Here is a 230,686-nt window from a genome sequence, read left to right as displayed (position 1 = left end):
TAGTTTCAGTTTTAACAGAAATCCTGCCTAATCTACTTAGATCATAATAGTAAAAAAGTCGTAATAATCTTACCGTAGCCTGCGATACCTTCAAATGATGAACATCTTTTCCATAACACCTATGACAGATTAAACCACCTTCTTTTATAGAAAAAGCAAACTGCCCTTCACTATTATGGCAAATGGCACAATGATCTAACACCGGATGTAACCCTAATACTTGTAAAATTTTCATTTCGTAAATGAAGGTTAATATTTCTAAATCTTCTCCCTCATTCATATAGTTGAGAGTTTGATAAAGTAATTCAAATAAAAAAGGGTTTGCTTTTAGATCTTCCGTACTTTTATCAGTCAGCTCTACAATATATGACGCATATGCAGTACGAAATATGTCTTCACGAATAGCTCGTAATGATGAGCTTGCTTCTCCTTGTTGAAGGTTGCCTAGACCACTTCCTTTTTGTATTAAGAAATGGCCATAAGTAAATAATTGAGTAATTGAGGCTAGACGACTATTAGGCTTCTTTGCTCCTCTAGCCATTACTCCAATTTTACCTGCTTCCCTAGTAAATAGAGTAACAATTTTGTTTGTTTCACCATATTCATTTGTTCGAATAACAATTCCTTCATACTTTTGTAACAAGTTTTGTCCACCACCAAAAAATCAGGCAGATCACGACATTGGAAAATCTAGTTTTGCTAGGTCATTCTCTTTGTCTTCGGGTCCTCCATCGTTTTCCTTCTCTAATTCCTTAAAAAGAAGGTACGTATCAATGTTACCTGTTTGACTAAATATACTCCAGGTAAAATCTAACATAAGAATCCCACCTTTCTGATGATACACGCTAGCATATAACTTCCAATCCCTATGTTTAGGGTGAGCACTCCTGCCAATATCATGTTACACAAATTTTGTTAAAAGGTGTTTCTCAAACGTCTACCCCTATATTTTATGGGAAAAAGTCCAGGATGACAACTTGTCCAAATCGAAATCATTAATAATCTTCTTCATTAAAACCAAAGTCTCGAATGTGTGTCAATTTGTTGCGCCAATCTTTTTGAACTTTAACCCAGAGCTCTAAAAACACTTTCGTGCCTAATAATGTTTCAATGTCATGTCTTGCCCTTTTTCCAATTTCTTTTAGCATCTTTCCTTGCTTTCCAATGACTATCCCTTTTTGAGAACTTCTTTCCACTATTATCGTTGCACTAATATAAATGGCATTATTGTTCTCTCTTCGCTGAATACCGTCTATTACTACTGCAATGGAATGTGGAATCTCTTCTCTTGTTAAATGTAGTGCCTTTTCTCTAATTAACTCAGCAATAATAAATCTTTCAGGATGATCTGTTACCTGATCTTCTGGATAATACTGAGGCCCTTCAGGTAAATGTTTTTTAATTTGATCTAGCAGAGTTTCGACGTTACTACCTTGTAAGGCAGAAATTGGAACAATTTCTTTAAATGAATATTTCGTTTCATATTGCTTAATTAACGGCAACAAGTCATCAGGATGGATTTCATCTATTTTGTTTACAACAAGGAAGACTGGCGTATTCACCAATTGTAATCTTTCAATAATATATTCATCACCACGACCAATTCCTTCAACAGCGTTTACCATAAATAGGACGATATCAACTTCTCTTAAAGTATCCTGCGCTACCTTCATCATGAAATCGCCAAGCTTATGTTTCGGTTTATGTATTCCTGGTGTATCAATAAAAATAATTTGACTGTGATCTTCCGTATAAACCCCTTGGATTTTATTACGTGTCGTCTGAGGTTTATCACTCATAATTGCAATCTTCTGACCAATTACTTGATTTATAAAAGTTGATTTTCCAACATTCGGCCTACCAATGATTGATACAAAGCCTGAATGATATTTTGTAGTATTCATCAAAATCCTCCAAGATGTCATAAAATAGTAAGAAACATACAAAACGATAACCCCGAGTGCATCAAATGTGACTCGAGGGGATAGAGTTCGAAATGCGCAAGCGCCGCTTATAAAAATAATATAAGTTTTGGCAGAAAAATAAGTATTCCAATCATAACGGAAATAATCGCAAAAAGCAAAACTGCTCCAGCTGAAATATCCTTGGCAAGTTTAGCTAATGGATGGTAATCATTCGTAATTAAGTCAACTGTTCTTTCAATTGCTGTATTTACCATTTCCAGACTCAACATTATGCCTATCGTAATGATTATTGCTACCCATTCAATTGGAGAAAGTCCAACAAATAATCCTAAAAACAACACAATAATTGCGATATTAATATGAATTTTAAAATTTCTTTCCTTACTAGCTACATGTCTAATACCATTTATCGCAAACAACAAACTGTTTCTAAATTTATTGTTATTTCTATCTCGATAGCCCATATTGTTCAAGTATTTCCTTTTGTTTAGTAAACATAATTACTTCTTCTTCTTCAGTCTCGTGATCATAGCCAAGCAAATGCAATAATCCGTGAACTGATAAAAAAGCGAGCTCCCTCTCAAATGAATGTCCATATTCCTCAGCCTGTTCTTTTGCTTTGGTCGTTGAAATGATAATATCTCCTAGCACCACAGGAAGTTCTATACCTGTAATTTCGATTTCATCCTCCCCCATTTCTTCCATAGCAAATGAAATAACGTCAGTCGGTTGATCTTTATTTCTATACTCTCTATTAATTTCTTGTATGCGCTTATTACTAACAAATGTAATTGATAATTCTGCTCCGTCATCAATATTTTCTCTTGTTGCTACAAATTGTAAGATGTCTTCCACCAAGTTTTGATGTCCGTCTCTCACCTTTTTTGTTTCATCAATAAAATCGATAATTAAACTCATGCCTCTTTCACCTTCTGTCTCGTTGCTTCTGGATATTCAATTCTTGAGTGGAATATCCCTTTTAAAGTTTCACATAGAGATGATGAAACAACATCAAGCTCTTTCAAAGTTAAATCGCAACTGTTCAGCTGCCCATCTTGTAATCGATCTGCAATGATATTCTTAATAAGCTTTTGAATTTCTGCTGAACTTGGATTTGTCAGCGAGCGTACTGCTGCTTCTACACTATCTGCAATTCCTATAATGGCAGCTTCCTTCGTTTGTGGCTTTGGCCCTGGATAGCGAAACTCTTCTTCTGATATAGGAATTTCAGATTGCTGTTGAGCTTTATGATAAAAATACTTTATTAATGATGTTCCATGATGCTGTGCTGCTATATCCACAATTTCAGTAGGTAACTTGTGTTTCCTTAACATTTCTGCCCCTTCTGTTGCATGTGCAATGATTATATTTTTACTCAGCTGCGGGGCAATATTGTTATGAGGGTTTTCGATATTCATTTGATTTTCAATAAAAAACTGAGGTCTTTTCGTCTTTCCTATGTCATGGTAATATGAACCGACTCTAGCTAATAAACCATTTGCACCAATCGCTTCACATGCAGCCTCAGATAGATTTGCAACCATTACACTATGATGATATGTCCCTGGAGTTTCCACTAGTATTTTCCTTAACAAAGGATGGTTTGGATTTGACAGCTCTATAAGTTTTATCGTCGAAAGTATGCCAAAACCTGCTTCTAAAAATGGCATAATCCCGATTGTGAGAACAGCTGCTGAGAGACCTGAAAATATCGCCATTGCTACGTAAATTCCTATTTCCAATAAAGAATATTGTCCGTTTTTCAGTAACATGATTGATGTAATTACAATAATATTAATTACCGAAATGAATAGACCAGATTGAAGAATTTTTGCACGACGGTTAATTCGATCTAAGAAAAACACACCTACTAAGCCACTACATAAAAAGTAAACACCAATCGAAAAGTTAAAAGAACCAATAACTCCTTCGTTAAACATAATACTACCGCACACAGCAAATATCGTACTAGTTAATACCGCTAAGCGATCATTTATCAACACCTTGATTAACAAAGGGCCTACAGCAATTGGAGTTAAATAACCAATATCTGACCATCCAAACTGATGTAGTAAACTAGTTCCTTTCATTAACAAAATCGTTATAGTGAATATGATTGTATATAACAATAAGTCCACATTCTTATTTGACCTTTTACTTTCATCTCTAAAGAAATGATATGCAACTGCTGCTAACATCAAACCAATCATTAAGCCAAGCCCTATAAAAGGCTGAAAAGAACGTTTATTTTGTACTAAATCAATTACTTCAAGCTTTCTAATGATATCTTGAGTTATCAGCTCTCCTTCCTCTACAATAATTTGACCTTGTATAATCATCACGGGCTCCACTGCATTTCTTGCCTGTTCCCGCTTTTCCTCGGTAGCTTCAACATCATAAATCATGTTAGGAATAATGACGAATTTCACTAACTTGGATATAGTATTTCTTAACGAAGATTTAACATTAAGGTACTGTAATTCATTCTCTGCTTGTCTTTTTGCACTCTCTATTTCATTAGTACGGAGCTCTTCACTCATAATATTTTGCACTACTGTAATAGCTTTCTCTTGAGCATTTGTTAATTGCTCAGGTGTAGCTTGAAATAGGACCTCGATCTCCTGATCTGAAAACAGATTGACTATATCTTCTGGCATCTTTGTTTTGAGCAACTCTATTTTTTCTTCATCAGTCGGTTCTAAGCGTTGTGGCTCTAATTCAACTTCTTCATTTTCTATGCCTTCTTCGTTTTCAATAACCGCTCTAATATTTGCATATTTTTCGTTTAATTCGCCATTGACTTCATCAATCCAAGAAAAAAAGTCAGAAATTACATCTACGCTATTTTCTTCATATTCTTTTTTTTGTAAGAATACATCCTGTACCTCTCCAGCAGCTTCCTTTCTTTTTCGCTCAGTCATTTCTTTATCTTCTATCGTTTTCGGGGAGTATATCGTTTGTTCTGCATCACTGTGTAATTGGATATTGTACTTCTTTGGCTCTACGTTACTATATAAAGCTAAAAATATAACCGCTGCTATAACAACATAAAAACCGATATGAACAAACTTATATTCTTTCAGCAATGTTAGAAGTTTTTTCATATATTCGATTAATTTCATGAATTCTGCTCCCCTCCTTTGTTAGAAAAGCTGCTTTTGCCGCAATGTTATTTTTCTTACTAGGGTCTTTTCGTAAACTCTGTTGCTATAGTTCCTAAACTAGAAGATAGAGATGACGTTTTAATATACAGTCATCGTTAGTAGAAAAGATGGCACGAAATCTAGCTGTATACGTGTTTATGTTTTTATACGTAAAACAAAAATCTTTGCGAAAACAGCATCATACTAAGGCTTAACACGATTCAACTAGCGTCCCTTACCTTCTTATCCTTAACTGAACGATGAAAACCTGATATCGCTGTTGTATGTCTTATTTAGAATAATAATGTTACTGAACAACCATTTTCACATCATTCATTGCAAGTAAAATAAAGCATAGAATATATATAGGAAATTGACCCATACATTCATTTGCAAGGGTCAAGAGCTTTATAAATTGGCTTTGTCGTATGCTGTAATAATTCTACTCACTAAAGGGTGTCGTACTACATCTGATTGTTCTAGAAAAACAAAAGAAACCCCTTTAATATTCTCCAAAATTTCCTTTGCAATGGCCAAACCTGATGTTACTCCTTTAGGTAAATCTACTTGAGAAATATCTCCAGTAATCACCATTTTTGAATCGAAGCCTAATCTAGTTAAAAACATTTTCATTTGAGCAGGTGTTGTATTTTGAGCTTCGTCCAATATAATAAATGCATCGTCTAATGTTCTACCTCTCATATATGCTAACGGGGCGATTTCTATAATCCCTCTCTCAATTAATCTAACGGTATGTTCAACTCCTAAAACATCATGGAGAGCATCATACAATGGTCTCAAATATGGATCTACCTTCTCTTGTAAATCTCCAGGTAGAAATCCAAGATTCTCCCCTGCTTCTACAGCAGGTCGAGTAAGTATGATTCTTTTGACATGTCCATTTTTTAATGCGTTCACTGCCATGATTACTGCTAAATACGTTTTCCCTGTCCCTGCTGGTCCAATACCAAACACCATATCATTATTCTTAATTGATGAGATATAGTGACGCTGTCCGAGAGTTTTCACGCGAATTGATTTGCCTTTTACTGTTACAGCAATTTCCTCTTTAAAAAGTTCATCAAAATATTCTAGCGTGCCTTTTTTACTTAGTTGAATGGCATATAAAACATCTCGTTCACCAATTTGAATACCATTTCTAATTAGCTTCAATAACTGTGTTAGAATCTCATCCGCTTGTTTTACATTCTCATTGTCACCAGATACACTTACTGTTTCACCACGAGTTACAATCGTTACTTGCAGTTCTTCTTCAATACGCTTTAAGTTAGTATCATGAATACCAAATAATGAAATGGCTTCATTTGCGTTTTTTACTTGTTGTTTTATCGTTACTAACGCTTCTGACATTATTTAATCTCCTTGAATGATTGGCTTCTCAATTGCGATATTTTCTATTACTGTGTAAATAATTTCTACCTTTAATTTACCATTCTCATTCGTTTCGTGCAAAACTTTTTCTTCTTTTATAGTTGCATCTTCGTCAAGTTTAGTTTGCAATTCTGTTCGTGCAGATTCAATTGCCAGTTCTTTTGCTTCCTTCACTGAATAGACTCTTTCAACTGTCTCTGTTTCCCTTATCACATTTTTCATATATGATACTGGCAGCTTCCAATTTAATAAATGAAGATCTTTTGTTGTTTCGTATGTTTCATAATTCCGATAGTCATTTTTAGCAAATCCCCAAAATGGAAGGGTTATACCCCCAAATGATATTAGATGTTTTGACTTTGAATTACCAGTAAGTACATGTATTGTTTGGGATAACGGTGTTTTCACTGTTGCCCGATACCAAGTTTCACCATATACCTTTCCACGTGCAGCGACTATTTGAGTATTATCTTCTTTTCCGATCATTCCACTTACTAGTAATTCTCCTTTATTGACATGTTGATTGATTTCAACAATAGCCTGACCTTCTTCTACAAACATCTTAGTAATTACTGATTCTTTTTTTGCTACTAAGTGTTGAGGACCAATTTGTTCTGGTTCTTCTGGTTCTTCCTTTTCAACTACTTGAAAATGATATGTAGTACCCCTTAGTTCTACACCAATCCAAGTAATTGAATCAATATTGTTTGTTAACTGCTGTTGAATAACATCGACATCTTCAAGGAGAAATTGTAATTTCCCTTTTTTAACACCCATTTCATCTAAATGTTGATAAATTTGATGCTCAGTTTGAGGTTGAGCGCCATCAATTTCAATCTGCCAGACGATATTCGATAACAGAATCATAATGACAAAAAAAAGTAATAGTCCAAGTAAAAAACCACTATTTGTAAGTACTTTTTTTATTAGGAAAGGTAGTCCAACTTTTTGGATAAAAAAAAGCTTACAGTCAAATGTTCTTACAACTCGTCTTACCTTACTAACATCTTTCAGTAACATAAAAAAAGTAACTGACTCTGTTCCCTGTCTCTTGACATTCCATATATTTATATCATTTTGAATACATTGATTTATAAATCTTTCAATACCTTTGCCTTTAGCATTTACTTGAATAACACCAGTCATAAAGTTCAACCACTGATTTTTCATTTTTTCCCCCTTAATTAATCATTAATATATGTAACTTGTTCAATTTTCCCTTCCAATAAGAGCTCCTCTGGTTGTATCATTTTAATTACAAAGGACTCTCCTTTTACGAGCAGTTGACCTTGCTTTAACAATAATCGCAGTTCATCATCAGAAAATGAAAGCAATCCCCGGTGGTTTTCAATATAAATGTGTAATTGTCCAATCATTGTTATGCGGGGAAGATCCATCGTCACATCTGCGGGTAGTTCTAGTTTATTTGTAAGCCAATTTCTCATTTGATGCCGCAATTTCTTCATAATAAAAGAACCCCCTTTCAACTCATGTTTATGAGTTAAAAGGGGGTTCTATCACTATAATTTCTTATCTAGATTGACCCATTTTCGACTGTGAACGGTGTGAAATTGGCTGATATGGTTTTTTCCCTCGCGGAGGTCCAAGAATTTCGCTAAAAATTACTCCTTGCACAACACTTTTTTTCGTTATCAACAGCTGATTTTCCTTCTTCACCTGTTTCACGCTTTTCCTCTGTATTGGTTCAGTTTTTTCTATTGATTGATTGTTTCGTTCCCTAACAACTTCTTTTAATTGATGATATAAATCTACTTTTGACTCAGCAACTTCATTTTCGCGTTCCACAGTACTTGCTTGAGGATTATGCATGTCTTCCACTTCATTAAAAATAACAGGCTTTGGTTCATTTGTTGATGAAGTTCTTTTTGAATTAGAAGCCCCTGATGAAAAACCTTTAAATATTCTAGAAAACACACCAAACAAAATCACTAATAAAACTATATTTGATATGAAGAAATCTATAATTTGCTCCATTAGGAGTCACCCCCATCATGAACGCTACGATTGTTCATCTTCATCTTGATCGTCAGTAAGCTTTCCTATAGAGTCTCTCATATTTGTATCAGCATCTATATTTTTTAGACTCATGTAATCCATGACTCCAAGCTTACCTGTCCGTAATGCATCTGCCATAGCGAGAGGAACCTCGGCTTCGGCTTCAACAACTTTAGCTTGCATTTCTTGAACACGAGCCGTCATCTCTTGCTCCTTGGCAACAGCCATAGCTCTTCGTTCTTCCGCCTTAGCTTGGGCAATATTTTTATCTGCTTCAGCTTGATCTATTTGCAACTCTGCCCCAATATTTTTACCGATATCAATATCGGCAATATCAATCGACAAGATTTCAAATGCAGTTCCTGAATCTAGACCTTTCGCTAACACTGTTTGAGAAATTAAATCTGGGTTTTCTAAAACTTTTTTATGATTACCTGACGAACCGATTGTACTTACAATCCCTTCACCTACACGGGCTATAACTGTATCTTCTCCAGCACCACCGACTAAGCGATCAATGTTTGCACGCACTGTAATACGTGCTTTCGCTTTTACTTCGATGCCATCCATCGCAACACCCGCAATAAATGGTGTTTCAATTACTTTAGGGTTAACACTCATTTGAACTGCTTCTAATACGTCACGACCAGCTAGATCTATCGCAGCACAACGTTCAAATGACAGCTCTATATTCGCACGCTGTGCGGCAATAAGAGCGTTCACAACTCTATCTACGTTACCTCCTGCTAAATAGTGGCTCTCCAATTGATTTGTACTAACATTTAAGCCAGCCTTTACTGCTTTAATTAATGGATTGATGACCCTTGACGGGATAACTCGACGTAACCTCATTCCGATTAAAGTGAAAATACTTACTCTTACACCTGCAGCTAGAGCAGATATCCAGAGCATAATTGGAACAAACGTAAATAATACGGCTAAAACAATTATGACAAGTGCTACAGCTAACAATACTAAAATAGTTCCAGCATCAAATTGCATAAACATATTCCTCCTTGATATATTATCGTTCTTATTACTTTATACAACATTTTATAATTGCATTCTATACTATTTCTCTAACTACAATACGAGCTCCTTCTGTTTTAATCACTTTAATTTTTTTATTATTATCGATATAACCACCTTCAGTGACAACATCTAGGCGTTCATTATCAATCACAACAGTTCCCGAAGGACGGAGTACAGTAGTTGTATAACCTTCTTTTCCAATCAAATCATTTCTATTCTTATTCGTTATATAGCCTTCATCACTATTTGTAGAATCCCTTAGGATAATTCTGTTAAAAATACGTATTTTTTTGCCAAACACCTTAAATAATAGAATTGAGGCTAATATTGTAACAAAAATCGCAATTAGTAACGATACCGCCATGTGTCCAACGTCGTCCGTCGCTAAAAATAAGCTAGTAAGAATTGATCCAAAACCAATCATCCCTAATATTCCCCCCGGGACAAAAAATTCTAAAATAATAAGCACAACGCCAGCAAAAAAGAAGATAATTGCTTCCATTCCTGCAAGGCCTGCTACAAAATGGCCGTAGAAAAACAATAATAAACTCGACGCCCCCATTAAGCCCGGTACACCAAATCCCGGTGAGTATAACTCAACTAACAAGCCAATGCTGCCGATTGATAGTAAGATTGGGACAACAACCGGATTAGTTATAAATCTCGCGATATTTTCTGCCAAACTGACTTTTGTTTCCACAATCTCTGGATTGTCAAAACCAAATATTTGCGTTAGCTCTGAGCGATTATTTACGATTCCTTCAGCATACTTCACTTCATAGGCTTGATCAGCTGTTAAAGTTAACAGCTTTCCTTTCTCTGCATTATACTCTGGGAGATCAACCTCTTTATCAGCCATAGCGATCGCGTATATAGGGTCACGACTGTTCAAAGCCGCAGCTCCTTCCATCGATGTATTCCATGATGATTGAGCCTTTTCGTCTGCTGCATTACCATCACTTGTTATGACCGCTGCAGCCCCCATAGAGGCAGTTGGACTCATATAAATTTCATCTGCATTCAATGCAATATATGCACCTGCTGATAGAGCATGAATATTTACATATGCCACAATCGGAACATCTGTAGAACTAATTCGTTTTCCAATTTTTCCAGCAGCATCCACCGCCCCACCAGGGGTATTTATTTCTAATATGATTAAATCTGCCCCAGCTTCCTCTGCTTCAGAAATTGAACGATCAATGAATGCATATAAACCTTTCTCTACAGTGTCTTCCACAGGGATAACATAGACCAGTTCCCCACTAGTGGAGCCTTTCATAGGGATAAAAGATAGAATAACTGCTGTAAATAACATCATAACAAAGAATGGTAAACGTATTCTTCTCATTTTATAGACCCTCCTTTCTAATTTTAGCCTATTTAATTTTGAAATTACTTATGTATTCTTATACGTTTACGATATAAAAAAGTTTCAGTAATGGAAAAGAATTTAAAAAACAGCACCTACCATCGGGTGCTGTTTTATTAAGAAAGAAATTGTTGTACAACATTATTCACAAGTGAACCATCGGCCTTACCTTTGACCTTTGGCATCAACGCGCCCATTACTTTACCCATGTCAGCTTTGGAAGAAGCATTCACTGCAGCAATGGTTTCTTTCACTATTTCTTTAATTTCATCTTCTGAAAGTTGCTTTGGCATATAAATTTCTAATAATGAAATTTCATCTTTCAGTTTATCTACCAGGTCCGAACGACCAGCTTTATCAAATTCTTGGAGGGAGTCTTTACGTTGTTTTAATTCGCGAGAAAGTACAGTTAACTCCTCGTCTTCAGATAGTTGGCTACTACCTAGTTTAATCGCTTCATTTTGAAGTGAAGACTTAACCATCCTAATGACGGAAAGTTTTTCTTTTTCTTTATTTTTCATCGCTTGCTTCATATCAGTATTTAAACGTTCAAGAAGACCCATAACTACACCCTCTTTTAGAATTTACGCTTTCTAGCGGCTTCAGACTTCTTCTTACGTTTTACGCTTGGCTTTTCATAGAATTCACGCTTTCTTGCTTCCTGTAACGTACCTGTTTTAGAAACCGAACGTTTGAAACGACGAAGAGCATCTTCAAGCGATTCGTTTTTACGAACGACAGTTTTTGACATTCTATTTCCCTCCCTCCGAAAACAACCACTCACAATCTAAACAACATGTAATTAAACATGTACTTTGCAATTATAGTATAATCGGTATTAAAGGTCAACCAAAATTGGTGTCATGTAATGTTACCCTTGTCCATACAATGTGATAGGAGAGGTGATTTACATGGCAATGGCAAAAATCATTTCATTATTTGCTGTTTATTTATCAATATTTCTATTTGGAATGACTGTGATGCGGATAGGTTTATTTAATATTTCACACGAAAAGATGAAACATGTTATCAAAAGACTTACAATAAATCCGTTTAGCGGTTTTCTTGTCGGGATTGTTGTTACTGCATTATTGCAAAGTAGTTCTGCAGTTATGATCATAACAATCGGCTTAGTAGCAACTGGCTACATAAATTTTAAACAGTCTATCGGAATTATCCTAGGAACAAATATCGGAACAACATTTACTACAGAATTCATAACCATTGATTTAGAAGCAGCAATTTTGCCACTCATTATTTTAGGATTTTTATTTTTATTTACAAACAATATTAAGCTATTTAGTACAGGAGCCATTGCATTTGGATTAGGCTGCTTATTCGTCGCAATGAATGGCTTTGAGCAATTAGCGGAGCCCCTATCTCTCATACCTTCTGTACATTCTTTTTTAGAGATCACAAATAAGAGTGGTATTTTTGGCGTAGGTTTAGGGACGTTTTTGACAGCAATTATTCAATCTAGTACTGCCACAACAGGGATTGTTATGGGCTTTATGAATGAAAATGTCTTAAGTTTACAGGCCGGAATCGCCATTATATTAGGGTCAAATATCGGGACATGTATAACTGCATTTTTAGCTAGTATCGGTGCTAGTCATGAGGCAAAGTTAACTGCATATGCACATATTTGGTTGAATGTATTAGGTGTAGCCATTTTCTACCCTTTTATAAAAAGCCTAGGTACAATAGCTGAACTCCTCACGACTATTCCTGATGTTCAGTTGGCTCATGTTAGCGTTATTTTTAATGTTATTTGCTCTCTTATTGCCCTGCCACTTACTGGCCTAATTGCTTCATTTATTATTCGAATCCATAGCACAAAAAAAATAGCTTAATGACCATAACTAAAGTTTACTTTTATTGCAGTTTGTTTCCATCATATGGCACAGTTACAACTGAATTCGCAATCAAGCTGCATAATTAACAAAACCGTGCACACTTGATCAGCGTCATCAAAGGTTAAAGTTAATGACAATGAAGGACATATTATGATGGCGCTGTGCTAGACAATTAAAAAAAGCTGTATTCACATTAAATGTTTTTTTCGTACAAAAGAATAAAAACGGATGCAACTATAGTTTCATGGCATCTTTGCTGATCTTTAAAATGCTGATTAGCTTAATCACAATATTAACAAAAGAATGGGCCTAAACAAAAAAAGTCCAGCATAACCTGGACTTTTAAGAAGAAAGCTTGATATTGTTAATAACATTGTCGTCTTCTATTACTTTAACGAATTGACCTTCATTATAAGGATAACCCGCTTTAGTAATTTTCACTTTGACTATTTTGCCAATCATTTCATCATTCGCAGGCAAAATTACTTTTAGATAATTATCTGTATAGCCCACATATAATTCACCACTAGGATCATCCTTTAACCGCTCTTCAGGAATAACCTCAAGTACTTCTCCTTCAAAATCAGAAGCATACTCTTTTGCCAATTGATCTGATAAAGCTATTAATTGATGAACTCTTTCATTTTTTACTTGTTCGTTCACTTGGTCATCCATACGAGCTGCTGGTGTTCCAGTTCGCTTGGAATATGGAAAAACATGAAGTTCTGAGAAACGATGTTCTTTTACAAAATTATATGTCTCCATAAATTCTTCAGATGTTTCTCCTGGGAATCCTACAATCACATCTGATGTAATTGCAAGACCTGGAAGGGCTTCTTTAAGTTTTGTTAACCTTTCCCCAAAATGCTCCATCGTATATTTTCTACGCATACGTTTTAAGACAGTATCAGAACCTGATTGTAATGGAACGTGCAGGTGACGAACTATTTTATCTGATTTATTTAAAACCTCTATCACTTCGTCCGTAATTTGGCTTGCTTCAATCGAGGAGATTCGAATACGCTTTAAGCCTATTACTTGTTCATCAAGCTCACGTAAAAGCATTGCTAAATTATAATCTTTCATATCTTCGCCGTATCCACCCGTATGAATACCTGTTAATACAATCTCTTTATATCCAGCATCAACGAGCTGCTGTGCCTGTTTAATTACTTCCTGTGGATTTCGTGAACGCATGAGTCCACGTGCCCAAGGAATGATACAAAATGTACAAAAATTATTACAACCTTCTTGTATTTTTAAAGATGCTCTAGTCCGATCGGTAAATGTTGGAACTTCCAGCTCTTCATAAGTACGGGCTTTCATAATGTTTCCAACACCATTAATCGGTTGACGTTCAGCTTGATATTGTTCAATATAATCCAGCATTTTTATACGATCCTGTGTCCCGACAACAATATCGACTCCAGGAATAGCCATAACTTCTGCTGGAGAGGTTTGCGCATAACAACCCGTTACACATATGACCGCATCTGGATTTCTTCTAACAGCACGACGAATCACCTGTCTGCTTTTTTTATCACCTGTATTTGTTACAGTACAAGTATTTATTACATAAACATCAGCAGTCTGTTCGTATTCAATACGCTCATAGCCTGCTTCTTTAAATAATTGCCAAATAGCTTCTGTTTCATAATGGTTAACTTTACAACCAAGAGTGTGAAACGCAACTGAAGGCATCTTCATCACCTCGATAGTTCAAAATGATAAGAAACAGCAGATAATAAATATATCGGGGCCGTTTCTGTACGTAAAATTCTTGGACCAAGGCCACAAGATTTAAAACCATGGGAACGTAATTCTTCTACTTCTTTTTCTGAAAGTCCACCTTCTGGACCAAATACTACTAACAGAGACTGATTAGCAACCATTTTACTTAAGGTGGCAGCAAGTACCGATTGTTCTCCTATTTTTGCTTCTTCCTCATATGCAATCAGCTTGAAATCAAAATTAGCACTATTTTCAAGTAACTTCTTTAAGGTCATTGGATGGTCTATATCTGGAATTTTATTTCGATGAGACTGCTCCGCCGCTTCTTTAGCAATTTTCTGCCAGCGCTTAATTTTTTTTAAGCCTTTTATTTCATCCCATTTCACGATTGAACGAGCAGCATTAAAAGGGATAAACGAATTGGCACCTAATTCAGTTCCCTTTTGAATCACTAATTCAAGCTTATCCCCTTTAGGCAACCCACTCGCTATTGTCACTTTAATAGGTAGTTCATTTGAGCTCTCTACCCATTCTACAATATTTGTTAATACTTCTTCATTGGTAATTTCCACTATTTCACATCGTGCAGTCCTTTGTCCAACAATTACGTATATACTTTCTCCTACATTCATCCTCAGCACACGGGTAATATGATGATGATCATCATTAGTTATTATTATTTGGTCATTTTGCTCGTACTTATTGTCATCTATGAAATAGCGTTGCATATTGAACACCTTCTATCTACAAAAGGGTAGTTAATTTACTATTACAGGGGCTTTTTAACAATCATAGCAGCCCAGTCTTCCATCGTTATTGTTTCTTCAATAACAAATCCAATATTTTGCAATGTCTCTTTCACCAAAGCTTTTTTTGTATTAATAATACCTGAAGTAATAAACATGCCACCTGGTTTTAAAAGGCGATAAGCATCATCAACAAACCTAAGTATAATTTCAGCTAATATGTTTGCAACAATGATGTCTACTTTGGTTTCAATTCCATCTAATAAGTTGTTTTGCTCAACTATGACATTATCACTTACTTTATTCAATTTCGTGTTGATTCTTGCACTTGTAACTGCTACTTCATCTAAATCATAAGCGAACACTTTGTCAGCACCTAGTAAAGCTGCTGCTATACTTAGTACTCCAGAACCTGTACCAACATCAAGTATTTTGTCATCTTGCTTTACTGTTCGCTCAAGTGCTTGAATACACATGACAGTTGTAGGATGTGTCCCAGTCCCAAATGCCATGCCAGGGTCAAGCTCAATAATTAGCTCATCACTACTCACTGGAGTATACGTTTCCCAAGTTGGTACAATCGTGAACTTCTCAGAAATTTTAACAGGATTATAATACTTTTTCCAAGCAGTTGCCCACTCTTCTTCATTTACTTCGCTAATTGTAATTCTGTTACTTCCTATATCAATATCGTATATTAATAACGTATTAATAGCTTCTTTTATTTCTTCTACTGTTTCCCCTAAAAAGCTGTTAACAGGTAAATATGCCTTAATGACTACACCTTCTTCAGGATAATCATTAGGGTTGAGTTGGTAGATTTCACCGTATGCAGTTTCTCTTTCCTTTGTTAAATCGTGTAGATCTTCTATAACTACACCACCTGCACCTGCTTCATGTAAAATGTTAGAAATAGGTTCGACAGCTTCCTGTGTCGTATGAATAGAAATTTCAGACCATTTCATATCTACCAACTCCATTAATAATTATTTAGACTCTTCGTAATCTTCGATGTTATTTGTTACTTTTTAGTTGAGTACTTACTCTTTATAGGAACGTTAATTAAGTAAGTTATATTATCATAACAAAAGATTCATTTACAATCATGAAATGAATCATAATTCCAGTGTTGAATACCTTTTGATGATATTTAGTTCCCTGAAATCTTACTCTTAATAGATAATTTAACAGTTATAATTAAAGTCTAGGTCAAATTTTCAGCTTGTAAACATATTAATCAGGTGAGGTAAAAACCCACCTGATTAATATGTTTAATTTGAATCGTGGGTTAATCCCCCTTAAATGCTCTCTTAACTTTTGCAAAAAAGCTGTCATCATGTTCATCAGGAGCTTCCTGATTCCCAAGCTCATTAAACTCTCTTAACAATTGCTTTTGTTTTTCAGTAAGCTTCGTTGGTGTAATAACTCTTACTTGAATATGCTGGTCACCTTGACCGTACCCACGAACATTTGGTACACCTTTACCACGAAGACGGAACTTGGTTCCTGTTTGAGTACCTGCTGGTATTTTCAGCTTAACTTTTCCGTGAAGAGTAGGAACTTCAATTTCGTCACCCAGAGTACTCTGCGCAAATGTAAGCGGCATTTCACAATAAATATCGTCACCTTCACGCTCAAAAAATTCATGCGGTTTCACATGAAAGACAATATAGAGATCGCCTGCTGGACCACCATTTGTACCGGCTTCACCTTGACCTGTTACACGTAGTTGCTGACCATCATCAATACCAGATGGAATTTTCACGTGTATTTTTTTTCTTTTCTTTACTTTCCCAGCTCCATTACAAGTTGAGCATTTTTGGGTTACTTTCTTGCCTGTACCGTCACAATGATGACAAACACGTCTATTAACTATACGGCCAAACGGTGTATTTTGCTCAACACTTAGCTGACCACTACCATTACAATGTTTACACGTTTCAGGTTTCGTTCCTGGTTTTGCTCCCGAACCATGGCATGTTTTACATTCTTCTTCTCTTGGAATTTCAATGTCAGTTTCTTTACCAAAAACTGCTTCTTCGAATTTTAATGTCATTGTATATTGGAGATCTGCCCCTTGTTGGGGAGCATTTGGATCACGACGGCGTCCTCCACCACCAAAGAATGTACTAAAAATATCTTCAAAACCACCGAATCCACCAAAGTCACCACCACCACCAAATCCTTGATTTGGATCTGTATGACCAAATTGATCATAATGGGCACGCTTTTGATCATCACTTAAAGTTTCATATGCTTCTTTTACTTCTTTAAATTTATCTGCAGCGTCTGGTTCTTTATTAATGTCAGGGTGATATTTTTTGGAAAGTTTGCGGTAGGCTTTCTTAATTTCATCTTGTGAAGCACTTTTACTAATCCCTAGCACTTCATAGTAATCTCTTTTACTCATTTAAAAATCCACTCCCGGTTCATTCACATAAAGATAATTCTATCATCTATCATAAGAAAAGCGCAAGCGCTTGTTTATCACCGACAAGCACTGATGTCATTTCAGCTGAAGGCGCTTTTTGCCTTCTAGTGAAATGACGAAGTGACCTCGAGGGGATAGGCGCTGCAGCTAGACAAGCGCAAGCGCCATTTTACATTCAACCGATAATATAGGGAATTAAATATAGTTTTCCTATCCTTATAAAAAAGTCAAAGTCATATTATGACTGACTTTGACTTGGTGAAGCTTATTTATCATCTTTTACTTCTTCAAATTCTGCATCTACTACATCGTCACCTTTAGGACCTTCATTGTTACCAGCTTCAGCACCTTGTTGGGCTTGAGCTTGTTGAGCTGCTTCCTCGTAAAGTTTCATTGATAGCTGTTGAACAATTTCTTGAAGAGCATCTTTCTTAGTACGGATTTCTTCTAGCTCATTACTTTCTATAGCTGCTTTCAGAGCATCCTTCGCTTCGTTTACTTTGTTCACTTCAGCTTCATCAACTTTTCCTTCCAAGTCTTTCAAAGTCTTTTCAGCAGTAAATACTAACTGATCCGCTTCATTACGAAGTTCAACTTCTTCTTTTCGTTGTTTATCTGATTCAGCATTGTCTTCCGCTTCTTTAACCATGCGTTCAATTTCATCATCAGATAACCCTGTTGAAGATTTAATCGTAATCGTTTGTTCCTTATTAGTTCCTAAATCTTTTGCACGCACATTAACGATTCCATTTTTATCGATATCAAATGATACTTCAATTTGTGGTACACCACGTGGTGCTGGTGGAATATCTGTTAATTGGAAGCGACCTAATGTTTTGTTATCTGCTGCCATAGGTCTTTCTCCTTGTAGCACGTGAATATCAACTGCTGGTTGATTATCTGCTGCAGTTGAGAAGACTTGTGACTTACTAGTTGGAATTGTAGTATTACGATCGATTAATTTTGTGAATACTCCACCCATCGTTTCAATACCTAAAGATAACGGTGTAACATCTAATAAAACTACGTCTTTAACATCTCCTGTTAAAACACCACCTTGAATAGCCGCACCAGAAGCAACTACTTCATCAGGGTTAACACCTTTATGAGGCTCTTGTCCTACAGCTTTTTTAAGTGCTTCTTGAACAGCAGGAATACGAGTAGATCCCCCAACTAGGATGACTTTATCTATTTCACTAGCAGATAGACCTGCATCAGACATCGCTTGACGAGTAGGTCCCATTGTACGTTCAACGAGATCTGCGGATAACTCATCAAATTTCGCACGAGTTAAGCTTACCTCTAAATGTAACGGCCCTGCTTCACCAGCAGTAATAAACGGTAATGAAATTTGAGTTTGTGTAACCCCTGATAAATCTTTCTTAGCTTTTTCAGCTGCGTCTTTTAAGCGCTGTAAAGCCATGTTATCTTTTGAAAGGTCAATACCATTTTCTTTTTTAAATTCAGCAACTAAATGGTCAATAACTACTTGGTCGAAGTCATCTCCACCTAGACGATTATCACCTGCTGTAGATCTAACTTCAAATACACCATCACCCAACTCTAGAATAGATACGTCAAATGTACCCCCACCAAGGTCATAGACGAGGATAGTTTGGTCTTCCTCCATTTTATCTAATCCGTAAGCAAGAGCTGCTGCTGTAGGCTCGTTAATAATACGTTCTACTTCTAAACCAGCAATTTTACCTGCATCTTTTGTTGCCTGACGTTCGGCATCGTTGAAGTATGCGGGAACAGTAATAACAGCCTTAGTAACAGGCTCTCCTAAATATTCTTCTGCATATGATTTTAAATGCTGTAAAATAATAGACGATACTTCTTGTGGTGTATACTTTTTACCCTCTACTTCTACCGTGTAATCTGTTCCCATATGACGTTTAATCGAGATGATTGTATTTGGGTTTGTAATAGCTTGACGCTTAGCAACTTCACCAACTTGTCTTTCACCATTTTTAAATGAAACAACTGACGGAGTTGTGCGATTACCCTCTGGATTAGGAATTACCTTTGCTTCTCCACCTTCCATCACAGCAACACATGAGTTAGTCGTCCCTAAATCAATTCCAATAATTTTACTCATTTTCTTCGTTACCTCCTAAAAATTATAAATATGTAATAAATCTTTATTTGCTACCCATTAACTTTTACCATCGATGGTCGAACAACTCGGTCTTTAAGTTTATAACCCTTTTGCAGCTCTTCTACAACAGTATTTGGGTCATACTCAGCATCTTCTACTTGCATCACAGCTTGATGTAGATGCGGATCAAATGACTTTCCAGCAGCTTCAATTACTTCTACACCTTCTTTTTGTAGTGCATCGAATAGCTGACGGTAAACCATTTCCATACCTTGTAGTATAGACTGTGTTTTATCATCATCTGCTTCTACTTGAAGTGCTCTTTCAAAATTATCTAATACTGGTAAAATATCAGACACTAAATTAAAGGCTCTATATTTTTCAGCTGCTTCACGATCAAGACGTGTGCGGCGACGGAAATTATCAAAATCAGCTTGTATCCTAAACGTGCGATTTTCTGCTTCATCAAGCTTTTTCTCTAAATCATTAATACTTGCGTTTACACTTGATTCCTCGCTCGTTTCTTCAGGATTTACATCTGATTGATTGTCATTATTTTGAAGATCAACTTTACTTTCTTCAACTTGGTCAACATTTTCACTTTCATTTATTCCTTTATCTTCAGTTACATTACTATCATTAACCAATGATTTCACCTCCCTTAAAATAAAACAAACCTCACCTAAAACTAATAAAAAGTGGAATACAGGTCTTTATTTTCTATGAAGTGGTCATACGAAATGGATGGGATCATCCTCCCATCCTTATTCAATATTTCCACTGTTAATTATTTTGATACAGCTTAGTCAGTACCTTTGATAAGTCGGTAGAAAGTAATGATAACAAGCTAATCACGCGTGAATATTCCATCCTTGTTGGGCCTAAAATAGCTATAGATCCAAGCTGTTCGCTACCAATGGAGTACGTTGCTGTTATCAAGCTACAATTTTCCATCGCCGACAACTTATTCTCTTTACCGATTTTTATACTTAACCCAACATTATTAGGCCTAATCAAGTCATAAAATTCTTTTTCTTGATCAATCATCGTAAGTAGTGTACGAACTTTATGAATATCGTGAAACTCTGGTTGACTTAGCATATTTGTCTTACCGCTAAAATAAACCTCATTTTCTTTCTTTAATGATAGTGAACTCAAGATTTCATTCAATAATCTGTCATAGCTGTCCACTTCTGTACGTAATAAGTTCGATACTTCCATGACGATTCTATCATGTAACTCAATTAATGGTACACCAACTAATCTCTCGTTTAACAAATTAACCATTTTTTCGATATCACTAGGATCGATAGAACTTGTAAATGATATCGTGCGATTTTCTACATGACCTGTGTCAGTGATGATAATAGCCACAGCAGTCTCACTATTAATCGGAACGATTTGAATACGTTTTAATTTATGTTCAATGACCTTTGGGCCTAAAGCAATCGCTGTATAGTTTGTCATTTCTGACAAAATTTGCGAAGACTTTTTAACGATTTTTTCCAATTCATAAATGTGGTCTGTAAAAATCGATTTCACATTCCCTACGTCTTCCTTGGTTAACAATTGAGGTGACAGTAAATTGTCTACATAATAACGGTAGCCCTTTTCAGATGGAACTCGTCCTGATGAACTGTGTGTTTTTTCAATAAAACCTAACTCTTCAAGATCAGCCATTTCATTTCTAATTGTCGCTGAACTATACATGATTTCGTCTTTTTTCGACAATGTTCTGGAGCCAACTGGTTGGGCAGATTGAATAAAATCATCAACGATAACTTGCAAAATTAATAACTGACGGTCTGTTAGCATCTGTACTCACCTCTGTTAGCAACTGTCATCACCTCTGTTAGCACTCTGTCTATCCGAGTGCTAAATCTAATAATAAATTACCAAAACAAATGCGAGATGTCAATCATTTAGAATACTTATATAAATGCTTGAAACACTTCATTGCCTAATAGCATGCCTCTATGAGTTAATCTAATATAATATTCATCTTCTTCTAACAAACCTTTTCGTTGTTGCTCAATAATTTGACTATGGAACCTATCATGAATATCTTCATTAAATTTATTGAAGAAGGCTCCTTTTGACACCCCTTTTATTTTACGCAACCCGAGAAACATTTCTTCTTCCATTTTTTCCTGTTGCGTTACTTCATGACTCTCTGTCGTACCTTGTCCATGTCTAGCCACTTCTGTAATATATTTATTTAATGGTCCTGCATTGGTTATTCTTTTCCCATCAATATAACTATGAGCACCAGCGCCAAATCCATAGTATTCTTCATTATTCCAATATGTTAGGTTATGCACGCTCTCCATACCAGGCTTAGCAAAATTACTAATTTCATATTGGTTATATCCATGTTTTTTCATTTGTTCTATGACATGCTCAAACATTGTAACTTCCTCTTCTTGAGATGGAAGGTGTAATTTTCCTTTTTTTTGCAAGTTAAAAAAAACAGTTTTTGGTTCAACAATTAAAGAATATGCTGAAAAGTGATCTACATTTAGAGAGAATGCCTCTTGTAAAGTCTCGTCCACTTGAGAAATTGTTTGTCCTGGTAAACTATACATTAAGTCAAGATTAACGTTGTTAAATCCTACCTCTTTAGCCCAATCTACTGATTTAAAAATATCTTCTTTGCGATGCGCTCGTCCGATTTGTTGTAAAATCTTATTATCAAATGACTGCACTCCAAAGCTGATTCTATTTACGCCAGCTTCGTATAACAATTTTATCTTTTCTTTTGTTAATGTTTCACCAGGGTTCGCTTCAAACGTAAATTCTAACTTATCATTCACAGGTTTAATATATCGCTTAATACTTTCAAGTAACCTTTCAAGTTGTTTAATATTTATGGCTGTCGGTGTCCCTCCGCCAACAAATATCGAACGAATATCATTTGAAGGATAGCGCTCAAGAGTTTGATGCATCTCTTCTTCTAACGAATTTAAATATTCATTTACTGGCTGCCCCTTTAAATAAACTTTATTAAAATCGCAATAATGACATATATGTTCACAAAAGGGTATATGAATGTACACTCCAGATGCCACTTCATCACTACCTTTACCTTTTTAAGTTCAGCTAAATAATACGTAAGCTGTCATACAAATCTGTCTGTTAAATTTATCTATTACTAACTTCAACTTGAGTATATAGAAAAGCCGCAGAATTTTCTGCGGCAAGTAACATTATAAAGTACATTTACCTATGTGTTCAAATTTGTAGTAGATTTGTTATTTTTCTTCATCCATCTTTAACACTGCCATAAATGCTTCTTGCGGAACTTCGACAGATCCAACTGACTTCATCCGTTTTTTTCCTTCTTTTTGCTTTTCAAGAAGCTTCCGCTTACGGGATATATCCCCACCGTAACATTTTGCCAATACGTTCTTCCGCATAGCTTTGATAGTGGAACGAGCAACTACTTTAGTACCAATTGTAGCTTGAACAGGTACTTCGAACTGTTGTCTTGGTATTAAATCCTTCAGTTTTTCAACGATAAGCTTCCCACGTTCATATGCAGAATCACGGTGAACAATAAATGATAATGCGTCTACTTGCTCTCCATTTAATAAAATGTCCATCTTTACAAGCTTTGAAGCTTTGTAACCGATAAGCTCATAATCAAACGAAGCATAACCCTTCGTGTTTGATTTTAACTGATCGAAGAAATCGTACACAATTTCTGACAATGGAATTTCATAAATAATACTAACTCGGTTTTCATCTAAATATTGCATATCGATGAAGATGCCGCGCTTATTTTGGCATAGATCCATTACAGCACCTACAAAATCATTAGGAACCATGATTGTTGCCTTAACATATGGTTCTTCCACTCGTTCAATACTTTGTGGATCTGGCATATTGGAAGGATTATCAACTCGCACCTCGGTACCATCTGTTAAATAAACTTGATAAATTACACTCGGTGCTGTTGTAATTAAATCAATACCAAATTCTCGTTCAATTCTCTCTTGAATGATTTCCATATGCAATAGACCTAGAAATCCACAACGGAATCCAAATCCAAGCGCTTGAGAAGTTTCTGGCTCAAATTGCAATGCCGAATCATTAAGCTCCAATTTCTCTAATGCTTCACGAAGGTCATTATATTTCGCAGTATCTATTGGATATAATCCACAAAACACCATTGGATTCAAGCGTCGATAACCTGGAAGCGGTTCTACTGCACTGTTTTTTGCATCAGTAATTGTATCACCTACACGGGTATCACCAACATTTTTAATTGATGCTGTTAAAAAGCCTACGTCTCCAACACTCAGTTCGTCCTGTAACACAGCTTTAGGTGAGAATACTCCTACTTCGTTAACTTCAAACTCTTTTCCAGTTGCCATCATTCTTATTTTTTGACCAGGCTTTACTGTTCCTTCAACGACTCGAATATATGCAATAACTCCTCGATAGGAATCGTATAAAGAATCAAATATGAGAGCCTTAAGCGGTGCTTCTGTATCTCCAGTTGGTGCAGGGACAGTTTGAACAACTTGTTCAAGTATATCTTCAATTCCAATACCAGCTTTAGCAGAAGCTAAAACTGCATCAGAAGCATCCAGACCGATAACATCTTCAATTTCTTGTCTTACCTTTTCAGGGTCGGCACTCGGTAGATCTATTTTATTTATGACTGGGAGTATTTCTAAGTCATTATCCAGTGCTAAATATACATTTGCCAATGTTTGAGCTTCAATACCTTGAGCTGCATCAACTACTAATACTGCACCTTCACATGCAGCTAAGCTTCTAGAGACTTCATAAGTAAAATCAACATGCCCTGGTGTATCAATCAAATGAAAAATATATTCTTCTCCGTCTTGGGCATTATATTTCAATTGAACAGCGTTTAATTTAATTGTAATTCCACGCTCTCGTTCAAGATCCATTGAATCTAACAATTGATCTTTCATCTCACGTTGGGCTAAAGCACCCGTCTTCTCCAATATACGATCTGCTAAGGTTGATTTTCCATGATCAATATGCGCTATTATAGAAAAGTTCCGTATTTTTGATTGCCTATTTACTCTTTCTTTCTTGTTCATTTCAATTCACTCCTACCATTATCGGCACAACATACACTAGCATTGATTATAACAATTGCCAAACATACATTCAACAGGAAAAGCAGAAGCGCATCGTTCATTCCCGACAAGCACTGGAGTCAAATCACATGAAGGTGTTGTTTGCCTTCGGGTGATTTGACGAAGTGACCTCGAGGGAATATGCGCTGGAGCTAGACAACAAGAAAAGCGCAAGGCGACTGTTTATCGGCGACAAGCATAAGGCGAAACGGCTGGAAGGTTGCTTTTTAACCTTCTTGACGGATTGACTTATGACCTCGAGCAGATGGCGCCTGGAGCTAGACAACAGGAAAAGCGCAAGGCGACTGTTTATCGGCGACAAGCATAAGGCGAAACGGCTAGAAGGTTGCTTTTTAACCTTCTTGACGGATTGACTTATGACCTCGAGCCGATGCCGCATGGAGCTAGACAACAGGAAAAGCGCAAGCAGCTTGTTTATCCCCGACAAGCACTGGAACTATTTCAAATGGAGGCGTACTTTGCCTTCAGATGAAATAGTGAAGTGACCTCGAGGGGATAGGTGCTGAAGCTAGACAACAGGAAAAACGCAAGGCGACTGTTTATCGGCGACAAGCATAAGGCGAAACGGCTAGAAGGTTGCTTTTTAACCTTCTTGACGGATTGACTTATGACCTCGAGCCGATGCCTGGAGCTAGACAACAGGAAAAGCGCAAGCAGCTTGTTTATCCCCGACAAGCACTGGAGTCAAATCACATGAAGGCGTTGTTTGCCTTCGGGTGATTTGACGAAGTGACCTCGAGTGAATAAGAAAAGAGCTTAAAGTAATTATTAATCCACGGCATTGAAAAAACCATTCTTAATAGGAAATGGTTTTTTCATTGCGCTTGACATGGAAAACACGGTTAGCCTGATTTACCTTCCATAATTTTCGCAAAGAGAGTATCAATCATTTGTAATATTTTCTGAAATGTATTACTTACCGCTTCCGCAATAGTTTTCCCCATTGATGAAAATAGATTAAAGGCTTTGATTTCTGCTAATTGTTGTTGTTTTTGTTTCAAATCATGACTCGTTGCTTCCAAACCTAGAACACTTGCCTCAAATTCTCCATTAGAGGTTTCAGCAATTTCTAATGCACCTCGAAATGAAGGGTCATCATACCCTTTCATCTCAATAATCCCACTATTGGCCTTCTGCATTCCTATCAATACACCAAAAAGAAGGACTGTACATAAAAGAAAGCACTTCATCATGAATTTCCACATTATACTCACCCTAATAGACTTATTACGGATACACCGTTAAGCTCATATACAAAAACTGACTTCACCAAATTGAAAGGTCTCACCTTAAGCAAATTGAACGTAAAACATTGCAGTTTTAAATTAAGGCTGTTTTCGCATTGATTGTTGATTTTCGTATTATGATATAAACACGTACAAAACTAGAGCTCGTGGTACCTTTTTTTCTGTACAACGATAACTAACAATGTAAAATCATTTTTTTGGTACTAATTCGATAACAATAGCAACAAAGTTTACGAAAAGGGCCTAAAATGAAGAGATTTCTTTCATGAGAACGAAGCATTAACGAACAATTAAATTAATTAAATTACTGTGCAGTCGCATCTGATTCGGTAGATACTTTCTCAGCTTGCCAATAATACTCACTAAAGACATCAGCAATAGCTGCTGCAGTACGGTTCAATTCCTCAAAGGTATTATCCACGCCACCAAATTCTATTAGCATGACATTGTCCGATAGGTCTTGATTATACATACCATTTACTCCTTCTCCACTCCATTCAAATACCCCTCTACTTAGACCAGGGTATTTTTGCTGTAACAATTGATGTAGGTCATCAGCGAGCTTAAGGTTACGTTCATAACGAGCATTATTTCCTCCAATAACAAAAGCGGTCTTAGCATATGATTTACCATTAATCACATGTGTTGTTTGTTCTTTCCTATTGGCATCACGGTGAATATCTATAAAATATTGCAAATCACGGTTACTAGTCATTGCACTTTGCACTAAAGGTTTGGATTGGTCATATGCCTGAAAAAACTCCCACTTTTTAGCGATTAATTGTCCCATTATGTCTGTTTGATCTAGCTGAACTCCTATCCCTCTTTTTTCCAACTCAGATGCTAGACGCTCACCAACTAAGGTAACATTAACTTCGGAATGATAAGCTTTATCAGGTTCAGTTACCCCTTCTAGATGAGGTAAGTAAGATTCACGACTATGTGTATGATAAATGTAGACAACGTCTTTACCGTTTGTTGTTAATACTGGGGGAGTTACTTCTTCAGTTTCACCATCCACTTCTTCCATATTTTGAACTGAAGCATCTCTTTCAGCTAGTAATACCTCTATTGGAGGCGCTGATTCATAAGGTAAATTTGTGTAATTAGTTCCTTCACCAGCGACAATTATTTTACTGTCATACAACGCATAACCAGGTAATTCACTGCCAAGTAAGCTCCGTGGGTCATCAAGGTTAATGCTCGTTGCCATTTCAAAAAGTAGAGAAGGGAAATTTGTTTCTGGTTTAGTTGATAAAATTTGAGAAAAATAATGATTTTCAAGTGATAATAAATAAAGTAATGATTCACTAGTAAGACTAGTTGTTAAATCGTTGATGGAAGATGACGAAATACGATATTTTGGCTTTAGCGATGTCATTATTGCAGTAACCGAAAATATCATCATGCAACCTAACATCATGATGATTATTGTTTTTTTTATATTAGACCCCTTTATTGTCATAACCATTCCTTGACCTCGCTCAAATCTCATGGCATATCCCTCCAAAGCTTGTCTACTTAATCAGTATGATCAACCCTTGAGAAATAGAACCTTACCACTCCTTGCCGTGCATGTTTAAAGCTCTGTTTCTTTCGTTCCATAGAACTTCCTCAATGTGTATACGCCCCTGCATTATCCTGATCAACTTGATCATGTAAGGCAGCATTTAAGCCTGATGCAATAACATTCGCCATATCTTCAATAAATACATCTACTTCTTTCGGAGTTACCATTAAGTTATGTCCAAGTGGTGATAGTACCTCATGAATTAATTTACGCTTCTCATCTTCTTCTAGAGTTCCCACCATCCCCATAAACGTTTGACGATGCGGATCTTCCGGTAAATCTTCTTCTGTAAGTTTTCGTCTTTCTCCAAAGGTCATTCCCGCAGGTGCAAGTGAACGAGATGGACGGCTTCCCTCTTTCATTTCTCTACCAAAGTGTTTCAATATAAAGTCAACGGTGTCACTAGTAATTGAGACTGCATCAACAACAGTTGGGATACCAATTGCTATAACAGGAATGCCCAACGTTTCAATACTCAGTTCTTTACGCTTATTACCCACACCAGACCCAGGATGAATGCCTGTATCAGAGATTTGAATTGTAGCATTTACACGTTCAATTGACCTTGCAGCTAATGCATCAATTGCAATAACAAAATCAGGTTGTGACTTTTCGATAACCCCGTGAATAATATTACTTGTTTCTATCCCGGTTAAACCCATTACACCTGGTGCGATGGCACTTACTGATCTAAAGCCACCCTGGATACTTTCAGGTTGAAGTTTAAATAGATGTCTAGTAATTAACAAGTTTTCTACTGCTATAGGTCCTAAAGCATCAGGAGTAACGTTCCAGTTTCCTAAGCCAACGACTAAACAACTAGCATCTTTTTGAATGTTTAACTGCTGTAAAAAATTACTGAATTCATTAGCGAAAACTTCTTCGACATGCTGTTGTAACTCAGTATCCTGTTGTCTAATCCCTTCTGCTTGAAGAGTGACGTAACATCCAGCTTTTTTTCCTACCGCCTTAGCCCCGTCATTATTTATATCAACTTTCGTAACCTTTACACCGCCGATATCATTCTCTTTTACTACCACTCCATTGATTGACGATTGTTCCTTTTTAGCTTCTTCCCTCGCATTGCTTTCTAATGCCATTTCATGAGCTTCTATTGCTAAATCGGTTCGTACAGAATACTTACTTAGGTCTAATTGAGACAAAAAGAATGCACCCCTTTTTTTCAAATCGATTTATAATCTAGTTTTACCACCAGTCAATAGAAACATTCATTGTCGAATAAGTATTGCATTATTAGTCCTCGTTTGATAGAATATCATGTGTTCTAATGTAAGTGATATGTCGAGTTTACATCATCTCGATTGTTATTTTTGGGAGGTGAAATACATGCCAAATATTAAATCAGCTATTAAACGTGTAAAAACAGGCGATAAGCGTCGTGCTCATAATGCTACACTTAAAACTGCAATGCGCTCTGCTGTTAAAAACTTTGAAGTACTTGTTGACAACAAAGACGTTGAAAATGCGCAAGCTGCATTTGTATTAGCTTCTAAAAAGCTAGATAAAGCTGCAAGCAAGGGGATCATCCATAAAAATGTTGCATCCCGTCAAAAATCTCGCTTAGCAAAAAAATTAAACAGCATTACTGCTTAATAACATGCGATCCTTTTTAAAGGGTCGTTTTCTTTTTGCTGCTATTTAGTACGAAAAACAATATGATGAGAAAATAACATAATATAACCGCTATGTATAAAACTTTGAATGTTAGTGAAAACATAGGATGTAAAATCCCCATAAAAAACAAGCTTGACCACCTAATACGCGATGTTCAAGCTTGTTTTTTTGGTACGGAGAAGGGAAGTTTGTTTTGTGTGATTTTTTTAGCTTTTGGAGAAGAAAAAGTGCCACGAAGGTAGCTGTATTCGTGTTTATTTTCAAGTACGAAAAACAACATGATGAGAAAACAGCCATCGTTAAAAACACAATCACCTGTAAAATGCGTTTAGTGTATTTGCTCTTGTAATGACATAATAAATAGTTCTAAAATCAATTGTTTATCTATATTACCGACTTTCATATCGTAGTCTGCTTCTGCTAGTTGACCGATAATTCCTTTTAATTCTTGATCCCCAAAGAGCTTAGCTTGCCCAGCAGCTAGCTTTACGCGATATGGATGAACTTTTATAATCGATGAAATTTTTTGTTGGTTATAGCCTTGTCTTGCTAATTCTTTCACTTGATATATTAAGCGAAACTGGTTTGATACTAAAGACAATATCTTTATCGGCTCTTCCTTTTGCTCGATTAAATCAAATAAAATTTGCATTGCTTCAGCTGGTTTTCTCTGAACAATAAAATCTATCAATGTAAAAATATTTTGTTCAAGTGTTCTAGCTACAAGTAATGTTACTGTTTCGTGTGATATCTTCCCACCGGGTCCTACGTATAATGCTAATTTATCAATTTCAGTTGTAAGTAGCATAAGATTCGTACCTACTAAACGTAGCATTTCTTCCACGGCATCATTTTGTATAATCACTTGAAATGATTCTGCTCTTTCCACTATCCATTTTTGAAGCTCTTGTTCTGTCAATGTGTTAGCTACAAGTAATTCCGCATTTTTCTTTAGTAATTTAGTAAGCTTTTTTCTCTCATCTAATTTTTCATATGGAGCATAAAATACTATAATTGAAAAATCTGCTGGCTGATTCATATAAGATTCCAGCTTTTTTAAATCATGTTCGATTTTACCCTTCTCACTAGTCAAAAAAGTAGGATTGTTAAATATGACGATTTTTTTATCACCAAAAAACGGATATGTTTCTGCATCTTCTATCCCAGCTTCTATAGGAGTTTCCTCTAAATTATATGTAGATAAATTAAATTCTCTTTCTTCATTCTTTAACCCGTGAGAAATAAGTAATTTTTTTGTCTCATTGAGTAAATATGTTTCTTTTCCATATAATAAGTATAAGTTGTTAATATTGTCTTGTTTAATTTTCCTCCATATGTCAAGTGCCATTTTTTCTCTCCGATCTACGAAATGGTTCTCTTCATATGGTAAAAGTATTTTCCCACTTTTACAAGTGGCAATGGGAACCGATCTCCCATAACGACCAATTCCCAGTTTATATGAACGTTACAGCATAAGCCCCGAGTCACTTATATTGTAACGATATTAATTTGTATGAATATCATTCCCGTATAAATTAAGAACTATTTGTGACAACTCTTGTCATTGTAGGAAAACAAACTAATGAATGTAGATTTTTTATGAACTTTCGCTTATACTATTATTGAATTAGGGAGGGGTATTTTGTGAATCAATTTGAAGAAAATGTCCAAAGTAAGCGAAACGATGCTATAGATTCAGGAGTTGGGTTTATCGTATCTTTCGGATTTTTTGCAACTATGTTTATCATTGCTACAGTAGTTAAACTTTTAGGTTCTTAATAACCACCTCATCACACTTGAGACTGTCGTTTGACAGTCTTTTTTTGAGGGTGTGTTCGCATTGATTTTTTTCGTACATAGGACTGAACAGATTGCTTTAAAATAACTGTTAAAACTGCTTAGAAGAGATAATATTGGAGTTGCCTACGTTTTCTTAATTTATGTTATGGTGATATTGTGTAAAAGGTTCCAGTTTCATTTGTATATGTGTATATGATTGCTCCATGTTTATCTGTTCTAAATATACGAATATTTCTTATAGCTAAACGATCTATTACCTTTTCATGGGGATGATTGAATATATTATTTTTTCCAGCGGATATTAATGCAAATGATGGGTTAATGGCTGTAAGAAATTGTTCTGTAGTTGAAGTATCGCTACCATGATGACCAACTTTCAATACGTTACTTGATAAATTCGGAAAGGATCTCATAAGTGCCAACTCTCCTTCCGCCTCTAAATCTCCAGTAAAAAGCCAATCTAAACCACCGATAGCGGTAAAAATCACAATTGATTGATTGTTCTCATCTATTTCTGTTCCACTTGGTGATAATACATAAAATGTATACCCATGATCTATCCATTGATCCCCTTTTTTTACTAATGTTATATGTGTATTTGAAGATATTGCTTTTCCAACTAATTCCTTTTCAAAATTAGTAATAAGCTTTGTATTAGACAATACTACTTCGTCTATGTGGATGTTATCAAACAACGTAAACGATTCTCCTGCATGGTCCATATCACTATGAGTTAAAATTAATTTATCAATTTTTCTAATACCTTTTGCTTTTAATAAAGGTAATATTACATCTTCACCTACTTGAAATGTGTTACTCTTCTGTTGCCATAATTCTTGAGTAAATGGTATAGAACCTCCGGTATCAATTAAATAAACCGCCTTTCGATTTGGAAGTGTAATTAATATACTGTCGCCTTGACCAATATCAAGCATTATGACTTCCCCTTGGTTGCTAAAAAAATACCAGTTCCAATTAAACAATACTACAATAAAAAATATACAAATCGGAACGGTTAACCTTCTCCAAGTCCCTTCTTTCTCTAAATATATAAAGAACAGAATAATACTAAAAGCATACCCAAACATAACGATTGTAGTTGGCCTTCCAAATGTAAGAGATGATATTGAAATGCTGGATAACGAAGAAACAAACTCATTTGCATTATTTAGAGCAAAAGAAAGGCATAAATCAACTAACTTACCTATTGATGGATAAATAAAAAAACTTGTTAATGTTATAAATGACAAAGGGAGAATAAACAAAGAAAAAAATGGTACGAACAAAAGGTTAAGAAGGATACTAAGGGGAGATATTTCATAAAAATTATATATAATAATCGGTAATGCTGATAATTGAGCAATTACTGACACCCATAATAATTGAGATATCCTATTTTTTTTGTGCATAATAATTTTGTTGGCTGAAAAAATTAATGAATAAGTAACGATAAATGACAACTGAAATCCAACTTCAAATAACTGATATGGATCGATTAGTAACATACATAAACATATTAAACTTAGAACATTGATGATGTGGACTTTTAATGATAATTTAATGGCTAAGAATATACACCATGTCATAAAACCTGCCCTCATTACCGAAGGTGATCCTCCTGCTACAATAATGTATACAGGGATGATAAATAGTAGTAAATTAGTCATTGTTTCACGTGTTATGCCAATCCTTAAACCTATTAAATATATGAAACCTGTCACAAACCCAACGTGTAGTCCTGAAATGGCTAACAAATGAACGATACCTAATTTCTGATAAGAAGATAACACTTGTTCATCTATAGCATGTCGATATCCATATATTAACGCTGTAACGAACCCTGATGATACGGTAGAAAGATTGACCATCGTAAACTTGATACCTTTTTGTCTCATTAATACTATATGATCATACAGAGTCATACCATCTGTAGAGCATTGATTCAATTGAATGCTTTCTGGTTTAAGAATCCAATGTACTCTGTGACTTCGCAAATATGATTTATAATTAAATTCATAAGGATTTCTACTACTAGCTGGTTCTTCAAGTGTCCCTGTTAAATAACACTTCATACCTAATTGTATAGAAGATAAAGCTTCCTTCTCCATTTTAGAGCTTATTTTAAATCGTAATAACACTTTTTCCTTATTTGGAAGTTTGACTGTTGTCGTTAACTGGTTACCATTAATTTGAATATCAGAAGTGAATTTAACAATAAATTCGGTAGCTGTCGGGGAGATGTTACTTATATTTTGTTTATCTATATAAGTTGCATAAAGGAAGAAAAAAATGTACAGTGTGAAAAAAATAACGGCTGTAGTATATCTCTCTTTAAAAAATACGTAAACAAAATAGAGGAGTAAACAAAACAATACGGTAGGATGTAATGAGTGATATGAGGTTAATATTCCTAATACAGCTGCTATTAAAGCATACATGTAACTTTTGTTCATAAATACCTCCTTATATGAAGGTGTTATAAATAGCTCATAGCATGCAAGCTTAGATACAAATACCGGTGGAGAGTGTTCTCCACCTACTTACTCCATTTGTACCTAACTGAGTTTAAGGGCTTGTCTATTTACACATATGAGGTAAACAGCTTATTTGTCTCATCATGTAGCTTACTAATTTCTTTACTATCTAAACCCTCATCAGCCAACCTCTTAATCAACGAGGTGACGAATAGAAGTTTTTCTTGATTTTTTAAATCAATAATCATTTCATCTACTTCAACTTGATCAACCAATATATTAGACTCTTTAAACATTTCTAGTGCATACGGATGGTTTTTATAATCGTTCGCATAATATACTGCCTTTATTCCACTTTGTACAATCGCTTTACAGCACTGTAGACATGGAAAATGCGTAACATAAATTTCAGCACCTTCTGTAGGAACCCCAAATTTAGCACATTGTAAAATAGCATTCATTTCTGCATGAATCGTCCTTACACAGTGGTTATCAATTACGTAACAACCCTCATCAACACAATGTGTGCCACCTGCTATAGATCCATTATATCCACCAGCAATTATCCTCTTGTCCCTTACGATTGTGGCACCAACAGCAAGCCTTGTACATGTACTTCGCAATGCTAGTAAATGACTTTGTGCCATAAAATATTGATCCCATGAAATACGTTCCATAAAGACTCCCCCAATATGTTCAATATATCAATAGTGTAATGAAAGATGTGTAGATTCGTCAATTTTCGATATCATACTTTTTGCATATTAATAACAATCAATCGTAGAAAATTTTTTGACAAGCAGTAAGCTTCTCATCAGCCTTTTTCAATTGTTTTTTCTGATTGTTTTCCTTTTAAGGAATTAACAAGTGTACAAAAACAAAATTCGAACCAGCTTTTCTTCTTTAAAATGATAATCGTTGTATAACAACCTCGTATAATTCTTTTTTACAGCAATAATAAAAGAGCTTGTGATATGGCCATGTCAAATTCATACATTTACCTTACTACTACGTATTCAAGCAACTTTTCTAATGATTTTTCACCAATTCCAGATATTTTTAACAAATCTTCAACCGCTTGAAAAGATCCATATTCCTCACGATACGATAAAATCGCTTCAGCCTTTTTAACTCCAATTCCTGGCAAAGATTCTAATTCAGCCATTGTGGCACGATTTAGATCAACTTTATCTTTATCTTTTTCTTTTCCTATTAATGAATGTTGTAAATCATAATTCTCCTCTCCCTGCTTAGGTACATAAAGGACCATTTCATCATAAACTAATTGTGCCAAGTTTACTTTAGACATGTCTGCAAACTCTAATACTCCTCCTGCCTGTTCAATGACATCCATTACCCTAGAGCCTTCTGCCATTTCATAGACCCCTTCCGAAGCAACTGCTCCTTTTATATCGACGTATATTGCATGAGATACTTCCGTGCTACTTTCTGCGATCGGTTTGTCTTGTTGCTCTAGAAAGGATTGTAAATTGCTGTCAACCATAGCCGTTTCATCAGGTCTTGTTATCATATTAACAACAATACCAGTGAAAATAATTAAGATTATTAAAGCAACAAACCAATATTGCTGGTATTTTCTTAGAAATTCCATAATTAAGCTCCTTTCAATTCAGTCATAAAGTAAAAATGAAAATCATATTGTATAGGAGAGATATTGTTACGTCAGGAGGGGATCTTAAAATGAATGTAGGGATTATCGGTACCGGAAATATGGGCAAGGTATTAATTGAGGCGTTTATTGAATCAAAAGCTCTATTACCATCAAAACTGTGTATATTCAATCGGACGATTGAAAAAGCAGAAAAAATTAAGATAAACTTCCCTGAAATAACAGTTACTTCTGATGCTGAAGATGTCATAACCCAGTCAGATATCATTTTTATTTGTGTTAAACCACTACAAATTCACCCCCTTTTACAACAAATTTCACCTTGTTTAACACATAATAAATGTCTCGTTTCAATAACCAGTCCAATATCAGTACATCAAATTGAATCTATGGTAAACTGTCAAGTTGCAAGGGTTATTCCAAGCATTACAAATCGAGCGTTTTCTGGAATTTCATTAATATCCTTTGGCGAAAGTTGCAGCCAGCATTATATATCCTATATTAATTACTTATTTTCAAATATATCTGAACCCGTTCTCATTGAAGAACAAGTTACCAGAGTAGCATCTGACATAGTAAGCTGTGGACCAGCATTTTTCAGTTATTTAATACAAAGATTTATCGATGCAGCTGCAAATAAGACGGAGATTACGAGAGAGCAAGCAACTACTTTGGCGACAGGAATGATAATCGGGATGGGTGAGCTTTTACAAAAAGATATTTTCACTTTACAAACGCTTCAGGAGAAGGTATGTGTAAAAGGCGGTGTTACAGGGGTAGGTATTGAAGTATTAGAAAAAGAACTAGGTGACATGTTTGAACATTTATTTCAAAGCACTCATGACAAGTTTTGTGAAGATATAGAGGATGTTCATAACCAATTCATTTAATCATTCTACATTTCAAGCAGAATCCCTTCAAATTTTTTTCATTTGGTATCAAAGGGTCAGACTGTATTCAGTCTGACCCTTAGTTTGTATGTAACAAGTTTTATTTTCTTGCCACAAAAAATATTCTTTCTGTCTGTTCATTCACTTGTTCAACGGTAAAATCTCCACTGATAGACAGCAAAGTAAATCCTGCTTGAACAAGCCACTGTTCATATTGATCTATTAAAAACGTACGTTGAGTATGAGTTTCATCATAGCGTGCATAAAATTCTGTATCTTCTTCCCTCACAAAAAAGGCTAGGTCATGCTCAACACTATTCGAAAGTTCACCATCAAAACACTGCCAAATATAACTAATGTCTTGTTCATGATGCGCAAAAGTATGTGTTGCTATATAGTTACTGATTTTATTTACAGAGTGAACATCAAACATTAACAAACCACCATCTTCTAGCTGATTATATACATGGCGAAAGGTTTGTTGTACGTCTTGTTGTTCTATTAAATAATTTAAAGAATCACAGAATATAAGAACGCAATCAAACAACGGGAACCCTGATAACTCTCTCATATCTTTTTGTATAAATGTAATTGAATGTTTATTGGACAATGACTTCTCCAAAGCTACAGCTAGCATATCCTCTGACATATCTACACCCGTAACATCGAATCCTTCATCTGCTAATCGGATGGATAATTCCCCCGTACCACAAGCCAAATCAAGTATTTTTGGACCAATTCTATACTTTGTTATATTTTCTTTCGTGAACTTCAGCCATAAATCATAGGGGGCATCTTTCATTAAGCGGTCATAGTAATATGCAAAATGATTGTATGTCATTGACTTAGCTCTTGTTGTAAATCTACCCTCTGTGCATCTCCCCAGAGCTTTTCAAGATTATAATAGCTTCTTTCATCCTTGTGAAAAATGTGCACTACAACATCTCCAATATCTATTAAAACCCATCGAGCTTCATCATAGCCCTCGAGTCGTTTAACCGTATAATCTTGTTCTTCAACAAGATCTTTAATTTCCTTTGCAATCGCTTGTATTTGTTTTTCAGAATTCCCTTGGCAAATTAAAAAATAATCAGCAATAAGTGAAATACCTTGCATATTTAAAGCTACAATTTGCTCTGCTCTTTTATCATCTGCACCTTTGGCAGCAAGTAATAACAAGTCATGATTTGTCATATTTTTGGTCCTCCGTTTTTTTCATAAGTAAATCGTTATACGTTAATAATGTATCAGGATAAATTAACTGTTTTTTGTTCATTAAAAACATCATCGTGTTATGCAAAGCCTGAATGACAGCATCATTTAAATTCTGAGAAGCTATAGCTCTTACTTCTTCTACACCAGGAAAATGCCTGCCAGGCTCAATATAGTCAGCCAAAAAGATAATTTTTTCAAGTAAAGTCATATTCTCTCTACCAGAAGTATGATATTTTATCGCATTAATGATTGCTATATCTTTAATACCAACTTCTGTTTGTACAAGATAAGCCCCAACTGGTGCATGCCATAGTTCATTATGAAAGTGCAATAAATTTTGATTCATTTTTTGCTCAATGATTATTTTTTTCATTACTTCTTTCGATCTAAATTTTGCATAGTCATGAAAGATAGCAGCTAATTCACACTTCTTTTGATCACAATCGTACCTCTTTGCTAATTCAAGCGCAGTTTCCATAACGCCAATCGTATGTAGATAACGATGCTCAGTTAATTGTTCTTTTACAATTTGTAAAGCTTCTTCACGTTTCATATAACCTATTCTCCGCAATATATTGTCTAACCTTACTCGGCATAAGATATTGAGTCGTCTTGCCTTCTTTCATTCTCTGTTGAAGCAATGAAGAAGAAACATCAAACTGTGGAATTACCACTTGTAGAATAGGGTAATTCGTATTCACATCATATTGCCCCCTTTTAACACCTACAAATGTTACTAATTCCAGTAGATCATTGATTTTATACCATTTAGGCAAATATTCCACCATATCAGCACCAATAATGAAATAAAACTTGTAATCACTATACTGTTCAACCAATATCTTCATTGTATCATACGTATATGATACTCCTTGTCGGTCAATTTCAATCGTATTTAGCTTAAATAACGGATTATCTCCAATTGCGAGTCGCAGCATCTTAAGTCTATCTTCACTACTAGATATATATTTATGTTGTTTATGTGGAGGTGTATACGTTGGCAAAAACCAGACCTCTGATAAATGTAGCTTATCTAAAACTTCATTTGCTATTAATAAATGTCCATTATGAGGAGGATCAAATGTCCCACCAATAATTCCTACTTTTTTCATACGTAACTAACCCTATGAAGGCAGTTTAATTTGCTTGTTATCTCTTGATTCTTTATATAAAACGATCGTGTTACCTATTATTTGAACTAATTCAGCCTTTGTACCATTCACGATATCTTCAGCAACTACGTTGCGATCATCTTCACAATTTTGCAGTACACTTATTTTTAATAGTTCTCTTGCTTCTAGTGCTTCACCAATTTGTTTATTCATGTTTTCATTCACTCCACCTTTGCCTACTTGAAAAATTGGAGTTAAATGATGAGCTTTTGAACGTAAAAATCTTTTTTGTTTTCCTGTTAGCATGTTGTTCCTCCTAGTTTTTTTAACACAATCTTTCTCATACGAGCTGTATTTGGAAACATATTGGTCCACGTTTCAAACGCTAGAGCGCCTTGATAAACAAACATATCTACACCATTTTGGACCACTGCTCCATTGTTTCGTGCTTCTGTTAACAATTTTGTTTCAAGTGGATTATAGATAATGTCAGATACTAAATGGTTCTTATTAATGTTTTTTGTACTTATAGGTATAGCATTAGTTTTGGGGCTCATACCTACAGATGTAGTATTAATAATAATGTCATAATGGGGTATCCGTGTTTCCGCTTCATGTAAGGTCAACGCCGAAGAATGAACATCAAACTGACATTGTTTTACTAACTCTACTGCGGTAGTCATCGTTCGATTGCAAATGTCTATGCTCTGCACACCATGTTTTGCGAGTGAAAAATAAATCCCTCTAGCAGCTCCACCTGAACCAATGATTAATATCTTTTTGCTATTTAATTGTGATGTAACCATATTTGCTAAAGCACGAACATAGCCTGGTCCATCGGTATTATATCCAATTAATCTTCCATTATTATTTACAACTGTATTAACAGCGCCTATTTGTTCAGCTAGTTGATCGATATCATCTAAGTACTTCATGATACTTACTTTATGTGGTATTGTAACATTAAAACCAGCAATTTGTAGAGCTTTACACCCTAATATTGCATTCTCTAAATTTTCTGGTTCAACATGAAACGCGTGATACTTTGCATCTATCTCTAAATTAGCAAAAGCATCATTATGCATTTGTGGTGACAATGAATGAGCAACTGGACAACCAATTAGTCCAAATAATTTTGTCACTTTTCCTCATCCCCTATAAAAATCTATTTTTAAAGCAGGCTGTTTTTGCATTTGTTGTTTTCGCCCTAAGAAATTGCCACGATAACGAGAGTTCGTAGCATTAATAACATTAGCAACAATGTTTACGAAAAGAGCTTAAAATAAAGCTTAAACAAAACCTGGTCTATTAGCATCATTTAATCTTCATAGCACCGACAGGTCCAAAAAAGCTCAATTATTGTTCTAATGGCATGTAAAAAAACATAATGCTTAAAGCTATTTATTCATTTCGTCTAAACTGTTTCATGCATGTTGCAAATGTACATGAATTATAGCCATTGTCAATGTTTATATTAGTGACTTTCTAATTGATACACCTACACCTTTCGGTACATGCGCACAAATTGTTAATCCCGGCTCATCTATTGTTATCCAACCTAAACCAGAAAATACTATTTCCATTTTTCTTTCTTTAATCGTAAATTCATGAGCGATTAGTGGTGGAAATTCATCAACATGTTCCTTTCGCGGTGGTTGTAAAAGGTCCCCAGCATGCTTTTTATATAAATCATCTGCATTTTCAAGCTTAGTTCTGTGTATTGATAAATCATTGGAAACATAACATACAAATGATGTTCTATTTCCTTTTATAAAGTCAAAGCGCGCTAGACCTCCAAAATATAAAGTTTGCCCCTCATTAAGCTGATAAACTTTTGGTTTGATTTCTTTTTTAGGCGAAATAATCTTTAAATCTCGCTTATCTACAAAATGAGCCATTTGATGATGATTTATAATTCCAGGTGTATCGTATAGAAAAGAGCCATCATCTAATGGTACTTCTATCATATCTAATGTAGTTCCCGGAAATTGAGAAGTTGTTATGACATCCTCATCGCCACTAAACTCTTTAATTACTTGATTAATGAATGTGGACTTACCTACATTGGTGCAACCGACAATATATACATCTTTTCCATTTCTATATTGTTCAATCATTTCTGCAACTTCACGCACACCGTGACCTTTTGTAGCGCTAATTAAATACGTGTCAATCGGCTGCAAGCCTAATTCTTTAGCTGATTGCTTCATCCAATTGATCACCTTAGTATGTTTTATAGACTTTGGTAATAAATCAACTTTATTACCGACTAGAATAATATTTTTATTGCCCACAAACCTGTGTAATCCAGGCAACCAGCTGCCGTTAAAATCAAAGATGTCAACAATTTTCACAACTAATCCATCTGTTTTACTAATTCCATTTAGTATATTTAGAAAATCATCATCTGTTAAGGAAACATCTTGAATTTCATTATAGTGTTTTAACCGAAAACATCTTTTACAAATAACATTTCCTTTATTAAGTGCAGCCTTTGGTGCATAACCAATTCCATCAGGGTCATTTGTTTGAATGGTTACGCCACAACCAATACAGCTAATCCGTTCATTTTCCACTTATTTATTCCTCCCAATAAAGCATGCCTTTTCGCTTCATCCAAGCTAAAAGTTGTCTTTCAATTTTACGATTAATTCTAGTGAAAAAACCGTCTGTTTGTGCAACAGGTACGACAAGAATCGTGTGATAGCCTCCTCTATTCCCACCTAATATATCTGTTAATAGTTGATCTCCAATAACGACTGTTTCTTCTTTTAAAATATCCATGCTTTTTTGCGCTTTTCCAAATGCACGTTTTAAAGGTTTCCTCGCTTCAAATATGAATGGAATATGCAAAGGGTCTGAAAAAGATTTTACCCTGTTTTCATTATTATTTGAAACGATCGTAACTTTAATGCCGCTTTCCTCCATATCTTTAAACCATTCAATTAACCTCGGTGTTGCATTCGGACGATCCCATTCCACTAATGTGTTATCTAGGTCCGTTATCACACCTTTAATTCCTTTTTCCTGAAGGTGTTGCGCTTTAATATCTAATACACTTTTCACGTGTTCATTAGGTAGAAAATGTCTAAGCAATTCAGATACCACCTTAATCATTTGATTGTCTCTATATAACCTTATTATCATACCTAATTTTGTGTTTAGTTTCAAAACAATCTTTTATTGACATTTTGTCAAATGTTGTTTTATTCAAAAATTAGCAAAAAACTTTTCGACAAAATATTCCCAATAAAAAATGTGGATAATTTTATACACATTATACATACTGATTTAACGCCCCCAAAGAAACTTATGAACAACTTACCCACAGGTTGTCCACCTCAAACTGTGGATAACAGAACGGTTGTTCTCTACATATATTCATGTTAAAGTGAAGATAATCTAATCAACTTACCATAATATGCTTACTCCACATCATTTAGAACTCCAAAACTATTTTCCTTTAAGCGTTTGTAAAAACGATGACTACTATACCTACTTACATTTAATAAAGGTTGTTTTCACATTGATTGCCGTTGTTCATTTTAGAAACACACACACCAACATCTATTGAAGATGAAAGTCGCATTAGCATCACCTTGCTGTTTTACTAGGCTAAAGTTTACAAAAAGAGCCTGAAAAAGATTACTTGTTTAGGAGGTGACATGCCAATTTGGCAGCTGATATGAAACGATTATCAGATGAACTTTTAATTCAATCCTATTTTAAAGCGATGGACCTTAAACTTAGCAATGAATTTATCCATTTAATTAAACTCGAAATAAATCGTAGGTCATTGAACAACAAAATAAAAATACCCTCATAAGAGCGAGCAAACTCCTAGGCCTTAGTTGAACCACAACGCTTTCTTGGAAAGTAGGGATTTGAAGCTGTGTAAACAGTAGGATTTCTCAATAAGGGAATATCTGATTAATGGCTCATATACATTCTTGGCAGTTGACATCCCTATAAAATCTAGCTAGGACAGGACTTCTTGCTAATATCCTCTCTCTTTGCTTTTTTTTGCAAACTTTAAATTGTTGCTCTTTATAATAGGCTGTTTTCACATTGATTGTTGTTTTCCTATTTAGGAATTAACACGTGCACAACTAGGGACATTTTTTCTTTTCTATAGACTATAGGTGTCATATACAACACATCAGCTACTTGCTCAAATGTAAGTGTAAAAAAGCAAAAAAATACGAAAAGAGCCTTAAGTAATATCCTCCACCTCAATGAATGTAATCTTACACAGTAACCAGAAAATGTTAAAGGCATACAATTAAAAGCTTTTGAATGGTTTAAAGAAAATCACGACAATAAGTAATACTTATCAAAGAACATAAATAATCAATATTTTACTAATCGTACTTCGATTAATACAATAAAAGAGAATTTAGCTACTTCAAAGATTATATAGTTGTAAAAAAATAATTTTCAATAATACTGGGAGTGGGTTTAATGATCCTTGGTTTACATCACGCTCAGATAACTATTCCTAATGGGTCTGAAGAAGAAGGGAAAAACTTTTATTGCGGGATTCTCGGTTTACCTGAGAAAGAAAAGCCTGAATCGTTAAAAGGACGTGGAGGGTTTTGGGTAACAGTAGGAGATAGAGATGTACATATAGGTACAGAAGATGGGTTTGACCGCTTATCAACAAAGGCTCATATAGCTTATCAAGTAGAGAATATATCCTACTGGCGAAATGTGTTAGAACAAAATAATATTAAGATAATTGAAGGAGTACCTATTCCAAATTTTGAGCGTTTTGAGTTTAGAGACCCGTTCGGAAACAGAGTAGAGATGATTCAACAAATTTAGGTTCCTTTATAAGTCATTTTAGTAATTAGATGAAAAAAACAAAGAGCTTAGGGATTTCCTTAAGCTCTTTGTTGATGAAAATTCGCTTGGTGATTATATTACGATGAGGAATGATTGGTTTCTCTCGTTCTACACCCAAATTCAACTCGTACAGGTTCGACTAAATCTCTCTGTTATTCAGTTAATTCCATAAATTGCTTGACATCTTCAATAGAGAGTTTTACTGCTTGTTCCCAAAAATCTCTTTGTGTCAAATCAATTCCTAAGTGTTTATGTGCCAACTCTTCAACAGTCATCCTTGCTGTATCTTGTAAAAGAGCGATATACTTTTCTTCAAATTCTTTGCCTTCTTCTTGAGATTTTTTATAAATTCCAAGTGAGAATAAATAACCAAATGTATATGGGAAATTATAAAATGGCACTCCTGTAATATAAAAATGTAGCTTAGATGCCCAAAAATGCGGATGGTATTGCTCTAATGAGTCACAGTAAGCTTCTTTTTGTGCATCAAGCATTAGTTCATTTAGTCGTTTTGTACTAACCATACCCTTTTTACGCTCTTCGTAAAACGCAGTTTCAAACATAAATCTAGCATGTATATTCATATAAAAGGCTACGCTTCGCTGGATTTTATCCTCAAGTAAAGCTATCTTTTCTTCCTTTGAGCTTGCCTGCTGCACTGCTGCATCTGCCACAATCATTTCAGCAAAGGTTGATGCTGTCTCAGCAACATTCATTGCATAACTTTGATTTAGTGGATGTACATCACCCATCGCATGTTGATGGAAAGCATGTCCTAGCTCGTGTGCCAGAGTTGATACATTTGATGGTGTACCAGAGAAAGTCATAAAAATGCGAGATTCATCACTATCAGGAAAACTTGTGCAAAAGCCACCTGGTCGTTTTCCTGGTCGGTCTTCTGCTTCGATCCATCTATTGTTAAATGCTTTTTGTGTGAAATCAGTAATTTGTTCCCCAAATAAGCCAAATTGTTTTAAGATGAACTCTGCGCCATCTTGATAAGTAACTGTCGAGTCAGCTTTACCAACAGGTGCATCCAAATCACTCCAGCTTAGTTTTTCTACATTTAACAGTTTTGCTTTTCTATTTAAATAGTCAACAAATGGTTGCTTATGATCTGTGATAACTGACCACATCGTATCCAATGTTTGTTTACTCATACGATTAATGTCGAGTGGTTCTTTTAAGACATCATCCCAACCTCTTTTGTTGTATACTTGTAAGCGAAAACCTCCTAAATGATTTAATATTTCGCTATAAAAATCAGCTTGCTCTCCCCAAGCTTGCTCCCATTTTTCAAACATACTGTCCCTTGTATCTTTATCCTTACTTGAAAATTGATTAGCAGCTTGACCTATTGATAAATCTTGGAGTTTCCCATCCACTTCAAATGGGATTTTCATCTTACCAACAGTTAGATTATACATTTGTCCCCAAGAGTGATAACCGTCAACAGATAAAGAATTTATAAGCTCTTCTTGTTCAATTGGTAGCTTTTCACTTGCACGTTGCCTGCGTTCAGTTAATACATATGACAGTTCTGCTAATAAAGGATCTATTAGTAATGGACCCCACACTTCATCACTTATTGACACAAGATGTTCATCAAAGTGTGTAGTAATCGTTGCAAAAGCTGCATTCAATTGTGTAATTTTCCCACGTAATATGTTAGCTTTCAAATCAGAAGTATCTTGTGCCTGAAGACAACTAACAAATGCACCCGTCTGTCTAATTTTCTTTGCAACTAATTGAAAGAGATGAATAAGATTATGTAAACCCTCTACATCATTCCCACCAGTTGGTGATTCAAATGTTTGTACGGCATTTTGAAACTCCTTCATATTTACTTCAATTTGTTCAATATAATTTTGTAAGTCCTCAGAATCACTTCCACCTTTAAAAATAGACTCTAAGTCCCATGTATCTAAATAAGCATTATTCATTCTGACATATCTCTCCTCTATAAAATTATTATATCTTCATATTATTTTATTCTATAAAAAAATTCAAATAACTTAATTCGATACTGATAGGATTTATTATTGTTTAAATTGCCTTTTTTGCTGGGACAGACACAAAATCCACAACACGCTCATAAGAATTATTAATAGGCTTTTGCCTAGAGAATGAATGTGGAGGTGATTGGGTGACAGAAATTTTATCTGCATTAGGTTATTTCATAAAGGAGTTAGTTTTTTTAGTATCACATGTAAAAAACAATGCCTTTCCACAACCGTTGTCTCCCTCTGAAGAAAAGAAATATTTACAGCTCATGGCGAATGGTGACGAACATGCAAGAAACATATTAATTGAACATAACTTACGTTTAGTTGCACATATTGTGAAAAAATTTGAAAACACCGGTGAAGATGCAGAAGATTTAATATCCATCGGTACGATAGGTTTAATTAAAGCAATCGAGAGTTACTCTTCAGGAAAAGGCACAAAACTTGCGACATATGCAGCTAGATGTATTGAAAACGAGATACTTATGCATTTAAGAGCTTTGAAAAAAACTAAAAAAGATGTCTCACTTCATGATCCAATCGGGCAAGATAAAGAAGGAAATGAGATTAGTTTGATTGATGTATTAAAATCAGAAGCCGAAGACGTTATTGAAACGATTCAATTAAACATGGAGTTAGAAAAGATTAAAGAATATATTGATATACTTGATGAACGAGAAAGAGAAGTCATTATTGGACGTTTTGGTCTAGATCTAAAAAAAGAAAAAACCCAACGGGAAATTGCAAAAGAATTAGGTATATCGCGAAGCTATGTTTCTCGTATTGAAAAAAGAGCATTAATGAAAATGTTCCATGAATTTTATCGAGCTGAAAAAGAAAGAGGGAGGAAATAAAACAACGAAATTTATTACACGTTTGATAAGCCAGCAACTATAGAGTAATATTTTCGTTGTCCTTGCAACTGAAATTATCCTTGTTTATCTTTTTGTAGTTTTCTATATATCTTTCCTCTACAATTTTTTGACTTTAATCTTGATTGTAAGTCGACACATTCTACTGTCACATCTTCGCCAGAAATATCTTTTGAATAAACTTTCACGCTTAATTGCTCAAGCTTATCTAGAAATGGGTAAAAATTTTTTTGAGGAATCCGTATTACTACTGCACCTTCAAGCTGTTCTTTCTGTTCGTTATGCACATTTGATTGAACGATATAACCCCCGATAGCTTCAGCATCAATTTGAATTTGCTTATACTTTCGTTCATAATCCTCCACTTCCATCCTTATATTAGCTTGATTAATAACCATTCTGTCATTATTTGTTATCTCTGTTTCGTTTGGTGCAGATTCTTCTGATGTGGCAAATTCATTGCTACTTCAGTTTTATTTTCATTTGATAAACTTGCTTTACCTTCATTGTACGAGCTACAACCAAATAATAGTATATTGATAAAAACAAACATACAAAGCCTTTTCAATATATGCTTCAAGACTACAACCCTCACCTGTTAGACTATTTTCGTAAATTTTGTTGTTATCTAAATAAAAAAACTATGAGGAAGTAGTGGTGTTAGGTTTACATTGTTTTAAAGAAAGCAAACCGAAATCTAGTTGTATTAGTGTTTTTAACTTTTTAAGAAAAGGCTATTTTCATAAAATTTGTACCTTTTTCACTTACATTTGAGTAACTTGTATTTGATATGATTTCTAGACTTTTTAGAAGAAAAGATGCTACGAACTTTAGATGCATACGTGCCTATATTTAAGAACGAAACAACAGTCAATGCGAAAACAGCCTAAGAAAAACAACGAGCTATTAATAAACAACCTATTAAAAGGATAAACGATTTTTCTAACCATTTTGTTACATTTATATATCTGAAAAGGTTGTTTTCGCGTTGATTACTATGATAGTAGCGCTATAACGAGCATTGAGGATATATTTCATTTTTTATAACGATTATAGCTGTATCATACATCAGGTGTTCTAAATTAGCACAAATAGTTTCAAAAAAAGTATACTAGGCTACATCTCTAAAGCAAGTTCTAATCACTGATTGAGTAGTTCACCGAAGTTGTTTTCTGAAACGACTTTGAATCCGTGGCTTTCTAACAATGCAGCTGTGACTCCATTACCAGCTATTTTCATCCCATTAAAATCTCCATTGTAAATGTGTGTGGAACCACAAGAAGGGCTATTTTCCTTCAAGACTACAGTAGATGCTTTATATTGTTTAGCGATTTTTAACGTATCGTAAGCACCCTTTATAAATTGTTCAGTAACATCCTGTCCTGAAATTGATAGTACTTTTGCTGCTCCACTAAGAACATCTTTGCCAGAGCCACCGACAATTTCAGCTGGTTCTCTAGGAGTAGCTAAGCCTCCTAACACTTCTGGACATACCGCTATGGCCTTTTTCTTATCAACTAGATCTTTTATTATATTATGCAAACTATGATTTCCATCATAACGACACTCATTTCCTGCTAAACAAGCGCTTACTAATATCATTGATATGAGGCCTCCCTATGATTATGTTCATCTTTACTATTTATTTTACCACATGAACTTGTAATGATTTTGAAAGTGATAACACATATCAATATTTATACTGTAGAGGTTGTAATTTATAAATATATGAAAAAGTGTTATAGTTAACTGAAACTTTACGTAAATATGCTCGTATTTATAATTGATAACAATAAGGGGGAACCTACTAGTGAAGCGAACAGGAGAAATAGTTTTAAGTATAATCGGAGCCGTACTTAGTGGCTTTTTAGCAATTATAGGAGGGGCATTTACTTATTTAATGACCAATGAAGCATTTTTACAGGAGTTAGAGGCACAATTTGCTACTGACCCTCAGCTTGCTACATTCAATATCGCAGAATTGATGGAAATTATAGGTAATACTGGATGGATTGTTGTAGCTGCCGGTATGATTGGTTTAGTATTAAGTATCATTGCAGCCTTTTGTTTAAAAGGAAATAATAAGCCAAAGCTTGCTGGGACTTTATTAATTATTGCTGCATTATTAGTCGCCTTAATGACTGTGTTATTTGCATGGCCAATCGCTCTACTGTTCTTAATTGCAGGGATTATGAGTTTAGTACGTAAGCCGAAGCAAAACATATACGATTAAGAAATGATGAAATCGATTTTTAGCTTATGGCCGACTTCCATTTAAAAAGAAAGAATTAGGTGTGAACACCTAATTCTTTTCTTTTTTATATTAAATTTCTTCACTAACTTCAGTACCAATTACTATGCCGATAACAACGGTAATCGTTATGCCCATCACGATTGCAAACATGCGCTCACTCCCCTTTGTGAAAGAATGATCCAATATCTCTATATTCAATTTACCATATATTTAACTTTAATAAATTTAGTAACTGTGAAAGTTTTGTTACTGATTTTTATCAGCATTTTTGTTATATACAATAATACTAAGACAGCTAGTATAAAGAGAGAGCGTGAAACCTAAAATTTTGTGCTCACTACTACTGACAATATATACCATCTATAATCTGTTAGTTTCTAAAGCTCGATTCGAACACTCTTCTGCTATATAATTCATACTTTTCTCGTAGACTTATGAATTTCTCTAACAAATGGGAATTAAAGTTATTCTCATCGTTGTATAGAAGAAAAGATGCCACAAATGATAGTTGTACATGTCGTGTATCTCCTGAAAAGCAACAATCGATGTGAAAACAGTCGATCTATATGTTATAAGCGACTGTAAAGCCCCGAATGCAAGTTGTAAACGTGTTGTTTATGAGTTCCCATAACCAAAATAATGAATCTTAGTATTTTTATTACGGAGTTAACAGTTCTACAATCATTACATCTCCTCTGGAGCTTCAATCCCCAACAACCTTAAGCCTTCTTGTAAAACGACCATTACTGCAGTTACCAATCCAAGTCGAGAAGTTAGCTCGCTATCTTTGACTAATACCTTCACATTACCGTAATATTTATTAAATTCTTGTGCAAGGTCAATGAGGTATTTTGCAATTTGGGATGGTTCAAATTTTTCATAGCTTCTCTTAATTACATTTGGAAAGTCTATTAACAATTTAATGACTGACCAACTAAGTTCATCAGCTAAACCTTCTATATTGTGTATCTGTTCTTGTCCCGATTTTCTTAACAACGAGTTAGCTCTTGCATGAGTGTATTGGACGTACGGCCCTGTCTCCCCTTCAAACTTTAACATTTCTTCCAATGAGAACTCTACATTATTTAATCGTTCATTTTTTAAATCGTGAAAAATAAGTGAACCGATAGCAATCATTTTTGCTACTTCGTCTTTATTTATTAGTTTTGGATTTTTTATTTCTATACTGTGTTTAGCTAGACTGATTGTTTCATTTATAACCTCCTCAAGTAGAACAACTTTTCCTTTTCTCGTCGACATTTTTTTACCATCTTTTAAAATAAAGCCAAATGGTATGTGAACGAGATTATTAGCCCATGTAAAATCTAACTTTTTTAAAACAGCAAATACTTGATTAAAATGAAGACTTTGTTCATGACCAACAACATACAATGCCTTGCTAAACTGATACGTTTCTTTTCTATATATAGCAGCTGTTAAATCTCTCGTTGCATATAGAGTTGCACCGTCAGATTTTTTAATTAAACATGGTGGATAATTATACTCACTTAGATCAACCACATCTGCACCTTCTGATTCAGAAAGTAACCCTGATTTCACAAGTAGGTTCAGCGTTTCTTCCATTTTATCATTGTAAAAAGCTTCGCCATGATAAGAATCAAACTTGATACCTAGTAAATTATAAATACTCGAAAATTCTTTTAGTGATTCATCGCGGAACCATTTCCATAACTCAATTGCATGTTCATCTCCATCTTCAAGTTTCTTGAACCACTTTCTTGCTTCATCTTCCAAGTGTTTATCTTTTTCAGCTTCATCATGAAATTTGACGTACAATGCCAATAACTGTTTAATTGGATTCTCTTTTACTTTCTCTTCATTTCCCCAGTATTTATAAGCAACTATTAATTTACCAAATTGAGTACCCCAATCACCTAGATGATTAACTTTAATAGATTGAAATCCACATTTTTCTGCTATAAGTGCCAGTGAATTCCCTATAACTGTTGATCTTAAATGTCCCATAGAAAATGGCTTAGCGATATTTGGGGAAGAAAAATCAATAACAACATTTTCACCATTTCCGATATTTAAAGCTCCGAAATGGTTACCTTGCTTAAGGATTGTAGTCATTACTTCTTTACTAACTTCCTTTTTATTCAAAAAAACATTTACATATGGACCATCAGCTACAACTTTATCAAATAATGAATGGCTAATCTGTTCGGCTATTTCTTTAGCAATATGGTTTGGAGATTTTCGAAGCTTTTTGGCTAACGAAAAGCATGGAAAAGCAATATCACCCTGAGTATGAAACTTTGGTCTTTCAATCAATTGTAACGTCTCTTCAAAAGTTAAAACTTCCTTTAAAACTTGTGATATTTCATTAGCATATATTGCTAAATAATTCATATTCTTCATCTCCTATCTGTTATTTCCATCGGTACGTTTACTGTCCAATTCTCTACTTTTACTGTCCATACTCATACGTTTACTGTCAAAATCACTGCTTTTACAGTCCAATTCTTTGCTTTTACTGTCCATACTCGTACGTTTACAGTCCAAATTACTGCTTTTACTGTCCATACTCGGAGATTTACTGTCCAATTCTCTGCTTTTACTGTCCATACTCATACGTTTACTGTCCAATTCTCTGCTTTTACTGTCCATACTCGTAGATTTACTGTCCAATTCTCTACTTTTACAGTCCATACTCGTACGTTTACAGTCCAATTCTTTGCTTTTACTGTCCATACTCTGGAATGTGAAATCGTGCTTTCAAAAAGGTATACATAGAGTAATGTGCGGTTGATTAAGTAACTAAAGCTGATCATATTCTTTACAAAACTCTTGTAGCTTCATTTTTAATAGCAGGAAAAATATGAATTGCCTTTTTTATTTGGTACACCCCTTCTGATAAAACTAAAAAAATCCCGCCTCTAAAAGAGACGAGATTTTCCCCGCGGTACCACTCTAATTGTTCAAATTGAACCATCTTAATTTCATTGATAACGGTTGATTCACCGGCATACCCTACTTGTACAAGGTTATTTAAATAAAAATAACGCTAGTACTTTTTCAGACTGCTTCTCCGAAGTACGTTTCATTATGAATAATCGATTAGGCTTTCACCACCCCTAACTCGCTACACGTATATTCAAAATTACTGTCTTCTTCAACGAATGTATTATTTTTACAAATTATAAATAAAGTTTAGAAATATTTCAAGGTTATTTATTCCATAAATTTATATATTCCCATTTACTTTTCAACATCATGTTGTAAAATGTTTTGTATTTTATCTAAAAATGCTAGTTGTAATTCGTACTGAGAATAAATGCTTTCAAATGTGGCTTTAGTAATCGGAGATAGTTCACCCATTGCTTTCTCCTTATGTTCTTCTCCTTCTCTTAAAGCTGAAAGTTGCTTTGTTAATAACTCTTTTTGCTCATCAATTGCCCTAATGACTTGTTTGCTTGCACTAGACTCAGCAAATATTAACCCCGTATACAACGTAGTAGGTAAAATAACTGATGACGTAGCAAACGATTCGATTAATAAACTTTGAAATTCATTATGCCCTTTGTCGGTAATCTTATATATGGCTTTTGTTCGATTACCAGTTTGCTCAAGCGAGGCAATTTCAACGAGTTCTTCCTTTTCCATCTTCTTTAACGCGTGATAAATCGATCCTGGTAACACACCTGCCCAAGCATCTGTCTGAGATATTTGTAGGACTTGTTGAATTTCGTATCCTGACATTGCTTTCATTCTTAAAATTCCTAATACCATTAAACGCGTCACTTTCACACCTCAAATCTAATTAAACAACGTTGATTAAATTATCATTACTATATCACTACTATTATTGTGGAGTAAAGACCATAGTGGTTGCTAAGAAATGTACATTACCTTGGTTATTTGATGAAGGATGAATGAAGAAAGCGATCTCATAGGGTGATGCTAGTCCTTAGCAAAGCATTAGGCTTCTGGTACAGCATCTAACATTTAAGCACTAAACCACATATAAGCATTGGATTAACTCCAGTGTCATGGTATAGTAGCTCGTGCCTATGATTTCATTTTGCTTGTTAATAATATACATGAGTATCATACTTACTACCGACGTTTAGTTAGTTGTTTTATTTACAAATCTAGTACCTTTCAAGACTGACAATACGGGCTGATCAACTTCCCACTTAAAAGTAAATACTCCTAACAAGAGAAATCCAAGTGTGAAGCATACAAGGATAAGCAGGGAGACTACCATACCATTTATACTTGCAAATAGGGAACCTGATATCAATCTGGCAAAATACTCAAATGGGAGTATTTCTCCGATAACCTTAATCCAACTTGGTGCTTGTTCAAGGCTATAAAATGATTGGCTACAAAATACCATAGGTATTTGAATGAGGTTAGCAAGCATATTAATCTGTCCTTCATTCTTTGCTAAATTAGAAATGAATATGCCTAAACAAGAAAAACAACTCGTTCCTATTGCTAATATCCCGATTAATTGTATCGTACCTATAATAGAGATTTGTAAATCAAAATAAATGACTCCAACAATTAAAACGAGTAAGTTTATCGCAATACCTAATAAAGCTCTAACAATAGCATTCATTATGATAAAATACAGTGTTTTATAAGGTGTCACCTTTAACATTTTATAGACACCTTTATTTCGTTGTCCGAACACTTGAAACGCAGTTCCTTGCACACCCCAAAAAAGAGTGCTAATTGCAAGAACGGCAGTAACGAGCTGCGGATAATATGATACTGAATCAACAAATATGCCAACTCCAATCATTAATATGATTGGAAAAATTGCTGCATAAAACAACGAAATTTTATCCCTAATAGTTGTAATAAATATTGCTCGAATAATCATTTTATACCCCCATTCGTTACATGTAAGTATACTTCCTCTAAACTTGCATACCCATACTTGTTACAGAGTTCTTCCGGTGACCCTGCTTCTATTATTACACCTTCTTTCATTAAAAGGACACGATTAGCAACTTTCATTACTTCATCCATATCATGAGTTGTAATAACTACCGAAGTCCCTTTATCTTTAAGCTGTCTCACAATTTCATGGATGTCACGACGAGCTTGAGGATCAAGCGCTGCCGTTGGTTCGTCTAGAAATACGACTACAGGATTGTGTACTAATGAAATAGCAATTGATAGTCGCTTTTGTTGACCTCCTGATAATTTTAAAGCATCTACGTTTGCAACCTCCTCAAGTCCACATTGTTTTAATAACTGTGTTGCTTCCTCTCGGTGAAGTGACTTTTTATAAAATGCCGCAAACAACCTAAGATTTTCTAGTGCACTTAAACCTGGGAAGAAGGAAGTTACTTGCAGCTGTACACCAATACCACTCTTATAATCTTCCCGCCAAAATTGAATCATACCTTCACTAGGCTTACGAAGGCCCAACACCATTTCCAATGTTGTCGATTTCCCCGCTCCATTCGGCCCAATAATCGCAAGAACTTCATGGTCTTTCACATCAAATGACACATTATTAACAACTGATCTTTCATTGTACAACTTAGAAAGTTCATTAACTCTTATTAAAGTTTTTGACATATCACACACCTCTTTCATTGTTTACTCAACATTGAATATGCCGATAAAAAAATAAGGTTATTTTCAATATTGTTTAATCAACGTTGAGTATATTTTATACAAATTCATCATATCTCATACGTAAATAATTGTAAAGATATTTTTTACACTATTGGATATTTTTGTTTGTTATAAATTTTCAATGAGGTGGTTAAGATAGTTAATCATTTCTTGGCAAAATATTGTGTAAATCCGACAGTTAGCTAAGGTAGCAAAATAGTTTAAACGTATTAATAGCAAAACCTTTTCGAAAACTTTATTGCTATATTTAACAAAATCGAACAGTTGATTGCTATTTGTTAATAGAAAAGTTATAACGAGCATCTAGTTAAATATTGAAGTCCTACAAAAGATAAGCCACAGCAATTCGGCTGTGGCTTATTTTCCATTTAATTTTAACAAACTAATTTTCCCTGCTAAAGTTTCTGCTGTCGTTGGACCAACTATTCTTTCTCGTATAATGCCGCTTGGATCAATGATAAAAGTTTCAGGTTGGCCAACTACTAAATAATTTTTTGAGACTTTATCATCAGTATCAAATAAATACAGTGTTGTTGAATTATGTTCTTTTATAAATTTTTCAACACGACTTTTGGGCTCTCCACGATCGATAATAAGAAGCTTATACTTATCACCATATTGTTGATGAAAGGCTTCTAGCTCAGGCTCTTCATCTACACAAGGCTTACACCATGTAGCGAAAAAATTTAGTACAACAAATTGCCCCCGATAGTCAGATAAAGTATGAGTACCTCCATCTAAATCCTCTAGTGTGAAATCATAAGCTAGGTCACCAACCTTAACTCCTTTGACTCCTTGTATTCCTGAGACTAAAAAGAAAAATACGGCTGCCACCAAGGATAGCACTATGGTTTGAATCATTCTTCTTTTGTTCATAAAAATCATCCTCTAACTGGATTTATCATCATTAAGAATTACGTTCTACCAGTTGATGAATATAGTTAACAGCACAATCAATAAGCACGTGTACTGTTAATTCAATAATAATGTTGCAGTTTACTAGAACAAGCTTATTGCTTCTCTAACTCTTGTATATAGTCTAATTCTTTTTCAAGTTTTCTTTGTCGTTTCCCAAGCACAACTACATATCCAGCAATCAAGATCCATGCAATTGTGTATGCACTAAATAAATAACCCATATTCAGTTCCTCCTCGTTAGTGTTTATTTATTTTTCCATCGTACGCATAGCACCTTTAGCTCCGACTGTATTTTACTAGTTTATTTATATCGCCTATCCTACAACCAATAGGAAATAGGCGCCTCTGCAATAGTTCAACATTGTCTAGTGAATTTGGATTCTGTGATCTATCACTTCTAGTTCCTACTTATGCTACGATATTTTTTCGTTACAACCTTTTATGAAATTTTATTTATTAACTTCTCTTGAACATCTTTCTTATTTTGAACGATCGCAATTTTTGCTTTTTCTATATAAATACCTTTTTGGAGTAAAACAATATACAACAAAGTAATAAAACCTAGCGTAAATAGCAATGTGAATAACATTTCAGGCTCAATTCCACCTCCCTGTTGTGTCGGCCCATCACCAAACACGATTGGGTGAAGCTTTGAGTTCCACCAGCGTATTGCCATAAATACGATTGGAACGTCAATAAAACCAATAATTCCAAAAACTGAGGCTAATCTTGCTTTCTTTTCCCAAGCCCCGTCCATATGGCGAATCATAATATAAGATACATAAATAAACCATAAAATCAATGTCGTTGTTAATCTAGGCTCCCAAGTCCACCAAGTATTCCATGCACTTCGTCCCCAAATAGGTCCAGTTGTTAAGACGATAGTTGTAAAAATCACACCAATTTCAGCCGAAATTCCTGCAATAATATCATAAATTCTCTTCCTTTTTAAAAGGTATAAAATACTATAAACAAACACGACTCCAAAAGCCAAAAATGCAACCCAAGCTGACCCTACATGAAAATAAAATATTTTCTGTACGACGCCCATCGAAACTTCAACTGGAGACCATATAAATATTAAAAACATTGTTACTACACCTATTGGAATTGTTAACCAAAGAAGCATTTTATGAATTTTTGATTCTGTTTGCCAAACCACATTATTCTTTGTCATGCTTTACACCTCCATCACATATTCAAATAATAAGAAACAAATAACAAAAAATACAAGATCATAACCAATCATCAATTGCATCCACGATATAGCACTTGATAAATTCTCAAGATTAACTAGCAATATTTTTGTTGCCTGCACAGCTGCAATAATAATCGGACTAACTATAGGAAATAAGACAATCGGTAATAGCATTTCACTACTCCTTGAATTAGCAGTTAATGCAGCTAAAAATGTACCAACGCTTATAAAACCAAAAGTTCCTAAAAAGATAACTCCTAAAAATAAGGGAACGTTTCCTAGTAAGCGAAAATCAAATAAGATAAATAATAATGGTATAGAAATCAATTGAACTAATAGCACAAAAATGAAGTTAGCGAGCATTTTGCCAAAATAAATACTTGAAGGATCAATAGGTGCAATAATCATTCCATGTAAGCTATCTTGATTTTTTTCAGCTAAAAATGAGCGGTTTAACCCTAATATTCCAGAAAAGATAGTAATGACCCATACCATTCCAGGTACCACTGCTTTGACAGCATTACTCGTAGGGTCAAATGCAAAGCTAAAGGTCACAATAACAAGACCTGAAAAGATTAACATAGTACTTAATAGTTGTTTTGTTTTCCACTCAGAATATATATCTTTCCAAGCGATTATCCATGCAGATTTTAATAGTTTAATCATGTTAACTCACCATTCCTGCATATGTTTCATTAATTTCTTTCACATTTTTTGCACCTGAAATAGCAAAATCACCAATTAACAATCCTTGTTTCATCACGATTGCTTTATCACATGTTTCTATGAGTTGATGGAAATCATGTGTAACCATAATTATAGTTGTACCTTCCCGCTTCAATTGCAAAATAACATTATTTAAAATTGAAACTGCCCGTTGATCTAAACCAGTATGTGGTTCATCTAGAAGTAGAATACTAGGTGAATGAATAATCGCTCTAGCAATCGCAATTCTTTGTAGCATTCCTCTTGAAAATGAGCGAACAGGCTCGTGCATAAATAAGCTTAAACCTACCATAGAAGCGAGTTCTTTTGCTCTTATCTCAATATCTTCTACATTATAGAGCTTCCCGTAATAAACTAGATTTTCAATCGGCGACAAGTGTTCATATAAGAAACTGCTATGTGATAAGAATCCTATTTTTGTCTTAATAACCTCTTCGTTCGCTTTTAGCTTCAAATTATTTATCAACACTTCACCAGATGTCGCATCCATTAATCCACTAATTATTTTTAATACGGTACTTTTCCCAGCTCCATTAGGACCTAGTAAAGCGATCGTTTCTCCTTCTTTTACTGATAGATTGACTCCACGTAGAATCTCTTTCTCCCCTATCTTTTTCGTTAGCAAAGATGTTTTTATCACGCAGATCCCCCCAATCTATTCAGTCATTTGTTTTATATTAATTTTCACTTGAATTAACATATCTTTATAAGCATTAAACTGTTCATGAAACTTATCTTCAGATATTTTTCCTGCTTTAAGTTCATCTTCTAAATCTATCATTTTCGTCATAATTGCATCGCGCTTTCCAAGCAATTGTTGAAAAATCTTCTCCTCTTTATCCTCGGTTAAAGAAATTTGCCCACGCTGGTTTTTTTGACGAAAGTAAATGAAAAACAGCCCGCCCCCTATTATGATTACACCAAGAACAATTAATAAAATATGTGGGTTAAATTGTCTTAATGGTGAGTCAAACCACATTCGTAAATGTCCTGGATTATGAAAGCTTGGAGAAGTTTGTGTGACTGCAGCACTCATAATAAATATGCTTTTCACTTTACTTCCCTCCCCGCTGTTTTCTCACTTGATCAAGTTCATTAGCTATTTCATTTTCTATATCCTTTTTAACTTGCTTAGGAATATTCTTTATTGTATGAGCAACATTAACATCGTCTACTATTGTTTCCTCCGCCATAATAGGAAGAAGCATTTTTTCATAGTTACTTTTTAATTTCTCATAATCTTCTGTCGATAATTTTTGCATGTTATAATCCATTTCGAGTTCATTTAGTGTCGCAAATATTTCTTCTTTTTTTATGGTATCTACTTCATCTATCATGCTTTCATGAAAAGTTACATTCTTTTTTGAGAGCAGTGGAGATATTACTAAATAACTACAAACTCCTACTAATAATGTGGCTGTTATAATTGAGACTAGATCCATATCAATCACATCCTAGAAAAGCTTTTTTCTTTCTTTATTAATCATTTCTCTTAAAACTGCATCGGTGTTCTCGTCACGTAAAGCTTCATCAGTTGTTATTGAATGAGCACTGTTATTTTTTTTGATCCAACTACGAATTACTGTAAATACAATCACTCCAGCTACAATCAATACGATAAACGGTGTGACCCATGCAGAAAGGCTAAACCCTTGCTTTAATGGGGCTGACAATGCCTCTTCACCAATTTCCTCAACATAGAAATTTAAGATCTCTTCCTTGTTCATCCCTTCTTGCATCATTTGAGCAACTTCTTCGTAATATTCTTGCTTAACAGGGCAAGTAGCAAGATCATCCCCCGCATGTCCTTCCATGGCAAGCATTGCAACAATGCTCTGAAATTGTGCAGAACTATAATCAACACCTTCTGCTGCATAGGTACTGGAAGAAAATAAAAGTATAAGAAGCCCAGTTAAAATGAATAAGCGCTTCATCATTTCCCCATCCTTTCTACGCAAACCCTTAAGATACATGTCGCTGTACCCCTTTATATCTCGGTGTAACATTGCCGTATTTTCCGCTCCAAACAGCAAATATTGCGCCTATTAAAACGACCATGCCACCCGTCCAAATCCATTTTACAAGTGGATTAATCCGAATAACAAATGTAGCTCTTAAATCTTGCTCCCAACCACTTAACACAATATAAAGATCTTCGTCCCAATTACTAATAAGAGCTACCTCAGTTGACGGTTGTTCGAATGAACCATAAAAGATTTTCTCTGCTTCAGCATATCCTAAATCTTGACCGTTTTTGTTAATTTGTAGAGTTGCAAACACTACATCATTGATTCCTTCACGCTTTTGTTGTAAGTTTTCATAGGTAATTGTGTACTCTGCAAGTTCAATACTTTCTCCAATTGCTAGCGTCTTCATTGTTTCAACATTGAAATTATTTGAACCAATTATACCTACTGCCATTAGAGCTATCCCAATATGAACGATATAGCCACCGTACCGTCTGCGATTACGTGACATTAAACGGCCAAGTGCAACAATGACATTTTCTCCAGTAACTGACTTTCTAGCCTTTACCCCGCGACTAATTTCAAGGATATGAGTAAAAATCATGAAAGCAATAACAGCAAAGCCGATAATCGGATATGCTTTTCTAATACCTAGAAATATTAGTAACATAGCAACGAGTAAGCTCAAAATTGCTGGAATTAAAAAGTTTTTCCGTAGATTTCTTACAGTTGAGCGTTGCCAAGCGATTAAAGGACAAATAGCCATAACAAACATTAATGCAAGCATGATAGGTGACATTACTGTATTAAAGAAAGGGACACCAACCGTAACCTTCGTTCCTTTAACCGCCTCAGAAATGAGTGGGAAAATTGTTCCCCAAAATACTGCAAATGTTGCTCCGACTAGTATTAGATTATTGATTAAAAAACTACTTTCTTTTGACAAAAATGACTCAAACTGTCCGCTGTTTTGTCTTAATAAATGGTAGCGACTCATCATTACATATAGTGCAAATAAGACTGCAAGTGCCATAAAAATTAAAAAATAAGTACCTAAATTACTATCTCCAAAAGCATGAACTGAAGTTAAGACGCCACTTCTCACAAGGAAAGTTCCAAATAATGTTAATGCGTATGAAAGAATAATCAAACTAATATTCCAAATCTTCAACATCTGCTTGCGTTCTTGAATCATTACAGAATGTAAAAAAGCAGTGACAGTTAACCATGGCATAAAGGATGCATTTTCAACAGGGTCCCATGCCCAATAGCCACCCCATCCGAGCTCAAGATAAGCCCAATAACCTCCGATTATATTGCCAAGAGTTAAAAATAACCACGCTACTATTGTCCATCGTCTTGTCATACGAATCCAAAAAGCGTCTACATTCTTTAGTATTAAAGCGGCAATAGCAAATGCAAAAGGTACTGAAAGTCCCACATAACCTAAGTACAAAGTTACTGGATGTAAAATCATCCCTGGGTCTTGTAACATTGGATTTAAACCTTTCCCAACCTCTGGAATAATATCATTCAGTTCAAAAGGTTTCGTAGTCGTAGCTAACACGAAGTAAAAGAAAATAATATTACCAAGCATGATTGTTCCAATATAAGGAACCATTGGATTGCTTTTCATTTTTCTTGAAAACACAACCATCGTTGCGTACATCGTTAAGAAAAATGTCCATAATAATAAAGATCCTGCATTACCTGCCCATAATGCTGAAAGCTTATAAATAAGTGGTAAATCGCTACTTGTATACGTAGAAACATACTTAAATTGAAATTGACTCGTACCTAAAGCGTAGAATAAGACAAACATTGAAACACATGTTAATACAAAGATGGATAACACACCATTTTTCCCACTATTTATTAACTTTTGGTTTTGCTTTCTAATTCCTAATATGAGAATAATAAATGAATAGATTGAAATGACAAATGCTAAATAAACAGCTGTACTACCAATTAAATACATGGCTAATCACCTTTCTTTACTCCTCATTTTCTATCTTTTTATGAAGCTCTGGGTCATAGTCACTTTTATCTTGGTCTTCATATTTGGATGGACACTTAGTTTGAAGTTTCTCAGCAAAAAACACACCATCCTCTTGTATATACCCCTCTACAATTGCAGTTACATCTTCACTAAAATTGTCTGGTCGTACCCCTTGATAAAATATTGGAAGCTCATTACCATCTTCATCTCGTACTGTAAAGCGAAGTTCTATATTATCTGCATTCCAATCAATTGAATCTTCAATTAATAATCCTTGGGTCATGACGAACTTATCGCTGTACTTCTCTTCATTTGCTAACAGTTGTGTAAGTGTCAACTCTGTACCGCTTGCACCTGGTGTAGCAGCTATGAGCAATGTTAGAATTGCTATGATGATCAAACTTCCACCAAACAATACTTTTTTATTTTTGTTCATTCCATTCACCCCTCAACTTAGTTCACTCATTTTTTTGCGATACTTTTGTTCATCAATTTCACCATTAGCCAACATGTTTCTTAACTTCTTTTTATCTTGTTGTCGATTTGTAGCTTTAATTTCGCTTTCACGTTCTTTGTGTTTCTTTTTCTGAAAAATTAAGAGCATGATTGTGAATAAAAATATTAATGAAATGACAACGATTGCAATAATTGTATTTTTTGATAACCCTCCATTATTTGATGAGTTAGCTTGTATTTGGACACTAGTGTTGTTATTTGGTGCTATGTCATCAATTTTACTAGTTGTCGTTTCGTTGTCTTTTTTCTCATAAGACACATCAAATACTTTCTTCTCCCCAGCTTTTAATTGAATAACCTCATACAAATACATGTTAATCCCCATCGTATCTTGTGAATGCTGATTAGTTGTTGGTTGTATGGCAAAATCACTTGCTCCTAATGGTTCAAAGAAGATAATGTTTATAGCGTCCATATTATTGTCAGCTACGTATTCATATGTGAAATTTTTCTTATTCTCAGTAATGTTTATATCATGATAATAATATTCGATAACAAATTTATAGCCTTGCCCTGGATCAATAGGTTCTTCTGGTATAATCGTTACTTTGTTAGAATTCTTCTTCATTTGTACTTCTATTTCTTGAAGTGATTCTTTTGTTTCATCGAGGGTATGTGCTGCTAGCCCTATAAAAAAATTATTCTTATTTACAGGTAATGTTAGTTCGATACCTTGGCTAATTGACTCAGATGATTGATTTACAACAGTGCCATGGTAACCAACAAGAACAGTTGGTTCATCATTATTAGCATGAGGATGATTCGTATATTCTGGCATAACGATTATTGTAATGTCTTCTATAGATATGTTGTCGTAAGATGCAAGTATAGATTGAGGAAAGAGAATACTCATTAGTACCAAAATGAATATTGGAAAACATTTTTCCTTAACATAAGGAGTCTTCATTTTTTTCACCTTATTTCCCATTTCTTTCATTTCTAATATGATTGTATTAAAAATTGCTTAGTTACAACATATTGGTAAACCTATTGTCAAAAATCATCCATATTTTAGTTCACAAAAACTTCATACCAAATTGTGACTTATGTTACAGACATTACCGAAAGATATAATTCCACTAAAGATCATCAACAGACGAGTGCCCAGATTCCTATCATTTGGAGATGCCCTTTACCCTCGTAACGATAGAAGAAGTGACTTAGGGGATAGGCGACAATCCTAGACAATACCGTAATCTCACTAGACACTGAAGTCGTGTTTTGTGTAGGTTGCTTTTTAACCATTTTGATGCCTTAGGTTGTCTAATCGAACCACTTCATTTTCTGAAAAGCTGTATTGAGAGATGAAGCAACTATCTGAAATCCATTTAAAAAAATATAAACCATTCAGCTTGATTCAATAAAAAATTTACAGTATATTAATAATAAATACGCTATTTGTGATTTGTTTCACATATATATTAAGATCATTGTCTTGTGAAGGCTCTTATCAAAATATTTTTCTACTATTGATAAAGCATCTAGATGAAATTAGTGTTATGTTTGCACAGTGACAAACATATGCCTGCACAAAATTGTTACCACCTTATAAACAATGGAAATATAGCTTTTTAATGAACAAAAATGCACCGTACAATATAGCCGTATTGTACGGTGAAAATTAGTTTGTTAATCATCGTTCTGTGAGTGCTTAATTTTTTGGTGGTTGTTGATTTGGGAAGTAATCATTTATGACATGGTCTTTCTTTTTAAACACATCTGGTTCATCATAAACAGCTTTTTTCACTTTATCTATTTCTTCTTTTAATTCATCAATATTTACATCTAGTTTCACCAATTCTTCAGTTGCTATAATAATAGCTTCATTTAATGCTTCAGTAGATTTTTTCATACTATCCATTGCGCCTTGAGGATCATGGAATCCAGCAGAATTTTCTGCAGCTACAATATCAAATAACCACTGTCCTTTACGAACAAGTTCTTGTGCTTCTTCAATTTTAGATTCAGGAGCACCGGTAGTTATCATCTTATTAATAAAGTAATGTGCATCAATAGATATTTCTTCGGCCTTGTGTAAATTCTCCATATGAGTATCTTGAATGCCTTCAACCCGATCTTTAAGTTCTTGCTCAGTCTTGTCTGCATGACATGTACGACATGATTGCTCAATTGTTTTTAAAGGTGAAGTCCATTGGTGACTAGTAATCTTTTTCTTACCGTCTGAACGTTCGTATGGCATATGGCAATCCGAGCAGGAAACTTCAGCGATTCCATGCGGACCTTCAGACCAAATTTCGAATTCTGGATGCTGAGCTTTTAGCATTGGCGCACCTGAAACGGTATGAATCCAGTCTTGTGCAAACCCAGAATCTTTTGCTATCGTATCGTAGTATTCATACATTTCTTCTGGCTTTAATCCATTTGTCCATGGGAATGTTACTTCCTTCTTTTTTGGTTCAAAATAGTATTCTACGTGACATTGTGCACATACATACGTACGCATTTCATTTTTTGTAGGGTTTGAAATGTCTACTCCTCTTGCTTCCATAGCTGTTGCAAACATTGGACGAGTCACACGTAATTCCATCGTTTCGGGATCATGACAATCTGAACAACCGATAGGAGAATGCCCTAATTCTTCAGCACGAGGTACAATCTCATTTCGAAAGTTTGCAGACCAGTATCCGTCTCCGAATTCGTCCTCCTCTAACAAAATAGGAACCGCAGTACTTTTACAAGTAAAACAAGAACCAATTGACTTATCCGTAATTCTAGCAATATTGATATTATCTTCAACAGCGTAAATGTGTCCACGATCTTCATTATATTCCTTTGCAAATCCATAACCATTAAAAATTATTGGCAAATAAGGTTCTTTAGTGTGGTCAAATTTTGACGTTGGTATTGATCCACCGTATTTCGTATCAGACATTTCTTCATTACGCTTATAGCTTTCATACTGTAACGGAAAAATGTCAGCAAATGCTTCATTATTTATTTCGTCAGCTGATAGTCCCGTATTGTATAACTTTTTAGCAGCGGTACTTTCCTTCGCTTCATCTGAACCACAGGCAGCAATAATAGCGATTAAAAAAATCACTAAAGCAGTAGGAACTATAATTCTTTTGATGCTTTTATGCATTTTCCCACCCTTTCTCAAAAGATTCGTTTCGATTATTAATGTCATAATCGGCTGGTTTAAACCATTCATCTGTCTTAAAGTTGCCATTACCATGAGGGATTTGCCTATGACAATCAGTACAATTTTCTTTTGCATCGTGTGATAAATTATTTAGTGTTCCTTCGTGACAGCTTTTACAGTTTTCTTGAATAACGTCAATGGTGGCTGTTTTTGCATGAATAACATCAGGAATCTTATCAGCACCAAATGTATTCATGTAAATATCATGCGTTCCAGCTTTCGCTTTAAATAGTATTTTCTTTCCAAGGCTATCAGTTGGAGCATGACACTTATTACAAGCGATATTTGCATGTGTAGAGTCTGCAAAGCTACTATAGGCTGAATCCATCGGGTGACAGGTCGAACAAAATTCTGCACTATCTGTATAATTCATTGTCTCAGCACTTGCTACTGCTACAACAACTCCTAAAAATAGCCCAATTAAAATAATGACTTTTTTATCAAGCGCTTTAAGCTTTTTCACCATACCTTCCCCCTCCTCTTCTTTCATTTTTATATCTTCTTCATACCAATTAAAAGGCTAATAGGTATGTCAGCCACTTAATAAAATAACACTTGTGAAAAAATGAGCAATTTAATAAATATTGATTCACCGATTGGTGATGATAGAAAAGTATAATCATATATCATTCACTAATAAAATTGTGGAAAAGAGCCTACCTATAGGTTGATTGTACCTTTCCAACTAAACATTACCATATTTTATTGAATATTTGATACGACATTATTGACAAACTATTGTCTATAAAAAGACCAAATTGTGTACATTTGGAAAAATAATTGTTTCAAGTATATTTTACAAAAACGGAGCAAACTGTTGCCCCTAGAATAGCATTGAAACGTTTTTAACAGAAAAAATATTTTGTTTTCGCGCAGTCAGATATAAAGTATTGACAGACTAGGAGAGAGAGCTATCAAATAAAAAAAGTAGGCTTTACTATAAAAGTAAAACCTACCCTAATGAATATATATGTTCGTTTTTACCTAATGGCTGTTTTTAACAAAATAATGTAAATTATGAAGAGTTTTTTTGAAACCTCAATTATTGTTAAAGTAGAAAAGATGCTACGAACGCTAGGTTTATACGTGCTTATCTATTAGAACGAAAAGCAACAACCAATGCGAAAACAGCCTAATGTAAAGAGTCATCCTACTTAGCTGTAATGATGAAAAGGTAATATATTTATAATTTGTAATGATCGTCCTTTGTTTAGTAACTACGTAAAATTTTCCTTATCAATTAACTTAACGATCATCAAATTTTGCATTATCATTTTTATCACTCTCCTGTAATTATTTGAAATGATTATTATATGGTTGGGTAAGCTCTAAACGATTTCTCTCTTTCTTCATCAATCATTTTTTTTACTTGCTCTTCTCGATAAGCTTTTTCAATTGAATACGAGCGTTTATTAATTGTTATTGTGATAGACAAAATATTGAATTTCATATGATTTCACCTCCTTTAAGTTCATTGCATACATTATGTTCAATTTGACAATAAAAAACCACAGGTAAATTTTCTATACCTGTGGTAAAAGTAATCAAAATTATTTTATAAATAAGCATTAAGAGGAAAGATTTTGCTATTTACATAAAAAGCCACAGGTATACTATTCAACCTGTGGCGTGTATGCTATGTTAGTTATTGAAAGATCCGCATTCCGACATCGGTCGAGTAGTAAGAAATACTATTTAATTTAATAAGTTTAAATGATTTGCGTAACATTAAATTCGACCTCCTTATCAGAATTTGTTTATTTCATAGGAAAGTATAACCAATTTATGATGTTTTGTAAAGGGCTTTTTTGTAAAAAATTAAATAATTTTCTTACTCGAGATCACTTACTATTTTTTTATATTTAATTACCATGTTAAATAAGAGAAACGCTAAGAGTAAAAAAATATAGGTCATTGCCATTAATAAGTTGACATTAGTCGCTTCTTGAACATGTTGATTAATAATAACACCTAAATATAAAAAGACACTAATTGCAATTAAAACAAATGCAATTCTTGTAAAGTCGACAATTTTAAATTTCAAATCACGTAATTGCTTCTCATCCATTTTAAGTTTGTCACCTACTTTTCTAAGTATCTATAAATCTACTTTAACATATCTGAGTAGGCCAAAATGAATGTAACTTTAACCAATTATAAGGTAGGAGCCAATCACAACAATAAATTAACGTAACTTAAGCTTTTGTGAATCGAGCTATAACAAAAAAAAGGCGAAAATACCTTCGCCTTTTTTTATTTATCCTTTAAGTGCGTTAGCTAAGTCCGCGATTAAATCCTCCATATCTTCAAGTCCTACTGAAATCCGTACAAGCCCATCTGTTATACCTAGCTCTTCACGACGTTCTTTTGGTATCGAAGCATGTGTCATTTTTGCAGGAACTGAAATTAAACTTTCAACTGCACCAAGGCTTTCCGCCAATGTAAAATACTTAACTTGCTTAAGAAGTTGTTCTGCTTTTTCTTCACTACCTACATCAAATGAAATCATCCCCCCATATCCTCTAACTTGTTTTTTTGCAATGTTATGATTCGGATGACTACTTAATCCAGGGTAATATATTTTTTCTACACCTGGGTGACTTTGTAAAAATTCAATAATTTGTTTAGTATTTTCTTCGTGTTCTTCCATTCGTATTCCTAACGTTTTGATTCCTCTTATTAATAACCATGAATCCTGAGGGCCTAATATGCCACCTGTAGAATTTTGAACAAAATGTAGGTCTTCAGCTAATTGATTGGAATTAACTACAACGAGACCAGCCACGACATCGCTATGACCACCAATATATTTTGTTGCACTGTGCAATACGATATCTGCTCCAAGGTTTAGAGGTGTTTGCCAATATGGTGTACTGAACGTGTTATCTACGATTGTTAACAAGTTATGTTCCTTTGCTACATTAGAAGCTCCTCTAATATCAGTAATTTTTAGCAACGGATTTGTAGGTGTTTCAATATATATTGCTTTCGTATTTGAACGGATTGCTGTCTCGATATTTGACAAATTGCTCGTATCAATAAAAGTCGATTCTATTCCTAGTTTGTTTAAAACTTTTGTCATTACACGGTAAGTTCCACCATATACATCATCAGTTAAAATGACATGATCACCGCTGTTAAATAACATCATCACTGCTGTAATTGCTGCCATTCCAGAGCTAAATGCAAACCCTGCTGTTCCTTCTTCGAGGTCTTTAATTAGCTCCTCTAAAGCATGTCTTGTTGGATTACCTGTTCGTGAGTACTCAAATCCTTTATGCCCACCTATCCCATCTTGCTTATATGTGCTTACTTGATAAATGGGAATAGAGACAGCCCCTGTTTGTTGATCACTCGGAATGCCACCATGGATTAATTTTGTCTTTGTTTTCATTTTATATCGAACCTCCATAAATCTGTTTACTTAAATAACGTTCGCTACTGTCTGGAAAAATAGTTACGATGTTCATTTTTTTCTTAGCCTGACTTGCTTCAATAAGAGCTGCATGGAGTGCTGCCCCTGAAGAACTACCAACTAAAAGCCCTTCTTTTCTTGCTAGTTCTTCTACTCTCATAAAGGCATCATTATCAGATATTGTATGAACTTGATCGAAATATTTTGTATCCATATAATCTGGAAGAAATTCCATACCGATTCCTTCAGTCTTGTGAGGTCCTATATCACCACCATTTAAAATAGATCCTTCGGGCTCAACAATGACTGTTTGTAACATATTATTTTGTTCTTTTAAATATTTCGCAGTTCCCATGAATGTTCCACCCGTTCCTGCTCCTGCAATAAACATATCAATATCACCATCTAGTTGGTTCCATATTTCAGGTCCTAAGGTTTTATAATAGGTCATTGGATTTGCCGGGTTGTTAAATTGCTGAGGACAGTACGAGTTTGGAATCTCATTAAGTAGTTGTTGAGCTTTTGCAATTGCTCCCCTCATACCTTCACTCGTTGGTGTGTGTACAATTTCAGCACCTAGCGCTTTCATTAGCAATTGTTTTTCTATACTAAATTTTTCAGGCATACATACAATTACGTTAAGCTTATGTCTTAGTGCTGCTAATGCTAATCCGATGCCTGTATTTCCTGCAGTAGGTTCAATAATCGTTCCGCCAGATTTAATTTCCCCTGACTGGAGAGCTTCTTCAATGAGCTCTTTACCTAACCGATCTTTAATACTGCCACCAGGATTGTAATATTCAAGTTTTGCATAAAGCTTTACTTGTTTTGGTAAAGGAAATTGCGTTAGCTCAATCATTGGGGTATTACCAATTAAGTCATGTACGCTGTGAACAACACGCATAATTATTTTGTCACCTCAAAAATTTTTTCTTAATGCTGTTTTCGCAAAAATTGTTTCTTTACATACTAGGCTTTTTTGTATAGAACGTTGTTTTTCGTGCTAAAAAATAAACACGGATATGATTAGTTTGCGTAGTATCTAATTTAGGAACTATAAAAAAATTAATGAAAAGAGCCCTGAATAAAAGCTATACATCCTCGGGATCTTTTCTTCTCTAAAGACTATAAAAAATCATACCATACACATCAGTTACTCAAATTTACGTAACATAAGCAACAAAGTTTACGTAAAGAGCCTTTCTTAATAAGTGCGAAGCTCTTTGAATAAGATGTGAGCTTACTTAAGCCCTTCTACCATATTCATAACTAAGTTGGCTGAATGTAAGGCAGCTGTTGGTAAAAATTGTTCGAAAGAGATGTCTGATTCTTTACCAGCTATGTCTGAGAGAGAACGTATTACTACAAAAGGAACCTCAAATTGGTAACAAACTTGGGCAATCGCTGCCGCTTCCATCTCAACTGCATACAAATCGGAAAACTTATCCCGTACCATTGCTACTCGACTAGGGTCGCTCATAAAAGAATCACCAGTAGCAATAAGTCCTTTCACAGTTTGGATATTTTCTATTTTCTGAGCTGCTTTTTCTGCAACGTTCAGAAGATTATTATCTGCTAGAAAAGCTGGTGGTAATTGTGGAACTTGTCCATACTCATAACCAAAAGCTGTTACATCTACATCATGATGACGTACTTCTGTTGAGATCACCACATCCCCAACGTTTAATGACTCTAAAAGTCCACCAGCTGAACCAGTATTTATGACATAGTCTACGTGAAAACGATCAAGTAGAATTGACGTACTCATTGCTGCATTTACTTTGCCAATTCCTGACTTCAGTAATACAACTTCAACTCCATGTAAATGACCCTCTGTAAATTCACATCCAGCAATAACACTTACTTGTTCGTTGTTAATGTTATCTCTTAAGATGATGACCTCTTCTTCCATGGCACCTATAATTCCTATTTTCATCTTGGTTTCCCTCTTTTCTATATTCCACTATTACTCTTATACCATTTCTCCGCATCACGAGGATATACTAAAACTCCATTCAATATTGTAACATATTCAACAGCAAAACCATTTACTGCAATAATCCAGCTCCACTGCTAGTGAAAGTAAACTTGACCAGTGAAATCAGGTGGAGACTATACTCCACCTGATTAAAAGATCCCACTTATAGAAATGGGGGAAAAATTCCTTAATATAAATTTAGATCAATTCAGGTCAAAAAGCCCATTATACACATTTCTATACCCCGAATTCATTCAATTGCTTCTAATTTATCATAGAAATTATTTCTTAGCAATTTGCAAGCATATCATCGTTAATATTATCGTAAAAGAGCAAAATATAATATTTTCGTACAGTCTCACATTTGATAAAATGGACGATACATACAATTGTGGAAGGGTGTCAGTAAAATGGATTTTTCTTTAGATATACTCAAAGATAAGGTTGAATTTTTTGAAGCTCAAGATTTAGCAACATTAGAAAAAAAAGTAAATGAACAAATCGAAGTTAATAAAGCTATCTTATTAGAGCTCCATCATATTTCTCATCAAATGCAGTTTGATCAAGACGGTAGAAGATATTTTAGTGCAGTCGTTCACTTTAAACGCAGCAATTAAATGAAATCTTTTTCTTTTATCTCTAAAAGATACTAGAACTCATCTTAGTAAACTTGGACATTGATTCAAATATAGACTAATTTGATGTAATTTCTTTCGTAAACTTTGTTGTCTATTTCTAAAAATGGACAGTATGATAAGTTTTATGAAAGCTCAGTAATTGCAAAAGTTGAGAAGGTGCCGAAGCTAGATTTTTACGTGCTTATATCTCAGAGCGAAAATGGGAAATTCATCCTTGAAATAAAATAAACCGCCTTTGCATACAGCAAATGGCGGTTTATACTTAACCTTCTGAGGATTCCTCGCTCGATTCGTCCTCTTTTTTATTGTACTCATTCTCTTGTAATTGCTCTACTTTAGTAGGCTTCCAGCCTTCATTGTCTACCCATTCCATATATACTTTGTAAATTAAGCTCCCGTCAACATTTGAACTAATTGTAGCCAAAGATTTATTGTGACCGTCATTTCCTAAAAACCACAAAGTATAATCTTCTTTAGCAATTCCTGTAGCATAACTTACCGCTTTTTCCATCTCAACCCAGTCCACTGAATCGTCCTCATAAACAGCTCCAATATGATCTGTTTGCTCCGTACCGACTGGTTGCCATGAATCACTAGTTATTGTTTTTATAATGTTAGTATCTTCGCTAGCAGTTGTTTCCTCTAAATCTGTAACTGGTTCAGGTGAACTATCCTCAGCTGTTTGCTCGTTAGTTTCAGAAGTATTGTTGTCATCTTCGTTAGATACTGCTCCGTTGTTTTCTTCTATAATACTAGTTTCACCGTTTTCTTCTAGATTATTTTCGTTATTATCTATGTCATTATTATTATCATCAGCTTCATCATTTGTTGAGTTAGTTTCTTGAGACTCATCATCATCCGCTATTCCAACAGCTGCATCACCATTATCTTGTTGCTCAATACTATCTGATGCAACTGGATCACTAACTTTGGAAAATAGCAGCTTTCCTCCAAGGAAAACAATTAATAAAATGACTATCCCAATTAGAATATTTAATAGTAAATTTCCTCTCTTACGCCTTTTATTCCTTTCGTAGCGAGGTCCCTCATATAAATCTTCAATATTTCCCCTCACAAAAAGTCCTCCTTACTCTTATATGTATATGTCTAATTGTATCATTAGATAGGTACCTATTATATAATTTTATGAGCTACCTTCTTCAATTTCATATATTGTTTCAATTATTTCATAGAAGACATCATTTGTCACAGCATTGTTTTCTTGTTGTTTTAAATCAACTACAACAAGTGCATATTTGGGATTTTGCACAGGAAAATACCCCGCAAACCATTTATTATGTAATTCCTCACCATTATCATTCTTAATACCTAGTTGAGCTGTTCCTGATTTACCAGCGACCTCATATGAATTCCCTTGAAACGCCCTTCCTGTACCTTCCAAAACAACTGTACGGAGAAGTTGCTGTAATTTTAAAATCGTATAAGGTGAAAGGGGTTGATTGTCTTTAACTGTTTGTATAGGAAATGAATATAGTGTTGTTTCATTTTTATATAGTATATCACTGACTACTCTTACTTGCAGCTCTTTACCACCTCTTGCAATTGTAGCCATCATATTTGCAATAGCCAATGGCGTAACTTTAACATTTTTTTGTCCATTTGCAGTTTGTGCAATAGCTTTCGGAGATGTCTTATCAGATTCTTCAAACCATATCGTTCCTGTCCCTGCGTATGGCAGTTGGTTAAAATCTTCAAAATGAAATACATCCCCATTCCAAATTACAGGATTTATTAAACCTAGTTTAGTAGCATATACTTCAATACTTTGCGAGCTTAATTCCATAAGCTCTTGAGCTAATACTGAAAATGTATAATTACAACTATTAGCAAAGCTTTCCTCAAAGTTTAACATACCAGAAAGATACTGTGACTTACCCTCTCCATACATATCTAAGTCACAATCAAATACACGATTCGATTGTAATAAATTGTGTTCAATCGCTGCAGCAGCAATAACTGGTTTAAACACAGATCCTGGGGTTTGCACTGTTAACATTCTATTTTCTAATGCATCATCCACGTACGGGTCTGAATGATTAATTGATGGTACACTTACCATTGCAACCACGTCATTTGTATCTATATCAATTAATACTAGGCCACCATCATTAAGTTGGTGTTTGTTCACAATTTTTTCTGCTGCAATTTGAATTTCTTTGTCAATCGTTGTTTTGATAGTTACAGGGTAAAAAGGGTTTGCTGGCTCAGTATATTTTACTTCTAAGCCAAACAACGGTCCATTTTTTCCATCTACATGATACAGGAGCTTAGATTGTGCTTCTGGCAAGACAAATTCATTAAACTGTTTTTGCAGACCAGAAATACCACCTTTTAGACTAATCGATTTTGCTCCTTTGACTTCTTCACTTTGTACTGATGCTTGCTCATATTCACGTACTAAACCAATTAAATGTTCTGCAATTTTGTCTGGCATTTCATTCTGCCGATTCACAGCAAAAACACCTGGGATCTTCAAATTATTTATCTCTGTCATTTGAGTATCTGTTAAGGTAAATGCCTTCCCCTCTTCAAATACAATAGGTTCGTTTGCAGTTTTTACTGCCACATTTAACTTTTCTGGAGACACATTTATTAAACGAGCAACTTGTTCGATTGGCCAGTCCATATTCTTGAGAAATGGAAATAAAATTAAGCTAGGCTGATTAACATATGTTAATGGTTCATTATTTTTATCAACAAACTTCCCACGTCCTTGGTCAATTACAACCTGCTGAGTGCGTTGTGAAACACTTGCTTCTAATAAATTGATTTTGTGCTTTGAAAACTCTTCTGTTTGAATAAGCTGGATTTGTATAAGTCTAATGATCAGGGCTATGATAAAAATAATTACAACAACAGATAAATTTATGGTTCTTTTTCTAACATGCATAAAAAAACACCTCATCAACAGTTTTGACAAGGTGTTTCGGATTAAAACCTATTGGACGGATACTATTTTCACTAACATTTCTCCACCAGGCGTTTGAACTTGTACTTCTTCACCTATTTGCTTGCCAATTAGACTTTTGGCAATAGGTGAGTCATTTGAGATCTTCCCTTCAAATGGATCAGCTTCAGCACTACCTACGATCGTATACGTTTCTTCTTCACCATCCGGTAGTTCAACAAATGTAACAGATTTTCCTATAGAAACCATATTTGAATTACTGGAGTCTTCTTCAATAATTTTGGCATTTCTAATCATATTTTCAATTGTTGTAATTCTTCCTTCAACAAATGCTTGTTCTTCCTTTGCTGAATCATACTCAGAATTCTCAGAAAGGTCACCAAAACTACGTGCAATTTTTATACGTTCAACTACCTCTTTACGACGTACTGATTTTAAAGTTTCTAATTCCTGCTCTAATTTTTCCTTACCTGCTGCTGTCATTGGAAATACTTTTTCAGCTGCCATTCCCTTCACTCCTCTTGTTATTAACGATCAAAGTTTGAATTATTCTAACATATGTACAATTACCATTTACGAATATCTTAAAGACGACAATTTTAATGATAATTAATCACGTATCATTAAAATTGTCATGCCAAAGATATGAATATTATACAATGATTGCATTTACATTTATCTATGCTATCGTATTACAAAATAGACTTTTGTTCAAGAATTGTTTGAATTTTTGTTACCATTAGGTCAATTGCAACATGATTACGTCCCCCTTCAGGGATGATTATGTCAGCATAACGTTTCGATGGTTCAATAAATTGATTGTGCATAGGGCGTACTACAGACACATATTGATCAATGACTGAATCTACAGTTCGTCCTCTCTCCTTAATATCCCTCAATATTCGACGTGTAATCCTTATATCTGCATCAGTATCTACATATAGCTTAATATCCATATAATTCCTCAAGCGTTCATCTTCTAAAACTAACATGCCTTCAAGGATAATGACATCTTTTGGTTCAACAAGGATAACCTCTTCTGATCTTGTATCAATTGTAAAATCATATACTGGCTTGTTAATGCTTTCAAATGCAAGCAGCGATTCTATATGATCAATTAGTAAATCGTTGTCAAATGCTAACGGATGATCATAATTTGTTTTACGTCGTTCTTCTATAGATAAATTACTTTGGTCTTTGTAATAGTAGTCTTGCTCAAGGATTAAAATCGAATGCTCTTTCAAATGCTCGTAAATTGCTTTAGTAACACTTGTTTTCCCAGAGCCAGAACCTCCAGCTACACCTATTACCACCGGCTTCTTCCCCATCTTAGTTCTCCTTTCGCATCATGTTGTTCGGGAAGACATCCTTGTCCACTCTAAATTTAATGATTTGTAGTGGATGTCTTGCTGCATCCAGAACGTTCCCATCCTCATCCCAAATTTCTTCGATTTTTTGAGTGAAATTTTCAATTTCTGGCCCAAAAAATTCGATTTCTTCTCCTGGCTTAAAATGATTACGTTGCTGTAAAGTAACTATTTTCGATTCTTGATTGTAGTCCAAAACTAATCCAGCAAAATCAAATGCTGTTTTCTTGCTATGATTTCCATACATTTGTTCTTTATACCCCGGTACACCCTCAAAAAATGCTGGAGCTGTTTCACGATTGGCACATTTATCAAGTTCTTCAAGCCATTCTTGTTTAATAGTAAAATGATCTGGATCAGCACAATAAGCGTCAATAATTTTTCGATACACGCTTACTACAGTAGCTACATAATGAATTGACTTCATACGACCTTCAATTTTTAAACTGTCAATACCTAAGTCAATCATTTTTGGAATTGATTCAACTAACTTTAAATCTTTCGGACTCATTGCAAATGGTGCGTCATTTTCTTCAAACAATGCCACTTCATCATCATTTGAGTTAAGGCTATACAAGTCATAATCCCATCTACAAGATTGGCAACAACCTCCACGGTTAGAATCACGTGCAGTCATATGATTACTTAACGTACAACGCCCTGAATAGGAAATACACATTGCCCCATGAATAAATGTCTCAATTTCAATATCTGTCTTTTCTTTAATTTCTCTTATCTCTTCCGCACTCGTTTCACGACCTAATACTACACGCTCCAGCCCTTCTTCTTTCCAAAATTGAACTGCCTTCCAGTTAGAAAGTGATTGCTGTGTACTTAAATGGACCTCTAACTTAGGAGCAACTAGTCGACATGTTTCGATAATTAACGGATCAGCAACGATAATTCCTGTTACACCAGCACTTTGAAGCCCTTGTAAATATTCTTCTAAACCATCAATATTTTCATTATGAGCATAAATATTTGTAGTTACATATATTTTAGCACCATAATCATTGGCGAACTTAACCCCTTCTGCCATTTCTTCATGAGAGAAATTATCGGCATTGGAACGTAAGCCATATTCTTGACCTCCAATATACACCGCATCTGCTCCGTAATGAACAGCTATTTTTAACTTTTCTAAATTACCTGCTGGGGCTAGTAACTCAGGCTTTTTAGTAATAACTCTTTGGCCATTAATCATAGCAGAAATTCCATCTTTTAATGCAACCATAATTACTACCTCCTTTTATGTCTAGCTTTTCTTTTGTTCTAGCATTAGCACCTATCTCCTTGGAGTCATAAGCCAAGCCGCTAAGATGGTTATAAAAACAACCTTCCTGCGACTTTTCTTATGCTTGTCACCGATATGCATGTGCCTTCCGCTTTTCTCTTGTCTAGCTCCAACGCCTATTCCCTCGAGGTCACTTCGTCTAATCACACGAAGGCAAACTACGCCTTCTTGTGATTTGACTCCAGTGCTTGTCGGGAATGAACGAGGCGCTTCCGCTTTTCTCTTGTCTAGCTCCAACGCCTATTCCCTCGAGGTCACTTCGTCTAATCACACGAAGGCAAACTACGCCTTCTTGTGATTTGACTCCAGTGCTTGTCGGGAATGAACGAGGCGCTTCCGCTTTTCTCTTGTCTAGCTCCAACGCCTATTCCCTCGAGGTCACTTCGTCTAATCACACGAAGGCAAACTACGCCTTCTTGTGATTTGACTCCAGTGCTTGTCGGGAATGAACGAGGCGCTTCCGCTTTTCTTTAATAAACTGTTTCTTTGAAGAAAAACCCACTATCTAACGGGCGATTCTGGGGTTGTATCTTTTCAATTTCTTCAATAAGCTGGTCTTTTTGTTCTTCGTATTGCTCTCGATCTTTGGCACACAAATCCATCGCATATCGATATTTTCTTGTAACCTCTAGTAAATATTGAGGTGATTTTAATACTCCATCAATTTTAAAGCTATCTATTCCAGCATCAATCATTTCTTCTAACTCATCTATTATAGAAATATCATTTGGACTCATAATATGTGTTCCATTTGTGTCTTCGAAGATTGGATATTTGTTGTTTCTTTCATTATCGTGTAGAAATAAATTTTTATTATTACTATCGTTCTTTACTTCCATAGACTTACCTTGGAATTCAAAGTAGTTACCAATCAATGAACGTTTTGAATGAAACATACATGTCATACCATGGACTTGTACCTCTAGCTTCACTTTCGCATGTTCCTTCATTTCAAGGATCGCATCCATATTTAACTCTCTAGCTAGGACAGCACGTTCAGCACCTTTTCTTCCCCAATAGTTGCATGTATACCAGTTAGTAGCTGTTGTTTCTGTGTTCCAATGCAACCTCATATTTGGTGCGATCTCTTTCACAGTCATTAACACAGCAGGATCACCGAAGACAATTGCATCTACCCCAACTTCATTTAAATAAGAAATGTAGTCTGGTAGTTCACCAATTTTGTCGTTATGATATATGCCATTCATAGCTACATATACTTTTCTATTTTTCACATGGGCGATTTGTACTACTTCTTTAATATCATTTCTACTAAATTCCCCAGCTAATCTTAAACCATACCTTTGTTCACCTATAATAAAAGCATCAGCCCCTGCTTGAATAAGTGGTTCAATATCTTCCACACAAGTAGGGGTAACTAATAATTCTGGTATCTTCATTTTTTAGTCACCTCTTCGCTTACTAATTGCCATGCCATCTCCTACTGGTAATATAGTTGTGTCATATAAAGGGTTCTTCATTAACCACTCGTTATAATTTCTTATTTTGCTAATAAGTTGATTAGTACGCTTATTTTCTGTATCAATTTTGGAAGCTACAAAACCTTTATATAAAACATTATCAGTAATGATTATTGTATCTTGTGAGAGCATAGGGCTATACATTTCAAAAAAACGTTTATATTGCCCTTTTGCTGCATCTATAAATAACAAATCAAATGGACCTCTATGTTTCACTTGTTCCTCTAGTTCAAGGGCATTGCCAAATAAAATATCTATTTGCTTTGAACGTCCGCTCTTTTTTACGAAATCAAGTGCAGTGTCATATCTTTGTTTATGACGTTCAACCGTTACAATTTCTGCATGTGGCAAAGTTAATGCCATCCTTATAGCAGAATAGCCAATCGCCGTTCCAATTTCCAAAATTTTTTTGGGTTGCGCAATACGTAATATTTGTAGTATTGCTTCTATTCCAACGAGCTCCATTATCGGGACATGGTGCTCATTTGCATACTGCTCCATTTCGTGTATTAAAGGGGGCCTCTCTTTTACGAGACTCTCTAAATAGGTATTCACTAGCTCGACATCCACGCTATGCTACCTCATTCCTCTAGATTATCATTTTTCCATTAGACTGTTTTCGCGTTAATTGTTGTTTTCGTACTAAGAATATAAACTCGTTACATCTAACGTTCGTGTGATCTTTGCATCTTTAAAACGATACAAACTTATAAAACCACTTCTTACAATTCTAATTTAGTAACAAAAGCAATAAACTTTTCGAAAAGAGCCTTAAAAAAAGAAGAGTTCGACAAAAGAACTCCCAACAACTCGATATATTTTACCATAACAACAAGGGGATTGCGAATTATTCTCCGCCTCCCCTTTAATTACCATTTTTTATACATATAATTTTTCGATCTCTTAGTCATTCGTAATATATTGTGCTTTTAGAGCATTATGTTCTTCAAGTGTTTTTGCATAAAAGACATCTCCCGATGGAGCTGCTAAGAAATATAGGTAGTCTGTACTTGCTGGATTCAATGCAGCAATGATAGACATTTCCCCTGCATTAGCAATCGGACCAGGAGGTAAACCAGCATGCATATAAGTGTTATATGGAGAATTCACTTCTAAATCTTCGTATAGTACGCGCTCCTTATGCTTTCCTAATGCGTATAACACTGTAGGGTCGGTTTGTAACGGCATACCAATATCCATTCGATTGTAAAATACACTAGATATCTGTTCTCTGTCAGTTTTTGCTGTAGCTTCCTCTTCAATTAATGATGCCATTGTTAAGACTGTGTGTGCAGACATTCCTAACCCTGCAATTTCTGCATCATAAGTTAATAATACTTCTTGTGTTTTAGCTAACATTTTTTCTACAATATCCTCAATAGAAGGATCTTCTTTGTAAAAATCGTAAGTTGCTGGGAAGAGATATCCTTCAAGGGGATATTTAATATTTTCACCTAGAATTTCTTCCGTCAAGAGATCAGGATAGCGAGATTGAAGCGTTGCTATATACTCTTTGTCTGTAAGTTTTGCCATCACTTCATCTTCAGAATAATTCGTTTTCTCTGCAATTATTTTACCGATTTGTGATAGTTGTTTACCTTCAGGAATCGTTACTTTAAAAACAACATCTTGTATAACTACACCGGTTTTAATACTATCGATCAACTCTTGAAAAGTCATTGACTGACTCAATTCATAGTCTCCAGCTTGAAAACCTGATTCATTTTTAAACTTAATATAATAGCGAAATATTTTAGCATCTTTTATAAGACCGTTTTCCTCTAATATATTTGCAATAGCAGTTGATGAAGAACCAATCGGTATCGTAATATTAACAGTTTCCTTATTCTCCGGGTCTACCGGTTGTAGAGCTGATTTTATATATACATAGCCGCCTCCAATAACTCCAGCTATTACAATTAATAAAATTAAGGTGATAACAAGTACAATTCTTCTAACAATTTTAGCTTCTTTATGTTGTTCTATAATTTTTTCCTGCTTTTCATTACGTGTTTCTTTCTCAGACATATCGTGTCCTCCTTTCACTCGAACTATTATACTACATTTTTTTTATCATTCGCCATTTGCTTACAAAATTATTCTAATCTTAACAGGTAAAATGAGTTAAGTGTTATCGTAAAATAATAATGTAATCGTAATTTTCAGAAAACATAAGTGCATCACTCATCCTAGACAAGCACTTGAGGTCATTCATTTGAATGCATTTTGCCTTCAGGAAAAAAGATAAAGTGACTTTCAGGTGTAAAGCCATGTGTATAAAAAAGACTGTTTTCGCATAGATGTATGATATATACGCACGTATACATATAGCTTTCGTGACATCTTTTCTTCTGTAAAACGATGACTAACATACAAAACCACTTTTTATGGCACTAATTTTATACGAAAAGAACCGTAAATAATGATAAACATCATGCAGGAAATATAGTTCAGAGAAATCTCACTTTTTTATCTGTTAAAATAGATCAGGCCGACTCTAATTTGCAGCTAAAGAGCTACAATTAGAGTCAGCCTGATCCTTATCTGTAATAATAACTAAATTTACGCTTCATCTTCGTTTTCATCAAGGAATGTATTTAGCATTTCTTCAACCATATCCCACTCTTCATCAGTTTCAATAGGCTGTAATTCACCATCTTTATTGTCATCACTCGGAACAAAGCTTGATGCATGAATTTCTATATCCTCATCTTCATCATGGTCTGCTCCAACTGGATAATATAGTACATATGATTTACCAAATTCAGCATTTTCAAATGTAAATAACACTTTACATAGCTGTTCATTTCCGTTTTCATCTACTACCGTTATTTGATCTTCGTTGTGTGTCATACTTTCACCTCATTAGTTTTTACTGTCCAAATATCCTTGTAAAATCATCACTGCTGCCATTTTGTCAATGACTTTTTTTCTTTTCTTACGACTAACATCTGCACTTAATAATACACGTTCAGCAGCCATCGTAGATAAACGCTCGTCCCATAATTGGGTTTCAAGTTGAAATGTTTCTTCAATCAATTTAGCAAATGCTATACAAGCTTCGCCCCTTGGACCAACTGTACCATTCATATTTTTAGGAAAGCCGACAACAATTTTCTGAACTTCATATTGTTGTATGAGTTCTTTTAGACGGTCCAACCTAAATTCATTTCTCTCTTCGTCGATTTTAATTGTTTCGATACCTTGGGCAGTCCAACCCATTTCGTCACTTACAGCTACCCCTATCGTTTTAGTACCGACGTCTAATCCAAGGATTCGCATATACTTACTCCTTACGGTGATGCTCTAAATAAGATTTAACTAACTCCTCAATCAATTCATCACGTTCAATTTGTCTTATAATGTTCCTAGCGTCTTTATGACGAGGAATATAGGCAGGATCGCCAGATAATAAATATCCTACAACTTGGTTAATTGGATTGTAACCTTTGTCTTGCAAAGCATCATAAACTGTAAACAGTACATCTTTTACATTTGTTTCGACAGGTTCTTCTGAAAAATTAAATTGCATTGTTTTATCGAACGAGCTCATTATATGCACCTCACCCTCAAGATCCGACTGTTGAATCTGTCAAGTTTTTCATACTTACATTGTACACTAAATCTATAAATTATAAAACGGATTTAACCCATTCTTCAACATAGTTTAATGCACTTTCAAGTTTATTCGGGTCTTTTCCACCTGCTTGTGCCATATCAGGTCGACCACCACCACCACCGCCACAGCGTGTAGCTACTTCTTTGACTACTTTGCCAGCATGGTAGCCCTTTTGAATCAAATCCTTTGTAACACCGGCTACTATATTCACTTTATCATCAGTAATAGCACCTAAGACAACAACGGCTGAGCCTAAATTTTGTTTTAATTCATCAACCATTGAGCGTAAATTATTCATATCTGCTGCATCTACAATACTCGTTAGAACCGAAACTCCATTCACATCTTTAACTGCATTGACTAAATTACTTGCTTCAATATTTCCTAGCTTTGCCGATAAGGATTCATTTTCACGCTGAAGCATACGTAATTCGGATGTCAAAGTTTCAATTCTGCTCGTAACATCCTTCGGATTTACTTTTAATTTGTTTGCAGCTTCATGTAATAACTGAACTTGCTCATTAATCACTTGATATGCTCCTTGACCCGTAACGGCTTCTATACGCCTTGTTCCAGCACCAATACCTGATTCTGAAATGACCTTGAATAAACCGATGACCGAAGTATTCGGTACATGGCAACCACCACATAGCTCTAAACTGTAGTCACCAACTTGAACAACACGTACAACCTCTCCATATTTTTCACCGAAAAGTGCCATTGCACCCATCTCTTTTGCTTCATCAAGTGACTTATAGTCAATTTGAACTGCAATGCTTTTCCAAATTTGTTCATTAACAATGGACTCAATTTGATCCAATTCTTCCTGTGTCACTTGACCAAAATGTGAAAAGTCAAATCGCAGACGATCAGCATTTACCAATGAACCAGCTTGATTAACATGTTTTCCTAATACATCTTTCAACGCTTGGTGAAGAAGGTGAGTAGCTGTATGATTCTTAATAATATTTGACCGTTTTTCTTCATTTATTATCGCTTCAAATGCTTGACCTTTTTGTAGTGTTCCTTTTTCAACGATAACATGATGAATATTTTGTCCATTTGGAGCTTTTTGAACATCTTTTACTTTTACTACAGTATCTTTATTTTCAAATAATCCCTGGTCAGCAATCTGCCCACCACTTTCAGCATAAAAAGGTGTTTTATCCACGATAATTTGTGCCTCTTGCCCTTGTTCTATACGTTCAACAAAGTCACCATCATTAACAATTATTTCAATTTTACTTTCAGCTTTTGTTTTATCATATCCAACAAAGCTACTTTCAACCTTAACGTCACCTAACACTCCGCCTTGCACTTGCATTGAATCAACATCTTGACGAGCAGCACGGGCTCGTTCACGTTGGAGCTCCATCTCTTTTTCAAATCCTGCATGATCAACCTTCATATGTTCATCTTCTGCATATTCCTCAGTAAGCTCAACTGGAAAACCGTATGTATCATATAAACGAAACACATCTGTTCCAGAAATTATATCACTGCCATTTTCTTTTTCTTTTTTAATTACACTAGCTAAAATCGATAAGCCATCGTTAAGTGTTTCATGGAAACGTTCTTCTTCATTTTTCACAACTTTTTGGATAAATTCAGTCTTAGCCTTTACTTCCGGGTAAAAATCAACCATGATTTCTGCTACGGTTGGTACAAGCTCAAACATAAACGGTCGTTGGATATTAATTTTCTTTGCGTAACGCACAGCTCGACGTAATAAACGGCGCAATACATAACCTCTTCCTTCATTTGATGGAAGTGCACCATCACTTACAGCAAACGTAACCGTGCGAATATGGTCAGCAATTACTTTAAATGCAACATCTTTTGAACTGTCTTGACGGTATTTTTCATTTGAGATATTCTCTGTCGCTTCGATAATTGGCATAAAAAGATCTGTATCAAAGTTGGTAGGAACATCCTGGATAATTGAACACATGCGTTCAAGTCCCATACCTGTATCAATATTTTTCTTTGGTAGGGGAGTATAAGATCCATCAGGATTATGATTAAATTGTGAAAATACTAAATTCCATACTTCTAAATAACGCTCATTTTCTCCACCCGGAAATAATTCAGGGTCATTGGGATCATTCCCAAATTGCTCTCCGCGATCATAAAAAATTTCTGTATTTGGTCCACTTGGTCCTTCACCAATATCCCAAAAATTTTCCTCTAATCGAATAATACGTTCTTTCGGAACACCAACTTCCTTATTCCATATTTCAAACGCCTCATCGTCTTCTGGGTGGATCGTGACAGAGAGCTTTTCTGGATCAAACCCTATCCACTTATCACTTGTTAAGAATTCCCATGCCCAATGAATTGCTTCATTTTTAAAATAATCTCCTATAGAAAAATTTCCTAACATTTCAAAGAAAGTATGATGACGAGCTGTTTGCCCAACGTTTTCGATATCATTTGTTCTAATTGATTTTTGAGCATTACAAATTCTAGGGTTATCTGGAATAACTCTGCCATCAAAATATTTCTTTAATGTAGCAACACCACTATTTATCCATAACAGCGTTTGGTCTTCATGTGGCACTAATGAAGCACTTGGTTCTATTGCATGGTCTTTTTCCTGAAAAAAATCTAAAAACATTTGGCGTACTTCTGCAGAGTTTAGTTTCTTCATGTTAATATCTCCTTTTTATAAATTGTTCAATAAAGCACTGACAAAAAATATTTTACTAATTGAATACTCTTTAATAATGGCTCTTTTCGAAAACTATGTTGCTAATGGCACCAAACTAGCAAAGTAAATAGGTTTAATACGTTGGACATTTTTTTAAGAAGAAAAGATGCCACGAACGATAGTGGTGTACGTGTTAATTACTAATTCGAAAATCAACTCCATGCGAAAACAGCCTCAAAAATATAAAAAACTCCCATCCCAAAAGCAGGGACGAGAGTTATACTCGCGGTACCACCCTGATTATGAACAATTTCAAAAAGCGTAAATTCCTCACCATTTCTGTTAAATGACAAGCGCCTTACAGAAAAATATGTTTGTTCATCACTCATGATAAGCCGTAACGTGGCAAAACGGCAGGGTTTATCTGCACTCAAGATTAGCTTTCTGTTATCCTTCACCTAGAATTTCTTTCAGCCTAAAGGGAAATTCCTCTCTGATTTTATAATTACGTAAGGTGGACTATAACATACTCGATCCGTCATCGTTTTCCGTATTATAATGCGAATTATAGACAAGCAAAACTTGTTTGTCAATGATTCATTAAATATGTTTTGGCATGAAGTATCGTCACTTTTAGTATCGCTAAAAAAGGAACAGCAATTATTAAACCTAATACACCCGCAATCTCTCCGCCAACTAACAATGCAAACATTATAACGATAGGGTGCATATGCAAGCTTTTTCCTACAATTAGTGGTGATAATACATTACCTTCAATAAATTGTAAAACAAGCACTAAACCGGATACGAATATAACCATTTTCATTGAGATAGTCGCCGCGATAATTACGGCTGGAACTAAACCAATAATAGGTCCAAAATACGGAATAATATTAGTAACCCCTATGATGCTTCCTAGTAACAAAGGGTATTTCATTTTGATTAACCAAAAACCAATTGTTGCAATAATTCCGATCGCAAAGCACACAAAAAGTTGCCCTCTAATGTAATTACCAAGTGATTCATCAACCCCTTTTAAAAACTCTTTCCCAGGAGTGCGAAATTTCTTTGGTGTTATGTACCATATTGCCTTATTTATATCTGGGTAGTCTTTAAGCATATAGAAAACTAAAAACGGAATGATAGCAATTAAAATAATATAGTTCAGCAATCGTTTCATACTGTTTAATAACTTTGTAACTAGTAATGCACTCTCTTTCTCAATTGATTGTAGCCCTTCCTCAATTCTATCGTGAAATCCATTTGGCCAATGGGATGTTTGATCACGAATTTCCTCAATCCAATCTCGATACGTCTCGATAAATATTGGTACATTTTCACTTAAGTCTTTTAGCTGTTCAATAATAATTGGTACTCCTTTATATAAACCAAAACCAACTCCTCCAAAGAACAAAGTATATATAAGTAAAATAGCAATAGACCTGGGAACTCCATGATGGTGGATTTTTTCAATAATGGGATGAAGTAAGTAAGTAATAAATGCAGCAATAACAAAAGGGGTAATTACAATTGCAATCATCTTTAGCGTTGGTTTCCAAATCGGTGCAAGCTTCATAAAAACGTATAACAATACAAACATTAATAAGAAGAGAAGTAAGCGATAAATCCATACTAATCGAATGTCCTTCATCTATAACCCACCTCTAATTAAATTCTGATCGTTACGAAATATCAACTTTAAAAAAGGGCAGAACCCGTAATTGGATCAGCCCCTTTTAGTCAGTAAAGCATCTTAGCAACTTTCTTTCTCATTTTCTTTATATTTTTTGGAGACATTATGTCACTTCTTTGATTCACTTGGTATGCTGCTACCCCCATACCTAATGCAACCAATGAAGCAGTAATTGTTCTGTTCATATTGTCCTCCTTAATGAAAGAGTCAATTACAAATTTATCGTACGATCTTCTTCTCCAAAGAGGTCATCCAATGAACTAAGCGTTCCATCTTCTTCAACTTGATGGGTATTAATGATACCTTGGTTTACTGACATCTCTATAAAACAGTTCCAACAATAATATTGGTTCACACCAATTTTACCAAGATCTTTATTTTTACAATTTGGACACATTAACATCAAACGACACCTCTTTATTTCCGCTTAGCTTTTAAAATGATGGTATCTTTGTTAACGGTAAAGTCATTGCTTTTAATTACTTTTTTTCCATCACTTATATCAGAAAAGAAACCATCTGTTATTTTATACCCTTCTATTGTGCCCAATTCTTCTTGGAAAAATACGTCTTCTAATATTCCAAGAACTTCCCCATTTTCAGATTTCACAAATTTTTTTGCTAAGCTATGGTGTGTGTTTAAGTAATGTGTATTTTTCTCTTGGCGTATCGAATGTTTTGTTGTAGAGCTGTTAATCGTAATCCCATCTTTTTCAAAAGATAAAACTGATTCTATTGGAATAAAAGTATCTCTCTGAAAAAGCCTTTTACCTTCAACAACGATTGATGCGACCTTTCCATCTTCTTGAACTAATAGATCAACAACGTTACCAAGCTGTTTGCCATCATGTGAATAAACTGGTAACCCTTTTAATAAGGAAAATGTCCGCAAAGATATCCCACCTTCCCGAACATTAATAGGTTACTCAATCATCCATGAAATCATAAGGTGTAACGTTTTCCATTAATTTTTCTTCTTGTACAATAAAAGGAATGTCATCTTCGTTGTCAATTTCATCTTCATGAGCCATTATTAATTTTTCACATAATGTTGTTTGTCTTATACCATCATCATTACGACTAACTCCATGTCGAAAAGCTTGTTCTTCACCACATAATATTAGAAATTTTTTACTTCTTGTAATACCTGTATATAGTAAATTTCTCCTTAGCATGCGGTAATAGCTTTTTACAACTGGCATAATAACAATTGGAAATTCACTACCTTGAGACTTATGTATGGAACAACAATATGCGTGGGTGATTTGGTTCAAATCTTGTTTTGTATAAGTAACTTCATTTCCCTCAAAAGATACAATAACCATATCTTGTTTTTCAGTATTTTCCTTGGAGTAAAATATTGAGACAACTTCACCCATATCTCCATTAAAAACATTACTTTCTGGTTGATTGACGAGTTGCAACACCTTGTCGCCAATTCTATATACTACATCGCCAAATGACATTTCACGTTTTTGATCTGACGGAGGGTTAAACATACTTTGTAGCATTTTATTTAATTGATCAATACCTGCAGGCCCACGATACATGGGTGCTAGAACTTGGATATCCCTTGCACTATATCCTTTTTCTTTTGCACTTTGTGCAACCTTTGATACAACATCAAGTACTTGATTAGGTCTACATGGTAAAAAAGATCGATCAGTTTTTTGTGAAACAATATCTAGTGGCAATTGACCTTTTTTAATGTCATGAGCAAGCGCTATGATTGAGGATCCTTCTGACTGTCGATAAATTTCAGTTAGACGAACGGTTGGAATAATATTAGCATCTAATAAGTCCTTCAATACTTGCCCTGGTCCAACAGATGGCAATTGATCCTCATCTCCAACAATTATCATTTGAATAGATTCAGGTAATGACTTAAATAGTTGATTCGCTAGCCAAACATCAACCATTGACATTTCATCTACAATTAACAATTTTCCTTCAATTGGGTTATCTTCATCATGTTCAAATCCATCGACTCCATTCCAACCTAATAAGCGATGTATCGTCACAGCTTTTAAACCTGTAGCTTCACTCATGCGCTTTGCAGCTCTACCTGTAGGGGCAACGAGTAGAATTGGAAATGGGTTTTCTTTATTATAATCACTAGGGTTTAACGAACAGCCGTGTAAATCCGCATATACATTTACAATTCCATTAATAACTGTCGTCTTCCCAGTCCCAGGTCCTCCGGTTAGTAAAAGCATTGGTGATAATAAGGCTTTTTGAATTGCCTCTTTTTGAGATGGTGCATACTGAACATTGAGATATTCTTCTATATTACCTAACGACAATAAGAATTCCGAATCTGGAAATTGATCCTCATATTCAGTTTGACTCAATATTCGACCAATATTTGTTACAAGTCCTTTTTCTGAAAAGAATAATGAAGGACTGTAAATTTTATCCTCTTCAACAATAATTTTATCTTCTTCAGACAGTTGAGTAATAATCCGAGAGATATCTTCTTCATCCATGGAATCACGCTTATTTTCTTCTAGTAACTCTTTTACATCCTTATTTAATTGATGTAAGTATTGATATGTATGCCCTTCTTGAATTGATTGCTGATCAAGCATATAAAGACAACCTGCCTTAATACGGTGTGGATTATTGCCAGAGATACCTAACATATACCCAAGCTCATCCGCTCTACTAAAGCCAACCCCTTCAACATCTTCCACTAGCTGGTAAGGATTGTTTTGGATAATTTGTAATGTTTCATCTTTGTATACTTGATAAATCTTCATTGATAATTGCGGACCGAATCCATATTGAGATAACGCAATCATTATTTGTTCAAGACCTTGATGTTCTTTTAACGTGTCAACTATTTGTTGAGCTTTATCTTTTGAAAGTTTAGGTACCTTTTCAAGAGCCGAAGGATTTTGTAATATTGTTGAGATCGCAGCTTCACCTAATGCATCGACAATCTTGCTTGCTGTTTTTTTACCCACTCCTTGAAATAAATCACTTGATAAATACTGTATAATCCCTTGCTTCGTTTGAGGAAGATCTTTCCTGAAACTATCGACATGAAATTGCACGCCAAACTTAGGATGCTCCTTCAGTTTACCAAAAAAGATATATGTTTCATCTTCATGGATACGAGGGAAATAACCTGTGACAACTGCTTCTTTTTCTGTATATTGTTCGTTCGTTTCCTGCAATCGTATGCGAACGACAGAATATAGATTGGCTTCATTGTGAAAGATGGTGACTAGATGTGTACCCTTCATATACTTTTGCTCTTCATTATACAAATCCAGCACTCCCTGTTGCTCCATCAGCATCATTTCCCTCCTTTCATTACGAATCGTATATATATAAGTTATGAGTAGCCATTTGATCTAAAAACACTATATAAAAGCACGTCCAAATAAACTGTAACAGCTAACAATCAGGGCTTTGTTACAGTACTGCAACTAATTGAAAAACACCACTTATAGAGTTGGAATTAAACATAAAATATTATTAAGTTATCTACGTTTGGATTGTTACTTTTCATACTCATTTCGTGGCATCTTTCCTTTATATAGTGATGCTAAAAGTACCAAAACACTTCTCGTTTAATTGCTCTAGAAACATTACTAGCAATGAATAAAATCTATTATGAAAACATTAAGTTTGTTCTATTATTTTTTTTCCATGAGCAGCTAATACATGATCAGGTTGAATCTCACATGCCTTATTAAACATTGCTAAAGCTTCCTCACCATTTTCTTTAAATGCATACGCAACGCCTAAATTATAAAATGCATCCGCATGATTAGGGTCTAAATGAATAACCTGTTGAAACTGTTCCATAGCTTGATCAATTAGATTTTCATTCGCAAGACATAAGCCGTATTGAAACCTTGCTTCGGCATCATCGACATTTAGTTCAACTGCTCTTTGAAAATAAGGTAAAGCAAGTTTGGGTTGATCTAATTGTAACAACGACATCCCTAGCATAAAATAAGTATCAGAGTTTGTTAAACCTTTTTTCATGGCTATTTCGAACATATTCTTTGCATCTGCATATTTTTCATTATTGTAGTGTAAGTTACCAGTGCTGTAATAAGCCGCACCATTATTTTCATCAAGCTCAATTGCTTTATTAAAAAAAGCTATCGCCTTTTCATTTTCACCTAAGGCAGAAAGCAAGTTCCCAAAATTAATATATGCTATCGGATCCTTTGGTGAATCTTCAATAGCTTGATTAAATACCTTTGCAGCTTCTTCATATTTTCCTTCTTGCATATATTGAATTCCTAGCTTATTATTATCAACCATTTTTAAAACCTCCAATTAGCTATTAGTATAGCATAGGAATGATACTAGTGCCTCAATACACTTTGATGGCACTGTTACGTTCATCAAAGTTGTAAACCCATCAATCATAACAGAATTTTATTGTTACTAAAACGTATAATTACAAGAGGTTGTATTGCACCTAAAAAGCTTCACCTCTGCATAAGCGGAGGTGAAGCTTTTTCTATAATATATTACTACACATAATCTAGTTCTTCGCCATTTTTGTATACAATATCAATGGTTCCGCCACCTAGGCACTCGTCTCCATCATAAAAAACAACTGCCTGTCCTGGAGTTATTGCTCTAATAGGTTCATCAAAAATAATTTTGATATTATTATCATCTATTCTTTGGACTGTAATAGCATTGTCCTGTTGACGATAACGAAATTTCGCAGTACATTTTAGTGTATCTGTTATTTCACGATCGGATACCCAACTAATATTCGTAGCTAAAATTGCGTCCGAATACAATAAATCATTATGAAAACCTTGATCAACGTATAAAATATTATTTTCTAGATCCTTTCCTACTACAAACCAAGGTTCACCACTTCCTCCAATACCTAAGCCATGACGTTGGCCAATCGTATAATACATTAAACCGTCATGCTTTCCTTTGATTTCACCTGATAATGTTTGCATTTCTCCAGGCTGAGCAGGTAAATAATTACTTAAAAATTCTTTAAAGTTGCGTTCACCGATAAAGCAAATTCCCGTACTATCTTTTTTCGTTGCTGTTGCTAATCCAGCTTGTTGGGCTATTTCACGAACCTTGCTTTTATTAATTTCACCAAGTGGAAAGAGTACTTTAGAAAGTTGCTCTTGGCCTAGTTGATTTAAAAAATAAGTTTGGTCTTTGTTTTCATCTAGCCCACGGAGCATTTTATATTCTCCATTACGATATGCAACTCTTGCATAATGACCCGTCGCCACATAATCGGCTCCTAAAGCTAGTGCATGATCTAAAAAGGCTTTAAATTTAATTTCTTTATTACACATTACATCTGGGTTAGGTGTCCTACCTGCTTTGTATTCATCTAAAAAGTAAGTAAATACTTTATCCCAATATTGTTTTTCGAAATTAACTGCATAGTAGGGAATACCAATTTGATTACATACTTGAATGACATCGTTATAATCTTCAGTTGCTGTACAAACACCATTTTCATCAGTATCATCCCAATTTTTCATAAAAATACCAATTACATCATAACCTTGTTCTTTTAACAGCAATGCAGCAACCGAAGAATCGACCCCACCCGACATACCGACAACAACACGAGTATCGTTAGGAGCTTTGCTCATTACTTTCACCTCATTTATATAATAATGTTTAATATTTTGTTAGTCGTTTCACAACTTTTGTTATTTCATATGCTGCTTTTCTAATTTCTTCCTCGTTATTTCCATAACCAAAACTAAATCTGATCGAAGATTGTATCCTCTCCGAATCTTTCCCAAACATCGCTACTAGAACATGCGATGGATCAACAGAACCGGCAGTACAAGCCGAGCCACTGGAAGCCGCAATACCAATAAGATCTAAGTTAACGAGTAAAGCCTCGACACTTACTCCTGCAAAACTAACATTTAATATGTTTGGTACAGTCAATTCAAGATCTCCATTGATGCTAAAATCAATTTCTTCTCGTTTGAATATATCTATCATTTGTTTTTTATAGCTGCTATATAACTCAAAGCGTTCATTCCTGCCTTTGTCGCTTAATTGAACAGCATGCTTAAGACCGACAATGCTCGCCACGTTTTCAGTGCCTGCCCGTCTCTTTCTTTCTTGTTCACCACCATGTACGCTTGGAGTAATTTTCACTCCAGAACGAACGTATAAATACCCAACACCTTTTGGGCCGTTAATTTTATGCCCTGAAACTGATAATAAATCAATACCAAGATCATCGACATTAATAGGGTACAAATTATACCCCTGTACTATATCTGAATGAACATACGCACCATTTGCTCTTACAATTTCACTTAACTCTTTAATTGGTTGTATTGTACCAACTTCGTTATTAGCTAACATCATTGACACAAGAATTGTTTGATCTGTCAATGATGCCTTTACATCCTCAATAGAAACACTTCCGTTTTCCTGCACTGGTAAATACGTAACCTTAAAGCCTTGGGTTTCTAAATATTCACAAGTATGCAAAATAGCGTGATGCTCAACTTTAGTTGTAATTATATGGTTACCTCGATGTTTATTTGCTAATGCAACTCCAATTAGAGCTAAATTATCTGCTTCCGTACCACCACTCGTAAAAATAATTTCTGTTGACTTCGCACCAATACTAGCAGAGATTGTTTGTCTAGCATCATCTATGGCTTGTCGACTTTCTCTGCCAAAGGAGTGAATACTAGAAGGGTTGCCGAAAATTTCACTCATATATGGGCTCATCTCTTTAACAACGTCTGGATGAGTTGGAGAAGTTGCCGCATGGTCAAGATATATTCTTTCCATTGTATTCCTCCTTAAATGAAATGCGCAAGCGACATGCTCAACCTCGAACCTTAAGGGAATAGGCGCTGTTGTAGCTAGACTTCATGAAATGCGCAAACAACTTATATATAAAACATGTAAGATTCTTGATCTCCACCACTGTAACTTGCTAAATCCTCTAGTGTAGTATTATCTAAGACATCTTTCACAGCATCACGAATTCGTATCCATAACTGCCTTTTGGCAGGCTCTTCATCATCTAAAACCTCAACTGGACTAATTGGTCCCTCTAAAACTCTAATAATATCACCAGCAGTTATCTTTGCTGGATCATCCGCTAACACATATCCACCGTACGCTCCTCTAATACTTTTTACTAGCCTGGCATTGCGTAAAGGAGCAATCAATTGCTCTAAATAATGTTCGGATAGATCATGAGTTTTAGCGATAGATTTTAATGAAATAGGCCCATCACCGTATTTCTTGGCCAATTCAATCATTATTGTAAGTCCATACCTACCTTTAGTCGAAATCTTCATCCTTTATATCCCTCCACAAATAAGAAATGCTTAGACACTAGATTTCCCCACGCCTGTGGGCAACGGTGAAATTGGCATCTTGATCCTGGTTATAAGCATAAGACGAACCTACGAGAATCGATTTAAGATCGACTTCTTGTCGTATTAGCTTATTACCGCTAGCCGATGGTGCAAGGACTGACATTGTCGAAGTCATTTAGTCCCGTTCACAATCAAAATTTATATCATAAAATGGTTGACAGCTAACCATTGTAAAGTTACAGACGGCTTTTCTCGCATGCATTGTTGTACGTACAATTCGTTAATCACTATTCGTGGCACCTTTTCTTCATTAAAATATGCCAATAGAATAAAATCACTTTATACTTAAACCATCAATGCTTACGAAAAGAGTCTACATATTTAATATTAAGCATTTGCCATTATACCATAATAGTGTATTGTAATACATATTAACATCCTAGAACAAGAACAAAGATTCCAAAAAGTAGGAGAGATGATCACTTTGTTATTCGAGTCATTGGTTGAATCCCCGTTATCATTTCGAATGAGCCCTAGGAATTTAGACGAAATTGTTGGCCAGCAACATATAATTGGACCAAAAACGGCGTTATATAAAATGATAGTTAATGAACATGTGCCCTCAATATTGTTATATGGAGAACCTGGTATTGGGAAAACGTCGATTGCCAAAGCAATTGCCGGAACAGTAAATATGCCCTTCGTTGCTATTAATGCAACTACAGCAGGCAAAAAAGATATAGAAAATGCTGTTAGACAAGCCGAAGTTGAAGGAAGTTTAATCTTATTTATCGACGAAGTTCATCGGTTTAATAAAGCACAGCAAGACTATCTTTTACCTCATGTTGAAAAAGGTTTAATCACTTTAATAGGCGCAACTACTGAGAACCCCTTTCATGATGTAAATCCAGCGATTAGAAGCAGGTGCGGTCAAATAAAAGAATTACAACGTATTTCTAGAGAGGATATGATGACATTACTATTAAGAGCATTGGCTGATTCAACAAGAGGCTTAGGTAGCTTAGACATTGAAATTGCTGATGAAGCTCTCGAAATAATTACTCAATCAACTAACGGTGATGCGCGCTCAGCATTAAATATTCTAGAAGATGTAGTCATTGCATCAAAAAAGGTAGACGTGGAAAAAATCACCGTACCTATTAAAACAGTAGAGGAATGTGTTGAAAATAAAGGTTTTTCTCACGACAAGAAAGGTGATTTATACTATTCTCTATTATCTTGCTTGCAAAAGAGTATTAGGGGTAGCGATGTAAATGCAGCACTTCATTATTTAGCTCGGTTAATAGAGGGTGGAGATTTAACATCAATTTGTAGAAGACTAATTGTCATTGCCTATGAAGACATATCTCTCGCTGCTCCAGAAGTAGCAGTAAGAACGGTTAATGCATGCGAAGCAGTTGAAAGACTCGGCTTACCAGAAGCAAGAATTCCATTAGCTAACGTCGTTGTAGATCAATGTTTATCTCCGAAAACAAACAGTGCATATAAAGCTCTTGATATGGCACTAGAAGATGTTAGAAAAGGTTACACAGGTGAAATCCCCTTACATTTACGAGATGCGCATTATAAAGGAGCTAAATCGATGGGGCACGGAATTGGTTATAAGTATCCTCACGATTATCCTAACGGCTGGGTACAGCAGCAATATCTTCCTGATGAGCTAAAGGGTAAGGAGTACTTTCAGCCTAAACAAAGTGGACAAGAAAAACAATACGCTAAAGTATATGAACGGCTGAAAGATCTATTTGATGGAAAGTAAACTTTAATACCTCAATGATTACATGCAAAACGCCATCTATACTGCCTAAAACAAAAAATAAATATGTAATGGGAGAATTAAATAATACGCCATTTTAATTCTCCCTTTTTTTACTTACATATTTTCATGGAATGTTCTATTTATAACCTCAATTTGTTGTTCACGTGTCAATTTAATAAAATTCACAGCATAACCTGAAACACGTATTGTTAATTGTGGGTATTTTTCCGGATGTTCCATTGCATCAAGTAACTGTTCACGTTCAAACACGTTAACATTTATATGGTGACCATGTTGTGCCATATATCCATCTAAGATAGAAACAAGATTATTGATTCTCGTTTGCTCTTCTTTGCCTAGAGAATTTGGTACCATTGAAAATGTACAAGAGATTCCATCTAGACAATCTTCATAAGGAAGCTTTGCAACAGAGTTTAATGATGCTAACGCTCCATTTTTATCACGTCCATGTAACGGGTTGGCACCCGGTGCAAACGCATCGCCTGCTTTTCTTCCATCAGGTGTTGTACCTGTTTTTTTCCCGTACACAACGTTTGAGGTTATAGTTAATATAGATTGTGTCGGAACAGAAGAACGATACGTCGGATACAGACGAAGTTTATTCATAAATGTCTCAACTAACTCTGTTGCAATCGTGTCAACACGATCGTCATCGTTACCGAACTGTGGATAATCTCCGTCAATTTCAAAATCAACCGCGATTCCATATTCATTTCGAATAGGTCTTACTTTTGCGTATTTTATTGCGCTTAAAGAATCTGCTACAACCGATAAGCCAGCGATGCCGCAAGCCATAGTACGTAATATTTCCTCATCATGTAGTGCCATTTCAATACGCTCATAAGAATACTTATCATGCATGTAATGTATAATATTTAAGGTATTCATATAAAGCTTTGCTAGCCAATTTAACATTGCATCATAGTTTTTCAATACTTCTTCATAATCTAAGATATTTGAAGTAATTGGATCAAGGCTTGGTCCAACTTGTACACCTAATTTTTCATCTATCCCACCGTTAATTGCATATAGTAATGCCTTCGCCAAGTTAGCACGTGCTCCAAAAAACTGCATTTGTTTACCTATTTTCATGGCAGAAACACAACATGCAATACCGTAATCATCACCGTATTCTTTACGCATTAAATCATCATTTTCATATTGAATGGAACTTGTTTTTATTGACATTTTTGAACAATATCTTGTGAAATGATCTGGAAGCTCAGTCGACCAAAGTACTGTTAAGTTAGGTTCAGGAGCTGGTCCAAGATTGTCAAGCGTGTGTAGGAAGCGGAATGATGTTTTGGAAACGAGTGGACGTCCGTCAAGACTCATACCACCAATTGATTCTGTTACCCACGTCGGGTCACCACTGAACAACTCGTTATAATCAGGAGTACGCAAAAATTTCACAAGACGTAGCTTCATTACAAAATGATCAACTAATTCTTGGACTTCTGATTCAGTTAGAACCCCATTGTGCAAGTCTCTTTCAAAATATATATCTAAAAATGTAGATACACGACCGAGACTCATCGCAGCGCCATTTTGTTCTTTTATCGCTGCAAGGTATGCAAAATATAGCCATTGAATTGCTTCCCTAGCGTGTACTGCAGGTTTTGATATATCATACCCGTATGATGCAGCCATATCTTTCAACTCTTGTAATGCTCTAAATTGTTCAGAAATCTCTTCACGATCACGGATAACTGTGTCGCTCATTAAATCATTCTCTAATCGAGCATGAGCCTTGCTTTTTTCTTCCATCAAACGGTCGACACCATATAATGCTACTCTGCGATAATCACCGATAATTCTTCCTCGCCCGTATGCATCTGGTAACCCAGTAATGATACCAGCTTTACGTGCCTTCCTCATTTCTGGAGTATAAGCATCGAAGACTCCTTGATTATGTGTTTTTCGATACTCAGTAAACGTTTTCTCTACTTCTGTATCGAGATCATACCCATAAGCCTTGCAAGCATCTTTTACCATACGGATACCACCAAAAGGTTGGATGGAACGTTTTAATGGCTCATCCGTTTGGAGCCCTACAACGCTTTCAAGATTTTTATCAATATATCCTGGCTCATGTGAAGTAATGGTTGATACTGTCCGTGTATCAATATCAAGTACACCACCATTGTCCCGTTCCTTTTTCATCAACTCTAATACTTTATCCCAAAGTTGAGTGGTTTTTAGAGTTGGGGGGGCAAGGAAATCTTCCTTGCCCGTATAGGGTGTAACATTTGTTTGAATAAAATCTCGTACATCTATGGAATCCAGCCATTTTCCTTCTTTGAAGTTCTTCCAAGCAACTTCCGTTGGAATCGTACTCAACCTGTTCATCCTAATCCCCCCAGATTATACTCCTTTGAATGTTTGACGATAAATTTCTTCTAATTCAGTAACTAATGGTAACTTTGGATTTGCTGGTGTACATTGATCTTCAAATGCTCTGTCTGCCAAAATTGCCACTTTTTCCTCAAATTCTTTTTTATCTACACCATTTTCAGGTAAACTCATAGGAATATTTAGTTCTTTCGCTAATTTAATTACCGCTTGGATTAAGCTCTCTACACCTTCTTCAGTTGTACGTGCTGGTAAACCTAATGCTTTAGCAATTTCAGCATAACGTTGATCAGCTATGAAATGTTTATATTTAGGGAATGCTGTAAACTTTTTCGGTTTTGTTGCATTGAAACGAATAACATGCGGCATTAATAATGTATTTGCTCTACCATGTGCAATATGGAACTCTGCACCCATTTTATGTGCCAAGCTATGATTAATACCTAAGAAGGCATTTGCAAATGCCATACCTGCAATCGTAGATGCATTGTGCATTTTCTCTCTAGCAAGTTCATCTGCACCGTTATGATAAGCTTTTGGTAAATATTCAAATACTAGTTGAATAGCTTTAATCGCTAAACCATCCGTATAATCATTTGCCATATTAGAAACGTAAGCTTCAATCGCATGTGTTAAAACATCCATACCAGTATCAGCAGTTACGTGCTTCGGAACTGTCATAACAAACTGTGGATCTACGATTGCAACATCTGGTGTTAATTCATAATCTGCTAACGGATACTTGACATTGTTTTTCTTGTCAGTAATAACAGAGAATGGTGTTACCTCAGATCCAGTTCCTGAAGTTGTTGGTATTGCAACAAATTTAGCTTTGTTTCCTAGTTTAGGATATTTGAACGTACGTTTACGGATGTCTAAAAACTTCTGTTTTAAGCCATGGAACGTTGTTTCTGGGTGTTCGTAAAATAACCACATTCCTTTTGCAGCATCCATCGCTGATCCACCACCAAGTGCGATGATGACATCAGGTTGGAATTCTTTCATCATTTCTGCACCCTTCATAACTGTTTCAATAGATGGATCTGGCTCAACATTTGAGAAAATTTCACAATGGACGTAATCTTGACGTTTACGTAAATAATAAAGAACTTTATCAACATAGCCAAGCTTCACCATACCTGGGTCCGTTACAATCAAAGCTTTTGAGATTTCAGGCATTTTTGCTAAATATTGAGTAGAATGCTTTTCAAAGTAAACTTTTGGTGGAAGCTTAAACCATTGCATATTGACATTCCTTTTCGCAATTTTTTTTACATTTAATAAGTTCGCTGTTCCAACATTTGAAGATACAGAGTTCTTGCCGTAAGATCCACATCCTAATGTTAATGAAGGAATATATGCATTATAAATATCTCCGATTGCACCTTGTGAAGATGGAGCATTCACAATGACACGGCATGCTTTCATACGTTTCCCATAAGTTTCTATTGTTTCTTGGTCTTCAGAATGAATTACAGCAGAGTGACCTAGACCTCCAAACTCTAGCATTTCTTCTGCACGAGTAATCCCTTCCTCTGTATTATTAACTTTATAACAAGCTAGTACTGGACTAAGCTTTTCTCTTGAAAGTGGGTGAGCTTCACCTACACCTTTTAATTCAGCGATTAGAATTTTAGTATCTTTTGGTACTTCTACACCAGCCATTTTGGCGATTTCATAAGCTGGTTTACCAACGATATTTGGATTAACTGCACATTTGTTTTCATCAATAACAAGTTTTTCTACTTTTTTCTTTTCGTTTTCTGATAAGAAGTAACAAGAATGATATATCATTTCTTTTTTCACTTCATCATAAATATCTTTATCGATAATAACAGCTTGTTCAGAAGCACAAATCATGCCATTATCAAATGTTTTTGATAAAATTAAATCATTTACAGAACGTTTCACATCAGCAGATTTTTCAATATAACACGGTACGTTACCAGCACCTACACCTAACGCAGGTTTACCAGTACTATACGCTGATTTAACCATCCCTGGACCACCTGTCGCCAAGACGATCGCAACCCCATCATGATTCATTAATTGTTTTGTTGCTTCGATAGATGGCGTTTCTATCCATTGTATACAACCTTCAGGTGCTCCTGCTTTTACTGCTGCGTCACGAAGAATTCTTGCAGCTTCACTACTACATTTTTGTGCAGATGGGTGGAAAGCAAAAATAATTGGGTTTCTAGTTTTAATTGCAATAATTGCTTTAAACATCGTTGTTGATGTTGGATTTGTCACTGGTGTTACACCAGCAACAACACCAACTGGCTCTGCAACTTCGATTACACCTTCGTGTTCATTATCATTAATAATGCCGACAGTTTTATCATATTTAACGTTATGATAAATGTACTCTGTAGCAAAAATGTTTTTAATAATTTTATCCTCATAAACACCACGTTTTGTTTCATCAACTGCTAGCTTAGCTAATTGCATATGTTGATCTAATCCTGCTAAAGCCATTTCTTTTACTATGTCATTGATCATTTCTTGATCATAATTGCGAAATTCCTTTAACGCTTTAGAACCACGATCAACTAAAGAATTAATCATTTTTGTAACATCTTGTTGTTGTTTTAATACTTTTTCTTCAACAGCCATTTGAAACTCCTCCTAATTTCTTGCTAAAAGTTTGTGAATGTTTTCACATGTGAATGTTAAAAAAAAGCTACTTACTTGTTACTTTACGTTTTTTACTAAATTTATTAACTAACTATCTTACACGTTTATTATACTATCGATATGTTGTGAATAGTTACAATAAATTTGACGACATTGTGAATAATTTCACATATATTATTAAACTCATATTTCCCACTTTTTACATCTTTTGATACTTAAAAAAACTAGTAAATGTATAAAAATTATAATAGCCGTCCATTCTATTAATAGAAAATCTACTATATAGTAAATTAAATTTTTCAGAAGATAGGAGTGTTTATGTGAAAGTTCGTCAAGATGCATGGTCTCATGAAGAAGACCTATTACTCGCAGAAACAGTACTTCGCTATATTCGTGAAGGTGGAACTCAGTTATTAGCCTTCGAAGAAGTAGGTGATAAGCTTAACCGAACTTCTGCTGCTTGTGGATTTCGGTGGAACGCGGAAGTAAGAGGAAAGTATGATCAAGCTATCGCCATTGCGAAAAAACAAAGAAAAGAAAGAAAGAGAGCGTTAGACAGATTAAAGAAGCAAGATGAGCTTCCTAGTACAATTTCACTACCACAGATTACTACAGTTGATGATAGCAATCCAGTAGAGACCTATAATCTAAATAATGAGTTCACGACAGAGTTGTTGACTACGCCAGTGAGTACATCAGTGCCATCTATAGAATCATCAGCTGGATCAAATTCAATATCTCTAGAAGATTGCATTTCTTATTTAAAAGAACTTAAAGTACAAGATCAACATTCAATGAGATTGCAGCAAGAAAATGTACAATTACAACAAGAAAACCAAACTCTTTCAAAGCAAAATAAAGAACTAGTTATAAAGCTTGAAAAAATGTCGGAAAAGCAATCTATGATACAAGAAGACTATCAAGCATTAGTACAAATTATGGATCGAGCACGTAAAATGGTTTTATTTGATGATAATGAAGAAAGACCATCTCCGGCTTTCAGAATGGATAAAAACGGAAATTTAGAACAATTAGCTAAGTAAAAAACGTGGTCTATCTTTAGACCACGTTTTTGTCATTGTCGAAACGCGAAGGTCCAAGTCGAGCTCCGTTAAATGTAGAGTATGTTTAACCCTGATTTACTCGTTTAATTGGTATATCTGTTAACAGTTCAGTAACCACATGACTTGCCATTATTAGCCCTGCTACTGATGGAACAAATGCGTTGGATGATGGTGGCATTTTAGCTTTTCTAATAGGCGTATTTTCATCAGGAACAATTTTCTTGCGAATATCCTCCCGAATCACAATAGGACTCTCGTCAGAAAACACTACTTTAATCCCCTTACGGATACCCTCTTTACGTAATTTCGTTCGAATAACTTTTGCAATAGGATCAGTATGAGTTTTAGAAATATCAGCTATTTTAAAACGTGTAGGGTCCATTTTATTTGCTGCACCCATACTTGAAATAATCGGAATCTTTCTCTGCAAGCATTCCTTCATTAAATGGATTTTGTAACAAATCGTATCAGACGCATCTATAACAAAATCTATTCCATAACTAAAAAACTCCTCATACGTCTCCTCTGTATAAAACATTTTCAACGCAATCACTTGACACTCTGGATTAATATCTTTTATACGGTCCTTCATGAGGTCAGCTTTTGGCTTGCCAACTGTTGAGAGTAACGCGTGAATTTGTCGATTTACATTTGTAATATCAACATCATCCTTATCAACTAATATAAGCCTTCCTACACCAGATCGAGCTAGTGCTTCAGCTGCAAATGAACCTACACCACCAATTCCAAGTACTGCCACTGTGCTATTTTTTAAAATGTTTAATCCTTCTATCCCAATCGCTAATTCATTTCTAGAAAATTGATGTAGCATATTCTCAACTCCGTTTGTCACAAACTTTTTCAAGGTTTTCCGATAAAAATAATATCATAAATTATAATAAATACAAGATTTGAACATCATTTTTTCGTAAAGATACAAAATGTAACAGTATTGGCAAAAAGTCGTTTTGTATCGTTGCTGTCGTAATCTAGAACAAAAGTTGCAACGAACTGTAGCTGTGAACAATTTTTTATTTCTTAGGAAAACAGTCCATTGTAAGATTTTCAAGCTACGTCTGTTACAAATGTACGGTATTTATGTACTTTAATAGATACAAAAACCCTATACATCATGTATAGGGTTTACCTTTTTTGTTTTATTATAACGGAAGTCCCAATTGTGCCGTCGATGCCTTCGTTTTGATCCCGCACTCCGCAGGTGGGTGCCCTGTTCCAAATGTTAGTACGTCCTTAAAATCCAGAAGGCATGTACGCCGTTTGAAAACTCAAGCTCCCGTATAACTTATTGTTCGGTCAAAACAATAGGTTATAAGACGAACACATCAGGACTTTCAAGTTCTGTTATTATAATATCACACCAATTTACAGTTATCAAGTTGAGGAAATATTGGACATATTAGCTTTTTTTCACAGTTAGCGCTAAATTAAGTTCAGCTAATTGTTCGATGCTTACTTCTCCAGGTGCTTCTGTTAGTAAACAGCTAGCACTAGCAGTTTTCGGAAAAGCAATCGTATCACGCAAATTAGAGCGACCTGCTAAGATCATGACAATTCGATCTAAACCTAAAGCAATACCTCCGTGAGGTGGTGTCCCATATTCAAATGCTTCCATCAAAAAGCCAAATTGTTCGTTAGCTTCTTCCTCTGTAAAGCCTAAAGCTTTAAACATTTTTTCTTGTAACTCTCTTTCATATATACGCAGTGACCCTCCACCTAATTCATAGCCGTTTAACACTAAATCATATGCTACAGCTTTTACGCGAGAAGGGTCTGTATCTAACAATTCAATATCTTCTCGAGCAGGCATTGTAAAAGGATGATGTGCTGCGTAATAACGCCCTTCTTCATCATCATGCTCTAATAAAGGCCAGTCTGTTACCCACAGGAAATTAAATTTATTCTCATCAATTAAGTTTAATTCTTTTCCTAGCTTTATGCGCAATGCACCAAGAGCATCTGCCACAACTGCTTTTTTATCAGCTACGAATAATAATAAGTCTCCTGCAACAGCTTCTAAAGAAGAAATAAAGCCGTTTTGTTCTTCTTCACTGAAAAACTTTGCAATTGGACCTTTAAGCCCTTCTTCTTCTACTTTTAACCAAGCTAACCCTTTTGCGCCATAAACACTAACAAAATCAGCTAGAGCATCTATATCTTTTCGAGAAAAAGAGTTCGCAGCACCTTTCACATTAAGTGCCTTGACTTGACCACCAGAATTAACAGCCCCTGAAAACACTTTAAATCCGCAGTCCTGAACTTGTTCCGATAAGTCTACTAGCTCCATCTCAAAGCGCGTATCAGGTTTATCAGAACCGAATCTATTCATAGCTTCGTCATAGGTCATGCGTGGGAACGGAAGCGATACTTCCAGACCCTTTACATCACTCATGACTTTTAACATCATTTGCTCTGTCATCGAAATAATATCCTCTTGATCCATAAAGGAAGTTTCAATATCAATTTGGGTAAATTCAGGTTGGCGATCTGCTCGTAAATCTTCATCTCTGAAACAACGTGCAATTTGATAATATCTTTCGATGCCGCCTACCATTAACAATTGTTTGAATAATTGAGGTGATTGTGGCAACGCATAAAACTCTCCCTCATGAACACGACTAGGTACTAAATAATCACGCGCTCCTTCTGGTGTACTCTTTGTTAGAATTGGCGTTTCAATATCTAAAAACCCTTCACCATCTAAATATGATCTAATTGATTTCGTAATATTATGGCGCATTTTTAACGTATCAAATATGACAGGTCTTCGAAAATCTAGGTAGCGATACTTTAAGCGGGTATCTTCAGAAACCTCTGATTGATCAGCAATTACAAAAGGAGGTGTTTTTGCTGAATTAATGATTGTAACCTGTTCTGCGTGTACCTCAATTTTTCCAGTACTAAGGTTTTCGTTAATCGTGCCCTCTTCACGAGCTACTACTTTACCTTCTATATGAAGAACAAATTCATTTCTTACTTTCTCTGCTATACTTAAAGCTTCAGGAGACATTTCTGGATTAAATACTACTTGAACGATCCCCGTACGGTCACGTAAATCAATAAATATTAAGCCACCTAGGTCACGTCTTTTTTGTACCCACCCTTTTAATTTTACTTTTTCTCCAATTGCCTGCTCTGTTACTTGCCCACAAAAATATGATCTTCCAAACATAAGAATCCCCCTATTGTATGTTTTCCATTACATATGACGTAAAATCATTCAGATCTATTTCATTTTGTTCACCAGTACTCATATTTTTTACATTAATTACGTTTCTCTCTATCTCTTCGTCACCTAATACAGCAACAAATTTTGCCTGTAACCTGTCAGCCGATTTGAATTGAGCTTTTAACTTCTTATCTTGATAATCTTTCTCCGCAATTATGCCAGCATTCCGTAATTGATGTACTATGGAGACGGACATATCCTTCGCTTTATCTCCTAGCGTAACAACGTAACAATCGATGTGACTCGTTATAGGAAGCTGTATTTTCTCAGCATCAATTGCTGCTAACAGTCGTTCTATACTTAGCGCAAACCCAACACCAGGTGTTTCTGGCCCACCAATACTCTGTACTAAACCGTTATATCTACCACCACCACATAAAGTTGTAATGGAGCCAAAGCCCTCTGCATTACTCATTATTTCAAATGCGGTATGATTATAATAATCAAGTCCTCGAACTAGGCGAGCGTCTACTTCAAAGGGAATGTGTAAGCTTGTTAAATACGTCTGAACCTTATCAAAATATATTTTTGATTCATCATTTAAATATTCCAATATGGAAGGTGCCGAATTCATCAATTCATGACCTTGATCCTTTTTACAATCTAAAATTCTTAATGGATTTTTCTCCAATCTAGTTTGACAATCGGTGCAAAACTCATCAATTTTAGGTTCAAAGTGCTTAATAAGGGCATCACGATGAGCCACTCTACTTCCCTGATCACCTAAGCTGTTGATAACAAGCTTTAAATTAGTAAGCCCTAAGCTTTTGTATAAGTCCATTGCTATCGCAATTACTTCAGCATCAATTGCAGGGTCATTACTTCCGAGCGCTTCTATGCCAAATTGTACAAATTGACGAAACCTTCCTGATTGCGGTCTTTCGTAACGAAACATTGGACCCATATAAAATAGTTTTGTAGGTTGATTAGGACTCCCGAACATCTTTTTTTCTACGAAAGCTCGAACAACCGATGCTGTACCCTCAGGCCTTAAAGTTAAACTTCTTTGACCTCTGTCTTCAAATGTATACATCTCTTTTTGAACGATATCTGTTGTTTCTCCTACCCCTCTAGCGAATAGCTCTGTATGTTCAAAAACTGGCGTGCGGAGTTCCTTGTAATTATATTTTCCACACAACTCCCTAGCTTTTTCTTCAACATATTGCCATCGCTCAACTTCATCCGGGAGAATATCCTGTGTTCCCCTTGGTATTTGATAAGACATACATTTTCCTCCTAAATTAACCAAAATAAAAAACTCCCATCCCTACTATACGTAGGGACGAGAGTTATCATTTACCCGTGGTGCCACCCTAGTTGAAGCAAATTACATTTGCTTCCACTTAGTCAGTTAACGCCTGATTACGTCCTTCTCCTAGTCAAACCTTGTTAATTGTAAATGCTCAAAAACAGTTGACCATTTTCAATTAACAATTAATAATTTTTCAGAGAGAAACCTCCAGAGTGTTCATTCGTTAAGTCAGCATGATGAAATGCTTTCAGCCTAATGGCATTTCTTCTCTTTTCATGTGATTCCTTAACTACTATTCTCTTTCACTGGTTGCTTCAATATTATTTTCAGAAAGAATTTTATATTATCATACGTATGAACAGAAAACTTGTCAAGAGAATTCGATAATTATTATGATCTGTGCAGATGTTTTTTTAGTTTTTTTATATCTTTCACTGCTAATCCATACTCCGACGCTAATTCTATTAATGTAGAATCATTCTCTCTTTGAATAAAGTCGTGGAAGTCCACACCGAATAATTGGTTGCCTTCTTTTCCGCTAATCGCACTTTTCTCACTATATCTCACGAAAAAACTTCCTTTCTATACCATTTTCTGCTGCATCTATATTTCTCCATGTAATAGTAGTAGTTTTCCCTTCTAACTGAAAATATTTCATTAAAAATACAAGGAAATATAAAAAAGTTAGCGAAAGAGTAAAGGTGGCAAAAAGCTAATAGAGGAGGTACATTGTTTGTTCAAGAAGATATGTTTATTTGTCCTAATTCTTGTTATTCTTATACCTAATAATAAAATTACTTATGCTGTAACAGACACAATAGCAGTGAATGTTACAACATTAAACGTGCGTACAGGACCTGGTTTATCATATGAGGTCATTACAAATATTAAACAGGATGAACAGTTTACATTAATAGCAACAAAAGACGATTGGATTCAAATCCAATTACCAAATCAACAAACTGGCTGGGTTGCCTCATGGTTGGTCACCCAAAATCTCATTACGGAAAAATATAGCTCGCCATCAAAAGTTACTGCAAATGTAGATGAGCTACGTATACGACAAGGTCCAGGAAGTAATTTTCAAATTATTGGTTCGATGAATCAGGGTGATTATGCTAATGTAATTGAGCAACAAGGGGATTGGACAAAAATTTCATTTGCCAGTCAAGTTGGATGGGTCTCTTCACAATACTTGTCACCATCTGAATCTAATTTAACCACTCCTATAGAACAAGAGAAAATCATTGCTCAAATCTCTGTGGATAGCTTAAATGTTAGAAGTGAACCTTCTTTAGAGTCAGAAATTATCGGCCAGCTTCATAATGGAGAAGAGAATGCAATAATAAGCGTAAAAGAAAACTGGCTTGAAATTTCATACATGAATACTTCTGGCTGGATTCATCAATCATTTGTCAATATTATTAATGAACAACAACAGGAATTGGACTCATTAAACCCAAACGAGGACACCGATGGCTCTGAATCAGAACAAGAGGAGCAACAACATACAAATATAAAAGGTGTAGTAACAGCAACGACACTTAACGTAAGGAGCGATTATTCATTAGATGGAAACATTGTAGGTAATATACCTCAAGGGGAAGAAATACTCATATTAGAAGAAAATAACAAGTGGTACAAAATCAATTGGCTCGGAGGTGAAGGCTGGGTTGCTAGCTGGTACGTCAAGCTTTTTGAAGAACAAGATAACCCTAACCCAGTAAATGAACCTACAGAGGAAGAGAATACTGTTCGTATTTTACATAATGGGACAAATTTACGAGATAAGCCATCAACGACTGCAAATATAGTCGTACGTGCAAATGAAGGTGATACTTATCCAATCCTTGATGTTGATGGAGATTGGTATAAAATTCAATTACCTAATGAAAGCACTGCATATGTTGCAGGCTGGATTGTCAAAGCATCTACAAATGTACCCATTATAGAAAAAAATGGCATTGAACAATATTTAAAGGATAAAATTATCGTCATCGATCCTGGACATGGTGGACGTGACGGCGGAACAACTGGTTTAAAAGGTTCGCTAGAAAAGAACATTACTGTTAGGACTGCAAACATCTTAGAAGACAAGCTATCTGCTGCTGGAGCTACAGTCTTTTTAACTAGAGAAGAAGATATTTACGTTTCGTTAAGAAACAGAGTTAGTATTTCACATTATTATAATGCTGATGCCTTTATTAGTTTACATTACGACAGTACAACTGATCGAGGGGTAAGTGGAATTACTTCATTTTACTATGACGAAACAAAAGATAAACAATTAGCAGTATCTTTACATGAACAACTTATTAACTATACTAATTTAAATGATCGAAGTGCCCGATTTGGCAATTATCATGTATTAAGAGAAAACAAGCAGCCATCAGCGCTTCTAGAATTAGGGTTTTTAAGCAATAACGAAGAAGAATTAATGATCAATTCAACACACTTTCAAGAAGCGATAGGGAATGCACTCTACTATGGGCTTGCACAATATTTTAACAAAAATTAGAGGTTGTCAGAAAGTCATTCATTGACTTTCTGGACAACCTCTTCATTTACGCTCTCTCACTATCAATGATTAATGTCACTGGTCCATCATTGACAAAATCAACATCCATCATTTTTCCGAATTGACCTGTCTCAACAATAGCACCATTGTTCATTAATTGTTTATTAAATAAATCATAAATGGCTTTCGCCTGCTCAGGTTTAGCTGCCTCCATGAAATTAGGTCTCCGTCCTTTACGGCAATCACCATATAATGTAAATTGCGATACAGAAAGTACTTGCCCACCGACATCTAATAATGAAAGATTCATTTTTCCATTGTCATCTTCAAAAATTCGAAGATTAACAATTTTTTCAGCTAAATATTTAGCATCTTCTTCTGTATCAGCATGCGTTACACCTACTAGCAACATAAGCCCATGAGAAACTTCGCCAACTGTTTGCTCATTTACAATGACCTTTCCGTTTTTAGCGCGTTGCACGACTACTCTCATATCGTTATATCCTCTCTAATTCATGATCCTTCTAACAGAATACACATCCGGAATCTGCTTAATTCTTTCTACTACTTTTTGTAAATGACTAATGTTTTTTATAAAAATGGCCATATTAATCATAGCCATTTTATTACGGTCTGTTTTCCCTGTGACAGATGAAATGTTCGTTTTTGATTCATTAACAGCCTGCAGAACTTCATTCAGCAGACCTCTACGATCAAACCCTGTTATCTCAATCTCCACATTGTATTCGCGACTTTCTTTAGCATGACCTTCCCATTCGACAGGAATAAGTCTTTTCTCAGCGTCTTCAGTATTTATGTTGGGACAATCATCACGGTGTATGGACACACCTCGCCCTTTTGTTATAAAGCCAACAATTTCATCACCTGGTACAGGATTACAACATTTTGATAATCTAATGAGCAAGTTGTCAATTCCTTGCACACGAACTCCTGCATCACGCTTTTTGGCTTGAGGAATAGGAATTTGTCTTACTTCCGATGCAGCTTCTGTAATATTCTTCTCTAGTTCTTCGTCTTTCTTTTTGCGCCATTTATCAGTAAGACGAGTAACAACTTGAGCAGCTGTAATTCCATTAAATCCAACAGCTGCATACATATCTTCTTCATTATTGAAGTTGAACTTTTCAGCAACAACCTTTAAATTTTCTGGTGATAATACTTCTTTCACGTCAAACTCAAGGTTCTTAATTTCTTTCTCAATCAATTCCTGTCCTTTTTCAATATGCTCTTCACGTCGCTGTTTCTTGAAAAATTGTCTAATCTTATTTTTCGCTTGAGAAGTTTGAGCAAGCTTTAACCAGTCTTGACTTGGACCATAAGAATGCTTCGACGTTAATATTTCAATAATGTCACCTGTTCTTAATTTATAATCAAGTGTTACCATCTTTCCATTAACTTTTGCACCAATTGTCTTATTACCAATTTCTGAATGAATACGATAAGCAAAATCAATAGGAACCGAACCTGATGGTAACTCGATTACATCACCCTTTGGTGTAAAGATATATACCATATCCGAGAACAAATCAATTTTTAATGATTCCATAAATTCTTCTGCATTAGTTGCATCATTTTGCCACTCTAAAATTTCCCGGAACCAAGTCATTTTTGTTTCAAATGAGGATTTATCACTAACAGTTTTACCTTCTTTGTACGACCAATGTGCCGCTATCCCGAATTCTGCAATTTGATGCATTACAGTCGTTCGTATTTGTACTTCCATAGGCTCACCTTTTGGGCCTATAACAGTCGTATGAAGGGACTGATACATATTAGGCTTTGGCATTGCTATATAATCCTTAAATCTGCCTGGCATAGGCTTCCAACACGTATGAATAATTCCTAAGACCGCATAACAATCCTTGATGCTATTTACAATAATTCTTAAAGCTAATAAATCATAGATTTCATTAAATTGTTTATTTTGTAGAATCATTTTTCGATAAATGCTGTAAATATGTTTAGGGCGTCCATATATTTCTGACTTAATCGATACATCATTTACCTTTGTTTTTAAGTCCTGTATCGTTTCAGCTAAGTATTGCTCTCTTTCAGCCCGTTTTTTCTTCATCAAGTTCACAATACGATAGTATTGCTGAGGGTTTAAATATCGTAACGCAGTATCTTCTAGCTCCCATTTTATTTTTGATATTCCAAGGCGATGAGCCAATGGGGCAAAAATTTCAAGAGTTTCATTTGATATACGCATTTGTTTCTCATGTGGTAAATGCTTTAATGTACGCATATTATGCAAGCGATCTGCTAGTTTTATTAAAATTACGCGTATATCCTTTGCCATAGCAACAAACATTTTTCGGTGATTCTCAGCCTGCTGTTGTTCATGAGATTTATATTTAATTTTACCGAGCTTTGTTACACCATCTACAAGCATAGCAACTTCTTTGCCAAACTCAGTTGTCATTTTTTCAATGGAAGTATCAGTGTCCTCTATAACATCGTGAAGAAAACCTGCTGCAATCGTTGCAGGATCTAACTCTAAATCAACGAGTATTCCTGCTACTTGAATAGGATGAATAATATATGGCTCACCAGATTTTCGAAATTGATCATGATGAGCTTGCTCCGCAAACTGATATGCATTTGCGATAAATTCAATATCGTCTTGTGACAAGTAAGCTCTTGCCTTGTCAATTACCTGTTCAGCTGTTAACACATGTTCATTAGCCATGATATCACCTTTACAATAAGTATTGTATTTATTATCATGAAATTTCGAGTAGATGTAAAGTATTGTTTAAACGGAAAAGCGAGCCAACACATGATAATGATGGAATGTCGTCATCCATGATTCTCCCCGAAAAGCATGCTCTTCCACTAAAATGTAGACATAGGTTTATCTTATTTAATGGCTTCTTTTTCATTAATTGTTGCTTTTCGTAGTAAGAGCCAAACATATACACAACTAGATTTACTGGGTACAACAATGACTAACCATGTAAAACCTCTAATTTTTGTACTAATTGGATAACAATTGCAACAAAGTTTAAAAAGAGCCTATTTAATTGACAAAGCTTGAAAAAAGAGCCCTCTTCAAAATGAGCGCTCTCTTAAATTCTATGTTTAGCGTGTGGAAGAACTTAAAATTCCATTAATGAAAGAACATCATAATTATCAATCTTATTTCGACCATCTAAATACGAAAGTTCGATTAAAAAGGCAATTCCTGCCACAACTCCACCTAATTCTTCTACAAGTTTGATTGTTGCTTCAATTGTACCACCAGTTGCTAATAAGTCGTCAGTTATTAATACTCTTTGTCCTGGCTTTATCGCGTCTTTATGAATCGTAAGCACATCTTTTCCATACTCTAATCCATAATCGACCTTTATCACTTCACGAGGTAATTTACCTTCTTTTCTTACAGGTGCAAACCCTACTTCTAACGCATATGCTACTGGACAACCAATAATAAATCCTCTTGCTTCTGGTCCAACTACTAAATCAATTTTTCTTTCACTTGCATACTTCACAATTTGATCTGTTGCATATTTATAGACTTCACCTTTATCCATAATCGTGGTGATATCTTTAAATTGTATTCCTTCTTTAGGAAAATCTGGTACTACGGTAACATATTTTTTTAAATCCATTCGTTCACTGCCTCCTGCGAACCTTTATTATTATTGTTATCAAACCAATGCTTCAATTGTTGATATGATGAATACGAAAATGTACGTTCAAGCTCAAGCTGTGCTTGTTTTGAGCGATACGTTATTGACTCAGTCAAATCTCTTTTTTCTGTATGATTTGATATAGAAATGAATCCATTGTCTATTTTAACAAATTCTAATTCAAAAAACACCTTTGACATAAATTCTATTGTTTCTTTTGTCCATCCTTTATGAATAGCTAACTTTTCAGCGTAACGGTTCAAATCGAAAGAGCCTTTTTGTACTAAAAAGCGATAATACCAAGAAAAATGCTTTCGAGTTGGTATTGTAGTAAAAAAATGATCTTGTTCATGGTGGAACAATGCGTATATTCGTTCAGGTAAACCGGCATGTTGGAGCAAACTTATCTGCTCAATCGATGATGGTAGATCTACCAAAATAACGTGTTTTGAACTTATGTCGATAACATCATCGTGCGCTTCAACTTTATAAATAACATTCTCGTACTTGCTAAGTTGTAATTTACCTATCGTTTGCTCATTAAAGATGATTAGCTGTAGTTTATGTGATGGAATAAGTTCGATCAATTTTTCTACATCTTTTGTACCCCTATAATCAAAAAGTTGCCACTCATTCACACTAATATCTTGCAGCATTAATTGAGCCTTTCGATTATTGTTCCACTCATTAATAGATAAATCTCCTACGACAGATACTCGAGAAAGGGGAGATATATCATCATACAAATAACCAAATCTAAAAGCAATTGTATCTAATTGACTCCCAGCTTCTTCAAGCACTACTTTCAAGTGTGCTTGATCAGCCCCAATCTTACGCATGTTGCTAATATTGACACTATCTATCAAAAACTTTGGCTTTGGATTGTTCATTCCATATGGTGCCAATTTGCCAATTTGCTCAATTGTTGAAATCGTCACTTCGTCAATTGAACATGTTGTATCGATGTTGGTAATGGGGACATATTCCTCTTCGATTAAAACATCTTGAGCTATAGCATTTAAACGGTAGCGTAAATCTTCAATATCATCAAGCTGTAGTGTCATCCCAGCAGCCATAGGATGACCACCAAAATGAGGTAAAATATCACGACATTTTGATAAATTTGCAAATAAATCAAAGCCTTCAATGCTTCTAGCAGACCCTTTTGCTAGTCCATTTTCTTGATCTACACTTAAAACAATGGTTGGACGGTAGAATTTATCTACAAGACGTGATGCAACGATACCGATTATCCCTGAATTCCAACCTTCATCTGCAACAATAAGCACAGCATTTTCCTCTAGAGGGTATTGTTCCTCAACTTGTTTTATCGCTTCTTCTGTTGTTTTATTTACTAGCTGCTGACGTTGCTTATTTAACAGATCTATTTCATTAGCAAGGTGAGCGGCTTCCTCTACATTATCAGTCATTAGTAAATGAACTGCTGGATCAGCAGAATCCAACCTACCAACTGCGTTAAGTCTCGGTGCAATAGCAAAGCCAATTGTATCTTCATTAATTTCATTTGCATCAACACGACAAACTTTCAATAATTCTTTTATTCCTTTTCTAGATGTCACTTGAAGCTTTTTAATTCCTTTATATGCAATTAGACGATTTTCTCCAGATAGAGGGACTAAATCTGCAATTGTTCCAATGGCGACAATATCTAAGAGTGATGTCGGTACCTCGCCAAGTAATGCGTGGGCCACTTTAAATGCAACACCAACCCCTGCCAACTCTTTGCACGGATATACGCTATTTGGCTTTTTAGGGTGGATAATTGCTAACGCATCAGGAAGCTCAGGACCTGGCTCATGATGATCAGTTATAATTAAATCTAACCCTAATTTCCTTGCAACCGTTGCTTCATTTAAAGCAGCAATTCCAGTATCAACAGTTATGATTAGCGAAAACCCTTCTTCTTTTGCCCATTTGAAAGCTTCCTCGTTCGGTCCATATCCTTCTGTAAACCGATTGGGTATATAAAAGTCTACTGTAGCTCCCATATCATTAAGAGTTGATAGTAGGACTGCTGTACTACTTACACCATCTGCGTCATAGTCACCAAAAATGAGAATCTTTTCTTCAAGTTCAATCGCTTGCTTTATTCTTTCAATAGCAACATCCATATCTTCTAATAAAAACGGGTCATGAAATTCTTGATTTTCTATATTTAGAAAGGCATGAGCATCTTCAATAGTATCTATGCCACGATTGATGAGTAATTTTGCAACAAGAGGGGTAATACTTAGTGCATCTGCAAGGTGATGTACTTGTTCTTCATTACATTCATTTATTTTCCATCGAGTTTTAGACTGTAGCATACTATCTCCCCTTTATTAAAACAAGCCCTATTATACTAGAGAGCTAGTTGTGTTTCAAATTCAATCTATTGCCTGCTAAGACATATTAATTTCTTGTCTTACCCTTACACCTTTTCTATTACATAAGGCTGTTTTCATATAGAATGTTGTTTTTAATACTAAAATATATACACGTATAAAATTAGTTTTAGTCGCATCTTTGCTTCTATTTTATGAAGAAAAAAGTAGAGCCTACATAAAAAAGCCGTAGTACATGTACCACGGCTATTGCAAAGGGTTAATTCGCATTGTTTGTTTTCTCAGCTGTTTAATTTGGTAACAATAGCATCAAAGTATACGAAAAGAGCCTTTGCAAAAATGTTATTATAGCTTAAATTGTTCTCTTACAATTTTTTTGAAGGATTTCTAAGGCCTAGCTTCTTGCTTTTCCAAACTAACCAAAGCTGAGATGCGATAAACATAGATGAATATGTTCCTGCAACTAAACCGATCAGTAACGCAAATGAGAAGTTTGTAATTGATTCACTTCCGAATATTAACAATGCACCTACAGCAACAACTACAGTAAGCACCGTATTAATAGACCTTGCTAACGTTTGCTGTAGACTTTTGTTTACAACAGCTGCTAGATCTTCAAATGTTTTAATTTTCTTGTTCTTCTTATAGTTTTCACGTATACGATCAAATGTAACAATCGTATCATTAATCGAATAACCTACGATCGTTAAGACCGCTGCAATAAATGTTAAATCGACTTCGAGTCTAGTTAAACTAAAGAATGCAATAATGAAAAATGAGTCGTGTAACAATGCCACAATGGCTGCTAACGCCATCGTCATTTCAAACCGAATGGTAACATAAATGATGATACCTATAGATGCAATCAATACAGATATGAATGCATTACGAGCTAGTTCCTTACCGATAGTTGGAGAAACTGTACTTACATTAGGCTCTTGACCGTATTTGTCAATAAAATGAGACTTAAGTTCATTAATTTTAGCTTGCTCAAGTACTCCTAAAAAGCGTGCAACTGCAATTTCATTATTTGTTCCTGAAAGTACGATCTCATCATCTGGCACTAAACCTATCTGACCAAGCTCTTCAGTTACTTCTTTCGCTGTGAGCGATTGACTAGCACCGATTTCTACCCTCGTTCCACTTTCAAAGTCTATGCCGAGATTAAGCTTCATTGTTAATAGAAGAAGCACTCCAACTACAACCATAGCCCCTGAGAATAGGAAAAATTTCTTACGATGCTTTACAAAATCAACCTTATCAAATTTTGTCGATAATTCTGTTTCATCTGTTACGTCTGCAATATCTAATATATCCGCTTGCTTAACTCCAAAATAACCAGGCTTTTTATTTAAGAAACGGCTATTCACCCACAAGCCAAGCAAAATTCTTGAGCCATATACAGCCGTAATAAAGCTGACGATAATACTTACGATTAACATCGTTGCAAACCCTTTAACTGAGCTTGTCCCATATACAAACAATACTGTTGCTGCCAACAATGTAGTAATGTTAGCGTCTAGAATAGTTGATAACGACCTGCGGTTTCCAGCCCGGAAAGCAGACATCGTCGATTTACCTAGCTTAATTTCTTCCTTAATTCGCTCATATGTAATGATATTTGCATCAACAGCCATACCTACACCTAGGATTAACGCAGCGATACCTGGCAAAGTTAAAACACCATTCATTAAATCAAAAACGAGCAGAATAAGGAAAATATAAATGCTTAAAGTAATTGTCGCGATTAATCCAGGAAAACGATAATAACCGATCATAAATATAAAGATGATTGCAATTCCGACAATCCCTGCAAATACCGTTTTTTCCATTGCTTGTTCTCCGAATTTGGCACCTACCGATGTAGAATAAATTTCTTTTAGATCTACTGGTAGCGCTCCGGCATTCAACAAATCAGAAAGCTCTTTCGTCTGAGTTACAGTAAAGTTTCCTGTTATCATTGGATTTTTAATATTCAATACTTCATTTACATTTGCAACAGATAAAATTTTGTCACTATTCGTGTTCTTTAACTCTTCAAATGAGTCTACACCTTCTTCAAAATCAAGCCACATAACTAATTGATTATTTGGAGCCATATTTAAAATTTGTTCAGTAACTTGACCAAATTTATCTGCATCTTTTATTGTAAGGGATACAATCGGCGCGCCATTTTCATCAAAAGATGAACTCGCACCACCCTCTTCTAAATCTGTACCATCTAGCATGATATTATCATTAACATCTCTAATCGTTAACTTTGCACCTGTAGATAGGATTTCTCTTGCTTTATTTTGATCCTCAACACCTGCTAATTGCACACGAATTCGATCTGTACCTTCAATCTGAATACTAGGTTCACTCACACCTAAAACATTCACACGTCGGTCCAGAGCTGCAGCTGTACTTTCTAAAATTGAGTTGGTTATTTCCTCATCCTCATGTACAGGTATAGCTTCATATAAAACTTCAAAGCCACCCTGTAGGTCAAGACCTAACTTAATATCGTTGGTTATTCCTTTTAGCGTATAGCCCATCGTGCTGCCAATCACTAGCACGAGCAAAAAAAACGCTACGATGCGACCTCTTTTTACCATAACTAAAAATCCTCCTTAAAATTAACAAAAAAGCACAAGCACCTTAGAACTATTCTTTGCGTTAATAATGTATATCTTATATGTCGGTAACCTTCTCTAACAAAACAATTATGAAACATATTTAACTACCTGTCAATTTCACGCTAAATGTGCATTGTTCCACAATAAAAGATATACCCGCCTATAATAGTTGATTTAAAACATCTCTTCCTTCTTCACTAAATAAATTTGGTGCTTTATATGCTTCAATTGTTATATAGCTCATATATTCGCTTATCGTAAGCGTCAAAATATCATTTACCATTTCGTAAAGTTTCTTTCCTTCTTTTACTCGCTTCCACTTTTTTTTCTTTAAGCACTCCCATAGCTGCTCCTCAGTTACATCTTCATAACCAAACATGCAGAACTCTTCTAATTTACTCGTTAGAGCAGGTTGACAAATTGCTTTAAATTGTTCAAGAACATCCAATTTATTATTCAATATTATCCACTCCTACGTTAGAAATAGAAAACGTTTAAATGTTATGAAACAACCTCGTATTTCTTTTCCCATACTTGTCATGCTTGGCCAACCCACATGCATATAGTTAATTGTATATGATATCACCCTTTTTGAGAAGGTAGGGACCAAGATGACAAAACAAACATTTTTGAAAGGTACGCTTATACTCGTTATAGCTGGTTTAATAACAAGAATTCTAGGATTTATTAACAGAGTCGTAATAGCTAGAATGATTGGTGAAGAAGGCGTCGGCCTATATATGATGGCCGTGCCGACATTGATTCTAACAATTAATTTAACCCAGCTTGGACTTCCTGTTGCAATATCAAAGCTCGTAGCAGAAGCAGAAGCAGTTGGTGACAGAAGAAAAATCAAAAAAATATTAGTTATCTCGTTATCAATTACACTTATTACGAGCGTTATTTTTACAAGTGGAATGATTGGATTTGCCCCATTACTCTCCAATACGCTATTAACCGATTCAAGAACACTTTATCCTTTGTTAGCGATTTCTCCGATTGTTCCAATTGTTGCATTGTCATCGGTTATGAGAGGGTATTTTCAAGGGAAGCAGAATATGAAACCACCAGCTATTTCACAGGTGATAGAACAAATCGTTCGAATTACACTCGTAGCAGTCTTTACAAAAGCTTTTTTACCTTATGGGATTGAATTTGCTGCTGCTGGTGCAATGATTTCTGTAGTGATAGGCGAATTTGCTTCACTTATTTATATGATAACGATGTTTAAGCTAAATAAGAGAATAAGAGTTCGCAGACATTTTTTTAAATCAATGAAAGGTGGAAAAGAAACGTTTAATGGGTTGATGAGAATAGCATTGCCTACTACTGGAAGCAGATTAATTGGTTCAATTTCATGGTTTTTTGAACCCATTGTCGTTGCGCAAAGCCTCGCTATAGCAGGGCTCTCAATATCTCTTGCTACAAGACAATACGGGGAATTAACAGGATATGCCCTTCCATTAATGTTCTTACCCTCTTTTATTACTCATTCATTACAAGTTGCACTAGTACCTGCCATTAGTGAGGCTGCTGCAAATAACAAAATGCAGATCGTGGAATATAGGCTACAGCAAGCATTACGTCTATCTTTTGTTACTGGAGGTTTAGCTGTAGTTGTTCTTTATATTTTTGCCACACCTCTTATGGAGATTATGTACGGGACTAGCAATGCAGCGATATATGTAAAATTAATGGCTCCTTTTTTTATTTTACATTATTTTCAAGGGCCATTACAAGCAACACTTCAAGCTCTTGATTTGGCAAAAGCCGCTATGATAAATAGTTTAATAGGGGCAATCGTTAAATTAGCTGCGATATTTGCCTTAGCAACTCAGCCAGAAATAGGGATAATGGGAGCTGCACTCGCTATTGTCGTATCAATGATGCTAGTTACTCTACTTCATTTTTCAACAGTATTAAAAGTCATTTCCTATACTTTTTACGTAAAGGATTATATAAAAACGGGTTTAACAATTATCATTTCAGGTATTGTTGGACACTATGTATTTTCTTATCTATTAACTATGGATTCATTAATATTTAAAACGCTATTTGCGATTATTAGTACATCTCTTACGTATTTTCTATTATTAATTATCTTTAACTTAATCAAACCTGAAGAGCTCGCTCGGGTACCTATATTAAGAAAATTATTTACAACTAGCGGCAAATAATTTAAAAGGTAGAAAAATGAACGTCGAGCAATCGTTATCCACGGCATTGAAAGCGACTCTACTTTTAGAGGAAGAGCTATCCTTAAAGCAAAGTATATATGAATTCGCAAAAGAAACACTTACTAATTCACATTGCAATTTACACAAAAAGTCCGACTTCTGTTAAGTCGGTCTTTTCTATCCTAAATAATAAAATTTTAAATCCACCCAAATTTGTAGTTGATGAGTTTATAAAACAAATACCATTAAATCTTCATCAAAGTATTGACCATTAAACTTTAATGATTTAAGCTCTATTCCATAAATTTTAAATCCAACAGATTCATATAACTTTTTAGCATATTTGTTATTATGTTCTACGGTTAAATTGATTTGTTCTAATCCTTCGCACCCTTTTGCCATTTTTATAAGTTCCATCATCAGTTCTTTTCCGATACCTTGCCCTCTAACCTCAGGAGCTACACACATACCAAAAACATTTCCTTTATGAGCAGTCTTAACATTGCTTTCACGAATAAAAGTAACAGTTCCAAATAATGAACCATCATTATCAAAAGAGCCTAAAACAAACTTATCTTTAGATGGTTTTATTCGCTCTACAACGGTATCAGTTGAAAATTGGACTTCTCTTTCATATGTTGAGCCAAACGCTTCAGGATTAGTTTGTAAGGCCTTTAATCGAAATTCTTGATAGATAGGAGCATCAGACTCAGCCAAAATACGAATATTCATTATCTCTCCCTCATTTCATACTATATTCATTTCCATCATACAAATTATTTTTTATCTTAACATAAAATTCCATGAAACCTTTAAAAAAATCATCCTTTTCAAGGATGATTTCCAAAAACTTATTTGTAATGGCTCGCATTAATTGTTGCTCTTCGTCCTAAGAACCAAACACGTACACAACTAGAGCTCGTGGCATCTTTTCTTCTGTACAAAGACGACTAACAATATAAAACCTATTTTTATAGTACTAATCTCATAACAAAAGTACTTTACGAAAAGAGCCTTACTAATAAACTTCTTTCATATTCCAGCTTTATAAAAATTCTATTAGATAGCGATAATAAACATAAATAGATGAAATAAATAGTGACACTACAACAACTGGAAACCCTATTTTTAAAAACTCTAGAAAATTTACTTGTTGCTTCGCTTTTGCAGCTAAACCAGCAACGACTAAATTTGAGGATGCCCCCAATAGCGTACCATTTCCTCCTAAACAAGCTCCTAACGCTAACGACCACCATAATGGATCAACATTAGTCATCCCATAATCCTGAAACTCCACTATAACTGGAATCATTGCTGCTACAAATGGGATATTATCTACAAATCCTGAAAAAATTCCTGTTAGCCATAAAATTAACATAGCTGTTTTTGGTAAATCTCCTTCTGTATAATACATAATTCCTCTAGCCATTTCATTAATTATACCTACCTCTTCTAACCCGCCTACTAATAGAAATAATCCAATGAAAAAAAATAAAGTTCCCCATTCTACCTGTTTAAAAACATCTTCTGGTTTGTGTTCTTTATGGGTCAATAATAATAATAACAGGGCACCTGCCAATGCCACGCTAGTTAAGTCAATATGTAAAAACGGATGCAAAATGAACCCTGTAAACGTCATACATAATACAGTTAACGCCTTCACTAAAGTAGCATTTTTTTGTAAATATTCAACAGGATCAATTTCCATTAATCGCTTCCTATATTCTTCTTTAACATGTAATTGTTTTCCATAAATTAAAGCTAAACCACCGATAATTAATGTAAAAATGACTAAGACGATTGGGGAGAGATGGATTATAAAAGAATTAAACGTTAAATGTTTGACCGCTTGACCAATCATAATATTCGGTGGATCTCCAATTAATGTAGCTGTCCCACCTATATTCGACGATATGATAATTGCAATCAAATAAGGCACAGCTGGGATATGTAGTAATTTAGTTAACGTTAAAACGACTGGAACTAGTAGTAATACTGTCGTAACATTAGCTAATAATGCAGACCCAACCGCAGTTATTAAAGAGATAACGATTAATAAAGGAATCGCCTTCCCTCCTACTAATTTTGCAACAACAATCGCAACATATTCAAATACCCCTGTTTGACCTGTAATTGAGATGAGAATCATCATGGAAAACAATAACGCAATCGTATTCCAATCTATATACTCTAAAAATGCGGCGTCAATATCAAAGATCCCCACTATTAGCATTGTTACTCCCCCAAGTCCTGCAACAAGGGTCCGATCTAGCTTTTCAGTCATAATGACGATATATGAAATAATAAAAATAATGAGAGCAAGCATAGAACTCATTCCATTTCTCCTTCCTTGTCCCCTTTAAATATCTTGTTCAAAAAGAAATCCTTACTTAGAGCTGTAATGTTTCATGGCGAATATAGATGGGTACATAAAGCTCAAGTACAGTTATGTTATTTATCTTCCCGACTTTTTGAACACCTTCTTTATAATCATATGATGCTTATCCAAAAAAATATTTATATTCTATTTTTTTATTTACTGAATATGCTCGTACTATAAGAAAAATGGAGACGCCACAATTCTCCCCGACAAACACTGGAAGAATTTTTTTTTAAGACACTTTTTGCCTTCGAATCAAATGGTGAAGTGACCTCGAGGGAATAGGCGTTGGAGCTGGACATTAAGAAAAGCGTAGTCAACTGTTCAATATATACGGAAGGGGAATGGTGAAAATGGAAACAAAAAAAATGAGTGGAGCAATACTCTATGGAGTATTAACAATTTTAATTATTGTCTTAGGAATGAGCATGTTATTTTCATTACTTCTTAGGTTTACTAACTTAAATGAATTATCTCTTTCTTGGGCGATTACAATCGTTGGGTTCATCGCTGTCTTTATTGGAGGATTCGTTTCAGGAGGTAAAGGAAAAGAAAAAGGGTGGCTAGTCGGAGCTATGACTAGTATTGTGTATACTTTCATTGTTTTCCTCGTACAATATTTAGGATACGATTCTCCATTTACATTACAGCAGTTGTTGTTCCATACTGGTTTTTTAGTTACTTCTATTTTTGGAGGGATAATAGGAGTGAATATTTCCTCCACACCAACAAGAGAAACTTAATGTGTAACAGAAGATCATTACTCGGTTTTGGCATGAGGTAAAGAAAAAAAGTTGTAGTTATTAATTTTTCAAACTATGATAAGAACATTGATACATTTTTATATTATTTTTTCTTTCTAGAACGATGGAACTTATATCAGATATGATCAACTATTCTAAATGAAATATTTTTTCGTAAGGTTACGCAAATGAAAAGAGGTTGACTAAATAATATAGTCAACCTCTACATACGTTATTCTGATACTAATTCTCTAACAGCTTGACGATCGTATGTAAGACGAGCCCCATCTCCTGCTTTGAGGATTATCTTGTTCTCATCAATTGAATCAACGATTGCGTGTAAACCACCAATTGTGATGATTTTATCACCTTTTTTTAGTTCATTTTGCATTTGCTGAACAGCTTTTTGCCTCTTTTGTTGTGGTCGAATAAGAATGAAGTAAAAGATTACAAACATTAACAGCAAGGGCAAGAAACTTAAAATCCCTTCCATTTTTTCACCCCCTTTTATGTAAATGCTCAAAAGTCAATGCCTTATGAACAAAACCTCTTAAGCTAAAATTGTTTGGCATTTGGTTTATTGAAACCGTAGCGATCAAAAAACTCCTCTCGGAAGTCTCCAAGACGATCCTCACGTATCGCTTGTCTGACCTGCTCCATCAATTTTAACAGAAAATAAAGGTTATGATAAGACGTTAATCTAATTCCAAACGTTTCATTACATTTTAACAAATGTCGAATATAAGCTCGAGAATAATTTTTACACGTATAGCAATCACAATGCTCATCTAAAGGATTAAAGTCTCGAGCATATTTTGCATTTTTCACTACGAGACGCCCTTTACTAGTCATCAAGGTCCCATTCCGAGCAATGCGTGTAGGTAACACACAATCAAACATATCAATACCCCTAATAGCACCATCTATTAAAGCGTCTGGAGACCCTACACCCATTAAATATCGCGGTTTATTAGTTGGCAGTAATGGTGTTGTAAATTCCAACACTCGATTCATAACATCTTTCGGTTCACCAACCGATAATCCACCAACAGCATAACCAGGAAAGTCTAATGAGACAAGGTCTGCTGCACTTTGTTTACGAAGTTCCTCATACTCTCCACCTTGAACAATTCCAAACAACCCTTGATCATGAGGTCTATTGTGAGCTGTTAAACAACGCTCAGCCCAACGGCTCGTACGCTCTACAGATTTTTTCATATAATCAAATTCAGCAGGATACGGAGGACATTCATCAAAAGCCATCATAATATCTGAACCGAGTGCATTTTGAATTTCCATTGCTTTTTCTGGTGATAAGAACAGCTTATCGCCATTCAAATGATGACGAAAATGGACACCTTCTTCTTCAATCCGCCTGAAGTCACTTAAGCTAAATACTTGAAAGCCTCCTGAATCTGTTAATATTGCTCTATCCCAATTCATAAATTGGTGTAAGCCACCTGCTTCCTTAACAATATCATGTCCTGGACGTAGCCACAGATGATATGTATTACTAAGAATGATACCAGCACCCATTTCCTTCAAATCCTCAGGAGACATCGTTTTTACTGTTGCTAACGTGCCGACTGGCATAAATACAGGTGTTTCAAATGAGCCATGAGGAGTATGTACTCTACCTAAACGAGCACCTGTTTGTTTGCAAGTTTTAATATGTTCGTAAGTAATTGCTGTCATATATTAATCCTTTCCTATAAGGTATTTCAGTATTTCTTATATACACATGCTTAGTTGTTAGTGTTACTTAATCAACATTGCATCTCCAAAACTAAAAAAGCGATAATTTTTTTTCACTGCCATGTTGTAGGCTCTTAATATATTTTCTCTTCCTGCTAAAGCACTAACAAGCATAATGAGTGTAGATTTTGGTAAATGAAAATTTGTTAACATTGCATCTATTGCCTTGAATTGGTACCCAGGGAAAATAAATATATTAGTCCAACCACTACAAGAGGTAAATTTTGCATGATTGTCTCTTGCAATTGTTTCTAACGTCCGAGTTGTAGTTGTCCCAACTGCTACGATCTTTCCTCCACTATTACGCACATCATTTAACAGTTTTGCTGTACCCTCTGTCATTTGATAATATTCAGCATGCATATCGTGCTCCTCAATTGATTCAACACTTACAGGTCGAAAAGTACCTAATCCAACATGAAGTGTAATAAAAGCAATGTGCACACCTTTATTACGAAGTTTTGTTAATATTTGCTCTGTAAAATGGAGCCCGGCAGTAGGAGCAGCAGCTGATCCTATTTCACGTGCGAATACCGTTTGATAGCGCTCACGATCTTCAAGCTGTTCTTTTATATATGGAGGTAATGGCATTTCTCCTAGAGCGTCTAGCACTTCTATAAATATACCTTCATACGTAAACTTTAAAGTTCTTCCTCCTTGTTCACTAGTATGCGTGCATTCCGCTTTTAATCGCCCATCGCCGAATAAAATGATGGTTCCTTCTTTTACTCTTTTTGCAGGTTTAACTAATGTTTCCCATTCATCGTTATTTTGTTGCTTCAATAGCAACACTTCTATTTTCGCACCAGTATCTTCTTTTTCACCAAATAAACGGGCGGGTAATACTTTCGTATCATTTAAGACGAGACAATCACCTTCATTGAGAAAGGATACAATATTTTCAAATTGTTGATTGTTGATCTCACCAGTTTGTTTATCTAACACCATTAATCTTGATGCTTCACGATTCTCAAGCGGTGTTTGAGCAATTAATTGTTCAGGTAAATCAAAATCAAATAAGTCTACTTTCAATGCTGTCACCTCATAAGTGTTGTTCTCTTTTTCAGGTTTGATACATAATTAATACAGCTTCATTCATTTTTTATGAAATTGATAAGAATCTAATTATTTCAGACGATTTATGACAAAAAGTATGAGCGTTAATAATACGCTAAGAATAATTGAAGTTACAATCGGGAAAAAAATAGTCGAGTTACCTTTTTTAATAACAATATCACCAGGCAATTTACCAAAAGAAATAAATTGCATTAAAAATCCAATGATAAAAATTACCGCACCCACTATCATCACAACTTTCGGTATTCCTGTCAAATGTTTGGCACCTCCATACCGAAATGATCGTAAACGATGTTCGTTACCATTCTTCCCCTCGGAGTACGTTGTATAAAACCCATCTGCAATAAATATGGCTCATATACATCTTCAATAGTTTGTGCTTCTTCACCTATCGTAGCCGCAATTGTTTCAAGACCAACAGGTCCTCCACGAAATTTTTCTATTATTCCTTTTAATAGTTTATGATCAATATGATCTAATCCTAATCGATCAACTTGTAATAATTCTAGGGACTTAATAGCATTTTCATTTGTAATATCCCCATCACCTCGTACTTGAGCAAAATCTCTCACACGTCTAAGTAAGCGGTTTGCTATTCTTGGTGTTCCTCGTGATCTCCTTGCTATTTCTACTGCAGCCTGAAGGTCAATATTTACGGAGACAATATCAGCAGTTCTTTCAACAATTGTGGTGAGCTGCTTTTCATTATAATATTCCAATCTACTCAAAACACCGAACCGATCACGAAGAGGAGCTGATAATGAACCCGCTCTCGTCGTTGCACCAACTAAAGTAAATGGTGGGAGATCTAGTCTAACAGATCGTGAACTTTCGCCTTTTCCTATTACTATATCAATACAAAAATCTTCCATAGCTGGGTATAAAACTTCCTCAATTGTTCTTGGCAAACGATGAATTTCATCAATAAAAAGAACATCACCAGGCTCTAAAGATGTTAATATCGCTGCTAAATCACCGGGACGTTCAATTGCAGGCCCTGAAGTTGTTCTAATGTTCACATTCATTTCGTTAGCAATAATCGTTGCCAACGTTGTTTTCCCCAGTCCTGGTGGACCATAAAGCAATACATGATCTAATGTTTCTTGACGCTGCTTTGCTGCTTCAATAAATATTTCTAAGTTCTCCTTAACCTTTTCTTGACCTATATACTGCTTTAAAGTTTGTGGACGTAAACTCTGCTCTAATGATACATCATCAATATCTGCTTCACTACAAACAAGGCGCTCCTCCATCGCTTCAAGCCTCCTACGTTAATAGCCTTTGTAATGCTTTTTTGATATACTGATCAGTCGTAAGCTGTTCTTCAAGTAAATGTTTTTTCACCTTATTAATTTCTCTTTCTGCATAACCGAGAACTTTTAGAGCTTCTATCGCTTCAAGTAGCGCCTGTGGCCCATTCTCTTGTTCTTCTATACTATCATCTGAAGTAAATAAATTTGGCACTGCTACTAAGTCCTCAAGTTTACCTTTTAAATCAAGAATCATTTGTCTAGCAGTTTTTTTCCCTACCCCTGGAAATTTCACTAAGAACTTTTCATCTTCTTGTTCAATTGCTTTGACAACCTGCACTGGCTGTCCAGCAGCTAAGATTGCAAGTGCTCCTTTTGGACCAATTCCAGAGACTTGTAAAAGTTTACGGAATAATGCTTTTTCTTCTCTTGTTTGAAATCCGTATAAAGCTAGAACATCTTCACGAACGTACTGATATGTATAGATAGTTTCCTCTCTTTGTACGTGAAAAACATAAGGGTTTGGTGTTTGAATCTCATAACCAATCCCATTATTTTCAATAACAATATATTCTGGGTTTATATATTGAATACTCCCTTTGATAAATTCAATCAACTTTCTCTCTCCTCATCTTTGCTGTACATCATTTTACCATACTTTATTCACAATGAAGCAAAATCTTGTACAAGAAAGAATATGTTAATTGAAGTCACTGTTAAAAACATATTTTAGAGAAGAAGCGACAACGTTTGCCAACCAACTTGCAAATATACCCAATTTATTATATTCAATTATGGTACACTAGCTTGAAAGTGCTTAAACGCCTCAATAACTTGATTATATTTATCCTTTGATTCAACAGGAATACCTCGTTTTAATAAATCATGTTGGTGACTTTCGAGTTTTCCTATATCAATTTGATAAAAAGATTGAATGACTCGACTCCCACCTGCTGGTTTCCCTTCAAAAATCATCAATACACCATTATCATTAATACCGAAATAACCATTTGCCTTTAATAAAGGCGAAATATCTTCAATATGTCGCATAAAAACAATTTGTTCGTCATTTTGTTCAACTAGTTGCCAGTCAGCGTATAGCGCCCAAAAGTCTTCCATTGACCAAATCGTTTCATTTACAATTTCTTCACTTACTTCACCATCTAAATAGATTCTTTCAAGAATGACCTTTTTATATAACGGACCGGAAACTTCGTAAACGTCCGATTCAGCATTTCTTTTGTCATTCGTGGAATGTAATCTCAAATCATTTCCGACAGCTATAACTGAAGCTAGCAAACTAAAGATGGATAAAATCATACTTGTTATCACTATTTTACTAAACAGTCTCATTATCATCACCTCTAAAATCAAGTGCTACAATATTATTCTGACCATTTAATAAAATTTTTAATCTAAATTGCAAATATGCCGCATATTATCCAAAACAAAAGGGTCAGAAACCCAATACATATATATAGTATATGAATCGTGAGTTCAGACCCTCTTGTACTTTTTTATCTCGTACGTGTATTTAATGAACCTTCAAACAAATCGTTAATTGATTTATTAATTGTTTCTCGAGGTCCACCGTTTCGGATATCATTATCTATTTGACGAATTAATGATAGTGTTCCCGTATCTGTTACAACCTTCACTTTTTTTCCATTAGCGAGTGTACCGATGGATTGTTGGACATCATTAATAACTTCTCGTTGATTTCCTGTAGTATCACAGGCAACAATAATATCATTTCCACGAACTAACGTACGTGCTGCCCTTACATTCGGCACAGTTTCTGCTTTCCGTGAAATATCTTCAGCAAGTCTGCCTTCATAATTGGTGTAATATGATGACCTTGCTGGTGTAGTCAAGTTATTTAAGTGCCCATGGTAATTATACCCTGATTGATCTGCAAGTGGCTCGCGGTTAACTGTTGCTGGAAAACGCATTGGAGCATTGTTATAATTTGTACTTTTTTTATAAGCAATATTCCTTTTGTTATTTGTAACGTTTCTATCCATAAATTCTGTTATCGCACCATCATTATCATTCATCATAAAAGCATTACCAGTATTTTGGTTATACCGATTATTGTTTATATTCTCATTTGAATAATATCCGATTGGCCTTGTACGTTCGTTGTATTCAAGTGCTCCTTCTTTAGCAGTTGTATTACAAGCTGCTAGCACTCCAACAAGTAATAGCGATCCTGATATCGAAAATACAGATTTCCGCAACGTTTATCCCCCCATACCATTCTTTGCGTCATCATGTGTGAACATCACCTACAAGATTGATGCTCATCATTATGTTGGCATTTAGGCATTAAGGTTATACTAAAACTCCGACGGTAACTGCTTACAGTTTTGGAGAGGCTGCTGCAAGCTCTCGTTTTTAGTGTGAGCGATTATGTGAAAAATAACAATTTGACGAGCTTTTTCAAGAATTGCTTCGTCTTTAAAATATTAATCGGTCATCTCATATGTTGTCCCCATCTCACAGCGAGGGTTATATGCATCACCTAATGTAGCAGCTTCTTCATCCCTTGTGCTTCCATTAATTTATTTCTATTTAGGAAAAAAGCTACTGATGAACTTCAGTCAAATCTACGACATAATGATCAAATCAACCCCACAATTTTTTACAATTAATCACAACTTCTAAAGCATCTACTTGCTCTTGAGGGTTGTTCTTACATGGCATGAATAAGACCTATGAATTATTTGAAAAAGCCTTTTTTATAGACGAGCAACGATAGCTGAATGCATACCTCCGCTAATTCCTTTTATAACTTGTTCCTGTATCCAACTACAGGTTCTGAAATTTTCTCCTTCATTATTGATCTTCACTTCAATTTCTTGTTAAATATATGACCAAAATGATCTTACGATGGACAAATGAACTTTCATAACAGCTCTTTCTGTGAAGTACTCGTAACAACTTTGCATATACATTGTCATAGTCTCAATAAATTTATAACATATATTTGGTCTACGGTAAGCAACAATCAAACGTAAGCGGACTAAAAAAGAAGGCTTTATGCCCTCTCATTGATAAGTGTATAATTAGTTTTTCATCACCATTTATCCGCATAAAATTACTTCTTCATTACAAGACAAAAAGCATTGCTTTTGCTGCTTTTCTCAAATGTTCAAGACGTTTGAATTAGATCATAAGCCAAAGCCAACAACAAGGTTACAATAATCATCTTGTTGTTGGCTTATAATTGACACCGATGAAAGTAAGTATGCCATTTGCTTTAATTGTCTTCATTATCGAAATGTGGCATTGGATAAATAGGTTGGTACGGTGGAGCTGATGGATAATAATACTGATATGGTGCCACCCTATGGTGTGATTGATGATTATTATATGCCTGTTGTTGCATCATTGGGTTAACACCGTAATGTTGTTGATTAGCGTATGATGGCATTACCCCTCCTTGTTCTGGAATCGTAGGTGCATTTTCATAAGACATTACACTTTCATTATTCTCTATTTCTTCATCTGGGCTTAGCGCTTCTGGAGATACTCCCTCAGGTGCAGGTTGCATTGGGTAAGGTTCATAACCAAATCCATACCCTGGCTGAATAGGTGTAATTGGGACACAATATGGTGCAGGTTGCATCATATAAGGTGCTTGTGGTGCCATTGCTGGTGATACCCCCATTGGAGGTTTTTGCTCAACACTAGGCATTACAGTTGTTTGGTTTTGCTTCATTGCCATTTCTTCTTCCATAGGCATAACATTAGCTTTCATTGTTTCTTCTTCCATTTCTGGCATTATCATCGGGCTTACTGCTTGTGGATAAAAGTTAGGAGGTGGAGTTGGCTGATATCCGTATGCTGGAGCGACATATTGTGGTGTTGGTGGGTAATATTGTGGCATTTGTGGCATCTTTGGCATTTCTAATTTCTCCTCCATCATCACATCTTCAGCTTCTACCTCTTCCGGTTTCATCATACCGGGTAAAACATTACTAGGTTTTTCCGGATACTCAGGTGCAGCTGCAGGTTGTTGATTTACAATTGGCATATTCACTGTATAATAGTTATTCACATCTATTTCAGGATAGTAGGGTGTATGCTTTTTCGCCATAGGAGGAACATATGGTACTTTGTTTTCTTCAGCCATTAATGCTTTGTTCTGAGTTTTTTCTACCGGTTTAACTTCTTTCTTTTTCTCTTCTGCCATGACAGGCAATGGTTTTTGTGGCTGATTAATTATTGGCTCTTCCACTTCAGCTTCGACATTCGATACTACGTTTACTTTTGCTTCTTTTTTCACATTATTGTTAATAGCCGCTTCTTTTTTTACATGAACATTCCCAGTAGGTACTTTAATTTTCATCCCAGGCAAAATCATATCCGGGTTACTTAATTGCGTATTCATATTTTTTAATTCTGTAAAATCAACCCCATATTTTTGAGCAATTTTCCATAATGTATCACCTTTTTGGACAATGTGGATTTTCACTATTAGGCTCCCTCCTCACAAATCAGTCTTTACAGTGTATGTGAACTTAGGCATTTTGCCACTATTCTTCACCAAAACATATGCTGTATTAACTTAAATTATGTATAACAACTATAAAAAACTCCTGATAACATACCAGGAGTGTTCTTGTTAATTCATACTTAATAACGGCTGTTTGCGCATTGAATATGTTTCTTCGTTCAAGGGAATAATTCTAAGTCCAACGATAAAGTACTTGACATATTTTCCTATTAACAAACGATATTGATAACAATATCTATACTAAATATTTCTTGAGCTGCAACATAGTTTATAAAGAGTTAGTAACTTAAATTATGCTCTTGCAAGCATTCTTTCTAACGCTTTCAATGAATCTTCTGCAACTTGTTCTGAGACAATAATTTGATTATGAACTTTTCCTTTTTCAAGCTCTTCTAATGCCCAAAGTAGATGCGGTAAATCGATACGATTCATAGTTAAACACGGACACATTGCGGGATTTAACGATACAATTTCTTTATCAGGATGATCGTTAATTATGCGATTAACTAAGTTCATTTCTGTGCCGATTGCCCACTTACTTCCAGCTTCCGCTTTAGAAATTGTTTCTATAATATATTTAGTTGATCCTGCATCATCTGATAATTCAACGACTTCACGACTACATTCAGGATGAACAATAATATTCATATCAGGTTTAGTGGCGCGTATTTCTTTAATATTCTCAACAGTGAAATTTTCATGGACAGAACAATGCCCTTTCCATAAAATTACCTTTACTTCTTCCAAGTCCCCTTCATATTCGAAGCTATCAGAGATAGGATTCCAAACAGCCATTTGTTCCAAAGGAATCCCTAAATCGTAGGCAGTATTTCTTCCTAAATGCTGGTCAGGCAAAAATAAAATCCTTTCTTTTTGTGTGAATGCCCATTCAAGCATTTTTTTGGCATTTGAAGATGTGACCGTAGCACCACCGTTTCTTCCAACAAATGCCTTAATTTCAGCTGTTGAATTGACATATGTTAAAGGTAAAATTGTATCCCCAAATTCGGCTTTCATCTTGTTAAAACCGCGCTCAGTTTGTTCAAGGTTTGCCATATCAGCCATTGAGCATCCTGCGCGCATATCTGGCAAGATTACTTTTTGATTGTCGTCGGTCAATATATCTGCTGTTTCAGCCATAAAGTGCACTCCACAAAACACAATATATTCTGCTTCTTTATTTGCAGCTGAAACTTGTGCTAGTTGAAGAGAATCACCTGTCGTGTCTGCGAATTGAATTACTTCATCTTTCTGATAATGGTGACCTGGAATATACAATTTATTACCGAACTTCTCCTTTATCTCCGACACACGTCTAACCATTTCTTCAGTTGATAATTCTCGATATCGCTCAGGCAATCCTTGATGTTTTTCACTTTGAATTAAATCTAGTACGTTCATTTTCAGTTCTCCCCTTCCTTCTATTTAACTCTCATGCTAATATCTAAAGCCTTGACAGAATGTGTAAGCATTCCTAAGGATATATAATCTACACCAGTATCTCTGTATAACGGTAAGCTTTCAAGATTGATTCCTCCTGATGCTTCTGTAATTATACTTGTAGGCACTAAAGAAACATATTTTGTAATTGCTTCGGGCGTACAATTATCAAACATTATAACATCAGCCTTTGCTTGCACTGCTTCAAGTACCTGTTCTTCTGTCTCCGTTTCTACCTCAATTTTCACCATGTGACCTACTTGCTGTCTAACGGCTGCTACAGCCTTTGTAATTGATCCACAAAAAGCTATATGATTATCTTTAATCATTACACCATCATAAAGACCTATGCGATGATTATATCCACCTCCACAAGAAACAGCGTATTTTTCAAACATACGTAATCCTGGTGTCGTTTTTCTTGTATCGCATATCCTCGTATGATCACTATTTAATCGCTTAACTACTTCATTAGTGAGTGTTGCAATGCCGCTCATCCGTTGTATTAAGTTTAATATCACACGCTCACCGATGAGAATATTTTGTATCGAGCCTTCAATAGTCGCAATAACATCACCAGCAGCTACTATCTCACCATCGGCCTTATGTGTCTCTACAGTAATATTAGAATCAAGTATTAGATAGCCTTCTTTAATAATGTCCTCTCCGCAAAAAAGCCCATCACCTTTAGCTATCATTTTTGCTATACCTTGTTGATGAGTAGGAAAAATTGTTTCAGATGTTACATCTCTCTCTCCAACGTCTTCTAAAAAAAATTGTTCAATGTCTTTCCGTAACTTAATTTTGTTCATACTGTCATCTCCTGTTACTAACTGCATAAGTAGAAGCTTCATATTTATGTCTAATTATTTCTTCCCCTAACCATCCTAGATCATCTTCACTAGGATAATCAGTACGATAATGTCCTCCTCGACTTTCTGTTCTTAACAGAGCTGAAGATGAAATAAGCCAACCTACCGTCACCATATTAATGATAGTAACTTGTTCATTAGTCAATTGAGATACATCAACATATTTCTTATCATTCGTTAGATATTGTTCAAACCATGTTTTTGCATCAAACAAGCTGTTTCCATCTCGAACAATACCTACATTCTGCATCATCACAGCTTGTATTTGTTGTTTAGAAGGAAGATTTGTTGAATAATGTCCAATTTGGTCTCGTTTTTTTAAATGGTTGAGATTTTTTAAACTTAAGTTGGATTGTAAAATATAGTCTGATAAGAGCTGTGAAAATACAATTCCTTCTAACAATGAATTACTTGCTAATCGATTAGCACCATGTACTCCTGTACATGCTGTTTCACCTACAGCATATAAGCCTTTAATAGACGTTTTACCTTGATGGTCTGTCCTTATGCCCCCCATAAGAAAATGAGCTCCTGGTACGACTGGAATAAATTTATTGTTAATGTCTATCTGCTGTTCTTGACAGAGTTTGGTTATTGTTGGAAACCTTTTATCAAAATCATCAATGGTGGATATATCTAAAAATATTTCTTCACCTTTATTCATTTCCGAGTAGATGACTCGTGAAACAACATCGCGAGGTGCAAGATCGCCTAACTCATGTACACCTTCCATTATTCTTCTACCTTCTTTTGTGACCAATGTTGCCCCTTCACCACGTACAGCTTCAGATACTAGATCCCCAGCAATCCCATTCGCATATAACATCGTTGGATGAAACTGAATAAATTCTAAATCAACGAGCTGTGCACCTGCACGATATGCCATCGCTAAGCCGTCACCAGTAACCGAATCATTATTCGAAGTTCTACTGTACATTCCACCGCAACCACCTGTTGCTAGCACCGTGTGTACAGCATAATATTTCGTTGTTTGTCCATTGCTATTCCTAGTCATAACTCCAGTGCATACGTCATTGGTCACGAGTAAATCTATAGCCATCTCATCCTCAATGATGGTAACTTTATCTTTAATCCTATTGTGTAAATAGGTCATCAGTCGTCTTCCTGTAGCATCTCCCCCAGCGTGAAGGATCCGTGATGCTCGATGAGCCCCTTCTTTACCAAGTTGCAGATGATTACTAGCGCTTCTATCAAACTGCATACCATTGTCAATCAATTGTTGTATATATAAAGGTCCTTGTTGTACAAGAAGCTTAACAGAATGCTCATTATTATGATTACGTCCCGCTATAACTGTATCATAATAATGTGCCATCCAATGATCATTTTCATCAACTACACAAGCAACCCCGCCTTGTGCTAAAGATGAATTATTATCATATTTTGTGGACTTTGTGATAACAATCACATTTTTATGCTTACATAAACGTTCTGCAGCAACTAATGCCGATATGCCACTTCCAATAATAATTACATCTACTTTAGGCATATTTCCGCCCCCTAGATTACAACTGTCTTGACACCTATATTGACATATATTTAAACTAAAGACAAGAGATATTTACTTTTTTTCATAACGAGGTGCAAATGATGATTTATCTAGACTATGCTGCTACAACACCTATATGTAGTGAAGCAATGCAGGTTTATGAGCATACATCTACAAATATTTTTGGAAATGCTAGTAGTTTACACGATTATGGAAGTAGGTCAAATGAAGTATTAGAGGCTTGTAGAGCTGAATTAGGAAAATTGTTTAATGGAAAGAAGAAGGGTATTTTTTTTACTAGTGGAGGTACTGAGAGTAACTTTCTTGCCATCAAATCACTTATTGAAGCTCATCGTCATAAAGGCAATCATCTTATTACTACTGAAGTTGAGCATTCATCTGTATTAAACGTATTCCGACAATTGGAGTTAGAAGGGTTTAGCGTAACATATTTATCAGTTAATCAACACGGGCAAATAGATTTAGAACAATTGAAAAGTGAAATAACACCAAATACAATTTTGGCCTCTATTCAACATGCTAATTCAGAAATTGGAACGATTCAACCTTTAGCAAAAATAGGGGCACTACTAAAAGAACATCATGTTCTTTTTCATAGTGACTGCATTCAAACATTTGGAAAGATTCCAATTGATGTACAGAAATTTAACCTTGATAGTATATCTATCTCAAGTCACAAAATATATGGACCAAAAGGTGTTGGGGCAGTATATATTCACCCTGGAGTAGAATGGAGAGCGCAATATCCTCATTCAACTCACGAAAATGGCTTTAGGCCTGGCACAATAAACGTACCAGGAATTGCTTCATTTGTTGCTGCTGCTCAAATATCCTGTCGTAATATGGATAATGATATCGATCATTTTTCTATATTAAGACAAAGCTTGATTTCTGAGTTACATGCACTTAACAGAACTGTCGAAGTTATTGGTCATCCTCATGATCAGCTACAGCATATCGTTGCTATAATTATTCAAGGTATTGAGGGTCAATATACTATGCTTGAATGCAACCGTTTCGGCATCGCTATATCTACTGGCAGTGCATGTAAAGTAGGTATGCAAGAGCCTTCAAAAACTATGCTTGCCATAGGAAAATCTAAAGAGGAAGCCAAACAATACGTACGTTTATCTTTCGGTAAATACACAACAATTTCTGATATTAATAAATTCATCTCGGTTTTAGACAAACTTGATCAACAGTTTCAAAAAACAGTTAATAAGGAGGTATAGAATGAGTACCGAACAGAAAATATTTGGTGAAACGAGAAGGAATCTTATATTAAAGTGGCTAAAAGAAAGTCAGGGGCCAGTTACTGGAGGAGAACTCTCAAGGCGGACAAAAGTAAGTAGGCAAGTCATTGTACAAGATATTTCTTTATTAAAAGCGCGACATGAACCAATTTTGGCAACTAGTCAAGGATATTTATATGTACAGCAACAACAAAAACAACTATATTCCCGAATTGTTGTTTGTCGTCACACCCCTGAACAAACAGAAAGAGAACTTACTTTACTAGTTGATCTTGGTGTAACAGTAAAAGATGTGACAATTGAACACCCTGTGTATGGTGATTTAACTGCATCTGTCATGGTTAGTAATCGTAATGAGGTCAAACAATTTCTCAAAAAATTAACTACGACGAATGCTCCATTACTCTCTGAACTAACTGATGGTATTCATATGCATACATTAGAGGCTAATGAAATAACTAAACTTGACGCAGCATGTGAAGCGTTAAAAGAAGCTGAATTCTTAGCCTAGTAACAAAGAAAAGCGGAAGTGCCTCGGTCATCCCCGACAAGCACTGGAAGCAAAAAAATGTAAAGGTGCCTTTTGCCTTTACTTTTTTGCTGAAGTGACCTCGAGGGGATAGGCGCTATAGCTAGACAGTTTGAAAAGCGGAAGGTGCTTGCTCATCGGCGACAAGCATAAGACGATCGAACTAGAAGGTTGTTTTTTAACCTTTTTGTTGGATTGACTTATGACCTCGAGCCGATATCACCTATAGCTAGACAGCTTGAAAAGCGGAAGTGCCTCAGTCATCACCGACAAGCACTGGAAGCAAAAAAAATGTAAAGGCATTGTCTGCCTTTACATTTTTTAGTGAAGTGACCGAGCGGCTAGCGTATGAAGCTAGACTTGCTATTTTAAATATGAAAGTATGGATAGCTTCCTAATATGTTTACAGAGCAACCTAGAGCTTCCAGCTCAGCAATTGCACCTGGTATTAGCACATCATCCATTTCTTTTTCTATATCAATAAGAAAAAAATAATTTCCTAGACCGGTCTTCATTGGTCTAGATTCTATTTTTGATAAGTTCAATTTCCTCCATGCAAAAGCTGAAAGGACTTGGTGTAGTGCACCAGATTGATCATCTAATGGCAGAGAGATCATTAAGGTGGTTTTATAGCCTGAAACTTTTTTACTTGTATGAAGTTGTTTATTCCCTTTATGCAACACGACAAACCTTGTGTGATTATTTTGGTAATCATGAATGTTTTCACGGACGATCGATAATCCATATTCCAATGCAGCTAATTCATTAGCAATCGCAGCTACCTTTTCACTTTTGTTCTCCCTAACATACTTTGCAGCTGCACTAGTAGAAGTAGTGTAGTCATGGGTAACACCTTTTAAATGCTTATGCAAGAATTTATGGCACTGTGCAATAGCGTGAGAATGTGAAAATACTCGTTCAACAGCTTGCCATTCTTGTTGATGATCTGGATGTACCATTAAATGCTGCTTTATGGGAGCTACTATTTCACCTACTATCGGAACAGTTTGTTCATGAATTAGATAATCAACGGTTAAATTGACAGATCCCTCTAATGCATTTTCTAGAGGTACTACACTTAATTCTACGTCACCATGACTTACAGCGTCGATACACTCTGGTATCGTGTGAAACGGTATTCTTTCTACAGGTGAAAAAAGCTTAGAAACTGCTAGGTCTGTAAATGACGCTTTTGGTCCTAAATAGCCAATTGACAGTACCACAAGTATCCCCTCTCCTATTATATATATAAATTTATATTAAGTAGTCATTAATTGTGTTGTGCATATGAAATACGTGTCTATAAGCCCAACTGATTTTATGCTCCTGAACTCAATACTTCAACATTCAAAACAAACTCTAAACGGTTTAGCTTCGAAAGTAGTGTATTAATTTCTTCAGTCATTCCAGCTGTATCGAGGGATAAAGTAACATTCGCCTTTCCATGAACAGGTATTGTTTGGTGGATCGTTAATATGTTACATTTTGCTGCCGAAACAAGCTTCAGTAATTGAGATAACGTACCAGAGCGATCCTCTAGATGAAAGAACAGAGTTATAATTTTCTCCTTTACAATTGTATTAAAAGGGAAAACAGCATCACGATATTTGTAAAACACACTTCGACTAACATCAACCTTTTGAACAGCATCTGCAACAGATTTTGCCTTTTTTCGTTCAATTAGTTCTTTTGCCTCGAGTACTTTTTTCATTGACTCTGGCAGTGCATCTTCTCGAACTAAATAAAACTTATCTCCCACTTTGCCCCAAGCCCCCCTCAATTTATATTTTTCTTAAATCCTCTAAGGTTCCAAAGCGGTTAGATTTATAAATTGACATATTATTTTTATTTGGATTTAATCTATAAATTCAAACTCGAATTCAAGTATCTTAACAAGGTCTCCATCCTTTGCTCCCTGTTGGCGTAATGCATCATCAATACCCATACCTCGTAGCTGACGGGAAAAGCGTCGTACAGATTCATCTCTAGAGAAATCTGTCATTTTAAATAATTTTTCTACATGATTTCCATATACTACAAACGAACCATCACTTTCACGCGATATTTGGAAGTTAGGTGTTTCTTTAATATGTTTATACAGAACGCTTTGACTTTCTTCTTGATCGTCATTTTCATCATATAAAAGAAACTCTGATGTTTTTTCAACCAGATCAGCAATTTCAAATAATAGGTCACGCAAACCTTGTCTTGTTACTGCCGATACAGGAAAGATTTTCACATCATCACTGTTTAGCTTTTCTTTAAACTGCTGTAAATTTTCTTCTGCATCAGGCATATCCATTTTATTTGCAACGATGATTTGTGGTCGTTCTGTTAAACGTAGGTTATATTCACGTAATTCTTCATTAATTATCTGATAATCATCATATGGATCTCTGCCTTCCATTCCAGACATATCTATAACATGAACAATTACTTTTGTTCTTTCAATGTGCCGTAAAAATTGATGGCCTAGTCCAACACCTTGATGAGCTCCCTCAATAAGCCCAGGTAAATCTGCCATCACAAAACTACGACTATCTTCGGTTTCTACAACACCTAAATTTGGAACAATCGTTGTGAAATGGTATTCAGCTATTTTTGGCTTCGCTGCAGAAACTGTTGAAAGCAATGTTGACTTACCAACGCTTGGAAAACCTACTAATCCTACATCAGCTAGTACTTTCAACTCCATCGTAACATAGCGTTCTTGACCTGGTTCACCATTTTCAGCAATTTCTGGTGCAGGATTGGCAGGTGTTGCAAAACGTATATTCCCTCTTCCACCACGTCCACCTTTCGCAATGGCAGCGCTTTGCTCATGGATTGTTAAATCAGCTAATACCTCTTTCGTATCATCGTCTAGTACAACAGTTCCTGGAGGCACTTTAACAACTAGCGGTTCAGCGTTTTTACCATGCATACTCTTAGACATGCCATGTTCTCCACGGGACGCTTTAAAATGTCTTTTATAGCGGAAATCCATCAAAGTTCTTAGACCTTCATCTACCTGAAATATTACGTCAGCACCTTTGCCTCCATCACCACCGGCAGGACCGCCTTTTGGTACATATTTTTCACGTCGAAAGGCGACCATTCCATTTCCACCATCGCCACCTTTAACATATATTTTGACTTGATCGACAAACATTTTTCTTCCTCCGATCTTAGTAATTAAGAAACGCGCAAGGCGCTGGCCTATTAGCAACATATATAACCGTTCAGTCGAAAGGTTGTACTTTATCTTCTGAGCAAGTTCCCTTATGACCTCGGGCCGAAGCACCTTGATCTAGCATTTAGAAAAGCCGATGCGCCTTATCATCCTCAACATCCACTGAAGCTATTGAAGACGTTTTTTGCCTTCAAGATAGTATGACGAGTGACGAGAGGAGATTGACGCTAAAGCTATATATTCAGCAAATCTTAGGTCACGTTAAAGTAAAGATACTTCTAGTGACATTTCAGTGGTATGTATATCGTAATCAGTAATAGATATTTGTTCTTTGCTATTGTTATTTTTTACCCACAAAGTTATTTTATCTGTCTCTGATATTATGCCACGAAAGTCAAAAAAGAAACGGACATCATTGTTACGTATATCGATTGAAATATTTAAATGGTGATTTCCATTTGGGTGAACCGAATTTTCTAAAAGCTCTATCAAACTTTTTGTCCAATCTATCATACTTTGATCGTATTTAGATAAATCTTGGATTTCCCCAAGCACCTCATATTCAATGAATACTTTATGGCTCTCCCAATTAAAAGTCATTAAATATGCTGCTAAGGAAGGTAATTTTAAGTTCGAAAGCTTGGCCTCATACTCAGCTTCTATCACCATTTCTTCAATAATTTCTTTTACTCTATCAAGGTTATTTAGTTCTAAGTTTCCTTTTATTAATTGTAGGTTATTTAACCAATCGTGACGCGAGTGCCGCAATAACTCAACGATATCCCACTGTTTTTTCATATTTCCACTCCTAATGACACAAAATAGTGGTTAATATATTAAAATGAAGAAAACTCTAACCATAATGGTTAGAGTTTGTTTAAATGTTACGCTTCTTGAGCAACAGGGTACACACTAACTTGTTTGCGGTCACGACCTAACCGTTCAAAACGTACCACGCCGTCAACTTTTGCGTATAATGTATCATCCCCGCCACGGCCAACGTTGACACCTGGATAAATTTTTGTACCGCGTTGACGATATAAAATGGATCCACCTGTAACTGTTTGACCATCAGCACGTTTAGCACCTAAACGTTTCGAGATTGAATCACGTCCGTTTTTTGTACTACCTACACCTTTTTTAGATGCAAAAAATTGAAGGTCTAATCTTAACATGATATTCACCTCCTATTTGATTTTTATTATTATTGTTTAGTAATTTTGATGTAATCCCCATACTCTTGTTCAATCGATTTCAAAGAAACGAGCATTCCTTCAAGCAACAGCTGAATTTTATCAGCTACAACTTTGTTAATGTTAGATGGTACTTCACAGTACAAGTAACCATCTTGTTGTTGAATGATTGGCTCGGTATTTGTTAATGCATAAATAGCATTAATAGTACCAATTGAAACAGCTGAGGCACCAGCACAAACAATATCTTGACCATGCGCAGCTTGATACGCATGACCACTCATCGTAAATGATTGTATCGTCCCATCATTTGCACGGTCGATCTTAACGTTTATCATAGTACACCTAGATTATGCGTTGATTTTTTCAATAACAATTTTTGTGTAAGGTTGACGATGACCTTGCTTTTTACGCACGTTTTTCTTAGGTTTATATTTGAAAATAGTAATTTTCTTTTGACGGCCATGTTTTTCAACTTTTGCTGTTACAGTTGCACCAGCTACTGTAGGACTTCCAACTTTAACGTTGTCTCCACCTACGAATAAAACCTTATCAAAAGTAACAGTTTCACCATCAGCCACGTTTAGCTTTTCAACATAAATCTCTTGACCTTCTTCAACTTTAAGTTGTTTTCCACCAGTTTCAATAATTGCGTACATACTTGCACCTCCTTAATAAACTAAGACTCGCCAGTATTCAGGCGTTTCGAAAGCATCGAAAACTTATTTATGTACCTGATCTGAGCGGTTGTAGCACGGTGCTACAAACAAACACAAATAAAATGATAGCATAGAAAAATGTTTACTGTCAATAAGTGTTTTCTACTTTCGACTTATTTACTTTTTCAAGAATATCAGCATATGTACCCATTTGCTTTATTTCATAAAATGCTTCTGTTTTCTTAGATGTTGTTGTTAAAAAGATTGATAACCGTAACATCGTTTCTATCCTTGTAAGATGCTCATCATTAGGACCGCAAAATATCTTTTTAATGCTTTCTGTCGTCTCTATCCATATTGCTTCAAAATCTGTTTGACGATATTCCATCATTTCACGATCAAGTTTATATGCAATTTCTTCATTTGAAACCACCCTACCTATACCATCACATTTCTCACAAGTTGCTGTTAACTGTATAGGTATACTATCTCGTACTTTTTTGCGTGACATTTCTAGAATACCTAAACGTGTATATCCAAAGATGTTAGTTCTTGTCCTATCTTTACGCATTTCTTTCGTAAGTACTTGACTAACTTGTCTTTTATCTTCTTCGTTTTTCATGTCAATAAAATCAATTAAAATAATTCCTCCGATATCACGTAATCGAAGTTGTCTAGCTATCTCTATTGCAGCTAGCTTATTTATGCGTACAATAGTATCACGAATCGCAGATTTTCCTAAATACTTGCCAGAATTCACATCAATTACTGTTAATGCTTCTGTTTGCTCAATAATGATATATCCTCCATTATCTAACCAAACAATTTTTTTTAGCAATTTATCTATTTCATTGTCTAAATGGAAAGATGAGAAAATATTTATTTTATTCGTATACAATGAAACACTTGGCGTAGTTTCTTCTTTAATCCCGCTCAATCTTGTTTTTATTTCCTTATAATAGTTCTGTTCATCTACAATGACTTCTTTAATTGTTGATTGAGGAATTTCTCTAAATATCTTATCAACAAAATGATTACCATGATGTAAAAGATAGGGTGCCTTAGTCATTTGCTGTCTTCGTTGAAGTTGTTGAAAACGTTCCTTTAAATATATTAACTCTTGAATGATGACCTCTTTATCAGCCTCTATACAAGCCGTTCTAAAAATAACTCCTTCATTTTCTTCGCACCAATCTTCACCTAAGCTCTGTAAATAAGTTCGTTTTACATTATCTTCAATTTTTTTCGATACTGCAACATAATTACCAAATGGTAAATATATAACGTAACGACCAGGTATCTCAATGATACCGCTTAACTTCGCACCCTTATTACCGATTTCTTCTTTAATTCCTTGGACGAGTATTATTTCACCTTGATGGACAAAACTCGATATTGATGTTTGTTGTTTTTCTTTTATTGATGAAGGCGACAAATGGTAGCTTAAAAGTTGATCTCGATGTATAAACCCTTTCTTGTCTGCTCCATAATCTACAAAAGCTGCTTGTATACCAGGATGAACATCAGTAACTCGACCTACGTAGATATTTCCTACAACCTCATGATTATTTGGTTGCTCAATATGATATTCAACGAGCTTATTATCTTCAATTATCGCCATTCTTTTTTGTAAGCTCGTTGCGTTAATAATAAGTTTTTTTTCCAATATTCAATGCCTCATTTCGTGAACGATCGATATTTATATATTTTACCGCCACATACAAGATAAGTGCAAGCTCCGACCAACCCTTACGAATAATGAGGGCTTTTTATCTTGGCTGTTTTTGCATTGATTGTTGCTTTTTGTACTAAGAAATAAATAAGTATATTTTAGATGCTAAAAGGTCTAGCTTGACAAAAAAAAAAGCCCATAGATTATAATTAATACTCATACAACAAATCACCAATTGGTTGCGTCACTAGCTTTTCAGAAAAATACGCATGTAATAATTCGTTCTCATCTAGAGAAGCACTTTCCTTCTCTCCACGTTGAACAATAATGGAATGTTTATAACCTCTTTGAAACTTTAGTAAAACATGATGAATTTGTTCTACATCATCAACAACTATAGACTTTAACTGCTGAACGGAATCTTGTTTGCCGTAATACCTCTCTAGCAAAAATCTCATAAACACATAATGACGTTGACGCCATTCAATAATGAGTGAGTAAGCTAAGAAGCTAATGATCATCCAAAAATTTAATTGAAATGGATAGGTAATTAGAAATAATACGACCATTGCTACAATTAGTATGAACGAGCAGTAGAGTGTCCTCTTATGTGCATTGCTAAAAGATTCTTTTAAAGATAGTATTACAAATAATAATTTCCCTCCATCTAGCGGCCAAATAGGAAGTAAATTTAAAGAAAAGATCACTAAATTTTGATTTACAAATAATTGAAAGCTGTCTTCTGACATCAACGAAGTAGTGTATAGGAGGTACCCAACCCCCAAGAGCCATATATGTTGAAGTGGACCTGCTAAAATCACAATTAACTCTTGCTTGATTGGTCGATTCCCATGTTCATCTACCTCAGCTACTCCACCAAAAGGTAACAAAGCAATGCGTTTAATTCGCCATGAAAAAAAATGAGCCGCAAGCACATGACCCATTTCGTGAACAAAAACGATAAGAAAGAGCATGATAAGTTCCCTTACATGTCCGGTTATAATGCCGATCCCTATCAAAAACCAAAGCAATGGGTGAATGTAGACTTTTGATAACAACACAATGATGTTATTCAAATGAGATCACCTGTATCGGATCAATAAATTCGGTACCTTTTTTAATTGCAAAATAATATGTTCCCTTTGTTTGATCACTATCTTCCATCACATCACCAATCACTTCACCTTTTTCAATAAATTTAAACATTTCAGTTGAGATTGACTGCAAATTTCCATACCACGTTTCTGTTTTATTTGCATGTTGAACGATAACTGTTTTCCCAAGCCCTTCCTTCTTACCAGCAAAGGATACCCAACCATCGTCCATCGACTCAACTTGTGTTTTGCTTACTGTTTCAATTACAATACCCTGTCCATCAGTCTCAAAATCTTGTAGTACTTTTCCTGATGCAGGGACAGCATATTCAAACTGTGAAAATTCAGTCTTATCTTCCCCTGCAATATTGCGTTCAGGAAGGAGAGCAATCGGTTTTCCGAATATATTTTCATACCATGCCGAAACAGAAGCAAATTGAAATTCTTGCTGAAATGTTCGGGTAACAAAATCCCTACCTGATTTAAATGTATCTGATTCGTTTTTAAACATAATTGCTACAATTAATACTAGACATATAGAAAATAGTACTTTAAACATAAATTTTTCTTTTTGAAATAGTGGATGAATATCATTAGATTCATGTTGAAATGAAGAGTTCGGCATTGGTATTTTATGATGTTCATCACGAAACAGTTCCTTTGAGGGTTGATCGCGAGGTGGACGTATCCCTCTATCTTTTTTTCTTTTTGCAATACGTTTTCTAATTTCATCAGCACGATGATGTCCCATTTATCTCACACCATTCCCCTTTAAGAGCATGTTCAAAAATAGTGAAGAATTACAAGACCGCGTAGCTACGAGCACCAGAATAAAGCTACTACACTGAGAAAAAATTCTGTTGCTTGTTTTAAGGAATTAACTTTTCTGAAAAAACTCTCGCAAGCATCTTGAGATACGTAATGTCATTTACGCATACAGCAGATGTAATGGAGTCCCACTTAAACCCGCAACGTTCTATGGCACATACGGATTTAAAATATCCTGTTCAAATTAATTCTACAGTCCTTCTTCCCAAACTTTTTGAACGATCTCTTTAATCAATTGTTTGTACTATTTTATGACTTGTCCGGATTGATTAGAACAAAAAATCCATTAGGAGATGGTGAAAAAAGTCGTTGTAACTATATTTATTTATTTGGATCGTGTGTCTTCTATTCAACCTCATTTAAAAATACTACACAGATAGAAGTGGTCGGCTACAATGTTAGAAACTAAAGGATTATTTTATTAATTGTTATTTTTCAAACTAGGAGCTAAACACGAATGACACAACCGTTACTGCATGTTCTCTTTTCTAATGATTATCAAGTTCATATAAAACAGCCTAATCACTTCAAATTTTGAAATACAGTTACAATTTTTTGAAAAGAGCCTAAATATATATAATCACTATACAACAAATCATATAATCGAGAGATTGCTAAACTTCCATAATAAGACTGGTGTTTTTGGATCGATTGTTTATTCAAAGTTAGTAGCAAATAAATTTATGAAAAGACACATAAGAAAAAGACCTCTGATTAAAAGGAAACTAATCAGAAGCCATTATATATTCTTGATAGAGTAATGATATAAACCTTCTCTATCTTATTCATACTCTCACGCCAAAGAACTTTTTAATTTTTGAAAACATACCTTTCTCTCCAATGTCTAAAGATTGGAGAGGAACAGATTCGCCTAACACCCTTCGTGCAATATTTCTATAAGCAACACCAGCTATATTCTTTGGATTCATAGCTATCGGTTCACCTTCGTTGGATGCTTTAATTACCTCATCATCGTCTGCTACGATACCGATCAAATCAATTGAAAGATGAGCTACAACATCATCCACGTCTAGCATATCGCCGTCTTTTACCATTTTATTACGTATTCTATTAATTATTAGTTTTGGTGGTTCTATGTCCTCTTCTTTTTCAAGTAAACCTATAATACGATCCGCATCTCGAACAGCTGATTTCTCTGGTGTTGTTACGACAATTGCCTTATTCGCCCCCGCGACAGCATTTCTGTATCCTTGTTCGATTCCTGCGGGGCAATCGATAAGAACATAATCAAAGTCCTGTCTAATTTCGGAAACTAGTTTTTTCATTTGATCAGGGGTTACAGCTGTTTTATCACTTGTTTGTGCTGCAGGAAGTAAGTATAAATTATCATCAAACCTCTTATCTTTTACTAAGGCTTGATTAATCTTTGAACAACGCCCTTCTACTACATCTACTAAATCAAATATAATTCGATTTTCTAGACCCATTACGACATCTAAATTTCGAAGGCCAATATCTGTATCTACTAGACACACACGTTTGCCTGCTAGCGCTAAAGCGGTTCCTAGATTAGCAGATGTTGTTGTTTTGCCTACTCCACCTTTTCCTGATGTTATGACTATAGCATCTCCCACTGTCACATTCCCCTTTCCAACCGCGTTAATATAGGTCTTATATGAGTTAGCAGTTGTAAACGATCTACTATTATTTTGTTATCATCATTTATATAAGCACATTCCATACCATGTGAACTATCATCATCATATTCCGGTGCTCGACTAATAATATTACAGATTTTCAATTGTGAAGGCTTCATTACTGATGCAGCAATTACGGATTGTTTATCGTTATTTGCACCCGCATGGGCAACTCCACGCAGAGCACCTAAAACAAAAATATTACCGCCAGCCACAACCTTCCCACCCGGATTCACGTCACCAATAAGTAGTAAATCGCCTTGTACATGCAATACTTGCCCTGAACGTATTATTTTACATACAGGAACAACCTCTGTTTCTCGTTTCCACGTTATTGCTTCCTCTTTGGAAATTACATTCCCCTCTATTGAATCTACAACAAGTTGCTTCTTTGAACGAATGAGGACACGAATTTGTTCTTCTTGTTCATTTGTTAGAAAACGATTACCAATCTGCAAATGAACAGCTATGAAAGGACCTTCCTCATCCCCTTGAAATGTTAGCGATAGCTTTTCTTCTAGCTCTTGTAACAAGCTTTGGAATGAGCATGTATCATCGAGATGTAACGTCAATCCTTCTTTCGTTCCTTTTATCGTAACTAATTGTTGTTTATGCTTATTCACGTCGTTCACCTCAATGAATATATATTTCGACAAAGGTTGAATATTTCCTCTAAGATGATTGTCAAAAAATCTGTTAATTAACTTGTTATAGATATAGCCAAGGCTAGCCTTTTCTACCATCTTCAGACACTTTTGTTAAGTATCTTTTTAAAGGATAAGAGAAAATAACTAGAAATATACTATTTAACACGATAGTCGGATATAATCGATTCATACTAAAGTCATTTATTGACATTTGTGTACTTGTAATTAGTGCATAGAGTCCATATACATAATACTCTATGAAAGAGATCATAAAAAGACATATAACTGATACAATAACTAAATTAGATTGGAGAAACTTCATAAGCTTAAAAACTAAATATGCAGCAACAGGATACGAAAACATATATATTCCAATAACTTCTGTATATACTACATCATATAATAATCCAAATATTGCTGCATATATAATACCGATTAATTTATCACGATAAACTGTAATAAAGATAAACAAAATTAACGAAAACCTTGGAACATAAATAAAATCTTTAAAAAAACGTTCAGGTGGAAATATGTCTATGATTGTACTTTCAGCAATAAATAAGAAAGTAGCGAAAAGAGGAAGATAAAAACGTCGCACTATTCTTCCCCCTCGATATCTACTGGTGTCATAGTCCGTTCTAGTACGATGACGTGATCGATTGTTGAAAAATTCGCTTCTGGTTTAACATACGCTAATTGCAATAACCCAGATTCATCTGGCACTATATCTATTACTTTACCGATTGGCAATCCACTAGGAAAAACGCCACCTAACCCAGATGTAATGACGTCTTGGTCGACCTTCACTTCTACATTCGTAGCTTTCTTAAGTTTTAATAATAGTGCCTCACGTTCATCATCATAGCCTTCTATAACACCATCTACATTGCTTGCTTCATCCTCACCTAGAACAACTGCAGCAACCCGATTTATTCGATTTTGATTCGTATCACTTAACAGTTGAATGGTTGATTTAAATTGTGAGGTCTGCTTCACTTTTCCTATTAAGCCTTTTGAGGTAATGACTGCCATATCGACTTTCACACCGTGTTTTTCACCTTTATTTATATATATATTCTGATACCATTGATCAGGATTTCTTCCAATAACCGTCGCTTGAATCGGAGTATAACCTGTAAGACTTGTTGTTTTTTCTAATATAGCACTAAGCTCTTCATAATCTTGTTCAAGAATTTGATACTTGTCTTTTAACGCAACGTATTCTTCCAGCCTGGCCTTTAACATTTTGTTCTCTTCGTATGTATTCTTTAAGTCATTCACATTTTCAAAGAAGCCCGCAACATATTGTGCGGGCTGATGAACGATGGATTGTACCCAACCAACGGTGTCTTTAATAAACTGTTCTGGCCATGTTACCTGCTCACGGTCTCTTAATGAAAACCCAATCAATGCCACTAAAATAATCACACATATTAATAATATTATTAATCGTTTATTTAAGAAGAATTGTGGCATGATTATTTGCACCCTCTTAAGTTAATCATATTAGTCATTAACTTGGTTTTTGAATAAATGAATGTGATCTAATGCTTTTCCAGTACCTATCGCAACACAATCAAGCGGATTTTCTGCAATAAGAACTGGCATTTTCGTTTCTTCACTAATAACCTTATCTAAGTTTCTTAACAACGCGCCGCCACCAGTCAAAACAATCCCTCTATCCATAATATCTGCGGCTAATTCAGGAGGGGTATTTTCCAACGTATTCTTTACTGATTCTACAATAGAAAATACTGTATCGCGCATAGCTTGAGTGATTTCGTCTGCAGAGATTTCTATCGTTTTTGGCAACCCTGTAACTAAGTCACGGCCTCTAATTTCCATGCCTTCGACGTCATCTGTTATACTTGCTGATCCAATCTCTACTTTTATTAATTCTGCGGTACGTTCACCTATTAATAAGTTGAACGATTTACGAATATATTGAATGATTGCTTCATCCATCTCGTCACCAGCAACACGTATGGATTGCTTAGTAACAATCCCTCCTAAAGAAATAATCGCAACCTCAGTCGTACCTCCACCAATATCGACAACCATGCTACCAGTAGGCTCCCACACCGGTAAATTTGCACCTATAGCTGCTGCAAATGGCTCTTCAATCGTGTATGCTTCACGGGCACCAGCCTGTTTTGTAGCATCTTTAACAGCCCGTTTTTCAACTGCAGTTACACCAGAAGGTATACATACCATTACATTCGGTTTACGTGCAAAAACACTTTTATTTTTCAATGCTTGCTTAATATAATACTTCATCATTGTTGCTGTTGTTTCATAATCTGCAATTACCCCATCCTTCATCGGGCGTCTTGCCACAACATTTCCAGGTGTACGTCCAATCATATTTTTAGCTTCATTACCAACAGCCACTATTTGTTTAGAGTCTTTTTGAAAGGCCACTACTGAAGGTTCCCTCACGAGTATACCTTTCCCTTTCACATACACAACTGTATTTGCTGTTCCTAAATCTATTCCAAGGTCTCTAGTACCAATGCCAAACATTAATTGTATCTTCCTTTCTGCTACGAAATACATATAATTATTGTAGTAAACTTTTGCTTGTCCACTTTGAACGTGGTTTGTATAGCTATTTTCAGCAAAACCCTTGCTGTTTTCATATTACGACATATACAACTAGAGTACGTGCCATCTTCTCTTATTTAATAAGATGACCATCGAGTAGAATAACTACTATTTGATCTAATTTGATAGCATTATTAACAAAGTTTACGAAAAGAGTTAGTAAAAAACTCATAAATAATATTATATCGTACCACCGATTAAAATAACAGTGCTACAAATATCCTTTTTCCTTTAAGCTTACGAATTTATTATCACCTATTATAATATGGTCTAATAAGTCGATTCCTATAATCTTACTACACTCTGATAGTCGCCTAGTTACTTCAATATCCTCACGGCTAGGTGCCGGGTCTCCAGACGGATGGTTATGGGAACAAATGATTGAAGCTGCTGAACGGCGGAAAGCTTCTTTAAACACTTCTCTAGGATGCACAATTGACGCATTTAGGCTACCAATGAAAACTGTTTGCCTATGCATCACTTGATTTTTTGTGTTTAAATATAAAACGACAAAATGCTCTTGTGTAAGAAAGCGCATGTCATCCATGACGTAACTTGCAGCGTCTTTAGGTGATTTAATAACATACCTTTCTTCAAATTGTAGTCTTCCAATACGCATGCCTAGTTCCACAGAAGCCATAATTTGTACAGCCTTTGCGACACCAATTCCTTTAAGTTCTGTAATTTCTTCTATTGAAGCGTCCTTTAATAAACGAAGTCCTTCAAAGTGTGTTAGTAGCCGATTCGATAATTGAAGAACAGATTCATTTTTCGTTCCAGTTCTTAAAATGATTGCTAGCAATTCATGATTAGAGAGACAATTTGGTCCGTCAGTGATAAGCCGTTCTCTAGGGCGCTCGTCTTTTGGGAAGTCACGTATCATCACTTCGCTTACATTCATATTTCCCCCCCTTAGTATAGAATACGCATTATTATTTAGTTATCTTTGGGTAATAGCCGATTTTTTTTAGCTCGCGAACAGTTCTAGCTACTGGTAAACCCACAACTGAAAAATAGTCGCCTTTAAGTTCTTTTACTAACAGTGCACCTAATCCCTGTATACCGTAGGATCCTGCTTTATCAAATGGTTCACCACTATTAATATACTCAGTAATTTCTTGTTCAGTTAATTCCCAAAAGGTTACCTCTGTGGATTCAAAAAACGTCTTTTCCAATTGAGGAGAAATGAGCGCTACTCCTGTTAGCACTTGATGCTTGGAACCGGATAGTTTTGTTAATGTATTAAACGCATCATCTCTATTTTGTGGTTTACCTAGTAATTCACCGTTACTTATAACGATTGTATCAGCCCCAATTACATATGAATTTGGATTGTTGTTTGAGACATTCTTTGCTTTTTGGTATGCGAGTGACATGACGACGTCTTCAGGAGGTAAATGAGCTTCAATAATTTCTTCAATATTACTTACAGAAACAGTAAATGGTATGTGAAGGTTTTCTAAAAGTTCTTTTCTACGAGGAGATCCAGAGGCTAAAATGAGGTTATTCATACTATCACCCTTTATTTTATTTCGTACAGTTTGGAAGATACAACAGTATCGTAACAAATTATTAGCTTATTAACAATTCATATTAGTATATTTTGGATCATATTTATTTTTCACTCTCATTTATTACACTAGATTGCTCTAAAAACAGTAAAAATTACTTGATTGGAGAAAATATTTTTACCATTATTAATGGATAGTTGGATTATAGTCGCTCTAATTATATTACGTGTTTTTTCTAGTAAACTAGAACACCGTGCTTCATTCAAATTTAGATTATGTAAATAAGCATATTTTAAACCCTGAAATACAAAGTTAATCTTAAGAGTATAAATAATGAATAGGGCTTCAAGAACTGTTGGTAAATAAATAAGGAATTCCATAATTAGTATAGAAATTAAACCCCACAGTTTTTTTATATAGGAATAGACCGTACGATGGGTCGTAAGGAAGTCATATACAATTTTTATTGTATATGCAGCTAAAGGAGTCGTTTGTGCTTTTAGAGAGCAATGTTGTCCAACTATTGGTAGACTCATTGCCCATGAAATATTCGAAGTGAACGATCATCATTCCAAACAAATATAAAGATTCATTATTTAAGGACAATTGTACGAAGGCCGATTCGAAGTCAAAGTACACATAGCTATATACATATAAATACGCATTGTAAAAAAATAATAAAAAATGCCTCTTACTAGCTATGGTGAAGAATAATAAAATAATTGTAAGTAATAAACTGAAGCATAAAACCTAACTTTCAAAGGGGAAAACAAAGTAAATAGTATAAAAATCTGAAAAGGGTAATTGACCTTTGCTCAATTACCCTTTAGTTAACATATTATATGATGGTTGTTTTCGCATTAATTGCTGCTTCTCGCAATCATCTTATCGTATAATACGAGAATATTCAGTAAAGCTTGCTGACTATTCATTATGGATGTACGGTTACCAGTTTGCTTAAAGATTTTCAGTTGTTCAACCGCTGTGGTAAGTTCCTTAGCATGCTGCTGTATTGAGGTCGACAATGGATTCAAATCTAGCTGAGACATCATCAAATAGTTTTGTTCCAAACTATTCCACACTTCTTCATTCAGTGATTTTCCAGAAAGTAATATAGCTGATGCCTCAATAAGGCTTTCATACATCTGTCTGCTTTGCCCAATATAATTCTTTTCTTCATCATTACTAGTAGTAATTGTTCCACCCTCAATTACAAATTGCTTGTTATACGTCTCTAGTCCTCTATCAGTAAAAAGTTGACTAAGAGAGTCGACAGATGCCTCTGTACTGCTAAGCCCAATAAACAAAGAATAGTTATCTGCGTTTTTTATTAGGATCGATGGGATTCCATTACTTGTTAATTGCTGTTGATATTCGTGTCCAGAAGATTCTTGAGAAAAAGCTCCTCCTTGAACAACTTGTACAACGAGAGGTTCAAAAATACCTATTTGAGTATTACTAGAAGGCTGGTTTGAATTGGTAGCACCTGAAAAATTAGCTGCGTCTTCCAATGGTGTATTTTCTTCTAGTGCTTGTTTTGGCTGCTCGTCAGAAATTAATTGTAACATTAGTAAGCCCAACCCAATTCCAATAACAATTGCCAATAGTATGGACACCAAAAAGTTTTTTGATGAATACGGAAATTTATTGTTTATTTTAGGAAATCTTAATTTACGCCTCGGTGTATCACTATGTCCTTTATGACGCAAGTCTTCAATTGACACTATATCTTTATGCTGAATGTTATTTTGCTGTTTATCAGGTAAAACCCACAAAAATTCCTCTTCACCTTGATCTTTTGTTGTAGCTACTTGTTTCTTCCCGACAGACAGGTTCTTTTTTTTTCTTTGAACCCCATTTTGCTCTTTTCCGTTAATTTTAATTGATATATGTTCTTTTTGCTCGTCCACACTTTCACCGCCTAGTGTCACATTTCTTAGCTTGCTCCAATGGTAGCATAGGGTTTCAAAAAAAACACAAGACTTTTGTCGTCTTAATATTAAAGGTTTTCGTCAAATTTCTTAGTCGCTTTTTTGGCTCGTTTTTAATATTGGCCGTTTTCGCATTGGTTGTTGTATTTCAAATTAAGGAATAAACACCTACACAACTAGAATTCGGGGCACCCTTTTTTCTATATAACGATGATTTACAATATAAAATAACTTTTTTGTTAATTATGTTAACAATAGTAACAAAGTTTACGAAAAGAGTCTTAATATTAAATAACAATCATCTTGTTAACATACCACGATATTATTATTTCACTAAAATAATAACTAATGATTGTTCCAAGCAAAATAAACGGGACAAATGGAATGGGAATTTTCCGATTTAGCCTGCTTAACAACATCCCCAATAACCCATACAAAGCACCAAATAATGTTGAACAAAAAAATGCTAACAACACCCCTTTAGAGCCAAGGACGACCCCTAGAAGACTAAACAGTTTAATATCTCCACCACCTATTCCTCCTCTGCTTATTATTGAAATAAGGCTTAGTAAACAAAACGAAATAAGCGCGCCTATGATGGCATCCCACCACGGTGTTAACGGAAGGAAAATGCGTTCAATCACAAACACAATTGTGAAAAATAACAAGACTTTGTTTGGTATTAGCATGAAAGTAATATCTGAAACAAAGAGGATCATCAACATCGAAATCATTGTCCAACAAACTAATAATTCCATCGACCAACCTAATATCAATGGGGAAATTGTGATAAGAATTGCAGTCATTAATTCAACAAAAGGGTAAAGAGGGGAAATAGATGATTTACATTTACGACATTTCCCTCCTTGAATGATAAATGAAAAGACAGGGATAAGCTCAAGTGATGTAAGCTGTCTCTTGCAGTTAAGACAAGCAGAGCGAGGAGCAACAATCGACTCCCCCTTTGGGACACGTAGGCCAATAACATTGAAAAAAGAGCCGAGAATTAGTGATAATAAAAAAATATATAGATACACATATACCATATGATTAGCTCCATCTACATATATTTTGACCAGTTTCTTCTGAACTCATATGCTAAGCTACAACTCATTAATTACAGTGGCTGGAGGGTTCTCTATGTTTACTTTGTTGTTATTTTCCGATAAACCTGAGTACAACAACTAGTTTTTTTATTACTATCTTCATTTGATAGATGAAATGATACTATGATTACTACTTTTAAAAACCAATCAACAAAGCATCCATTATAAAATTTTCATTATTAATGTAATCTATTGTGCAAGCACAGCTACTTTATTTCTTCCTGCTTGCTTCGCACCTGTATACATTGCTCTATCAGCTGTACGAATGAGCTCTATCGGATTTTCTCCATCGTAAGGAGAGGTCGCAATTCCTATACTGGCAGTAATTTTAACTTGTTTGACTTTCTTATCAGATAAATTCCCAGTAATATGAAATGGCCTTGTTGCAATCTTCTTCCGAATTTCCTCCGCCAAAGAAAATGCTGATTGACGGTCGTAGAAGGGTAATAGAATAATGAATTCTTCTCCCCCATAGCGTGCCACTGTTCCTTCATTCCCTACAATCTCTGTTAACAGCATAGCAGTATCACGAAGAATGTCATTTCCACTTTGATGGCCATAAGTATCATTCACCGCTTTAAAATGGTCTATATCAATTAAGATGATGGATAGCGTCTTGTACCAATCTTTTTTTGATAATACATCCATTTCTTGACTTAATAAGCCTTCAAAATATTGATAGTTGTATATTTTCGTTAAACCATCATGTTCACTTTTATGCTTAGCTTCTTCATAATGACGCGCATTTTCAATCGCTACAGCCAAATAAGATCCTAATAAATCTACTAGCATTAACTGATATTTTTTATATGCACGTTTCTTATGGGAAGCTAAAACAATGACAGAAACAACCGTTTGGTTTCGCACAACAGGGACAGCCATAACACTTTCTACCGTTGATGGTAAACAGCCATTCATAACCGATTTCCAGTTGTTACGAGAATGATAGATAACTGGTTTCTTAGAAGCCCAAACCTCTCCAGCAATCCCTTCATACTTTTGTAATGGAGGAATTGTGAGCTTTTTTTCCTCAGAACATTCATAATACCTAATTAAATTAAGAGTATCATCATTAACCACATCTAAAATATATGCTAAATCTACTGGAAACATCATCGTGAGCTTCTCTAAAAATAAATCTATTACTTGTTCCACTTTTAGCTGTTCTGCAAGTTGATGACCTATTTCACTAGCACGTTGTAAATAATTATTGACTTTTCGGCTTGAATTATAGAGTTGAATCATAGTTACGATACATATAAATGGTAAGCCTGTATAAATTAATGCTTGTATACCTAGTTGTTCATATAATAAGAATAAAATAAGGCCAAAAGGAATAAGAATACAAGTAGTTATTACTTCCCATAACATGTCTCGACTTAACAGTGACTTTTTTATTTTTCTTTTGTATTTCACATAATCAATTATTGCTAAAAACAGTTGGTTTGAAATAAAAATAGCTACTAAATAACCAATTATTGGTATGACTATCTGAGTTAAACTGACTATTTCATCACCATGAGTGCCTCCTAGGCTATAATATACTAAGCCTCCTATGATAGAAATTGATATGAACATGATTGAATTTAATGGGTAACGATATAAATCGCTTTTGCTAATACGTAACCTTAATAGAAGTACGACGATAGAAAGCTGCATTACTACCATCTCAACAAATAAGCCAAACGATAAAAACACAGCTAATAACACAGCTTGGCCAAAAAATATCGGCGTCTCATTAACAATGATAGGAAAAAAACAAACAATAATCATTAAGATTAAAAATAAAAGAATATCCTGAGCATTCTCATATAATAAAGGACTCGTATTTGAAAATACTAAGTATAAAACTAAAGGTGTATATATGGCCCAAAATACCCATAATATGTTTTTAAATTTCAAATATCGTCCTCCTCTACCACATATTTCATATTTACCAGTTTATCGTCTATATTTTACCAAATTTTCAGACAAAAGTCATATGTTATATGAAAATACTACGATAAACATCCTAATATATGTAATCGTACTTCTGATATAAAATATAGTGAACCTGTGATAATAAGAACGTCATCTTTAGGTATGGAGTTTAGCTTTTCATTAATAACTACTTTCCAATCTTCCTCGTAATCCTTATTACTTCTACTACATTGATCATACAATTCTCTTGCTGATAAAGACCTAGGAAAATCGAACGAAGTACATATAAGTCGTTCAGCAATATCAGCTAAAGGGTTAAGCATATCTCCAATGTGTTTATCTGCTAAAGCAGAAAATATGATATGTATCTTCTTATCGTTAAAGTGATCGTTAAGAGTTTTACATAAGGCTTGAATTCCTTCTGGGTTATGTGCACCATCAATGATAACCAACGGTTCTGTCATAAGTGTTTCAAAACGACCAGCCCAAAATGCATTCTTTATTCCATTACGAATATGTACTTCTTCTATGGTCATTGAAAAATGTGTTTTCAAATATACGGCTGCCATAATTGCTAGGGCCGCATTTTTCACTTGATGAGCACCTTTCATCTTAGAGTTGAGATCATTTATTGTTAGAAAAGGAGTCTTAATTGAGAATGCTTCACCGCTTTTAGTCGATTGATAATTAGCAATAGTAAAATCAAGGTTATATTGAAATACTTGAGAATTTGTAGACTGTGCTTTTGCTAAAATGACTTGTAAGGCTTCTTTCTGTTCAACCGAAGTAATCACTGGTGAGCCTGGCTTTATAATTCCACTTTTTTCATATGCAATTTCTTCAACTGTCTCGCCAAGTATGGCAGTATGATCAAACCCGATGTTCGTAATAATGGAAAACAGTGGGTTAATAACATTCGTAGAATCTAACCTACCTCCTAGACCTGTCTCAAAGATTACGAGGTCAACTGCCTTTGTTTTTGCAAAGTAAACCAATGCCATCGCAGTGATTACTTCAAATTCGGTAGGCGAACCTAACTCAGTATGTTCTAACTGTTCTGCTAACGGTTTAATCTCATTAACTAAACTGACAATTTCCTCATCATGAATTGGAACACCATTGATGCTAATTCGTTCATTAAATTGTTCAATGTAAGGTGAAGTAAAAGTACCTATGTTGTAGCCTGCCTCTTGTAGAATTGTTCTCAAATAACATACCGTCGAACCTTTACCATTTGTCCCAGCAACATGGATTGTTTGAATATGTTGTTCAGGATGAGCCAAACGCTCCATCATCCACTCCATTCTTTTTAGTCCTGGCTTCATACCTAAACGAAGTCTTGAATGAATCCAATCTATAGCTTCCTTATATGTAACTACCATAAAACTCCTCCCAAATAAAAATGTTAATTAGCGTAAAGCGCTTGATTCTCTTATCTTCCCTCACAAAAACTACAACTCTGCGTGATCTATAAAAAGCTTATTTTAACGGCGAAATCATATCTAGGATTGTTGCATCTAGATTATAGAAAAGTGCAGCTCTTTGATTATCCTTCGCAAACACTGCAGCTTTGTTATATTCAAAAAACACGAACCCTCTCAGGTTCGTGTTATATTTTAGTCTATCCATCATTCATTTGTCTACAAATGAATTTTGAATAATCCTTGGTAAAATGCCCCTCATTCATCATGCCTTACACATGAGTCCGATCTTTATTAATGTATTATCCTTTCAGTTCGGCGATACGAGCACGAACCGTTTCACGCTTTTCAACATAATCCTGTTCTTTAGCACGTTCTTCAGCAATTACTTTTTCTGGAGCTTTGTTGACGAAACCTTCATTACTTAATTTCTTTTGAACGCGATCTACTTCTTTATCCAGCTTCTCCATTTCTTTTTGTAGACGTTGCACTTCTTCTTCAATATTAATTAAACCTTCAAGTGGTAGAATTAATTCTACACCAGTTACTACAGCTGTCATAGACTTTGCAGGTGGTTGTAACCCTACTCCGATCATTAATTCACTTGGATTACAGAATTTATCGATATATGAACGATTGTCTTCTAGTCGAGTAGCTACATTCTCATCTTTTGCATTGATGTGTAGCTTAATCTTTTTACTCATTGGTGTATTCACTTCAGCTCGAACGTTGCGGACTGATCGAATAATATCAACGAGTAAGCGCATATCATTTGCAGCTTGTTCGTTCGAAAGTTCTGAACGAACCTGTGGCCACTTAGCAACAGTTATTGAGTCTCCATCACGAGGTATATTTTGCCAAATTTCCTCGGTAATAAAAGGCATAAACGGATGTAATAAACGTAGAGTATTATCTAACACATATGCTAATACACTTCGTGTCGTTTTCTTTGACTTGACATCATCCCCATATAATGGGAGTTTAGCCATTTCTATATACCAATCACAGAAATCATCCCAAATGAAGTTATATAACACACGACCAACTTCACCAAATTCATATTTATCTGCTAAAATTGTAACCTTTTCGATTGTCTCATTAAGTCTTGTTAATATCCATTGATCTGCTACCGACATTTCCCCTGTTAAATCTATTTCTTCATACTTGAGGCCATCTAAATTCATTATTACGAATCTCGATGCATTCCATATTTTATTAGCAAAGTTCCAAGTAGCCTCGACCTTCTCCGTACTATAACGTAAATCTTGGCCTGGAGAGCTACCTGTTGCAAGGAAATATCGTAAGGAATCAGCACCATATTGGTCGATGACATCCATTGGATCTACACCATTTCCTAAAGATTTACTCATTTTTCTTCCATCTGAAGCACGTACGAGTCCATGTATTAATACATCATCGAAAGGACGTTTCCCAGTAAACTCGAGAGCTTGGAAAATCATTCTTGACACCCAGAAGAAAATAATATCATAACCAGTAACGAGAACATTCGATGGGTAATAACGATTGTAATCCAATGAAGATTCATCAGGCCATCCCATCGTTGAAAACGGCCAAAGTGCTGAGCTGAACCAAGTATCTAATACATCAGTGTCTTGTTCCCAGTTTTCAACATCAGCTGGTGGTTCATGGTCTACATAAACTTCACCTGTCTCCTTATGGTACCATGCAGGAATACGGTGTCCCCACCACAATTGACGAGAAATGCACCAATCACGAATATTTTCCATCCAGCGTAAATACGTTTTTTCAAAGCGATCAGGAACAAAATTCACCTTATCACCTGTTTGCTGTAACTTAATCGCTTCATCAGCTAATGGCTGCATTTTTACAAACCATTGTGTTGACAAATACGGCTCAACTACAGCTCCACTTCGTTCGCTATGACCTACTGAATGCATATGCTCCTCAATTTTAAAGAGGACTCCTTGCTCTTCTAAATCTTTCACAATTTGCTTACGGCATTCGAAGCGATCCATCCCTTGATATTTACCAGCATTTTCATTCATCGTTCCGTCTTCATTCATTACAAGAACTCTTTCAAGGTTATGACGGTTGCCAATTTCAAAGTCATTCGGATCATGGGCTGGTGTAATTTTTACCGCTCCAGACCCGAACTCCATATCAACATAGTCATCACCTACGATTTTTAGTTCTCTTCCGATTATTGGTAGTTTAGCTGTTTTTCCAATCAAATGCTTATAGCGCTCATCCTTTGGATGAACTGCTATAGCAGTATCTCCAAGCATCGTCTCAGGCCGAGTTGTAGCAATTTCGATATACCCTGAACCGTCCGTTAGTGGATAACGCATATGATAAAATGCACCTTGCACATCTTTATGAATCACTTCAATATCTGACAGGGCTGTCTTTGTTTGTGGGTCCCAGTTAATAATATATTCTCCACGATAAATAAGACCTTTTTTGTACAATGTTACGAAAACCTCACGAACAGCTTTAGAAAGCCCTTCATCAAGTGTAAAACGCTCGCGTGAATAATCTAGCCCTAAGCCAAGCTTTGACCACTGCTGACGAATATGACTAGCGTACTCCTCTTTCCACTTCCACGTTTCCTCAACAAATTTTTCTCTTCCTAAATCATATCTAGATGTACCTTGTTCACGAAGCTTAGCTTCGACCTTTGCTTGAGTAGCAATACCCGCGTGATCCATTCCAGGTAACCAAAGAACATCAAACCCTTGCATACGCTTCATACGCGTCAATATATCTTGTAATGTTGTATCCCAAGCATGACCTAAATGTAGCTTACCTGTTACATTTGGTGGGGGTATCACAATTGTATAAGGTTCTTTATCACTTTCTCCAGTTGCCTCAAAATACTTTCCTTCCAGCCAAAACTTATAACGATCTTTTTCAACTTTATTTGGATCGTATTTTGTCGATAGCATTTGTTCATTTGTTTCCATGTTAGTTCCTCCTGACTAATAGCTTAAAGCTCTTGTCATAAATTTAGTTTAAGAAAATTAAAATAGCAACGTTCGAAAAACGCCAATCAATGCGAAAAGCAGCCTATTTAAAAAATAAAAACTCCTCCATCCAAAAAAAGGACGAAAGGAGTTTATTTTCCGCGGTACCACCTTAATTCTTAAACTACACTATTACACAATGAAGTTTAAGCGCTTATACAATAACGGTTGCATCCGGCTTCTTCTAATCGACACATCGATCTTTCAAAGAAGCAGCTTAAGGGTGACTTTCTAATAATAGCGATCCTAAGAAATTTCTCAGCTATAAATTTCTCTCTCTGAAGGAGCTACCTATTGTACTCTTCCCTGTCTACGCTTTTAGATATTGTTCAATTATCTTGAAAGCATCTCTTATATGTTTGTCAATAGTATCATATTTATATTCTATATACTACCGAAAAATTGTTTTTGTCGTCAATCATCTTAGCCAAATTTTTTTAAAGTTATTCATTAGTGAGCAAATTGGATGGGTGAATGCACTATTTCATTGATGGTGGCATACTTTAATATAGGTTAAATTACGAGCATTTATTGTAAAAGCTTTTTTCCGATGAGATGTTTATAGTCTTAAAATATACCAATAATTGTTCCAAGCATTTTCCCTTCTTTAAACCGATGCAATTCCATAAAATCTCATCTTTACGAAAGGCTCTTTTCATTAATTTTGTTAATATTTTCAAATACTCTTATAAATTCTAACACTATTAAGTCCACGAAGTTCTAGTTGTTTGCGTAGTGATATGGTAGTACGAAAAACAACTATTAATTCGAAAAAAGCCATAAGAAAAGTGCAGCTGTGAAAATCACTAGCTTATTTAATTGTAAGGAGGCTAGCTATGAGACGGAAATACACACCTTTTTCCCTCCCACCGTGGGCGCGTCAGCTTCGCGATATTTGTGGACAAATGATCATTCCTATTGCAGTCTTTCAATTACTTCGTACCATCTTTTTTCCGACTACGTTTGATGTGTTTATACTTGCTTTATTAGTCGTTATTGCAGTAGCATTTGAATTTAATTGGATTTAAAAAATCCCATACACAACATATGAAATGTTATATATGGGATTCTTTTTATTCATTGCTATGCATTTGTTCTTCACCAATTAACTGCATAATAACAAACTCAATGTTTTTCATTTGCCAGTATGCCCGTAGTAATTGTTCAGTGCCCTGAAGCTCATTGTTAATTGTTGTACGTGATAAATGTTTGCGAACAATATTATATAATTGTTCAGGATATGAACCGTAACTATATAGCAAAAAACGTTCTTCTTCCTTTAATGAGTTAAATTGTTGATAATGCTGAATCCACTCGACACATTCATGGTTATTCACAGGGTACGTTCGTAATGTACGGTGTAGTAATGTAACTAAATCATATACGGGAGAAGCGATAGACGACCTTTCAAAGTTAATAAAGTAACCTTTCCCTTTTTCATTGCTTACGACGTGTTGAGGTGAAACATTTCCATGTATGATTGAAACACGAGAATGCTTTTTTTGTTTCATCTTTTCAAACCATTGATCTAGATTTCGTTCAGCAAAATGAACAGCTTGCATGATTTCGTGAAAATACGTAACAAACTGCAATTCAAATGGTGACATATACCATTTACTTTCACACACTTCCATATACCTTTCCAAAAAGACCCTTTCCGTTCTCCATGATTCTTTTATATCATTATATGATTTTGCTATTTGATTATTTGTATACGTAATGTCCTTCGATGTCATATAATGAAGTCTCGCTAATTCTCGAATCATTTGCTGAAAGAAACCTTGACGATTTTCATGTTCAAACCATGGCATTAAATAAAAACAATTATTGTCGAAATGTACAAGAAAGTTTCCATTGTTAGTTCTATAAATAGGAATAATATTCGTAAATCCACGTTCGAATAAAGATTGCATTGTCTTAATAAATGAACCGTCTTTATATTTATCATCCAATTTCTTCAATGCGAACGTTCCTGACTTAGATTGTACTTTGACAAGCTTCTTTCCAATCTGCTCAACATTATCGGGTATTATTCCATATTTAGCTAGAATAGGACTATGATAATTTAATACTTTTGCTGTTTTATCATGACCCTCATTTTTCGTTGTCATGTTAATTATTAAACTTTACTATCAATGTAGATAGGTATATATAATATTTGTCCTTCATAAATGTCATGTTCTTGTTCGAGATGATTTACTCGCAAAAGCTGTTGAACAGATACATCATACCTTTCTGATATGGAATGTACGGAATCACCTTGTTGAACAAAACACATTTTCACTTGTGAAAAATCTCCTTCGTGCTCCTCTTTGCCAAATATCTTAGTTAAATATAGTGCATTTTCATCACGTATTGCTTCAGATTCGTCCCCTACCATCGCTTCTTCTCTGACCTTTATTTCCTTTGTTTGAACCTCAGTACGTTCTTCACTGTGCCTTTCAAAGTTTAATACTAAATCAGTTTCTTCTCTACCTTTTAATTCAACCTGTGGACTATAGACATCTATACTTGGTACATTACTTTCAGCACTTTCTGCTGAATCTAAAACATCTTCTTCCACTTGTTTTCTGACTTCAACTTCGAATGGATCATACAAGTCTTCTTCAATTCCAACTTGAACCACATCTTCTCCATCATTTACATGACCCACTGAATCGACTTCATTTACTTCCACCCGTTCGATCCCATCCTGGCCCTCATCATGCTCTATGATTTCCTCATAATACTCACTTTCTCTTATAACCTCAGATTGGTGATGATCATATATTCCACTTATAGAAAGGTCTGCAAACACTTCTAAACACCTTGTTTGAGGAATTTCATAATCAAATGAATTTATTGAAATATACACGTCATCCATACGATCAATTCGAGTCTTCGGAATTGTTATATCAACAGGAAAAACATGCTTTAGCTCACTTACGCCATCTTCTCGTGTAATAACAGTATTAACAACCCTCCCAGGAAACGCTCTGACGTCTTCATGTACAGCATTTTCATCTATTCTGTATTCACCTGATAGCTGAAGCGAACCACGAATTGTAATATATTGATCATGCTCTTCAATCATAATATCAGGATCTAAAGAAATTGATAAAAGTTCAGAGACTTCCTGTCCCTTTTGAAACCAAACCGACTCTTCAATTGAAAATCGCAGCGACGATTGCTCTTCTTGTGTCACCTTACTCCTCCTTTCAAACAAGTACCATTTTTACTATGACATTACAGATTTATGTATGAAATTGATCATTTATGTATAAAACGATGATAAAACATGAAAAAGGTGTAGATAAAGTTGATGATACACTTTATCTACACCTTCTGTTTCTATGTTCATTTACTTACGATTTAAGCTTTGAAAAAGCAATTTCCGCACTGTGAATTGTATGATGAATATCTTCATGCGTATGAGCAGTTGATAAGAATAGCCCTTCAAACTGAGATGGTGGCAAAAAGACACCTTGTTCAGACATAGCTTTATAAAATGTAGCAAAATAAGCTAAATTAGATTTTTTTGCCATTTCATAATTTGATACTTGTTCATCTGTAAAGAAGAAGCCGATCATTGAACCAGCACGATTGATTGTATGTGGAATTTCATATTTACGTGCTGCTGCTGATAGACCTTCCTCTAAAAGATCTGCTTTCTGTTCAAATTGTGCATATGATTCAGGTGTTAACTGGATCAATGTTTCATAACCAGCTGTCATTGCAAGTGGGTTACCAGAAAGTGTACCTGCTTGATAAATTGGTCCACTCGGAGCGATTTGATTCATTATTTCCGCTTTTCCACCGTATGCACCTACTGGAAGACCACCGCCAATAACTTTTCCTAGGCATGTTATATCTGGGGTAACACCAAAATACCCTTGTGCACAATGATACGCAACTCTAAATCCTGTCATAACTTCATCAAAGATTAATAATGAACCATACTCCTCAGTAATTTCCCTTAGTCCTTCTAGAAAGCCCTCCTGAGGTGGTACAACCCCCATATTACCAGCAACCGGTTCAACGATCACACCAGCAATATCATCACCAAATTGCTCAAAAGCATATTTGACACTATTGAGATCATTATAAGGAACTGTAATAGTATTTTTCGCAACACCCTCTGGCACACCAGGACTGTCAGGTAAGCCGAGTGTTGCAACTCCTGATCCAGCTTTAATTAATAATGAATCTCCGTGTCCATGATAACAACCTTCAAACTTCATTATTTTATTGCGAGAAGTATAACCTCGGGCTAAACGAAGAGCACTCATTGTTGCCTCTGTACCTGAGCTAACCATTCTAATTACTTCAATGGATGGTACGCGCTCAATAACAAGCTGGGCAAGATCATTTTCGATTAATGATGGTGCTCCAAAGCTTGTGCCATCTTCAGTTACTTTTTTAATTGCTTCTACTACTCTTTCATTTGCATGTCCATGAATAAGTGGTCCCCACGACAAAACATAATCTATATATTCATTTCCATCAATATCGTATATTTTTGATCCTTTACCCTTTTTCATAAAGATCGGATTCATATCAACAGATTTAAATGCACGAACAGGACTATTCACTCCACCTGGCATAAGTTGTTGTGCTTTTTCAAATGCTTCAATTGACTTTTGATAGCTTCGCATAATTAGACACCTTCCTATAAATTATCAATGGAGTTACTCAGGGGTAATAGAGTATCTCCATTCCCTGACGTTTAAGTTTCTCAACAAGTTTACTTCTCAGTTAACCAACGGGCTGCATCTTTAGCAAAGTAGGTTATGATTAGATCAACTCCAGCTCGCTTCATACTTGTCAATTTTTCTAAAACGACCTCTTGTTCATTCAACCAACCATTTTGTGCTGCTGCTTTAATCATCGAATATTCACCGCTTACGTTATAAGCTACAAATGGGATGTTAATATTGTTTTGCATATCTCTAATGATGTCTAAATATGAAAGAGCCGGTTTGACAATGAGAAAGTCCGCTCCTTCTTCTACGTCAGATTGAGCTTCACGAAGTGCTTCCAAACGGTTTGCTGGGTCCATTTGGTATGTTTTACGATCCCCAAACTGTGGCGCACCATGAGCCGCATCTCTAAAGGGGCCATAGAAAGCAGATGCATACTTTACACCATAAGACATAATTGGAATATACTCAAAGCCCGCTTCATCTAAGCCTTGACGAATTGCTGCTACAAAACCATCCATCATATTAGAAGGAGCAATAATATCAGCCCCAGCTTTTGCCTGGCTTATCGCTGTTTTCACGAGTAAATTTAATGACGGGTCATTCAAAACTTGTCCATCTTGGATAATTCCGCAATGCCCATGATCTGTATATTGACAGAGGCATGTATCTGCTATAACGACAAGCTCAGGAAAAGATGCTTTAAGTTGTCGTATAGCATCTTGAACAATTCCATGGTCATGATATGCTTGAGAGCCAACATCATCTTTCTCATTAGGTACCCCGAAGACAATGACAGATGGTATCCCAAGTTCAACAATTTCGGATACTTCTTCGTTAAGACGATCAAGTGAATATTGATAAACGCCAGGCATGGATGAAACAGGGTTTTTCTGGTTCTCTCCTTCTACCACAAATAGAGGATAAATGAAATCTTCAACGTGTAAATGTGTCTCTCGTACCATTCTTCGGACATTAGCTGATTGACGCAGCCTACGATAACGGGAAAAATTAATATCTTTCATGTAACAATCCTTCCTTTCATATACTCACATGATTTTCACAAAAGTCCGAGTTAAACAAATTTGCTTATCACTTAAAAATGTTATTCTATGGCTCTTTTCGTAAACTTTGTTGCTATTGTTATCCAATTAGCACCAAAAAAAGTGGTTTAACATGGTTAGTCATTGTTGTACAGAAGAATAGATGCCACGAACTCTAGTTGTGTACGTGTTTGGCTCTTAGTACGAAAAGCAACAATTAATGCGAAAACAGCCTATTCTAATTAATTTGACACTCGGTTATAATACAGAACAAGCTCTTGCAGCATACTATCAAGCGTATACTCTTTTGGACATATATGCACGGTTATACCAAGTTTAGTTGCTGTTTCTTTCGTAATTGGGCCGATACAAGCGACTATACAGCCTCGGATGTAGTGATCTATCGAATGCCCATTTAATAATGATACAAAGTTTTTGACAGCTGAGGAACTCGCAAATGTGATGACATCTATGTCATCATTTGAGAGCAATTTATATAAATTATGTTTACTCTGGCTGTTCTCAATTGTTTGATAAACGACCAAATCTGTTACATCATATCCGTTGCTAATTAACTGAGACTTAAACGTATCACGTGAAAGATTCCCTCGAACATTTAAAATTCGATCTACCGAATTCAAATATGGATATAATGCCTCTAATAAACTTTCTTGTACAAACTGTTTTGGTACAACTGACGCTTCGTGTCCATACTGTTGTAATGCTTCTAAAGTTCTTTTTCCTACTACAGCAATCTGCGGAAATAATACGTTACATTCTAGCTGCTCCTGAAATTGTTGAAAAAAGAAATGTACGCCATTTGCGCTTGAGAAAATAAGCCATTGATATTCATGTAGCTCATTCACAATCATTTTACTTTCATGTGTATAATTTGCAGGAATGATAGAAATTAGTGGAATTTCTACCGCGATACCTCCAAGTTCTACAATTTTCTCAGCAAAGCCTTTTGCTTGCTGTTTACCTCTTGTCACAAGTATTTTTTTGTTATGAAGAGGTAACATATTATCCATTATTGATTAAGCTCCTCTTTCACTTGGTCAATGAGGTTTTTGGCCCCCATTTTCGTAAGCTTCATAGCAGCTAATATACCTACTTCCTCTGGGTTTGTTCCGGTGATCGTTTCTTTAAAGATTGTTTCACCATCAGGTGCAGCTACGAGTGCATGTAATACAATTTCATCATGCTGGTTAATTTGAGCATACCCCGCAATTGGAACTTGACAGCCACCTTCCATCTTATCAAGAAATGTACGCTCTGCTTCAGTAGTTCGAGAAGTTTCTTTATCATTTAATTTTGCCAGTTCATTCAAAAGGTCCATATCATCACTGCGACACTCAATTCCAAGTGCGCCCTGACCGACAGCAGGTAAACAACTTATCGGCTCAAGATATTCAGTTACTACATCATCTTTCCACCCCATACGTGCTAATCCTGCTGCTGCTAAAACAATTGCTTCATATTCGTTATTTTCTAATTTTCTTAAGCGAGTATCAATATTACCTCGAATCCATTTAATCTCTATATCGGAGCGAAGTGCTAGCAGCTGTGCTGCTCTTCGTAAACTACTTGTTCCAATTATTGCTCCACTTGGGAGCTGCTCAAAAGGAATGTCACCTTTTGAAATTATGACATCTCTTGGGTCCTCACGTTTTGGAATACAGCCAATCGTTAAATGTTCTGGTAAAACAGCTGGCATATCCTTCATACTATGAACGGCCATATCAATTTCTTTATTTAGCATAGCTTGTTCGATTTCTTTAACAAACAACCCTTTTCCGCCAACCTTTGATAAGGTCACATCAAGAATTTTATCACCTTTTGTAACAATTTCTTTCACTTCAAACTCAAATGGAACGCCTAATTGCTTTAAAGTATCTATTACCCAATTAGTTTGAGTTAACGCTAATTTACTTTTACGAGAACCTACAATTATTTTTCGCATGATTTCCTCCTAAATCATTAGCAAAGTGGAAGCGGTTATATCTTATTCCAGCAACCACTATCGTTTTTGTTTAAAATGCAGTACTATTAATGAAATCTAGATAGACTTCCGAATAGAAAAAAATTAATAAGAAGTACTAAAAATGAAGCCACATTCCATGTCGCAAGCGTTTTCCCTTGTAAATTCCTACCCACACGCATATATAGATAAACCCCGTATACAATTAAAACCGTAAACGAGCCAAGGACTTTCACATCATACCAATGAAAATTAGGAATTTGGATATAAGCCCATATCAAGCCTAAAATTAACCCTAGTAGTAGCATTGGTACCCCAATTACGTTTAACACATAAGACATATGATCCAATTTAGTGAGGTCTTCTATACGAAGCAAACGTTTTCCCCATCTCTTTTGTTTTAGCAAATTATATTGAATCAAATATAGTGTGGTAAAAATAAAAGATAATGTAAATGCTCCATATGACAATATAGTCATTGTAATATGAATCACTAATAATTCTGACATGAGTTGCTCGGCGCCAGCGACAGATTGTTCATGATTAGGCGCGAATGTATGTAAGGCCATTACAAAAAAGCCTAGTACGTTCGTAAAAAAAACAATAAAGTCCACTCGTAACAGACGATTAATTACAAGTGATAACGTAATCAATACCCATGCATAAAAATAGAGTCCTTCAAAGAGCGTCAAAATAGGAAAGCGCCCTGTTTCCATCATTCTCAGAAACAAAAAAATTGTTTGTAAGCACCAAACAATAGAAAGTAACCAGAAGGCAACTTTATTAGCCTTCCGGTTATTATGAAGAAAGTCAACAAAATATAGCAGTACACTTACTGCATATATACATACGGTAAACTCATATAGCCTTGTCATATATATATCTATCATTTTCGTCTCCTCACTTATGAACTATGAAGAGATAGCTGTTTTGCAGTCGCAAGCTGTTGAACTTGCTGCTTGTCTAGCTCAACCTTTACCGCTTCTTCAATATTAAATATTTTCATAAAGAGTTGTAATGACTCTTCAGCATTATCTTCCGCTGCTATTTCTTTTGCTCCCAAGATTGGATCTTTTAGCAATTGATTAACAATGCTCTTTGTATGTTTATTAATTACTTTTCTTTCTCGTTCTGAAAGGTTCGGTAGTTTACGATCGATGCTTCTCATCGTTTCAGCTTGAACTTCAAGAGCACGTTGTCTAAGTGCAGAGATAACAGGTACAACTCCTAATGTATTAAGCCATTGTTTAAACATCACTATTTCTGACTCAATCATTAACTCAATTTGTATTGAAGCCTTTTCTCGCTCCGCTAAATTAGCTTGTACTATATCCTCTAAATCATCAATATCATACAAAAATACATTATCAAGCTCTGCAAGCTGTGGATCTAAATCGCGAGGAACAGCAATATCGACCATAAATATAGGTCTACCTTTTCTCATTTTTTTAACTTGTTCCATCATAGCTTTGTTTATAACATAACCCTTAGCTCCAGTCGAACTTATCATTATATCAGCTTCTACTATAGCTTGCTGTATATCTTCCATTGACTTAGCTTGTCCAGAAAAGCGCTCGGCTAGGGATTCAGCTTTTTCCATCGTTCTATTAACTACCGTAACTTGTTTTACACCATTGCCATGAAGATTTTCGACTGCTAGTTCTCCCATCTTACCTGCACCTAAAATTAACACATGTTTATTTGTTAACTGACCAAAAATCTTCTTTGCAAGCTCAACTGCAGCATAGCTGATAGACATTGCATTTGAAGAAATTTCAGTTTCCGAATGCGCACGTTTTGCTAATGTGATTACTTGTTTAAATAACTGGTTGAAAATTGTGCCAGTCGTTTGCGCCTCCTGAGCTAATAAGAAACTTGACCGAACCTGACCTAATATTTGTGTCTCACCTAAAACCATTGACTTTAAGCCACATGTGACATTAAATAGGTGCTCAATCGCACCATCACTTTCAAATATCGTTAAATACGGCGATACCTCATCTTTATCTAAATTAAACCAGTCTGCTAAAAAAGCTTTTATATAGTATCGACCTGTATGCAATTGATCAACAACAGCATAGACTTCAGTTCGATTACATGTTGAAATAATAACATTTTCTAATATACTCTTTTGCTTTTGCAAAGCTTTCATTGCCTCATGTAATCTATTTGCATCAAAAGTCAATTTTTCACGAATTTCGACAGGTGCTGTTTTATAATTTACCCCAACAACGATGATATGCACTGTAACTTTGCACCCCCTAATATACCTATTCTCCCATATACATAAAACTATATCTATTATAACATGTATGAAATATTGTCATTTTTTTAAATGTGAACACAATATGAACATATGTTAAGATTAATTAAATACGTACTACATTGTGTAGAATATCAAAAACAGCTTTGTTTATCAAGTAAGCTCTATTAAATTCAAGGAGGTTTTCATGAAGAAACAGAGCATTTTTTCAAGCATTATCCTTATAGGATTTGGGATTTATTTGCTCGTTCAACAACTAAACATTAAAATAACTCCAGGTTTCTACACATGGCCTACTTGGCTGTTAATCATCGGAACCGCTTTGCTAGCTCACGCATACATAACTAAGCAATATAACAATATTTTACCTGGATTCATTTTATTTGGCTTCGGCATTCATTTTCAAAATTTCTTTAATTTACCCTTTTGGCCAGATAATCATGTCATGCTATTATTTATTATATCCATAGGATTATTATTACAGTATACAAAATTAAAAACAGGATTGATTCAAGGGTTACTATTATTGTTTATAGCTCTATTGTTTCTATTTAATAACGAGATTATGAATTGGATTGGCAATCTCGAAAATACTACATCAAGCATATCAAGTTTCTGGCCATTCATTCTTATTGCTATCGGTTTATATATTCTATTTTTCAGAAAGGGCTAAGGCTAGACAATTAGAAAAGTGTAGGTGCATGCCCAATCATGCAACACCAAATTCTAAATGTATGTCTCCATACTGAATCTTCAAACATACGCTAAAGTTCTTTCGCTTGATGGCACTTGTTGCTTTTCGGTGAAAGGGCAAAGCGACCTTGAGGCCTGAAGCTGACAACTAGAAAAGCACAGAAGCCTCTTTTTTTCCCTCAAGCATATGCAAATTCCAATTTAACAAGCTAGCTAATAATATTGAGACGCTCTTCTGTTGTGCTAACAAAGGTTTTATGCGATTTTCAACACTTACTAGCAAACACGTCATGAAATTCTAGTTGTATCGTGCTTATTTTTCAATGCTACAAATATTGCATACTAAAACACATTATTATTAAACACAAAAAAGTAAGCAGAGTATAAACATACCCTGCTTACCGTGACTATCATTACATAAACTTATTTAAAGCTGACCAGGCCTCTACTTTTCCTTTGCCTGTTTCAGATGAAAATAGTATTAACTGATCGTTAGGATCGAGTTGTAGGTCCTGACGAATAACTTTAGCATGTTTTTCCCATTTACCCTTTGGGATCTTATCTGCCTTTGTTGCAATTACAATAGTAGGAATTTCATAATGCTTTAAAAAGTCATACATAATCACATCATCGTTGGAAGGTGGATGACGAAGATCTATTAATAAAATTACCGCACGTAATGGCTCACGTGTAGTAAGATACTTCTCGATCATTTTCCCCCATGCTTCCCGTTCCTTCTTAGACACTTTTGCATAGCCATAACCGGGTACATCAACAAAATATACTGATTCATTAAGCAAATAAAAGTTTAACGTTTGTGTCTTACCTGGTTTTGATGATGTTCTAGCTAAATTTTTACGATGGATCATTTTATTTATAAAGGAAGATTTACCAACATTTGATCTTCCTGCTAAAGCAAATTCTGGAAACCTCTCTGCATTTGGATACTGTTCTGGCTTCACTGCACTAATAACTATTTCTGCATCTGTAACTTTCATATAGTATCTCCTAAAATCGCATGTTCCAAGACTTCATCTAAATGAGAAACGAGTATGAAGGTCAAATCATTTCTCACACTTTCTGGAATATCCTCAATATCTTTTTCATTATCTTTTGGAACAATAATTTTCCTTAAGCCAGCTCGATGAGCACTTAACGTTTTTTCTTTCAGTCCTCCTATAGGAAGCACTCTTCCACGAAGGGTAATTTCTCCAGTCATACCAACTTCTTTACTAACAGGATAATCCGTTAATGCAGAAATAAGTGCTGTTGCCATAGTAATTCCAGCTGATGGACCATCTTTAGGTACTGCACCTTCAGGGACATGAATGTGGATATCATTCTCTTCATGGAAATTAGGATCAATATGAAGCTCTTCTGCTCTAGATCGTATGTAACTGAATGCAGCTTGTGCTGATTCTTTCATTACATCACCAAGTTTACCAGTTAAAACAAGCTTCCCCTTACCTGGAGAAAGTGAAACTTCTATTGATAACGTATCTCCTCCAACAGGAGTATATGCAAGCCCAGTTGCCACACCAACTTGGTCATCTATTTCAGCTTGACCGTAACGAAATATTTTTTTCCCTAAAAATTCTTCAATATTCTTATCAGTAATGATTACTCTTTTGCGTTCTTCTGCAACAATTAACTTAGCTGCTTTTCTACATATTGTTGCGAGCTGACGTTCTAATCCACGAACACCTGCTTCACGTGTGTAATATCTTATAACACTCTGTAATCCATCATCTCTAATTTGTAATACTGCTTTTTTCATACCATGTTCTTTCAGCTGCTTAGGAAATAAATGGTCCTTTGCAATATGCAGTTTTTCAATTTCAGTATAACCAGCAATGGTAATTATTTCCATTCTATCTCGAAGCGGTCCTGGAATTGTAGATAAATCATTAGCAGTAGCAATAAATACTACATTAGATAAATCATATGGTTCTTCAATATAGTGGTCACTAAATGAATGGTTTTGTTCTGGATCAAGTACTTCTAGCATTGCAGAAGATGGATCTCCACGAAAATCACTTGACATTTTATCAATTTCATCCAATAGAAATACCGGATTGATAGTTGATGCTTTTTTCATACCTTGAATAATTCTACCTGGCATCGCCCCTACATATGTTCTCCGGTGCCCCCTAATCTCTGATTCATCACGGACACCACCAAGGGAAATACGGACAAAATTTCTATTTAATGATTTAGCTATAGACTTAGCCAGTGATGTCTTACCTACCCCTGGAGGGCCGGACAGGCATAAAATTGGTCCTTTTAACGATTCGGTTAACTGCTGCACTGCTAAGTATTCAAGAACACGTTCTTTCACTTTTTCAAGACCGAAATGCTCATCGTTTAAGATCTTTTCAGCTTTTTTGACATTTAAACTATCCTCTGTAGAAACAGACCAAGGTAACATAATTAACCAATCAATATAATTTCTAATTACACCACTCTCAGCAGAGCTAACAGGTATTTTCTCATATCTATCTAACTCTTTTAAAGCAGTTTCTTTTACTTGGTCAGGCATCCCAACTTCATGTATTTTACTTTTTAGTTTTTCAATTTCACCAGTTTTTCCTTCTTTATCTCCTAGCTCTTTTTGTATTGCTTTCATTTGCTCACGGAGATAGTACTCTTTTTGCGTTCGTTCCATTGACCGTTTTACAGTTTGTCCTATTTTTTTCTCTAAGTTTAAAACTTCACGTTCATTATTAATGATAGTAATGACTTGATGAAGACGTTCTTTAAGATCTGTTGTTTCCAATATCTCTTGCTTCTCTTTAATCTTTAACGGTAAATGGGAAGCAATGATATCTGCCATTCTCCCTGGCTCTTCAATATCCGACACTGTCATAAACGTTTCTGCCGATATTTTTTTTGATAGTTTTATGTATTGCTCAAATAATTGTAGCATTGTCCTCATCAATGCTTCTTCTTCATTGCCTTTCACCTGCGGATCCTCATATGTATTAATTTTTGCAGAGTGATAAGTACCTTCATCATAATATGTCTCGATTTCAGCTCTACTAATCCCTTCTACTAAAACCCGAATTGTACCATTTGGCAACTTAAGCATTTGCTTAACATGGGTTAATGTCCCCATTTCGTACAGATCATCGATCGTTGGTTCTTCTATCGAAACATCTACTTGCGATGATAAGAAAATATGTCGGTCTTCCATCATTGCTTTTTCGAGCGCTTTCACAGATTTATCACGACCGACATCTAGATGCAATACCATTGTCGGATAGATTAATACTCCTCGGAGAGGCAGGAGGGGAACGATCATTTGTTTATTCTTACCCATCGGAAAAATACCTCCAATTATATAAAACACTAAATACTTGTATTGAACTATTGTATAGTACATTTTTTCCTTTGTAAAATAGAAACAACTATCACTACATTTATTGAAGGAGTGTTTTTTACTATTTGAAAGCGCCACAGTACAAAGAGTCTAACTTACAAGGCACTTTATACTATGGCTCATTTCAAAATTCTGCTGTTATTGTTACTAAATTTGAAAGGCTCTCTTTTCTTATAATTTGTTGCTGGACAGCAACAAACAAATTAATGTAAGTGACTTTATTTTAAATGAGAAAAAAGATTTGATTTATACGTTTTTATTTCTTAAAAGCAACAATCAATGCGAAAACAGCCATATGAAAAATAAGATAAGGTTTGTTAGAGAAGAAAAGTTATTTATTTACTAAATAATGAAACCAACAATTAATAAAACAACTTAATAAACCCTTTTCAAATAACGATCATTAAACTGATTCTTTTTCCTGTAGTTTTGCTGGAGATGATATGATTGATTCAGTATGATGAATTTTTGGCTTTATTAAAGCAATATCGAATACTTCATTTAGGTGATTGACAGGAATAATCTCAATTCCTTCTATGCCTTTTAAGAGCTTTTGCATATTTTCCGATGGTATGATCACCTTTTTTGCTCCTGCTTGTCTTGCAGCTTTCACCTTCGCAACGACACCACCAATTGGTTTAACATTACCGTGAATACTAATCTCCCCTGTCATCGCTACAGTTCTATCAACTTTCACTTTATTAATTGCAGAATAAATACCAGTCGCCATTGCAATCCCTGCAGAAGGACCATCCACTGGAAATCCGCCAGGAAAATTGACATGTATATCAAAATCTGATGCAGGGACGCCCATAGAACGAAGAACAGTAATTACATTTTCAATAGACCCTTTAGCCATACTTTTTCGTCTAATTGATTTAGCCCTATCTCCAATACTTTCCTCTTCTGCAATACCTGTGATATTAATTGTACCTTGATCTTCTGCAGGAATAATCGTTACTTCAATTTCTAGTAACGCTCCTGTATTTGGCCCAAATACAGCTAAGCCATTAACTAGGCCTACCTTTGAATTAGCACAAATTTTCTTTTCATAACGTGGTACGAGTTGAGAGGACTCAATAACCCACTCTATATCCTCATCGTATATGCTCTCTCTTTCTTCAGAAATTGCAATCCCTGCAGCAACTTGAACCATATTGACTGCTTCACGACCATTCCTAGCATAATTTGATAAAATCTCTAAACCTTTATCATCTATCTCCATTTGTACTTTCTGAGCGGCATTGCTAGCTACAACCTTAATTTCATCTTTATCTAACTCACGGAAAAACACTTCTAAACATCGAGAACGAATCGCAGGAGGTATTTCACTTGGTGTTCTAGTAGTCGCTCCAATTAACCGAAAATCTGCTGGTAAACCATTTTGAAAAATATCATGAATATGATTAGGAATTTGTGAATTTTCTTCACTATAATAAGCACTTTCCAAAAATACTTTTCGATCTTCAAGAACCTTTAGTAGCTTATTCATTTGAATAGGGTGAAGCTCTCCAATCTCATCAATAAAAAGTACACCACCATGGGCATTCGTCACAGCACCTTGCTTCGGCTGCGGTATACCTGCTTGCCCCATGGCCCCCGCACCTTGATAAATTGGATCATGTACTGAGCCAATTAGTGGGTCAGCAATTCCCCTTTCATCAAAACGAGCAGTAGTAGCGTCAAGTTCAACAAAAACCGAAGATTGGTGAAATGGTGATTTAGAGCTTTTCTTTGCTTCTTCTAATACTAATCTAGCCGCAGCCGTCTTTCCTACACCAGGTGGGCCATATATAAGGACATGTTGAGGGTTTGGCCCACATAAAGCAGCCTTTAAAGAACGAATTCCATCTACTTGTCCGACAATTTCTTGAAAACTTGACGGCCTAACTTTCTCGGCTAATGGCTCAGTTAATGAAATAGAGCGAAGTTTTCTCAAATGTTCCATTTCTTTACGTGATTCTTTATCAATTGATATTTTTTGAGTGCGTTGATTTCTTAATAAATTCCAAAAATATAGCCCAATAATTACACCAAAAAATAACTGGACGAGTAAGGCGATGCTAGTCCAACTCATATCAATTCCCTCCTGAACGTATGAATCCATCATTAATTGATAGTATCTCCGTGCAGAAGTTTGTATAAACACATTTTTTTCATACATTAAAATTAGTGGAAATAAGTCACTGACTACTGAACACCTCGTTCATTCCTCAGTAAATTAGCTGCCCACTTTCCTAAAATTATTATTGGGATAAACCCTAAAAACCTCTAAAGGTAAGTAATATCCTTTAGAGGTTATGTTTCCAGTCATCTTTTAAGCTGATGTTTTTCGATCTTTTAATTCTGAACCATCATCAAGAATTAATTTTGGTGGAGTATTATGCATAACAGTATCTGCCGTTATAATACACTTTGATATGTCCTCTCTAGAAGGAAGCTCAAACATAACATCCAGCATAATACCTTCAATAATTGAACGTAGACCACGAGCTCCTGTTTTCCGTTCAATTGCTTTTTTGGCGATTTCAATCAGAGCATCTTCTTCAAAATCTAACTCTACATTATCTAACTCAAGCATCTTCTGATACTGTTTCACAAGTGCATTTTTAGGTAATGTAAGGATTTTCACTAATGCATCTTCATCAAGTGGTTCTAAGCTTGCGATTACTGGTAATCGACCTATAAATTCTGGAATTAGTCCAAACTTCAGCAAATCTTCAGGTAGAACTTTTGATAACAGCTCTTTCTGATCATGCTCTTTTTGTTTCATGTCTGATCCAAAACCGATCACCTTTTTACCTAAACGGCGTTTTATAATTGGCTCAATGCCGTCAAAGGCACCACCACATATAAATAAAATATTTGTTGTATCAATTTGGATAAACTCTTGATGTGGATGCTTCCTTCCACCTTGAGGAGGAACACTAGCAATAGTGCCTTCTAAAATTTTCAGCAATGCCTGTTGCACGCCTTCTCCAGAAACATCACGAGTAATGGAAGGATTTTCCGATTTACGAGCAACTTTATCTATCTCGTCAATATAAATGATACCCTTTTCAGCCTTTTCAACATCATAATCAGCTGCTTGTATTAACTTTAACAAAATATTTTCAACGTCTTCACCTACATATCCAGCCTCAGTAAGTGATGTAGCATCAGCAATAGCAAATGGTACATTTAAAATTCTTGCTAATGTTTCAGCTAGCAAGGTCTTACCAGATCCAGTTGGACCAATCATTGCGATGTTACTTTTTGAAAGTTCAACATCATCAATTTTACTATTTGAGTTAATTCGCTTGTAATGATTGTACACTGCTACTGCAAGGGATTTCTTTGCAGCATCTTGACCAATAACATACTCGTCAAGGATTTCGCGAATTGCAATTGGTTTCGGAACTTCTTTGAATTCTACTTCTTCTTCAGTCCCTAATTCCTCCTCAACTATTTCAGTGCATAATTCTATACATTCATCACATATATATACACCTGGACCGGCAACTAATTTACGAACCTGATCTTGGGTTTTTCCGCAAAACGAACATTTTAATTGTCCTTTTTCTTCGTTAAATTTAAATCCCATATTTTCACCCCTTATTTCATTTTTTCTTATGGAGGATGTTTAAAGCAACAGCGCCTTATCCTTCTATGTTCTCGTTATCCTCATATTACAATCAAAATTACCGATTTAAAAAAGTTATGTATTGCATTTTATCACAAATGTACTTGCTAACAAAAATAATGCGCTCAACACTATGTATAACAGCTGATCATCTTTATTAATACAACATTATAACTCATAAGGATAAATAATAACAGTAGAATGCACTGACCTACTTATCGTTTATGAATTAAGCAATTTTCTCATTGGTTGTTTTTTTCCTACTGAGAAATAAATACGTACACAACTAGTGTTCGTAGCTTCTTTTCTTATGAAACATGATGACTAACATCTAGAGCCATTTTTTATGGGGCTAATTTGGTGATAATAGCAACAAATTTTGCAAAAAGAGCTTTTTTTTAAAACGAGCTCTTCTAACTTATGATCATTAGCAACTTGGTTAGATAAGAGCCATTAATAATTACTTTACCCATACTCATTTAAAAAAAATAACATTATTGTTAGCAATACATGGAAAAATAAGACGCCTAAATTATCCTCTGATTAGATAAAACAAGGCACGATGTACTTCGTGCCTTGTTTTACTTCTTACTTATTATTATGCAACATCTTTACGATTCTCTACAAGAAAATCAATTGATTTACGAATTTTTAAATCTCCTTTGATGCTATCTAAATTCCCTAACATCTTCTTAATTTCTTCTATAGGCATGTTGTACATACCTGCCATATTTTCAAGTTCTTTTTCAATTTCTTCGTCTGTAACATCAAAATTCTCAGCTTCAGCAATTGCTTCTAAAGTTAAGTTAATTTTAACGCGCTTTTCAGCCTCTTCCTTCATTTGCTCTCTGAGTGCCGCTTCATCTTGACCAGAGAATTGTGTGTATAACTCAAGGTTCATACCTTGCATTTGTAGACGCTGTTCAAACTCTTGAACCATTCTATCTGTCTCAGTTTTAAACATCGCTTCAGGAATTTCTACTTCAGCATTTTCAGCAGCTTTTTCTATTAATGAATTTCTAAGGTTATCCTCTGCTTCACGCTTTTTAGTTTCTTGTAATTTTTCTTTCGTTTTTGTTGTTAATTCTTCTAAAGATTCAACTTCATCATCAACATCTTTTGCAAACTCATCATCTAAGACTGGAAGTTCCTTTGCTTTTATTTCATGAACTTTCACCTTAAACGTTGCTGGCTTACCAGCTAATTCTTCAGAGTGGTATTCTTCAGGGAAAGTTACTTCAACTTCTTTTTCAGCACCTGCTTCTAAACCAACTAACTGATCTTCAAAACCAGGAATAAATGTACCTGATCCGATCTCTAATGAATAATTTTCAGCTGTTCCACCTTCAAATGCTTCACCATTAACAAAACCTTCGAAATCCATGATTACTGTATTACCGTTTTCAACAGAACCTTCTTCTTTTAAAGTTAATTCTGCTTGGCGTTCTTGAAGTTGCTTAAGTTCATTATCGACATCTTCATCAGTTACAGTAGCATCAAGTTCTTCAACTTCTAAGCCTTTATATTCACCTAATTTAACTTCCGGTTTCACTGTTACCTTCGCTGTGAAAATAAGTGTTTTACCTTTTTCCATTTGTTCAATATCAACATCTGGGCGATCAACTGGTTCAATTCCAGTTTCCTCTACAGCTGCAGAGTATGCCTCAGGTAATAAAATATCTAAAGCATCTTGATATAAAGACTCTACTCCGAACCTTTTTTCAAATAGGCTTCTTGGCATTTTACCTTTACGGAAACCAGGAACGTTCACCTGTTTCACAACTTTGTTAAACGCAGCATCTAGTCCTTCATTAACTTTTTCCGCATCTACTTCAACAGTTAGGACACCTTGGTTCCCTTCTGATTTTTCCCATTTTGCAGACATAAAAATTCCCTCCAACATCTATTTATATGCTTCATTAATCAAATATGATAGATAACGAATTGATTGTATCATTATCTTTTTGCGCACTTATATGTAGCTTCAAATTTACTACAATACAACCACTACATTATAACACAGAATAATTTGCTTTCAACACAAACTGATTTTTTTATATAAATTAATTAACAGTTAAAGATTCCCAGTTATGTAGGTAGTATGACTATTTAATGTTCAACTCATTTACTATGAAGAAATGTCCTCAATCTTATAGATGGCTTCACATGCTTGCATTAATTGGTCATTATTTACATCATACTTGGATACTATACTATGTCGGTCATGATCAAACCCCTGCATCTCCAAAGCTATTATATGTAATGCTGCAGCCCAGAGATTTGCTTCCCTAGGTTCAGGGTATAAAGGAAATAAAATGAACAAATGTCTAAACCAAATCTCTTTAATTACTTCATATAAAGTCGGATTTTCATTCGAAACATTCTTTTCCAGTATTGTTAAAACTTCTTTTGTAAAAGGATCCTCTCTACTATCTAAAAGCTCGGTTGGTTTTATTGTTATATCTCGATTAAATTTAATGATACTTATATCAAAATCTACTTCTTGCTCCATTAAAACTTGTAATAAAGCAGATTTAATAAGTGGTGATTTTTTAGGGTTAATTAAATATGTCTCTATAGTTTGTCTCTCACGTCGAACATTTTGATTTCGAAGAAGTTGAATTGCTTTCCAGTGTTCTTCAATATCATCGCCTTGGTTGAGCATTTGATCCAAAGTGCTACCTTCGGCAATATTATCGTTATTACTACTCTCCACATTATTGACATTCATTTTTCTACTGAAGTCTAGAAGTTTAAACATATTTTCAGCATATTCTGAAGGGATATTCCCCTCTTGAAGTATAGCCTCAATCGTAGTAATGATTTCATTGTAATGCCCTTGCTGTAGCAGAATAGACGTATATATTTGTAAAACTTGATAATAGTCGCCAATTCCTTTTTGCAGCATGCTATTACATATTTCTTTTGCTTCCTCAAATCTATTTAACTCAAACAGGCATAACACAGTACCTAATTCAATTTCAGGGTGATCTCTTTCTATTTCACCTGCTTGATCAAACAACAAAAGTGCTTCTTGAAATTGCTTTTGCTGTAGTTGATCAAACCCCTTTTCAATAAGCCGTTCTTTTAGATTAGGGAAGGGAAGAATATTTTCTCTTTGTTTTCTGTTATCTGCCATCAATTTTACCGCCCTATAGCCATTTTCGTACTTTTGTGTTATTAAGTTTATCAAGTAAGTGAACAGAAAACAAGAAGCGCCTCGGAAAGAACCTGGGCGCCTCTACTACTTATTTAATTTCTCATATTGTGATATGTGTTTTTCATAAACAAAAGTCAAGTCTATTTCATCCCAGCCTTTAACTAACAACTCTTTTCTGTATTGATCAATGAAAAATCCTTTACTAAAGCCTTTCTCATCCGAGATATTTTGATTCTCTAAATCTATTTGTAAAGTATAGTTAGAACTATTTCCTTCATATAATATATACTTTACATCTTCTCTATCTAATTTAATTGGGAGCAAACCATTTTTTAAGCAATTTCCATAAAATATATCAGCAAATGATGGAGCGATAATTACTTTAAATCCATAGTCTTGTAATGCCCACGGGGCATGTTCACGAGAAGAGCCACATCCAAAATTTTCATTTGCAACAAGTATTGTTGCACCAGCGTTTTCCTGTTTATTTAATTCAAAATCAGAATTTAATGTATGATCATCAAGATACCGCCAGTCATAAAATAAATATTGACCAAACCCTGTTCGCTCTATTCTTTTTAAAAATTGCTTAGGTATGATTTGGTCAGTATCAACATTTACACGATCTAACCCTGCTACCTTACCAGTATGAATATGAAATGGTTCCATACCCCTATCTCTCCTTTAACTTTAAGATAAGTGCTAAAACTTTGAGGAATCCCCAGTAGTTCCAACTGCCGACTATGTCACTTGCTAAACTACACAGTAGCTTTTTGTAGTTTTCTAATATCTACAAACCTACCATAAATAGCAGCTGCTGCTGCCATTGCAGGACTAACTAAATGAGTTCTAGCACCTTTCCCTTGTCTTCCTTCAAAATTTCGGTTTGATGTTGAGGCACAACGTTCTCCCTCTGGTACAACATCTGGATTCATACTTAAGCACATGCTACACCCTGATTCACGCCACTCAAAACCTGCTGCAATAAAAATATCTGCTAAACCTTCCTCTTCCGCCTGACGCTTCACCTCTTGTGAACCTGGTACAACTAGCGCTCTTACCTGACTTGATACCTTGTTCCCTTGCGCAATTTTAGCAGCTTCACGAAGATCGCTTATCCTTGAATTTGTACATGAACCTATAAATACATGTTGAATTTCTACATCAGAAATTTGCGTACCAGCTTGTAAGCCCATATATTGTAGTGCACTATCTACAGCCCTTTGATCTGCTTCATCATTAAAGTCTAGAGGAGAAGGTATTACTTGCTCGATCGTCACACTCATCCCCGGTGTTGTTCCCCATGTAACAGTTGGAGCTATTTTACTTGCGTCAATTTCAATGACTCTATCAAAGGTTGCATTTGAATCACTTGCTAGACTCTCCCATTTTTTAACAAATTTATTATACTCTTCACCCTCGGGAATATGCTTCTTTCCTTTTAAATATGAAAATGTTGTTCTATCTGGACTAATTAAGCCAGCTTTTGCACCTGCTTCTATTGACATATTACATATGGTCATCCGTTCCTCCATGGACATATTACGGATGGTATCACCTGTAAATTCAATAATATGACCTGTACCAACATTCACACCATATTCTCCAATAATAGATAAGATGACATCTTTTGCTGAAACACCAGCAGCTAACTTACCATTTATATTGATTTTTAATGTTTTAGGTCGATGTTGCCATAACGTTTGAGTTGCCAATACGTGTTCAACTTCACTAGTACCAATACCGAATGCTAAAGCTCCAAATGCTCCATGTGTCGATGTATGACTATCACCACATACGATTGTTTTCCCAGGCTGTGTGAGACCTAATTGAGGTCCTATAACATGAACAATACCTTGATCAGGACTGTTTAAATCTGCTAAATGAATGCCAAATTCTTCACAATTTTTTTCAAGAGCTGTCATTTGATTTTGTGCGACTTCATCTTGGATGATATAGCGATTGAAAGTAGGTACATTATGATCCATCGTCGCAAATGTTAAATCCGGGCGTCTTACTTTCCTATTATTTAAACGTAACCCTTCAAATGCTTGTGGGGAAGTAACTTCATGAACGAGATGAAGGTCTATATACAATAAATCAGGCTTGCCTTCTTCTTGATATACGATATTTTTTTCCCATATTTTTTCTATAATATTTTTTGGTTCCACGAATAAATTCACCTCTCAATAATGTCAAATGTTATTCAAACATCATTCGTGTAAATACACTATATAAGTTTCCATCTAATAGGTCTAAAGAACTATTAGATGGGTGTACCAAGGTTTCCCACTTAGGCCTGCCTATAATTTACGCGTATATTGACATAATGTTTGATATTGCAGCATGTTCTAGTACAGCTGCTTTAATTCGATCAACCATTTCTTCTGTATTAATCGCTCTTTTTCCTTCTTGTACAACATCAGGAGTACGGTGTCCAGCAGCAAGCACTGTATTTACAGCATTTTCAATTGCTTTTGCTTCTTCATCCATTTGAAAGGAGTTTCTTAGCATCATAGCAGTAGACAATATCATTGCTACCGGATTCGCTTTATTTTGACCTGCAATATCTGGTGCTGACCCATGTATTGGTTCATACAAACACGGACCAGTAGTTGACAAACTTGCCGATGGAAGCATTCCTAAAGATCCCGTCAACATTGATGCTTCATCACTTAATATATCACCAAACATATTTTCAGTTACGATAACATCAAACTGTGTTGGATTTTTTATTAATTGCATCGCTGCGTTATCGACCAACATATGCTCTAATTGAACATTTGAAAAATCTTGCGCTACCTCCTCAGCTACTTCTCTCCACATGCGACTAGACTCAAGTACATTTGCTTTATCAACAGAAGTAACTTTGCTCCGACGGTTCTTAGCCAATTCAAATGCAGTGACTAATATTCTCTTCATTTCTTTTCGTTTATAAAAAAGTGTATCTACGACAGATTCTTCTCCTCTATCTATCGTTCGAGCACTTGGTTTTCCAAAATATAATCCTCCTGTAAGCTCTCTTACGATGAGTAAATCAACGCCTGTAATTATATTCTCTTTTATTGGTGACGACTCAATTAAACTAGGGTTAAATGATACAGGTCGTAAATTTGCATATAACTCCAATTCTTTACGAATTTGTAATAAGCCCTTTTCAGGCCGAAGCTCAGGTGGGTTTTGATCCCATTGCGGTCCTCCAACAGCACCTAACAATACAGCATCACTTTGTTTGCAATCATTTAACGTCTTATCTGGTAACGGACTGCCTGTTTGTTCAATCGCTGCTCCACCAATTAAGCTATATATAAAGTCAAATTGATGATTAAATCGCTCTCCTACAGCTTTTAATATTTCTACTGCCCCTCTAGTAACTTCTGGACCAATTCCATCTCCGGGTAACACGGTAATTTTCTTTTTCACTTTTTATTCCTCCAATCTCAAATTATAATTGTTAACTTATTGGTTTATTTAGAGGGCATACGATAGTTTTCTCTTGTTAAGCTGTTATTTTATCGTCACTTCTTCTACAGTATTCTTATATTTTTGTAGGTATAATACTCTATTTATCGCATTGATATATGCTTTCGCAGAAGCTTCTAACACGTCTTGATCCAAGCCTCTTCCACTCGTCTCTTCACCATTTACACGAACATTCACATATACTTGTGCTAACGCATCCCTACCTCCACTAACTGATTGTATTTTGTAATCTAATAGTTTTACAGAAGCATGGACCATTCTTTCCAATGTATTGTAAACAGCCTCTACGCTACCTGCTCCAGTTGCCGCCTCTTGAATGATTTCACCTTCCAATCCTTTAAGGGTAATAGTGGCAGTTGGCACTTGGTTGGTACCGTATTGCACTTGAAGAGAGATTAATTCATATTGTGTATCTCCCTTCCCGAATCTTTCCTCTAGCACTAATGCAATTAAATCATCATCAGTAATGTCTTTCTTCTTATCTGCTAAATCTTTAAATAACTTAAACAATGAATTAATTTCTTCATCTTTCACTGAGATCCCTAGCTCTTGGATACGCGTTCTGAACGCATGTCGTCCAGAATGTTTACCAAGCACCATTGCATTTGTATTTACACCGACTAATTCAGGCGAAATAATTTCATACGTTGTTTTTTCTTTTAACACACCATCCTGATGAATTCCTGCCTCATGTGCAAAAGCATTTTTACCAACTACTGCTTTATTTGGTGGTATGACCATACCTGTTAGTTTGCTTACTAAGTCACTTGTTCTTTTTATTTCATTTAATTGGATATTTGTTTTAGCATTATAGAAATCTTTTCGAATATGGAGAGCTACAGCGATTTCTTCTAAAGAAGCATTTCCAGCACGCTCCCCAATCCCGTTTAATGTTGCTTCTACCTGTGTTGCACCATGTTCAATGGCACTTAGAGAATTAACAACTGCCATCCCTAAATCATCGTGACAATGAGCAGACAAAGAAACTTTTTGAATATTCCGAACATTTTCCTTAAGATAGCTGAATATTTCACCGTATTCCTTCGGGGTTATATATCCTACAGTATCTGGAATATTAATGACACTTGCTCCTGCTTCAATTACTGCTGTTACAATTTTCGCTAAAAATGGGAGCTCTGAACGACAAGCATCTTCAGCTGACCATTGAATGATAGGAAACCGCTGTTTGGCGTATTTAACAGCCTGCACTGCCGACTCAAGTACTTGCTCTGGGCTTTGCTTTAACTTATATTTCATATGAATTGGGGATGTTGCGATAAAAAGGTGAAGTCGAGGCTGAGCTCCACCTTTTAACGCATCCCATGCTGCATCGATATCTGATTGAACTGATCGTGAAAGTCCTGTAACTGAACTGTTTTTAATAACAGCTGCAACTTCTCTCACTGATTGTAAGTCACCGCTTGAAGCAGCTGGAAAACCTGCTTCAATAATATCAACACCTAGACGTTCAAGCTGTTTAGCAATTTCTATCTTTTCCGATAAGTTCAAATTGACTCCAGGAGATTGTTCACCATCTCGAAGCGTTGTATCAAAGATTTTAATTGTCTGCACTTGTTCCGACTGCCTCCTTCTTTTGTTTAATAAATGGCATCATTTTTCTTAATTCACGTCCCACTACTTCAATTTGATGCTCATTTTCCCGTTTATTAATCGCTGTAAATTCAGGACGATTTGCTTGATTTTCTAAGATCCAGCCTTTTGCAAATTTACCTGTTTGGATATCTTCTAGTACTTTTTTCATTTCTTGCTTAACGGAATCAGTGATTACTCTAGGGCCTGATACAAAATCTCCCCATTGTGCTGTATCAGAAATTGAGTAACGCATACCTTCTAAACCATCTTCATACATTAAATCGATAATTAATTTGAGCTCATGTAGACATTCAAAATATGCAAGCTCTGGCTGATATCCCGCTTCTACTAATGTTTCAAATCCAGCCTTAACAAGTGATGTTAAACCTCCACATAAAACCGCTTGTTCACCAAATAGGTCTGTTTCTGTTTCTTCTTGGAACGTTGTTTCAAGTACCCCAGCTCGAGCTGAGCCAATTGCTTTGGCATATGCTAAAGCAACCTCTTTTGCTTCACCTGATACATCCTGATATAGAGCGAATAACGCTGGCACTCCAGCACCTTCTTTGTACGTTCGTCTAACAAGATGTCCTGGACCTTTTGGTGCTACTAAAAACACATCAACGAAGCTTGGTGGTACAATTTGATTGAAATGAATGTTAAATCCATGTGCAAATACTAAAGCATTCCCCGGTTTAAGACCTTGTTCAATTTCTTCTTTATATACTTTCGTTTGAAGTTCATCAGGTAATAAAACCATGACAATATCAGCTTGTTCTGCTGCTTCTTTAACCGATTGTACCGTAAATCCATCTGCTACTGCTTTGTCCCATGAACCACCTTTTCTTAAACCTACTACTACATCTACTCCACTTTCACTTAAATTTAGGGCATGTGCATGACCTTGAGAACCATACCCGATGATTGCTACCTTCTTTCCTGTTAAATAACTATCGTTTGCATCCCCGTTATAATATACTTTTACCATGATTTAATCTCTCCCTTTTTAGACGATTGAATGTGATTTTATATTTGTTACAGCTTTTTGCATACCACGTGCAAATGCTGTTGTTCCTGTTCTAGCTATTTCTTTAATTCCATAAGGTTTTATTAATTCAATGAGTGCTTCAATCTTTGATGATTCTCCAGTTACTTGTATAACAAGGCTATCCTTACTAACATCAAGGATTGATGCTCGAAATGGTTCGATTAAACCATATATTTCATTCCTAGTTGCTGGAGGTGCAACTACTTTAATTAACGCTAATTCTCTCGCAACGATAGCTTGATCAGTTATGTCCATTACCTTCAAGACATCAATTTGCTTATTTAGTTGCTTTGTAATTTGCTCAGCTACTCGCTGATCCTCAACGTGAACAACACATGTTATCCGAGAAACTCCAGCTACTTCTGTTGCTCCAACTGTTATACTCTCGATGTTATAATGACGTTTTGTAAATAAACCTGTAATGCGATTTAAAACACCAGAACGATTATTAACAGTTAATGTGATAATACGTTTCACAATTTCACCCCCACCATCTCATGTAATCCTTTGCCTGGGGCTACCATCGGATAAACATTCTCATCAGAAGTAACATGGAAATCGATGAGAACTGGTCCATCAATTTCTAAAGCTTCTTGCAACACTTTTTTTGCTTCTGCTTCCGTTGTTGCTTTTAACCCTTTAATTCCGTATGCTTCTGCAAGCTTCGCAAAATCTGGTTGATTTGGAATAAGTGAATGTGAATACCGTTCATCATAAAATATTTGTTGCCATTGTCTAACCATTCCTAATGATTGATTGTTAATAATTACAGCTTTGACAGGTAAATTAAGTTCCTGCATAACTGATAGTTCCTGACAGGTCATTTGAAACCCTCCGTCACCGACAATTGAAATGACAGTAGCTTCTCTATCAGCAAGCTGGGCACCTATAGCTGCTGGTAAACCAAAACCCATTGTACCTAGCCCTCCAGATGTGACCCACCTATTTGGATATTTAAATTTGTAGTATTGTGCAGTCCACATTTGGTGTTGCCCAACGTCAGTCGTAATAATTGCTTCACCATTTGTATGTTCGTAAATTAATTCAATTACTTTTTGTGGTTTAAGTTCGTTCGTATTCTTTTGATAAACTAGCGGATATTCTAGTTTTCGGTTAGCTACCTTCTTACGCCATTCACTTGAAGGTCCACATTTACCATTTTGAGCAATGAGTTCTTTTAATGCTTCTTTTGCATCTCCAACTACTGGAATTTGCGTCGGTACGTTTTTACCGATTTCAGCAGGGTCAATATCGATGTGGGCTACAACTGCATCTGGTGCGAAATGCTTCAAATTACCAGTTACTCGATCATCGAACCTAGCACCTATACTTATGAGTAAATCACATTCATATAGAGCCATATTGGCTGTGTATGTGCCATGCATACCCGCCATGCCAAGGGATAACTCATGCTCTGCTGGAAAGCCACCTAAACCTAATAAAGTGTGTATAATTGGAATGCTTTGTTGTTCAGCGTATGCCTTCAATTCGTTTGAAGCATTTGCATGTAGAACTCCAGCTCCGGCAAGAATAACCGGTTTTTGCGCTTGACTGACTGCTTCAACTAATTTACGAATTTGAAGATGATTTGGCTCCCTAGTAGGCTGATACCCTGGAAGAGATATTTTTTGATCGTAATCAAAATGACCTTCAAGTATTGCCATATCTTTCGGAATATCAATTAATACCGGTCCAGGACGCCCTGTCGTTGCAATATGAAATGCCTCTTTTATCACCTTTGGTACGTCTTTAACATCTCTTATTTGATAATTGTGCTTCGTAATTGGTGTAGTAATTCCTAGAATATCTGCTTCTTGGAATGCATCTGTTCCAATCACTGAAGATGCTACCTGTCCAGTAAATACAACAAGTGGCAATGAATCTATCATTGCATCAGTTAAGCCAGTTACGATATTCGTTGCTCCTGGACCAGAAGTCGCAATCACCACTCCTGGCTTTCCAGAAATTCTTGCATAACCTTCAGCTGCATGTATGCCTCCTTGTTCATGTCTTGTAAGCACATGGTCTATTCCAGAATCATAAAGTGAATCGTAAATTGGGAGAACAGCACCACCTGGATAACCAAAAATGACTTCAACGTTTTCCTTCTTTAACGCTTCTATTAGCATATAAGATCCGCTCATCTTTGGTTTAACGTTATTTCTTACACCTACCTTTACCTTTGCGCCCACGTAATTTCCTCCTTTTTGAACACTCATTTGTAATTGCTGTTTTCGCATTGTTTGTTGTTTCTTGGACTAAAAAAGAAACATGTATAAGACAAGTATTGTGACATCTTCTCGTGATAACAATTTGGATAGTAACTGTTCTAGATTTTTAAATTAATGACAATAGCAACAATGTATGCGGAAACTTTGTAATAAAAAAAGCCCCTTCACCCCCAACAAACACTCACTATAACAGTAAGTGTAAGGGGTGAAAAGACTTTACTTTCCACGGTACCACCCTTTTTCATGATCATAAGATCATCTCATGAATAGTCTAATGCTATTCCTTTTGATAACGGGTAAATTTTTAAATTTCACCCGGCCAACTCTACTATGACGTTCAAGTTGACACTCGGAGGCGAGTTCATCTTTCGATAGTAGCACCGGTTTCCACCAACTCCGGCTCTCTGTAGCTTCCTAACTCGAAGATTACTTATCCTCTTCAACATTTTCTCGTTTTTTCTAAATTTTCAAAATACAAAAGATGTTACAATCCTAAGTCAATGTATATACTAGCCCGCCGTTACCTCCTGGTTTGATTGATAGACCTTTACTCCATCAGAAACGACTTTTTTTCTAAACTCCTCAAGCAGCTTTTTAGTATGTTTTCCTGGCTTTCCATCGCCAATTTCCCTGCCATCAACTTTGACTACAGCAATGACCTCTGCTGCTGTTCCTGTGAGAAACACTTCATCACAGGTGTATACATCATGACGAGTAAATGGCTCTTCCTTGAGCTCGTAACCTAATTCAGAAGCAATTTCTAAAATTGCATTTCTCGTAATCCCTTCAAGGGCTCCAACATAACCTGGAGGAGTATAGAGGGTGCTATCTTTGACAATAAAAATATTGTCCGCTGACCCTTCTGAAACATATCCTTGATCATTTAACATTAAAGCTTCACTTACATTTGCCAAATGCGCTTCAATTTTCACTAGAATATTGTTTAAATAATTTAACGATTTAACTTTAGGGCTTAAAACATCAGGTCTATTTCGTCTAGTTGCAACAGTAATAATCTCTATGCCAGTTTCATACAGCTTTTTCGGAAAAAGTGCAAGAGGCTCCACGATAATAACAACTTGAGGTTTACTGCATTTAAATGGATCTAGACCCAAATCACCAGCACCCCTAGAAACCACAAGACGAATATAAGCATCTTCAAACTTATTTTTTTGGATTGCTTGAACAACTAGATCTGTCAATTCCTCTTCTGTATAAGGAATAGTTAGCATAATTGATTTAGCTGAGCGATATAAACGATCCATATGTTCTTTCATCCGATAAACGTTTCCGCTATACACTCGAATACCTTCGAATACACCATCTCCGTATAAAAAGCCATGATCATAAACTGAAATTTTTGCATCTTCTTTTCTTACAAAAGTATCACCTAAAAAAATCCACTGATCACCCATCTTATATCCTCCTTCCCTTTATTATATAGACGCTTTAAATCGATAAATACATAGATATAAAAAAATATCCTAAAATGTACCTTTTTGAATGGACCAACACTAGGTATTTATACCGACAAAAAACTAAGGAATTTTAACGTAAAATCATGTAAAAATATAGATTTTAAAAACTAATAAATATTGTGACAATTTTTTATTTGAGGACTATCTTACGCTCATTTGTTTAAAGAGTCAATAGTCTTTTGAAGAATTATTTGAAAATTTGTATTTATCACTCAATTTGAATACGCTTACATCACTGTTATAATGAGGTTTTTAAATTTGTGAAACTTTTTAAAAAATAGGTTCAAAAAGTTAGAAAGAGAAACTGAAAATATGAAGCCTTCAATCCAACCTCATTTATTCAATATAAAATTTATAAATTAAAGTAATTTCCAATACATAACTTTCATTCATGATCTTCCCTTAAATCAGTATACATTTATAAGAAGTATTAATTATTTCTTATCCATATTACATATTTCTATAACTACTGTAGAGAATATTACTATATAATTTAAATTTTGCGCATTTGGAGGAGAACAAATGACATTAATACCTCACGATCCGTTCAGACATTTATCAAACATGAGAAGGGACATGGACAGGCTATTTTCTAACTTCTCTAACTTCCCTTTTGACTTTACCAATGAGCAAAACTACTTAGGAATGATTAGAGTTGATGTTTATGAGACAAGTAATGAGGTTGTGGCTACGTGTGACATACCTGGACTAGAAAAAAAAGAGGATGTAAATATTGAAATTGACAACAATGTTTTGAATATTAGTGGCTCTATAAATAGGACTGACGATGTAAAAGATGAGAATTTATACAGAAGAGAAAGACACACAGGTAGCTTTCATAGAGCAGTAACTCTACCAACATCTGTAAGTATTGAGGGAGTGAAAGCAACATACAAAAATGGTGTCCTAGAGGTTACTATGCCAAAGAAAAGCCAAGGCACCAAGAAGAAAATTAATGTTGATTTTCATTAATGAGTAGAGGAGCTTTTTCATATTTGCTGAAGTAACATAATTTAGTTAATATACTAATATTTACTTTTATATACATTAGAAAAATATAATAACTTTACTAGCTATATTAACTATCAGTTTTTTACAAAATATTCACATGAATACTTCAAAAAATGTCTATTTTCACATATCAATAGTAGCATAAAAAATGGATGATCAAACAGTATTCTATACTGTATGATCATCCATTATCTGTTCAAACCCGTCATATTAAGGGTTACAATGTTATGTAATGGCGTCCCAGGAGAGATTCGAACTCCCGACCGACGGCTTAGAAGGCCGTTGCTCTATCCAGCTGAGCTACTGGGACAAAAGAATTTGTTTAATTGTTAACGACAAAATTTATTATATAAATATTAGCATTGTTTGTCAATCATTTTTCTGTAATAAATATAAAATTATTTTTCATTATTTATATGTTCATCGTTATGCTGCTCACAGAGCACTTTACCATTGGTGTAATGGTAAAGTGACTCAGTACTATAGCAGATAAAAAACATGTATTTTATTATTCAAGTATAAATTCGCTTGATAAAGATGGTATAAGCTTGCCTTCAATATTATAGTAATTGACATGGATATGTCTATTTTGTATATGTAGTATAACATATGTTTGTTCATTGCGCATTCTCGGGAGTCGGAGGCTTCCCGGGTTAATAAATATAATTCCATCAGCCATCTCTGATCCTGCTATGTGTGAATGCCCAAAGCAAACAATCTTGGCATCAACTTCCTTAGCACGATATAAAAGATTCATTAAAGTCATTTTTACATTGTATAAATGACCATGTGTAACAAATAAATGTTGCTGTCCACATTTTTCGACTAGATGATCTGGGTAAGCAGAGTCTATATCACAATTTCCTCTAACAGCGTTAAATTTTTGCATTTCCTCAGCATGAGCGGGGAGCTCTGAATCTCCACAATGAATCATCATTTGAACATCATCTTCGTGTCTTCGAGCAACTTGTGTAAGCTCTTCTGATAAGCCGTGACTATCACTTACGACTATAATTTTCATGTTAGCTTGTCCTCATCAGCAAATATCTCAGACCATAAATGTGAAAGCTTTTTTAATGCAATAGCTCGGTGACTCATTTCATTTTTTTCTTGTTTTGATAATTGAGCCATGGTCTTTTCTTTCTCTTCTACATAAAAAATAGGATCATATCCGAAGCCGTTTTGTCCTACAGGGGTGTCCGTAATTCTCCCTTCACATATACCTTCAACAACATGGGTGTCTCCTTGAGGAAAAGCAATAGCTAATGCACAATGAAAACGTCCAGTCCTATTATGAGTTGGCACACCTTCTAGCTCCTGCAATACTTTTTCCAAATTGGCTTGATCATCTTTATGCTCTCCAGCATAGCGGGCAGAATAAACTCCAGGGCGACCGTCAAGAGCATCTACTGCTAATCCTGAATCATCTGCAATGACTATAGTCTGAAACCGATTTGCTACATCCTCAGCTTTTATGACTGCATTTTCAGCAAAGGTCTGTCCAGTTTCCTCGATATCTATCGGCTCGTTAATATCGAACAAAGACTTTACTTCAATTCCTTTAGGTTCTAGCATGAACTTAAATTCATTTACTTTGCCCATATTTTTTGTAGCAATTAATACTTGTTTCACTCTAGTTCCCACTTTCATCAGTAGATGATTTAATATGTTGGACGAATTCTCCTAATGCTTCGCGCTGTTTTTGAATAATTTCATGAATCCCCTCTTCAGCTAAAGATAATAAATTATTTAGCTCATCTCTTGAAAAAGTTGCTTCTTCTCCAGTTCCTTGTAACTCAACAAATTGACCAGCCCCTGTCATAACAACATTCATATCAACTTGTGCTGATGAATCCTCGATATAATTCAAATCTAAAATTGGCCCTAGCTTCGCATCTATCCCAACTGAGGTAGCTGCTAAAAAATCTTGTATCGGTGATTTTGATAATTTTTTCTCAGACATTAGTTTCCCAACTGCTAACACAACTGCAACAAAAGCACCTGTAATGGACGCAGTTCTCGTACCACCATCTGCTTGAATAACATCACAATCAACCCAGATTGTTCTTTCGCCAATTTTTTCTAAATCAACCACTGAGCGCAATGCTCTTCCAATCAAGCGTTGTATCTCCATCGTTCTTCCCGATACTTTACCTTTACTAGATTCGCGTATGTTTCTTGAATCAGTCGCTCGAGGTAACATCGAGTATTCTGCAGTAATCCAACCTTTACCTTCACCTCTCATAAACGGTGGAACTCGATCTTCAATACTCGCAGTACAGATGACCTTCGTATCACCAACAGAGATTAGTACTGAACCTTCAGGATGCTTTAAATAATTTGTCTCAATATGTATTGGTCTTAATTGATCTTCGTTCCGTCCATCAACTCTCATTTATAATTCCTCCTCATCAAACATAAACACCCCATTCCACCTATAACAATCCCACTCACTTTGGGGAATGGCGTAGTGTTTTCAACTACGAAATGCGCAAGGCGACTGTTTATCGGCGACAAGCATAAGTTAAGCTGGCTGGAAGGTTGCTTTTTAACCTTCTTGACAGATTAGCTTATGACCTCGAGCCGATGGCGCCTGGAGCTAGACAACTACGAAATGCGCAAGGCGACTGTTTATCGGCGACAAGCATAAGTTAAGCTGGCTGGAAGGTTGCTTTTTAACCTTCTTGACAGATTAGCTTATGACCTCGAGCCGATGGCGCCTGGAGCTAGACAACTACGAAATGCGCAAGCACCCTGGTTATTCCCGACAAGCGCTGGAGTCATAACATACGAAGGTGCTCTTTGCCTTCAGATGCTATGACGAAGCGACCTCGAGGGAATGGGTGCTGGAGCTAGACAATAAGAAGAGGTAGCTCAATTACGCCTACCTCTTGTACTCATCTTTATATAGTATATCAAAAAAAGATTTTTAAAAACTATCCATGTTCACATTTTTTGGCCTTGACACTGGTTCGGCTAATAATTCACCTTGTTCATTCACAAGCTCTGCTTCCCCATTTACTTGAATAGCTACCTGTTCTATACCTTCCTGCTCTGTTAGTGTTAGGACTAATGTATCTAATACATTTGTATTAATAATCGGTTCTTCTGAAAAGCTTCCGAGAATATATTCATTAAAATTTAAAATAACTTGCCCATCTTGGATGATCGGTTCACTCAATAATTCAACTTCATTATTGATGGCCCCTAATAATTTTGATGTGTAACTAGGTCCTTCAACTAATTCATTAATGACAGCAACGATGCTATTTTCTTCTGTGTTCGCTACTCTTCTAGTAACAGGAACATAGTAGATTGAATCAGCATTTTCTGCTAAGAAATAGACTGTAACAGGGTATGAATTTGTAATATCAGCAACTTCATTTTCATCAAAATTAATACCGTGCTCCCTGCTAACCCCTTCCCCAATCGGTGTTCCGTTCACAGGCATTACAGATTGATCGTAACCATTTATCCTTATTTGTACTTTATCAATTGTTTCAAACTGAGTTAATGTCCATGTGATTGCTTGTAATATTTTTAGTTCATCTTCTTTATTGTACTCTTCGAATTCCTTTGAAAAATCCGCAATTACTGTTCCACCTTCTACTATGTTCACCTCAACTGATGTACCTGCAGGTAATACAGCTCTAAATCCATTAGGAAGCATTTCCTCTACTGGCCCATCTTGTACCAAGTATTCTAAAGCTTGCTTTGCTGGACCTTCTACTATTGGTAACTCTACTGTTTGCGGAACGACCATTCCATATTGATCTAGCAGAAATAATTCACGTTGAACAGTGTCTGCCACTCCATCTTCCTGTACATCAACACTTACACCTGCTTCTTGTTCTGAATCCATTACACTTTCTCCGTCAGTAAATTCCCCTTCCTCCAAATAAGTTGTTTCTTGAGGTGGATCAATCTCAAGGCCTTTATCTTCTCCACCAAAAAGACCACATCCAGCTAATAACACTGATAATGTTAATATAGCAGTAGTCATTTTGAGTATTTTCCATGTTTTCATTTATCTTCCCCCTTACATCAGTTTGTACTACTATGTATACGAGCTGTTTTTATTTTTAGACCGATAAAAAAGAAAAAACCCTCTAGCTTGGCTAGAGGACGTAAAATAAAGCATCTCATTTAATGGTTTTATAAACTAATAGTTTCTATATTATCAATAGGATGCCCGAATAAATTCGAAGCAATTTGTTGAAAAATCTCCTGTGCACCTGTTGTAAGGAATAGATGATTATTATTACCATCTTCATCATTTAATAATCCGCTATGGTATAGAATCGTGCTGACTTCCCGAGCAGTCTCATCTCCCGAACAAATAATATTCACTCGTTCTCCCATAAATTCACTAATTAAATGACTTAGAAGTGGGTAATGAGTACAACCTAAAATAAGTGTATCAATACTTTTATTTTTTAATTCTACTAAAGTTTCAGCAACCACTCTTTTCGCTTGTTCCCCTTCGTAGTCACCACTCTCAACGAGTGGTACAAATCTAGGACATGCAAGTGATTCTACATAAACTTTGTGGTTAATAGACTCTAATGCTTGTTTATAAGCTCCACTAGCAATTGTACCTACAGTACCAATTACACCTATATGATTATTGCTTGTTATTTTTAGTGCAGTCCTAGCTCCTGGATGAATTACACCAACAACAGGTATACTGAGCTCATGCTTTATTTCTTCTAATACTGCAGCTGTAGCAGTATTACAAGCAATGACAAGCATTTTAATATCATATGTTAGCAAGTAATTTGTCATTTCCCATGTATATTTCCGGACTTCTTCACTAGGCCTCGGCCCATAAGGACATCTAGCAGTATCTCCTAAATAAATGATTCTTTCTTTAGGTAACTGACGATTGATTTCTTTCGCAACCGTTAGTCCCCCTACTCCTGAATCGATAACTCCAATCGGTCTTAACAAAAAATCGCCTCATTCTTATCTCGTTTCTCGATGTATATTTAAAGTGTCACCTTATTTTCTAACTTTTTGAATTGAAATGCAAGTATTTCACAAGGTGAAGTATAGCTACTAAATTGTATAAAAGCTTTTTAACCTTAGACAATCATATCACTTAAATATTAATATTGTTTGCTGATAAAATCGAAGCACAGTCATTCCTAGCTGAATAAGTCACAGCGTATATAAAGAAGCTTTCTATGAAACTAGTTATATGCACATATTACATTGTATGTTCCTTAAACCAGCTCCAAACGTATATGGACATAAAGAAACTTAATACATAGCAAATACCCCATACAATTATCAATTCAGTGAACTCGATCTGAAACGTATAAGAATTAATAAAATACTTGATTATATAATAATCAACAACGAGTGGAATGGATATAACTGCAGAGTACAATAGTATAAATTGTACTCTGCTTAAGTTCTTCAACATCCTAAAATTCTTCATTTGATAACCTCCAGTATCAAATCATCAAGTTACATCTTAGATTGTGTAATCCACTACTTATTTTTATTGATTAATATTATATGTCGATCTCGTTTGCTTACAGAAGTTACTTACAAAATAAAGGCATATAAATAACCGGCCTCCCTATGTAAGGTAAGCCGGTATACATTAAAGCTTAAGTTCACCCATTCGCAATAGCTCGACTACTGCCTGCGAACGCCCCTTAACTCCTAGCTTTTGCATGGCATTTGAAATATGATTTCGAACAGTTTTCTCGCTAATAAATAATTCACTAGCAATCTCTTTTGTTGTTTTATCTTGAACTAACAATTCAAATACTTCTCTTTCTCTTTTAGTGAGTAACGGCTTTGGTTGAAACTCCTTCTCCTTCAAATATTGTAACCCTCCTTGCTAAAGGTACGAGCTGAACTAGCGGATGGGTATATATTTAGTCATGTTATCTTATGTTTGAAGGAGTATGGCTGTGATTATTTTCGTCCAAAATGTACGAACATCTTGATTTTCTTTTACATGACACTACATATCAGAGTTTATTTTCTCAGTTAATAAACAGTAATGAATTGCTTGATTTGGTTATATGTAATGGGTTGTTTTAATTAACCGTAATTATTAGTTGACCACGTGCCAGCTCCTATAGAGGTGATTATAAAAGACTGTTTTCGTTATGAGAGCTATACTCGAATAAACATTTTTTCCTCACTAAAGACTATAAAAATTATATAATATACATCAGTTGCTCAAATGTAAGTGAAAAAAAGCGACCAAGTTTACGAAAAGAGCCTTAAAAAAATATTAAAAACCAGCTAATTGTGAATTTGTTGACGTCGTAGAGGTAGGAGCTATATCGAATATTTGACGTAAGTATGTGTTCAAAAATAGACTATTTGGATCTAAGTCATTTCTTAACTGCAAGAACTCATTCCAAAATGGATATACTTCTTTTAGTGTATGTGCTGTTAGTGTATGCATCTTCCCCCAATGAGGTCTGCCGTTATATTTTCTGCAAACTTGTTCAACACTACGAAAATAATCTTTGTATTCCATTCCTTTGTACATATGAACAGCAATATATGCAGAGTCTCTCTCATAAGCTGGGCTTAGCCATATATCATCTCTTTTAACATAGCGACATTCTATTGGGAAATGCACGGGGAACTTTTTTTCATTAATCATATCCTTTATTTCTGTAAGCACATTGGCAAGCTGATTAGCTGGAATATTATATTCCATTTCATTGAATTTAACATCTCTTATTGATGCAAAAACTTTATAGCTATCGTCAATGGCTCGCTCATTCGGAACTACTCTTCCTGACAATCTGCTTACCGATTTACTTAACGAAGGTATTAATCGACACCCTTCTGATAACACCTTGTACAACCCATTCTCAATAAATTTTTTATTAAATGAATCTGTAATATTTTTTTTCGTTTTATCATCGTTTGTTTTATTAACAAATTTGGCTTGAACATATTTGCTATATGGAAACCAAAAAAATTCAAAGTGTCGATTTTCCGTTTTATATTTGTCTAGATTTTGTAGGCAATCATCTAAGTACATTCGTTTGCTCTCTAACAGTAATTTATATGCCGGTACAACCTTTAGCTTAAGTTTAACAATAATACCTAAAGCACCCAATGATAGCTGTAAAGCTTTAAACATTTGAGTGTTTTTATCCATACTACATTCTAGTAACTCTCCCTTCCCAGTTACTACAGTCATTTCAACAACTTGTGTAGCCAAACTACTAAACTGGATTCCCGTCCCATGAGTACCAGTACTTATAGCTCCAGCTATCGATTGAGCATTAATATCACCCAAATTTTCTTGTGCATATCCAAGTTTGTGAAGAGCGTCTCCCAAAACATGCAGCTTTGTTCCTGCCCAAACAGAAACAATATCATTCTCTCGGTCTGTTTGTTCTACCCCTTCAAGGAGGTCCAATGAAAGTAATAGATCGTTTGTTGCTACTAATGATGTAAATGAGTGACCAGAACCAACCATACGTATAGCCTGATTAGTTTTGTTACATTGTTTAACGATTAAAATAATTTCTTCAATGCTTTTTGGGTACATGACCTTTGCAGGTTTACTTACAACACTCCCAGACCAGTTCTCCCACCTCTGTACTTCTACAGCTTTAACGGAGTTCACAGTCGTCCCCCTCACTATACAATTTATTCTTAAATTCTTATCTACCATATTTAAATTTCATTATTATTATACTAAATCTTCAGAATAATCGAAAGAAAACATGTATTATTCACTTAGTTTTTATTACAATATAATTATAGGTAAAATTCTTATGATAGTGATAGTTGCAGTATTTGTAATAACAAACGTATTAATAAAGGAGAATGTACATGGCAATAAAAGTCGCAAAATGGTTAAGTTATATCATTCTATCAATCGCACTAATATTTATCATTTTTTTGATTTATGTGACAGTTACAGATTATAAACCTGCAGAAAAAATTCCACTTACAGTTAATAACCAAAATGGAAATATGCTTAGGGCAAATGAACCTTTTACGATGACTACTTTTAATATTGGTTATGCAGGGTTAGATAAGGAGCAAGATTTCTTTCTAGACGGTGGAAAAATGTCAAAATCAAGTAGCAAAGAACAAACTTTGATAAATATAGAAGCGATAACGTCATACATAGAGGATAAAAAATCTGATATTTATTTATTACAAGAAGTTGATACTGATTCTTCACGTAGCAATCACATTAATCAAGTTGATCATATTTCAAAGAAATTACCTGATTATAGTTATACGTATGGTGTAAATTACAAAGTCCCTTGGGTACCAGTACCAATCCTAGATCCAATGGGATCAGCAAATAGTGGTATATTGACTTTATCTAAATACAAAATTGAACAAAGTACTAGATTTGCACTAGCTGGAAAAGAAGACTGGCCTAGACAATTATTTGATTTGGACCGTGCATTTACCGAAAATAGAATTCCTATCGACAATGGAAAAGAGCTGATTCTTATTCACCTACACTTATCAGCCTATGATGAAGGTGGGAAGGTGAGAAAACAGCAATTACAATATTTATCTCAATATTTAGCAAATGAGATACAAAAAGAAAACTATTTAATATTAGGTGGAGACTGGAATCATGTTATTCCTGGAACAGATCCTTATTTATTCGAAACAACAGAAGAGTGGCCTGATTGGCTGCAAGAATTCCCTGAAACATTTAAACCCGAGGGCTTCCAATGGGTAACAGATCCAAAGGTTCCAACTAGCCGCACAACCCAATATCCATTTAGAGAAGGAGTGAATTTCTTAGCTGTAATTGATGGCTTCTTAGTATCTCCAAATATTGAAGTTATAAATGTATCAGGAGATTACTTAGGGTATGAAAATAGTGATCATAACCCAGTGACCGGAGAATTTATTTTAAAATAGAAATGCTCGTTTCACTTTGTTGCTATTTTTATATAAGCAGTAGAATGAGGTTAGATGCCCCTTGCATCTTTTTAGAGAAGAAAAGTTACTTATGCTTGTTGTTATGCAAGTTCATTTCATATTATATTAATGCGAGATAGATAGCCTCAAGACTTTGTTCATATTTTCAGCTGGACTTAGTATAAAAGCATAATCAATAAGAAAACAAAAAACCTCTTCAAACGTTGAAGAGGTTTTCATTACTCATTAAACTCGATCACTTCCGAAGAAATTCTTAAATGATTGAATAGCTGTATCTCTATTTAAGGATGCAATTGAAGTAGTTAATGGAATTCCTTTTGGACATGATTGGACACAGTTTTGGGAATTCCCACAATTCGCCAGACCACCTTCACCCATAAGTGCATCTAGACGCTCGCCCTTGTTCATTGCTCCTGTTGGATGTGCATTGAACAAGCGAACTTGTGAAAGTGGAGCAGGTCCAATAAAGTTTGATTTACTGTTAACGTTCGGACAAGACTCTAAGCACACACCACATGTCATACATTTTGATAGTTCATAAGCCCATTGACGTTTTGTTTCAGGCATACGTGGACCAGGTCCTAAATCGTACGTTCCATCAATCGGAACCCAAGCCTTAACTTTTTTCAATGAATCAAACATTCTACTTCTATCAACTTGTAAATCACGCACGACTGGGAATGTTCTCATAGGCTGTAATCTAATCGGCTGCTCTAATTTATCAACTAAAGCTGTACATGATTGCTGTGGCTTTCCATTTATGACCATTGAGCAAGCACCACATACTTCTTCTAAACAGTTCATATCCCAATTAATTGGAGCTGTTTTATTACCATTTTTATCAACCGGATTTCTGCGAATTTCCATAAGTGCTGAAATGACATTCATGTTCGGTCGATATGGAATTTCAAACTCTTGTTCATAAGGGGAAGAATCAGGCTCATCTTGTCGTGTAATAATAAATTGAACGACTTTTTGCTCACTCATCTTACTTCTCCCCCTTCTTTTTCTTCGTATAATCACGCTTACGTGGTTCAATCAATGATACATCAACATCTTCGTAACTAAATTCTGGTGCTGATTTATGATCAACAAACTTTGCCATCGTTGTTTTTAGCCATTCTTCATCATTACGATCTGGGAAGTCAGGCTTATAATGAGCACCGCGACTTTCGTTTCGATTATATGCACCAATCGTTACAACACGTGATAATTGTAGCATGTTTTGAAGTTGACGAGTAAATGATGCACCTTGATTACTCCATTTGGCTGTATCATTAATATTAATATTATCAAAACGTTCGATAAGTTCTTGTATTTTTTCATCTGTTTTTAGTAGCTTATCATTGTGCCTAACAACCGTTACATTATCGGTCATCCATTCTCCAAGTTCTTTATGAAGAATATAAGCATTTTCATTACCATCAAGATTTAAAATATTATTCCATTTGTCAGTTTCTTGCTTCTCAAAGCTTTCAAATAAAGTAGAGGATATATCTTCAGCACTTTTCTCAAGACCATTAATATATTCAACAGCTTTTGGCCCAGCGACCATACCTCCATAAATTGCTGACAGTAATGAATTTGCACCAAGGCGGTTAGCACCGTGTTGAGAATAATCACATTCTCCTGCAGCAAATAGGCCAGGTACATTTGTCATTTGATTATAATCAACCCATAAACCACCCATTGAGTAATGAACAGCAGGGAATATCTTCATCGGTAATTTACGTGGATCATCACCCATAAATTTTTCGTAAATTTCAATGATACCACCAAGCTTAACATCAAGCTCTTTAGGATCTTTATGTGATAGGTCTAAATAGACCATATTTTCTCCATTTATTCCTAGTTTCAAATCAACACAAACATGGAATATTTCACGTGTTGCAATATCTCGTGGAACAAGATTTCCGTATGCAGGGTATTTTTCCTCAAGGAAATACCATGGCTTTCCATCCTTATACGTCCATACACGTCCACCTTCGCCACGTGCTGATTCACTCATCAGTCTCAGCTTATCATCGCCAGGGATAGCTGTTGGATGAATTTGAATAAACTCACCATTCGCGTAACTAACACCTTGTTGATAAACAATCGACGCTGCTGATCCAGTATTAATAACTGAATTAGTTGACTTCCCAAAAACGATTCCAGGTCCACCCGTCGCTAAAATAACTGCATCGGCTTTAAATGATTTAATGTCCATTGTTTTTAAATCTTGACCGACGATACCACGGCAAGTCCCATCGTCATCAATGACAGATCCTAAAAATTCCCAACCTTCATATTTCGTTACAAGCCCACTCACCTCGTGGCGACGAACTTGCTCATCTAATGCATATAGCAGCTGTTGACCAGTCGTTGCACCAGCAAATGCCGTTCTATGATGCTGTGTTCCACCAAATCGACGGAAGTCTAGTAATCCTTCTGGTGTACGGTTAAACATGACGCCCATACGATCTAATAAATGTATAATACCAGGTGCTGCATCACACATTGCTTTTACCGGTGGCTGATTTGCTAGAAAGTCTCCACCATAGACTGTATCATCGAAATGCTCCCATGGTGAATCTCCTTCACCTTTTGTATTTACGGCACCGTTAATACCACCTTGTGCACAAACAGAGTGAGAACGTTTAACTGGTACTAATGAAAATAGATCAACCGCTACTCCTGCTTCTGCAGCTTTAATTGTTGCCATTAAGCCAGCTAGCCCACCGCCGACTACAATGATTTTTCCGTTACTCAAAGTGACTCACCCCTTTAATTGCTTACTTAGATTCAAGTGAATGCTAAAATCGTACGAATACCTACATATGAAAGTGCTACAAACACACCGATCGTTACATAAGTAGAGATTTGTTGTGAACGGGGAGTTACGGTAATTCCCCAACTAACTAGGAATGACCATAATCCATTTGCAAAATGAAAAATAGTTGAAATAACACCAACGATATAAAAACCAAGCATGATAGGGCTTTCTAAAATATTCGCCATCATATCATAATTAACTTCTGCACCGAAAGCTGCTTGAACTCGGGTTTGATAAACATGCCAAGTAATGAAAATTAACGTAATAACCCCTGATATACGTTGTAATAGGAACATCCAGTTTCTGAAAAAACTATAATTGCTTACATTATTTTTAGCTGTGAAAGCAATATACAGCCCGTATATCGCATGAAATAAAATAGGAAGAAAAATGACAAAAGCCTCTAAAACATAGCGATATGGCAGACCTTCCATAAAGTGAGCCGCTTTATTAAACGCCTCCGGACCTCTTGTCGCAAAGTAATTCACAGTTAAATGCTGAATTAAAAATATCCCTACTGGAATGACTCCTAATAGTGAATGTAATCTGCGATAAAAGAATTCACGATTATTTTCCACAGTTATACCCCCTTTGAGTTGAATCATTTTTTTGAAAACTTAAAACAAAAGTAAAATAAAATAAAATCCCATCCCCAATACTTATGATGGGGAAAAAATAAAAAATGAATAGATTGCATTTTTTATCAATATAATGTAACAAATTTATTGTACTCTCATCATTATCAAGCGTCAAGAAAACGTGTTCATAAAATATTCATGAATTTTCTTTTTTTTCGTCATAATCAATCAAATTGCACCGTAATTTTCCATATTCCGGTGATCCACTCTTCATTAAAGACGAACAATCTGTATCCTTAAAAGTTTTCATTGAAAGTAAACAAAAAACTTATGCCTTAATGCTGCTATTGTTATATAATAATTTGGTGAAGAGGGGGTCAAAATGAAAGACTTAATCTATACCGAAGAACATACAGAAGAAAACAATACATCCGTACCTGCTTTTGGGTTAGAAATCTATAGAGAACATGTGCTTCCGAATATTTTCCGAAAAGAATTATCATTTATTATGTATTTATCTGGAAAAGATCTAGCTAGAAAATTTCCATGTAATAATATTGATGAAATCATGTCATTTTTTCATGAGGCTGGGTGGGGGAACTTATCCACTGTAAAAGAAACGAAAAACGAGCTACACCTCGAATTAAATGGACAGCTTGTTGAAAAACGCTTATCATCTGACAATATAACCTTTCAACTAGAAGCTGGTTTTTTAGCGGAACAAATTCAAGGACAAAAACAACTGATTACAGAAGCTTATGAGCAGCAAAAGCCTCGATCGAAAAAGGTGATTTTCACTATAAAATGGGATAGGCATGATATCATTTCTTCATAAACAGCTAGCTCTTCATTAATTATTATATTCAATGTAGGGACGCTCTTTTCGTAAGCTATGATACTATTTTCCTAAACTAGAAGATAATGATGTTGTTATACGTCGTTTTATTGAAGAAAAGATACTATGAAATCTAGGTATGAAAAACAACTATCTATGTGAAAGCAAAAAGACAAATCTGTTTGTTATTTCTTAGTACGATAAATAAGCTATTTTAACGATAGAGACCCTGACAAATATTATCAGGGTCTCTACTCAATTTTGGCTCCTAATGCTTTATGTGATTGACATCGATAATAAAAATAAATGATATGAATCATTAATTCGGCGTAACAATAGTTAATTCTTAAATAAAAACTGTTTATTACTCTTTGTCCTTCATCTTGTTATAAATTTCTTTAGCTACATTTATTGGAATCTGTGCTCTTTGAAGATCTTCTACGGTTGCTTCTTTTAACTTTTTGATTGAGCCAAAATGCTTAAGAAGTGCTTTTTTCCGCTTTTCACCGACACCAGGGATATCATCAAGTATAGATTTAAAAACAGATTTACTTCTTATTTGACGATGGAAAGTAATTGCAAAGCGATGCACTTCATCTTGTATACGTTGAATCAAATAAAACTCTTGGCTATTCCTTGCTAGCGGTACTGTTTGGACAGGATCACCAACAATTAGTTCAGATGTGCGGTGTTTATCATCCTTAACCATTCCTGCAACTGGAACTTCGATTCCTAGCTCATTTTCTAAAACATCTTGAACTGCGGCTAAATGCCCTTTGCCACCGTCAACTAAAATTAAATCTGGAAATGGCATATTTTCCTTTAATACACGAGTGTATCTCCTTCTTACTACCTCGCGCATAGAATCATAATCATCTGGCCCAATGACTGATTTAATTTTGTACTTTCGATACTCTTTCTTTTCGGGCTTCCCATCAATAAAAACAACCATTGCAGATACAGGATCCGTCCCTTGAATATTTGAATTATCGAAGGCCTCTATACGGTGAGGAGTTTCAATTCTCAATTGAGTACCTAAGTTTTCAACAGCCTTAATCGTTCTTTCTTCATCACGTTCGATAAGTGAAAACTTCTCTTGTAAAGCAAGCTTCGCATTTTTCTTTGCTAAATTTAGCAGTTCCTTCTTTTGTCCCCGTTTTGGTTGTAAAACCTGTACTTGTAATAACTGTTCGACTAACTGTTTATCAATATCATTTGGAAGCAATATTTGCTTAGGAATAAAATGCTCTGTTTTCGAATAAAACTGTCCTATATATGTTAAAAAGTCTTCAGTCGGCTCATTGTAAAAGGGGAATATGGACACGTCTCGCTCTATCATCTTTCCTTGACGAATAAAAAATACTTGTACACACATCCATCCTTTATCAAAAGAGTAGCCAAATACATCACGGTTAACTAAATCCTTCATTGTTATTTTTTGTTTTTCCATCGTTGTTTCAATATGTGTAATTTGATCGCGGTATTCTTTAGCTCGCTCAAAATCTAGCTCCTCCGATGCCTTTAGCATTTTTGAAGTTAGTTCTTTTTTTGTTTGTTTATACCCACCATTTAAAAATCGAACGATTTGTTCGACCATTTCTTTGTTTTGCTCTTCAGACACTTCATATACACAAGGAGCTAGGCATTGTCCCATATGATAATATAAGCAAACTCGGTCTGGGAGCGTTGAGCATTTGCGCAGAGGGTACATACGATCCAATAGTTTTTTCGTTTCGTTCGCAGCTTGAACATTTGGGTATGGACCAAAATATTTCCCTTTATCTTTTTTGACCTTCCTCGTAATAAGTAGACGAGGGTGCGTATCTGCTGTGACTTTAATGTAAGGATACGTCTTGTCATCCTTTAACATAATATTATATTTTGGATCAAACTTCTTAATTAGATTAATTTCTAAAATTAAAGCTTCTATATTTGAAGATGTCACGATATATTCAAAATCAACAATTTCATTTACTAGCCGTAACGTCTTTCCATCATGAGAGCCTGTAAAGTAAGATCTGACACGATTCCTTAGAACTTTCGCCTTCCCTACATAGATGACTGTCCCATGCTTGTCCTTCATTAAATAACATCCTGGATGTTCTGGTACAATTGAAATTTTTTCTTTTAAATGATCTGACATGACAATCGCTCCAACCTTTAATCTTTCCACTTATATAAAGTGATTTCTCCATATGAAGGGTCCGACATGATACTCGAAGAGAATGAAGTCACTTCCTCAATAAATCCTGAAACATTAGCCCCTTGTAATTCAAATCCTTTGAGTACATGATCAGTAACATAAATTGTAGCATCGCTATAATATAATTTGTCTTGTAGAAACCTTTCATAAGTAAATATTCTTTTGTGAGGAAAGGACACGTTATTATACTTTAGTACCCTCGTTTCCTCCCAAGTATATAATACAACAAATTCGTTCTTCACATCTAAATAATTGCCTAATTGATGTGTAGCTGGTTGCTCTGTTGCTTGTTCGTAAATTAATTGATATCCTACAACAACTTGGCTAAAGACAATAAATGTTAACATAATAACAAGAAATATGTGAAAGGATCTCTTTAAAATCATAATGAGTAATTGAAAAAGAATTATACCTACTAGAGGCGTTATATGTCTAGGCTTATCAATGTTTTGCGCAAACAATGCCCAGATGAAATACGTTGCCCCTATGATTAATAACCAATAATCCGAGCGAGTGTATGGTTTTTTTGTAAGCAATTTATAACAACAAAAAATGAATAGTACGCTATATACTAACAATAATAAAAATGATTTAGCAGCTATTCCATTCCAGACTATATTTGTTCCAATTAATGTTAATAACCGATAAAAAAAAGACTCACTAGCAGTAACTTGCGTACCACCCCAGTCATTGAAGTGACCGGTTGTAAAAGATAGAGCTAATTTAATAAAGCCACTAACACTTCCTTCAGTCATTATTAATCCTATAACCCAAAATAATTGAAAAATGATTGCAAATACAACTAAACGACTAAGTCTACCAAAAGATTCAAACCTTTTCCAATCATACATCCAAAGAAGTATGATACCGATCCCAAAGGGTAAATAAGATAGGCGAATACCTAAAACGATACTAAAAAAAAGCAGAGGTAATAACTGCAAAACAAATCGATCTGAATTTTTTGCTTGAAATAAACTCCATATATACCACCAAAGAAATGCTATCGCTGAACCTTCTGACATAGGTTGAGTAACAATTAATCCTACGTAACTTGTCGTTTGTATGACTGCTACGACCAAGAGACTTTGTTGTCTATTAATATATTGTCTAGACATCAAATAAATCGGTATAACGGAAGTGATCATCGCTGAAACATTAAAAACCGCTAGTGCTTTGGCTCCATTATCAATGACCGTATTTATTAACATACCACCCAATATAAAATAAGGATAACCAGGGAAATGTGGCTGCATTGATAATAAATCATAACGTGTAAGTGCTAAAGTAAAATCTACCTGATCCCATGTTGCAGCAAAAGGACTGCTATATATTAATTGCAAATAATAATAACAAATTAAAAAAATAATACAAACAGTAACACAAAGTGAAAGTATATTCTTTTTATTATTTTCTAGGAAATGATTCATTAGGTTTTAAGGTCATTGAAAATCAACAAACGTTGATAATCCCCTAGGCTAACCTCCTTAATTCTTACAAATAGAGAAGCATGAAAACGAATTTTCTGTTCATCTTGCAGTTTTAAAAAACATTATTCAACCTCGACACTAAATAGGTTTATGAATTTATTTATTCCTTATACATCAATATAAGATTACTTTAATATGCTGAAAAAAGTACAAGACTACTGTCTCGTACTTTTTAAAAGTATATTTTTTTAAAGCTTTGTTTGGGGTTCAAGTACCTTAACATTGTTTGTTTGTTCTTGTTTGCTCTTCTTCTGCTGCTCTTGGCCATAATGGGATTTAATTAGTAAATAGATGACTACGAAGTACCCTACGTATGCCAACACTTCTTCAATTGACGGCATAGAAGAATAACCGAAAAGTGCTTTTAAGAATATACCAATATCACCCGATAAGAGAGGTGCTACTCCGTTATCTCGCACATAATGCGCGTAATCGATTGGATGTTCTGGTAAAAACCAAGTAATGTCATAGACGTGTGGCATTACACTACCGATAATTTCTAAATCTTGGAGCATTCCGATTCCTTGAACTAATAAACCAGCTGCTATTAAGATTATAAATGCACCAGTTACTTTAAAGAATGTCTTTAATGGAATACGCATTGTCCCTTTAAAGAAGAAGTAACAAATGACTGCAGCAATGAGCATACCCGTTATTGCTCCCCAACCTTCGAGTGCTGCACCAATATTCCCCCCGGTAATAGCTGCAAAGAAAAATACTGTTTCGACACCCTCGCGCAAAACGACTAGAAATGAATGAATAACCATACCAATGATATTGCCTGTTGAAATAAATCGGTTCATTTTGCCTTCTACATTACCCTTAATATCTTTACTATGTGCTGCCATCCAAAACACCATTTGGGTAAGTAACAATGTAGAAACTAAAATAATTCCAATCTTTAAGTACATCTCATTTCCCATGGCTGCAAAACCGGTAAAAACAACTTGGAACAACATCGCTATCCCGACACTTGCTAATACAGCTAATCCTGCTCCTAGCCACACATATTTAGTATATTTTGAATGGTCCATTCTTTTTAAGTAGGTCGTAATGATCCCAACAATGAGCAGGGCTTCAAGAACCTCTCGAAACGTAATTAATAATGCTTGAATTTGCATAGCTTTTCTCCTTCCCCACTAGGAGTATCTCATAAGACGAATTTCAAAACACATAAATGATGCTCATATATTACTTTCTTTTTTTCTTCATAGAATATATAACGATTGCTATTATCACACCAATGATTAAAAGAATTGGAATCCAGTTTGTAAAGTTAGATAAATCTGTCCATTCTTTTTTTCCAGTGTCCGTCAAAGTAGATTCAATATCTTCCTCGTTAAAATGTCCAACTTCAATATTTGACACATTAAGCTGCTCTTGAATTGTCGAAAGAATGATTTCTTTACTTTCTATAAAACTATTAATATCTTCTTCTTTCTCACCTACACCAAATAATCCAGGGTTTCCAAGGGCAGATAATGCAAGATCAAACTCATTTCTTAACGATTGATCCAATTCTTGATCTTTACTCTCGATAAGTGGTGATATTGCTTCATATGTAGCAAATCCCTTTGCTAATAAACGTTTAGATGTATCAAAATCCTCAAAGTTTAGTTCAATACTTTCAAGTCTACGTGCTATATTCAAAACGAGGATTTTTTCTAAGTCCTTAATGACTGCATCTTTATTTTCATCCTCTATATGTTTTATAATTGTTTCTGTTGGCTCTGAGCCCATATGGAGGTCAACATCTTCTTTGACTGTCTCGTAAATGGCTTTAGCCTCAGAAAAATTAGGTGGTTCTTCATTTAATTTTATAAGCATATCCTTATATGCTTCAGCAATCGGCTCCTTATTTGGATCACCATATGAATATGCAAAAACTTGAGTCGTTAATAGCGAATTGAAAATGAATATCAATGTCACCCAAAAAAATAATACCTTTTTCATATAATATTTCCTCCCACACAATTAATGATAATGATTATCATCATTAATGTCAATACTATAAATTAAGAAAAGCATAAGTGTCATCCTATAAGGTTCGTTTAGCTGTTCAATGTTATTTAATCGCAAAGTTGTTGTTTGAAGCCTGTCATATAGAAGAACTTCATTAATATGTGATGAATACTAAGTGATCTCAAATCACCCGAAGCGGCTTTTAGACGCTTGAAGGTGCGGCTATATGCACAAACACCTCCTACATCTCAAAAAAAGCATTTTAGTTATTTATCAGTTATTCTGTAGATCCCTAACGAGTTAGAATAGTAGTTTTTCGCATGTATCTTCGATAAATTGATGAATCAAAATCCTATTTTGCTGACAGAATTTCGTAAGATTAGCTACTTTTTTTAGCTGCTTCTAAAGGTAATATGTGATAATTGTAATCTATTTCTACTTGTTCGACTGGCCTTGTTATTTCTTTTATTATTGCAGGTATCACACTTGTCATATAAGAATTAAATTTGATAAATGATTTACCTTTTGTCCTCACATGATACTTAATGGGAACTTCCTTCACACGAAAACCTTTTCTTACTAAATTCAGCGTGATAACTTGGGCATAATTGTAATCATGAATAATCTCAGCATTTTTCATCGCTTGTAGTGAGAATGCTCTCATACCCGATTGTCCATCATGTATCCACTTTCTTAGCAGGATGGATTGCATAAATGTAAAGCAATAATTTCCTAACCTGCGATGAAGCTTCATTCCTTGAATTGTCCCAAGAAAGCGCGAACCCATTACATAATCATATTCACCTGATAAAATTGGCTGTAAAAGATCAGGAATTTGTGCTGCTGGATATTCATTATCAGCATCTATCATTACACCGATATCCGCACCTAGCCTAACACTTTCCTCTAATCCCTTTCTAACGGCTGCTCCTAAACCTTGATTTGATGAAAATTGATAAAAATAATCCGCACCTGCCTCTTGTGCTACTTTCACTGTTTGATCTGTCGAACCATCATCAATAACGAGTACTTTTACTTCTATCCTGTCATGAAAGTACCTAGGAATTGATTTAATAACCTCAGCAATTGACTTTTCTTCATTGTGGGCTGGTAAAAATACGATTACTGTTTGCTTCATCATTTGTGAACGCCCTTTCTTATCGCATCTACTAAAACTGGTCCACGGCTATGACTCGGGTATGGAGCGCCTAATAAGTAAGCGATTGTCGGCGCAACCGAAACGAGACTTTGCTTTTCGTCAATTCGTTTACCTTTTTCGATATTTGCACCATACATGAAAAATGGAACATACCGTTCTCCCTCATCTAAATGTCCATGACCACCTATCCCATCGGCTTGTCCATGGTCAGCACAAACGATAATTGTTGTGTTTGTCATCTTTCCTTGTTCTTCTAGCCAATCAACATATTCCTTTAGCAAAGTATCTGCTTCTTCAATTTTTTGAATATATTCATCATATAGAACACCACGGCTATGACCTGTTTGGTCTGTACTAATTAACTGGGCAACTAGCAAATCCGGATCTTGTTCGCTCATAATTAGCTTTGCTCTATCAATGATGTTTCTGTCTGCAACATCATTATGCATAACTGCTGTAACGGTTTCCACATCATCACCCATTGAATCAACTAAATGGGCAATGCCTAGCAGTCTTCCTTTTTTACCTACTTTTCGTAATGAGTCAAAGATACTCTCTACTTTAATTCCTAATTTCCACACCATATTTGATTTAATACCGTGTTCAAAAGGATATGTTCCAGTAAACATTGAAGTAAAGCATACAACTGTTCTAGCTGGATATAACGTTTCCATTTGAGAATAGTCTGTACCATTTTTTCTTAAATAATCTAAGAAGGGTGTATCCGCCTCTTCAAATCGCTCTTTTCTCATACCATCAACGACTAAAACAACTACTTTATCACTCATCGCTTCCTCTTGTTCTGGAGCGTTATTTGTTTTTTCACTTATTACTTTTGGCTTCCAATCAAACAAATTTCGATGTAATATCCATGTGAATAATAATAAAAAGACATAAAATACTAATAGAGATGTGTATGATAAATCAATACCCAAGTGCATTTGTTCAAATGTTAAATTCCACAATGATAGTAGTAATAAGAACTTTGGTAATTGCTCCTGTGCATTACCACTCGTGGAGTCACTATTCTTTAGTACGAGCTTCCAAAAACGTGTAAAGTTCCACCACGTTGTTCCAATGCGCAAATGATAATACAATGTACCCCAAAAAAAGACAGTAAAAAAGAAATATAACCCTAAAGCAAATAGTAGTAATGGGACATTAACACTGTTCCAAATAATTAAATAAATAACAAATGGAATCCATAAATAATTGCGTAAAAACAATGGAAAATCATAAATGAAATATAGTATAAAAACAGGGAGTATTAAGATAAAGCTTAATAGAAATGCTGAAAACGATTGTGACTCAAAAAGAGTCGTAAGATTAAATAGAAGCATCGTACCTATTACAAAAATAGGTGTGAATGGCTTCCCTTCATTCAAAAGATTCCAGCACCGAGCTGCAAACTTCTCAAATTTTGACGCCTTTTTCATGAAGAATAGCCTCCTTTTCTTTTTATCCATGTGATGATAGAACTAACAGAAATTGGTGTGAAAATGATAGTTATTATACCTACAATATACGAAAAAATAAATTTAAAAGCATGACTAATAATTGCAATCTCATATGCCTCTTTCATTGTGATGTTTTTTATACTAGTAATGGCAAATGTCATAACCGTTTCATAGGTAGCAAGCCCACCAGGAGTCACCTGAAACACTTGGCCACCGACAGTTAAACTATTTACCCACACAGAATGCAAAAAGGCGAAATTTCCTTGATAAAGGAGAGCGACACCGTATACGACAATGCCTTCACATATCCAGCTTAATAAAACTGTCGAAATGATTAATAACCCCTTCCAACCTTTTAACGCATTTTTCAACAAAGCAATATGCCTTCTCACAAGATTGGCAAACTTCCTTATAAAAACAACGGCAATAATAGTAACCATGAAAAAAACAGCACCATAGAAAAAAATAGATTGCTGCAATGGGAAGCTTTTTAATATAATTATAAAGCCAAATCCTGATATTGACATTAAGATGGCCATATCGATGATGCGTAATACTACGACTGAATGTAATACCTCATCTAGACGGATTAATTTCTCCTTCTTTGCCATCACTCCGATTCTAACAACGTCTCCAACTTTGAAAGGTACTACATGATTAACAAAAAGGCTTAAGAAGATGCCTTGCATACAAGTGATTAACGTAACCTTATCATTTACATACCATTTCCAGGCTAACGACCGCAAGATAAATGACAGTCCATAAACTACAAACATGACAGCTAATAATAGTGGTGTATTTATAAGTTTTTTTATTGATAATAGCAAGTCAGAACTATTAAACAGTATGGATGATAAGATTATAAAGATAACTACAGAACAAATCCCAATTGCTTTTACCAACAGTGAAAGATTACTTCTTTTCATACTCTCTTCCCATTCATCTTTACTCTGTACTTTAAGATATTACCATAAGTGTAACACTTAAAATATATTTTTTACAAAGGCTGTTTGGATACACTGTAGTTCATGACATTTATCCAATGACCTACCTTACCTAACCTTTTTTCTCAAGTTTAAATTGCATTGAAGTTTACAAAAGGCTGTTTTCCCATTGATTGTAGCTATTCGTTTTGAGATACAATTCCGTAAACACCTAGCGTATGTGGGCTTTTTCAACTTCTGTTATTATTTTACCTCTCTTCAATCTCATCCTACTGTCCAAATTATAACAATAGCAACATATTTTACGAACAGAGCCCTACGAAAGCTCCCTTTCGAAATGTTATTTTTTTTTCAAACAAAGAGCCGCAAAAAGCGGCTTCTGTGTTATTCATTAATTAATTTGTCAAGTGTAACAACGATTGATTCACTAATAGGTGCTGCTTCATCACCCTTATTCTCGCTAACTGCATCATACCATTTTTCTGCTTGTTCTATGAGTGCTATTCTGTCATCTCCAAGCTCTAGCTCGATAGCTTTAACAAACATATTTCCTTCTAATGCTTCGATTGTCGCTTCATTCACGTTACCTTCATCTAAAGCAATTACTACTTTCTCGTGATATACTTTTGCTTTTCCTACAAATGCTTTTGTAAATAAGTCATGTACTTGCTCTGCTTTAATATCAACAGGATTTGTCATATTTAAAGAGAATAATTCATCTAGTTGTTGAGCGGCCGCTTCATCGCCACCTGATAAAGACCCTTTAATTGCTTGGAAGAAGCCCCATGCTTCAGCTTGCATGATCGTTAGGTCTAATTCATCAGCATTTCCTTCTGCTACTGCTGCTTCAATTTTTTCTGCGTAAGATTGAGCTGCTAAATAGTAGCTACGGTAAATTGATTTATCAGTTAATTGAACAAGTACTGAAAAGTCTTCAATATTTCCTTCATTTAATGCTATCTCTTGAGCTGCAAGCCCTGCTTGAATGCTCTGTTCCATACTAGAAGTATCTGTTAATTCATAATAACTATCACGTTTCACAGCTGTTGGTATAATCACTTCTTGTGCTAAAAGCTTTAATTCTGCAAAAGCTAATTCAGCATCCGCTTGCTTTTCCTCTTCTAAAAATGCAATCACATCTTTATGTAAACTCTTTTGCTTTTGATAGAAGTAGGATTGTGTTAATTTATCAATTATTTGTTTGGCAATATTTGCATCTAGTTCACCTGCTGCTGCTGCATCCTTTGCCGTTACAATCGCTTGATCGAAATCACCATTTGTTTCAGTGATCGCATCTTGAAGGTCTGCCTCGTATAAGCTACCTACCTTATCCCAATCTACTGGATTTCCTTCTTTTGCATTACCAAGCTCTTCAATCATTAATTTATATGCTTCAATTTGCTTTGATGTAATCGAATCTTCTACAGATACCTCAGCAGTTTCATCAGAAGTTTGTTGTTCCTCAACTTGTTCAACAGATGCTTCTTCTTTTTTATCAGTAGATGTTTCCTCTGTATCAGAACTACATCCTGCTAGCATACCGCCAGCAAACAATATACTTGAAAATAAAGTAATAACTTTTTTCTTATTCACTAAAAACCTCTCCCTGAATGTGTTGTGTTTTATTGATAATGATTTTCATTACAGGTTGAATTATACAGAGAATGATTTTCAATGTCAATGGTATTTCATAAAAAGGTTGATTGCTAGTTTATAGATTACTAGTCAATTCAACCAATTGTTGTAATAATTCTCATCCTTCTTTACGATGCATAAGTCAAGTTTGTTATGTAAGCTTAAATTAATCAAGGTTGCTTTCGCATTAATTGTTGCTTTTCGTTCTTACATAGAAGCGCACGCATATAGCTAACGTACGAAGCATCTGACCTATTCTCATCATAGCAACTAATTTAAGAAAAAAGAGCCTTATTCAAAGGGGGAATATAAATGAAAGTTTTAGATTTAGTGAATACACCTGTTTCAGCTTCAAAATTAGAAGTCATCTTTAATAGTGCTTCCAAAAATACGGCACTTTTCGAATGTGTGCTGCTACCTCAAGAGGAGATCAAACCACATATACACTCCTTTGGAGAAGACTGTGCAGTCGTTCTTTCAGGAGAATTGACTTATTACGTATCTAATAATCAAATGATAACCGCTACAGCAGGAGATCTTGTTTTAGGATGGCAAAATGTTATTCATGGCTACAAAAACAATACAAATAACCCACTTCATCTGCTTATTTTTGCATCGCCGCGGGAATTTTTTATTTCACCAACAGCAATCGAGTATAAATACGTAGCGGATGATGAGCCAATTGTTATTCATTTACCAATTGAACAGCGTATCATTCGTTCTACCCAGCAAAGAGTCATAGAATCACAATATTCATCATTCTCCACTCTTCAAATAGAAGGTGTGCACCAAAGGGAGTATAACAATGAAATGCAAGCTTTTGTAGATTATAAAAATAAACGAGTTTATATATATGAAGATGAGCCTGTTGAATTACCAGTAAAACAAGCCACATATTTCATTAAATATGAATACTCTTACAAATAGAAATAGCTGTATTATGACAAACCAGAGCAGACAACTTAACGAAATAATCATCATTCATTAGTAATAATGAAAATATCCTTGGAAAATAAAAAAAGGAGATAAGACACTAATACACTTTGTCGTTATCTCCTTGCTTATTTACAATGTAATTTATCGCTTAAACGTGCTTTGACAATAAATCAGCTAATGCTTCTTTAGGTTGGAAACCAACCACTTTATCAACTACTTCACCATTTTTGAAAACTAATAATGTTGGGATGCTCATTACACCAAATTTTGCTGCAGTTTCTTGGTTATCATCAACGTCAAGCTTAACAATTTTTACTTTATCTCCCATTTCTTGATCTAACTCTTCAAGTACTGGAGCAATCATCTTACAAGGTCCGCACCATGGTGCCCAAAAGTCTGCTAGTACTACTCCATCACTAGTTTCAGTTGTAAAATTTTGATCAGTAACATGTGAAATTGCCATGTTTATCTTCCTCCTAATTATCTACTTCTTTTAATACATCAAAGTATATCACTGTATGGTTTTGGATGCTAATTTTTTGCTTCAGTTGTATTTTTGCCTTCAAGATTATATTTTACTTCAGTAAATTTCGAATTAACTAATCTTCTTCATTAAGGGTATTTTCTGTCGTCTAGCATTGTAAAAAGGACTTCACCCTTGTTACTTATTTAGTAAACACAGGGAAAGTCCTTTTAGCACATGTCAAAAGATTATTTTATTGACTACACCATTTGGTGTTTAAATTTATGAAAGAACTTTTAATTTCTTAAATTCTTCTGTTAGTAACGGAACAACATCAAATAAATCACCGACAATTCCATAGTCTGCTACATTAAAGATATTTGCCTCTGCATCCTTATTAATTGCAACGATAACTTTCGAATTAGACATACCTGCTAAATGTTGAATAGCGCCTGAAATTCCACATGCTATATATAAATCAGGTGTGACAACTTTTCCTGTCTGACCAATTTGTAACGAATAGTCACAGTATTCAGCATCACAAGCCCCACGTGAAGCACCAACTGCCCCGCCAAGTACATCTGCTAGCTCTTTTAATGGCTCAAACCCCTCTTCACTTTTTACACCTCTTCCACCAGCTACAACTACTTTAGCTTCTGACAAATCTACTCCTTCGGAAGCCTTTCTAACGACTTCTTTAATAATTGTTCTGAGGTCCTTAATATCAACTGATAATGAAGAGACTTCACCAGTTTTAGCTTCATCCTTTTCTAGTGGAGCAATGTTATTTGGACGTACTGTAACAAAGATTTTGTCATCAGTTACAATCTTCTTTTCAAATGCTTTACCAGAATAGATAGGACGTGTAAATACAATATTTCCTCCTACACTTTCCACAGTAGTTGCATCAGATATTAACCCACTGTCAAGTTTACTCGCAATTTTAGGTGCTAAATCTTTACCTAGAGCGGTATGTCCTATCACGATTCCGTCTGGTTGCTCAGCATCAATTGCAGCAAGAAGTGCCTGAGAAAAACCATCTGTAGTATATGCATTTAATTTTTCATCTTCTACTATAACAACACGGTCTGAACCGAAATAGATCATTTCATTAGCTACACTTGATACAGCATCTCCAATTAGTACTGCAACTACTTCGCCGCCTTCTGCAACTGTTTTTGCAGCTGCAACCGCTTCGAACGACACATTACGTAATGTGTTATCACGAACTTCCCCTAGTACTAAAACTTTTCTAGCCATTTTTATTCCTCCCGAATACACTATTTTTAAGATTAGCACAAGCGGTTTGATCTCCCCCGACGAGTGCCTTCATGTAGAAATGATTAAGTGACCACTTGGTAATGCATACTGGAGCATGGCACATGTTACCCCTACTCCACCCAAAGTCAGCCCTTGCCATTTTGAATAATTTCCATACAATCCTCATTTATCTAGGCTGTTTGCGCATAGATTGTTGTTATTCGTATTGATAGTTAAACACAAACACAACTAAATTTCGTGGCATCTTTTCTTCTATTAATAGATTATTATTGAGTAAAATGACACCTTTAACTTCTAGCTTAGGAACTATAGAAACAAAGTTTACGAAAAGAGCCTTTACTTAATAATGAATTTATAAAACCTTCGCTTCAGAATGTAGTAACGATACGAGTTCTTTTACTTGATCAGGAATGTCGCCTGCTAATATTTTTCCTGCTTCTTTTTTAGGCGGTAAATATATTTCAATTGTCTTCGTTTTTGGAGCTACATCGTCTTCATCTAAATCTAAATCATCTAATTCAAGCTCTTCTAACGGCTTTTTCTTAGCTTTCATAATACCTGGAAGTGATGGATAACGTGGCTCATTTAAACCTTGTTGAGCTGTGATAAGTAATGGTAATGTCGTTTCAATAATCTCTGAATCTCCTTCTACATCACGAACAACTGTAGCTTTATTACCATCAATGTCTAGTTTTGTTATTGTAGTAACATATGGCATCCCAAGTATTTCTGCAACGCGTGGACCAACTTGACCAGAGCCACTGTCAATTGCTACATTCCCTGCTAAAATTAAGTCAACTTCCTGTTCCTTTAAATACTCTGCAATTATTTTAGCAGTTGAATATTGATCGCTCTCTTCTAAATCTTCTTCTGTATTAATCAATACAGCCTTATCGCATCCCATTGCTAACGCTGTTCGAAGTTCCTTTTCAGATTCTTCTCCCCCAACAGTTACGACAGTTATTTCTCCACCATGCTCATCTCGAATTTGAATTGCTTCCTCAACAGCATATTCATCGTAAGGGTTAATAATGAATTCAGCCCCATCTTCATTTATTTCACCATTTGAAATAACAATTTTCTCCTCAGTATCAAATGTTCTTTTTAATAATACATAGATGTTCATTCTATTCCCTCCAATTTACTCTTCAAAATATTTTAACATCTCAAACTATTGTTACTTTCCTTTAAAAGTTGGTGCCCTTTTTTCTAGAAATGCACTAATACCTTCGCTAGCATCTTCTGTTGCAAAAACTTTCCCAAAAAGCTCTGCTTCCCGCTTAACTCCAGAATAGTATTGATCAGCTTTTGTGTATTTTAATAATTCAATTACAGCTGAAACAGATATTGGACTTTTTCCAGCTATTTTTAAAGCTAGTTTACTAGCTTCTTCTAACATAACTTCTTCAGGAAACGCGTGGTTAGCTAAGCCTAATTTTACAGCTTCCAAACCAGAAATTGGCTCGCTCGTTAGCATCAATTCAGCTGCCTTAGCAGTACCTACATACCGTGGTAAACGCTGTGTACCTGCAAAGCCTGGTATTAAACCTAATTGAAGTTCTGGTAAGCCAAGCTTTGCGTTGTCAGTTACAATGCGTATATGACAGCTCATTGCAAGCTCTAAACCTCCTCCAAGCGCAGCTCCATGAATTGCTGCAATAACAGGTTTTGAAAATAACTCAATTCTTTCAAATAATTGTTGACCAGTTTCTGATAGGACCGAGAACTCTTCACTGCTCTCTACAGTCGTAAATTCCTTTATATCAGCTCCTGCGGAAAAGAAGCGCCCCTCACCTTGTAATAAAATGACCCTCACATCATCATCTTTTTCAAAGTCATCTAATCTTTTTGAAAGCTCTTTCAAAACTAAAGATGACACAGCATTCGCTGGAGGATGATCCAAAGAAACTGTTGCGACATAGTTTGCTATATGACATTTTGTATATTCCATACTTTCACCCCTTCTTTCTGAAAGGCTCTTTTCACAACTTTTATTGTTAATATTTTAATACTACAACATCAAAGCGAGGTTTTATGCAATTGGTGAAATTTTCATTTCAAGGAAATGATCATAAAACCATAGAAGTACACTTATGTGTGAAGACAAGCCATTTGCAGTGTCAAAACTGGCATAGAACGTCCAGTTTTGACCATTTGTTTAATTAACTAATCTCAGTTGACCCACATCCGCTAACTACTAAATGGTGCAGAGGATATGCTAATGTCACTAGATCATACTTTTGATCATTCATTACCCACGATGTTACTGTTTCATCAATCGTTCCAAATATCATCTGTCTTGCTAGGCGTATGTCTAAATTTTTGCGAAATTCACCTCTATCGATTCCTGCAAGTATTATATGGTCCAATACTTTTAAATAGCCTTTTAACACATCGTTTATTTTTACACGTATCTCTTTATTAGATTGACGTAATTCCAACTGAGTAACGATCGCTAAATGATGATCATCTGATAATAATTTGAAGTGTTTTTCAATCAACAGTAATAACTTCTCTTTAGCTGATTCCATTCCTGCAATTTCTTCACTAATTTTTTCTATAAAACTCCCCATTTTCTCTTGAAATAAAGATATCAATATATCTTCTTTGTTTTTAAAATATAAATATATAGTTCCATCTGCAACCCCAGCTTGTTTTGCAATTTTTGAAACTTGAGCTTGATGATAGCCATTCTCTGCAATTACGATTACAGCTGCATCAATGATTTTCTTGTATTTCGGTTTGTTACGCTTCACTATAACTCGTCCCTTCAAAAGGATGTTCAAAAAGAATGGTAAAAATGATGCTTTTGGACGTTACAGCAGTCCATGCCAATACAGCAAGTTTCACGCCCTGCTCTTCTAACCTTCTTATCCTCCTTTTGAACACTCACCTCATTAAATGAATGAATCATCATTCATATTTTAATAATAAAACAGGACTGTTTTTCTTGTCAAGTATATAGTGACTAAATAGACCCTTTCACCGTATGCTCATGTGAAAGGGTACTAAATATTATTGTATATTACAGAATAGCTATCCTTTTTCTTACCCCGTAAAGAAAAGCATATATATGATGCCTATTAATACAAAGATTCCACATAATACAAGTAGAACTTTTGCTAAAGTTTCCATTCTAACTAATCTCTCCTAACCTATCCCTGCTCCAATCACATAGGATAATCCTACTGAAATAATCATTGAAATAAAACCGACAGCCCTATTATCGCTCTCAATTTCTTCATCAATTTTAAACATTGGTGTTAAAAACTCGTAAATAAAGTAGCCACTGAGGAGTAATATAAAACCAAAAAGTCCCCAGCCCATCATCGTTAATAAAGAATCATGATGACCGATGGAAAATCGAAAAATATTTGCTAAACCGAAAATCTTACCTCCGGTAGCCATGGCAACAGCAATGTTTCCTTTCTTTATTTGTTCCCAATTTTTATACTTTGTTACAATCTCAAAAATCGCTAAAAATATAATAATTGAAAGCACAACAACACTGTAATATGCTGCTGTTTGCACAAGTTCATTTTCCCAAAATGAGCTCATTTTCGCTCCCCCTATTTCAATTCTACAATAGAAATTCCTGAACCACCTTCACTCGCCTCACCATAACGAACTTTTTTAACAGCTCTGTGATTTTTTAAAAGGTCCTGAACTCCTTTTCTTAGAGCGCCAGTTCCTTTTCCATGTATGATAGAAACTCGTGGGTATCCAGCAAGTATTGCATCGTCAAGATACTTCTCTACACGAAGTATCGCATTTTCAAATCTTTCACCTCGTAAATCTAATTCAAGGCTGACATGGTACTCTTTTCCTTTGATTGCTACAAGAGGCTTCGTTTCTATCGGTTTTGGACGACTAGCATATTGAAGATCTGATTCTTTCACTTTCATTTTCATAATTCCTAGTTGCACTAGCCACTCTTTCGATGAAGCCTTTTCTAGTAAATGCCCTTTTTGATCAAGGCTAATTACTTTCACTTCGTCACCAGGTTGGAGGCTTTGTTCATTCTTTTTGCGAATGATATTATTCTTACTTTTATTAAGCTTTGGAGCGGCAGCTTCAAGTCGTTTCTTTGCATCAATAAGCTCGTGCTCTTTCACCTGTGCATATTGTTCCTTTTGAATTTTACGTAAATTCCCAATAATCGATTCTGCTTCTTGTTTTGCAATATTAACAGTTTCGCGAGCTTTTTGTTCTGCTTGTTCGAATATCACATCTTTTTGACTAGCAAGCTCAGTCATTTGATCTTCAAGCTTCTTATGAAGATCCTTTGCTTCTTTCCTAAGTCGCTCAGCTTCCTCTAGCTTCTCTTCCGCATGCTTTTTACTATCTTCCAAGGAAGCAATCATATTCTCCACAGTATTACTTTCAGTACTAATTTGCTTTTTAGCTCGATATATGACCTGTTCGTCTAAGCCTAAACGTCTTGATATGTCAAAAGCATTACTTCTCCCAGGAACTCCAATAAGCAAACGATATGTAGGACTCAACGTCTCTACATCAAATTCCACACTAGCATTAATTACTCCATCTCTATTATATCCATATGCTTTAAGCTCTGGATAGTGTGTCGTAGCTACCACCCTTGCTCCTTTTTGGTAGACTTCGTCCAATATAGAAATAGCTAATGCCGCACCTTCCTGTGGATCTGTTCCCGCTCCTAACTCATCAAACAGCACAAGACTTTCACTATTAAACTGCTGTAAAATGTCTACAATATTTACCATATGTGATGAAAAAGTACTTAAACTTTGTTCTATAGATTGTTCATCACCTATATCTGCATAAATCGAGGAGAAAACAGACATTTCAGAACCATCTTCAGCAGGGATTTGCAGCCCAGACTGTGCCATTAACGTACATAAACCAATCGTTTTTAGCGCAACTGTTTTCCCCCCAGTATTTGGTCCAGTTATTAAGATAGTAGAATAATCTTTTCCTAGCTCTATATCGTTAGGTACCACTTCATCAGGATCAATTAATGGATGCTTTGCTTTAACCAATCTAATATAACGATCATTGTTCATCACTGGCTTTGATGCTTTGATACTGCGAGCATATTTGGCCTTTGTAAACATAAAGTCAATTTCAGCTAGTATGTCAATATTATGTAGTAACCCATCAGCTTCTTCTGCTACATTTACCGTTAATTCATGTAGTATTTTCTCAATTTCTTGCTTCTCTTTTATTTTTGCCTCATGTAAAAGGTTATTTAGTTCAACGACAACTTGCGGCTCAATAAACAATGTTGCACCAGATGAAGATTGATCATGAACGATACCACCGTAAGAACTCCGATATTCTTGTTTTACTGGGATAACAAAGCGATCATTTCTAATTGTAATAATAACATCTGATAGCTTTTTTTGGGCTGAGCTCGACCTAATAATACTTTCTAATTTTTCACGAATGCGGGCTTCACTCGTTCTTAATTGCTGTCTTATTGTTCGCAGCTTAGAACTAGCATGATCATAAATCTCTCCATAATCATTTATACATTGCTTAATTGAGTCTTCCAATTCTTTAAATGGAATTAGTTCAGAACTTAACTCGTGAAAATATGGGATGTCATGATCATCTTCAATCATATCACTCGTAAATTTTTGAATTTGCCTTCCCGCATATATTGTATTTGCAATATCCAATAGCTCTTCAGGATGTAACGTACTGTTGATCTTTGCTCTTTTCACGTTTGATCGAATATCAAAAATCCCCCCTAAAGGAACATTGCCTTTTAATCGAAGTATTTTGACAGCCTCATCTGTTTGCTCTTGTAATTTAACTACTTCTTCAAATATTGTAGCTGGCATTAACGTATCTACCTTTGCTTTCCCTAATGAAGAAGCAACATGAGTAACCAATATATCTTTTATTTTGTTAAATTCTAATGTTTTTAAAACTCGTTCTAGCATGATGTTTTCCTCCTTATGCTTGGAGAGGTCAAATATATGTTAGTATTATTTCTCATGTCGATGTAAAAAAGCCCGAACACTTTCTACGTCCCATGTATTAATCACATTTGCGCTTTTTACCCAACCCTTCATTGCAGTTGATACACCGATCGACATATCCTCAAGCATTTCAATATTATGAGCATCCGTATTTATGACAATCTTCAATCCTGCCTGTTGCGCTTTTCGAAGGTGATCTGATGAAAGGTCTAAACGGTTTGGGTTTGCATTTAACTCTAACGCGGTATTAGTCTCCTTTGCGAGTTCAATTAGCATATCAACATCTACATCATACCCCATACGCCTCCCAATCAACCTGCCTGTAGGGTGAGCAATTATATCAACATGATGATTACGTAATGCTGTTGTTAACCTCTCCATTATGATCTCTTTTGGTTGAGAGAAACTAGAGTGAATGGATGCAATAACAATATCCATATCCTTCATGACCGAATCATCATAATCTAATGTACCATCTGGTAATATGTCCATTTCTACACCAGCGAATATGACAAAATCATCATATTTTTTATTTAACCTTCTAATTTCCTCTCTTTGAGCCTTTAAGCGTTCAACTGTTAAGCCATTAGCTACTCGTAAGAACTGTGAATGATCCGTAATGGCCATATACTTATATCCCTTATCCCTACACACTTCAGCCATCTCTTCTATTGAATACGCACCATCGCTCCATGTCGAATGCATATGTAGATCACCTTGAATATCTTCTAAGGAAATTAAGTCTTTTGAATGAAAGGATGTAGTTACTTCACTACCATCTTCACGAAGTTCAGGTGGAATATAATTCAAGTCAAAATAAGAATAAAAATCTTCTTCTGAAGAAAAAGTCGTCGTTTCTCCTGTATTTATATTCTCGACACCATACTCACTTATTTTTTCACCTCGTTCTTTTGCTAATTGACGCATACGAACATTGTGGTCTTTAGAACCAGTGAAATGGTGTAGTGTCGTAGCAAATTCAAGAGGTGAAACCAAGCGAAAATCGACAGAAACTTCATAATCATATTGTAATTGAACTGAAACCTTTGTGTCTCCATTTGAAATGATAGTTGTCATATGTTTAAGCTCTATAAGTTGTTTTCTAACTATATCACGGTCATTTGTAGCAATAATAAAGTCTAAATCTTTGATTGTTTCTTTCATTCTTCTTAAACTGCCAGCTCTTGAATATTGTATCACGCCATCCATAGATGCTAATGCCTGTTCAATTTCATTAGCTATCGGCAGCATAAATGCAATAGGCAACCTTTCGGGCCGAGAGCCCATATCTTCAATAGCAGCAAGGATTTTTTCCTCTGTTTTTTTCCCGAATCCGGCTAATGCTTGTACCTTATTTGCAATACAAGCCTCCTTTAATGAAGCAGCGTCAACAACTGCTAATTCTTTATAGAGCTTTGCAATTTTTTTGCCGCCTACCCCAGGTAATTTCAATAATGGAATAAGACCCGTTGGTACTTCTTTTTTCAATTCTGTTAATAAAGAGGACTCTCCACTTTCAATAAACTCCGAAATGACCGTAGATGTACCTTTACCTATTCCTGGTATATCAGTAAAGGTATTAATTGAAGAAAGGCTTCGATCATCGTTTTCTAACGCTGATGCTGCTTTACGAAATGCTGATATTTTAAAAGGATTTTCTCCTTTTAGTTCCATATATATTGCAATTGATTCAAGTAGCTTAATAATTTCTTTTTTATTCATCTCCAACGATACCACTCCTTTGATTCTGTCTTAATATAAGAAAAGTGTCATGGCTATTATTACTTTATCTTTTTAAAAGGCTCTTTTCATAAACTTTGTTGCTATAGCTCTTAACTAGAAGGTTTTTACTCAAAAGTCATTGTTTTATAGCAGAATAGATGCCACGAAATCTAGTCGTATTCTTGTATATTTTATGTATACAAAAAACATCATACTCGAAAACAGCCTTTTAGAAATAATGACGTAAATTGCTCCAGACTAGACAATAAGAGGGTGTATACAAAATTGAACATACCATAAGAGCGTATATCGTGAAAAGCCTTACTTTTCTATAAAAATAATACAGTTTTTTTCAAAAAATGTACAACTACGAAATAGAAATAGCTCTTGTCGTAAAATTTGTTTCTTATGACAAATTAAAGCGGCTATCAGTTGACATCATTTTCAAACTAGAAAAGGTGCCACGAACGTTAGATGTCTAAGAGTTTATAACTTAGTGCGAAAACAAAAAGAGGGTAATTCACACCAAAAACAACTGGTCGATGAACTATCCTCTAAAAACGGATTTCACTCCAAATTTATCCCGCAACATACTCAAACCAAAGATCTTTAATCATTGATGAAAAAATTGGGGTGTGTTTTATCATCATATTAGCCACAAATGAATCTTGTATAGGCATTTGAATAAAGTCTATTGGTAACAATGCTACAATATAAAGCACAACAAATAAGATGATGTAAACTTCTAAGAAACCTAGAATAGCTCCTGCCCATCCATTGATTTGTTTTAAGATTGGTAAATTAGCAACAAAGTCAAGCATCGATCCAATAATCTGCATAATGATCTTGACCATTATAAATATGATAACAAAAGCGATTGCTCTATAATATGCATCCTCTAGGTTCATATTTTCAAATAAAGAATTTAATGCACTCCCTTCACCAATTGTTGGATATGGAATCCAAAGAATTAATTTGGGTGCTAGTGTGTCATAATAGATTGATGCTAAAACAAATGCAACAATTAACCCAAAGAAGTGAATAATTTGAAGTACGAATCCTCTCTTTAAGCCTATTAAAAATCCTGCAATAAGAATAATTATTAAAATAAGATCAAGCATTTAAAATTCAATCCTTTTCTTTGTTTACTTGTTGTTCTAGTTTTTCACATTTTTCGGTCAGCTTTACGTAATCATGAACTACGTTAACAGCGGTTAACACCGCTAATTTATGAACGTCTAAATAAGGGTTTTTCCTACCTATTTCTCTCATTTTTTCATCTACTATTGAAGCTACTTTTAGCACATGACTAGTATTCTCTGATCCTACAATTGAATATTGCTGACCATATATATCAACAGTTGTTCTCGTTTTAGATTTCTCTGACAACTTGTTGTCCCCCATTTCATCAAAATCCTAATCTTTATCATACCATGAATAAAGTAGTTGTGGAAAGAATTCCATAATAGAAATGAATACAGAGTATAATGAAGGTATAATGGGGGTATAAAGATCATGGGGTACTATATTTATATAAATCTCTGAATTTGCCTCTTGAGTATTATGATTGATGATATTAGCTGTTTTTGATAACTTTCATCCTCATTGTATTTTCGTATTCTATGACATATACGAATACAATAACCGTAACACCTTTGTGCTTGAAGCACTATACCTATCATATATAATCTAGCTATTCAATTTTAGCATCAAAAGTAAAAATTTTAGGACAAGAGCATTACTTCATAAAATGAATCTGTGAAGGGGTTGTTTATAGTTGGCTAATTCTGTTATTACAGTTGATATAGCTACCATCAATAAAATGAAAAAACACTATGAAAATATTAGTGGTGGTGCTTTACCACCAGGAGCTATTTTTATAGCTAAAGGACCAACTTTTACTATAACTGCATATCGTTCAGGAAAAGTATTATTTCAAGGTAAAGAAGGAAGTCAGGAAGCACAGCTTTGGGAGTCACAACAAAACAGCCCTTCAACTTCCAATAACAATATTAACAAGAAGTCCACACAAGGAGCTACGAAAACAAAGTATTCTCCGCCAGATAATATTTCAACTCTTTCAATTATCGGCTCTGATGAAGTAGGGACTGGCGACTATTTCGGACCTATTGCTGTAGTCGCTACCTTCGTTGAAACAAAACACATTCCGTTATTGAAGGAATTAGGAGTTAAAGATTCAAAAGGCTTAACAGATGAAAAGATTTGTTCAATTGCAAAAAACATCATATCAATCATTCCATATAGTTTACTTATTTTACATAATGAAAAATATAATGACTTACAAGCTAGTGGTATGACCCAAGGAAAAATGAAAGCTATTCTACATAACCGAGCTATTCAACACGTATTAAAGAAAATTGATCCAGCAAAGCATGACGGGATATTAATTGATCAATTCGCTGAACCGCCGACTTATTATAAACATTTACAAAAAGAGAAAACAATCGTTAAAGACCATGTTTTTTTCAGTACGAAAGCTGAAGGTATCCATATGGCTGTGGCTGCTGCGTCAATAATTGCACGTTACGCATTTTTGAAAGAAATGACTAAATTGAGTAAAGAATGTGGGATGGAGCTACCTAAAGGAGCTGGCCCTCAAGTTGACAAAGCAGCTGCGAAACTAATTTCAAAGTTAGGTATTCAAAAGCTAAAACAATATACTAAATACCATTTCGCAAATACGGAGAAAGCGAAGAAATTAGTCTAAAGATAAACGGTGATAGGATAACCATTATATAATGCTATTGCACAAACACCATAGCTCCTTCTTCTCTTATGTATGTACAAAATTATGCACTAACTAGAAGAAGAGCATGCATATAAAAAAGTGTCTCGTATTGATCCGAGACACTTTGTCATATACATGACTTCCTTTGAAGTTCATTATGTTGTATGAACCATATGTCCAGTGAAGCATGATACTCTATTAATTGGAATACTTCCATTCGCACTCTGTTGGCTATCATAATCTATTGTAACGCATATTGTATCTAAGCTTTGCAATTGAATTAACGTATCTGTAGTACAACATCCTGGTCCCTCAATTGATTGACATGATATGTTAGTTGAGCTATTTAGTACTAAATTAATAGTAGTTTGGGCATCACCATCCGAAGTCTCAATTTGTATAGATGTACTAAAATGATAAACACCATCCGACGGTGCAGTAAATATAGAAGTACTAGTATCATAATTGTTTCCACCAAATTCAAAATCTTCAATTGGGAATGTTACTTTTAAAGCGGTTGAAGGATCTGGAATATCCTGACCATCAGTTTCTGCTCTAAAACTAAGCATTGGTACAGGGCCAGGTGGACCAGTAGCCCCTTGTGCTCCTTGAACACCGTCTAATCCAGGTGGACCAGTAGCCCCTTGTGCTCCTTGAACACCGTCTAATCCAGGTGGACCAGTAGCCCCTTGTGCTCCTTGAACACCGTCTAATCCAGGTGGACCAGTAGCCCCTTGTGCTCCTTGAACACCGTCTAATCCAGGTGGACCAGTAGCCCCTTGTGCTCCTTGTAGTCCTTGCGTTCCTTGTAGCCCTCTTAATCCAGGTGGACCTGCTGGTCCTTGTGGGCCGGATGGTGGTTTTGGGACCACTTTACACTTACAATTTTCACTTTCCATTCTCTCACCTCTCATCTCGCATTGTTGTAATTATATATATGAAAAATCCTTATATGTGTTTGGATTCATATACAGTTTTTTACAAAAAAAGGTGTCTCGATATAACTCGAGACACCTTTTGTTAATGTTTATTAACACGTTTAGTATGATAGTTCAAAACTAACCTCTTAATTTTGCATCGAACTGATTTTCGACAGCCTTTAAAACATTTTCATGGACAGCTGTTACCTCTTCATCAGTAAGCGTACGTTCTGGATCTAAATAGCGTAAAGAGAAGGCTACTGATTTTTTGCCTTGCTCCATATGCTCACCTTCGTATAAATCAAAGATCGAAACATTCTTTAACAGATCTCCACCCGCTTCTATAATTGTTTTCTTTAAATCACCAACTGCTACTTCACTATTGACAACGAGTGCTATATCTCTAGTAATTGAAGGGAAGCGCGGAATGAGATTATATTTAAGTTCCGAAACTTCAGCTTGAAGTAGCTTTTCTAATGACAATTCAAATACGTAAGTCTCTTGTAAATCAAGTTCATTTTGGGTGATTGGATGAAGTTGACCAATGATACCTAATACGTCTCCATCAAATAAGATTTGTGCAGTTCGTCCTGGATGAAGAAGATCTTGTTTTATTTGTTTGTATTGAATGCG

General features: G+C 35.3%; 211 protein-coding genes, 1 tRNA gene, 1 other RNA gene and 6 other annotated features (2 of these 219 only partly in view). Of the genes, 23 read left to right on the top strand and 190 right to left on the bottom strand.

The window, feature by feature from the left end; genetic code table 11:
- From recO to rpsU, 14 genes are all read right to left on the bottom strand, one after another.
- Window positions 1-643 carry the 5' portion of a DNA repair protein RecO gene (recO, locus tag SLH52_RS03370; protein WP_320207878.1) on the bottom strand. 110 nt of this gene lie to the left of the window's left edge, so 643 of the gene's 753 nt are visible here — the first part of the coding sequence; its start codon is at window positions 641-643; its stop codon lies beyond the left edge, outside the window.
- Between the two features lie 30 nt (window positions 644-673).
- Window positions 674-817, bottom strand: a complete 144-nt coding sequence (locus SLH52_RS03365; protein WP_320207877.1) for a YqzL family protein — start codon at window positions 815-817, stop codon at window positions 674-676.
- A gap of 178 nt (window positions 818-995) precedes the next feature.
- Window positions 996-1,904, bottom strand: a complete 909-nt coding sequence (era, locus tag SLH52_RS03360) for a GTPase Era (RefSeq protein ID WP_320207876.1) — start codon at window positions 1,902-1,904, stop codon at window positions 996-998.
- A gap of 107 nt (window positions 1,905-2,011) precedes the next feature.
- Window positions 2,012-2,389 (bottom strand): diacylglycerol kinase family protein, encoded by a 378-nt coding sequence (locus SLH52_RS03355; RefSeq protein ID WP_320207875.1) that lies wholly within the window; start codon window positions 2,387-2,389, stop codon window positions 2,012-2,014.
- Window positions 2,373-2,843 carry an rRNA maturation RNase YbeY gene (gene ybeY / locus SLH52_RS03350; protein ID WP_320207874.1) on the bottom strand — a complete coding sequence of 157 codons (471 nt, stop codon included), beginning with the start codon at window positions 2,841-2,843 and terminating at the stop codon, window positions 2,373-2,375. The genes SLH52_RS03355 and ybeY overlap by 17 nt, the downstream gene beginning before the upstream one ends.
- Complete coding sequence (locus SLH52_RS03345) at window positions 2,840-5,047, bottom strand: HD family phosphohydrolase (protein WP_320207873.1); 2,208 nt, start codon at window positions 5,045-5,047, stop codon at window positions 2,840-2,842. The genes ybeY and SLH52_RS03345 overlap by 4 nt, the downstream gene beginning before the upstream one ends.
- Window positions 5,048-5,476: 429 nt before the next feature.
- Window positions 5,477-6,439: a PhoH family protein gene (locus SLH52_RS03340; RefSeq protein WP_320207872.1), complete on the bottom strand. Its 963-nt coding sequence runs from the start codon at window positions 6,437-6,439 to the stop codon at window positions 5,477-5,479.
- 3 nt (window positions 6,440-6,442) lie between these two features.
- Window positions 6,443-7,630: a sporulation protein YqfD gene (yqfD, locus tag SLH52_RS03335; RefSeq protein WP_320207871.1), complete on the bottom strand. Its 1,188-nt coding sequence runs from the start codon at window positions 7,628-7,630 to the stop codon at window positions 6,443-6,445.
- Between the two features lie 14 nt (window positions 7,631-7,644).
- On the bottom strand, window positions 7,645-7,929 hold the full coding sequence (gene yqfC, locus SLH52_RS03330; protein WP_320208053.1) for a sporulation protein YqfC: 285 nt from the start codon (window positions 7,927-7,929) through the stop codon (window positions 7,645-7,647).
- A gap of 61 nt (window positions 7,930-7,990) precedes the next feature.
- On the bottom strand, window positions 7,991-8,455 hold the full coding sequence (locus tag SLH52_RS03325; protein ID WP_320207870.1) for a hypothetical protein: 465 nt from the start codon (window positions 8,453-8,455) through the stop codon (window positions 7,991-7,993).
- Between the two features lie 24 nt (window positions 8,456-8,479).
- Entirely contained in the window at window positions 8,480-9,478 is a 999-nt protein-coding gene (gene floA / locus SLH52_RS03320; RefSeq protein ID WP_320207869.1) for a flotillin-like protein FloA, read from the bottom strand.
- A 64-nt stretch (window positions 9,479-9,542) separates the two neighbouring features.
- Window positions 9,543-10,859: a nodulation protein NfeD gene (locus SLH52_RS03315; RefSeq protein ID WP_320207868.1), complete on the bottom strand. Its 1,317-nt coding sequence runs from the start codon at window positions 10,857-10,859 to the stop codon at window positions 9,543-9,545.
- A gap of 137 nt (window positions 10,860-10,996) precedes the next feature.
- The gene (locus SLH52_RS03310; RefSeq protein WP_320207867.1) at window positions 10,997-11,443 is read right to left on the bottom strand and encodes a GatB/YqeY domain-containing protein; all 447 of its coding nucleotides are present in this window, start codon (window positions 11,441-11,443) and stop codon (window positions 10,997-10,999) included.
- A 14-nt stretch (window positions 11,444-11,457) separates the two neighbouring features.
- Window positions 11,458-11,631: a 30S ribosomal protein S21 gene (gene rpsU, locus SLH52_RS03305; RefSeq protein WP_003152957.1), complete on the bottom strand. Its 174-nt coding sequence runs from the start codon at window positions 11,629-11,631 to the stop codon at window positions 11,458-11,460.
- Window positions 11,632-11,791: 160 nt separating this feature from the next.
- Here rpsU and SLH52_RS03300 point away from each other — a divergent pair, with 160 nt between their 5' ends.
- On the top strand, window positions 11,792-12,733 hold the full coding sequence (locus tag SLH52_RS03300) for a Na/Pi symporter (protein WP_320207866.1): 942 nt from the start codon (window positions 11,792-11,794) through the stop codon (window positions 12,731-12,733).
- Window positions 12,734-13,078: 345 nt separating this feature from the next.
- Here the strand turns inward: SLH52_RS03300 and mtaB are convergent, their stop codons facing one another.
- The 12 genes from mtaB to gpr form a co-directional block, all read right to left on the bottom strand.
- The gene (gene mtaB, locus SLH52_RS03295; RefSeq protein ID WP_320207865.1) at window positions 13,079-14,437 is read right to left on the bottom strand and encodes a tRNA (N(6)-L-threonylcarbamoyladenosine(37)-C(2))-methylthiotransferase MtaB; all 1,359 of its coding nucleotides are present in this window, start codon (window positions 14,435-14,437) and stop codon (window positions 13,079-13,081) included.
- Between the two features lie 5 nt (window positions 14,438-14,442).
- Window positions 14,443-15,195: a 16S rRNA (uracil(1498)-N(3))-methyltransferase gene (locus SLH52_RS03290; RefSeq protein ID WP_320207864.1), complete on the bottom strand. Its 753-nt coding sequence runs from the start codon at window positions 15,193-15,195 to the stop codon at window positions 14,443-14,445.
- Between the two features lie 41 nt (window positions 15,196-15,236).
- Entirely contained in the window at window positions 15,237-16,178 is a 942-nt protein-coding gene (prmA, locus tag SLH52_RS03285; RefSeq protein WP_320207863.1) for a 50S ribosomal protein L11 methyltransferase, read from the bottom strand.
- 323 nt (window positions 16,179-16,501) lie between these two features.
- Entirely contained in the window at window positions 16,502-17,623 is a 1,122-nt protein-coding gene (dnaJ, locus tag SLH52_RS03280) for a molecular chaperone DnaJ (RefSeq protein ID WP_320207862.1), read from the bottom strand.
- Window positions 17,624-17,909: 286 nt separating this feature from the next.
- Complete coding sequence (dnaK, locus tag SLH52_RS03275) at window positions 17,910-19,745, bottom strand: molecular chaperone DnaK (protein WP_320207861.1); 1,836 nt, start codon at window positions 19,743-19,745, stop codon at window positions 17,910-17,912.
- Window positions 19,746-19,795: 50 nt separating this feature from the next.
- The gene (grpE, locus tag SLH52_RS03270; RefSeq protein WP_320208052.1) at window positions 19,796-20,356 is read right to left on the bottom strand and encodes a nucleotide exchange factor GrpE; all 561 of its coding nucleotides are present in this window, start codon (window positions 20,354-20,356) and stop codon (window positions 19,796-19,798) included.
- Window positions 20,357-20,528: 172 nt separating this feature from the next.
- The gene (hrcA, locus tag SLH52_RS03265) at window positions 20,529-21,560 is read right to left on the bottom strand and encodes a heat-inducible transcriptional repressor HrcA (protein WP_320207860.1); all 1,032 of its coding nucleotides are present in this window, start codon (window positions 21,558-21,560) and stop codon (window positions 20,529-20,531) included.
- A 116-nt stretch (window positions 21,561-21,676) separates the two neighbouring features.
- Window positions 21,677-22,813, bottom strand: a complete 1,137-nt coding sequence (gene hemW, locus SLH52_RS03260) for a radical SAM family heme chaperone HemW (protein WP_320207859.1) — start codon at window positions 22,811-22,813, stop codon at window positions 21,677-21,679.
- Window positions 22,814-22,996: 183 nt separating this feature from the next.
- Complete coding sequence (lepA, locus tag SLH52_RS03255) at window positions 22,997-24,823, bottom strand: translation elongation factor 4 (RefSeq protein WP_320207858.1); 1,827 nt, start codon at window positions 24,821-24,823, stop codon at window positions 22,997-22,999.
- Window positions 24,824-25,725: 902 nt separating this feature from the next.
- Window positions 25,726-26,073 (bottom strand): YqxA family protein, encoded by a 348-nt coding sequence (locus tag SLH52_RS03250; protein WP_320208051.1) that lies wholly within the window; start codon window positions 26,071-26,073, stop codon window positions 25,726-25,728.
- A 361-nt stretch (window positions 26,074-26,434) separates the two neighbouring features.
- The gene (gene spoIIP, locus SLH52_RS03245) at window positions 26,435-27,625 is read right to left on the bottom strand and encodes a stage II sporulation protein P (RefSeq protein ID WP_320207857.1); all 1,191 of its coding nucleotides are present in this window, start codon (window positions 27,623-27,625) and stop codon (window positions 26,435-26,437) included.
- A gap of 119 nt (window positions 27,626-27,744) precedes the next feature.
- The gene (gpr, locus tag SLH52_RS03240) at window positions 27,745-28,863 is read right to left on the bottom strand and encodes a GPR endopeptidase (protein ID WP_320207856.1); all 1,119 of its coding nucleotides are present in this window, start codon (window positions 28,861-28,863) and stop codon (window positions 27,745-27,747) included.
- 184 nt (window positions 28,864-29,047) lie between these two features.
- On the opposite strand from gpr, the gene rpsT reads away from it, so the two are divergent.
- Complete coding sequence (gene rpsT / locus SLH52_RS03235; protein ID WP_320207855.1) at window positions 29,048-29,314, top strand: 30S ribosomal protein S20; 267 nt, start codon at window positions 29,048-29,050, stop codon at window positions 29,312-29,314.
- Between the two features lie 349 nt (window positions 29,315-29,663).
- On the opposite strand, the gene holA is transcribed toward rpsT, so the two are convergent.
- Entirely contained in the window at window positions 29,664-30,683 is a 1,020-nt protein-coding gene (holA, locus tag SLH52_RS03230; RefSeq protein WP_320207854.1) for a DNA polymerase III subunit delta, read from the bottom strand.
- Window positions 30,684-30,979: 296 nt separating this feature from the next.
- Between holA and SLH52_RS03225 the strand changes: the two genes are divergently transcribed.
- Window positions 30,980-31,114 (top strand): YqzM family protein, encoded by a 135-nt coding sequence (locus tag SLH52_RS03225; protein WP_320207853.1) that lies wholly within the window; start codon window positions 30,980-30,982, stop codon window positions 31,112-31,114.
- Between the two features lie 164 nt (window positions 31,115-31,278).
- On the opposite strand, the gene SLH52_RS03220 is transcribed toward SLH52_RS03225, so the two are convergent.
- From SLH52_RS03220 to SLH52_RS03210, 3 genes are all read right to left on the bottom strand, one after another.
- Window positions 31,279-33,588: a DNA internalization-related competence protein ComEC/Rec2 gene (locus tag SLH52_RS03220; RefSeq protein ID WP_320207852.1), complete on the bottom strand. Its 2,310-nt coding sequence runs from the start codon at window positions 33,586-33,588 to the stop codon at window positions 31,279-31,281.
- A gap of 128 nt (window positions 33,589-33,716) precedes the next feature.
- Window positions 33,717-34,286: a ComE operon protein 2 gene (locus tag SLH52_RS03215; protein WP_320207851.1), complete on the bottom strand. Its 570-nt coding sequence runs from the start codon at window positions 34,284-34,286 to the stop codon at window positions 33,717-33,719.
- A gap of 320 nt (window positions 34,287-34,606) precedes the next feature.
- Window positions 34,607-35,221, bottom strand: coding sequence for a helix-hairpin-helix domain-containing protein (locus SLH52_RS03210; protein ID WP_320207850.1), 615 nt, complete (start codon window positions 35,219-35,221; stop codon window positions 34,607-34,609).
- A gap of 89 nt (window positions 35,222-35,310) precedes the next feature.
- Between SLH52_RS03210 and comER the strand changes: the two genes are divergently transcribed.
- A complete protein-coding gene (comER, locus tag SLH52_RS03205) occupies window positions 35,311-36,129 on the top strand; it encodes a late competence protein ComER (protein WP_320207849.1) in 819 nt (272 codons plus the stop codon).
- Window positions 36,130-36,229: 100 nt separating this feature from the next.
- Here comER and SLH52_RS03200 read toward each other — a convergent pair whose 3' ends face one another.
- The 8 genes from SLH52_RS03200 to SLH52_RS03165 form a co-directional block, all read right to left on the bottom strand.
- The gene (locus SLH52_RS03200; RefSeq protein WP_320207848.1) at window positions 36,230-36,970 is read right to left on the bottom strand and encodes a class I SAM-dependent methyltransferase; all 741 of its coding nucleotides are present in this window, start codon (window positions 36,968-36,970) and stop codon (window positions 36,230-36,232) included.
- Window positions 36,967-37,323, bottom strand: coding sequence for a ribosome silencing factor (gene rsfS, locus SLH52_RS03195; RefSeq protein ID WP_214480343.1), 357 nt, complete (start codon window positions 37,321-37,323; stop codon window positions 36,967-36,969). Before rsfS ends, SLH52_RS03200 begins: the two co-directional genes overlap by 4 nt.
- The gene (gene yqeK / locus SLH52_RS03190; RefSeq protein WP_320207847.1) at window positions 37,310-37,897 is read right to left on the bottom strand and encodes a bis(5'-nucleosyl)-tetraphosphatase (symmetrical) YqeK; all 588 of its coding nucleotides are present in this window, start codon (window positions 37,895-37,897) and stop codon (window positions 37,310-37,312) included. Before yqeK ends, rsfS begins: the two co-directional genes overlap by 14 nt.
- Window positions 37,887-38,456 (bottom strand): nicotinate-nucleotide adenylyltransferase, encoded by a 570-nt coding sequence (locus SLH52_RS03185; RefSeq protein WP_320207846.1) that lies wholly within the window; start codon window positions 38,454-38,456, stop codon window positions 37,887-37,889. Before SLH52_RS03185 ends, yqeK begins: the two co-directional genes overlap by 11 nt.
- Window positions 38,457-38,468: 12 nt before the next feature.
- Window positions 38,469-38,762, bottom strand: coding sequence for a ribosome assembly RNA-binding protein YhbY (gene yhbY, locus SLH52_RS03180; protein ID WP_320207845.1), 294 nt, complete (start codon window positions 38,760-38,762; stop codon window positions 38,469-38,471).
- Window positions 38,756-39,598, bottom strand: a complete 843-nt coding sequence (aroE, locus tag SLH52_RS03175; RefSeq protein ID WP_320207844.1) for a shikimate dehydrogenase — start codon at window positions 39,596-39,598, stop codon at window positions 38,756-38,758. The genes yhbY and aroE overlap by 7 nt, the downstream gene beginning before the upstream one ends.
- Window positions 39,599-39,925: 327 nt before the next feature.
- On the bottom strand, window positions 39,926-41,032 hold the full coding sequence (gene yqeH / locus SLH52_RS03170; RefSeq protein ID WP_320207843.1) for a ribosome biogenesis GTPase YqeH: 1,107 nt from the start codon (window positions 41,030-41,032) through the stop codon (window positions 39,926-39,928).
- A 4-nt stretch (window positions 41,033-41,036) separates the two neighbouring features.
- Complete coding sequence (locus tag SLH52_RS03165; RefSeq protein WP_320207842.1) at window positions 41,037-41,573, bottom strand: YqeG family HAD IIIA-type phosphatase; 537 nt, start codon at window positions 41,571-41,573, stop codon at window positions 41,037-41,039.
- 568 nt (window positions 41,574-42,141) lie between these two features.
- On the opposite strand from SLH52_RS03165, the gene SLH52_RS03160 reads away from it, so the two are divergent.
- Both SLH52_RS03160 and SLH52_RS03155 read left to right on the top strand, forming a co-directional pair.
- Window positions 42,142-42,282 (top strand): sporulation histidine kinase inhibitor Sda, encoded by a 141-nt coding sequence (locus SLH52_RS03160; RefSeq protein WP_214480351.1) that lies wholly within the window; start codon window positions 42,142-42,144, stop codon window positions 42,280-42,282.
- A gap of 635 nt (window positions 42,283-42,917) precedes the next feature.
- Window positions 42,918-43,280 carry a VOC family protein gene (locus tag SLH52_RS03155; RefSeq protein ID WP_320207841.1) on the top strand — a complete coding sequence of 121 codons (363 nt, stop codon included), beginning with the start codon at window positions 42,918-42,920 and terminating at the stop codon, window positions 43,278-43,280.
- A gap of 173 nt (window positions 43,281-43,453) precedes the next feature.
- Here the strand turns inward: SLH52_RS03155 and SLH52_RS03150 are convergent, their stop codons facing one another.
- Complete coding sequence (locus SLH52_RS03150; protein WP_320207840.1) at window positions 43,454-45,244, bottom strand: M3 family oligoendopeptidase; 1,791 nt, start codon at window positions 45,242-45,244, stop codon at window positions 43,454-43,456.
- 203 nt (window positions 45,245-45,447) lie between these two features.
- Between SLH52_RS03150 and sigK the strand changes: the two genes are divergently transcribed.
- Window positions 45,448-46,161 (top strand): RNA polymerase sporulation sigma factor SigK, encoded by a 714-nt coding sequence (sigK, locus tag SLH52_RS03145; RefSeq protein WP_214480356.1) that lies wholly within the window; start codon window positions 45,448-45,450, stop codon window positions 46,159-46,161.
- Window positions 46,162-46,235: 74 nt separating this feature from the next.
- Here sigK and SLH52_RS03140 read toward each other — a convergent pair whose 3' ends face one another.
- Window positions 46,236-46,577 carry a DUF4349 domain-containing protein gene (locus tag SLH52_RS03140; RefSeq protein ID WP_320207839.1) on the bottom strand — a complete coding sequence of 114 codons (342 nt, stop codon included), beginning with the start codon at window positions 46,575-46,577 and terminating at the stop codon, window positions 46,236-46,238.
- Window positions 46,578-47,319: 742 nt separating this feature from the next.
- Window positions 47,320-47,781, bottom strand: a complete 462-nt coding sequence (locus SLH52_RS03135) for a DUF523 domain-containing protein (protein WP_320207838.1) — start codon at window positions 47,779-47,781, stop codon at window positions 47,320-47,322.
- Window positions 47,782-47,989: 208 nt separating this feature from the next.
- Here SLH52_RS03135 and SLH52_RS03130 point away from each other — a divergent pair, with 208 nt between their 5' ends.
- Window positions 47,990-48,412, top strand: a complete 423-nt coding sequence (locus SLH52_RS03130; RefSeq protein ID WP_320207837.1) for a DUF4064 domain-containing protein — start codon at window positions 47,990-47,992, stop codon at window positions 48,410-48,412.
- Window positions 48,413-48,502: 90 nt separating this feature from the next.
- Here SLH52_RS03130 and SLH52_RS03125 read toward each other — a convergent pair whose 3' ends face one another.
- The 24 genes from SLH52_RS03125 to mtnN all read right to left on the bottom strand — a co-directional run bounded on the left by SLH52_RS03125 (window position 48,503) and on the right by mtnN (window position 69,893).
- On the bottom strand, window positions 48,503-48,631 hold the full coding sequence (locus SLH52_RS03125) for a hypothetical protein (RefSeq protein WP_320207836.1): 129 nt from the start codon (window positions 48,629-48,631) through the stop codon (window positions 48,503-48,505).
- A 486-nt stretch (window positions 48,632-49,117) separates the two neighbouring features.
- Window positions 49,118-50,806 (bottom strand): arginine--tRNA ligase, encoded by a 1,689-nt coding sequence (gene argS, locus SLH52_RS03120; RefSeq protein ID WP_320207835.1) that lies wholly within the window; start codon window positions 50,804-50,806, stop codon window positions 49,118-49,120.
- 12 nt (window positions 50,807-50,818) lie between these two features.
- The gene (locus SLH52_RS03115; RefSeq protein ID WP_320207834.1) at window positions 50,819-51,148 is read right to left on the bottom strand and encodes a hypothetical protein; all 330 of its coding nucleotides are present in this window, start codon (window positions 51,146-51,148) and stop codon (window positions 50,819-50,821) included.
- Between the two features lie 187 nt (window positions 51,149-51,335).
- Window positions 51,336-51,582 (bottom strand) — a binding site (T-box leader).
- Window positions 51,583-51,655: 73 nt separating this feature from the next.
- The gene (locus tag SLH52_RS03110) at window positions 51,656-52,198 is read right to left on the bottom strand and encodes a PadR family transcriptional regulator (RefSeq protein WP_320207833.1); all 543 of its coding nucleotides are present in this window, start codon (window positions 52,196-52,198) and stop codon (window positions 51,656-51,658) included.
- Window positions 52,199-52,523: 325 nt separating this feature from the next.
- Window positions 52,524-53,288 (bottom strand): ABC transporter permease, encoded by a 765-nt coding sequence (locus SLH52_RS03105; RefSeq protein WP_320207832.1) that lies wholly within the window; start codon window positions 53,286-53,288, stop codon window positions 52,524-52,526.
- Window positions 53,285-53,995, bottom strand: a complete 711-nt coding sequence (locus SLH52_RS03100) for an ABC transporter ATP-binding protein (protein WP_320207831.1) — start codon at window positions 53,993-53,995, stop codon at window positions 53,285-53,287. Before SLH52_RS03100 ends, SLH52_RS03105 begins: the two co-directional genes overlap by 4 nt.
- 417 nt (window positions 53,996-54,412) lie before the next feature.
- Entirely contained in the window at window positions 54,413-54,931 is a 519-nt protein-coding gene (locus SLH52_RS03095) for a TlpA disulfide reductase family protein (protein WP_320207830.1), read from the bottom strand.
- A gap of 134 nt (window positions 54,932-55,065) precedes the next feature.
- A complete protein-coding gene (locus SLH52_RS03090; RefSeq protein WP_320207829.1) occupies window positions 55,066-55,194 on the bottom strand; it encodes a CcmD family protein in 129 nt (42 codons plus the stop codon).
- A gap of 218 nt (window positions 55,195-55,412) precedes the next feature.
- The gene (locus SLH52_RS03085) at window positions 55,413-56,150 is read right to left on the bottom strand and encodes a cytochrome c biogenesis protein (protein ID WP_413785483.1); all 738 of its coding nucleotides are present in this window, start codon (window positions 56,148-56,150) and stop codon (window positions 55,413-55,415) included.
- A 3-nt stretch (window positions 56,151-56,153) separates the two neighbouring features.
- Window positions 56,154-56,837, bottom strand: coding sequence for a heme exporter protein CcmB (locus SLH52_RS03080; RefSeq protein ID WP_320207828.1), 684 nt, complete (start codon window positions 56,835-56,837; stop codon window positions 56,154-56,156).
- A 1-nt stretch (window position 56,838) separates the two neighbouring features.
- Window positions 56,839-57,537 carry an ABC transporter ATP-binding protein gene (locus SLH52_RS03075; RefSeq protein WP_320207827.1) on the bottom strand — a complete coding sequence of 233 codons (699 nt, stop codon included), beginning with the start codon at window positions 57,535-57,537 and terminating at the stop codon, window positions 56,839-56,841.
- A 15-nt stretch (window positions 57,538-57,552) separates the two neighbouring features.
- Window positions 57,553-57,951: a hypothetical protein gene (locus SLH52_RS03070; protein WP_320207826.1), complete on the bottom strand. Its 399-nt coding sequence runs from the start codon at window positions 57,949-57,951 to the stop codon at window positions 57,553-57,555.
- A gap of 1 nt (window position 57,952) precedes the next feature.
- Window positions 57,953-58,339, bottom strand: coding sequence for a hypothetical protein (locus tag SLH52_RS03065; RefSeq protein ID WP_320207825.1), 387 nt, complete (start codon window positions 58,337-58,339; stop codon window positions 57,953-57,955).
- Between the two features lie 12 nt (window positions 58,340-58,351).
- Window positions 58,352-58,870: a cytochrome c-type biogenesis protein CcmH gene (locus SLH52_RS03060; RefSeq protein WP_320207824.1), complete on the bottom strand. Its 519-nt coding sequence runs from the start codon at window positions 58,868-58,870 to the stop codon at window positions 58,352-58,354.
- Window positions 58,860-60,842, bottom strand: coding sequence for a heme lyase CcmF/NrfE family subunit (locus SLH52_RS03055; RefSeq protein ID WP_320207823.1), 1,983 nt, complete (start codon window positions 60,840-60,842; stop codon window positions 58,860-58,862). The genes SLH52_RS03060 and SLH52_RS03055 overlap by 11 nt, the downstream gene beginning before the upstream one ends.
- A 16-nt stretch (window positions 60,843-60,858) precedes the next feature.
- Window positions 60,859-61,299, bottom strand: a complete 441-nt coding sequence (locus SLH52_RS03050; RefSeq protein WP_320207822.1) for a cytochrome c maturation protein CcmE — start codon at window positions 61,297-61,299, stop codon at window positions 60,859-60,861.
- Between the two features lie 12 nt (window positions 61,300-61,311).
- The gene (locus SLH52_RS03045; protein WP_320207821.1) at window positions 61,312-62,286 is read right to left on the bottom strand and encodes a hypothetical protein; all 975 of its coding nucleotides are present in this window, start codon (window positions 62,284-62,286) and stop codon (window positions 61,312-61,314) included.
- 744 nt (window positions 62,287-63,030) lie between these two features.
- Window positions 63,031-64,482: an ammonia-forming cytochrome c nitrite reductase subunit c552 gene (locus SLH52_RS03040; protein WP_320207820.1), complete on the bottom strand. Its 1,452-nt coding sequence runs from the start codon at window positions 64,480-64,482 to the stop codon at window positions 63,031-63,033.
- A complete protein-coding gene (locus SLH52_RS03035) occupies window positions 64,475-65,008 on the bottom strand; it encodes a cytochrome c3 family protein (protein ID WP_320207819.1) in 534 nt (177 codons plus the stop codon). Before SLH52_RS03035 ends, SLH52_RS03040 begins: the two co-directional genes overlap by 8 nt.
- A gap of 843 nt (window positions 65,009-65,851) precedes the next feature.
- Window positions 65,852-65,992, bottom strand: a complete 141-nt coding sequence (locus SLH52_RS03030) for a YrzI family small protein (protein WP_320207818.1) — start codon at window positions 65,990-65,992, stop codon at window positions 65,852-65,854.
- 381 nt (window positions 65,993-66,373) lie between these two features.
- A complete protein-coding gene (locus SLH52_RS03025) occupies window positions 66,374-66,610 on the bottom strand; it encodes a YrhC family protein (protein ID WP_320207817.1) in 237 nt (78 codons plus the stop codon).
- 189 nt (window positions 66,611-66,799) lie between these two features.
- Window positions 66,800-67,936, bottom strand: a complete 1,137-nt coding sequence (locus tag SLH52_RS03020; protein ID WP_320207816.1) for a bifunctional cystathionine gamma-lyase/homocysteine desulfhydrase — start codon at window positions 67,934-67,936, stop codon at window positions 66,800-66,802.
- Window position 67,937: 1 nt separating this feature from the next.
- Complete coding sequence (locus tag SLH52_RS03015) at window positions 67,938-68,861, bottom strand: cysteine synthase family protein (protein WP_320207815.1); 924 nt, start codon at window positions 68,859-68,861, stop codon at window positions 67,938-67,940.
- Window positions 68,862-69,197: 336 nt separating this feature from the next.
- Window positions 69,198-69,893, bottom strand: a complete 696-nt coding sequence (gene mtnN, locus SLH52_RS03010) for a 5'-methylthioadenosine/S-adenosylhomocysteine nucleosidase (protein ID WP_320207814.1) — start codon at window positions 69,891-69,893, stop codon at window positions 69,198-69,200.
- Window positions 69,894-70,345: 452 nt separating this feature from the next.
- Here mtnN and SLH52_RS03005 point away from each other — a divergent pair, with 452 nt between their 5' ends.
- Window positions 70,346-70,552, top strand: a complete 207-nt coding sequence (locus SLH52_RS03005) for a DUF2536 family protein (RefSeq protein ID WP_320207813.1) — start codon at window positions 70,346-70,348, stop codon at window positions 70,550-70,552.
- A gap of 283 nt (window positions 70,553-70,835) precedes the next feature.
- Here SLH52_RS03005 and SLH52_RS03000 read toward each other — a convergent pair whose 3' ends face one another.
- The 22 genes from SLH52_RS03000 to cymR all read right to left on the bottom strand — a co-directional run bounded on the left by SLH52_RS03000 (window position 70,836) and on the right by cymR (window position 92,909).
- Window positions 70,836-71,648, bottom strand: a complete 813-nt coding sequence (locus SLH52_RS03000; protein WP_320207812.1) for a YrrS family protein — start codon at window positions 71,646-71,648, stop codon at window positions 70,836-70,838.
- Window positions 71,649-71,717: 69 nt separating this feature from the next.
- Window positions 71,718-73,484, bottom strand: coding sequence for a penicillin-binding transpeptidase domain-containing protein (locus SLH52_RS02995; protein WP_320207811.1), 1,767 nt, complete (start codon window positions 73,482-73,484; stop codon window positions 71,718-71,720).
- Between the two features lie 48 nt (window positions 73,485-73,532).
- Window positions 73,533-74,009, bottom strand: coding sequence for a transcription elongation factor GreA (greA, locus tag SLH52_RS02990; protein ID WP_320207810.1), 477 nt, complete (start codon window positions 74,007-74,009; stop codon window positions 73,533-73,535).
- Between the two features lie 185 nt (window positions 74,010-74,194).
- On the bottom strand, window positions 74,195-74,830 hold the full coding sequence (udk, locus tag SLH52_RS02985) for a uridine kinase (RefSeq protein ID WP_320207809.1): 636 nt from the start codon (window positions 74,828-74,830) through the stop codon (window positions 74,195-74,197).
- A 1-nt stretch (window position 74,831) separates the two neighbouring features.
- A complete protein-coding gene (locus SLH52_RS02980) occupies window positions 74,832-76,103 on the bottom strand; it encodes a U32 family peptidase (protein ID WP_320207808.1) in 1,272 nt (423 codons plus the stop codon).
- Between the two features lie 51 nt (window positions 76,104-76,154).
- Entirely contained in the window at window positions 76,155-76,400 is a 246-nt protein-coding gene (locus tag SLH52_RS02975) for a hypothetical protein (RefSeq protein WP_320207807.1), read from the bottom strand.
- A gap of 233 nt (window positions 76,401-76,633) precedes the next feature.
- Window positions 76,634-77,563 carry a peptidase U32 family protein gene (locus tag SLH52_RS02970; protein ID WP_320207806.1) on the bottom strand — a complete coding sequence of 310 codons (930 nt, stop codon included), beginning with the start codon at window positions 77,561-77,563 and terminating at the stop codon, window positions 76,634-76,636.
- Window positions 77,564-77,566: 3 nt separating this feature from the next.
- The gene (locus SLH52_RS02965) at window positions 77,567-78,214 is read right to left on the bottom strand and encodes an O-methyltransferase (protein ID WP_320207805.1); all 648 of its coding nucleotides are present in this window, start codon (window positions 78,212-78,214) and stop codon (window positions 77,567-77,569) included.
- A gap of 333 nt (window positions 78,215-78,547) precedes the next feature.
- The gene (mltG, locus tag SLH52_RS02960) at window positions 78,548-79,672 is read right to left on the bottom strand and encodes an endolytic transglycosylase MltG (RefSeq protein WP_320207804.1); all 1,125 of its coding nucleotides are present in this window, start codon (window positions 79,670-79,672) and stop codon (window positions 78,548-78,550) included.
- A gap of 534 nt (window positions 79,673-80,206) precedes the next feature.
- Window positions 80,207-80,497: a DUF1292 domain-containing protein gene (locus tag SLH52_RS02955; protein ID WP_320207803.1), complete on the bottom strand. Its 291-nt coding sequence runs from the start codon at window positions 80,495-80,497 to the stop codon at window positions 80,207-80,209.
- Between the two features lie 12 nt (window positions 80,498-80,509).
- Window positions 80,510-80,926, bottom strand: coding sequence for a Holliday junction resolvase RuvX (gene ruvX / locus SLH52_RS02950; protein WP_320207802.1), 417 nt, complete (start codon window positions 80,924-80,926; stop codon window positions 80,510-80,512).
- A gap of 4 nt (window positions 80,927-80,930) precedes the next feature.
- On the bottom strand, window positions 80,931-81,197 hold the full coding sequence (locus tag SLH52_RS02945) for an IreB family regulatory phosphoprotein (protein ID WP_214480390.1): 267 nt from the start codon (window positions 81,195-81,197) through the stop codon (window positions 80,931-80,933).
- 79 nt (window positions 81,198-81,276) lie between these two features.
- Complete coding sequence (gene alaS, locus SLH52_RS02940; protein WP_320207801.1) at window positions 81,277-83,913, bottom strand: alanine--tRNA ligase; 2,637 nt, start codon at window positions 83,911-83,913, stop codon at window positions 81,277-81,279.
- Window positions 83,914-84,176: 263 nt separating this feature from the next.
- Window positions 84,177-84,464 (bottom strand) — a binding site (T-box leader).
- Window positions 84,465-84,502: 38 nt separating this feature from the next.
- Window positions 84,503-85,564 (bottom strand): AI-2E family transporter, encoded by a 1,062-nt coding sequence (locus SLH52_RS02935; RefSeq protein ID WP_320207800.1) that lies wholly within the window; start codon window positions 85,562-85,564, stop codon window positions 84,503-84,505.
- A gap of 89 nt (window positions 85,565-85,653) precedes the next feature.
- Window positions 85,654-85,791 (bottom strand): YrzQ family protein, encoded by a 138-nt coding sequence (locus tag SLH52_RS02930; protein WP_320207799.1) that lies wholly within the window; start codon window positions 85,789-85,791, stop codon window positions 85,654-85,656.
- 26 nt (window positions 85,792-85,817) lie between these two features.
- Window positions 85,818-86,009: a hypothetical protein gene (locus SLH52_RS02925; protein WP_214480395.1), complete on the bottom strand. Its 192-nt coding sequence runs from the start codon at window positions 86,007-86,009 to the stop codon at window positions 85,818-85,820.
- A gap of 14 nt (window positions 86,010-86,023) precedes the next feature.
- On the bottom strand, window positions 86,024-86,497 hold the full coding sequence (locus SLH52_RS02920; RefSeq protein WP_320207798.1) for a PRC-barrel domain-containing protein: 474 nt from the start codon (window positions 86,495-86,497) through the stop codon (window positions 86,024-86,026).
- 34 nt (window positions 86,498-86,531) lie between these two features.
- Window positions 86,532-88,901, bottom strand: a complete 2,370-nt coding sequence (locus tag SLH52_RS02915; protein ID WP_320207797.1) for an ATP-dependent RecD-like DNA helicase — start codon at window positions 88,899-88,901, stop codon at window positions 86,532-86,534.
- A gap of 334 nt (window positions 88,902-89,235) precedes the next feature.
- The gene (locus tag SLH52_RS02910; RefSeq protein ID WP_320207796.1) at window positions 89,236-89,889 is read right to left on the bottom strand and encodes a tetratricopeptide repeat protein; all 654 of its coding nucleotides are present in this window, start codon (window positions 89,887-89,889) and stop codon (window positions 89,236-89,238) included.
- A gap of 215 nt (window positions 89,890-90,104) precedes the next feature.
- Window positions 90,105-91,217 (bottom strand): tRNA 2-thiouridine(34) synthase MnmA, encoded by a 1,113-nt coding sequence (gene mnmA, locus SLH52_RS02905; RefSeq protein ID WP_320207795.1) that lies wholly within the window; start codon window positions 91,215-91,217, stop codon window positions 90,105-90,107.
- Window positions 91,218-91,245: 28 nt separating this feature from the next.
- Window positions 91,246-92,391: a cysteine desulfurase family protein gene (locus SLH52_RS02900; RefSeq protein WP_320207794.1), complete on the bottom strand. Its 1,146-nt coding sequence runs from the start codon at window positions 92,389-92,391 to the stop codon at window positions 91,246-91,248.
- Between the two features lie 101 nt (window positions 92,392-92,492).
- A complete protein-coding gene (gene cymR, locus SLH52_RS02895; RefSeq protein ID WP_320207793.1) occupies window positions 92,493-92,909 on the bottom strand; it encodes a cysteine metabolism transcriptional regulator CymR in 417 nt (138 codons plus the stop codon).
- Between the two features lie 505 nt (window positions 92,910-93,414).
- Between cymR and SLH52_RS02890 the strand changes: the two genes are divergently transcribed.
- Window positions 93,415-94,710 (top strand): replication-associated recombination protein A, encoded by a 1,296-nt coding sequence (locus SLH52_RS02890; RefSeq protein ID WP_413785482.1) that lies wholly within the window; start codon window positions 93,415-93,417, stop codon window positions 94,708-94,710.
- 114 nt (window positions 94,711-94,824) lie between these two features.
- On the opposite strand, the gene pflB is transcribed toward SLH52_RS02890, so the two are convergent.
- Both pflB and adhE read right to left on the bottom strand, forming a co-directional pair.
- Complete coding sequence (pflB, locus tag SLH52_RS02885) at window positions 94,825-97,080, bottom strand: formate C-acetyltransferase (protein ID WP_320207792.1); 2,256 nt, start codon at window positions 97,078-97,080, stop codon at window positions 94,825-94,827.
- Between the two features lie 15 nt (window positions 97,081-97,095).
- A complete protein-coding gene (gene adhE / locus SLH52_RS02880; protein ID WP_320207791.1) occupies window positions 97,096-99,699 on the bottom strand; it encodes a bifunctional acetaldehyde-CoA/alcohol dehydrogenase in 2,604 nt (867 codons plus the stop codon).
- A gap of 341 nt (window positions 99,700-100,040) precedes the next feature.
- Between adhE and SLH52_RS02875 the strand changes: the two genes are divergently transcribed.
- Window positions 100,041-100,763, top strand: a complete 723-nt coding sequence (locus SLH52_RS02875; protein ID WP_320207790.1) for an RsfA family transcriptional regulator — start codon at window positions 100,041-100,043, stop codon at window positions 100,761-100,763.
- A gap of 85 nt (window positions 100,764-100,848) precedes the next feature.
- Here SLH52_RS02875 and SLH52_RS02870 read toward each other — a convergent pair whose 3' ends face one another.
- The 5 genes from SLH52_RS02870 to SLH52_RS02850 all read right to left on the bottom strand — a co-directional run bounded on the left by SLH52_RS02870 (window position 100,849) and on the right by SLH52_RS02850 (window position 105,850).
- Complete coding sequence (locus tag SLH52_RS02870) at window positions 100,849-101,616, bottom strand: tRNA threonylcarbamoyladenosine dehydratase (RefSeq protein ID WP_320207789.1); 768 nt, start codon at window positions 101,614-101,616, stop codon at window positions 100,849-100,851.
- A gap of 335 nt (window positions 101,617-101,951) precedes the next feature.
- A non-coding RNA gene (ssrS, locus tag SLH52_RS02865) (6S RNA) lies at window positions 101,952-102,137 on the bottom strand.
- Between the two features lie 64 nt (window positions 102,138-102,201).
- Entirely contained in the window at window positions 102,202-103,974 is a 1,773-nt protein-coding gene (gene aspS, locus SLH52_RS02860; protein ID WP_320207788.1) for an aspartate--tRNA ligase, read from the bottom strand.
- Window positions 103,975-103,984: 10 nt separating this feature from the next.
- Window positions 103,985-105,256: a histidine--tRNA ligase gene (gene hisS / locus SLH52_RS02855; protein WP_320207787.1), complete on the bottom strand. Its 1,272-nt coding sequence runs from the start codon at window positions 105,254-105,256 to the stop codon at window positions 103,985-103,987.
- Window positions 105,257-105,306: 50 nt separating this feature from the next.
- Window positions 105,307-105,598 (bottom strand) — a binding site (T-box leader).
- 75 nt (window positions 105,599-105,673) lie between these two features.
- Window positions 105,674-105,850, bottom strand: a complete 177-nt coding sequence (locus tag SLH52_RS02850) for a hypothetical protein (protein ID WP_214480410.1) — start codon at window positions 105,848-105,850, stop codon at window positions 105,674-105,676.
- Between the two features lie 166 nt (window positions 105,851-106,016).
- Between SLH52_RS02850 and SLH52_RS02845 the strand changes: the two genes are divergently transcribed.
- Window positions 106,017-107,801, top strand: a complete 1,785-nt coding sequence (locus tag SLH52_RS02845) for an SH3 domain-containing protein (protein ID WP_320207786.1) — start codon at window positions 106,017-106,019, stop codon at window positions 107,799-107,801.
- Between the two features lie 46 nt (window positions 107,802-107,847).
- Here the strand turns inward: SLH52_RS02845 and dtd are convergent, their stop codons facing one another.
- From dtd to SLH52_RS02815, 6 genes are all read right to left on the bottom strand, one after another.
- Complete coding sequence (gene dtd, locus SLH52_RS02840; RefSeq protein WP_320207785.1) at window positions 107,848-108,294, bottom strand: D-aminoacyl-tRNA deacylase; 447 nt, start codon at window positions 108,292-108,294, stop codon at window positions 107,848-107,850.
- Between the two features lie 15 nt (window positions 108,295-108,309).
- The gene (locus SLH52_RS02835) at window positions 108,310-110,511 is read right to left on the bottom strand and encodes a bifunctional (p)ppGpp synthetase/guanosine-3',5'-bis(diphosphate) 3'-pyrophosphohydrolase (protein WP_320207784.1); all 2,202 of its coding nucleotides are present in this window, start codon (window positions 110,509-110,511) and stop codon (window positions 108,310-108,312) included.
- A 409-nt stretch (window positions 110,512-110,920) separates the two neighbouring features.
- Window positions 110,921-111,433: an adenine phosphoribosyltransferase gene (locus SLH52_RS02830; protein ID WP_320207783.1), complete on the bottom strand. Its 513-nt coding sequence runs from the start codon at window positions 111,431-111,433 to the stop codon at window positions 110,921-110,923.
- The gene (gene recJ / locus SLH52_RS02825; RefSeq protein ID WP_320207782.1) at window positions 111,424-113,781 is read right to left on the bottom strand and encodes a single-stranded-DNA-specific exonuclease RecJ; all 2,358 of its coding nucleotides are present in this window, start codon (window positions 113,779-113,781) and stop codon (window positions 111,424-111,426) included. The genes SLH52_RS02830 and recJ overlap by 10 nt, the downstream gene beginning before the upstream one ends.
- A gap of 383 nt (window positions 113,782-114,164) precedes the next feature.
- Window positions 114,165-116,396 (bottom strand): protein translocase subunit SecDF, encoded by a 2,232-nt coding sequence (secDF, locus tag SLH52_RS02820; RefSeq protein ID WP_320207781.1) that lies wholly within the window; start codon window positions 116,394-116,396, stop codon window positions 114,165-114,167.
- A gap of 181 nt (window positions 116,397-116,577) precedes the next feature.
- Window positions 116,578-116,877: a post-transcriptional regulator gene (locus SLH52_RS02815; RefSeq protein WP_320207780.1), complete on the bottom strand. Its 300-nt coding sequence runs from the start codon at window positions 116,875-116,877 to the stop codon at window positions 116,578-116,580.
- A 151-nt stretch (window positions 116,878-117,028) separates the two neighbouring features.
- On the opposite strand from SLH52_RS02815, the gene spoVB reads away from it, so the two are divergent.
- Complete coding sequence (gene spoVB / locus SLH52_RS02810; RefSeq protein ID WP_320207779.1) at window positions 117,029-118,594, top strand: stage V sporulation protein B; 1,566 nt, start codon at window positions 117,029-117,031, stop codon at window positions 118,592-118,594.
- A gap of 228 nt (window positions 118,595-118,822) precedes the next feature.
- On the opposite strand, the gene SLH52_RS02805 is transcribed toward spoVB, so the two are convergent.
- Entirely contained in the window at window positions 118,823-119,326 is a 504-nt protein-coding gene (locus SLH52_RS02805; RefSeq protein WP_320207778.1) for a GNAT family N-acetyltransferase, read from the bottom strand.
- Window positions 119,327-119,639: 313 nt separating this feature from the next.
- Window positions 119,640-120,929 (bottom strand): ArsB/NhaD family transporter, encoded by a 1,290-nt coding sequence (locus SLH52_RS02800; protein ID WP_320207777.1) that lies wholly within the window; start codon window positions 120,927-120,929, stop codon window positions 119,640-119,642.
- 398 nt (window positions 120,930-121,327) lie between these two features.
- Here SLH52_RS02800 and SLH52_RS02795 point away from each other — a divergent pair, with 398 nt between their 5' ends.
- Window positions 121,328-121,717, top strand: coding sequence for a TIGR04086 family membrane protein (locus tag SLH52_RS02795; protein WP_320207776.1), 390 nt, complete (start codon window positions 121,328-121,330; stop codon window positions 121,715-121,717).
- Between the two features lie 232 nt (window positions 121,718-121,949).
- On the opposite strand, the gene yajC is transcribed toward SLH52_RS02795, so the two are convergent.
- The 12 genes from yajC to nadB form a co-directional block, all read right to left on the bottom strand.
- Window positions 121,950-122,210: a preprotein translocase subunit YajC gene (gene yajC, locus SLH52_RS02790; RefSeq protein ID WP_320207775.1), complete on the bottom strand. Its 261-nt coding sequence runs from the start codon at window positions 122,208-122,210 to the stop codon at window positions 121,950-121,952.
- A gap of 62 nt (window positions 122,211-122,272) precedes the next feature.
- Entirely contained in the window at window positions 122,273-123,412 is a 1,140-nt protein-coding gene (gene tgt / locus SLH52_RS02785) for a tRNA guanosine(34) transglycosylase Tgt (protein ID WP_320207774.1), read from the bottom strand.
- Between the two features lie 63 nt (window positions 123,413-123,475).
- Window positions 123,476-124,504, bottom strand: a complete 1,029-nt coding sequence (queA, locus tag SLH52_RS02780; protein ID WP_320207773.1) for a tRNA preQ1(34) S-adenosylmethionine ribosyltransferase-isomerase QueA — start codon at window positions 124,502-124,504, stop codon at window positions 123,476-123,478.
- A gap of 93 nt (window positions 124,505-124,597) precedes the next feature.
- Complete coding sequence (locus SLH52_RS02775) at window positions 124,598-124,804, bottom strand: DUF2905 domain-containing protein (RefSeq protein WP_320207772.1); 207 nt, start codon at window positions 124,802-124,804, stop codon at window positions 124,598-124,600.
- The gene (ruvB, locus tag SLH52_RS02770) at window positions 124,801-125,802 is read right to left on the bottom strand and encodes a Holliday junction branch migration DNA helicase RuvB (protein WP_320207771.1); all 1,002 of its coding nucleotides are present in this window, start codon (window positions 125,800-125,802) and stop codon (window positions 124,801-124,803) included. Before ruvB ends, SLH52_RS02775 begins: the two co-directional genes overlap by 4 nt.
- 13 nt (window positions 125,803-125,815) lie before the next feature.
- Window positions 125,816-126,415 carry a Holliday junction branch migration protein RuvA gene (ruvA, locus tag SLH52_RS02765; RefSeq protein WP_320207770.1) on the bottom strand — a complete coding sequence of 200 codons (600 nt, stop codon included), beginning with the start codon at window positions 126,413-126,415 and terminating at the stop codon, window positions 125,816-125,818.
- A gap of 176 nt (window positions 126,416-126,591) precedes the next feature.
- Window positions 126,592-127,152: an intercompartmental signaling factor BofC gene (locus tag SLH52_RS02760; protein ID WP_320207769.1), complete on the bottom strand. Its 561-nt coding sequence runs from the start codon at window positions 127,150-127,152 to the stop codon at window positions 126,592-126,594.
- Window positions 127,153-127,316: 164 nt separating this feature from the next.
- Window positions 127,317-128,039, bottom strand: coding sequence for a YhcN/YlaJ family sporulation lipoprotein (locus SLH52_RS02755; RefSeq protein WP_320207768.1), 723 nt, complete (start codon window positions 128,037-128,039; stop codon window positions 127,317-127,319).
- A 1,022-nt stretch (window positions 128,040-129,061) separates the two neighbouring features.
- Window positions 129,062-130,279: a SafA/ExsA family spore coat assembly protein gene (gene safA / locus SLH52_RS02750; protein WP_320207767.1), complete on the bottom strand. Its 1,218-nt coding sequence runs from the start codon at window positions 130,277-130,279 to the stop codon at window positions 129,062-129,064.
- A 333-nt stretch (window positions 130,280-130,612) separates the two neighbouring features.
- The gene (gene nadA, locus SLH52_RS02745) at window positions 130,613-131,722 is read right to left on the bottom strand and encodes a quinolinate synthase NadA (RefSeq protein ID WP_320207766.1); all 1,110 of its coding nucleotides are present in this window, start codon (window positions 131,720-131,722) and stop codon (window positions 130,613-130,615) included.
- Between the two features lie 20 nt (window positions 131,723-131,742).
- Complete coding sequence (nadC, locus tag SLH52_RS02740; protein WP_320207765.1) at window positions 131,743-132,573, bottom strand: carboxylating nicotinate-nucleotide diphosphorylase; 831 nt, start codon at window positions 132,571-132,573, stop codon at window positions 131,743-131,745.
- 4 nt (window positions 132,574-132,577) lie between these two features.
- The gene (gene nadB, locus SLH52_RS02735; RefSeq protein ID WP_320207764.1) at window positions 132,578-134,143 is read right to left on the bottom strand and encodes an L-aspartate oxidase; all 1,566 of its coding nucleotides are present in this window, start codon (window positions 134,141-134,143) and stop codon (window positions 132,578-132,580) included.
- A 101-nt stretch (window positions 134,144-134,244) separates the two neighbouring features.
- Here nadB and SLH52_RS02730 point away from each other — a divergent pair, with 101 nt between their 5' ends.
- Together SLH52_RS02730 and SLH52_RS02725 are read left to right on the top strand one after the other, a co-directional pair.
- Window positions 134,245-135,396, top strand: a complete 1,152-nt coding sequence (locus SLH52_RS02730; RefSeq protein ID WP_320208048.1) for an IscS subfamily cysteine desulfurase — start codon at window positions 134,245-134,247, stop codon at window positions 135,394-135,396.
- 1 nt (window position 135,397) lies between these two features.
- Complete coding sequence (locus SLH52_RS02725) at window positions 135,398-135,928, top strand: transcription repressor NadR (RefSeq protein WP_320207763.1); 531 nt, start codon at window positions 135,398-135,400, stop codon at window positions 135,926-135,928.
- A 386-nt stretch (window positions 135,929-136,314) separates the two neighbouring features.
- On the opposite strand, the gene pheA is transcribed toward SLH52_RS02725, so the two are convergent.
- The 23 genes from pheA to SLH52_RS02610 form a co-directional block, all read right to left on the bottom strand.
- A complete protein-coding gene (gene pheA / locus SLH52_RS02720) occupies window positions 136,315-137,163 on the bottom strand; it encodes a prephenate dehydratase (protein WP_320208047.1) in 849 nt (282 codons plus the stop codon).
- Window positions 137,164-137,264: 101 nt separating this feature from the next.
- A complete protein-coding gene (locus tag SLH52_RS02715; protein ID WP_320207762.1) occupies window positions 137,265-137,705 on the bottom strand; it encodes an ACT domain-containing protein in 441 nt (146 codons plus the stop codon).
- Between the two features lie 96 nt (window positions 137,706-137,801).
- Window positions 137,802-139,097, bottom strand: a complete 1,296-nt coding sequence (gene obgE, locus SLH52_RS02710; RefSeq protein ID WP_320207761.1) for a GTPase ObgE — start codon at window positions 139,095-139,097, stop codon at window positions 137,802-137,804.
- A 282-nt stretch (window positions 139,098-139,379) separates the two neighbouring features.
- A complete protein-coding gene (locus tag SLH52_RS02705; protein WP_320207760.1) occupies window positions 139,380-139,916 on the bottom strand; it encodes a sporulation initiation phosphotransferase B in 537 nt (178 codons plus the stop codon).
- Between the two features lie 86 nt (window positions 139,917-140,002).
- Complete coding sequence (rpmA, locus tag SLH52_RS02700) at window positions 140,003-140,293, bottom strand: 50S ribosomal protein L27 (protein WP_214481457.1); 291 nt, start codon at window positions 140,291-140,293, stop codon at window positions 140,003-140,005.
- A 29-nt stretch (window positions 140,294-140,322) separates the two neighbouring features.
- The gene (locus tag SLH52_RS02695; RefSeq protein ID WP_320207759.1) at window positions 140,323-140,649 is read right to left on the bottom strand and encodes a ribosomal-processing cysteine protease Prp; all 327 of its coding nucleotides are present in this window, start codon (window positions 140,647-140,649) and stop codon (window positions 140,323-140,325) included.
- Window positions 140,650-140,661: 12 nt separating this feature from the next.
- On the bottom strand, window positions 140,662-140,970 hold the full coding sequence (gene rplU, locus SLH52_RS02690; RefSeq protein WP_320207758.1) for a 50S ribosomal protein L21: 309 nt from the start codon (window positions 140,968-140,970) through the stop codon (window positions 140,662-140,664).
- 13 nt (window positions 140,971-140,983) lie between these two features.
- Window positions 140,984-141,070 (bottom strand) — a sequence feature (ribosomal protein L21 leader region).
- A 48-nt stretch (window positions 141,071-141,118) separates the two neighbouring features.
- A complete protein-coding gene (locus tag SLH52_RS02685) occupies window positions 141,119-142,636 on the bottom strand; it encodes an Rne/Rng family ribonuclease (protein WP_320207757.1) in 1,518 nt (505 codons plus the stop codon).
- A 215-nt stretch (window positions 142,637-142,851) separates the two neighbouring features.
- Window positions 142,852-143,718, bottom strand: a complete 867-nt coding sequence (locus SLH52_RS02680) for a M50 family metallopeptidase (RefSeq protein WP_320207756.1) — start codon at window positions 143,716-143,718, stop codon at window positions 142,852-142,854.
- On the bottom strand, window positions 143,711-144,487 hold the full coding sequence (locus SLH52_RS02675) for a M23 family metallopeptidase (protein ID WP_320207755.1): 777 nt from the start codon (window positions 144,485-144,487) through the stop codon (window positions 143,711-143,713). Before SLH52_RS02675 ends, SLH52_RS02680 begins: the two co-directional genes overlap by 8 nt.
- A gap of 862 nt (window positions 144,488-145,349) precedes the next feature.
- Window positions 145,350-146,159 carry a septum site-determining protein MinD gene (minD, locus tag SLH52_RS02670; protein WP_320207754.1) on the bottom strand — a complete coding sequence of 270 codons (810 nt, stop codon included), beginning with the start codon at window positions 146,157-146,159 and terminating at the stop codon, window positions 145,350-145,352.
- Window positions 146,160-146,161: 2 nt separating this feature from the next.
- On the bottom strand, window positions 146,162-146,845 hold the full coding sequence (minC, locus tag SLH52_RS02665) for a septum site-determining protein MinC (RefSeq protein WP_320207753.1): 684 nt from the start codon (window positions 146,843-146,845) through the stop codon (window positions 146,162-146,164).
- Between the two features lie 103 nt (window positions 146,846-146,948).
- Window positions 146,949-147,467, bottom strand: a complete 519-nt coding sequence (mreD, locus tag SLH52_RS02660) for a rod shape-determining protein MreD (protein ID WP_320207752.1) — start codon at window positions 147,465-147,467, stop codon at window positions 146,949-146,951.
- Entirely contained in the window at window positions 147,467-148,345 is an 879-nt protein-coding gene (gene mreC, locus SLH52_RS02655; protein WP_320207751.1) for a rod shape-determining protein MreC, read from the bottom strand. The genes mreD and mreC overlap by 1 nt, the downstream gene beginning before the upstream one ends.
- Before the next feature lie 30 nt (window positions 148,346-148,375).
- A complete protein-coding gene (locus SLH52_RS02650; RefSeq protein ID WP_320207750.1) occupies window positions 148,376-149,392 on the bottom strand; it encodes a rod shape-determining protein in 1,017 nt (338 codons plus the stop codon).
- A gap of 292 nt (window positions 149,393-149,684) precedes the next feature.
- Window positions 149,685-150,374: a RadC family protein gene (radC, locus tag SLH52_RS02645; RefSeq protein WP_320207749.1), complete on the bottom strand. Its 690-nt coding sequence runs from the start codon at window positions 150,372-150,374 to the stop codon at window positions 149,685-149,687.
- Window positions 150,375-150,405: 31 nt separating this feature from the next.
- Window positions 150,406-150,984 carry a Maf family protein gene (locus SLH52_RS02640; RefSeq protein WP_320207748.1) on the bottom strand — a complete coding sequence of 193 codons (579 nt, stop codon included), beginning with the start codon at window positions 150,982-150,984 and terminating at the stop codon, window positions 150,406-150,408.
- Between the two features lie 860 nt (window positions 150,985-151,844).
- Window positions 151,845-152,894 (bottom strand): hypothetical protein, encoded by a 1,050-nt coding sequence (locus SLH52_RS02635; protein WP_320207747.1) that lies wholly within the window; start codon window positions 152,892-152,894, stop codon window positions 151,845-151,847.
- Between the two features lie 308 nt (window positions 152,895-153,202).
- A complete protein-coding gene (locus SLH52_RS02630; RefSeq protein WP_320207746.1) occupies window positions 153,203-153,961 on the bottom strand; it encodes a prepilin peptidase in 759 nt (252 codons plus the stop codon).
- 249 nt (window positions 153,962-154,210) lie between these two features.
- Window positions 154,211-155,923, bottom strand: a complete 1,713-nt coding sequence (locus SLH52_RS02625; protein ID WP_320207745.1) for a sensor domain-containing diguanylate cyclase — start codon at window positions 155,921-155,923, stop codon at window positions 154,211-154,213.
- Between the two features lie 95 nt (window positions 155,924-156,018).
- Window positions 156,019-157,323, bottom strand: a complete 1,305-nt coding sequence (locus SLH52_RS02620) for a folylpolyglutamate synthase/dihydrofolate synthase family protein (RefSeq protein WP_320207744.1) — start codon at window positions 157,321-157,323, stop codon at window positions 156,019-156,021.
- A 97-nt stretch (window positions 157,324-157,420) separates the two neighbouring features.
- A complete protein-coding gene (locus SLH52_RS02615; RefSeq protein ID WP_320207743.1) occupies window positions 157,421-157,573 on the bottom strand; it encodes a hypothetical protein in 153 nt (50 codons plus the stop codon).
- Window positions 157,574-157,664: 91 nt separating this feature from the next.
- The gene (locus SLH52_RS02610) at window positions 157,665-160,289 is read right to left on the bottom strand and encodes a valine--tRNA ligase (protein ID WP_320208046.1); all 2,625 of its coding nucleotides are present in this window, start codon (window positions 160,287-160,289) and stop codon (window positions 157,665-157,667) included.
- A gap of 152 nt (window positions 160,290-160,441) precedes the next feature.
- Window positions 160,442-160,689: a binding site (T-box leader), on the bottom strand.
- A 514-nt stretch (window positions 160,690-161,203) separates the two neighbouring features.
- On the opposite strand from SLH52_RS02610, the gene SLH52_RS02605 reads away from it, so the two are divergent.
- Window positions 161,204-161,395, top strand: coding sequence for a hypothetical protein (locus SLH52_RS02605; RefSeq protein WP_214481483.1), 192 nt, complete (start codon window positions 161,204-161,206; stop codon window positions 161,393-161,395).
- Window positions 161,396-161,440: 45 nt separating this feature from the next.
- Here SLH52_RS02605 and ysxE read toward each other — a convergent pair whose 3' ends face one another.
- The 8 genes from ysxE to hemA form a co-directional block, all read right to left on the bottom strand.
- Window positions 161,441-162,478, bottom strand: a complete 1,038-nt coding sequence (gene ysxE / locus SLH52_RS02600) for a spore coat protein YsxE (RefSeq protein WP_320207742.1) — start codon at window positions 162,476-162,478, stop codon at window positions 161,441-161,443.
- An 8-nt stretch (window positions 162,479-162,486) separates the two neighbouring features.
- On the bottom strand, window positions 162,487-163,551 hold the full coding sequence (gene spoVID, locus SLH52_RS02595) for a stage VI sporulation protein D (protein ID WP_320207741.1): 1,065 nt from the start codon (window positions 163,549-163,551) through the stop codon (window positions 162,487-162,489).
- Between the two features lie 160 nt (window positions 163,552-163,711).
- On the bottom strand, window positions 163,712-165,001 hold the full coding sequence (gene hemL / locus SLH52_RS02590) for a glutamate-1-semialdehyde 2,1-aminomutase (protein WP_320207740.1): 1,290 nt from the start codon (window positions 164,999-165,001) through the stop codon (window positions 163,712-163,714).
- A gap of 89 nt (window positions 165,002-165,090) precedes the next feature.
- A complete protein-coding gene (hemB, locus tag SLH52_RS02585; RefSeq protein WP_320207739.1) occupies window positions 165,091-166,071 on the bottom strand; it encodes a porphobilinogen synthase in 981 nt (326 codons plus the stop codon).
- Between the two features lie 260 nt (window positions 166,072-166,331).
- The gene (locus SLH52_RS02580) at window positions 166,332-167,120 is read right to left on the bottom strand and encodes a uroporphyrinogen-III synthase (RefSeq protein ID WP_320207738.1); all 789 of its coding nucleotides are present in this window, start codon (window positions 167,118-167,120) and stop codon (window positions 166,332-166,334) included.
- Entirely contained in the window at window positions 167,120-168,052 is a 933-nt protein-coding gene (gene hemC / locus SLH52_RS02575; protein ID WP_320207737.1) for a hydroxymethylbilane synthase, read from the bottom strand. The genes SLH52_RS02580 and hemC overlap by 1 nt, the downstream gene beginning before the upstream one ends.
- Before the next feature lie 86 nt (window positions 168,053-168,138).
- Window positions 168,139-168,960 carry a cytochrome c biogenesis protein gene (locus tag SLH52_RS02570; RefSeq protein WP_320207736.1) on the bottom strand — a complete coding sequence of 274 codons (822 nt, stop codon included), beginning with the start codon at window positions 168,958-168,960 and terminating at the stop codon, window positions 168,139-168,141.
- Window positions 168,961-168,974: 14 nt separating this feature from the next.
- On the bottom strand, window positions 168,975-170,315 hold the full coding sequence (hemA, locus tag SLH52_RS02565) for a glutamyl-tRNA reductase (RefSeq protein ID WP_320207735.1): 1,341 nt from the start codon (window positions 170,313-170,315) through the stop codon (window positions 168,975-168,977).
- Window positions 170,316-170,520: 205 nt separating this feature from the next.
- Between hemA and SLH52_RS02560 the strand changes: the two genes are divergently transcribed.
- Window positions 170,521-171,006: a LiaI-LiaF-like domain-containing protein gene (locus tag SLH52_RS02560; protein WP_320207734.1), complete on the top strand. Its 486-nt coding sequence runs from the start codon at window positions 170,521-170,523 to the stop codon at window positions 171,004-171,006.
- Window positions 171,007-171,439: 433 nt separating this feature from the next.
- On the opposite strand, the gene yihA is transcribed toward SLH52_RS02560, so the two are convergent.
- From yihA to ilvE, 14 genes are all read right to left on the bottom strand, one after another.
- Window positions 171,440-172,024, bottom strand: coding sequence for a ribosome biogenesis GTP-binding protein YihA/YsxC (yihA, locus tag SLH52_RS02555; RefSeq protein WP_320207733.1), 585 nt, complete (start codon window positions 172,022-172,024; stop codon window positions 171,440-171,442).
- Window positions 172,021-174,345: an endopeptidase La gene (gene lon, locus SLH52_RS02550; protein ID WP_320207732.1), complete on the bottom strand. Its 2,325-nt coding sequence runs from the start codon at window positions 174,343-174,345 to the stop codon at window positions 172,021-172,023. The genes yihA and lon overlap by 4 nt, the downstream gene beginning before the upstream one ends.
- Window positions 174,346-174,808: 463 nt before the next feature.
- Window positions 174,809-176,482: an ATP-dependent protease LonB gene (lonB, locus tag SLH52_RS02545; protein WP_320207731.1), complete on the bottom strand. Its 1,674-nt coding sequence runs from the start codon at window positions 176,480-176,482 to the stop codon at window positions 174,809-174,811.
- Between the two features lie 240 nt (window positions 176,483-176,722).
- Window positions 176,723-177,988, bottom strand: a complete 1,266-nt coding sequence (gene clpX / locus SLH52_RS02540) for an ATP-dependent protease ATP-binding subunit ClpX (protein ID WP_214481502.1) — start codon at window positions 177,986-177,988, stop codon at window positions 176,723-176,725.
- Window positions 177,989-178,625: 637 nt separating this feature from the next.
- Window positions 178,626-179,912 (bottom strand): trigger factor, encoded by a 1,287-nt coding sequence (gene tig / locus SLH52_RS02535; RefSeq protein WP_320207730.1) that lies wholly within the window; start codon window positions 179,910-179,912, stop codon window positions 178,626-178,628.
- A gap of 243 nt (window positions 179,913-180,155) precedes the next feature.
- On the bottom strand, window positions 180,156-181,166 hold the full coding sequence (locus SLH52_RS02530; protein WP_320207729.1) for a tetratricopeptide repeat protein: 1,011 nt from the start codon (window positions 181,164-181,166) through the stop codon (window positions 180,156-180,158).
- A 105-nt stretch (window positions 181,167-181,271) separates the two neighbouring features.
- Window positions 181,272-181,856, bottom strand: a complete 585-nt coding sequence (leuD, locus tag SLH52_RS02525; protein WP_320207728.1) for a 3-isopropylmalate dehydratase small subunit — start codon at window positions 181,854-181,856, stop codon at window positions 181,272-181,274.
- Between the two features lie 89 nt (window positions 181,857-181,945).
- Window positions 181,946-183,358 carry a 3-isopropylmalate dehydratase large subunit gene (gene leuC / locus SLH52_RS02520; RefSeq protein ID WP_320207727.1) on the bottom strand — a complete coding sequence of 471 codons (1,413 nt, stop codon included), beginning with the start codon at window positions 183,356-183,358 and terminating at the stop codon, window positions 181,946-181,948.
- A 139-nt stretch (window positions 183,359-183,497) separates the two neighbouring features.
- The gene (gene leuB, locus SLH52_RS02515; RefSeq protein ID WP_320207726.1) at window positions 183,498-184,610 is read right to left on the bottom strand and encodes a 3-isopropylmalate dehydrogenase; all 1,113 of its coding nucleotides are present in this window, start codon (window positions 184,608-184,610) and stop codon (window positions 183,498-183,500) included.
- Between the two features lie 84 nt (window positions 184,611-184,694).
- On the bottom strand, window positions 184,695-186,242 hold the full coding sequence (locus SLH52_RS02510) for a 2-isopropylmalate synthase (RefSeq protein ID WP_320207725.1): 1,548 nt from the start codon (window positions 186,240-186,242) through the stop codon (window positions 184,695-184,697).
- Window positions 186,229-187,251 (bottom strand): ketol-acid reductoisomerase, encoded by a 1,023-nt coding sequence (gene ilvC / locus SLH52_RS02505; protein WP_214481516.1) that lies wholly within the window; start codon window positions 187,249-187,251, stop codon window positions 186,229-186,231. Before ilvC ends, SLH52_RS02510 begins: the two co-directional genes overlap by 14 nt.
- 18 nt (window positions 187,252-187,269) lie before the next feature.
- Complete coding sequence (ilvN, locus tag SLH52_RS02500; protein WP_214481520.1) at window positions 187,270-187,788, bottom strand: acetolactate synthase small subunit; 519 nt, start codon at window positions 187,786-187,788, stop codon at window positions 187,270-187,272.
- Window positions 187,785-189,455, bottom strand: a complete 1,671-nt coding sequence (ilvB, locus tag SLH52_RS02495) for an acetolactate synthase large subunit (RefSeq protein ID WP_320208045.1) — start codon at window positions 189,453-189,455, stop codon at window positions 187,785-187,787. The genes ilvN and ilvB overlap by 4 nt, the downstream gene beginning before the upstream one ends.
- 285 nt (window positions 189,456-189,740) lie before the next feature.
- Window positions 189,741-189,994, bottom strand: a binding site (T-box leader).
- A 57-nt stretch (window positions 189,995-190,051) separates the two neighbouring features.
- Window positions 190,052-190,957: a branched-chain-amino-acid transaminase gene (gene ilvE, locus SLH52_RS02490; RefSeq protein WP_320207724.1), complete on the bottom strand. Its 906-nt coding sequence runs from the start codon at window positions 190,955-190,957 to the stop codon at window positions 190,052-190,054.
- Between the two features lie 585 nt (window positions 190,958-191,542).
- Between ilvE and SLH52_RS02485 the strand changes: the two genes are divergently transcribed.
- On the top strand, window positions 191,543-191,992 hold the full coding sequence (locus tag SLH52_RS02485) for an Hsp20/alpha crystallin family protein (protein ID WP_320207723.1): 450 nt from the start codon (window positions 191,543-191,545) through the stop codon (window positions 191,990-191,992).
- Between the two features lie 272 nt (window positions 191,993-192,264).
- Here SLH52_RS02485 and SLH52_RS02480 read toward each other — a convergent pair.
- The 8 genes from SLH52_RS02480 to SLH52_RS02445 all read right to left on the bottom strand — a co-directional run bounded on the left by SLH52_RS02480 (window position 192,265) and on the right by SLH52_RS02445 (window position 199,649).
- Window positions 192,265-192,341, bottom strand: a tRNA-Arg gene (locus SLH52_RS02480).
- Window positions 192,342-192,539: 198 nt separating this feature from the next.
- A complete protein-coding gene (locus tag SLH52_RS02475) occupies window positions 192,540-193,052 on the bottom strand; it encodes a metallophosphoesterase (protein WP_320207722.1) in 513 nt (170 codons plus the stop codon).
- On the bottom strand, window positions 193,049-193,663 hold the full coding sequence (locus tag SLH52_RS02470; protein WP_320207721.1) for an XTP/dITP diphosphatase: 615 nt from the start codon (window positions 193,661-193,663) through the stop codon (window positions 193,049-193,051). Before SLH52_RS02470 ends, SLH52_RS02475 begins: the two co-directional genes overlap by 4 nt.
- Before the next feature lies 1 nt (window position 193,664).
- Window positions 193,665-194,426 carry a ribonuclease PH gene (rph, locus tag SLH52_RS02465; RefSeq protein WP_320207720.1) on the bottom strand — a complete coding sequence of 254 codons (762 nt, stop codon included), beginning with the start codon at window positions 194,424-194,426 and terminating at the stop codon, window positions 193,665-193,667.
- A gap of 534 nt (window positions 194,427-194,960) precedes the next feature.
- Window positions 194,961-196,058 carry a GerMN domain-containing protein gene (locus tag SLH52_RS02460; protein ID WP_320207719.1) on the bottom strand — a complete coding sequence of 366 codons (1,098 nt, stop codon included), beginning with the start codon at window positions 196,056-196,058 and terminating at the stop codon, window positions 194,961-194,963.
- Between the two features lie 128 nt (window positions 196,059-196,186).
- Window positions 196,187-196,981 carry a glutamate racemase gene (racE, locus tag SLH52_RS02455; protein ID WP_320207718.1) on the bottom strand — a complete coding sequence of 265 codons (795 nt, stop codon included), beginning with the start codon at window positions 196,979-196,981 and terminating at the stop codon, window positions 196,187-196,189.
- Between the two features lie 661 nt (window positions 196,982-197,642).
- Window positions 197,643-197,867, bottom strand: coding sequence for a spore germination transcription factor GerE (gene gerE / locus SLH52_RS02450; protein WP_214481537.1), 225 nt, complete (start codon window positions 197,865-197,867; stop codon window positions 197,643-197,645).
- Window positions 197,868-198,287: 420 nt separating this feature from the next.
- On the bottom strand, window positions 198,288-199,649 hold the full coding sequence (locus tag SLH52_RS02445) for a D-arabinono-1,4-lactone oxidase (protein WP_320207717.1): 1,362 nt from the start codon (window positions 199,647-199,649) through the stop codon (window positions 198,288-198,290).
- 209 nt (window positions 199,650-199,858) lie between these two features.
- Between SLH52_RS02445 and SLH52_RS02440 the strand changes: the two genes are divergently transcribed.
- Window positions 199,859-200,920, top strand: coding sequence for an endonuclease/exonuclease/phosphatase family protein (locus tag SLH52_RS02440; protein ID WP_320207716.1), 1,062 nt, complete (start codon window positions 199,859-199,861; stop codon window positions 200,918-200,920).
- Window positions 200,921-201,166: 246 nt separating this feature from the next.
- Here SLH52_RS02440 and sdhB read toward each other — a convergent pair whose 3' ends face one another.
- Genes sdhB through SLH52_RS02425 form a run of 3 tightly spaced genes read right to left on the bottom strand, consistent with a single transcriptional unit; the run spans window position 201,167 to window position 204,334 of the window.
- Complete coding sequence (sdhB, locus tag SLH52_RS02435; protein WP_320207715.1) at window positions 201,167-201,928, bottom strand: succinate dehydrogenase iron-sulfur subunit; 762 nt, start codon at window positions 201,926-201,928, stop codon at window positions 201,167-201,169.
- 1 nt (window position 201,929) lies between these two features.
- Window positions 201,930-203,693, bottom strand: coding sequence for a succinate dehydrogenase flavoprotein subunit (gene sdhA / locus SLH52_RS02430; RefSeq protein WP_320207714.1), 1,764 nt, complete (start codon window positions 203,691-203,693; stop codon window positions 201,930-201,932).
- Between the two features lie 32 nt (window positions 203,694-203,725).
- Window positions 203,726-204,334 (bottom strand): succinate dehydrogenase cytochrome b558 subunit, encoded by a 609-nt coding sequence (locus SLH52_RS02425; RefSeq protein ID WP_320207713.1) that lies wholly within the window; start codon window positions 204,332-204,334, stop codon window positions 203,726-203,728.
- Window positions 204,335-204,716: 382 nt separating this feature from the next.
- On the opposite strand from SLH52_RS02425, the gene SLH52_RS02420 reads away from it, so the two are divergent.
- The gene (locus tag SLH52_RS02420) at window positions 204,717-205,169 is read left to right on the top strand and encodes a YslB family protein (protein ID WP_320207712.1); all 453 of its coding nucleotides are present in this window, start codon (window positions 204,717-204,719) and stop codon (window positions 205,167-205,169) included.
- 364 nt (window positions 205,170-205,533) lie between these two features.
- Here the strand turns inward: SLH52_RS02420 and uvrC are convergent, their stop codons facing one another.
- From uvrC to SLH52_RS02380, 8 genes are all read right to left on the bottom strand, one after another.
- Window positions 205,534-207,312 (bottom strand): excinuclease ABC subunit UvrC, encoded by a 1,779-nt coding sequence (uvrC, locus tag SLH52_RS02415; RefSeq protein ID WP_320207711.1) that lies wholly within the window; start codon window positions 207,310-207,312, stop codon window positions 205,534-205,536.
- A gap of 17 nt (window positions 207,313-207,329) precedes the next feature.
- Window positions 207,330-208,712, bottom strand: coding sequence for a nucleoporin-interacting protein (locus SLH52_RS02410; protein ID WP_320207710.1), 1,383 nt, complete (start codon window positions 208,710-208,712; stop codon window positions 207,330-207,332).
- Window positions 208,713-209,047: 335 nt separating this feature from the next.
- On the bottom strand, window positions 209,048-209,980 hold the full coding sequence (locus tag SLH52_RS02405) for an FTR1 family iron permease (RefSeq protein ID WP_320207709.1): 933 nt from the start codon (window positions 209,978-209,980) through the stop codon (window positions 209,048-209,050).
- A gap of 70 nt (window positions 209,981-210,050) precedes the next feature.
- Entirely contained in the window at window positions 210,051-210,812 is a 762-nt protein-coding gene (locus tag SLH52_RS02400) for a hypothetical protein (RefSeq protein ID WP_320207708.1), read from the bottom strand.
- 388 nt (window positions 210,813-211,200) lie between these two features.
- Entirely contained in the window at window positions 211,201-211,962 is a 762-nt protein-coding gene (locus tag SLH52_RS02395; RefSeq protein ID WP_320207707.1) for a glycosyltransferase family 2 protein, read from the bottom strand.
- Window positions 211,959-213,416: an alkaline phosphatase family protein gene (locus SLH52_RS02390; protein ID WP_320207706.1), complete on the bottom strand. Its 1,458-nt coding sequence runs from the start codon at window positions 213,414-213,416 to the stop codon at window positions 211,959-211,961. Before SLH52_RS02390 ends, SLH52_RS02395 begins: the two co-directional genes overlap by 4 nt.
- The gene (locus SLH52_RS02385; protein ID WP_320207705.1) at window positions 213,413-214,363 is read right to left on the bottom strand and encodes a lysylphosphatidylglycerol synthase transmembrane domain-containing protein; all 951 of its coding nucleotides are present in this window, start codon (window positions 214,361-214,363) and stop codon (window positions 213,413-213,415) included. Before SLH52_RS02385 ends, SLH52_RS02390 begins: the two co-directional genes overlap by 4 nt.
- Window positions 214,364-214,765: 402 nt before the next feature.
- Entirely contained in the window at window positions 214,766-215,974 is a 1,209-nt protein-coding gene (locus SLH52_RS02380) for a hypothetical protein (RefSeq protein WP_320207704.1), read from the bottom strand.
- A gap of 354 nt (window positions 215,975-216,328) precedes the next feature.
- Between SLH52_RS02380 and SLH52_RS02375 the strand changes: the two genes are divergently transcribed.
- On the top strand, window positions 216,329-216,943 hold the full coding sequence (locus SLH52_RS02375; RefSeq protein ID WP_320207703.1) for a cupin domain-containing protein: 615 nt from the start codon (window positions 216,329-216,331) through the stop codon (window positions 216,941-216,943).
- 157 nt (window positions 216,944-217,100) lie between these two features.
- On the opposite strand, the gene trxA is transcribed toward SLH52_RS02375, so the two are convergent.
- From trxA to zapA, 10 genes are all read right to left on the bottom strand, one after another.
- Entirely contained in the window at window positions 217,101-217,415 is a 315-nt protein-coding gene (trxA, locus tag SLH52_RS02370) for a thioredoxin (RefSeq protein ID WP_320207702.1), read from the bottom strand.
- Between the two features lie 282 nt (window positions 217,416-217,697).
- Window positions 217,698-218,675: an electron transfer flavoprotein subunit alpha/FixB family protein gene (locus tag SLH52_RS02365; RefSeq protein ID WP_320207701.1), complete on the bottom strand. Its 978-nt coding sequence runs from the start codon at window positions 218,673-218,675 to the stop codon at window positions 217,698-217,700.
- 373 nt (window positions 218,676-219,048) lie between these two features.
- Window positions 219,049-219,822 (bottom strand): electron transfer flavoprotein subunit beta/FixA family protein, encoded by a 774-nt coding sequence (locus SLH52_RS02360; RefSeq protein WP_320207700.1) that lies wholly within the window; start codon window positions 219,820-219,822, stop codon window positions 219,049-219,051.
- Window positions 219,823-219,873: 51 nt separating this feature from the next.
- Window positions 219,874-220,647, bottom strand: a complete 774-nt coding sequence (locus SLH52_RS02355) for an enoyl-CoA hydratase (RefSeq protein WP_320207699.1) — start codon at window positions 220,645-220,647, stop codon at window positions 219,874-219,876.
- 211 nt (window positions 220,648-220,858) lie between these two features.
- Window positions 220,859-221,452 (bottom strand): TetR/AcrR family transcriptional regulator, encoded by a 594-nt coding sequence (locus SLH52_RS02350; protein ID WP_320207698.1) that lies wholly within the window; start codon window positions 221,450-221,452, stop codon window positions 220,859-220,861.
- A gap of 394 nt (window positions 221,453-221,846) precedes the next feature.
- Window positions 221,847-222,254: a DUF350 domain-containing protein gene (locus SLH52_RS02345; RefSeq protein WP_320207697.1), complete on the bottom strand. Its 408-nt coding sequence runs from the start codon at window positions 222,252-222,254 to the stop codon at window positions 221,847-221,849.
- Between the two features lie 11 nt (window positions 222,255-222,265).
- Window positions 222,266-224,623: an endonuclease MutS2 gene (locus SLH52_RS02340; protein WP_320207696.1), complete on the bottom strand. Its 2,358-nt coding sequence runs from the start codon at window positions 224,621-224,623 to the stop codon at window positions 222,266-222,268.
- A 45-nt stretch (window positions 224,624-224,668) separates the two neighbouring features.
- Window positions 224,669-226,384, bottom strand: a complete 1,716-nt coding sequence (gene polX, locus SLH52_RS02335; protein WP_320208044.1) for a DNA polymerase/3'-5' exonuclease PolX — start codon at window positions 226,382-226,384, stop codon at window positions 224,669-224,671.
- 578 nt (window positions 226,385-226,962) lie between these two features.
- The gene (locus SLH52_RS02330) at window positions 226,963-227,505 is read right to left on the bottom strand and encodes a CvpA family protein (RefSeq protein ID WP_320207695.1); all 543 of its coding nucleotides are present in this window, start codon (window positions 227,503-227,505) and stop codon (window positions 226,963-226,965) included.
- A 7-nt stretch (window positions 227,506-227,512) separates the two neighbouring features.
- On the bottom strand, window positions 227,513-227,773 hold the full coding sequence (gene zapA, locus SLH52_RS02325) for a cell division protein ZapA (RefSeq protein ID WP_320207694.1): 261 nt from the start codon (window positions 227,771-227,773) through the stop codon (window positions 227,513-227,515).
- Between the two features lie 388 nt (window positions 227,774-228,161).
- Between zapA and rnhC the strand changes: the two genes are divergently transcribed.
- Complete coding sequence (rnhC, locus tag SLH52_RS02320) at window positions 228,162-229,112, top strand: ribonuclease HIII (RefSeq protein WP_320207693.1); 951 nt, start codon at window positions 228,162-228,164, stop codon at window positions 229,110-229,112.
- Between the two features lie 176 nt (window positions 229,113-229,288).
- Here the strand turns inward: rnhC and SLH52_RS02315 are convergent, their stop codons facing one another.
- Both SLH52_RS02315 and pheT read right to left on the bottom strand, forming a co-directional pair.
- Window positions 229,289-230,032 (bottom strand): C1q-like domain-containing protein, encoded by a 744-nt coding sequence (locus SLH52_RS02315; protein WP_320207692.1) that lies wholly within the window; start codon window positions 230,030-230,032, stop codon window positions 229,289-229,291.
- Window positions 230,033-230,191: 159 nt separating this feature from the next.
- Window positions 230,192-230,686: the final stretch of a phenylalanine--tRNA ligase subunit beta gene (pheT, locus tag SLH52_RS02310; protein ID WP_320207691.1), read on the bottom strand. 1,920 nt of this gene lie beyond the right edge of the window; only the last 495 of its 2,415 coding nucleotides appear in the window; its start codon lies beyond the right edge, outside the window; the stop codon is at window positions 230,192-230,194.

It is taken from the genome of Cytobacillus sp. IB215665, from assembly GCF_033963835.1.
In the GTDB taxonomy this organism is placed as follows: Bacteria; Bacillota; Bacilli; order Bacillales; family SM2101; genus Nanhaiella.
Note: the sequence above shows the minus strand (reverse complement) of the source record. Positions and strands in the feature narration are given on the sequence as shown.

Excerpts from the sequence above, each read along its gene's own strand:
- SLH52_RS02650 (WP_320207750.1), bottom strand. The coding sequence starts at position 149,392 with ATGTTTGGCATTGGTACTAGAGACCTTGGAATAGATTTAGGAACAGCA.
- ruvB (WP_320207771.1), bottom strand. The coding sequence starts at position 125,802 with ATGGAGGAGCGCCTTGTTTGTAGTGAAGCAGATATTGATGATGTATCA.
- ruvX (WP_320207802.1), bottom strand. The coding sequence starts at position 80,926 with ATGCGAATCCTTGGATTAGACGTCGGTACTAAAACGATAGGGGTAGCT.
- hrcA (WP_320207860.1), bottom strand. The coding sequence starts at position 21,560 with ATGCTAACAGACCGTCAGTTATTAATTTTGCAAGTTATCGTTGATGAT.
- era (WP_320207876.1), bottom strand. The coding sequence starts at position 1,904 with ATGAATACTACAAAATATCATTCAGGCTTTGTATCAATCATTGGTAGG.
- SLH52_RS02360 (WP_320207700.1), bottom strand. The coding sequence starts at position 219,822 with ATGAACATCTATGTATTATTAAAAAGAACATTTGATACTGAGGAGAAA.
- rpsT (WP_320207855.1), top strand. The coding sequence starts at position 29,048 with ATGCCAAATATTAAATCAGCTATTAAACGTGTAAAAACAGGCGATAAG.
- SLH52_RS02915 (WP_320207797.1), bottom strand. The coding sequence starts at position 88,901 with ATGGAGCAACAGGGAGTGCTGGATTTGTATAATGAAGAGCAAAAGTAT.
- SLH52_RS03135 (WP_320207838.1), bottom strand. The coding sequence starts at position 47,781 with ATGATATTAGTAAGCGCTTGTTTAGCAGGAAATGAGTGTCGTTATGAT.
- rplU (WP_320207758.1), bottom strand. The coding sequence starts at position 140,970 with ATGTACGCAATTATTGAAACTGGTGGAAAACAACTTAAAGTTGAAGAA.
- SLH52_RS03055 (WP_320207823.1), bottom strand. The coding sequence starts at position 60,842 with ATGTATTTAATTGGTAGTACAGCTGTTTATTTAGCATTTGTCATTTCA.
- mtnN (WP_320207814.1), bottom strand. The coding sequence starts at position 69,893 with ATGAAAATAGGAATTATAGGTGCCATGGAAGAAGAGGTCATCATCTTA.
- SLH52_RS02630 (WP_320207746.1), bottom strand. The coding sequence starts at position 153,961 with ATGGTATATGTGTATCTATATATTTTTTTATTATCACTAATTCTCGGC.
- SLH52_RS03060 (WP_320207824.1), bottom strand. The coding sequence starts at position 58,870 with ATGTATCTTAAGGGTTTGCGTAGAAAGGATGGGGAAATGATGAAGCGC.
- spoIIP (WP_320207857.1), bottom strand. The coding sequence starts at position 27,625 with ATGAGATTTGAGCGAGGTCAAGGAATGGTTATGACAATAAAGGGGTCT.
- SLH52_RS02610 (WP_320208046.1), bottom strand. The coding sequence starts at position 160,289 with ATGCTATCGACAAAATACGATCCAAATAAAGTTGAAAAAGATCGTTAT.
- SLH52_RS03005 (WP_320207813.1), top strand. The coding sequence starts at position 70,346 with ATGGATTTTTCTTTAGATATACTCAAAGATAAGGTTGAATTTTTTGAA.
- lon (WP_320207732.1), bottom strand. The coding sequence starts at position 174,345 with ATGGGTAAGAATAAACAAATGATCGTTCCCCTCCTGCCTCTCCGAGGA.
- mltG (WP_320207804.1), bottom strand. The coding sequence starts at position 79,672 with ATGTCTGAGAAAGAAACACGTAATGAAAAGCAGGAAAAAATTATAGAA.
- SLH52_RS03140 (WP_320207839.1), bottom strand. The coding sequence starts at position 46,577 with ATGGTTATTAATCAAGCTAATATAAGGATGGAAGTGGAGGATTATGAA.
- SLH52_RS02830 (WP_320207783.1), bottom strand. The coding sequence starts at position 111,433 with ATGGATTTAAAAAAATATGTTACCGTAGTACCAGATTTTCCTAAAGAA.
- mnmA (WP_320207795.1), bottom strand. The coding sequence starts at position 91,217 with ATGAGCAAAGCTCCTAACGATACTCGTGTTGTTGTCGGTATGTCGGGT.
- SLH52_RS03080 (WP_320207828.1), bottom strand. The coding sequence starts at position 56,837 with ATGATTAAACTATTAAAATCTGCATGGATAATCGCTTGGAAAGATATA.
- SLH52_RS02640 (WP_320207748.1), bottom strand. The coding sequence starts at position 150,984 with ATGAATAACCTCATTTTAGCCTCTGGATCTCCTCGTAGAAAAGAACTT.
- SLH52_RS02315 (WP_320207692.1), bottom strand. The coding sequence starts at position 230,032 with ATGGAAAGTGAAAATTGTAAGTGTAAAGTGGTCCCAAAACCACCATCC.
- tgt (WP_320207774.1), bottom strand. The coding sequence starts at position 123,412 with ATGACAGCAATTACTTACGAACATATTAAAACTTGCAAACAAACAGGT.
- SLH52_RS03300 (WP_320207866.1), top strand. The coding sequence starts at position 11,792 with ATGGCAATGGCAAAAATCATTTCATTATTTGCTGTTTATTTATCAATA.
- SLH52_RS03035 (WP_320207819.1), bottom strand. The coding sequence starts at position 65,008 with ATGGTGAAAAAGCTTAAAGCGCTTGATAAAAAAGTCATTATTTTAATT.
- lepA (WP_320207858.1), bottom strand. The coding sequence starts at position 24,823 with ATGAACAAGAAAGAAAGAGTAAATAGGCAATCAAAAATACGGAACTTT.
- SLH52_RS03220 (WP_320207852.1), bottom strand. The coding sequence starts at position 33,588 with ATGAACAAAAGTTACATGTATGCTTTAATAGCAGCTGTATTAGGAATA.
- SLH52_RS03325 (WP_320207870.1), bottom strand. The coding sequence starts at position 8,455 with ATGGAGCAAATTATAGATTTCTTCATATCAAATATAGTTTTATTAGTG.
- SLH52_RS02580 (WP_320207738.1), bottom strand. The coding sequence starts at position 167,120 with ATGGATAATATGTTACCTCTTCATAACAAAAAAATACTTGTGACAAGA.
- hemL (WP_320207740.1), bottom strand. The coding sequence starts at position 165,001 with ATGCGAAGCTATCAAAAGTCAATTGAAGCATTTGAAAAAGCACAACAA.
- ysxE (WP_320207742.1), bottom strand. The coding sequence starts at position 162,478 with ATGACAACGAAAAATGAGGGTCATGATAAAACAGCAAAAGTATTAAAT.
- SLH52_RS02560 (WP_320207734.1), top strand. The coding sequence starts at position 170,521 with ATGAAGAAACAGAGCATTTTTTCAAGCATTATCCTTATAGGATTTGGG.
- SLH52_RS03165 (WP_320207842.1), bottom strand. The coding sequence starts at position 41,573 with ATGATTAAGGTGGTATCTGAATTGCTTAGACATTTTCTACCTAATGAA.
- SLH52_RS02970 (WP_320207806.1), bottom strand. The coding sequence starts at position 77,563 with ATGAAGATACCAGAATTATTAGTTACCCCTACTTGTGTGGAAGATATT.
- yqfD (WP_320207871.1), bottom strand. The coding sequence starts at position 7,630 with ATGAAAAATCAGTGGTTGAACTTTATGACTGGTGTTATTCAAGTAAAT.
- ilvC (WP_214481516.1), bottom strand. The coding sequence starts at position 187,251 with ATGGTAAAAGTATATTATAACGGGGATGCAAACGATAGTTATTTAACA.
- SLH52_RS03355 (WP_320207875.1), bottom strand. The coding sequence starts at position 2,389 with ATGGGCTATCGAGATAGAAATAACAATAAATTTAGAAACAGTTTGTTG.
- spoVB (WP_320207779.1), top strand. The coding sequence starts at position 117,029 with ATGACAAAACAAACATTTTTGAAAGGTACGCTTATACTCGTTATAGCT.
- ybeY (WP_320207874.1), bottom strand. The coding sequence starts at position 2,843 with ATGAGTTTAATTATCGATTTTATTGATGAAACAAAAAAGGTGAGAGAC.
- dtd (WP_320207785.1), bottom strand. The coding sequence starts at position 108,294 with ATGAGAGTAGTCGTGCAACGCGCTAAAAACGGAAAGGTCATTGTAAAT.
- SLH52_RS02930 (WP_320207799.1), bottom strand. The coding sequence starts at position 85,791 with ATGAACAGAACAATTACTGCTTCATTGGTTGCATTAGGTATGGGGGTA.
- SLH52_RS02705 (WP_320207760.1), bottom strand. The coding sequence starts at position 139,916 with ATGAAAAAACAGTGGGATATCGTTGAGTTATTGCGGCACTCGCGTCAC.
- yajC (WP_320207775.1), bottom strand. The coding sequence starts at position 122,210 with ATGGAAGGGATTTTAAGTTTCTTGCCCTTGCTGTTAATGTTTGTAATC.
- SLH52_RS03050 (WP_320207822.1), bottom strand. The coding sequence starts at position 61,299 with ATGAACAAAAATAAAAAAGTATTGTTTGGTGGAAGTTTGATCATCATA.
- SLH52_RS02485 (WP_320207723.1), top strand. The coding sequence starts at position 191,543 with ATGACATTAATACCTCACGATCCGTTCAGACATTTATCAAACATGAGA.
- cymR (WP_320207793.1), bottom strand. The coding sequence starts at position 92,909 with ATGAAGATTTCGACTAAAGGTAGGTATGGACTTACAATAATGATTGAA.
- SLH52_RS03090 (WP_320207829.1), bottom strand. The coding sequence starts at position 55,194 with ATGGGTTATTTATTTAGTGCATACACAATTGCATGGATCTTGATTGCT.
- SLH52_RS02570 (WP_320207736.1), bottom strand. The coding sequence starts at position 168,960 with ATGATAGATATATATATGACAAGGCTATATGAGTTTACCGTATGTATA.
- mtaB (WP_320207865.1), bottom strand. The coding sequence starts at position 14,437 with ATGCCTTCAGTTGCGTTTCACACTCTTGGTTGTAAAGTTAACCATTAT.
- SLH52_RS02390 (WP_320207706.1), bottom strand. The coding sequence starts at position 213,416 with ATGAAAAAGGCGTCAAAATTTGAGAAGTTTGCAGCTCGGTGCTGGAAT.
- SLH52_RS03020 (WP_320207816.1), bottom strand. The coding sequence starts at position 67,936 with ATGAAAACAAAGACAAAATTAATCCATGGTGGCATTCCGAGTGATCAA.
- SLH52_RS03105 (WP_320207832.1), bottom strand. The coding sequence starts at position 53,288 with ATGATTATTCGAGCAATATTTATTACAACTATTAGGGATAAAATTTCG.
- dnaK (WP_320207861.1), bottom strand. The coding sequence starts at position 19,745 with ATGAGTAAAATTATTGGAATTGATTTAGGGACGACTAACTCATGTGTT.
- hisS (WP_320207787.1), bottom strand. The coding sequence starts at position 105,256 with ATGTCTTATCAAATACCAAGGGGAACACAGGATATTCTCCCGGATGAA.
- SLH52_RS02620 (WP_320207744.1), bottom strand. The coding sequence starts at position 157,323 with ATGGTAGTTACATATAAGGAAGCTATAGATTGGATTCATTCAAGACTT.
- SLH52_RS02835 (WP_320207784.1), bottom strand. The coding sequence starts at position 110,511 with ATGGCTAATGAACATGTGTTAACAGCTGAACAGGTAATTGACAAGGCA.
- SLH52_RS02730 (WP_320208048.1), top strand. The coding sequence starts at position 134,245 with ATGATTTATCTAGACTATGCTGCTACAACACCTATATGTAGTGAAGCA.
- mreC (WP_320207751.1), bottom strand. The coding sequence starts at position 148,345 with ATGCCACAATTCTTCTTAAATAAACGATTAATAATATTATTAATATGT.
- yhbY (WP_320207845.1), bottom strand. The coding sequence starts at position 38,762 with ATGCTAACAGGAAAACAAAAAAGATTTTTACGTTCAAAAGCTCATCAT.
- SLH52_RS02395 (WP_320207707.1), bottom strand. The coding sequence starts at position 211,962 with ATGATGAAGCAAACAGTAATCGTATTTTTACCAGCCCACAATGAAGAA.
- SLH52_RS03310 (WP_320207867.1), bottom strand. The coding sequence starts at position 11,443 with ATGGGTCTTCTTGAACGTTTAAATACTGATATGAAGCAAGCGATGAAA.
- rpmA (WP_214481457.1), bottom strand. The coding sequence starts at position 140,293 with ATGTTAAGATTAGACCTTCAATTTTTTGCATCTAAAAAAGGTGTAGGT.
- SLH52_RS02375 (WP_320207703.1), top strand. The coding sequence starts at position 216,329 with ATGAAAGTTTTAGATTTAGTGAATACACCTGTTTCAGCTTCAAAATTA.
- SLH52_RS03340 (WP_320207872.1), bottom strand. The coding sequence starts at position 6,439 with ATGTCAGAAGCGTTAGTAACGATAAAACAACAAGTAAAAAACGCAAAT.
- hemB (WP_320207739.1), bottom strand. The coding sequence starts at position 166,071 with ATGAAAGATATTAATTTTTCCCGTTATCGTAGGCTGCGTCAATCAGCT.
- rpsU (WP_003152957.1), bottom strand. The coding sequence starts at position 11,631 with ATGTCAAAAACTGTCGTTCGTAAAAACGAATCGCTTGAAGATGCTCTT.
- SLH52_RS02420 (WP_320207712.1), top strand. The coding sequence starts at position 204,717 with ATGAAAGACTTAATCTATACCGAAGAACATACAGAAGAAAACAATACA.
- SLH52_RS02530 (WP_320207729.1), bottom strand. The coding sequence starts at position 181,166 with ATGGCAGATAACAGAAAACAAAGAGAAAATATTCTTCCCTTCCCTAAT.
- SLH52_RS02365 (WP_320207701.1), bottom strand. The coding sequence starts at position 218,675 with ATGGCTAGAAAAGTTTTAGTACTAGGGGAAGTTCGTGATAACACATTA.
- SLH52_RS03200 (WP_320207848.1), bottom strand. The coding sequence starts at position 36,970 with ATGACATACAATCATTTTGCATATTACTATGACCGCTTAATGAAAGAT.
- SLH52_RS03045 (WP_320207821.1), bottom strand. The coding sequence starts at position 62,286 with ATGAAGACTCCTTATGTTAAGGAAAAATGTTTTCCAATATTCATTTTG.
- obgE (WP_320207761.1), bottom strand. The coding sequence starts at position 139,097 with ATGTTTGTCGATCAAGTCAAAATATATGTTAAAGGTGGCGATGGTGGA.
- SLH52_RS03065 (WP_320207825.1), bottom strand. The coding sequence starts at position 58,339 with ATGGATCTAGTCTCAATTATAACAGCCACATTATTAGTAGGAGTTTGT.
- SLH52_RS03155 (WP_320207841.1), top strand. The coding sequence starts at position 42,918 with ATGATCCTTGGTTTACATCACGCTCAGATAACTATTCCTAATGGGTCT.
- adhE (WP_320207791.1), bottom strand. The coding sequence starts at position 99,699 with ATGGCTGTTGAAGAAAAAGTATTAAAACAACAACAAGATGTTACAAAA.
- SLH52_RS02385 (WP_320207705.1), bottom strand. The coding sequence starts at position 214,363 with ATGAAAAGAAGTAATCTTTCACTGTTGGTAAAAGCAATTGGGATTTGT.
- SLH52_RS02995 (WP_320207811.1), bottom strand. The coding sequence starts at position 73,484 with ATGCATGTTAGAAAAAGAACCATAAATTTATCTGTTGTTGTAATTATT.
- SLH52_RS02725 (WP_320207763.1), top strand. The coding sequence starts at position 135,398 with ATGAGTACCGAACAGAAAATATTTGGTGAAACGAGAAGGAATCTTATA.
- SLH52_RS02945 (WP_214480390.1), bottom strand. The coding sequence starts at position 81,197 with ATGAGCTCGTTCGATAAAACAATGCAATTTAATTTTTCAGAAGAACCT.
- yqeK (WP_320207847.1), bottom strand. The coding sequence starts at position 37,897 with ATGAAACGTGAAGAAGCTTTACAAATTGTAAAAGAACAATTAACTGAG.
- SLH52_RS02605 (WP_214481483.1), top strand. The coding sequence starts at position 161,204 with ATGAGACGGAAATACACACCTTTTTCCCTCCCACCGTGGGCGCGTCAG.
- prmA (WP_320207863.1), bottom strand. The coding sequence starts at position 16,178 with ATGAAATGGTCTGAAATTTCTATTCATACGACACAGGAAGCTGTCGAA.
- SLH52_RS03030 (WP_320207818.1), bottom strand. The coding sequence starts at position 65,992 with ATGAAATTCAATATTTTGTCTATCACAATAACAATTAATAAACGCTCG.
- SLH52_RS02955 (WP_320207803.1), bottom strand. The coding sequence starts at position 80,497 with ATGACACACAACGAAGATCAAATAACGGTAGTAGATGAAAACGGAAAT.
- tig (WP_320207730.1), bottom strand. The coding sequence starts at position 179,912 with ATGTCTGCAAAATGGGAAAAATCAGAAGGGAACCAAGGTGTCCTAACT.
- yihA (WP_320207733.1), bottom strand. The coding sequence starts at position 172,024 with ATGAAAGTTACAGATGCAGAAATAGTTATTAGTGCAGTGAAGCCAGAA.
- uvrC (WP_320207711.1), bottom strand. The coding sequence starts at position 207,312 with ATGTCAGATCATTTAAAAGAAAAAATTTCAATTGTACCAGAACATCCA.
- nadC (WP_320207765.1), bottom strand. The coding sequence starts at position 132,573 with ATGAACAAAATTAAGTTACGGAAAGACATTGAACAATTTTTTTTAGAA.
- nadB (WP_320207764.1), bottom strand. The coding sequence starts at position 134,143 with ATGCCTAAAGTAGATGTAATTATTATTGGAAGTGGCATATCGGCATTA.
- SLH52_RS03290 (WP_320207864.1), bottom strand. The coding sequence starts at position 15,195 with ATGCAACGCTATTTCATAGATGACAATAAGTACGAGCAAAATGACCAA.
- argS (WP_320207835.1), bottom strand. The coding sequence starts at position 50,806 with ATGAATTATTTAGCAATATATGCTAATGAAATATCACAAGTTTTAAAG.
- lonB (WP_320207731.1), bottom strand. The coding sequence starts at position 176,482 with ATGAGTTGGACTAGCATCGCCTTACTCGTCCAGTTATTTTTTGGTGTA.
- SLH52_RS02900 (WP_320207794.1), bottom strand. The coding sequence starts at position 92,391 with ATGGAAAGAATATATCTTGACCATGCGGCAACTTCTCCAACTCATCCA.
- pflB (WP_320207792.1), bottom strand. The coding sequence starts at position 97,080 with ATGAACAGGTTGAGTACGATTCCAACGGAAGTTGCTTGGAAGAACTTC.
- SLH52_RS02800 (WP_320207777.1), bottom strand. The coding sequence starts at position 120,929 with ATGAGTTCTATGCTTGCTCTCATTATTTTTATTATTTCATATATCGTC.
- SLH52_RS02870 (WP_320207789.1), bottom strand. The coding sequence starts at position 101,616 with ATGCTACATCAATTTTCTAGAAATGAATTAGCGATTGGGATAGAAGGA.
- SLH52_RS03210 (WP_320207850.1), bottom strand. The coding sequence starts at position 35,221 with ATGGAATTTCTAAGAAAATACCAGCAATATTGGTTTGTTGCTTTAATA.
- nadA (WP_320207766.1), bottom strand. The coding sequence starts at position 131,722 with ATGAACGTACTAGATTTAATTCAAAGTGAAAAACATCAAGGATTGCCT.
- SLH52_RS02440 (WP_320207716.1), top strand. The coding sequence starts at position 199,859 with ATGGCAATAAAAGTCGCAAAATGGTTAAGTTATATCATTCTATCAATC.
- polX (WP_320208044.1), bottom strand. The coding sequence starts at position 226,384 with ATGAATAAAAAAGAAATTATTAAGCTACTTGAATCAATTGCAATATAT.
- sdhB (WP_320207715.1), bottom strand. The coding sequence starts at position 201,928 with ATGAGTGAGCAAAAAGTCGTTCAATTTATTATTACACGACAAGATGAG.
- SLH52_RS02910 (WP_320207796.1), bottom strand. The coding sequence starts at position 89,889 with ATGGTTGATAATAATAAGCTAGGAATTCAATATATGCAAGAAGGAAAA.
- SLH52_RS02330 (WP_320207695.1), bottom strand. The coding sequence starts at position 227,505 with ATGCTTGATCTTATTTTAATAATTATTCTTATTGCAGGATTTTTAATA.
- SLH52_RS02405 (WP_320207709.1), bottom strand. The coding sequence starts at position 209,980 with ATGCAAATTCAAGCATTATTAATTACGTTTCGAGAGGTTCTTGAAGCC.
- SLH52_RS03085 (WP_413785483.1), bottom strand. The coding sequence starts at position 56,150 with ATGACAAAGAATAATGTGGTTTGGCAAACAGAATCAAAAATTCATAAA.
- ilvB (WP_320208045.1), bottom strand. The coding sequence starts at position 189,455 with ATGAGCGGATCTTATATGCTAATAGAAGCGTTAAAGAAGGAAAACGTT.
- SLH52_RS03150 (WP_320207840.1), bottom strand. The coding sequence starts at position 45,244 with ATGAATAATGCTTATTTAGATACATGGGACTTAGAGTCTATTTTTAAA.
- SLH52_RS03315 (WP_320207868.1), bottom strand. The coding sequence starts at position 10,859 with ATGAGAAGAATACGTTTACCATTCTTTGTTATGATGTTATTTACAGCA.
- SLH52_RS02760 (WP_320207769.1), bottom strand. The coding sequence starts at position 127,152 with ATGAGACTGTTTAGTAAAATAGTGATAACAAGTATGATTTTATCCATC.
- SLH52_RS02935 (WP_320207800.1), bottom strand. The coding sequence starts at position 85,564 with ATGAAGGACATTCGATTAGTATGGATTTATCGCTTACTTCTCTTCTTA.
- leuD (WP_320207728.1), bottom strand. The coding sequence starts at position 181,856 with ATGGAACCATTTCATATTCATACTGGTAAGGTAGCAGGGTTAGATCGT.
- SLH52_RS03160 (WP_214480351.1), top strand. The coding sequence starts at position 42,142 with ATGAAACGATTATCAGATGAACTTTTAATTCAATCCTATTTTAAAGCG.
- SLH52_RS03015 (WP_320207815.1), bottom strand. The coding sequence starts at position 68,861 with ATGCGTGTTGTTCACAGCGTACATGACTTAATTGGTAATACCCCAATG.
- hemC (WP_320207737.1), bottom strand. The coding sequence starts at position 168,052 with ATGCGAAAAATAATTGTAGGTTCTCGTAAAAGTAAATTAGCGTTAACT.
- SLH52_RS02400 (WP_320207708.1), bottom strand. The coding sequence starts at position 210,812 with ATGAAAAAGGTATTATTTTTTTGGGTGACATTGATATTCATTTTCAAT.
- radC (WP_320207749.1), bottom strand. The coding sequence starts at position 150,374 with ATGAATGTAAGCGAAGTGATGATACGTGACTTCCCAAAAGACGAGCGC.
- SLH52_RS03025 (WP_320207817.1), bottom strand. The coding sequence starts at position 66,610 with ATGGATGAGAAGCAATTACGTGATTTGAAATTTAAAATTGTCGACTTT.
- SLH52_RS02805 (WP_320207778.1), bottom strand. The coding sequence starts at position 119,326 with ATGAATATTCGTATTTTGGCTGAGTCTGATGCTCCTATCTATCAAGAA.
- recJ (WP_320207782.1), bottom strand. The coding sequence starts at position 113,781 with ATGCTACAGTCTAAAACTCGATGGAAAATAAATGAATGTAATGAAGAA.
- SLH52_RS02475 (WP_320207722.1), bottom strand. The coding sequence starts at position 193,052 with ATGAAAATTATAGTCGTAAGTGATAGTCACGGCTTATCAGAAGAGCTT.
- udk (WP_320207809.1), bottom strand. The coding sequence starts at position 74,830 with ATGGGGAAGAAGCCGGTGGTAATAGGTGTAGCTGGAGGTTCTGGCTCT.
- SLH52_RS03095 (WP_320207830.1), bottom strand. The coding sequence starts at position 54,931 with ATGAACAAAAGAAGAATGATTCAAACCATAGTGCTATCCTTGGTGGCA.
- SLH52_RS02460 (WP_320207719.1), bottom strand. The coding sequence starts at position 196,058 with ATGAAAACATGGAAAATACTCAAAATGACTACTGCTATATTAACATTA.
- trxA (WP_320207702.1), bottom strand. The coding sequence starts at position 217,415 with ATGGCAATTTCACATGTTACTGATCAAAATTTTACAACTGAAACTAGT.
- aspS (WP_320207788.1), bottom strand. The coding sequence starts at position 103,974 with ATGTTTGGAAGATCATATTTTTGTGGGCAAGTAACAGAGCAGGCAATT.
- SLH52_RS03185 (WP_320207846.1), bottom strand. The coding sequence starts at position 38,456 with ATGAAAAAAGTAGGAATTATTGGTGGGACATTTGATCCTCCTCATAAT.
- SLH52_RS03365 (WP_320207877.1), bottom strand. The coding sequence starts at position 817 with ATGTTAGATTTTACCTGGAGTATATTTAGTCAAACAGGTAACATTGAT.
- SLH52_RS03215 (WP_320207851.1), bottom strand. The coding sequence starts at position 34,286 with ATGGAACGTATTTCATGGGATCAATATTTTATGGCACAAAGTCATTTA.
- secDF (WP_320207781.1), bottom strand. The coding sequence starts at position 116,396 with ATGGTAAAAAGAGGTCGCATCGTAGCGTTTTTTTTGCTCGTGCTAGTG.
- floA (WP_320207869.1), bottom strand. The coding sequence starts at position 9,478 with ATGCAATTTGATGCTGGAACTATTTTAGTATTGTTAGCTGTAGCACTT.
- SLH52_RS03100 (WP_320207831.1), bottom strand. The coding sequence starts at position 53,995 with ATGTCAAAAACTTTAATAAGAGTTAATGAACTTTCTAAGTTGTACAAT.
- SLH52_RS02355 (WP_320207699.1), bottom strand. The coding sequence starts at position 220,647 with ATGGAATATACAAAATGTCATATAGCAAACTATGTCGCAACAGTTTCT.
- SLH52_RS03250 (WP_320208051.1), bottom strand. The coding sequence starts at position 26,073 with ATGAAGTGCTTTCTTTTATGTACAGTCCTTCTTTTTGGTGTATTGATA.
- comER (WP_320207849.1), top strand. The coding sequence starts at position 35,311 with ATGAATGTAGGGATTATCGGTACCGGAAATATGGGCAAGGTATTAATT.
- SLH52_RS02345 (WP_320207697.1), bottom strand. The coding sequence starts at position 222,254 with ATGAGCTCATTTTGGGAAAATGAACTTGTGCAAACAGCAGCATATTAC.
- holA (WP_320207854.1), bottom strand. The coding sequence starts at position 30,683 with ATGGCACTTGACATATGGAGGAAAATTAAACAAGACAATATTAACAAC.
- dnaJ (WP_320207862.1), bottom strand. The coding sequence starts at position 17,623 with ATGAGTAAAAGAGATTACTATGAAGTGCTAGGGATTAGTAAAAGTGCT.
- SLH52_RS03115 (WP_320207834.1), bottom strand. The coding sequence starts at position 51,148 with ATGGACAGTAAAAGCAAAGAATTGGACTGTAAACGTACGAGTATGGAC.
- greA (WP_320207810.1), bottom strand. The coding sequence starts at position 74,009 with ATGGCAGCTGAAAAAGTATTTCCAATGACAGCAGCAGGTAAGGAAAAA.
- SLH52_RS02695 (WP_320207759.1), bottom strand. The coding sequence starts at position 140,649 with ATGATAAACGTTAAGATCGACCGTGCAAATGATGGGACGATACAATCA.
- rph (WP_320207720.1), bottom strand. The coding sequence starts at position 194,426 with ATGAGAGTTGATGGACGGAACGAAGATCAATTAAGACCAATACATATT.
- SLH52_RS02795 (WP_320207776.1), top strand. The coding sequence starts at position 121,328 with ATGGAAACAAAAAAAATGAGTGGAGCAATACTCTATGGAGTATTAACA.
- alaS (WP_320207801.1), bottom strand. The coding sequence starts at position 83,913 with ATGAAGAAACTAAACTCTGCAGAAGTACGCCAAATGTTTTTAGATTTT.
- SLH52_RS02615 (WP_320207743.1), bottom strand. The coding sequence starts at position 157,573 with ATGATGGATAGACTAAAATATAACACGAACCTGAGAGGGTTCGTGTTT.
- SLH52_RS02925 (WP_214480395.1), bottom strand. The coding sequence starts at position 86,009 with ATGTTAATGTGTCCAAATTGTAAAAATAAAGATCTTGGTAAAATTGGT.
- SLH52_RS03040 (WP_320207820.1), bottom strand. The coding sequence starts at position 64,482 with ATGCATAAAAGCATCAAAAGAATTATAGTTCCTACTGCTTTAGTGATT.
- SLH52_RS02340 (WP_320207696.1), bottom strand. The coding sequence starts at position 224,623 with ATGCTAGAACGAGTTTTAAAAACATTAGAATTTAACAAAATAAAAGAT.
- clpX (WP_214481502.1), bottom strand. The coding sequence starts at position 177,988 with ATGGGATTTAAATTTAACGAAGAAAAAGGACAATTAAAATGTTCGTTT.
- SLH52_RS03345 (WP_320207873.1), bottom strand. The coding sequence starts at position 5,047 with ATGAAATTAATCGAATATATGAAAAAACTTCTAACATTGCTGAAAGAA.
- rsfS (WP_214480343.1), bottom strand. The coding sequence starts at position 37,323 with ATGACAAATCATGACTTGTTATTACTTGCTGCCAAAGGTGCAGATGAT.
- SLH52_RS02675 (WP_320207755.1), bottom strand. The coding sequence starts at position 144,487 with ATGGGACATCATCGTGCTGATGAAATTAGAAAACGTATTGCAAAAAGA.
- SLH52_RS02980 (WP_320207808.1), bottom strand. The coding sequence starts at position 76,103 with ATGGTTGCATTAAAAGATGGAATTTCTGCTATGATTAATGGCCAAAGA.
- ilvE (WP_320207724.1), bottom strand. The coding sequence starts at position 190,957 with ATGGGTGATCAGTGGATTTTTTTAGGTGATACTTTTGTAAGAAAAGAA.